At 48.5% G+C, this 230,686-nt stretch carries 200 protein-coding genes, 2 pseudogenes and 1 riboswitch (1 of these 203 cut by a window edge); of the genes and pseudogenes, 115 read left to right on the top strand and 87 right to left on the bottom strand.

What is annotated here, in order from left to right:
- Positions 1-661, top strand: the 3' portion of a protein-coding gene (gene murI, locus K0T92_RS11545; RefSeq protein ID WP_219872617.1) for a glutamate racemase. 104 nt of this gene lie to the left of the window's left edge; 661 of the gene's 765 nt are visible here — the last part of the coding sequence; its start codon lies beyond the left edge, outside the window; it ends in the stop codon at positions 659-661.
- 44 nt (positions 662-705) lie between these two features.
- Here murI and K0T92_RS11540 read toward each other — a convergent pair whose 3' ends face one another.
- Positions 706-2,043 (bottom strand): aminotransferase-like domain-containing protein, encoded by a 1,338-nt coding sequence (locus K0T92_RS11540; protein ID WP_219872616.1) that lies wholly within the window; start codon positions 2,041-2,043, stop codon positions 706-708.
- Positions 2,044-2,290: 247 nt separating this feature from the next.
- Here K0T92_RS11540 and K0T92_RS11535 point away from each other — a divergent pair, with 247 nt between their 5' ends.
- Together K0T92_RS11535 and K0T92_RS11530 are read left to right on the top strand one after the other, a co-directional pair.
- Positions 2,291-3,247: a DMT family transporter gene (locus tag K0T92_RS11535; RefSeq protein ID WP_219872615.1), complete on the top strand. Its 957-nt coding sequence runs from the start codon at positions 2,291-2,293 to the stop codon at positions 3,245-3,247.
- An 11-nt stretch (positions 3,248-3,258) separates the two neighbouring features.
- Positions 3,259-3,510 (top strand): hypothetical protein, encoded by a 252-nt coding sequence (locus tag K0T92_RS11530; protein ID WP_219872614.1) that lies wholly within the window; start codon positions 3,259-3,261, stop codon positions 3,508-3,510.
- Between the two features lie 27 nt (positions 3,511-3,537).
- Here K0T92_RS11530 and K0T92_RS11525 read toward each other — a convergent pair whose 3' ends face one another.
- Positions 3,538-3,978, bottom strand: coding sequence for a hypothetical protein (locus K0T92_RS11525; RefSeq protein WP_219872613.1), 441 nt, complete (start codon positions 3,976-3,978; stop codon positions 3,538-3,540).
- A 244-nt stretch (positions 3,979-4,222) separates the two neighbouring features.
- Between K0T92_RS11525 and K0T92_RS11520 the strand changes: the two genes are divergently transcribed.
- The 4 genes from K0T92_RS11520 to K0T92_RS11505 all read left to right on the top strand — a co-directional run bounded on the left by K0T92_RS11520 (position 4,223) and on the right by K0T92_RS11505 (position 16,295).
- Positions 4,223-4,534, top strand: a complete 312-nt coding sequence (locus K0T92_RS11520) for an MGMT family protein (protein ID WP_219872612.1) — start codon at positions 4,223-4,225, stop codon at positions 4,532-4,534.
- 211 nt (positions 4,535-4,745) lie between these two features.
- Entirely contained in the window at positions 4,746-8,258 is a 3,513-nt protein-coding gene (locus K0T92_RS11515) for a Tc toxin subunit A-related protein (RefSeq protein WP_219872611.1), read from the top strand.
- A gap of 39 nt (positions 8,259-8,297) precedes the next feature.
- On the top strand, positions 8,298-14,294 hold the full coding sequence (locus tag K0T92_RS11510) for a toxin TcdB middle/N-terminal domain-containing protein (protein WP_219872610.1): 5,997 nt from the start codon (positions 8,298-8,300) through the stop codon (positions 14,292-14,294).
- A gap of 1,191 nt (positions 14,295-15,485) precedes the next feature.
- A complete protein-coding gene (locus K0T92_RS11505) occupies positions 15,486-16,295 on the top strand; it encodes a helix-turn-helix domain-containing protein (protein ID WP_425517651.1) in 810 nt (269 codons plus the stop codon).
- Between the two features lie 202 nt (positions 16,296-16,497).
- Here the strand turns inward: K0T92_RS11505 and arsC are convergent, their stop codons facing one another.
- The 3 genes from arsC to K0T92_RS11490 are packed head-to-tail and all read right to left on the bottom strand — an operon-like array spanning position 16,498 to position 18,573.
- Positions 16,498-16,920 (bottom strand): arsenate reductase (thioredoxin), encoded by a 423-nt coding sequence (gene arsC, locus K0T92_RS11500; protein WP_219872609.1) that lies wholly within the window; start codon positions 16,918-16,920, stop codon positions 16,498-16,500.
- Between the two features lie 33 nt (positions 16,921-16,953).
- Positions 16,954-18,246 carry an arsenic transporter gene (locus K0T92_RS11495; RefSeq protein ID WP_281423141.1) on the bottom strand — a complete coding sequence of 431 codons (1,293 nt, stop codon included), beginning with the start codon at positions 18,244-18,246 and terminating at the stop codon, positions 16,954-16,956.
- A gap of 12 nt (positions 18,247-18,258) precedes the next feature.
- The gene (locus K0T92_RS11490) at positions 18,259-18,573 is read right to left on the bottom strand and encodes an ArsR/SmtB family transcription factor (protein ID WP_219872608.1); all 315 of its coding nucleotides are present in this window, start codon (positions 18,571-18,573) and stop codon (positions 18,259-18,261) included.
- Positions 18,574-18,942: 369 nt separating this feature from the next.
- Here K0T92_RS11490 and K0T92_RS11485 point away from each other — a divergent pair, with 369 nt between their 5' ends.
- Together K0T92_RS11485 and K0T92_RS11480 are read left to right on the top strand one after the other, a co-directional pair.
- Positions 18,943-19,686 (top strand): class I SAM-dependent methyltransferase, encoded by a 744-nt coding sequence (locus K0T92_RS11485; RefSeq protein ID WP_219872607.1) that lies wholly within the window; start codon positions 18,943-18,945, stop codon positions 19,684-19,686.
- A gap of 314 nt (positions 19,687-20,000) precedes the next feature.
- Entirely contained in the window at positions 20,001-20,615 is a 615-nt protein-coding gene (locus tag K0T92_RS11480) for a DUF1796 family putative cysteine peptidase (protein WP_219872606.1), read from the top strand.
- Between the two features lie 491 nt (positions 20,616-21,106).
- On the opposite strand, the gene K0T92_RS11475 is transcribed toward K0T92_RS11480, so the two are convergent.
- Positions 21,107-21,976 (bottom strand): pentapeptide repeat-containing protein, encoded by an 870-nt coding sequence (locus K0T92_RS11475; protein WP_219872664.1) that lies wholly within the window; start codon positions 21,974-21,976, stop codon positions 21,107-21,109.
- A 35-nt stretch (positions 21,977-22,011) separates the two neighbouring features.
- Positions 22,012-22,332, bottom strand: a complete 321-nt coding sequence (locus tag K0T92_RS11470) for a hypothetical protein (RefSeq protein ID WP_219872605.1) — start codon at positions 22,330-22,332, stop codon at positions 22,012-22,014.
- A 154-nt stretch (positions 22,333-22,486) separates the two neighbouring features.
- Between K0T92_RS11470 and thrS the strand changes: the two genes are divergently transcribed.
- The 3 genes from thrS to K0T92_RS11455 all read left to right on the top strand — a co-directional run bounded on the left by thrS (position 22,487) and on the right by K0T92_RS11455 (position 26,533).
- On the top strand, positions 22,487-24,400 hold the full coding sequence (gene thrS, locus K0T92_RS11465) for a threonine--tRNA ligase (protein ID WP_219872604.1): 1,914 nt from the start codon (positions 22,487-22,489) through the stop codon (positions 24,398-24,400).
- Between the two features lie 228 nt (positions 24,401-24,628).
- A complete protein-coding gene (locus tag K0T92_RS11460) occupies positions 24,629-25,006 on the top strand; it encodes a hypothetical protein (protein WP_219872603.1) in 378 nt (125 codons plus the stop codon).
- Between the two features lie 678 nt (positions 25,007-25,684).
- Entirely contained in the window at positions 25,685-26,533 is an 849-nt protein-coding gene (locus tag K0T92_RS11455) for a DUF5071 domain-containing protein (RefSeq protein WP_219872602.1), read from the top strand.
- 35 nt (positions 26,534-26,568) lie between these two features.
- Here the strand turns inward: K0T92_RS11455 and K0T92_RS11450 are convergent, their stop codons facing one another.
- Genes K0T92_RS11450 through K0T92_RS11440 form a run of 3 tightly spaced genes read right to left on the bottom strand, consistent with a single transcriptional unit; the run spans position 26,569 to position 30,268 of the window.
- Positions 26,569-27,711, bottom strand: coding sequence for a Ger(x)C family spore germination protein (locus K0T92_RS11450; RefSeq protein ID WP_219872601.1), 1,143 nt, complete (start codon positions 27,709-27,711; stop codon positions 26,569-26,571).
- Positions 27,708-29,180 carry a spore germination protein gene (locus tag K0T92_RS11445; RefSeq protein WP_219872600.1) on the bottom strand — a complete coding sequence of 491 codons (1,473 nt, stop codon included), beginning with the start codon at positions 29,178-29,180 and terminating at the stop codon, positions 27,708-27,710. Before K0T92_RS11445 ends, K0T92_RS11450 begins: the two co-directional genes overlap by 4 nt.
- A complete protein-coding gene (locus K0T92_RS11440; protein ID WP_219872599.1) occupies positions 29,177-30,268 on the bottom strand; it encodes an endospore germination permease in 1,092 nt (363 codons plus the stop codon). The genes K0T92_RS11445 and K0T92_RS11440 overlap by 4 nt, the downstream gene beginning before the upstream one ends.
- Positions 30,269-30,334: 66 nt before the next feature.
- Between K0T92_RS11440 and K0T92_RS11435 the strand changes: the two genes are divergently transcribed.
- Positions 30,335-30,580: a hypothetical protein gene (locus tag K0T92_RS11435; RefSeq protein ID WP_219872598.1), complete on the top strand. Its 246-nt coding sequence runs from the start codon at positions 30,335-30,337 to the stop codon at positions 30,578-30,580.
- A 300-nt stretch (positions 30,581-30,880) separates the two neighbouring features.
- Here K0T92_RS11435 and K0T92_RS11430 read toward each other — a convergent pair whose 3' ends face one another.
- A complete protein-coding gene (locus tag K0T92_RS11430) occupies positions 30,881-31,645 on the bottom strand; it encodes a CBM21 domain-containing protein (protein WP_219872597.1) in 765 nt (254 codons plus the stop codon).
- A gap of 316 nt (positions 31,646-31,961) precedes the next feature.
- Between K0T92_RS11430 and K0T92_RS11425 the strand changes: the two genes are divergently transcribed.
- The 28 genes from K0T92_RS11425 to K0T92_RS11290 all read left to right on the top strand — a co-directional run bounded on the left by K0T92_RS11425 (position 31,962) and on the right by K0T92_RS11290 (position 60,308).
- The gene (locus tag K0T92_RS11425) at positions 31,962-32,153 is read left to right on the top strand and encodes a hypothetical protein (RefSeq protein WP_219872596.1); all 192 of its coding nucleotides are present in this window, start codon (positions 31,962-31,964) and stop codon (positions 32,151-32,153) included.
- 240 nt (positions 32,154-32,393) lie between these two features.
- On the top strand, positions 32,394-33,275 hold the full coding sequence (locus K0T92_RS11420) for a LysR family transcriptional regulator (protein ID WP_219872595.1): 882 nt from the start codon (positions 32,394-32,396) through the stop codon (positions 33,273-33,275).
- 160 nt (positions 33,276-33,435) lie between these two features.
- Complete coding sequence (locus K0T92_RS11415) at positions 33,436-34,236, top strand: transporter substrate-binding domain-containing protein (protein WP_219872594.1); 801 nt, start codon at positions 33,436-33,438, stop codon at positions 34,234-34,236.
- A 53-nt stretch (positions 34,237-34,289) separates the two neighbouring features.
- Positions 34,290-35,075 carry an amino acid ABC transporter permease gene (locus K0T92_RS11410; RefSeq protein ID WP_219872593.1) on the top strand — a complete coding sequence of 262 codons (786 nt, stop codon included), beginning with the start codon at positions 34,290-34,292 and terminating at the stop codon, positions 35,073-35,075.
- The gene (locus K0T92_RS11405) at positions 35,072-35,782 is read left to right on the top strand and encodes an amino acid ABC transporter permease (protein WP_219872592.1); all 711 of its coding nucleotides are present in this window, start codon (positions 35,072-35,074) and stop codon (positions 35,780-35,782) included. Before K0T92_RS11410 ends, K0T92_RS11405 begins: the two co-directional genes overlap by 4 nt.
- Positions 35,779-36,531, top strand: a complete 753-nt coding sequence (locus K0T92_RS11400; protein WP_219872591.1) for an amino acid ABC transporter ATP-binding protein — start codon at positions 35,779-35,781, stop codon at positions 36,529-36,531. The genes K0T92_RS11405 and K0T92_RS11400 overlap by 4 nt, the downstream gene beginning before the upstream one ends.
- Before the next feature lie 19 nt (positions 36,532-36,550).
- Positions 36,551-37,558, top strand: a complete 1,008-nt coding sequence (locus K0T92_RS11395; RefSeq protein ID WP_219872590.1) for an LLM class flavin-dependent oxidoreductase — start codon at positions 36,551-36,553, stop codon at positions 37,556-37,558.
- A gap of 22 nt (positions 37,559-37,580) precedes the next feature.
- A complete protein-coding gene (locus K0T92_RS11390; RefSeq protein WP_281423140.1) occupies positions 37,581-38,747 on the top strand; it encodes an amidohydrolase in 1,167 nt (388 codons plus the stop codon).
- Between the two features lie 16 nt (positions 38,748-38,763).
- Positions 38,764-39,258: a DinB family protein gene (locus tag K0T92_RS11385; RefSeq protein WP_219872589.1), complete on the top strand. Its 495-nt coding sequence runs from the start codon at positions 38,764-38,766 to the stop codon at positions 39,256-39,258.
- A 31-nt stretch (positions 39,259-39,289) separates the two neighbouring features.
- Positions 39,290-39,835, top strand: a complete 546-nt coding sequence (locus K0T92_RS11380; protein WP_219872588.1) for a GNAT family N-acetyltransferase — start codon at positions 39,290-39,292, stop codon at positions 39,833-39,835.
- A complete protein-coding gene (locus K0T92_RS11375) occupies positions 39,814-41,142 on the top strand; it encodes an LLM class flavin-dependent oxidoreductase (protein ID WP_219872587.1) in 1,329 nt (442 codons plus the stop codon). Before K0T92_RS11380 ends, K0T92_RS11375 begins: the two co-directional genes overlap by 22 nt.
- Positions 41,143-41,535: 393 nt before the next feature.
- Positions 41,536-42,582 (top strand): ABC transporter ATP-binding protein, encoded by a 1,047-nt coding sequence (locus tag K0T92_RS11370; protein WP_219872586.1) that lies wholly within the window; start codon positions 41,536-41,538, stop codon positions 42,580-42,582.
- Positions 42,579-43,580, top strand: a complete 1,002-nt coding sequence (locus K0T92_RS11365) for an ABC transporter ATP-binding protein (protein WP_219872585.1) — start codon at positions 42,579-42,581, stop codon at positions 43,578-43,580. Before K0T92_RS11370 ends, K0T92_RS11365 begins: the two co-directional genes overlap by 4 nt.
- 32 nt (positions 43,581-43,612) lie before the next feature.
- Positions 43,613-44,563 carry an ABC transporter permease gene (locus tag K0T92_RS11360; protein ID WP_219872584.1) on the top strand — a complete coding sequence of 317 codons (951 nt, stop codon included), beginning with the start codon at positions 43,613-43,615 and terminating at the stop codon, positions 44,561-44,563.
- Between the two features lie 15 nt (positions 44,564-44,578).
- Complete coding sequence (gene opp4C / locus K0T92_RS11355) at positions 44,579-45,499, top strand: oligopeptide ABC transporter permease (protein WP_219872583.1); 921 nt, start codon at positions 44,579-44,581, stop codon at positions 45,497-45,499.
- A gap of 231 nt (positions 45,500-45,730) precedes the next feature.
- Positions 45,731-47,407, top strand: a complete 1,677-nt coding sequence (locus tag K0T92_RS11350; protein WP_246628083.1) for an ABC transporter substrate-binding protein — start codon at positions 45,731-45,733, stop codon at positions 47,405-47,407.
- 71 nt (positions 47,408-47,478) lie between these two features.
- Positions 47,479-47,652 carry a lysine biosynthesis protein LysW gene (locus K0T92_RS11345; RefSeq protein WP_219872582.1) on the top strand — a complete coding sequence of 58 codons (174 nt, stop codon included), beginning with the start codon at positions 47,479-47,481 and terminating at the stop codon, positions 47,650-47,652.
- Positions 47,653-47,661: 9 nt separating this feature from the next.
- The gene (locus K0T92_RS11340; RefSeq protein WP_219872581.1) at positions 47,662-48,558 is read left to right on the top strand and encodes a RimK family alpha-L-glutamate ligase; all 897 of its coding nucleotides are present in this window, start codon (positions 47,662-47,664) and stop codon (positions 48,556-48,558) included.
- A 21-nt stretch (positions 48,559-48,579) separates the two neighbouring features.
- On the top strand, positions 48,580-49,239 hold the full coding sequence (locus K0T92_RS11335) for a degT/DnrJ/EryC1/StrS aminotransferase (RefSeq protein ID WP_219872580.1): 660 nt from the start codon (positions 48,580-48,582) through the stop codon (positions 49,237-49,239).
- The gene (locus K0T92_RS11330) at positions 49,236-50,561 is read left to right on the top strand and encodes a DegT/DnrJ/EryC1/StrS aminotransferase family protein (protein ID WP_246628082.1); all 1,326 of its coding nucleotides are present in this window, start codon (positions 49,236-49,238) and stop codon (positions 50,559-50,561) included. Before K0T92_RS11335 ends, K0T92_RS11330 begins: the two co-directional genes overlap by 4 nt.
- Complete coding sequence (gene argC / locus K0T92_RS11325; protein ID WP_219872579.1) at positions 50,558-51,607, top strand: N-acetyl-gamma-glutamyl-phosphate reductase; 1,050 nt, start codon at positions 50,558-50,560, stop codon at positions 51,605-51,607. The genes K0T92_RS11330 and argC overlap by 4 nt, the downstream gene beginning before the upstream one ends.
- Positions 51,607-53,457 (top strand): M20/M25/M40 family metallo-hydrolase, encoded by a 1,851-nt coding sequence (locus K0T92_RS11320; protein WP_219872578.1) that lies wholly within the window; start codon positions 51,607-51,609, stop codon positions 53,455-53,457. The genes argC and K0T92_RS11320 overlap by 1 nt, the downstream gene beginning before the upstream one ends.
- The gene (locus K0T92_RS11315) at positions 53,458-54,258 is read left to right on the top strand and encodes a thiamine pyrophosphate-dependent enzyme (protein ID WP_219872577.1); all 801 of its coding nucleotides are present in this window, start codon (positions 53,458-53,460) and stop codon (positions 54,256-54,258) included. It begins immediately after the preceding gene.
- Positions 54,255-55,214 carry a transketolase family protein gene (locus K0T92_RS11310; protein ID WP_219872576.1) on the top strand — a complete coding sequence of 320 codons (960 nt, stop codon included), beginning with the start codon at positions 54,255-54,257 and terminating at the stop codon, positions 55,212-55,214. Before K0T92_RS11315 ends, K0T92_RS11310 begins: the two co-directional genes overlap by 4 nt.
- Positions 55,186-56,421, top strand: a complete 1,236-nt coding sequence (locus tag K0T92_RS11305; protein ID WP_219872575.1) for an MFS transporter — start codon at positions 55,186-55,188, stop codon at positions 56,419-56,421. Before K0T92_RS11310 ends, K0T92_RS11305 begins: the two co-directional genes overlap by 29 nt.
- A 166-nt stretch (positions 56,422-56,587) precedes the next feature.
- Entirely contained in the window at positions 56,588-57,844 is a 1,257-nt protein-coding gene (locus tag K0T92_RS11300; protein WP_219872574.1) for an ATP-grasp domain-containing protein, read from the top strand.
- 51 nt (positions 57,845-57,895) lie between these two features.
- Complete coding sequence (locus tag K0T92_RS11295; RefSeq protein ID WP_219872573.1) at positions 57,896-58,435, top strand: flavodoxin family protein; 540 nt, start codon at positions 57,896-57,898, stop codon at positions 58,433-58,435.
- Between the two features lie 574 nt (positions 58,436-59,009).
- Complete coding sequence (locus tag K0T92_RS11290; RefSeq protein WP_219872572.1) at positions 59,010-60,308, top strand: hypothetical protein; 1,299 nt, start codon at positions 59,010-59,012, stop codon at positions 60,306-60,308.
- Positions 60,309-60,437: 129 nt separating this feature from the next.
- Here the strand turns inward: K0T92_RS11290 and K0T92_RS11285 are convergent, their stop codons facing one another.
- Positions 60,438-61,271 (bottom strand): DUF2935 domain-containing protein, encoded by an 834-nt coding sequence (locus K0T92_RS11285; RefSeq protein ID WP_246628081.1) that lies wholly within the window; start codon positions 61,269-61,271, stop codon positions 60,438-60,440.
- A gap of 131 nt (positions 61,272-61,402) precedes the next feature.
- On the opposite strand from K0T92_RS11285, the gene K0T92_RS11280 reads away from it, so the two are divergent.
- The 27 genes from K0T92_RS11280 to K0T92_RS11150 all read left to right on the top strand — a co-directional run bounded on the left by K0T92_RS11280 (position 61,403) and on the right by K0T92_RS11150 (position 97,196).
- On the top strand, positions 61,403-62,842 hold the full coding sequence (locus K0T92_RS11280; protein WP_219872571.1) for a stalk domain-containing protein: 1,440 nt from the start codon (positions 61,403-61,405) through the stop codon (positions 62,840-62,842).
- Positions 62,843-62,898: 56 nt separating this feature from the next.
- Positions 62,899-64,338, top strand: a complete 1,440-nt coding sequence (locus tag K0T92_RS11275) for an SWIM zinc finger family protein (RefSeq protein WP_219872570.1) — start codon at positions 62,899-62,901, stop codon at positions 64,336-64,338.
- A gap of 12 nt (positions 64,339-64,350) precedes the next feature.
- The gene (locus tag K0T92_RS11270; RefSeq protein ID WP_219872569.1) at positions 64,351-66,168 is read left to right on the top strand and encodes a HEAT repeat domain-containing protein; all 1,818 of its coding nucleotides are present in this window, start codon (positions 64,351-64,353) and stop codon (positions 66,166-66,168) included.
- Positions 66,144-67,235, top strand: coding sequence for an ATP-binding protein (locus K0T92_RS11265; protein ID WP_219872659.1), 1,092 nt, complete (start codon positions 66,144-66,146; stop codon positions 67,233-67,235). Before K0T92_RS11270 ends, K0T92_RS11265 begins: the two co-directional genes overlap by 25 nt.
- The gene (locus K0T92_RS11260; protein ID WP_246628080.1) at positions 67,193-69,601 is read left to right on the top strand and encodes a DUF5682 family protein; all 2,409 of its coding nucleotides are present in this window, start codon (positions 67,193-67,195) and stop codon (positions 69,599-69,601) included. Before K0T92_RS11265 ends, K0T92_RS11260 begins: the two co-directional genes overlap by 43 nt.
- 3 nt (positions 69,602-69,604) lie before the next feature.
- Positions 69,605-70,846: a VWA domain-containing protein gene (locus tag K0T92_RS11255; protein ID WP_219872568.1), complete on the top strand. Its 1,242-nt coding sequence runs from the start codon at positions 69,605-69,607 to the stop codon at positions 70,844-70,846.
- Between the two features lie 112 nt (positions 70,847-70,958).
- Complete coding sequence (locus tag K0T92_RS11250) at positions 70,959-72,038, top strand: NAD(P)H-dependent flavin oxidoreductase (protein ID WP_219872567.1); 1,080 nt, start codon at positions 70,959-70,961, stop codon at positions 72,036-72,038.
- A gap of 430 nt (positions 72,039-72,468) precedes the next feature.
- Complete coding sequence (locus K0T92_RS11245) at positions 72,469-73,497, top strand: ROK family transcriptional regulator (protein WP_219872566.1); 1,029 nt, start codon at positions 72,469-72,471, stop codon at positions 73,495-73,497.
- Between the two features lie 30 nt (positions 73,498-73,527).
- Complete coding sequence (locus tag K0T92_RS11240; RefSeq protein ID WP_219872565.1) at positions 73,528-74,736, top strand: MFS transporter; 1,209 nt, start codon at positions 73,528-73,530, stop codon at positions 74,734-74,736.
- A 154-nt stretch (positions 74,737-74,890) separates the two neighbouring features.
- Positions 74,891-75,541, top strand: coding sequence for a formylglycine-generating enzyme family protein (locus tag K0T92_RS11235; protein WP_219872564.1), 651 nt, complete (start codon positions 74,891-74,893; stop codon positions 75,539-75,541).
- A gap of 709 nt (positions 75,542-76,250) precedes the next feature.
- A riboswitch (cyclic di-AMP (ydaO/yuaA leader) is annotated at positions 76,251-76,401 on the top strand.
- Between the two features lie 125 nt (positions 76,402-76,526).
- A complete protein-coding gene (locus K0T92_RS11230) occupies positions 76,527-78,353 on the top strand; it encodes an APC family permease (protein ID WP_219872563.1) in 1,827 nt (608 codons plus the stop codon).
- Positions 78,354-79,170: 817 nt separating this feature from the next.
- Complete coding sequence (locus K0T92_RS11225) at positions 79,171-79,956, top strand: SDR family oxidoreductase (RefSeq protein WP_219872562.1); 786 nt, start codon at positions 79,171-79,173, stop codon at positions 79,954-79,956.
- A 584-nt stretch (positions 79,957-80,540) separates the two neighbouring features.
- A complete protein-coding gene (locus K0T92_RS11220) occupies positions 80,541-81,551 on the top strand; it encodes an ROK family protein (protein WP_219872561.1) in 1,011 nt (336 codons plus the stop codon).
- A gap of 11 nt (positions 81,552-81,562) precedes the next feature.
- Positions 81,563-81,955 (top strand): response regulator, encoded by a 393-nt coding sequence (locus K0T92_RS11215; protein WP_219872560.1) that lies wholly within the window; start codon positions 81,563-81,565, stop codon positions 81,953-81,955.
- A gap of 51 nt (positions 81,956-82,006) precedes the next feature.
- Positions 82,007-83,404 carry an MATE family efflux transporter gene (locus K0T92_RS11210; RefSeq protein WP_219872559.1) on the top strand — a complete coding sequence of 466 codons (1,398 nt, stop codon included), beginning with the start codon at positions 82,007-82,009 and terminating at the stop codon, positions 83,402-83,404.
- 348 nt (positions 83,405-83,752) lie between these two features.
- Positions 83,753-85,231, top strand: a complete 1,479-nt coding sequence (locus K0T92_RS11205; protein ID WP_219872558.1) for an Lsa family ABC-F type ribosomal protection protein — start codon at positions 83,753-83,755, stop codon at positions 85,229-85,231.
- Between the two features lie 458 nt (positions 85,232-85,689).
- Complete coding sequence (locus tag K0T92_RS11200; RefSeq protein WP_219872557.1) at positions 85,690-87,186, top strand: malate:quinone oxidoreductase; 1,497 nt, start codon at positions 85,690-85,692, stop codon at positions 87,184-87,186.
- 489 nt (positions 87,187-87,675) lie between these two features.
- Positions 87,676-88,371 (top strand): CTP synthase C-terminal region-related (seleno)protein, encoded by a 696-nt coding sequence (locus tag K0T92_RS11195; RefSeq protein ID WP_219872556.1) that lies wholly within the window; start codon positions 87,676-87,678, stop codon positions 88,369-88,371.
- A 102-nt stretch (positions 88,372-88,473) separates the two neighbouring features.
- Positions 88,474-89,346 carry a copper amine oxidase N-terminal domain-containing protein gene (locus K0T92_RS11190; protein WP_343223694.1) on the top strand — a complete coding sequence of 291 codons (873 nt, stop codon included), beginning with the start codon at positions 88,474-88,476 and terminating at the stop codon, positions 89,344-89,346.
- 107 nt (positions 89,347-89,453) lie between these two features.
- Positions 89,454-89,855, top strand: a complete 402-nt coding sequence (locus K0T92_RS11185) for an Rrf2 family transcriptional regulator (RefSeq protein WP_219872554.1) — start codon at positions 89,454-89,456, stop codon at positions 89,853-89,855.
- Positions 89,856-89,933: 78 nt separating this feature from the next.
- The gene (locus K0T92_RS11180) at positions 89,934-90,845 is read left to right on the top strand and encodes a class I SAM-dependent methyltransferase (RefSeq protein WP_219872553.1); all 912 of its coding nucleotides are present in this window, start codon (positions 89,934-89,936) and stop codon (positions 90,843-90,845) included.
- Between the two features lie 740 nt (positions 90,846-91,585).
- Positions 91,586-92,680 carry a LacI family DNA-binding transcriptional regulator gene (locus K0T92_RS11175; protein WP_219872552.1) on the top strand — a complete coding sequence of 365 codons (1,095 nt, stop codon included), beginning with the start codon at positions 91,586-91,588 and terminating at the stop codon, positions 92,678-92,680.
- 132 nt (positions 92,681-92,812) lie between these two features.
- Positions 92,813-95,014 (top strand): alpha-galactosidase, encoded by a 2,202-nt coding sequence (locus K0T92_RS11170; protein ID WP_219872551.1) that lies wholly within the window; start codon positions 92,813-92,815, stop codon positions 95,012-95,014.
- A 39-nt stretch (positions 95,015-95,053) separates the two neighbouring features.
- Complete coding sequence (locus K0T92_RS11165; protein ID WP_219872550.1) at positions 95,054-95,308, top strand: SemiSWEET transporter; 255 nt, start codon at positions 95,054-95,056, stop codon at positions 95,306-95,308.
- Positions 95,309-95,977: 669 nt separating this feature from the next.
- Positions 95,978-96,457, top strand: a complete 480-nt coding sequence (locus tag K0T92_RS11160; RefSeq protein ID WP_219872549.1) for a DUF2975 domain-containing protein — start codon at positions 95,978-95,980, stop codon at positions 96,455-96,457.
- A gap of 33 nt (positions 96,458-96,490) precedes the next feature.
- Entirely contained in the window at positions 96,491-96,973 is a 483-nt protein-coding gene (locus K0T92_RS11155) for a DUF2975 domain-containing protein (RefSeq protein ID WP_219872548.1), read from the top strand.
- A gap of 10 nt (positions 96,974-96,983) precedes the next feature.
- On the top strand, positions 96,984-97,196 hold the full coding sequence (locus tag K0T92_RS11150) for a helix-turn-helix domain-containing protein (protein ID WP_219872547.1): 213 nt from the start codon (positions 96,984-96,986) through the stop codon (positions 97,194-97,196).
- A gap of 86 nt (positions 97,197-97,282) precedes the next feature.
- Here the strand turns inward: K0T92_RS11150 and K0T92_RS11145 are convergent, their stop codons facing one another.
- On the bottom strand, positions 97,283-97,966 hold the full coding sequence (locus K0T92_RS11145; RefSeq protein ID WP_246628079.1) for a DUF1259 domain-containing protein: 684 nt from the start codon (positions 97,964-97,966) through the stop codon (positions 97,283-97,285).
- A 572-nt stretch (positions 97,967-98,538) separates the two neighbouring features.
- Positions 98,539-99,108, bottom strand: coding sequence for a YdeI/OmpD-associated family protein (locus K0T92_RS11140; protein WP_219872546.1), 570 nt, complete (start codon positions 99,106-99,108; stop codon positions 98,539-98,541).
- A 305-nt stretch (positions 99,109-99,413) separates the two neighbouring features.
- Here K0T92_RS11140 and K0T92_RS11135 point away from each other — a divergent pair, with 305 nt between their 5' ends.
- The 6 genes from K0T92_RS11135 (at position 99,414) to K0T92_RS11110 (ending at position 107,387) form a co-directional block, all read left to right on the top strand.
- Entirely contained in the window at positions 99,414-99,740 is a 327-nt protein-coding gene (locus K0T92_RS11135) for an ArsR/SmtB family transcription factor (RefSeq protein WP_219872545.1), read from the top strand.
- 249 nt (positions 99,741-99,989) lie between these two features.
- The gene (locus K0T92_RS11130) at positions 99,990-102,245 is read left to right on the top strand and encodes an ATP-binding cassette domain-containing protein (RefSeq protein ID WP_219872544.1); all 2,256 of its coding nucleotides are present in this window, start codon (positions 99,990-99,992) and stop codon (positions 102,243-102,245) included.
- Positions 102,246-103,323: 1,078 nt separating this feature from the next.
- Positions 103,324-105,054: a biosynthetic-type acetolactate synthase large subunit gene (gene ilvB / locus K0T92_RS11125; RefSeq protein WP_219872543.1), complete on the top strand. Its 1,731-nt coding sequence runs from the start codon at positions 103,324-103,326 to the stop codon at positions 105,052-105,054.
- Positions 105,054-105,542, top strand: a complete 489-nt coding sequence (ilvN, locus tag K0T92_RS11120; protein ID WP_246628077.1) for an acetolactate synthase small subunit — start codon at positions 105,054-105,056, stop codon at positions 105,540-105,542. The genes ilvB and ilvN overlap by 1 nt, the downstream gene beginning before the upstream one ends.
- Before the next feature lie 138 nt (positions 105,543-105,680).
- The gene (locus K0T92_RS11115) at positions 105,681-106,478 is read left to right on the top strand and encodes a TrmB family transcriptional regulator (RefSeq protein WP_219872541.1); all 798 of its coding nucleotides are present in this window, start codon (positions 105,681-105,683) and stop codon (positions 106,476-106,478) included.
- A gap of 27 nt (positions 106,479-106,505) precedes the next feature.
- The gene (locus K0T92_RS11110) at positions 106,506-107,387 is read left to right on the top strand and encodes an aldo/keto reductase (RefSeq protein ID WP_219872540.1); all 882 of its coding nucleotides are present in this window, start codon (positions 106,506-106,508) and stop codon (positions 107,385-107,387) included.
- Positions 107,388-107,422: 35 nt separating this feature from the next.
- Here the strand turns inward: K0T92_RS11110 and K0T92_RS11105 are convergent, their stop codons facing one another.
- Positions 107,423-108,334, bottom strand: a complete 912-nt coding sequence (locus K0T92_RS11105) for a DsbA family protein (RefSeq protein ID WP_219872539.1) — start codon at positions 108,332-108,334, stop codon at positions 107,423-107,425.
- A gap of 127 nt (positions 108,335-108,461) precedes the next feature.
- Between K0T92_RS11105 and K0T92_RS11100 the strand changes: the two genes are divergently transcribed.
- Complete coding sequence (locus tag K0T92_RS11100; RefSeq protein ID WP_425517650.1) at positions 108,462-108,806, top strand: winged helix-turn-helix transcriptional regulator; 345 nt, start codon at positions 108,462-108,464, stop codon at positions 108,804-108,806.
- Between the two features lie 74 nt (positions 108,807-108,880).
- Here K0T92_RS11100 and K0T92_RS11095 read toward each other — a convergent pair whose 3' ends face one another.
- A complete protein-coding gene (locus K0T92_RS11095) occupies positions 108,881-109,777 on the bottom strand; it encodes a LysR family transcriptional regulator (RefSeq protein ID WP_219872655.1) in 897 nt (298 codons plus the stop codon).
- Positions 109,778-109,961: 184 nt separating this feature from the next.
- Between K0T92_RS11095 and K0T92_RS11090 the strand changes: the two genes are divergently transcribed.
- The 5 genes from K0T92_RS11090 to K0T92_RS11070 all read left to right on the top strand — a co-directional run bounded on the left by K0T92_RS11090 (position 109,962) and on the right by K0T92_RS11070 (position 114,291).
- Entirely contained in the window at positions 109,962-110,861 is a 900-nt protein-coding gene (locus K0T92_RS11090) for a DMT family transporter (protein WP_219872538.1), read from the top strand.
- 626 nt (positions 110,862-111,487) lie between these two features.
- A complete protein-coding gene (locus K0T92_RS11085) occupies positions 111,488-112,396 on the top strand; it encodes an RCC1 domain-containing protein (RefSeq protein WP_219872654.1) in 909 nt (302 codons plus the stop codon).
- 225 nt (positions 112,397-112,621) lie between these two features.
- A complete protein-coding gene (locus K0T92_RS11080; protein WP_219872537.1) occupies positions 112,622-112,822 on the top strand; it encodes a cation transporter in 201 nt (66 codons plus the stop codon).
- Positions 112,823-112,905: 83 nt separating this feature from the next.
- On the top strand, positions 112,906-113,526 hold the full coding sequence (locus tag K0T92_RS11075; protein ID WP_219872536.1) for an NAD(P)/FAD-dependent oxidoreductase: 621 nt from the start codon (positions 112,906-112,908) through the stop codon (positions 113,524-113,526).
- A gap of 57 nt (positions 113,527-113,583) precedes the next feature.
- Positions 113,584-114,291: an MBL fold metallo-hydrolase gene (locus tag K0T92_RS11070; RefSeq protein WP_219872535.1), complete on the top strand. Its 708-nt coding sequence runs from the start codon at positions 113,584-113,586 to the stop codon at positions 114,289-114,291.
- A 364-nt stretch (positions 114,292-114,655) separates the two neighbouring features.
- Here K0T92_RS11070 and K0T92_RS11065 read toward each other — a convergent pair whose 3' ends face one another.
- From K0T92_RS11065 to K0T92_RS11055, 3 genes are all read right to left on the bottom strand, one after another.
- Positions 114,656-115,630, bottom strand: a complete 975-nt coding sequence (locus K0T92_RS11065; protein WP_219872534.1) for an arsenic resistance protein — start codon at positions 115,628-115,630, stop codon at positions 114,656-114,658.
- 28 nt (positions 115,631-115,658) lie between these two features.
- Complete coding sequence (locus K0T92_RS11060) at positions 115,659-116,054, bottom strand: MerR family transcriptional regulator (RefSeq protein WP_219872533.1); 396 nt, start codon at positions 116,052-116,054, stop codon at positions 115,659-115,661.
- Positions 116,055-116,921: 867 nt separating this feature from the next.
- On the bottom strand, positions 116,922-117,275 hold the full coding sequence (locus tag K0T92_RS11055; RefSeq protein WP_219872532.1) for a VOC family protein: 354 nt from the start codon (positions 117,273-117,275) through the stop codon (positions 116,922-116,924).
- 326 nt (positions 117,276-117,601) lie between these two features.
- Between K0T92_RS11055 and K0T92_RS11050 the strand changes: the two genes are divergently transcribed.
- From K0T92_RS11050 to K0T92_RS11035, 4 genes are all read left to right on the top strand, one after another.
- Positions 117,602-118,282 (top strand): response regulator transcription factor, encoded by a 681-nt coding sequence (locus tag K0T92_RS11050; RefSeq protein WP_219872531.1) that lies wholly within the window; start codon positions 117,602-117,604, stop codon positions 118,280-118,282.
- Positions 118,275-119,576: a sensor histidine kinase gene (locus K0T92_RS11045; protein WP_219872653.1), complete on the top strand. Its 1,302-nt coding sequence runs from the start codon at positions 118,275-118,277 to the stop codon at positions 119,574-119,576. The genes K0T92_RS11050 and K0T92_RS11045 overlap by 8 nt, the downstream gene beginning before the upstream one ends.
- 136 nt (positions 119,577-119,712) lie before the next feature.
- On the top strand, positions 119,713-120,192 hold the full coding sequence (locus K0T92_RS11040) for a hypothetical protein (RefSeq protein ID WP_219872530.1): 480 nt from the start codon (positions 119,713-119,715) through the stop codon (positions 120,190-120,192).
- A 1-nt stretch (position 120,193) separates the two neighbouring features.
- On the top strand, positions 120,194-120,853 hold the full coding sequence (locus K0T92_RS11035) for a PspA/IM30 family protein (protein ID WP_219872529.1): 660 nt from the start codon (positions 120,194-120,196) through the stop codon (positions 120,851-120,853).
- A gap of 74 nt (positions 120,854-120,927) precedes the next feature.
- On the opposite strand, the gene K0T92_RS11030 is transcribed toward K0T92_RS11035, so the two are convergent.
- On the bottom strand, positions 120,928-121,395 hold the full coding sequence (locus K0T92_RS11030; protein ID WP_219872528.1) for a DUF2975 domain-containing protein: 468 nt from the start codon (positions 121,393-121,395) through the stop codon (positions 120,928-120,930).
- Between the two features lie 200 nt (positions 121,396-121,595).
- On the opposite strand from K0T92_RS11030, the gene K0T92_RS11025 reads away from it, so the two are divergent.
- Positions 121,596-122,027 carry a hypothetical protein gene (locus K0T92_RS11025; protein ID WP_219872527.1) on the top strand — a complete coding sequence of 144 codons (432 nt, stop codon included), beginning with the start codon at positions 121,596-121,598 and terminating at the stop codon, positions 122,025-122,027.
- Positions 122,028-122,121: 94 nt separating this feature from the next.
- Here K0T92_RS11025 and K0T92_RS11020 read toward each other — a convergent pair whose 3' ends face one another.
- Entirely contained in the window at positions 122,122-122,781 is a 660-nt protein-coding gene (locus tag K0T92_RS11020) for an MBL fold metallo-hydrolase (protein ID WP_219872526.1), read from the bottom strand.
- A gap of 160 nt (positions 122,782-122,941) precedes the next feature.
- Here K0T92_RS11020 and K0T92_RS11015 point away from each other — a divergent pair, with 160 nt between their 5' ends.
- Positions 122,942-123,364 carry an Lrp/AsnC family transcriptional regulator gene (locus K0T92_RS11015; protein WP_219872652.1) on the top strand — a complete coding sequence of 141 codons (423 nt, stop codon included), beginning with the start codon at positions 122,942-122,944 and terminating at the stop codon, positions 123,362-123,364.
- 172 nt (positions 123,365-123,536) lie between these two features.
- Positions 123,537-123,869, top strand: a complete 333-nt coding sequence (locus K0T92_RS11010) for a DeoR family transcriptional regulator (RefSeq protein ID WP_219872525.1) — start codon at positions 123,537-123,539, stop codon at positions 123,867-123,869.
- 195 nt (positions 123,870-124,064) lie between these two features.
- Here K0T92_RS11010 and K0T92_RS11005 read toward each other — a convergent pair whose 3' ends face one another.
- Positions 124,065-125,150 carry a glycosyltransferase family 4 protein gene (locus K0T92_RS11005; protein ID WP_219872524.1) on the bottom strand — a complete coding sequence of 362 codons (1,086 nt, stop codon included), beginning with the start codon at positions 125,148-125,150 and terminating at the stop codon, positions 124,065-124,067.
- A gap of 161 nt (positions 125,151-125,311) precedes the next feature.
- Between K0T92_RS11005 and K0T92_RS11000 the strand changes: the two genes are divergently transcribed.
- Positions 125,312-126,442, top strand: a complete 1,131-nt coding sequence (locus K0T92_RS11000; protein WP_219872523.1) for a glycosyltransferase family 4 protein — start codon at positions 125,312-125,314, stop codon at positions 126,440-126,442.
- Positions 126,376-127,437, top strand: coding sequence for a phosphotransferase (locus K0T92_RS10995; RefSeq protein ID WP_343223692.1), 1,062 nt, complete (start codon positions 126,376-126,378; stop codon positions 127,435-127,437). Before K0T92_RS11000 ends, K0T92_RS10995 begins: the two co-directional genes overlap by 67 nt.
- Positions 127,438-127,619: 182 nt before the next feature.
- Here the strand turns inward: K0T92_RS10995 and K0T92_RS10990 are convergent, their stop codons facing one another.
- Both K0T92_RS10990 and K0T92_RS10985 read right to left on the bottom strand, forming a co-directional pair.
- Positions 127,620-128,996, bottom strand: a complete 1,377-nt coding sequence (locus K0T92_RS10990; protein WP_219872521.1) for an NAD(P)-binding domain-containing protein — start codon at positions 128,994-128,996, stop codon at positions 127,620-127,622.
- A gap of 61 nt (positions 128,997-129,057) precedes the next feature.
- Complete coding sequence (locus tag K0T92_RS10985) at positions 129,058-129,507, bottom strand: MarR family winged helix-turn-helix transcriptional regulator (protein ID WP_219872520.1); 450 nt, start codon at positions 129,505-129,507, stop codon at positions 129,058-129,060.
- 131 nt (positions 129,508-129,638) lie between these two features.
- On the opposite strand from K0T92_RS10985, the gene K0T92_RS10980 reads away from it, so the two are divergent.
- The 7 genes from K0T92_RS10980 (at position 129,639) to K0T92_RS25645 (ending at position 137,284) form a co-directional block, all read left to right on the top strand.
- On the top strand, positions 129,639-129,803 hold the full coding sequence (locus K0T92_RS10980) for a hypothetical protein (protein ID WP_219872519.1): 165 nt from the start codon (positions 129,639-129,641) through the stop codon (positions 129,801-129,803).
- 356 nt (positions 129,804-130,159) lie between these two features.
- A complete protein-coding gene (locus tag K0T92_RS10975; protein WP_219872518.1) occupies positions 130,160-131,701 on the top strand; it encodes a PIN-like domain-containing protein in 1,542 nt (513 codons plus the stop codon).
- A gap of 169 nt (positions 131,702-131,870) precedes the next feature.
- Positions 131,871-132,947, top strand: a complete 1,077-nt coding sequence (locus tag K0T92_RS10970; protein WP_219872517.1) for a dsDNA nuclease domain-containing protein — start codon at positions 131,871-131,873, stop codon at positions 132,945-132,947.
- Complete coding sequence (locus K0T92_RS10965) at positions 132,928-134,607, top strand: coiled-coil domain-containing protein (protein WP_219872516.1); 1,680 nt, start codon at positions 132,928-132,930, stop codon at positions 134,605-134,607. The genes K0T92_RS10970 and K0T92_RS10965 overlap by 20 nt, the downstream gene beginning before the upstream one ends.
- A gap of 84 nt (positions 134,608-134,691) precedes the next feature.
- Complete coding sequence (locus tag K0T92_RS10960; protein ID WP_219872515.1) at positions 134,692-135,057, top strand: hypothetical protein; 366 nt, start codon at positions 134,692-134,694, stop codon at positions 135,055-135,057.
- Between the two features lie 655 nt (positions 135,058-135,712).
- Positions 135,713-136,891 (top strand): oxalate decarboxylase family bicupin, encoded by a 1,179-nt coding sequence (locus tag K0T92_RS10955; protein WP_219872514.1) that lies wholly within the window; start codon positions 135,713-135,715, stop codon positions 136,889-136,891.
- A 252-nt stretch (positions 136,892-137,143) separates the two neighbouring features.
- The gene (locus K0T92_RS25645) at positions 137,144-137,284 is read left to right on the top strand and encodes a hypothetical protein (protein ID WP_219872513.1); all 141 of its coding nucleotides are present in this window, start codon (positions 137,144-137,146) and stop codon (positions 137,282-137,284) included.
- On the opposite strand, the gene K0T92_RS10945 is transcribed toward K0T92_RS25645, so the two are convergent.
- The 8 genes from K0T92_RS10945 to K0T92_RS25640 form a co-directional block, all read right to left on the bottom strand.
- Positions 137,251-137,583, bottom strand: a complete 333-nt coding sequence (locus K0T92_RS10945; RefSeq protein WP_219872512.1) for a hypothetical protein — start codon at positions 137,581-137,583, stop codon at positions 137,251-137,253. The two genes, K0T92_RS25645 and K0T92_RS10945, sit on opposite strands and share 34 nt — an antisense overlap.
- 6 nt (positions 137,584-137,589) lie before the next feature.
- Positions 137,590-138,018 carry a hypothetical protein gene (locus K0T92_RS10940; RefSeq protein ID WP_219872511.1) on the bottom strand — a complete coding sequence of 143 codons (429 nt, stop codon included), beginning with the start codon at positions 138,016-138,018 and terminating at the stop codon, positions 137,590-137,592.
- Positions 138,019-138,031: 13 nt separating this feature from the next.
- Complete coding sequence (locus K0T92_RS10935; protein ID WP_219872510.1) at positions 138,032-138,397, bottom strand: DUF2089 domain-containing protein; 366 nt, start codon at positions 138,395-138,397, stop codon at positions 138,032-138,034.
- A gap of 394 nt (positions 138,398-138,791) precedes the next feature.
- Entirely contained in the window at positions 138,792-141,104 is a 2,313-nt protein-coding gene (locus K0T92_RS10930; RefSeq protein ID WP_219872509.1) for a universal stress protein, read from the bottom strand.
- A gap of 62 nt (positions 141,105-141,166) precedes the next feature.
- Positions 141,167-141,784 (bottom strand): potassium-transporting ATPase subunit KdpC, encoded by a 618-nt coding sequence (kdpC, locus tag K0T92_RS10925; RefSeq protein WP_219872508.1) that lies wholly within the window; start codon positions 141,782-141,784, stop codon positions 141,167-141,169.
- A gap of 46 nt (positions 141,785-141,830) precedes the next feature.
- Complete coding sequence (gene kdpB / locus K0T92_RS10920) at positions 141,831-143,864, bottom strand: potassium-transporting ATPase subunit KdpB (protein ID WP_219872507.1); 2,034 nt, start codon at positions 143,862-143,864, stop codon at positions 141,831-141,833.
- A gap of 23 nt (positions 143,865-143,887) precedes the next feature.
- The gene (kdpA, locus tag K0T92_RS10915) at positions 143,888-145,567 is read right to left on the bottom strand and encodes a potassium-transporting ATPase subunit KdpA (protein WP_219872506.1); all 1,680 of its coding nucleotides are present in this window, start codon (positions 145,565-145,567) and stop codon (positions 143,888-143,890) included.
- Between the two features lie 40 nt (positions 145,568-145,607).
- Positions 145,608-145,685 carry a potassium-transporting ATPase subunit F gene (locus K0T92_RS25640; protein ID WP_219872651.1) on the bottom strand — a complete coding sequence of 26 codons (78 nt, stop codon included), beginning with the start codon at positions 145,683-145,685 and terminating at the stop codon, positions 145,608-145,610.
- A 481-nt stretch (positions 145,686-146,166) separates the two neighbouring features.
- Between K0T92_RS25640 and K0T92_RS10905 the strand changes: the two genes are divergently transcribed.
- The gene (locus K0T92_RS10905; protein ID WP_219872505.1) at positions 146,167-147,726 is read left to right on the top strand and encodes an ATP-binding protein; all 1,560 of its coding nucleotides are present in this window, start codon (positions 146,167-146,169) and stop codon (positions 147,724-147,726) included.
- Entirely contained in the window at positions 147,723-148,427 is a 705-nt protein-coding gene (locus K0T92_RS10900) for a response regulator (RefSeq protein WP_219872504.1), read from the top strand. Before K0T92_RS10905 ends, K0T92_RS10900 begins: the two co-directional genes overlap by 4 nt.
- Before the next feature lie 85 nt (positions 148,428-148,512).
- Here the strand turns inward: K0T92_RS10900 and K0T92_RS10895 are convergent, their stop codons facing one another.
- From K0T92_RS10895 to K0T92_RS10865, 7 genes are all read right to left on the bottom strand, one after another.
- Positions 148,513-149,847 (bottom strand): MFS transporter, encoded by a 1,335-nt coding sequence (locus K0T92_RS10895; protein WP_219872503.1) that lies wholly within the window; start codon positions 149,845-149,847, stop codon positions 148,513-148,515.
- Positions 149,848-149,960: 113 nt separating this feature from the next.
- Positions 149,961-151,766: a sensor histidine kinase gene (locus K0T92_RS25495; protein WP_219872502.1), complete on the bottom strand. Its 1,806-nt coding sequence runs from the start codon at positions 151,764-151,766 to the stop codon at positions 149,961-149,963.
- 244 nt (positions 151,767-152,010) lie between these two features.
- A complete protein-coding gene (gene cls / locus K0T92_RS10885; RefSeq protein WP_219872650.1) occupies positions 152,011-153,456 on the bottom strand; it encodes a cardiolipin synthase in 1,446 nt (481 codons plus the stop codon).
- 158 nt (positions 153,457-153,614) lie between these two features.
- Entirely contained in the window at positions 153,615-155,054 is a 1,440-nt protein-coding gene (gene hemG, locus K0T92_RS10880) for a protoporphyrinogen oxidase (protein ID WP_219872501.1), read from the bottom strand.
- A 22-nt stretch (positions 155,055-155,076) separates the two neighbouring features.
- Complete coding sequence (locus tag K0T92_RS10875) at positions 155,077-156,306, bottom strand: hypothetical protein (RefSeq protein ID WP_219872500.1); 1,230 nt, start codon at positions 156,304-156,306, stop codon at positions 155,077-155,079.
- A 62-nt stretch (positions 156,307-156,368) separates the two neighbouring features.
- Positions 156,369-158,630, bottom strand: a complete 2,262-nt coding sequence (locus K0T92_RS10870) for a nitric-oxide reductase large subunit (protein WP_219872499.1) — start codon at positions 158,628-158,630, stop codon at positions 156,369-156,371.
- A gap of 24 nt (positions 158,631-158,654) precedes the next feature.
- Complete coding sequence (locus K0T92_RS10865; RefSeq protein ID WP_219872498.1) at positions 158,655-159,758, bottom strand: TIGR04053 family radical SAM/SPASM domain-containing protein; 1,104 nt, start codon at positions 159,756-159,758, stop codon at positions 158,655-158,657.
- A 294-nt stretch (positions 159,759-160,052) separates the two neighbouring features.
- On the opposite strand from K0T92_RS10865, the gene K0T92_RS10860 reads away from it, so the two are divergent.
- Positions 160,053-161,039 (top strand): multicopper oxidase domain-containing protein, encoded by a 987-nt coding sequence (locus K0T92_RS10860; protein ID WP_219872497.1) that lies wholly within the window; start codon positions 160,053-160,055, stop codon positions 161,037-161,039.
- A 586-nt stretch (positions 161,040-161,625) separates the two neighbouring features.
- On the opposite strand, the gene K0T92_RS10855 is transcribed toward K0T92_RS10860, so the two are convergent.
- From K0T92_RS10855 to K0T92_RS10820, 8 genes are read right to left on the bottom strand one after another with little or no spacing between them, the layout of a single operon-like run.
- Positions 161,626-161,919, bottom strand: a complete 294-nt coding sequence (locus tag K0T92_RS10855; protein WP_219872496.1) for a hypothetical protein — start codon at positions 161,917-161,919, stop codon at positions 161,626-161,628.
- A 9-nt stretch (positions 161,920-161,928) separates the two neighbouring features.
- Positions 161,929-162,255: a hypothetical protein gene (locus K0T92_RS10850; protein WP_219872495.1), complete on the bottom strand. Its 327-nt coding sequence runs from the start codon at positions 162,253-162,255 to the stop codon at positions 161,929-161,931.
- Complete coding sequence (locus tag K0T92_RS10845; protein WP_219872494.1) at positions 162,248-163,780, bottom strand: MFS transporter; 1,533 nt, start codon at positions 163,778-163,780, stop codon at positions 162,248-162,250. The genes K0T92_RS10850 and K0T92_RS10845 overlap by 8 nt, the downstream gene beginning before the upstream one ends.
- Positions 163,777-163,965 (bottom strand): hypothetical protein, encoded by a 189-nt coding sequence (locus K0T92_RS10840; RefSeq protein WP_219872493.1) that lies wholly within the window; start codon positions 163,963-163,965, stop codon positions 163,777-163,779. Before K0T92_RS10840 ends, K0T92_RS10845 begins: the two co-directional genes overlap by 4 nt.
- The gene (locus K0T92_RS10835; protein WP_343223691.1) at positions 163,955-164,515 is read right to left on the bottom strand and encodes a Rieske 2Fe-2S domain-containing protein; all 561 of its coding nucleotides are present in this window, start codon (positions 164,513-164,515) and stop codon (positions 163,955-163,957) included. Before K0T92_RS10835 ends, K0T92_RS10840 begins: the two co-directional genes overlap by 11 nt.
- A 38-nt stretch (positions 164,516-164,553) precedes the next feature.
- On the bottom strand, positions 164,554-165,117 hold the full coding sequence (locus K0T92_RS10830) for a 4Fe-4S dicluster domain-containing protein (RefSeq protein WP_219872492.1): 564 nt from the start codon (positions 165,115-165,117) through the stop codon (positions 164,554-164,556).
- Positions 165,114-167,291 (bottom strand): molybdopterin oxidoreductase family protein, encoded by a 2,178-nt coding sequence (locus K0T92_RS10825; protein ID WP_219872491.1) that lies wholly within the window; start codon positions 167,289-167,291, stop codon positions 165,114-165,116. Before K0T92_RS10825 ends, K0T92_RS10830 begins: the two co-directional genes overlap by 4 nt.
- Positions 167,278-168,318, bottom strand: coding sequence for a cation-translocating P-type ATPase (locus K0T92_RS10820; protein ID WP_219872490.1), 1,041 nt, complete (start codon positions 168,316-168,318; stop codon positions 167,278-167,280). The genes K0T92_RS10825 and K0T92_RS10820 overlap by 14 nt, the downstream gene beginning before the upstream one ends.
- Before the next feature lie 295 nt (positions 168,319-168,613).
- Between K0T92_RS10820 and K0T92_RS10815 the strand changes: the two genes are divergently transcribed.
- Positions 168,614-169,048, top strand: a complete 435-nt coding sequence (locus K0T92_RS10815; protein WP_219872489.1) for a GAF domain-containing protein — start codon at positions 168,614-168,616, stop codon at positions 169,046-169,048.
- 449 nt (positions 169,049-169,497) lie between these two features.
- On the opposite strand, the gene K0T92_RS10810 is transcribed toward K0T92_RS10815, so the two are convergent.
- Positions 169,498-170,889, bottom strand: a complete 1,392-nt coding sequence (locus tag K0T92_RS10810) for a radical SAM/SPASM domain-containing protein (RefSeq protein WP_219872488.1) — start codon at positions 170,887-170,889, stop codon at positions 169,498-169,500.
- 236 nt (positions 170,890-171,125) lie between these two features.
- Here K0T92_RS10810 and K0T92_RS10805 point away from each other — a divergent pair, with 236 nt between their 5' ends.
- The 3 genes from K0T92_RS10805 to K0T92_RS10795 all read left to right on the top strand — a co-directional run bounded on the left by K0T92_RS10805 (position 171,126) and on the right by K0T92_RS10795 (position 174,661).
- Positions 171,126-171,803 (top strand): radical SAM protein, encoded by a 678-nt coding sequence (locus tag K0T92_RS10805; protein WP_219872487.1) that lies wholly within the window; start codon positions 171,126-171,128, stop codon positions 171,801-171,803.
- Positions 171,804-171,818: 15 nt separating this feature from the next.
- On the top strand, positions 171,819-173,771 hold the full coding sequence (nrdD, locus tag K0T92_RS10800) for an anaerobic ribonucleoside-triphosphate reductase (RefSeq protein ID WP_219872486.1): 1,953 nt from the start codon (positions 171,819-171,821) through the stop codon (positions 173,769-173,771).
- Between the two features lie 194 nt (positions 173,772-173,965).
- The gene (locus tag K0T92_RS10795) at positions 173,966-174,661 is read left to right on the top strand and encodes a Crp/Fnr family transcriptional regulator (RefSeq protein ID WP_219872485.1); all 696 of its coding nucleotides are present in this window, start codon (positions 173,966-173,968) and stop codon (positions 174,659-174,661) included.
- 65 nt (positions 174,662-174,726) lie between these two features.
- Here K0T92_RS10795 and ric read toward each other — a convergent pair whose 3' ends face one another.
- Together ric and moaA are read right to left on the bottom strand one after the other, a co-directional pair.
- Complete coding sequence (gene ric / locus K0T92_RS10790) at positions 174,727-175,440, bottom strand: iron-sulfur cluster repair di-iron protein (RefSeq protein ID WP_219872484.1); 714 nt, start codon at positions 175,438-175,440, stop codon at positions 174,727-174,729.
- A 152-nt stretch (positions 175,441-175,592) separates the two neighbouring features.
- On the bottom strand, positions 175,593-176,603 hold the full coding sequence (gene moaA, locus K0T92_RS10785) for a GTP 3',8-cyclase MoaA (protein WP_219872483.1): 1,011 nt from the start codon (positions 176,601-176,603) through the stop codon (positions 175,593-175,595).
- Positions 176,604-176,936: 333 nt separating this feature from the next.
- On the opposite strand from moaA, the gene K0T92_RS10780 reads away from it, so the two are divergent.
- The 5 genes from K0T92_RS10780 to K0T92_RS10760 are packed head-to-tail and all read left to right on the top strand — an operon-like array spanning position 176,937 to position 179,688.
- Positions 176,937-177,170, top strand: a complete 234-nt coding sequence (locus tag K0T92_RS10780) for a DUF2249 domain-containing protein (RefSeq protein WP_219872482.1) — start codon at positions 176,937-176,939, stop codon at positions 177,168-177,170.
- A 16-nt stretch (positions 177,171-177,186) separates the two neighbouring features.
- A complete protein-coding gene (locus K0T92_RS10775) occupies positions 177,187-177,510 on the top strand; it encodes a hypothetical protein (RefSeq protein WP_219872481.1) in 324 nt (107 codons plus the stop codon).
- Between the two features lie 18 nt (positions 177,511-177,528).
- Positions 177,529-178,107: a DUF2249 domain-containing protein gene (locus K0T92_RS10770; protein ID WP_219872480.1), complete on the top strand. Its 579-nt coding sequence runs from the start codon at positions 177,529-177,531 to the stop codon at positions 178,105-178,107.
- 13 nt (positions 178,108-178,120) lie between these two features.
- Entirely contained in the window at positions 178,121-179,353 is a 1,233-nt protein-coding gene (locus tag K0T92_RS10765) for a cbb3-type cytochrome c oxidase subunit I (protein ID WP_219872479.1), read from the top strand.
- Positions 179,354-179,388: 35 nt separating this feature from the next.
- Positions 179,389-179,688, top strand: coding sequence for a metal-sulfur cluster assembly factor (locus K0T92_RS10760; RefSeq protein ID WP_219872478.1), 300 nt, complete (start codon positions 179,389-179,391; stop codon positions 179,686-179,688).
- Positions 179,689-179,763: 75 nt separating this feature from the next.
- Here K0T92_RS10760 and K0T92_RS10755 read toward each other — a convergent pair whose 3' ends face one another.
- The 28 genes and pseudogenes from K0T92_RS10755 to K0T92_RS10620 form a co-directional block, all read right to left on the bottom strand.
- Positions 179,764-180,249, bottom strand: a complete 486-nt coding sequence (locus K0T92_RS10755) for an HPP family protein (protein ID WP_219872477.1) — start codon at positions 180,247-180,249, stop codon at positions 179,764-179,766.
- A 176-nt stretch (positions 180,250-180,425) separates the two neighbouring features.
- Positions 180,426-180,791: a dihydroorotate dehydrogenase (quinone) gene (locus tag K0T92_RS10750; RefSeq protein ID WP_219872476.1), complete on the bottom strand. Its 366-nt coding sequence runs from the start codon at positions 180,789-180,791 to the stop codon at positions 180,426-180,428.
- A gap of 14 nt (positions 180,792-180,805) precedes the next feature.
- Positions 180,806-182,824, bottom strand: coding sequence for a hypothetical protein (locus K0T92_RS10745; protein WP_219872475.1), 2,019 nt, complete (start codon positions 182,822-182,824; stop codon positions 180,806-180,808).
- A 65-nt stretch (positions 182,825-182,889) separates the two neighbouring features.
- Entirely contained in the window at positions 182,890-186,102 is a 3,213-nt protein-coding gene (locus tag K0T92_RS10740) for a DUF5704 domain-containing protein (protein WP_219872474.1), read from the bottom strand.
- A 412-nt stretch (positions 186,103-186,514) separates the two neighbouring features.
- Positions 186,515-187,642 (bottom strand): copper amine oxidase N-terminal domain-containing protein, encoded by a 1,128-nt coding sequence (locus K0T92_RS10735; RefSeq protein WP_219872473.1) that lies wholly within the window; start codon positions 187,640-187,642, stop codon positions 186,515-186,517.
- 914 nt (positions 187,643-188,556) lie between these two features.
- Entirely contained in the window at positions 188,557-188,868 is a 312-nt protein-coding gene (locus tag K0T92_RS10730) for a hypothetical protein (RefSeq protein WP_219872472.1), read from the bottom strand.
- A gap of 190 nt (positions 188,869-189,058) precedes the next feature.
- On the bottom strand, positions 189,059-189,451 hold the full coding sequence (locus K0T92_RS10725) for a YxiG family protein (protein ID WP_219872471.1): 393 nt from the start codon (positions 189,449-189,451) through the stop codon (positions 189,059-189,061).
- A gap of 417 nt (positions 189,452-189,868) precedes the next feature.
- Positions 189,869-190,267: pseudogene (locus K0T92_RS10720) on the bottom strand (transposase); the annotation flags it as partial.
- Positions 190,230-190,853 (bottom strand): hypothetical protein, encoded by a 624-nt coding sequence (locus K0T92_RS10715; protein WP_219872470.1) that lies wholly within the window; start codon positions 190,851-190,853, stop codon positions 190,230-190,232. The pseudogene K0T92_RS10720 and the gene K0T92_RS10715, both read right to left, overlap by 38 nt.
- A 541-nt stretch (positions 190,854-191,394) precedes the next feature.
- Positions 191,395-191,841: a hypothetical protein gene (locus tag K0T92_RS10710; RefSeq protein ID WP_219872469.1), complete on the bottom strand. Its 447-nt coding sequence runs from the start codon at positions 191,839-191,841 to the stop codon at positions 191,395-191,397.
- Positions 191,801-194,083, bottom strand: a complete 2,283-nt coding sequence (locus K0T92_RS24995; protein WP_246628075.1) for a hypothetical protein — start codon at positions 194,081-194,083, stop codon at positions 191,801-191,803. Before K0T92_RS24995 ends, K0T92_RS10710 begins: the two co-directional genes overlap by 41 nt.
- Before the next feature lie 149 nt (positions 194,084-194,232).
- The gene (locus K0T92_RS10700; RefSeq protein WP_219872468.1) at positions 194,233-194,529 is read right to left on the bottom strand and encodes a WXG100 family type VII secretion target; all 297 of its coding nucleotides are present in this window, start codon (positions 194,527-194,529) and stop codon (positions 194,233-194,235) included.
- Positions 194,530-194,691: 162 nt separating this feature from the next.
- A complete protein-coding gene (locus K0T92_RS10695; protein WP_219872467.1) occupies positions 194,692-195,669 on the bottom strand; it encodes a hypothetical protein in 978 nt (325 codons plus the stop codon).
- The gene (locus K0T92_RS10690) at positions 195,656-196,201 is read right to left on the bottom strand and encodes a hypothetical protein (protein ID WP_219872466.1); all 546 of its coding nucleotides are present in this window, start codon (positions 196,199-196,201) and stop codon (positions 195,656-195,658) included. The genes K0T92_RS10695 and K0T92_RS10690 overlap by 14 nt, the downstream gene beginning before the upstream one ends.
- Positions 196,202-196,212: 11 nt before the next feature.
- Positions 196,213-196,584, bottom strand: a complete 372-nt coding sequence (locus K0T92_RS10685; protein WP_219872465.1) for a hypothetical protein — start codon at positions 196,582-196,584, stop codon at positions 196,213-196,215.
- A 69-nt stretch (positions 196,585-196,653) separates the two neighbouring features.
- Positions 196,654-197,163, bottom strand: coding sequence for a hypothetical protein (locus K0T92_RS10680; RefSeq protein ID WP_219872464.1), 510 nt, complete (start codon positions 197,161-197,163; stop codon positions 196,654-196,656).
- A gap of 61 nt (positions 197,164-197,224) precedes the next feature.
- Positions 197,225-197,725 (bottom strand): hypothetical protein, encoded by a 501-nt coding sequence (locus K0T92_RS10675; protein WP_219872463.1) that lies wholly within the window; start codon positions 197,723-197,725, stop codon positions 197,225-197,227.
- A gap of 15 nt (positions 197,726-197,740) precedes the next feature.
- Positions 197,741-199,822, bottom strand: coding sequence for a hypothetical protein (locus K0T92_RS10670; RefSeq protein ID WP_219872462.1), 2,082 nt, complete (start codon positions 199,820-199,822; stop codon positions 197,741-197,743).
- Positions 199,819-201,675 (bottom strand): ATPase, T2SS/T4P/T4SS family, encoded by a 1,857-nt coding sequence (locus tag K0T92_RS10665; RefSeq protein ID WP_246628092.1) that lies wholly within the window; start codon positions 201,673-201,675, stop codon positions 199,819-199,821. The genes K0T92_RS10670 and K0T92_RS10665 overlap by 4 nt, the downstream gene beginning before the upstream one ends.
- The gene (locus tag K0T92_RS10660) at positions 201,662-202,492 is read right to left on the bottom strand and encodes a hypothetical protein (RefSeq protein WP_219872460.1); all 831 of its coding nucleotides are present in this window, start codon (positions 202,490-202,492) and stop codon (positions 201,662-201,664) included. The genes K0T92_RS10665 and K0T92_RS10660 overlap by 14 nt, the downstream gene beginning before the upstream one ends.
- A gap of 6 nt (positions 202,493-202,498) precedes the next feature.
- Positions 202,499-203,068: a hypothetical protein gene (locus tag K0T92_RS10655; RefSeq protein WP_219872459.1), complete on the bottom strand. Its 570-nt coding sequence runs from the start codon at positions 203,066-203,068 to the stop codon at positions 202,499-202,501.
- Positions 203,069-203,073: 5 nt separating this feature from the next.
- Positions 203,074-204,084: an SAF domain-containing protein gene (locus K0T92_RS10650; RefSeq protein ID WP_219872458.1), complete on the bottom strand. Its 1,011-nt coding sequence runs from the start codon at positions 204,082-204,084 to the stop codon at positions 203,074-203,076.
- Positions 204,085-204,231: 147 nt separating this feature from the next.
- Positions 204,232-204,585 carry a WXG100 family type VII secretion target gene (locus tag K0T92_RS10645; protein ID WP_219872457.1) on the bottom strand — a complete coding sequence of 118 codons (354 nt, stop codon included), beginning with the start codon at positions 204,583-204,585 and terminating at the stop codon, positions 204,232-204,234.
- A gap of 107 nt (positions 204,586-204,692) precedes the next feature.
- On the bottom strand, positions 204,693-206,027 hold the full coding sequence (locus K0T92_RS10640; RefSeq protein WP_219872456.1) for a hypothetical protein: 1,335 nt from the start codon (positions 206,025-206,027) through the stop codon (positions 204,693-204,695).
- A 99-nt stretch (positions 206,028-206,126) separates the two neighbouring features.
- A complete protein-coding gene (locus K0T92_RS10635; RefSeq protein ID WP_219872455.1) occupies positions 206,127-206,384 on the bottom strand; it encodes a hypothetical protein in 258 nt (85 codons plus the stop codon).
- A gap of 18 nt (positions 206,385-206,402) precedes the next feature.
- Positions 206,403-207,113 (bottom strand): hypothetical protein, encoded by a 711-nt coding sequence (locus tag K0T92_RS10630; protein ID WP_219872454.1) that lies wholly within the window; start codon positions 207,111-207,113, stop codon positions 206,403-206,405.
- 14 nt (positions 207,114-207,127) lie between these two features.
- Positions 207,128-211,126, bottom strand: coding sequence for a type VII secretion protein EssC (gene essC / locus K0T92_RS10625; RefSeq protein WP_219872453.1), 3,999 nt, complete (start codon positions 211,124-211,126; stop codon positions 207,128-207,130).
- 403 nt (positions 211,127-211,529) lie between these two features.
- Positions 211,530-212,237, bottom strand: coding sequence for a FadR/GntR family transcriptional regulator (locus K0T92_RS10620; protein WP_219872452.1), 708 nt, complete (start codon positions 212,235-212,237; stop codon positions 211,530-211,532).
- Between the two features lie 127 nt (positions 212,238-212,364).
- Between K0T92_RS10620 and K0T92_RS10615 the strand changes: the two genes are divergently transcribed.
- Entirely contained in the window at positions 212,365-213,591 is a 1,227-nt protein-coding gene (locus tag K0T92_RS10615) for an MFS transporter (protein WP_219872451.1), read from the top strand.
- 35 nt (positions 213,592-213,626) lie between these two features.
- Here K0T92_RS10615 and K0T92_RS10610 read toward each other — a convergent pair whose 3' ends face one another.
- The 5 genes from K0T92_RS10610 to K0T92_RS10590 form a co-directional block, all read right to left on the bottom strand.
- Positions 213,627-213,998: a hypothetical protein gene (locus K0T92_RS10610; protein WP_219872450.1), complete on the bottom strand. Its 372-nt coding sequence runs from the start codon at positions 213,996-213,998 to the stop codon at positions 213,627-213,629.
- A gap of 162 nt (positions 213,999-214,160) precedes the next feature.
- Positions 214,161-215,636, bottom strand: a complete 1,476-nt coding sequence (locus K0T92_RS10605) for a glycogen synthase (RefSeq protein WP_219872449.1) — start codon at positions 215,634-215,636, stop codon at positions 214,161-214,163.
- Between the two features lie 44 nt (positions 215,637-215,680).
- Positions 215,681-216,820: a sugar ABC transporter substrate-binding protein gene (locus tag K0T92_RS10600; protein WP_219872448.1), complete on the bottom strand. Its 1,140-nt coding sequence runs from the start codon at positions 216,818-216,820 to the stop codon at positions 215,681-215,683.
- 272 nt (positions 216,821-217,092) lie between these two features.
- Positions 217,093-217,707 carry a YqaA family protein gene (locus K0T92_RS10595; RefSeq protein WP_219872447.1) on the bottom strand — a complete coding sequence of 205 codons (615 nt, stop codon included), beginning with the start codon at positions 217,705-217,707 and terminating at the stop codon, positions 217,093-217,095.
- Positions 217,708-217,958: 251 nt separating this feature from the next.
- On the bottom strand, positions 217,959-218,882 hold the full coding sequence (locus K0T92_RS10590) for a LacI family DNA-binding transcriptional regulator (RefSeq protein ID WP_219872446.1): 924 nt from the start codon (positions 218,880-218,882) through the stop codon (positions 217,959-217,961).
- Positions 218,883-219,178: 296 nt separating this feature from the next.
- Between K0T92_RS10590 and K0T92_RS10585 the strand changes: the two genes are divergently transcribed.
- Together K0T92_RS10585 and xerS are read left to right on the top strand one after the other, a co-directional pair.
- On the top strand, positions 219,179-220,414 hold the full coding sequence (locus K0T92_RS10585) for a serpin family protein (RefSeq protein WP_219872445.1): 1,236 nt from the start codon (positions 219,179-219,181) through the stop codon (positions 220,412-220,414).
- A gap of 365 nt (positions 220,415-220,779) precedes the next feature.
- Positions 220,780-221,859 (top strand): tyrosine recombinase XerS, encoded by a 1,080-nt coding sequence (gene xerS / locus K0T92_RS10580; RefSeq protein ID WP_219872444.1) that lies wholly within the window; start codon positions 220,780-220,782, stop codon positions 221,857-221,859.
- On the opposite strand, the gene K0T92_RS10575 is transcribed toward xerS, so the two are convergent.
- Both K0T92_RS10575 and K0T92_RS10570 read right to left on the bottom strand, forming a co-directional pair.
- Positions 221,856-223,031: an FAD-dependent monooxygenase gene (locus tag K0T92_RS10575; protein WP_219872443.1), complete on the bottom strand. Its 1,176-nt coding sequence runs from the start codon at positions 223,029-223,031 to the stop codon at positions 221,856-221,858. The genes xerS and K0T92_RS10575 overlap by 4 nt on opposite strands.
- Positions 223,032-223,204: 173 nt before the next feature.
- On the bottom strand, positions 223,205-223,768 hold the full coding sequence (locus tag K0T92_RS10570; RefSeq protein ID WP_219872442.1) for a TVP38/TMEM64 family protein: 564 nt from the start codon (positions 223,766-223,768) through the stop codon (positions 223,205-223,207).
- Positions 223,769-223,947: 179 nt separating this feature from the next.
- Between K0T92_RS10570 and K0T92_RS10565 the strand changes: the two genes are divergently transcribed.
- A complete protein-coding gene (locus K0T92_RS10565; protein ID WP_219872441.1) occupies positions 223,948-224,244 on the top strand; it encodes a DUF3817 domain-containing protein in 297 nt (98 codons plus the stop codon).
- Positions 224,245-224,346: 102 nt separating this feature from the next.
- On the opposite strand, the gene K0T92_RS10560 is transcribed toward K0T92_RS10565, so the two are convergent.
- Entirely contained in the window at positions 224,347-225,240 is an 894-nt protein-coding gene (locus tag K0T92_RS10560) for a LysR family transcriptional regulator (protein ID WP_219872440.1), read from the bottom strand.
- Between the two features lie 223 nt (positions 225,241-225,463).
- On the opposite strand from K0T92_RS10560, the gene thrC reads away from it, so the two are divergent.
- Positions 225,464-226,750: a threonine synthase gene (gene thrC, locus K0T92_RS10555; protein WP_219872439.1), complete on the top strand. Its 1,287-nt coding sequence runs from the start codon at positions 225,464-225,466 to the stop codon at positions 226,748-226,750.
- A 586-nt stretch (positions 226,751-227,336) separates the two neighbouring features.
- Here the strand turns inward: thrC and K0T92_RS10550 are convergent.
- A complete protein-coding gene (locus tag K0T92_RS10550; RefSeq protein ID WP_219872438.1) occupies positions 227,337-229,508 on the bottom strand; it encodes an anthranilate synthase component I in 2,172 nt (723 codons plus the stop codon).
- A 355-nt stretch (positions 229,509-229,863) separates the two neighbouring features.
- Between K0T92_RS10550 and K0T92_RS10545 the strand changes: the two genes are divergently transcribed.
- Entirely contained in the window at positions 229,864-230,379 is a 516-nt protein-coding gene (locus K0T92_RS10545; protein ID WP_219872437.1) for a DinB family protein, read from the top strand.
- 181 nt (positions 230,380-230,560) lie between these two features.
- A pseudogene (locus tag K0T92_RS25635) lies at positions 230,561-230,686 on the top strand (IS256 family transposase); the annotation flags it as partial.

The raw sequence follows: 230,686 nt of genomic DNA, 5'->3' as shown, positions 1-230,686 counted from the left end.
TAACGTTCCTTATGGAACCAAATCAAAGGATGAAGTAAAAACCTATATTATCGAGACGACAGACTTGATCATACAGGAGGGTATCGATGCGCTGGTCATTGCCTGCAATACGGCAACCAGCATCGCTGTAGCAGAATTGAGAGAACGTTATTCCATTCCGGTTATCGGCATGGAGCCTGCTGTTAAGCCTGCTGTGGAGATGAATCGGGAGACAGGGCTGAGAGTGCTCGTTTTTGCAACGCCTCTAACGCTGAAGCAGCCCAAGTATTATGCGCTCGTATCACGGGTGGATGACCTCAATATCGTAGATTCACTGCCCTTGCCGGAGCTGGTCAATTATTGTGAGTCGCTTCAGTTCGATAGAGAAATTATGAGTGATTACTTCCGCGAGAAGCTCTCTGCTTATGACCTCAGCCGGTATGGGATGGTCGTGCTGGGCTGTACCCATTATTCCTTCTACAGAGATATTCTTCGTGAGGTTCTGCCGCCGCATATCGGAATTATTGACGGGAACATGGGGACCGTGCGAAGATTGCAGGCCATGCTGTATCGGATCGGCATCGCGGACGGTGACGGCAGCGGACAGGTTAAACTGATGTGCTCAGGCAATGATCCTGCCTATCTGGATAAGATCAATACAGCGCTCAATCTCATCCGATAGCGCAAGCGCATAGGGGTTAAGGTGAATATCGCGGGACATACGGGCTAGTGCAGACGGTGAACTTCCTCGATAATGGCCTTAACCCCTTTATCAATCTGTTCCGGCTCCGCCCGTGAAATGCTGATCCGCAGAAACTTTTCCCGGTCTGGAAAATCCGGCAAATAGAAGTCCTTGCCTGCTCTGACATGGATACTCCGTTTCTCAAGCCTGCCGATCAGGCTCTCCAGGTTAACGGTTCGCGGCAGCTTGAACTGAACATAGACCCCCGAGCTGACATCCGATATTTCGATCAAGCCTGCCTGGTTATACCGTTCAACCGCCTCTTTCAAAGCATGGATTCGAGCGCTGTATTGGCTGCTTATACGCTGTTTGTGACGGTCATACATGCCGTTTTTGATATACACTTCAAGCGCAGCCTGTGATAGAAGAGAGGTATCCCCGTAGCTCTTGCAGGAGCGGAATTTTGCCGCCAGCTGCTCAGGCAGTACAGCGGCCCCCAGACGCAGACCCGGGAAGATGATCTTGGAGAAGCTCTTCAAGTAAATAACATGAGCGGTCCGGTTGCAGGCATAGATAGGGTCGAACCGCTGCTCTGCGCCCAAATCAGCCATATAGTCATCCTCCACAATATACACATCGTATTTGCTGGCCAGGCTGGCGATCGTCTTCCTCTCCTCCGCACTATATGAAGTGCCCAGCGGATTGTGAAAGCGCGGCATCGTATAGAAAAACTTAATATCGCCGCTTCTGAATTGCTCCTCCAGCTCCTGCAAATGAATTCCCTTCGCCGTGCGGGCGATGCCGCGCACGGGTATGCCTTCCGCCGCCAAATAGCTGAAATAAATATCGTAGCCCGGCTGCTCAATCAGAATCGTCGATTTGCCGTTCGGGAACGGCATCCTCGCCAATATTTCCATCGCCTGCTGAATGCCGGAGGTAATGAAGATCCCGTCAGCCTTCGCGAACACCTGGTCATTGGCCAAATGAGAGACCAGCGTCTGGCGGAGAGTATCCAGCCCCATGGAATCGCCGTAGGTGAACAGCTGATATTTGTATTTGTCTATCGCCTTGTTCAGGCAATGCTGAAAATCGCGGTACGGAAATAGATTGGCATCCGGCGAGGCCGAGGCCATATCGATCACTTCGCTGACTTTATCCGTAGTGCTATCATGCGTATGCTCGACTACGTAAAAGCCGCTTTGCGGAATGGAATAAATCACATGGCGCTTCTCCAGCTCAGCGTAAGCGCGTGCAACCGTACTGACACTGCAGCCATACAGCGCCATAGCGTCGCGGATTGATGGCAGCTTTTGTCCGGATTTGTACTGGCCCTGACTGATTTTATGCTCCATGTCGGTTAGGATCGTATCATACTTTTTCACTTGGCATCCCCCTGCTCAACTCCACGGCATTCGGCCCGCATTGGAGCATTTCCTTTTATTTCTGAGGCCTGCTTTCATCATGCCACGATTCTTATTTATTATAAAGGCAAGTCCCGATCAACTGTATCGATACAGTTGGGGCAAAATGAGATGGATTCGAACCTTTGAATGCATTATCTTTAACCTGACGGTCGGGCTGTTCGCGAACACATTCCCGATTATACAAGTAAAGAGATGAGGGGCTTTTATGAATGATAAAGGACTAAGGCTGGCCTATATACTGGCTGTGCTTAATGCGGCAATTATCGGGTTTTCGTTTCTCTTTGCCAAAATAGCGCTCCAGCACGCACAGCCGATGGATACGCTGGCCTTCCGCTTTGCCGCATCGTTTGCCGTCATATCGATTCCGGTTGCATGCGGCTGGGTCAAGCTTAATTATCGCGGCAAGCCGATATACAAGGCATTGCTGCTGGCAGCCATGTATCCGCTGGGCTTCTTCACGCTGCAAGCGTTTGGCCTTCAGCATGCCACCTCCGCAGAGGGAGGCATCCTGTATGCTTTTACACCCGTTGTAACGCTCCTGCTCGCTGCCCTATTTCTGCAAGAAAGAACCACCATCCTGCAGAAGCTGTCGATTCTGCTGTCGGTGTTTGGTGTTGTCTTCATCTTCATCATGAAGGGGAGCACCATCAATCTGTCGAGCATGACGGGAATTTCGCTGCTGTTCTTAACCTGTGTCGCGTTCGCTGGATACAGTGTGCTGGCCCGCTCGCTGTCGAAGCAGTTCAGCCCGGCAGAAATCACTTACTTGATGCTTGGGATCGGCTTTGCCGTATTTCTCATTGTCTCGCTGACCAGCCATGGCGCCAATGGAACGTTAGAGGAATTCTTCGCTCCGCTGACTAGCACTCCCTTTATTCTATCGATTCTATTCCTGGGTATTGTGTCTTCACTAATAACAGCGCTGACGGCAAACTATATCCTGTCGAGAATGGAGGCATCGAGGATGAGCGTATTCTCCAATCTATCAACCATTACCTCGATTGCCGCCGGGGCGATCTTCTTGGGGGAGGAGATTACAGTATACCATCTGCTTGGCTCTCTGTTCATCATTGCGGGAGTAATCGGAACGAATCTGTTGGGACGGAAGGGGGCGGCAGCGCCAGAAGCAGCGAAAACGGGACATGGAGCTGCCTCGGAGTAGGGATGGGACTTATGGCAATGATGAATTTTATCGGCATTGCCGCGGCATCCGCGTTATATAGCAAAATGCAAGATCGCGGCGCTGACGCCGGCTGGAATCCGCTGAACGTTCAGCAGGGGGAGTCTGTTGTTTATAGCAATATTTTTATGATTTTTGCTATAATAACAATCATTGCTGCATATCGGATCCGTCTTGTAAGAGCAAGCAGAGGGAATGGGGCGATTCAAACACGATCGATGGCTCGGCTTAAAGAGAAGGCATAATGAATGAAGCCCCTTTAAATACGGGCTTTAAGCTTGGGAAAGCAAGTAGTCACAAACTTGAATCTGCAATCCTTGATCTTTCATTGCTTTTATCAATGACAATGGCAGGTCAGCATCTGTGACAGGCCAGATGCGTGTAATGGAACATTTTACATCATCCCAATTGATTGGTTTATCACTAAACAAAAAGTCAGTAGAATAGCTCTCTTCCCTGAGTCCAGTAGGTAGTGTATTGCCAGCGAGCTTATTGGATAATGCCATAAATAATCTATTGATCCGAGATTGTTGATCAGGTGTAATGCCGTATGACAAAATAAAGTCATAATAAGGATAGTTTCCATTGGACACTTTACAGATAGATAGGCGTAATATCTTATCTTCCAAAATATTTATTTTCTGTTGCATTTCAAGAATTTGATTACTTTGTTTTCTAACTAGTTCTGTTAACTCCGCAAATCGTTCTTCCATTATCGAGGTCACCTCAAGTCTAGAGATTTAGGGTCAAGATTCTCGGGGATAAATCTATATCTTTTTCCTTGTCAATAACGGAATACCTTCTATACTATAGGTTAAGTTTTCTTAAAAGGTGTTAGGGGCGGGTAATTAATTAAATCAATGGATGATTACAAGACTATCATTGAAAGAACTGAAGTTGTTAATCTAAGCAGTCCATCTTGCCGTGTCGCCAGGCAGATTTCAGGAGGGTGAGAGCATGCAGCCTTTCACACAGAAAGTGATCGAGACGATTAAAGCCATACCCGAAGGGTATGTGATGACTTATGGGGGAATCGCCGAGTTTGCCGGAAGCCGGAGAGGGGCCAGGCAGGTTGTGCGAATCCTCCATTCCTTGAGTGCGGCCCACGGACTTCCCTGGCACAGAGTGGTCAACGTGAAGGGAGAGATCGCCATTAAGGATGATGAAGCGCGCTATATGCAGAAGCTTTATCTTATAAATGAAGGCGTCTTGTTCGATGACAATGGACAAGTTGATCTGGAGCGCTGCCGGTTCATCCCTGAAGGTTAGGGAGGAGCCGGTTTTTTTGTGCAGCGGACAGAATAAGCTGTCGAACCGGCAGATCTCTTAATAAATCATTTGAACTAGAGTAATAAGCCTTTCTAACTATACCTGCATAATTGGAAGATATGTATACTGATGGTGATTGCTGCGGCTTAACAGACATGAAGAATTATACTGGCGATCCGTATTCCACTATTGAAGAGGAGATGGTTATCGGATGACGGTTAAGTTTCAGGAAAATTATTTGACAATCCGGGAAATTTCGGAGACAGCAGCGAATTATTTGTTGGATGAGGGCAGCTTGCTCTCTGAATCGCTCTATTCCAATCGCCTGCAAGCAAGCGGCGGAGCGGAGAAGAAGCTGCAGGATATTAAAGCCCGGTTGGATGCGGCCAATGCCCTGTTTCTCAAGCGGCGTTACCGCGAGGCGATCGATACCTACAAGACAGCGCAAGCGCTAATCTACAAGCTGCTGCATCCCAGATTTCCGGGTCCGGTCGCCCGCAGGCCGGAGGCTGTTTTCCCGCTGGATCGTATGTTGTTCAATCCGCTGCTTATGGCAGGTCTTGATCTGATCGAGTCGCTGCCATTAACCGATTACTCAGACAAATTCGGCCCCGTATTCACGGAAGTTCCTGAGGTGCGCTCAAGGCTTGCAGTCTATGAAGGACTTGGCGTTCAGTCCGCAGATGAACAGCTTCAATCGGCCAAATCAGCCAGCGAGCTCGGCATCTCTTATGCGGCCAGAGGGCAATGGAACCGTTCCGAATATTATTTCAAGCTTGCGATGGAGCATGCGGCCAGAGCCGATTCGGAGGATGCCAAATCCGCTTATGGCGCGGCTGCTAATAACCTTGCGGCGGTATATATCAACAAGGATCAGACGGAAGAAGCCCATCATTTGCTCAATCAGGCGAACCGTATTTTCGTCGAGCATGATGATGTTGTCGGACAAGCTCAATATTATTTCAATATGGCTGCCGCTTATGTCAAGCAAGGCGCTCAAGGACGGGCAGCCGAACTGCTCAAGCAGGGCGAGCAGCTGGTCAAGCAAGCGCAGGGTCTTGTCCCGGAGAACGTTCCCATACGGGCCGTCCTTTCGCAGACTGTGACGGCGGATCAGCTGTCGGTCGGGGACAAGCTGTCGATCGAGCCGCGAACGCTTAGTGATATGCACACCGCGCAAGGCCTTGCCATCACCTTCCGCATGCCGGGCAAAGGCGGGGGATGGATCAAGCAGCGGGTGGAGAGCAGAGCGACTGCTGCGGAGAAGGAGTTCACGAAGACTTTAGCTACGACAATCGGCAAGGAACAGCTGCGGCTGGAATGGAAGAGCGGAGATGTTCCTCCGGCAGATCCGATCCATGCCATCTATAAATCCCGCATCGATTACGCGGATATTCGCCGCATTCGATGGCATGACGATATCATTACCGATTTCTCCATCCAACTTCCCCACCTCTATTTCTACGTTCTGCCCACTGCACTCGGCGACTGCTATCATGCGCTGGGTGATTACGAGACCGCGCAATCCTATTATTTGAATGCTGCTAATTATGAATATATCAATCTCGCTTTTGAACTGCCGTCCTTGTGGTTGAAGCTGGCTACTAACGTTCTGCACTGGGGGGACTTGCTGTACAAAAATGATGATTTTGCCAAGGCGGCAGAAATTTATCGGCTTGTTGCCAATGCACCGGGCGCCGCTTCGCCAATCAACCCGGATTCGCCTCTCTACAAGGCTGAGAAGCTGGCGGTGACGGGGGCGAAGGTGCAGGCCATGCTGGTCGAGTATGAGGCGAGCGGGAGCATCGGCGCGATGAATCCGCAGCTTGCGATTGTCGTGCTGACGATACGCAATCGGCTTGCGCAGATTGCCGCCAATCTGGATTTTCTTGGCATGGCGAATATTGTGCCGATTTGGACCTTTGATTATTTGCAGAATGTTGCAAGATATTTTGCCCAGCAGGCCATTCAGGCCGAGCGCGGCTTTATCGAGTTCTATGACCGGGGCGAGAATGAATCGCTGACCAGGCAGCAGTTGGAGCAGGCCAGCAGCATTGCAAGCGCTGAGCTGGAGCTCGCCAAGCAGCAGCGTGAGGCTGCCGAGATGGAAGTGAAGGTCTATGAGGCAGGCAGAGATTATGCTGCTGTCCGGGCCGCGAATGCCCAGCAGAACTTCAATGATTATTCGGCCATGAGCTGGGAACGTATCGGCCTGCAGACGAGCATTGCCTGGTATTCGTCACAGAATCCGTGGGAGCTGGAGAATGGCATTGATGGCGGGAGCCAGCACATTCATGAGGTGATCGCCGAGAAGACGAAGCGCTCGCAAATCATTACACGTGACTATGAGCTTGCTGCGATGCAGCGGCAGCAGGCGGAGATGGCCAAGGCCCAGGCGATGGCGCAGGCCCAATTGAACGCTTCTGCAGCCCAGCTGGATGTAGCGAAGCAGAATGAGGTTATTGCAGGCTTGCGCAAGCAGGCGGCCAAAGACAATCTGGAAGCGTTCGAGAATCAGTTCTTTTCCGAGGATGTATGGTACCAGATGGGATTGTTCATGCGGGGAATCTCCGCCAGCTACTTCAATATGGCGCTCAGATCGGCAAGGCTGATGCAGCGCGCCTATAATTTCGAGAATGATATGAACCGCCATTTCATCAAAAGCGATTACGCCTCTCAGTCGGTAAAAGGGATGCTGGCGGCGGATGCGCTCATGCTGGATATCGATTCGTTCACCTACGATGCGATCGTTCATGTGCAGCGCAAGCGTGTGCCAGTCAAACAAACGATCTCGCTGATGGACCGCTATCCGTTCCTGTTCGAAACCGCTTTCCGCCAGACGGGACGGATGGCATTCGAGACACGCGTCGAGGATTTCGACCTGGCATTCCCCGGTACATTTGCCCGCAGAATTGAAAGCGTCGAGGTGGAGATTGTCGGCGTTCTTCCAACCTCCGGTGTACGCGGCACATTGACGAACGGCGGTGTGAGCCGTTATCGGACGGCGGATATCAATGAGCTGAAGTTCCGAATCCAACCTAAGGAAACGCTGCTATTGTCGGAATATCGGCTAAGGGAGGACAGCTTCATATTCCCGTCAGATGGCCGAACGCTGAAAATATTCGAGGGAGCCGGGGTTGCCAGCTCATGGGTGCTTGATATTCCCCGTTCCTCCAATGATCTCGATTATTATTCGATATCAGATATTCGCATAACGTTCTACTACAACGCGAATTATGACGCGGCGCTTGCTGAAGACGTGAAGGCAGAGCTTGCTGCTATAGCGGCGGCGAACCTGCGGCAGCGAAGCCTTCCGCTGCGGTGGACCTATCCGGATGCATTCTTCCATTTCCAGGATACAGGCGTACTCGATTTCACCTTGGACCAAACAGACTTCCCGTTCCAGGAAGAGAGCCCGCAGCTTCGGAATCTCAGCCTGCTGCTGCTGACGGAGGAAGGGGTCGATCCCTCCGGCTGGACGATCAGATTGAGCGTCCCGTCACATCATGAAACATTGGCTGCAAGCCCGAATGCACAAGGGGAAATTGTGGTATCGGCCGGTCATCCGTGGGAACCGCTGGCAGCAGGGTCGTCGATCGGCTCCTATCGGGTGGAAATTGTGGCCGCAGACAATCCGGCACTGGTCGTGGACGGCAAGCTTAAGCTTGACCAGATCCGCAACATCGTGCTGCTGACGGAATATGAATTCACGCCGCGAGTCTAATTCCGCAGGGAGCTATTCTTCGATAAAGGAGATGAAACGATGAGCGCAACGACCGGAACGGCAGAACAGATTCTGTCGCTGCCTAAGGGCGGCGGAGCAGTAAACGGATTAGGAGAGACGTTCCAGACGGACTTTCATACCGGCACCGGCTCGTATTCGATCCCGCTGGATATTCCGAATGGACCGGGCGATATCGCCCCCAAGCTCGCCCTTCATTACCAGACGACAGGCGGGCAGGGCCCTTTCGGCTTTGGCTTTGGTTTGAGCCAGCTTGCTGTCAAACGCTCGACCGACAAACGAATCCCCACGTTCACTGAGGCAGATCCGCTCATACTTGCAGGCGGCGGAGAGCTCGCTGAGACGGGGGATGGCACCTACCGCCTGAATCCCGATACGAACGGCTGGATCATTGCTCGCGAGGGTGAAGGATTCCGCATCATGGATAATGCGGGCAAATATTATCGGCTCGGAACGACTGGCAACGGGAGACAAACGCTCCATATTGGCGGCAGCGAGGAGGTCTACAGCTGGGTGATTCAGGAAATTGAAGATTCGCTGGGCTTCAAGGTCCGCTATTCGTATTTGCATGACGGGAATGTGCTCTATCCGGAGCGGATCGATTATAGTATTTATTCGGTTCTCTTCTACTACGAGGAGCGTCCCGACCTCTGGGTCAGCAGGCGTGCCGGATTCGTGGAGTCGCATTCCTTGCGCTGTACCCATATTGAGCTGCATGTGAACGGGGAGCAGAATCCCGTTGCAAGGCGGTGGGAGCTGATGTACGCGCCAGCTGAAGAGACAGGGGGACATTCATTTCTCAAGCGGGTGAAGCTGACCGGATACAATAATGCCGGAGAATCAGCCTCTGTACCCGTCTTGACGTTGTCCTATTCATCCTTCCAGCCACGAACGCTTGAGCGGATCGGCGCGGAATCTCCTGACGCGCGGCCCGGGGCACTGCAGCAAGGAACACGCGAGCTGATCGATTGGGATGGGAACGGGCTGCCTGATCTGCTTGAGATCGGCGGCGGCACTGCGCGTGTATGGAAGAACAAGGGAGATCTGACATGGGGGAGGCCGCGCTCAATCGGACCGCTTCCTGCGGCTGTATCGCTCAGTGAGCCGGGCACGGCCTTTGCCGATATGGAAGGGAACGGGACAGCGGATCTTATTATGCTGGACCGTCCGCTTGCCGGCTATTATCCCCATAAGGCAAAGGGCGGCTTCGAGAGGCCCGTCTTCTGGCGGAGAACGCCAAATGTGCGTCTGTCTGATCCCAATGTCAGGCTGGTTGATTTGAACGGTGACGGCATTGCCGACTTGCTGGTGACAGGGGAGGATTACTTCAGTCTGTATTACCGGGAAAAGGACGGGGAGTGGGCGGAGAGGCCTGTACTTATCCCGAGATCTGAAGCGCCGCCTGTCTTTCTGAAAGATTCCCGCGTCCATCTAGCCGATATGACAGGCGATGGCCTGCAGGATCTGGTCAGGGTGGACGGTTCGGGAGTCGTCTACTGGCCATATCTAGGGTTAGGCAGATGGGATGATCCGGTCGTAGTGGCGAATCCGCCGGAGCTGGGCAGGCTCTATGATCCGCGCAGGATGTTCCTGACCGATGTGGATGGGGATGGCTGTGCCGATCTTGTCTATGTGGGGACGGATCGGGTTACGTATTGGTTGAATGTGAACGGTCATCGGCTGGCCGACCCTCAAGAAATCCGCTTTGCGCCATCGGCGCCGCCTGAACAAATCCGGCTGGCCGATATGAATGGTTCGGGAACGGCCGGTGTGCTCTGGTCCATTAATAGGCCTGGGGCCAGAGCAACAGACTATTATTATTTGGATTTTGCGGGAAGCGTGAAGCCCTATTTGTTGAACCGAATCGATAACGGCATGGGACTCGTGACGGAGATTGAATATGGGTCATCGACTTCGCAAGCGCTGCGTGACGAGTCGATCGGGGAGGCATGGCCGACATTTTTGCCTTTTCCGATACCGGTTATTCTCTCGTTGCGGACACAGGATGGGGCCAGTGACAGCCCGGGACTAACGAGGTTCCGGTATCATGACGGCCATTATGATGGCATATCCCGTGAATTCTGCGGATTCGGCAGAGTGGAGATTGAAGAGTATGGCGATGAGTCGATTCCGACAATGCTGACGCGCAATCGCTATCACTTGGGACTTCACCCTGATGAGCCCGATCGACCGCTTGCGGAGCAGGAGCGGACACGGCTCAAAGCTTTGCGGGGCAAGCTGCTTGCAACCGAAGTATTCGGCGCTGACGGAAGCGATAAAGAAAATATGGCCTACATGAGGACAAGCAGTAGCTGGGAAGTGCATGTGGTGCCTCCGCCGGATGGGTCTGTGAACGTGAAGGAACGGGTGTCGCCACGCTTGCTGGAGAGCCGCACCGCTTATTATGAGAGGGAGGCCGAGCCGTATCGGATAACGGTGAATCTGAACAAGGCCTTTGATGATGCCGGCAATGCGACCATTCAGGAGCAGCGGGTCGAGGATCCGCGCAATGGAGCCCTTAACCGGACTTTGATTACGGAAACTTCCTATGCGATTGACCCGGCTTCGCGCTTCCGCGGGAAGCCGTCCCGGACCATTCAGCGAGACGGAAGCGGGGGGATCGTCTCGGCAACAATAAGCTATTACGACGATCTTCCCGAATCGGGAATAGGCGCGGCAGGGCTGTTGACAAGACAAGAGACGCTCGTGCTGAGCGATGAGCTGACAGCCGAGGTCTATGGCGGCGAACTGCCTGATTTCGCTGCGCTTGGCTATCATCGCCGCGCAGGAGAGAACGGCTGGTGGATTAATCAGGTGAGCTACACGCGCACCGAGGACGGCGGCGTACTGCGGGGCACGACGACGAATGCGCGCGGCAACACCACCCGGCTGGAATTCGATGCCCACCGGATCCAGCCCATACGAGTAACGGATGCGCTGGGGAACATGACGGAGGCGGAGCTGGATTATCGCACGAACAAGGTGAGCAAGCTTACGGATGCAAGCGGCGTTGCCATTATGAATCGATATGATCCTCTAGGCAGGCTGCTGGCTGCCATCGAACCAGGGGCAAGCGACCAGTTCCCGACGATCCGGTATGAATATCCGGCCGCAGGCTCGGAGCAGCATCCCGCCTGTCTGCTAACCGCACAACGGCTAGAGAATGGGAAAGCGGAGACACTCGTGAGCAAAACATTCATAAGCGGCTCCGGTCAAACCATTGAGGAGCGCAGTGTTGCAGGCGGTCAGGAGATTGTCGAGACCAGCCAGCAATATTCGGCGAGAGGACTGATCAAGAAGCAGTTCCTTCCGTTCCAGAGTCCGGAGCCCGCTTACACGAACCCCGCTGCTCTCGGAATAGCGTCCCGGCAATTTCGTTATGACGCTATCGGCCGTCTTATAGAAGCGCTAGGCGCTGACGGCACGCTGCAGAAGCAGGCGTTCGAGCCCGGAATTGCCTATATGTACGATGAGGAGGATACGAATTCCGAGGCAGGGGCCCGTCATGCTTCGACGCCAACTAGACATACCTTTGATCCGGCCGGGCGCATTATGGAGGCTGCGGTGAATGATGCGGGCAACTGGCTGTCGACCTTTTATGAGTATGATATTAAAGGCAATTTGCTGTCCGTTATCGATTCGGCAGGCGCTCAATCGACTTTCCGCTACGATTGTTTAGGTCGGCGTTTATTGACGGACAACCCCGTCTCGGGGGAGTCTCTGTTCGTATTCGATGCTGGCGGCAATCAGGTGGAGAAGCGCGATGCGGCAGGCAAGAAGGTACGGTTTGAATTTGATGCGCTGGATCGGCTGTTCCGCACCACATTGCCGGGGTCAGGCGCCCAGACGGCCCAATTTACCTACGATGATGCTGGAGCCGCGACTCCTCCTGAAGGGGATGGCAACAGTAAAGGGAAAATTGTGAAAATTACGCATCAAGGCGGCTCGGAGGTGCTTGCTTATGATGAGCTGGGGCGCGTAAAGCACAGGGAGCTGTCTCCTGATGGACTAGGGGGCCAAAAGTTCGCGTTCGATTATACGTACCGGGCAACAGGACAGATTGAATCGATCACGTATCCGAAGCCGGCTGCCGCCGCCGGAAGACTGGTTGTACGCTACAGCTATGATCAAAGGGGCAGACTGAGCGCTATTCCCGGCTTTGTGAAGAAAATCAGCTATAATACAGCAGGGCTGAGGGATCGCATCGAATACGCAAGCGGTGTTGCGACTGCGTATGTCTATGACGCGCTAAGCTTGAGGCTGACAGGGCTGCATACGGTAGACGGCACTGGCGCTGTCCTGCAGCAGTTCGACTACCGTCATGATCGTGTCGGCAATCTGCTGGGGGTCGATTCGCCTGATCCGAAGCTTGCTGCCAGCTATGAATATGACAATTTGTACCGTTTGGTGGAAGCAAGTACAATATCGGGCCAACTGTGGTCGTATAACTATGACAACGGGGGCAATCTGACCCATAAATCCGATGTTGGCGCCTATGTCTACGATGCCGAGGGACGATTGGCCACGGCAGGCCCGCATGCATTCTCCTATACGGCAACCGGGCAGACGCGGACTGGACCTTGGGGTGAGGCCAGCTATGATGCAATTGGCCGGATGACTGCTGTGACAAGAGGGAATGAGGAGATGGCCTGTACCTACAATCACGCGGGCAGTCGCGTGCGGATGCAAATAACAGGCGGAGCAGAGGAGCTGGATCAGTGGACGCTTGATGATCTGCTGACGATCCAGAATGGCACAGCAATCGGCTATATTATGGATGGAGCTGTGCGGGTCGCACAGCTAGCCTTGGCCGCTGGCACGGCAAGCTTCCTGCATGGCGACCATTTGGGCAGCACGACGCTTGTTACGGCGATGGATGGCACAGTGCTGCAGCGGGTGTACTATGATCCGTTTGGCGCGGTTCTGGATAATACGGTTGAAGCAGGCGCAGAGGGAACATCGCATCTGTATACGGGCGCTCTGTATGATCATTGGTCAGAGCTGCTGTACTGCCAGGCACGTTATTATGACCCGCAGATCGGCCGGTTTCTGATGCCGGATACGATGGTGCCGGAGCTGTACCATCCCATGGCGTGGAATCGATACAGCTATGTGCAGAATAATCCGCTGCGTTATATCGACCCCACAGGCCACTTCTGGGAAGAGATCGGGCAGTGGTTCGAGGACAATTGGAAACAGATTGTCGCAGCAGTCGCCGTTGTGGCGGTTATTGTGCTGGCGGTGGTGCTTAGCGTCGTAACCTTCGGTGTTGCAGGCATTATTGCTGTCGGCATCGGCATGGCAATAGGCGGCGTGGTTGGCGGAATATCAGCCTCTGCTGCCGGAGGCGATGTGCTGCTTGGCGTGCTTTGCGGCATGGCGGTCGGCGGAGCAGCAGCGCTCGGCGGCATGGGCATCGGTGCCGGAATGGCCGCGGCGTTCGGTGCCAAAACGTTGGCAGCTACGCTGCTCACCGGCGCATTGGCCGGAGCGGTCAATGGTGCTGCAATGGGGTTCACGGCCGGTTTTGCCGGGGGCCAAGGCTCAATCGGCGATATCTGGGAGAAAATGCTCGAAGGCGCCTTGGTTGGAGCGATTACAGGGGCAATAATGGGCTTCGGAAGCTATTTGTTCGGCGGCGGCACTCTCGGTACGGGGAAGCTATCCATACCTAAGCCAAGCACTGCTGCTCTCGGGAAAGCAGCGGTAGGCTTTGCCGCAGGATCGCTTGCAGAGCTGGGCAGGGAAGCGGCCGCAGGCAAGGGTCTTGATCCATTGAAAATCCTTGGCGCAGGAGCAGGCGGCGCAGGACTTGGCGCTTTCGTCAGCTTCGGCGGCAGCAGCGGGCTGCCCGTGCTGGACTTTCTGAAGCCCGCATTGACCGGAGCCGTGAGCAGCCTGTTCGCCCAAGGCGTCAGCGCGGTATTCGTGCTCGATTACGCCGATGATCTGTGGAAGTTCATTCTTCAGAATGACCTCGCTAAAGTAAGCAAGAGCGGGAAGTTTAATTATCCTTAATAGGTCGACTCGAGTGAGGGGCAGGGGACTGTCCAGAAAGTCCTTTTTGGAATCTTAAACTCCACTGTAAGAAGCTGTACGATGTGGAATGTCGAATGTGGAATGTGGGATGTGGGATGTGGAATGTCTGCGATCATGGGACTGTTGATGTACTTCCACGCCAGAGGACGATCCGCCATTCAAACACCAAGCCAAGCGAGATGCGAATTACGAGATACAAGATACGAGATGCGAAATATGAGATACGAGATGCGAGATGCGAAATATGAGATGCGAGCCAGGCGAAACATGCGAAACATGCGAAACATGCGAAACATGCGAAACGGCATGTATTTGCTCGCTTCTGGCCCCGTAAAGGTGAAATGCCTGCCAGCGTGCAGGTATTTCACCTTTATTTCTCCTTAACGGTCGATTTTTTCGCAAATTCATGCTTCATCGCAGGAATGTTGCCATTATTGCGTCTTGTTACCGAAATTCATGCACATTCGCAGGCTTCTTCCTCCGTCACGCTGTCTTCAAAACCGTTGGATAAGGAGCTGTCCAGAAAGTCGTTTGATGATTTCAGCGTCCCCACCAAGTCCCCCATATACAATGAGAGAGATGCCTTCAGTTCCACTTTAGTGGTTTGGAGGCATCTTTTCACTTTTACCATCATTTGGGACGGACTCATTGGATAATGGACTTATCAGACAGCCCAACTACATTATTGACAAAAAAGCATTAGCTGGTTTTACCCTTTCTTTTTGTCAGTCAGAAGGGTTAGTGCTTTATGGACAACAGTAATTACCAGATAGTAGAAAATAACACCGTACAAATAAAGGTCTATTCGGATAGCGATTCCATGGAAAGTAAAACGGTCATCTTGAAAGAGTTCATAAATTGTCACTGGTTTGTCTGCATTATAGTAGAATAAAAAATTCAGTGGGAATCCCAACACATTTGTATGGTTATCTATACGCTCGAATGTATCCAGCCATAAAGTTATCCATGGAAGCAAGAAAGCGATACTAATGATTCTACCCTTAGTCAACTTCAAAATATCATCCCCTTCCGAAAATGAATGAACGGCTTCCTAACAATATTGAAATTAATTAGCGTTCCATAATCATGAAAGATATGGTAATATAAATACGAACTGTTGTTCTGTTTAGTGTGAGAGAATGAAATTTGAAGGATCACGGCAGGAGGAAGGTGTTAGGAAAGGTGACCGCTCGCTATTCAGAGATCGATGAGGTAATTGCCTTTATTCATCAGAATATTTATGACCCGCTGCCATTATCCCGATTGGCTGACCATGTGTCCTACAGCCAATATCATTTCGCCCGTATTTTCAAGGAACGAATGGGCTTGTCGCCTCTTTATTACGTATCTGCCCTCCGCCTGCAGAAGGCGAAGGATCTGTTGCTGCAGACAAATTTGAGTGTGCGTGACATCGGATTGGAGATCGGACAGCAGAGTCTCGGCACATTCACGACCCGATTCACGGAACGGGTAGGAGTGAGCCCATCCCAATTCCGGGAATCGACCATGCAGGCGGACAACCATTTGTTATCCTTGAGCAGGCTGAGAGAATGGAATCCGGTGCAGCCGGCATTCAATCAATATGCAAGAATAGAAGGAACTATTGAGGCAGAGCTTCCTTTCGATGGCGTCATTCTGATCGGTTTGTTTGCCAAGCCGATTCCCGAAGGTTTGCCTTTATACGGGACGCTTGTGTCGTCATTGGGGGATTTTTGTATCTCGAATGTGAAGCCGGGCATCTATTATTTGATGGCGACATCGGTCGCATGGGGGATGAAGGCAATGGATTTCCTGCTGCCGCATTCAACCTTGCGTACCCGCTCGAAGGAGCCGATCATAGTCAAGCCTTATTCCAACGTCCCGCATCTGCAAGTTACCCTTCATGTTCCCCGGGCGGATGATCCCCCGATTCTTATTTCTCTTCCATTGTTGATGAATAATTATTTGAAGAGAGTGGACCGGAAGCTGCTAACGCTATAGCAATTGGCATAGAGCGTGATCACCTTCGATAAACAGTGAGATAACAGATAGAAGCTGTTCCTTTACGAACAATCCATAATGATGACCATCATCCTTCAGCTTGATATGGCTTATATCCTTATCCGGCCACGTGACTACATGTCTGATCTCTCACGTCATTTCACGTCATTTCTTTCGTCATACGTTTAATTAGCATCATTAACTAATCGCCTTTCAGCACAAATGCTTCAATGCGATGTCTGATGGCATCACGTACAGTCCGGAACTGGGCCATAATCTCTTCATCGCTTCCCGTTGCTTTGGCAGGGTCATCGAACCCCCAATGCCACTGGGTGGCGTCAGGATTAGAGATGGCAGGGCAGTGCTCATCAGCATGGCCGCATAGCGTTATGACGTATGCCGCCCGATTGAGAATCTCAGGATCAATGACATTGGAAGTATTGCCCGAGATATCGACGCCTGCTTCCGCCATAACGGCAACAGCCCGTGGATTCAAGCCGTGCGCTTCAAGCCCCGCGCTTTTTACCTCGTACCTATGCCCGCCGATGGCGGTCAGAAATCCGTCTGCAATCTGGCTGCGGCAGGAATTGCCTGTACATAAGAAATAAACCAGCTTCTTCTCCATAGCATTTCAGCTCCTAATCTATATTTCATGTGATTAACTAATTACTTTAAGCCACAGATAAAGCCCGATCAGCGTAATGAGCAATACAGGGATTGTAAGCACGATACCAGTCTTGAAATAGGCGCCCCATGTGATCTTTATCCCTTTGCGGGAAAGGACATGAAGCCAGAGCAGAGTGGCTAATGAACCGATAGGTGTTATTTTGGGCCCCAGATCAGAACCAATTACATTCGCATATATAAATGCTTCACGTGTGATGCCTGTCGGATTCATCTCCTGTATGGCAAGCGCATTAATCATGACAGTCGGCAAATTATTCATAATGGAGGACAGAATCGCCGCTATAAAGCCGGTTCCAACCGTTGCCGCGAATAGGCCTTGATCGCCAATCCATTGAAAGACTCTAGCCAACTCGCCAGTTAATCCGACGTTGCGCAGGCCATATACAACGACATACATGCCGATTGAGAAGACGACAACCGCCCAAGGAGCATTCTTGATTAGCTGTCCTGACTTAATCGCCGGACTTTGTCTGGCAGCCACGATCAAGACGGCAGCCGCAACGCTGGCTATGACAGCAACCGGAAGCTTGAGAGATTCACTGATTAAATATGCGATGAAGAGAACGATGAGAACGATCCAGGAAACACGGAATAGAAAAGGATCTTTGATCGCTTCTTTGGGTGATTTCAGCTGTTGAAGATCATATTGCTTAGGTATGCTGCCTCTGAAGAACAGGTACAGTACAAGCAAGCTGGCCCCTACAGAGAACAGATTCGGGACAAACATCCGGGCGGCATATTGAGCGAAGCTGATGTTGAAGTAATCTGCGGACACAATATTGACCAGGTTGCTGACGATGAGTGGAAGTGAAGCCGTGTCCGAGATGAAACCGCTGGCTATAACAAAGGGCAGTATCATTCGTTCGTGGAATTTCAACGCCCTGACCATTGCAAGAACGATTGGCGTCAAGATTAGAGCCGCTCCGTCATTGGCGAAGAAAGCGGCAACTGCAGCGCCTAGCAGAATTACATAGACAAACATTAGCTTGCCGCTGCCGCCGGCAATACGAGCCATATGCAGTGCTGCCCATTCAAAGAAGCCGAGTTCGTCAAGAATAAGGGAGATCAGTATGATTGCGACAAACGTAATGGTAGCGTTCCATATAATGCCGGTAACATCCCACACATCTTGAAAGCTGACCACGCCTGCCATTAGTGCGAGCAATGCTCCGCCGCTAGCTGACCAGCCGATATTCAAGCCCTTAGGCTGCCAAATGACGAATGTTAATGTGATTAAGAATATAAGAGATGCGACTGCCAGCATAATGCCTCCTGATTAATTGCAGTTCTGTGATTTCGCTGCGTTTATTTGATCCTTCATGGATGGTAGCTGAGCCAGAATCCCATGCAGGTATGGCTTGTCCTCAACATTGAGGGAATAGTAGACCCATTGGCTGCGACGTGTCTCCATTACGAGTCCGCCGGTCTTTAACCTCCTTAAATGTTGGCTAATATTGGGCTGAGTGGTCTGCAAAATCTCGACAATATCGCACACGCACATTTCTTTTTCCTTCAGAAGGGCCAGAATAGTGAGTCGGGTTTTGTCGGATAAGAGCTTGAGTGTTTCTGATAGAGCTTCTAATGGAATCACGGGGCCGTCACCTCCATTCCAGTGAAATAATTGTCGTAAGAACCGGACTCACGAGTATTATAGTCGCATTCATTATATAAGTAAATAATTATATTAGTAGATGCTAATGTAGTTTGCATTGCCCGATATGAAACGATGTGCAGCCGCTTGACGATCAAGGAATATTGTCAATCCGGTCATGATTTGAAAGCAGCTGATATGGACATCTTTTATAACGATATATCGGCCTTCTTGAACCGTGCTTAAAGGTTGATCCTGCGGTACGGAAATGCACGGCTGGCTGGCAAGAATGGTATGATAGAAATTGACTTGTAGAATGATGGGCATCCGCTAGGAAAGTTGATGCTGAGAGAAGGAGTTTATAATTCAATGAAACAGAACAAATATGATGACCCCGGATTTTTCGAGAATTACAGCAAGATGCCTCGTTCAATTAACGGGTTGAATGCTGCAGGAGAGTGGCGCGAATTGCGTGCATTGCTCCCCGATCTTAACGACCAGAGAGTGCTCGACCTTGGCTGCGGCTTTGGCTGGCACTGCCGATATGCGCGGGAGCAGTCGGCGCGGTCAGTGGTAGGTGTAGACCTCTCTGCCAATATGTTGGCGCGTGCAAGAGAAATCACGAATGATCCTGCGATCGAGTACCGTCAGCTTGCCATGGAAGACATTGATTTTCATGGGGAGGAATTTGACGTCGTCATTAGCTCACTTGCTATACATTACGTGGAGAACTTTGATTCCATCTGCAGCAAAATCCATCACTGCCTTACACTTGGCGGCACCTTCGTCTTGTCTGTCGAACATCCGGTGTTTACCGCGCGCGCAGCGCAAGACTGGTATTACGGGCCGCAAGGCGAGCGGCTGCATTGGCCAGTCGATGACTACCAGGATGAAGGCCAGCGGCAAACAAGATTTCTGGACAATGATGTTGTCAAATACCATCGAACCGTCGCCACGTATATAAATGCGCTAATTGCAGCCGGATTTACGATTACGAAGCTCTCTGAGCCGCAGCCATCACCAGAAATGCTGGCCGAGCATCCAGATATGCGGGATGAACTCCGGCGGCCTATCTTCCTCATGATCGCCGCAGTTAAGTATGAAGCAGTATGAATCAATTAGCGTTATAGCATAAGGGCTATTTCTGAATGATTTCGTCGGAAATGGCCTTTTTTTGATGGGTGAAAACAAGCAAGGTACAAATAAAAATTGGCAAGTGGTTCAAAGAAACAGGCACTGCAATTCTATCAAAATATACTGTAGCAAATGATATAAATGGAGGGAGGAGGGCATGTCGCCCCTTCACATGAACGATGCCGGCTCTTCGAGAAGTTTGGAAGGCTATAGATTCTTTTGTCAGGGGGTGAAAGGATGCGGTTGTGCTGCAGCACAATGTCCACTCATCTTTAATTAAGGGGGGGACCACCTTGAGACTAGAGCAAATCAAAGGCGAGTATAATGCTGTTTTTAGCCTTGGCAGAAAATGTCTTGCTTCTATACAGCTGCATAAACACCATTTGCGGCCGTACAGCGGAGTATTGGACTGGATGATCAGCGATGATCTGTGCACGGTCAACTTGCTTCTTTACAATCGCTTTGCCAACTTTATGGAGCTGCCGAACATGAAGCTTGAAAAGGCTGCGAACGGGCATATCTATCGGGATCATCTTTACAATATATTACTGGTTCACGATCTGCCACTAGATGCCAATGAGGTTCATAATCTGTATTACTTCGATGATTTCAAAGTGAAATTGAACCGACGCATTGAGCGGTTTTATGAAAAGGCGGCAACCTGCCGAAAGATTCTGTTTGTTCGGCTCGGCGGCTCATTCGATGAAGCCCAGCAGCTGCAAGCGATATTGTCACAATTGGTAACACATGATTTTCGTGTATTGCTGATCAATGATTCACCGGACTATAAGATTGTTGACAACAACTGGCCGCTCGAAAAGGTCTGCTCGATTCAAATGCCGCTGGAATTTGAATGCAATGAATTGTGGCATGTGGTTTTGCAGGGCATTACGCTTCAGGTGGAATAACCGTCTCCCATCTACGCTCACAGACCGATGGTGGTCGTCTCACATGTTTAGAGTGCTGTAAGCTTCTCTAAATCAGGAGACGTGTTTCGATAAACGGCGAACAAGCCTGCGTAAACGCAGGCTTTCTCTCGTTCCGGCCTGCAAAAGAGTGAAATGCCTGCGCAAGCGCAGGCATTTCGTCATCTTTGTCTCTAATTGGTTCTTTCAGCCAACTATTGCTGCGCTATCGCAGGAATTTTACCTCGCAGGGGTACTTTTAACCGAAATTCATGCACTTATGCAGGTTTTCTGCTGTACTCGCGCCTGTTCTGCTGTGCTCGGCCCTGTTCCGCTGTGCGCTCCTGTCCTGTTCTGCTGTGCTAGGCCCTGTTCCGCTGTACTCGCTCCTGTTCTGCCGCAGCCGATCGATCGATCACTGCCATGCAGCACCACTCGGCGCGCTGGTAGCTGATCGATGGGAGATGCGCGGCGCTCACGGTTCGCCGCTGACTTTAAGCTCCGGAAGCAGTCCAGTGAGCAGGATGGTGGAGGAGGGGAGGGAGCTTGGTGGAGGCATCGCCTTTCGCTGCGTTTAGCTGTGACTGAGTAAGAAAGATCGTCTCGGTAAGGTTAGCGCCTCTAAGATCCGTGTCCCGAAAATCAGCTCCGATAAGGTCAGCCGCTCTCAGGTCAGCGCCTCTGAGATCGGCGGCAATAAGATAGGCTCCTCTCAAATTCGCACATCTGAGGTCGGCACCCTTCAGCTTGGCACCAACGAGATCGGCGCTGCGGCTGAAGGATTTCTGCCGCCCCCGCGAGGGCTTGTGCTTGCGGCTGGCTTCATCTCTCACAAGCTCGCTTGTCTGCAGCAGCAGCGTATTAACCGATCCGCGGTGCGACGCTATATCCAGCTCCAATAGAGCCTCTGGACTGAGGCGAGTAAGACGCTCCGTCTCGGCTAACGCCAAACGCAGCTCGTTATGAATGGAATGTGCCGGCTGCAGCGCCAGCGCTTCGGTCAAATACCACAGCAGCTCATGAAGCTGCCTCATGACGGGGAATACCTCGAACATGAGCTTCGCGGACTGCGGGGCTTGTCTCCAGTCCCTTCCTCCGAAGGTCACATGAGAAACCTTTTGCCCCGCGCCAAAGCAGTCATAAACGGTGCAGCCTCGAAAGCCGAGCTGCCTGAGGTTGTTATGGACGCCGCAGCGGAAATCCGCTTGCAGATTGGGACATGGCTGGCCTGCGTTTTTGTCAATCGCGAAGTCTGCCGATGCTGAGAAGGGCAGCGCGGCACAGCAGAGACCGAAGCAGCTCTCGCAGTCTGATTGCAGATTATTACGGTTCATCTCGGGAGAAGGATCTAAGTATTCATCCATCTGGGTCAATGTATCATCTACCTCTTTTTATAAGTCTAGCATTCGCTATTAATCAATCCATTTATATTATTACTGATTGTTTTCTCCGTCAACTTAGCAGGAGGCGTGAGCGGGTACAGACAATATTCCCCTTGACTTGCAGTGAGGTGTTCGTGTAATGTATGGCCATAATCATCAATCAGGCAATGATCAAAGACATGATTTCCTTTACGAGCTGCCCAGAGAGAGAAGTCCAGGCTGAAAGCTTCTCCAGCTGCCGGTTGTGAAGTTACCCCTTTGTAGCCGTGGCGTTGAACCCGCAGATCCGTGATCGCGGCAGTATGCGGCACCGACTTATCCCCGTTACCGGATACCAAATAAGGTCCTCGCAGCCCGATACGTTAGCGATCAGCTATGTATTCTGCTGTGCAGGTCGAATTAGGGTGGAACCACGAGCTGAACGCACTCGTCCCTTTCCGGGATGGAGGCGTTTTTTTGCGTTCACAAATCGTGAAGAATGGAGGCTGGATCATGGAGATCAAAGTAACATTGCCAGATGGAACGGTTAGGGGGTATCAACAAGGAACGACAATCGGGCAAGTGGCGGAATCTATTGGCACAGGAATGAAGAAGAATGCAGTAGCAGGAAAAATAAACGGCAAACCCGTGGACCTTAACGAACCCATCGAGCAGGACAGCCTCGTTGAAATGATTACTCTGGACAGCATGGACGGTCTCAGTATTTATAGGCACAGTACAGCACATGTAATGGCTCAGGCCATCAAGCGCATCTATGGGGAACAGGCGGTCAAACTCGGAATTGGCCCCGTTATCGGGGAGGGGTTCTACTATGATATCGATATTGAAAAACCGCTTTCCAGTGACGATCTTGCTGCCATTGAGCAAGAGATGGAGCGTATTATACAAGAAAATTTGCCTATCGTTCGTCGAATCGTGAGCCGTACAGAAGCGATCCAGACATTCGAGGATCTTGGAGAACCTCTAAAACTGGAGCTTATTCGGGATTTGGCGGAAGATGCGGTCATAACAATCTATGAGCAAGGCGAGTTTTTTGACTTATGTCGTGGACCTCATCTGCCCTCAACAGGCCGGATTAAAGCGTTCAAGCTGCTGAGTGTTGCGGGTGCTTATTGGCGGGGCGACTCAGCTAACCGGATGCTGCAGCGCATCTATGGAACTTCCTTCCCGAAGAAAGCGCAGCTAGAAGAGCATTTGCATCATCTTGAGGAAGCCAGAAGGCGTGACCACCGTAAGCTCGGCAAAGAACTCGAATTGTTTATGTTCTCTGAAGAAGCGCCAGGAATGCCCTTCTACCTGCCTAAGGGGATGGCCATCCGTACAGAGCTCGAAAACTTCGCGCGTGAATTGCAGCGTGAGCGGAATTACGATGAAGTGCGCACACCGCTTATGATGAATAATCGACTGTGGGAGCAGTCCGGTCATTGGGATCACTACAAAGACAATATGTATTTTACCAACGTCGACGAAACGAAGTTTGCCCTTAAACCGATGAATTGTCCGGGACATATGCTTATCTTCAAAAACAGCTTGCGTTCCTATCGCGAATTGCCCATCCGCCTGGCGGAATTTGGCCAAGTACATCGTCATGAGCCTTCCGGGGCTCTTAACGGGATGATGCGTGTCCGCACTTTTTGCCAGGATGATGCCCACCTTTTCGTGCTGCCTGAGCAGATTGAAGAGGAAATCAGCGGTGTCATCGGCTGGATTGACTACATTTATCAGGTGTTCGGATTCGAGTACAGAATTGAGCTGTCTACCCGGCCGGAGGATTCGATGGGTTCTGAAGAGCTGTGGAACAAGGCGGAGCAATCGCTGCAAAATGTCCTTGATAAACGCGGCATCGAATATCGGATCAACGAGGGGGACGGGGCATTCTACGGACCAAAGATCGATTTTCACATTCTAGATGCGCTTAAACGAAGCTGGCAATGCGGGACAGTGCAGCTGGATTTTCAGATGCCCGAGAAATTCGATCTGTCTTACATTGGGGAGGACAACCAGAAGCATCGGCCGGTCGTTCTTCATCGCGCTGTATATGGTTCGATTGACCGGTTTATCGGTATTCTGACCGAGCACTATGCAGGAGCATTCCCGCTATGGCTGGCGCCGATCCAAGCAAAGCTGCTGCCTGTTTCAGAACACGATGTCGATTATGCCCTTCAAGTGAAGCAAGCGCTGGACAAGGCGGGACTACGTACTGCAATCGATGTGCGGAATGAAAAGCTGGGGTACAAAATTCGTGAAGCTCAGCTTGAGAAGGTGCCGTACATGCTCATACTTGGCAAGGATGAGAGGAATGCCAACCAGGTGTCGATAAGAAAAAGAGGCGAGGGAGACCAGGGATCCAAGAGCATTCAAGCGATCATTGAGCAGATGAATGATGAAATTGGCCGCAAGCAATAAGCAGTTATCCGGCGGTTGAGCGTGGACAACTCCGTTCGACCGTTGGATAGTGGATAGGCCCCCTCATAGAGCAGAGTTTTGATCATGGTTGCTGGATTATTTATGGAATATAACATCCAATTAATGCTATAGTAATTGGAAATAATTAATAGCTACTGCGCTTTACTAAATGAGAGGGGTTTATTTTATTATGCAAAATGAATCATTCGGAAGAAACGGGTGCTTTTTATGACATTAAGCGATAGTATCCGAATTTTAGGGTGGGCATCCATTGTTGGAGGCTTTATTATCGGGATTGTCACAGCTAATGCCTCGGATCCGATGATGGAGGCGTTAACACGTTCTTATGATTCTGCATTTCAATGGAGTGTATTTATTAGCTGGGTCGTAGCGGGGGTAACCTGCGGCGTTATTTTTCTAGCTATTGAGAAAGCGCTGGGGCTTCTGGAGGAGATCGCCCACAACACCAAACAGCAAGCACTCGCAACAACTACGGCAACGCATAGTAATGTACGGACGACATATCCGGAAACAGGATTAGCGGGCAAGAAATCCTCCCTCGAATCGTTAAGCAGCGACTATAAATTCAAATCAAATGATGGTTAGACTGTACAGCCAGACTTAAAGCAATCATTCCTCTACAGGAGCTAGCACTCCTTGCATAGGGGCATTCCCGAATGTCCTTTTTGGAAATTTTAACTTCCTTCATCAGACTGCTGACGTACTCATCACCAGAGGATGGACCCGTATTTCAAACGTCGAGACATGCGAGATGCGAGATGCGAGTTGCAAGCCAGGCAAAACATGCGAAACGGCAGCTTTTTCTCGAATCCGGCCCCATGAAGGCGAAATGCCTGCCAGCGTGCAGGTATTTCGCCTTCGTTTCCCCTTAACGGCCGATTTTTGCTCAAATACATGCCTGATCGCAGGAATTTAACTATTTTGGCGTCATGTAACCGAAATTCATGCACATTCGCAGGCTTCTTACTCCGTCACTCTGCCTTCAAAACAGTTGGAGAAGGGGAAAGGCAACGCTGGGGAATCTGCTCAGTGGGCGAGTATGAACCAAGTCTCCATATACAATAAAGAAGATGCTTCCAGCCCCTTTTTTTTAGTGGTTTTTTGGAGGCATCTTTGCACATCATTTGGTTCATTGGATATTGGACTTTACGGACAGCCCCTCTTTCCTTGCACAAAATAAAGAATATGGGGCAAAAGTACAATAGTACTGTGCAAAGAAACGAAACATCCGGAAATCCGAAATAACGTGGAAGGAGGTTCATAATGCTTATTGGAAAATGGTCAAGAAGAGGACTTGGAGAAATTCTATTTTACGATAATGAAGTGATCGTTTTCCTGCCGAATGGGTCTGGCTGGTTGTACGTTATGAAAAAAAGGGTTTCGTTATTCGAAACATTTATTTGGAAATACAATGAAAACGGTAGTCTATATATCGAAGGAAAGACTCACGAATACAATGAAGAGGAGATACGTGCATCCCGGCTTTTCTTTCAGGAGATCTTCTATGAGGTTGAAGTTGAGTCATCAGGAAGAACGATAACTTTCTCAGCTCCAATTGGCGGTGAACATGTCAAATTTGGTCGGGATGATTACGAAGTCCCTGATCTTGAGGGGGCTGCCACCGAGGAAGAAAAGATTCACGAACGGATTAAATTGTTGCATTGGGATACCCCCCGCTCTATAAGAGAAGATGCAGTCCAACAATTAATTCCCATGGATAATGCGCACCTGTCCTTGCTTCTGCAGCCGTTGGGCAAACCTTATTGGCATGATGCTGCTTTAATTTTATGTCAAATCGAACATTCACGCCTCGAACCTCTAATCCCAGGCATGATTGAATGGATGTTTGATCTGAACTGGCCAGGTGCTGCGATTATTGCGGAGTTAATATGTCGAATAGGAGAGCCTGCAATCCCTCATCTGAAGTATTATTTACTTGAGGGTGAGGATCAATTGATATCGTGGATTTTATCGGAAATAGTTGAGAATTGGCCTCCATATTACGTCGTTCAATTAAAAGACGATCTTGTGAGTCTGACGTTAAGAACTGACGTATATGAAGGAATCCAAAATAAAGCCAAGATGATTCTTGAGAAACGATGCCGAAATTAGGTCTAATCGGGCGGGGATTCGATCCCCCCACCCCGTCATTTCATCTTATATTTCCCGGAGCTGCGTATGTCCACCGACACTTCAATGTCAATCGAATCCTCATGCAGCGGAAAGGATTTGTCGCTGAATTCGCGCTTCCACACTTTGGGATGCTGCTGGTACAGTACCTCGCTCAACTGGTAGACGTCGCAGTTTTTAGCTATTCCTTTGCGGTAAGTTTCCATGATTTCATCTCGGATGACTTGTTCCGTTTCTCTGCCGATCTCTTTAATATCCTTGTCTTTACGCAGCTCGATAATTTCGGCGAGAAATTTCAACCGGATACGAAAACGGATCTCCTTCGATCGTATTAGCGGTGTAATCTTCTTTGTTTGACGTTTCAGAATTAGTGAAGCCGCAGGATGTGGGACATCGGGTACATGAACGGAAGTGCCCTTCATTTTGTCTATCATCCATCTTAATCCAACTAGATCCTGCAGGGAGAGCCGGGTAACGTAATGATCGCTATTAAATACGAAGGCTCCGCTGATTGTGAACATCGTTCGCTGCTCGGCATCTTCCTTCCAGGCGGACTGATTGAGGCTAAGTGCAGGCAATAGCGTCGAATTGCCCGGTTCGTTCGTTTTGGCAATAAATTGGAACCCCATAAGCGGCTGGATATATGCATTGCGCTGGTAATTTTGCGTTGGATTGACTAGCAGTGAATCGAGCGGCGAGAAATTAAGCAGCGATTTCTGGGCAAGAAGGGTTGGAATATCCTCGTCGGTACCATAAACCGTTACTGTATAACGGACCTCACGGTATCGGTTAAAGGCTTCATATATGTAGTCAATGCCATTCTTCATCACACTCTCGGTGACAATGACCGTTTTGACATGGCCCCAAAAAATGCGCAGCTGGGACGTATCCACCACACCTTCCAGCGCTTCTGTAATGGTTCTGCCTATTCCTTTGCCGATCCAGGAGGCCAAGGGCTTTCCGATCTCGACGCTTTCTACTTTTGCTACATTCGAGAAGTTCAGCACCTGTACATATGCGATGTAATGGCCTTTGTTGTAATCGATCCCTATTGCAGTCGCATAGGCCATGTTCTGAATGTCCGATGAGCCCCAGCAGCCCGTTAGTCCGAACAAGAGAACAAATATAACGGGAACTTTAACGACGAAGGAACTCTTCATTTGGCATCATCCTCTTGGTGATCGGAATCTATTGTGTTCAGATATTCCGGCCGCCTTCGCAATTTGGTCCATGGCAGTTGAAGCAAGGATGGGAGAGAGCTTAGCTTCATAGGGGACAAAGGGATTAAGTACGGCACCCCGAATGAACGCAAAGTTGCCATGTAGCATACTAACAGGATTATACCGACAAACAGTCCGTAAATGCCGAAAAAACTGGAACTGAGAAAGAGACCGAAGCGAATGAGACTTACAGCTACGCTTAAATTCTGGTTGACAAGTGTGGATGCGCTCACTGAGGTCAAGGCACCAACGACTACGGACGATGGCGAAATCAGCCCGGACCGGATAGCGGCGTCGCCGATAATCAGCCCCCCGACTACAGTCAAGGTTTGACCGATGGAAGTGGGCAGGCGGCTGCCAGCCTCGCGAAAAATTTCCAGCAGAATCAGCATAATAAACAGCTCCAGCTGTGCCGGAAAGGGGAGTCCCAGTCTTGCGACCGTTATTGTAGCCATCAGCCGAAAAGGCAGCTGGTCTTGGTTGAATGCGACAAGCGATACCCACAGCCCTGGCAATATGACTGTAAGCAGCAAGCAAATTAAACGAATTAGACGGGCGAACGATACATATTGGAATTGAAATTGCAGATCCTCCGGCGATTTGATTTGCAGCGCGAATGTAGCAGGTCCAATCAGCACCATAGGACTGCCGTCAATAATGATGACAAAACGGCCGTTCAGCAATGAGCTTACGGTATAGTCCGGTCTTCCGGTAAAATCGGTCAGCGGTAATAGCACATGCCTGCGATCTGAAATCAACTCTTCGATTTGTCCGATACTATAAACGCCATCAACCTTAATGTTGCCAAGACGCTGCCGGATTGTTTTCAGTAAAGCAGGAGAGAGGATATCGGATATATACATCAATCCGACTTTCGTTTTGGTACGGGTGCCCAGTGTTACGATTTCGCAGCAGAGCGTTCCGCTTCTGATCCGTTTGCGTATGAGGGCGATATTGGTCGTAATATTCTCCACAAAGCCGTCCTTGGGCCCCTTGATTGAAATCTCGATGCTGGATTCTTCAGGAGACCGCTGGGGAAGCTTGGCTATATCCATCATAAAGACCGATTCCACGGCCGGGAATATTAGCAGCAGCCTGCCTTCAAACAGATACTCGGAGATCGCCTCCTTCGACCATTCCCCCGCCCATGGCAGAAGCGGCAGACTAGATAGCAAGGAGTCGTTGCAAACCCGGAATTCTCCATCCCGCAAGTATAATTGCTCCAATGCCGGCAATATCGTCGAGCTGATGGCATCTCTGTCGCAAGTCCCTTCACTATAGACAAGAATAAGCGCAGAATTGGCGCTGCCGCCCAAATAATGCCGATGGATCTTCACATCATGTGAGTGTGCGAATTGCCGTTTCAGCTCGTGCTCCGACCAGATCGGGGATTCTTGTGGAATAGTCACGCTATCCGCTCCTTCTTCGATTTAGTGAATACAGTGATGCAAATCCACACGAAGACGCTGCCTGCAATCATGATGATACTGGTCTGATAGAAAAATTTTTGCCATTCATACAGTGCATTTCGGCCGATGGGGAAGAAGGCCAGCAATAGATAGCTCGTTCCAAGGCCAGCAATCGTCCACTTTCTTGCAGTATGTCTGCGAGCCGGGATGAGATCTGCTATTAAAAACAGGGAAAGCCCGATACGTATGGCTGCGCCTGACATCCACTGATACAAAGCGAAAAAATCGACATGTTCAAAATAGTTGCCCATATGTACGATCCGCCACTGTTCAAAGGGAGGGAGCATCTGCTTGGCTGCCTCCGTCGGTCCGAATTCGGTAATGGCGCCGATCAGCGGGCCGAGCATGATATGGATGAAAAAAAACAGCAGAATGAGCAGCTTCCATAACTTGAGTCTGCTCTTCAGATGATGCTGCAGCGGAAGCAGGTAAGCAAGCTCCATAAAGCAGCCGCAGGAATAGAGCATCCCCTGCAGTACGGGACTCCAGCCATGCTCCATGACGGGAGTGAGCAGACGAAAATCTTTGTTCGGATGATTCGTCGTCATTACAAAATATCCGAGCAGGATAACGAAAGGGAGAAGCACGCCTGAAATGATCGCGATAGCGCGGATTCCATATATAGCGGCATAGACACTGATCAGAAGCAGAAGTGCCATGAAGAGCGCCCTGGGCGCATCCGGCAAATAGTTGGCAACAGCCCACGTACCGGTCTGAAGCGTCGTGTTCGCACCTCCTATATAGATATGAGCGTATAAGGGGAGAAGGAGCAGCCACGTGAAGGCTGCTCCAATTCTGCAGGCCAGCCATGTTCTTATGCTCTGCTGGTTCGTTCTTCTCATTAAGACAACAATCGCCCAGCACCAAGGAATCATGACGATGAATGTAAACAGAGGAACAAGCCAGGAATCCCGGCCGGATGTGCCAATGATTAAGGGATTGATAATGACATGGCTGACAAGACCATTCGAAAGCATCAGGATGATGGCAATGCTCACAAATGATATTTGCTCTCCGGATTCGTTCATGACAGCCGCCCCCTAACGGAAATAGTATGGATTCAGCTATTATGCCGTAAAATGGGAATATTATGTTTGCTCAAGGACCGGGTGCCTTATCGTAAAGTCGGCTTGGACGATCTAAATTCTGCAACATCGTCGGTGGATTACCCGCACCGCCCCATCGTTCTGGGAGCTGCGCGCGGCTCCAAGCATGTCCCAGTAGCTGACTCCCATCCGGTTGGTAAAGAGCAGGAAGCCTGCATAAGTGCAGGAATTTCGGCTAAAAGAAGCCTTGAGGGCAGAATGCCTGCGAAAGTGCAGGAATATATTGCGGATTAGCAGGATATTGGGCGAACAGGTCGAAATGCCTGTAGTTTGGCAGGTATTTCATCTTCAGACAGACCGAAACGAGAAAAAACCTGCTTTTCAGCAGGAATGTTCGCTGATCATGGAACCACTTACTCTAAACGTAAAAACGGGGCGTCCAGAAGTCAGTTTCACTGACTTCCTGGACAGCCCCGTCTTTTTTATCCGCTAATAGAAACAAATCTGATTAATGACCAGCTGTATGCGTACAATCCCGTCTCTTGGCGGCAATCATGCCGAATGGAGCGAGATTGAACAGCCTGCTAATACGCCTTATGTGGCTGTATAAGTCGCGCCGTAATTGTCATCCACATAGGTGCTGCCGCTTACGGTGTACTCAATCTTGAACTTGACTGTGCTGCCGCTAGGCACGGTGAACGAGTAGTTCCAGTGTTCAGCCGAACCGAAATTGTTGGCTGCTCCGGTGTAGGAGGCAAAGCCGGTTTGTGTCGTAGCCCAGTTATTAGTGGTGTAAAGGATTTTTACCGTCTTGGTAGGAGCCAAATTTTTGACAAGAACACTGCCTCTGAAATTAGTGCTGCTTAATACCTCGCCGAAGCTGCTCAGCACATTCCGTGCACTCAGGATGGTGGAGCCTGGTCCGGAGATGAACGGCTCATTATAGTAATCGGAGCCGCCATTATTGTCATAGTAAGTGGACCCGGAAACGTTATACTCAATATAAAACTTAATGAAGCTGAGACCGTCCAGTTCTGGATGGATATTGTTCAGCCAGCTTGTCGAAACGGTGAAGTTCCATTGCTCATAAGAGCCGCTTGTCGGGCCGACATAGCTTGCATTTGTTGAATACCAGTTGGTATTATCCGTTGTATAATGGACGGTTACTGTCTTGGTAGGAGAGATATTCTCAACTTCGATATCTCCGGAGAATCCGACAGAGCCGAAAGAGCCAAGATACAGGGTGGATTTAATAAGCTTCACTTCATTTCCGGCCGCGAATGCGGAACCGGCGAAAGCCATCCCCATAATCAATGTGAGCATGACAAAACCGGTCAGCAATTTATTCATTGTCTTCATGAAATAATCCTCTCCTCTTTTCAGTTAATGGATTACCAAGCAGATCTGGACATTCGTTACTGACAGCCTCCTTTCTCCTCTTAAAGTAGGTCAGGTATATTGGAAGTATCTAGTTCACGCAAAGGAGAATGTTAAATGAGTAAACTAATTGAAATAATCGCATGTATAGTACTAGGTTTTTTCTCAGGCATATTGCTGAGCGGGAACGGAATTCATTTAAGCGAGAGTGGCCTGCATATTTTACTTGGATGTATATTTTGGGCCCTCATCCTGATTTACCTGAAACTAGGGAGAAAGTAATAGGGCCGTATTTGTGATGTTTATACGTTTCATGAAGAAAGAACAGGAGAGAGCGGAGCAGGGGGGAATGATTCTGGAGAAGCGCCAGCGTTCGCCTTTGTTCCCGGAATTCCACCATCACCAGCCTCAATTCGAGAATTCCGGGAGCAACAGCGATCGTAAGAACATTCCCCTGTGCAGCAGCCTGCTTGTTCTAGCAATCGTTTAACCTCATTAACCTTAGAGGGAATATTAATAATTTCATTGACAGAATTTCTAGAGATGGTAACATAATCTATATATCTCAGTAATAACATAGGAATTATAAGGATTAATCAAAAACCAACCCATAGGACGCGTTTGAAGAACAGACAGGATCGCGTCGACCGGACCACCGGAGACTTCTTATTGCTTCATCATCAGAGGTCTCTTTTTCTTTTGGCAAAAATCAACTACGGGGGTGTTTACAGTGAATCTAGAAAATATCGAGGCGTTCGTTTATATCATTCATTACGGGAGCTTTAATAAAGCCGCAGAAGTTTTATATTTGTCGCAGCCCTCTGTCACCGCCCGAATCCAATCCCTTGAACGGGAGCTTAATTGCAAGCTGTTTGACCGTCTTGGCAAAGGGATACAGATTACGGAGGAAGGCAAGCGCTTCTTACCTTATGCCCAGCAAATCCTTATGATCTATCAGAAAGGGAAGCTGCACATCACGCACAATAAATCGCTGCCCGAGGAGCTGCGAATCGGCTGTACGGCCTCTGTGTCCAATTACACCATCCCGGAATTGATTCCGCGATTGAAGCTTAAATTTCCGCACACCCACTACAAGCTCATAACAGGCACTACGGATGATATTATTGGCAAGGTCGTCAACAATGAGGTGGATATCGGGTTTGTGCGGAATGTGAATCATCCGAACCTGCAATCGATCAAATTCTACGAGGATCCGATCCGCCTCTATGTATATGAAGGACATCCCTTCCTTACAGCAGACAATCTGACGATCGAAGATATTGCCGCACAGCCGCTTGTTTTCTTTGAATGCGGCGCACTCGACTGGCTTAGAGTTCACCGCATATTCGGGAGCCTGGACCGGCCGCCGAACATTCAGTTTCTCTCCGACAACTCCGAAACAGCCAAGAAACTGGTGCTCCAAAAGGCGGGCATCAGCTTTCTTCCCAGCTTGAGCGTGAGGGAGGAAACCCGCAACGGCAGACTGGTGCCCATTCGGATGGCTGAGACGGAAGGGATTACGCTGCAGACCAACATTGTCTCCACTCCCGGCAAGCATCATTCGTTTCTGGAATCAATTCTGGAGATCGGGAAGATGCTTCCAGCCCAGTAGAAGCTTCGATCAATCATTTGGATAAACATATAGATTTTATCTATTATGGAATGGATTGACCCGGCGAGAAGCCGAGTGATAAAGTTAGGTCAGCCTTAATTCTTACTTATCCAGTAGGAATTATGAGTTATAAAAATATAGAAAAATGGAGGAAATCATCTTGAGAAAATTTACCGTAATCGCATTAGTACTTACCCTGGGGGTCATCGCATCGGGTTGCGGATCGAACACCACTGCGAGCACATCGGAAGGGGTCAAAAAGGTTATTGTCGGCACGGGGAACGACTTCGAGCAAGTCGCCTTCCTTGATGAGAACGGGAAGCTGACTGGCTATGACGTGGAGGTCATTAAAGAGATTGATAAGCGGCTGACCGAATATGAATTTGAGTTTCAAACGATGGACTTCTCCAATATTTTGCTCAGTCTGGAGACGAAGAAGATTGATCTGGCAGCTCATTTATTCGAGAAAAACCCGGAACGCGAGCAAAAGTTTTCGTTCAACAAAGAGCCTTATGCCTATTGGCGGAACAAAATCATCGTCGCATCAGACAACAATGATCCGGTCAAGACGCTGGACGATCTGAAAGGAAAAAAAGTGCTGATAGGCCCGACCAGCGCCCAGGCCCAGATTCTTGAAAATTATAACAAAGAGCATGCCGACGGCATTGATATCGTGTACCAGCAGAACGACGCTAATGACGAGGTTCTTCAGGTGTCATCCGGACGTGTGTATGCAACGCTCGGGGCTGACTTTCTCCTGCCGATCAAGGACCCCCAAGGCAAGCTCAAAACGGTAGGCGACCCGCTTAACGAAGGGAATATTCTGTATGTATTCCGCAAGGATGATGAGGAGTCACAGAAGCTTGCCGATGCTGTCGATACGACCATTAAAGCGCTGAAAGCGGACGGTACGCTGGCTAAGCTCAGCACGGATTGGCTCGGTCAGGACTTTTCGAAATAAACAGGAAACAGTCGGTGTGAGACGATGTCCTGCCAGAGAGGTGAGACCGGAAGATGGGTCAACATCAATTTGAAATCTCCTATGTATTTGAATACTTAGTGAAGCTGCTGCCATCCTTGAAGATTACGCTTCTTATTGTATTCAGCTCGATTCTGATCGGGGCTGCTGTCGGGCTTCTTGTGGCGCTGCCCCGGCTCTACCGCATTCCAGTTCTGCAGCGGCTTTCGGGGATCTATGTTTCCTTCTTCAGAGGAACTCCGATCCTCATCCAGCTATTTCTATTCTATTATGGCATGCCGGAAATGCTGAAGCTCATCGGGATTGATGTTTCCAGAACATCAGCCTTATATTTCGTCATCCTGACGTATTCCCTGCACAGCGGGGCTTATATTTCCGAACTGATTCGCGGAGCAGTAGCGGCGGTGGACCGGGGGCAAGTCGAAGCTGCCTATGCGATGGGGATGAGCGGTTACCAGGCATTCAGCCGCATCGTGCTGCCGCAGGCGCTGGCTATTTCGATTCCCGTATTCGCTAATCTCGTCATTGGCAATTTGAAGGATACGTCGCTTGCCTTTTCGCTCGGCATTATGGAGATGTCGGGAACAGCAAGGACGATAAGCGCATTGTCGCAGCGGTTTGTAGAAATTTATATCGCGCTTGCCATTCTCTATCTATTGATCAGCTTGGCGCTTCAGAAGCTGTTTGTCCGCCTCGAAAGGCATCTGTTCCGTCATGAACCAGCTGCGGCCGCAGCGAAGAGGGAGCCGCGGGGCAAAAGAACCTTCTTCCGCAAATTCGGATCGGTAACTGACATACCGGGCAAGGAGGCCAGATTATGAATATCGATCTGCCGTTTATCTGGGAATCGCTGGTTGAGCTGTTGACTGCGATTCCGACAACGCTGGCGATTACAGCTGTATCCATGCTGTGCGGCTTGGCGATTGGAACCGTGGTCGCGCTGATCAGAATGTATAAAGTGCCCGTCCTTCATTCTGTCGCCGCTTCCTATGTCACCTTTATTCGCGGAACGCCGATGCTGACTCATTTGCTGCTCATTTACTTCGGCCTCCCCTTAATCGTTGACGCGTTGTCTGCCCAGTTCGGGTGGCCGTTTCGTTCGGTCAACATTCCGATGATCACCTTCGCTTATATTTCGTTCTCCATTACAGCTGGAGCATACTTGTCGGAAGTCGTCCGATCCGGCTTGCAGGCGGTTGATAAGGGGCAGATTGAGGCCGCTTATTCCATTGGGATGACGACGCGGCAAGCGATAAGCCGCATCGTATTTCCCCAGGCCTTCGCAATTCTATTGCCCAGCTTGTCGAACAGCACGATCAGCATGCTGCACGGTTCTACGCTGGTGTTCACCGTTTCTGTCGTCGATATCAATGCCAAATCGCAAATTATCGCGTCATCGAATTGGAAGTTTTTCGAAGCCTATATCGCTGCTGCGGCCATCTACTGGGGGTTAACAATCCTCATCGAACGGTTGACCGCCATAGTGGAGAAACGCATCAATATTTATAACCGGGGTGGCGTGACATGATCAAGCTGACGCAAATCAAGAAATCCTATGGACGCCATCAAGTGCTGAAAGGCATTGATCTGACCGTCGAGAAGGGGGAGGTCGTGGCGATACTTGGCCCCAGCGGCTCGGGCAAAACGACTCTGCTTCGCTGCATGAACTATCTGGAGCGGCCGAGTGAAGGCGAGATTACAATTGATGGGTTCACCGTCAACTGCAAGCGCCCAAGCAAGTCGGATATTCATTCTCTGCGCAAGCAGTCCGCAATGGTGTTCCAGCAGTACAACCTCTTCCGCCACAAAACCGCATTGGAAAATGTCATGGAAGGCCTTGTCGTCGTTCAAAAGGTTCCGAAGGAGCAGGCGCGCAAACGAAGCATCGAGCTGCTGGAGAAGGTGGGCCTTGGCAGCAAGCTCGACGCTTACCCGAGCCAGCTGTCCGGCGGTCAGCAGCAGCGGGTCGGCATCGCGCGGGCGCTTGCGCTCAATCCGAAAGTTATTTTGTTCGACGAGCCGACCTCCTCGCTTGATCCGGAGCTTGTCGGGGAGGTGCTGTCCGTCATCCGCAAGATCGCCAGGGAAGGCATCACCATGATCATCGTTACGCATGAGATGAGTTTTGCCCAGGAAGTGGCGGGCCATGTGATCTTCATTGACGATGGCATGATTGTGGAGAGGGGGACGCCGAATGAGCTCTTTAATTCTCCCAAGGAGGAGCGGACGAAGCAATTTCTGAAGCGGTACACCCCCGACGGCGTTTATTCCATCTAATCGTTAGGAGCGTATAGTCATGGCATTGAAATTCGGAATATTGGATCAAAGCATCGTATTCCCCGGACAGACTGCCGCAGAAGCGCTGCACAATACGGTCAAGCTTGCCCAGCTCGCGGAATCGCTCGGCTATGAGCGATTCTGGGTGTCGGAGCATCACGATTCCCTTCAATATGCAGGCTCATCGCCGGAGGTTCTGATTGCGTATTTGCTCGCGCAAACCGAGCGGATCCGCATCGGCTCAGGCGGCGTCATGCTGCAGCATTACAGTCCTTATAAAGTAGCGGAGAACTTCAATGTGCTGGCTTCCTTGGCTCCCGGACGGGTCGATCTGGGCATCGGCCGTGCGCCTGGCGGATTGCCGCGTTCCACCAGAGCGCTGCAGCCGTCGGCGGATACCGGGAAGCTTGAGGAGAAGCTCGCTGAGGTGGAGGCGCTTCTGCTCGGACCCGCGGATGATGCGCATCGACTAGCCGGGTTGAAGGCGAGCCCGCTGCCCCGGCAGCCGGCAGACATTTATTTGCTTGGCACAAGTGTATCCAGTGCGGAGCTGGCTGCTGAGAGAGGTCTTCCGTATGTGTTTGCCTTATTCATTAATAATGATCCGGCAGCGGCACTTCAAGCTTTCGAGACGTATCGAAGAAAGTTCAACGGGGATCGGGGGACGGAGCCTAAGTCCATTCTTGCTCTATCCGTCATCGCTGCGGATACGGAGGAGGAGGCGGTGGAGCTGGCTGGCGATCTCAAGAGCGTCAGAGTTACACTGGCCAGCGGCAAAACCGTGAATGTCGGATCGGTGGAGCAGGCGGAGGAATTCGCCAGACAGGCTGGGGAGTCCTATACCTCTGAGGTGCGCAGCGCCGACATTACGAAGGGTACGAAGGAAACCGCCCGTGAGCGGATACTGGAATATAAGGAGCGTTACGGAGTAGACGAGTTTATCTTCACGACGGTTATTAGCGATTTCGACAAGAGGGTGCATTCCTTTACTCTGATTAAGGAAGCATTCGCGGAGCTTGCCGTATAAGAAGGAAAGGAGGAATGATGCGATGGCTTCCTTGCAGGCAGAAGCATTCGAGCGGCAGTTGGTCGCCATCCGGCGGCAGCTGCACGAGAATCCCGAGCTGTCCCATGAGGAATATGAAACATCGGCTTCGATTCGGGGCTGGCTTGCGGATGCTGGCATTCGGATCGTGGATTATAATCTTCGCACTGGTGTGATCGCAGAGGTAGGCGGAGCCCATGGCGGGCCGATTATTGCCATTCGCGCGGATATCGACGCCCTGCCGATCCAGGAGGAAACAGGCTTGCCATACGCCTCCCGCGTTCCGGGCAGGATGCATGCCTGCGGCCACGATTTCCATACGGCAGCTATTCTCGGCGCAGCTTTGCTGTTGAAGGAAAGGGAGCAGGAGCTGCCGGGAACGGTCAGATTTCTGTTCCAGCCTGCTGAGGAAAAGGCGCAGGGCGCTGTGCAGGTCATTGCCAGCGGGGCGCTGGAGGGTGTGCGGGCTGTATTCGGCATGCACAATAAACCGGATCTGCCGGTTGGGACAATCGGCATTAAAGCAGGGCCAATTATGGCGGCGGCAGATGGATTCGCCGTCGAGGTAGAAGGACGCGGCAGCCATGCCGCCGTTCCGGAGGCCGGGCTTGATCCCATCGTTATTGCTGCCCACATGGTTACGGCTTTGCAGTCCATCGTAAGCCGCAATGTAGGCGCACTCGAAAGCGCCGTCGTCAGCGTAACCCGATTAAATAGCGGAACGGCCTGGAATGTCATTCCCGATAAAGCTGTGTTTGACGGCACGTTGCGCACGTTCGACGAAGGCGTCCGGGTCAAGGTAAGGGACAGATTCGATAGAATCATCGCCGGAGTGGCGGAAGCCTTTGAATCCAGGGCAGCGGTAAGGTGGATTGCAGGACCGCATGCAGTTATTAATGATGCAGCATGGGCGCAGCAAGCCCGTCATACAGCGGAATCGATCGGGCTCACCGTCGTAGAGCCGGTCCCTTCACCTGCTGGCGAGGATTTTGCCTTTTATCTCAAGGAAGCGCCCGGATTGTTCGTTTTCCTTGGCACTGGAGGGCCAAAAGAGTGGCATCATCCTGCTTTTGATGTGGATGAGCGGGCATTGCCCCTTGGCGCTTCGTTCTTCGCCGCACTTGCCCAGGATGCTTTGGAACGCTTGACAGAGGAGTCCAACCGAAAATAAAGGTGGAGGTTAAGAGATGAGTCAATCGCCTGTCGATATTGCGTTATATCTGCAAACGCATGGACAGCTGTCTCAAGCAGTCGAAGGACTGCCGGAGGAGACACTGAAATGGAAGGCTGCGCCGAATCAATGGAGTGTGACGGAAGTGCTAGCCCATCTGGCCGATCATAACATAGTCGTTTCATTCCGTATTCGAGAGATTTTATCCCGCTCCGAGGCACGTCTTCCCGCCTTCAGCCAAGACCCTTGGGTGGATGGCCAGAGGGCGAATGAAGGGAATGCTGCCGATATTCTGAATGCGTTTGGAGCACTGCTGCACTACAACAGCCTGCTCTTCCAGCGCTTGACGCCGGAGGATTGGGAGAAGACCGGTGTCAACTGGAAGGGTGATACGGTCTCACTTGCTGCTATTATTCATGCTTTTATCGCTCATGTCCAAGTCCATCTGGCGCAAATCGCAAGAATCAAGCAGGGAGAAAGCGGACTGCATCATTCGAGCTGCACACTTTGAAAGAACCTTTCACGGGAAGCAGGTGCCCATTATGCCGGGTAAAGCAATCGTCGTCCGCGATGCGGCCGATCATGATCGTGAAGCGATTGAAGCCGTACTTCTTGAGGCGTACAGCCAATATGAGCTGCTGCTGCCTGCAGAACGATGGGAGCAGTACAAGATCGATATTGTCAAAGCCACAACCAGTGCCGCTGTGAAAGCACGGCTCGTTGCCGAGCTGGACGGGGCAATTGTCGGCAGCGTATTTCTGTATGCTTCATCCGAGGCGGCTTACGGGCTGCCGGAGTTGAGCATCAACACCCCCATTATGCGCCTGCTTGCCGTAGCCAAGGGAGCCAGAGGCCGCGGGGTTGCAACGGAGCTTATCCGTGCAAGCGTCAGCAGGTCGCGGCATTGGGGAGCGGATACGCTGCATCTCCATACAACCGACCTGATGGAGTCCGCAATAAGGCTATATGAGCGCCTTGGCTTCGAACGGGCGACCGACAAGGATTTGATCAAGGGCGATTCGGTGGTAAAGAGCTATCGGCTTCATTTGAAGGAGGAGGAATACAGATGGGCAATCGGAAACAGGTGAAGTTCGGCGCTTTGATTCACGGAGTAGGCGGAACAGCAACGGCATGGCGGCATCCGGAGGTTCCTGTTGATGCGAGCGTTAACTTTTCCTTCTATAGAGAGCAGGCTTTGACGGCGGAAGCGGGGAAATTCGATCTCGTCTTTATCGCTGATGGGTTGTACATTAACGAGAAGTCGATTCCGCATTTTCTGAACCGGTTCGAGCCGATTACAATTCTGTCCGCGCTTGCCGCTGCAACCTCAAGAATCGGTCTTGTCGGCACATTGTCCAGCTCTTATAGCGAGCCGTTCACCGTAGCCAGACAATTCGGCTCCATAGATCAGATCAGCGGTGGGCGAGCAGGCTGGAACGTTGTAACCTCGCCCCTCGAAGGCTCAGCCAAAAATTACAGCAAAAGCGGGCACCCGTCTCACGACGAGCGCTATAAGATCGCGGAAGAGCATTTGGAGGTTGTTCGCGGTCTGTGGGACTCCTGGGAGGACGATGCCTTCATCCGCGATAAAGAAACGGGTGTCTTCTTCGACCGGGAGAAGCTTCACCGCTTGAACCACAAGGGCCAATACTTCTCGGTGGAAGGCCCGCTCAATATTGCGCGTTCCAAGCAGGGACATCCGGTCATCTTTCAGGCCGGATCATCCGAGAGCGGGCGGACTCTCGCAGCCAAAAGCGCGGATGCGGTCTTCTCGGGAGACGATAATATTGAAGAGGCCAAGCTATTCTATAAGGATGTCAAAGACCGCGCCGCAGCCGCTGGCCGCTCCCGCGATGATATCGTCATCCTTCCGGGCATCAGCCCGATAATCGGCCGCACTCAGGAAGAAGCCGACTCGAAATATGAGGAGCTCGCGAGCCTGATCAGCATTGACATAGCGCTGCAATATCTCGGCCGCTTCTTCGACCACCACGACTTCTCCCAATATCCCCTTGATGAGCCGTTTCCCGACCTGGGCGAGATCGGAAGCAACAGCTTCCGCGGCAACACCGATAAAATCAAGAGAAAAGCGAAGGAGCATAACCTTACGCTGCGCCAGGTTGCACTGCAATCCGCCGCGCCGCGCAGCCAGTTCGTCGGCAGTCCGGAGAGAATCGCCGACCTTATCCAGCGGTGGCATGAGGAGGGCGCAGCTGACGGTTTCATTATTCATGCGCCGATCCCGAGCGCGCTGAAGGATTTTGTCGAGCTGGTCGTGCCGATTCTGCAGGAGCGCGGCATATACCGGAGAGAGTACGAAGCGGACACGCTTCGCGGCAATTTGGGGCTGCCGATTCCGGCAAACCGCCATGCAGCGGTTAAACTGAATAGTTGATCAGCTCTTATGGCCGCTGAGCATATATCTGACGAATCGGACGATATATGCTCAGCGGCTTTTTCTATAGAGAAGGAACAATAGAGCGAAGCAGGGGGAATGATTCTGGAGAAGCGTCAGCGTTCGCCTTTGTTCCCGGAATTCCACCATAACCATCCTCAATTCAAGAATTCCGGGAATAACAGCGATCGTAAGAACATTCCCCTGCGCAGCGGACCCATTGTTCACTAGCGGAGAAATATTCTATTTGATAATAGATTTATTCTATTATTCAAACGGTACAGGTTCAGGTATGCTGAATGTAGAGTTAAAGTTTATTAAACACATAGGAATTATATGATATAGGTTCGAAAGTCGAGGTTGGACATTCCTTGTGAAAGCAGGTGAGCGAGAATGGCACAGCTATTGGAGGTGGATCGTTTACAGGTTGCCTTCCGAACGGATCAGGGAGCACTCATTTCTGTTGATGAAGTCAGCTTCACTCTCGGGTCGGGTGAGACAATCGCCATTGTCGGCGAATCGGGCTGCGGCAAGAGTGTGACCTCTCTATCCATTATGGGGCTGCTCGGAAAGAATGGTTCTGTTACGCAAGGCGAGATCCGGTTCAACGGCTCCACATTAACAGGCGGCTCCGGCAATCTGCTTCGCAGGCTGCGCGGCAGTGAGATCGCGATGATATTCCAGGAACCGATGACGTCTCTGAATCCGGTTATCCCGATCGGTGAGCAGATTGAAGAGAGCATTCGACTTCACTTGAAACGATCCCGCAAGGAAGCGAAGGCTATGGCGGTTGCGATGTTAAGGAAGGTTGGCATTCCAAGGGCAGAAGCCATTATGAAGGAATATCCGCATGAGCTGTCGGGCGGCATGCGTCAACGGGTGATGATTGCGATGGCGCTGGCATGCAATCCGAAGCTGCTCATCGCGGATGAGCCGACAACAGCACTCGACGTCACCATCCAAGCGCAGATCCTTGAGCTAATGAAGCAATTGCAGCTGGAGAACGGTACTGCGATTCTATTTGTCACACATGACTTGGGCGTGGTCGCTGATATGGCGGATCAAGTCATCGTCATGTATGCGGGGCAAGTGGTTGAAGCGGCGGATGTATTCACACTATTCCGTGCTCCGCAGCATCCCTACACGCAAGGACTGATGAAGTCGGTTCCGCGTCTCGATCAAGACAGCAGGGAGCGGCTGCGCGCTATCCCGGGAGCGGTTCCTGCGCTGCAGGAGATGCCTTCAGGCTGCCGGTTTCATCCCCGCTGTCTGCATGCTGTAGAGCGCTGTATTCAGGAGCAGCCGGAGCTTATCTCTGCCGGGGAGGGACATTCCGTGCGCTGCTGGTTGACGGCAGTGCCCGGCAATGGGAGCAGCATCGGCAGGACGGGCAGCGTTGAACGAACGCTCGTGGAAGCTGCATCCGGGGTTTCGATATGACACCGCAGGCAGCTGAAGATCAAGGGCACAGTCGGCAGCAGCTTCTGCAAGTTGAACGATTGAAGACATATTACCCTGTCCGCAGCGGCGTATTCGGGAATGCGAGAAAGCACATTAGAGCTGTGGATGATGTCACTCTGACGCTGCATGAAGGGGAAACTCTAGGTCTGGTTGGCGAATCGGGCTGCGGCAAATCGACGATGGGCCGCACCATTATGCGGCTTGAACATCCAAGCGCGGGGCGCATCCTATTTGAGAATGAAGATATTACGCAATACTCGCAGCGTCAGTTAAAGCCGCTGCGAACCCGAATGCAAATGATTTTCCAGGATCCTTATGCTTCGTTGAATCCGAGAATCCGGATTTTCGATGCGCTGGCGGAGCCGTTAATCGTTCACAAGCTCGCAGAGCGCAGTGAAGTACAGCGGGAAGTTAATGCTTTGCTTCATCTGGTCGGATTGCCGCACTCGGCGGGAGCGAGATATCCGCATGAATTCTCGGGCGGGCAGCGTCAGCGCATCGGCATCGCCAGAGCCATCCTGTTCCGGCCGAAGCTGATCGTCTGCGATGAGCCCGTATCTGCGCTCGACGTTTCAATTCAAGCGCAAATTCTCAATCTGCTGCAGGATCTGCAGGCTGAGCTGAAGCTCACGTATCTATTTATCTCTCACGGCATTGGCGCAGTGAAACAGATCAGTACAAGAATCGCTGTCATGTACTTGGGGCGAATTGTGGAGCTGGCCCGGACCGAGCAGCTGTTCCGCCAGCCTAAGCATCCGTATACGGAGCTCCTGTTGAACGCCTATCCGCCGCCTGATCCGACACTTCGATCACGCAAAAAAATGATGCTGCACGGCGATGTGCCGAGCTCTGCGGATCCGCCGAGGGGCTGCCGGTTTCACCCCCGTTGTCCCTATGTGCAGGAGCGATGCCGTCAGGAGGAGCCTCTGCTGACAGAAGGCGAGCATGCTGCGGCATGCCACTATCCACTAGCGTAACGCGGGGACGGAATAAGGAGGGAGCGCACATAATGGGCAACTACATTGCTCGCAGGCTGCTGATTGCTGTTCCTGTATTTTTCGGAATTACGCTGCTGAGCTTCCTGCTCATGAACATGGCTCCGGGCAATCCCGTAGACATGCTGATCAACCCGAATATTCCCCAAGAAATGCTGGAGCTGAAGCGGGAGCAGCTAGGTCTGAATGATCCGCTCTATATGCAGTATGTGAGATGGCTCGGGGGATTGCTCAGAGGCGAGCTTGGTTATTCCTTCAGCAGCTTCGCCCCTGTCTCACAGCTGATCGGCGAGCGGATCGGACCCACGCTGCTGCTGGCAGTCTCGTCCCTGCTTATAGGGATATTAATCGCCATTCCTATTGGAGTCATTAGCGCGGTCTATCAGAATTCCAGATTGGATTATGTGATGACGGGGCTTTCATTTCTCGGTACGTCGGTGCCGCCGTTCTTTTTGGGGCTTGGACTGATCTACTTGATGGGGATTGAACTGAAATGGCTGCCTACAGGGGGGATAACAACGCTTGGGGGAACGGGAGGTATAGGCGACATCATCAGCCATATGATTCTTCCAGTTGCCGTTATGGGCGTGACGATTGCGGGGAAAAAGGTGCGATATATTCGGGCCAGCATGGTGGATGTGCTTCATCAGGATTATTTGCGCACGGCCCGGGCGAAGGGGCTGAGTGAATTCAGGGTGACGGCCAAGCATGCGCTGCGCAATGCGCTCATTCCGATCATTGCCGTTATAGGTGCGGAAATCCCGCTGCTGCTCGGCGGCAGCATCATTATCGAGCAAGTCTTCCAGTGGCCGGGCATCGGTCAATTAACGATGGAGGCGATTCTGTCCAGGGACTATCCAACGTTAATGGGGTTAAATATCGCAGCCGCCTGCATCGTGCTTACGACAAATTTAATAACGGACATTATGTATGCGGCGGTTGATCCGCGTATTTCATACCGCTGACAGGAGGACGGAAGGATGTCTGCTACAGGAATGCCATGGAGGGGTGATGCCGCCGCCTCAGAGACGGGACAAGAGCATGAGCAGCCGCTCCCTGGAATCGAGCATTATGCGAGGCAAGTAAGGCGCAAGTTCTTCAAGCACAAGCTCGCGGCATGGGGACTCATTACGACCTTGCTGCTGATCGGTATCGGCCTGCTGGCACCATGGCTGGCACCGAATTCGCCCAATGAGATCACGGATGTGTTCGCAGCTTCTCCGTCGCTGGCGCATTGGCTGGGTACTGATGGGGTCGGGCGGGACGTATTAAGCCGCTTGATCTATGGAACAAGAGTATCGCTGATCATCGGATTTGCTACGGTGGCGCTGTATGTTGCATTCGGCACGATCATCGGCCTGCTGGCCGGATACTATGGCAGATGGTTCGATATGGTGCTGATGCGCATCACCGATATCTTCTTGAGCTTTCCGTATATGATTATCGTCCTGGTCATGGTCAGCATACTGGGTGCTAACATCTCGACCATCATAATCGTCCTTGCCCTGTTCAAATGGCCCGCCATTGCGATGCTTGTCCGGGGAAGTGTGCTGTCGATCAAGGAGATGGATTATGTCCGGGCAGGTGTGGCACTGGGGTACAGCACCCCGCGAGTTATGTTCCGGCATATTCTGCCCAATGCCTTGAGCCCCATCATTGTGAACGCTACGTTTGGTGTTGCCAGCACGATTCTTAGCGAAGCGGGCCTCAGCTTTCTGGGCATGGGGGTCACCTCACCGCAAGCAAGCCTTGGCAATATGCTGCATGACGCGCAGTCATTAACCGTCTTGACGGAACAGCAATGGTTGTGGCTGCCAGCCGGATTTATCATTCTTCTTACGGTTCTGGCATTTAATTTTGTCGGCGATGGGCTTAGGGATGCGCTGGATGCGCGGAGCTAGCTGAAATGAACAAGCTGGCTGCTGCGCAGGGATGGCTGAAGAGAACAAGCCGCCGCTGCGCATGGGAATGTTCTTACGATCGCTGTTGTTCCCGGAATTGTTGAATTTATGCTTAATGGTGAAATTCCAGGAACAAAGGCGAACGCTACGCTTCTCCAGAATCATTCCCCCGCTTCGCTCCACTGTTCGTTCACTAAACTTATTTAAATAGAAAAAAGGGAGAGAAGAGCAATGAAACCATACCTGCGATTTTATGCGTTTGTACTGTTAATGATTTTCACTTTGTTCTTGTCCGCTTGCACGGAATCGAATGAGCCGATTGTGGATGCAACGGGCAAGGATACTGGGCAAGCAAAAGAAACGATAGCTGTGAATGAACCAACAGACAACGTCGCCCAAGCGAAAAAAACGTTAACGATCGGGATCGTTAATGCCCCGGTTACTTTGAATCAGATCAATACGCAGGATAATTCGGCTTCACTGGCCCCCATTCAATTGCTCAATGATGCTCTGCTCGATGTGACGGATTCGGCGCAATTCGTACCTAAGCTGGCGGAATCCATCGAGACGACGGACAAACAGACGTACCGCATCAAGCTCAAATCAAATGCCAAGTGGAATGATGGAACGCCCTTCACAACGGCAGATGTGGCGTTCACTTTAAAGCTCGCCCTGCACCCCAAGGTGGATACGTCTTTCAAGCTCCAATTCATAGAGGGATTGAATGATTTCGGAAAGCTGGACGAAGGGGTTGCGGATATTTCGGGACTCAAGATTATCGATCAGGCCACCTTCGAGATTAAGACCAAGACGCCGATTGATCCGTTAGTGTTCAATGAGCGGTTCGGCGTGAAGGTCAATTTCCTGCCAGAGCATATTTTGAAGGACGTTAATCCGGAGCAGCTGTCCACCCACGAATATTTTCAGAAACCGACGGTGACGATTGGTCCATACAAATTCGCAAGCTATGAGAAAGGCCAGTATGTAGAGGTGGCGAAGAACGACAATTATTATCTCGACGTCCCCAAGATCGACAATATCTTTATCAAGGTGCTTCCTGCCGCGAATCTGGTGGCACAGCTGCAGACGGGTGAGATTGGGATGAACTCTCTGCCGGTCGGTCTTGTCCCGATTACGGATTACGATAAGGTGAAGGGCTTTGCGAATGTGAATGTTACTTCGGCGCCAGCATCTGAACCTGCCGAGCTGTTCTTCAATATTGAGAAGCTGCCCGACAAGCGGGTTCGCCAGGCGATCGCACACGCGTTGAATCGTCCGCTGATCGTCGAACAGTTGCTGAAGGGGCAAGCCGAAATTATTGACGGCGGCGTTCCAAGCTCGCATCCTTACTTTAATAAAGACATCAAGCCGTATGATTATGATCCCGAAAAAGCAAAGCAGCTTCTGCAAGAAGCTGGCTGGGACCCGGGCCGCAAGCTTGTTTTTCTGATCCCGGTTGGGAACAAGGTGCGTGAGCAGGCAGCCGATATTCTGGTGCAAAACCTGGAATCCGTAGGGATTGAAATCCATGTTCAGAAATTCGATTTCCCTACATTAATAGATAAGGTCGAGAAAGGCGAGCATGACATTACGATTTTTACAAGGGATTACTACATCGAGCCCAGCCTCTATTTCACTACCTACAAGAGCGATGAACCGGACAGTGTCATTCGATACAACAATCCAGTGGTCGATGAGCTGATCCAAAGAGGAGAGCAGGAAATCGATGAGGCCAAGCGCCACGAGATCTACAACCAATTGCAGGAGGTGCTGCATGATGAGGTGCCGACGCTGGCAGTCTATTCAGAGAAACGGCTGCAGGTGGTAGCGAACAATGTGCTCGTAGGCAAGCCGCTGAATCTGGGAACGTTCAACAATGTGAATCAATGGGATTTGGCAGCAAAGTAAGGGCAGGTTATAAGGGATTTATTCCGTTATAATATATCGTTTCATCCAATTAATCAGGAGGTGCAGGAACAATGGCAGAGTTAAATTGTCTCGTATGCAAGTCGGAAATCGAAGTGGAAGAGCGCGCAACTACAGGTGAAATCGTGGAATGTGATTCTTGCGGTCAAGAACACGAAGTTCAAGTTGAATCCCATCTTGTCACGATTGCTCTGGCTCCGGAAATAGAAGAAACTTGGGGAGAGTAGGGACTGATTATGGATCAGAATAACGCTATATTATTGTGTGTGACCAAGCTGCGGGAGGAAGAGCAGCGGATTGTCGACCATCTGGCCGATCTGGGGATCGAAGTGCAAGTGAATCTGGATTCCATGGAATTGCCTCTGGGGATCTCTGATGATCAGCCCTATGGTGTTGCCCTCATCCGTTGCCTTTCTCAGAAAAACGCGCTCAGTCGAACCCAACTGCTCCAGCTGGCCGGCGTGGACACGTTGAATTCGGCGAAGGCCATTACGATTTGTACGAATAAGATCCATCAAGCGATTGTGTTTGAAAAGCACGGGGTTCCCCAGCCCCGGTTCAAAGTAGCCTTCACACCCGGCAAGCTGTTCCAGGCGATGGAGGAATTCGGGGAATTATGCGTGATTAAGCCGGCAACATCATCATGGGGAAGGGGAATTGCCAGAATTACGGGAAAGGAATGTCTGGAGGGCTGGATAGCAGCACGGGAATCTGTAGATCCGGGACATCAGTCGTTTCCTGTGCTGGTGCAGGAATATGTGGAGAAGGGGGATTATGACATTCGCGTCGTCATTGTCGGACGCACTCCGATTGTCGCTTTTCGCCGGGTTTCGGCAGAGAATTGGAAGACGAATACGCATTTGGGCGCAGAGATCGAGCCGCTGCCTATTAATGAAGAGATTGCATCCATTTGCGGGCGGCTGGTAGATGTGCTCGGTGAAGGCATCTATGGAGCGGACTTGTTTTTTGATTACAAGCAGCTGCGTTATGTCGTGTGTGAGGTGAATCAGAACCCTGAATTTGCTAAATCGTGGAAGGTTCATGGCGTCGATGTCGCCTATCATATTGCGGAATATGTGAAAGAGGTGCTCGTTCGAAAAAACAGGGTTAACGTGACGGTTAATTCCAAGTAAACAGGGAGGTGCAATATAAGAATGAGTGAAACGTTAACGAAGCCGGAAGCCGTTATTGGCAAGGAGCATTATTTCTCCTTATCGTTCGTATTGTCCCGCGTTCTGAATTCAGGGGTCATTATGAGCATTGAGAAGAATGATCATGAATTAAAGGGACTGGAGAAAAGTATAGCCAAGCTTACAAAAACAAAATACGTTTCCTTATTCAATAGCTACACAGGTGCGATTCACGGCGCATTGTGGGGACAGGATATTCGCTATGGAGACTCCACACGGCTGGATCAACCCAGTGATCAGGAGAGGAAGTTTCTTCATTGGCTGGGCATTGCGCTCGCATCTGATTCGCATCTGAAACAGGCCTATACGTCTATAGAGGTGAACGCTGACAACCTGGAACGGTTGAATCAACTCGTTCTCGGGGCCAGCGGCCGCGCTCCTGTGCTCATTCTGGACTTTACGGGATTAGGCTTCGGGCCTGTTGCCGCCATTGCCTCCAATGACGAGAAGATATGGAAAAAGGCGGAGAGGCTGAAGATTTTCGGCGCCTTCGACCTCCAGACGATGTGGACCCAGGAAGAGAGCGAGCCGGAGCTGCAGCCTGCGGCTCAGTTCAACTACAGGCTGAGCCCGCTTGTGGCTGCATGTGTGAAAATATCGCTGCTGAGGAGGAAGCCGTCATGATAAAGACCGATTTTATCCGCAAGCCGCTCCCGCTGCCTTCAGAGAGCTGGACACGGGATCCGTTAGCCTTTCATGGCGGACCGTCTGTTATTGCCGAGGATGTCAGGAAGACTAATTTCCCGATCATTACGAAAGAAGACATCATTCAGATGCTCGTCTCGATTCAGCAGGATGGCGATACGGTGGTGGATGAGTTCACGGAAGCGTACCGCAAGTATGTAGGAGCCAACTATGCGATTGCGACGGCTAGCGGAACCGCGAGCCTGCATCTCGCGCTAGCAGGCGCTGGCGTACAGCCGGGGGATGAGGTTATTGTGCCTGCTTTTACGTTCATTGCAACCGCCCAGGCGGTTGTCGCTGCCAAAGCGATCCCGATCTTCGTCGATATCGACCCGGTTACGTATTGTCTGGATCCTGTCCAGGCGGAACGTGCGATCACGAGCAAGACGAAGGCGATTATGCCTGTCCATGTGCATGGACTGCCAGCTGATCTGCCTGCATTGAGACAGCTTGCGGACAAACATTCGCTCCGTCTCGTGGAGGATGCCTCGCATGCGCATTCGGCTTCCATTCACGGCCAGCTGGCAGGCTCGATCGGCGATAGCGCGGGCCAAAGCTTGATGGCAGACAAAAATTTCATGGTCGGCGGAGAAGGCGGCATCGCTTTTTTCAAGGAGAAGGAGGATTATGAGCGTGCGCTTCGGTTTCTTGATTCATCGGGAATTGATTACCGCATGTCATGGATTGCTGCCGCCTTCGGCCTCAGCCAGCTCGACCGTCTGCCGTATTATGATGCGATTCGGGCGCGGAATGCCGAGTACTTGACCAACGCGCTGGCAGAGACGAAGCTGTTCAGCGGGCCTTTCGTGCCCGAGGGCTACCGTCACAGCTACAATATGTACCGTATCAAGCTGTCGCCGGAGCGGCTTGGGCTTGAGGATCTGGAGGATTACCGGGTGAAGGATGCTGTACAGCAGCTGATCAATCTTGAAGGGGTATACGCCAGAGAGTGGCAGAATGTGCCGATTCCGGGCCATCTCCCCTTCAAGAACCGCAGGGGCTTCGGGAACGGCTATCCGTTTACGCTGTCGGACCGGAAAGACTTTGGTTACGATCTCAATCAGTTCCCTGTGACACTGAACATGCTGCGGGGCAGCCTGACGATCTGCAGAGAGCTGAGAACGCCGATTGAGTATGAGCGGATTCAAGCCTATGCTCTGGCATTCAAGAAAATCGATGCGAACCCGCATATTATTCGTGAGCTGGCAGAGCAGGGCAGCAGCGCCAGAATTCCTTATGAAAGAGATGCCAGATTAGGATGAGCATAACGGATCAACGAAGACGGGTAGCCATTCTGGGCGGCAGCGGGTTCACTGGCGCAGAATTATACCGATTGTTGGGCAGACACCCCCATTTTGAGGTCGATTTTGTATCATCCGAATCGAAGGCGGGCTTTCCCGTTGATAAGTTCTATATCGGGTCGGTTCACAAGAAGAAGCCCAGTTCGCTGAAGTTCAATAAAACGGCCGAATTGGATGGGCATTACGATGCCATCTTCTCATGCTTGCCCACGGGCACACTGCCCAAGATTATCAGGCAGGTGTCGGAGCATGCCGACTATATCTTCAATGTTAGCGGGGATTACCGCATATCCGATCCCGAGCTGTTGAAGCAGCATTATCCAGAGACATTGCTGAATGCCTTCGATGGTGGCTGGCATTACTATGTGCCGGAATTCAGCAGAATCGATCCTTCGGTGAAGGTGGTCAATCTGCCCGGATGCATGGCGGTAGCGACATTGTATACGCTCTATCCGCTCGTCGCGCATGATTTAATTGAAGACCGTGTAGTGACAGACGCCAAGACGGGCTCCAGCGGCGGCGGCAAATCGACGACCGAGCATCATGCGGAGCGCTCCCATAACTTTCGAGCCTACAAGGTTCATGGACATCGGCACAAGCCGGAGGTGGAGCATGCGCTGGCGCTTCATTTGGACCGTTCGGTGAGCCTGCAATTCTCGGTCTATAGTCTGGATTTGCCAAGGGGGATTATGGCCACTTCCTATTCGCTGCTGAAGGAGCATGTGACAGCGGTAGATGTGAAGAAAGCATTCTACAGCAGCTATGCATCCAAGCCCTTTCTTCACTATTTCAACTCAGGGAATGGCTCGCCGATGATCAAAACGGTCGTGGGAACGAACTACGCCGAGATTGGCGCCTATGTGGAAGGGCGGAATTGCGTATCGCTTGCAACAATCGATAATTTGATTAAAGGGGCTGCGGGCCAAGCGATTCAGGCTGCCAACCTTTATTTCGGCTATCCCGAGGATGCGGGGCTGCAATTTGCAGGTGAAGGAGCGTGGCCTTGATGAGCAGCAGCAGAAGCCTATATGTCATCAAGCTCGGCAGCAGCACCATTGTGAATCATCCCCGGATTTTCGCGGAAATAAGTGCGATCGTCAAAAGAGGGGGCAGCGTGCTGCTCGTAGCGGGCGGGGCGGAAGCGATCCGGCAGAAGTATGAATCGATTGCGCGCGAGATGCCCTTTCTCACTTTGCCGTCAGGCGATGAGGTGCGATACTGCTCGCCCGAGGAGATTCCTTATATCCGTGCAGCGTACCATGAGAACATTCTGGCGCCAGTCGTCAGCCATTTGAAGGATTACGGGCTATCCGTCTACGCCAAGCTCGGCGGGGATCACGGACTTGTGAAGGGACAGAAGGCGAAGCCGATCAAGGCAGTCAGAGACGGGAAGACGGTCATCGTCCGGGACTCCTTGTTCGGCGGCTTTACGGGCAGCCATGCCGAATTTCTGAAGTCTGCGCTGGCCGCTTTCGATGTCGTATGTCTGACACCCCCGATCTGGGATCCAGAGCTGGAGTCGTATATTAACATTGATGCGGATGTGCTGGCTGCGCACTTGGCCGTCGAGCTGGAGGCGCATCATTTGCGCTTCGTTACCGGTACGGCTGGTCTGCTGCACGATATTCGCGATCCGCATTCCACGATAGGGGATGTGTACACAGGTGATGAGCTTGGCTCCGTTCAAGGACGGATGAAGCAGAAGGTGCGGGCCGCACGGCTAGCGATTGAACAAGGCGTCTGCGACGTGAATATATCCGGGCCTCATACGCTTGAGGAGGGAGGAAAGACGTGGTTCTGGCATGCGGAGCGGGAGCTTGGGGCATTCGAGCTGCTGAATAAGGCGGCGCGAATTCCTTCTGTCTCGGGGGATGAGCATGAGCTGGCGCATTTTTTATTGGATGCGGTGAAATATCCGTCAGTTGCAGGGAAGGTCGATGATGCCGGCAACATCGTATTCCGCAAGGGAAACGGCCCCCATACGCTGCTGCTGCTGGGCCATATTGACACAGTGCCGCATGTATGGCCTGTCCGCACCGATCCAGATGGTCTCACGGGCAGAGGTGTCGTGGATGCGAAGGGATGCTTCATCAATTTCGTTCACATGCTGGAGGAGGTTGATGTGCCGGAGCATGGCTCTCTTCTCGTTATCGGCGCTGTCGAAGAAGAAATATCGTCATCCAAGGGGGCGTATTTCGTCCGGGACAACTACAAGGCGGATGCGGTCATCATCGGCGAGCCCAGCGGCGAGGAAAGCTTGACACTTGGCTACTACGGATTGTTCAAGCTGCACATTACGGTTCATCGGGCACAGGAGCATACCGCAGCCAAGGACAGCATAAGCGTCATTGACGAGCTGTACCGCATTGTGGAAGACATTCGTCAGCGGGTCCGGGATGTTGATCCTCAATCGTTGTCCTCGCTCATCGATATTGGGCATCGCAATGAGAAGGGATACCTGACGGTGAGAGGAACGCTTAATTTCAGAATATCTCCGGAGGCTGGCAATCATTACAGGGATAAGCTCGACCTTGCATTCGGAGAGGGAGTAACAATTGAGGTTGTACGCGAGACACCGGGATTCGCCAATCCGCGCTCGGACAGCCTGGTCAAAGCATTTGTCCGCAGCTTCACGAAGCACGGGAAGGCGATCCGCTATATTAAGAAACGCGGGACGAGCGATATGAATACGCTGGCGACTGCATGGAGCAGCGTCCCCATGGTGGCCTATGGCCCCGGGGATTCCAGCCTGGATCATACGAATGAAGAATACCTCCATCATCGGGAGGTTGTGTCGTCGCGAGCCATTCTAAAGGAAGCCGTGGACGAATGGTTCCGGCTGCGAACGGAGGAGTAGATGGAGCAGACCGTAGCTGTCCAAGGTATACACATTCCCTTGCTTGTCGAAAAGGCAAGAGAAGCGCGAAAATTAATTATCGATATGGCGGCCACACCTACCGGATGCCATATTGGCGGAAGCCTCTCGGTCATTGATCTGTTGATTGGCGCATATGCGAAGCATCATCAAGATCCCGATACAGCCATCGTACTGAGCAAAGGGCATGCGGCAGCGGCATTATATGCGGCTCTGCATGTATACGGGATCATACCCGATAATCCTGCAGAAAGCTATGGAGCGGAGGGCTCCCTGTTCACGGGACATCCCAACCATAAGCTGCCCGGCATTCCCTTCGCGACGGGGAGTCTCGGGCATGGCATTCCTTATGCGGCAGGGTGGGCGCTGGCGCAGAAGCTGAAGGGTTCGAACGGATTAGGCATTGTAATCGGCGGGGATGGAGAGCTGCAGGAAGGGCTGTGCTGGGAGACCGCCCAGATCGCCCAGGCCCGGATGCTCAACAATTTTGTCTATATCGTCGATTGCAACGGGGGACAGAATGACGGCTATGTCCATGACATATCCCCGATCCGCAACCTGCGCCAGCGTTTTGAAGCCTTCGGATTCGTGGTCAGAGAAATTGACGGTCATGCGATGGAGGATATCCTTGCCGCGATCGAGCCCGATCCTGGGGGGCCGGTCGCCATTCTGGCGAATACCGTCAAAGGCAAGGGCGTAAGCGCGATCGAGGGCAATCCGGAAGCGCATTATGTGAAGATACCGGAGAAGCTGGCCCTTAGATGGAAGGTGAGTCTATCATGACGAAGTCAGGGAGAGATGCTTACAGGGATGAGCTTGCGAAGCTCGCGTCCCGCAATGAGCACATTATATGCATGGAAGCCGATCTGGGCGGCAAAAACCATCCTTTCGGGCAGGAGCACCCCCAGCGGTTTTTTAATATCGGCATTGCGGAATTGGCAGGCATTGATATAGCAGCGGGTCTTGCCGAAGCGGGCTATGTTCCGTTCTTCTCGACCTTCGCTTCCTTTGCCGCCCTGCGAGCTGCCGAGAGCATCAAGCTGACGATGGGATACATGGGCAAAAATGTGAAGGTCGTCGCGGCTTACGGCGGCGTGTCCGGCGGCTGGTTCGGCACAACACATCATACATTGGAGGATATAGCTGTCATCCAGTCCTTCCAGAACATCCGCATCGCCTGTCCCCATGGCGAATGGGAGACACGAAGAGTGGTACAGGAGGCTGCGGCTTCGGACGAACCCTATTACATCCGGCTGTCCAGGAATGATGCGTTCGACAGCTTGCCCCGGGATGAGGAGGGGAGCTGCCGCGATATCCTTGTGGAAGGCGGGGCGCCAGGCGGCGGCCGAGCGCCGTTGTGCCTCATCTCTGTGGGCGAGCAAGCGACCGAGCTGTGCAAGCGGATCGTACAGGAGGAGGACTCCCTTGTTCACGCCCATCTCTGTTATATCGATATTCAAAGCCTGCAGTCTTATACCGGGCAGCTGACCGCCTTGTCGGACCGGTTCCTTGTCGTGGAGGAGCATCGCGCAACCGGAAGTACAGCGTCCTATCTGGCGCTATTATTGCCGAGGCATGAGATCTATTCGCATCATTGCGGCGAGCATTGGCCGATCTATGGAGGGACGCACACCGAGGTGCTGACCTATTTGGGCTTTGGCTACGAATCGTTGCAGAAGCAAATTCAAGAGATACGGGGAGGTACGGCGGATGATCTTCAGCGTGCTAAAACCGTATAACTTCCGCCATTATTTCGTCGCGGATATCGTTTCCGGGTTCGGGGTAGGGATGAGCACCATTGGCGCGAATTGGTACTTGATGGATCAGACAGGTTCTCTGACAGCCGTCGGGTTCATGCTGTCATTGAATGTTATTGCGGGGTTTCTTATCTCCGCCTTTGCCGGCCCCCTGATTGATAAGTGGAATCGAAAGACAATCATTCTGTGGGCCAATGGCATACGGGCCATTGCGCTTGCTCTGATCGCGGGCGCTTTTCTATGGACGGGATTCCGAATCGAGTATCTGTATGCCTTCGCTATTATTAACGGCATGGGCTGGACGGTGTATATGTCGGCCTCGCGAAGCTTGGTCCAGGAGCTTCTGCCGGAGAGGGATCTCATTCATGGAAATTCCTTGATTGAGATCAGCCTGCAGGTAGGCATGTTCGTAGCGGGAGCGCTTGCGGGCCTTTTATTCAAATATACCGGCTTCGAGCTGATTCTCTTGCTTAACGCGCTTGCCTTTATCGTAAGCAGCTTCTTCCTCAGCCGGATTCGCCATACGCCGATTGCGGTTGACAATGAGGGCGAGCCTTTCTTCGAAACGTTCAAGAATGGAATCCGCTACCTGGCGGAACGCCCTTATATTTTCCTGCTGGGTGTCGTTTCGATTATTCCCCTTGTGTCTACGATGGTGTACAACGTTGTACTCCCCGGGTATGTAAGCACTGCTGTGAACGGAGATTCTGTCGTATTCGGATTGTCGGATATGTTCTACGGCATCGGGGCGCTGTTGTCCGGATTTATTGCGGCCCCCTTGGCGAAGAAGCTCACGCAGAACGGAACGATTGTGTTGTTCTACCTGATCTCGGTATTGACCCTGGCGGCTGTTGCGTTCAACACGCTGATCCTCATCCTGTATGTCGGCAGCGCGCTGATTGGTCTGACCAATTCGTCGCTGCGCATTCTGATTACAACAAGGCTGATGGAGTCGGTCTCCAAAGCTTATATGGGGCGCTCGACCTCGGTCTGGATGGCCATATCATTGCTCCTGCAGACCGTCTCGGCCACAGGGCTCGGCGTCGTGATCGACCGCTATTCGCCAGGGCTGGGCTTCGTCTGCATGAGCGGCTTGATGCTCATCGGACTTGTCGTGTACTACGTGCTGAACAGCAGGGAGCCGCGGCAGAAAGTGCTGGAAGCATCTGGGGTTGCTCACAAACATTGAGCTGGTAATTGCGAAGAAGGTTTGCTCCGCAAACCCGAGCTAATGCTTACGAAGAAGGTTTGCTCCGCAAACCCGAGCTAATGCTTACGAAGAAGGTTTGCTCCGCAAACCCGAGCTAATGCTTACGAAGAAGGTTTGCTCCGCAAACCCTTAGGAGGAAAATATAATGACAACGGTCAAAACGGTTGCTTTTGTCGAACCGAGCTTCTATGGCGTGAGCTTCGCCAGAGCTGCTTTTGAGCAAGGACATAGAGTCGTTTCCATTGTGTCTTCCACGGACAATCCGCAGAAATATGGCTATGAAGGCATCTATCATGATCTGATTGTAGCTGATATAAGGGATGCGGACTCGCTCTATGAAGCGATTGTTGGGTCTCCCTATGCGAATGGGCTGGATGCACTCATTCCGGCTACGGATTATGCCTCGCATGTGACGGCGAAGGTTGCCGAAAGGCTGGGACTTCGAGGTGTGCCCTATGAGGCGGCGCTGAAATCCAGAAATAAGGACTTGGCCCGGCAAGCCTATGCGGAACATGAGGTTCCAAGCGCAAGGTTCAGGAAAGTGAGAACCTATGAAGAGGCGGCGGCGGCAGCGGAGGAGATCGGGTATCCCGTTGTGCTCAAGCCGACGAATTGCGCGAGCAGCCAAAATGTATATTTTATTAATAATGCGGCAGAGCTGCAGGAAGCGATGGAAATCATCGTTGCGTTCAAAGTGACTTATATGGATTTTAAAGTCCGTGAAGAATATTTGATCGAGGAATATTTGGATGGGCCGGAATTTAGCGTGGAGCTGTTCTTGAGCGAGGGGGAGCCCATTTTTGGGACTGTGACCGAGAAAATTACATCGCCGCTTCCATATTTTGTAGAAATTCTGCATACACTGCCGACGCCTTCGCATACGGAGCATACGGACGAAATTATTCGAACAGCTGTTGCGGCGCTGAAGGCGATCGGAATTGCCAATGGTCCCAGCCATGTGGAAGTGAAGCTCACCCGTACTGGACCGCGCATTATTGAAGTGAACGGCAGACCGGGCGGGGACAACATCTCTTCTGATTTATTGGTGCAGGCGTTCGGGGTGGATGTTTTTGAAGCTACAGTTAATTATTATCTGGATAGGCCGATTGCGATTGACAAAAAGCATCACCGGGCCGCCTCGATTGCATATGTAACCGCAGACCGGGACGGCGTATTCGAAAGAATTGAAGGTCTTGAAGCGTTGAGCAGGCTCCAGCATGTGGTCCGTTACCACGTTGCCGCTGCTCCTGGCGATTCCGTCACAATTCCGAGAAGCTCGGATGATCGGCTAGGTTATATCATTACAATCGGAGATAGCCCGCAGGAAGCGAAGGAGCGGGCACTCGCGTTAGTTGACAGCTTGAAAGTAGTCTATCGGCAGCAGGAAGCGGAGATCGCGTAAGCACAGAGCAGGTTGGAAGAGGCTCAACATGATGAAATGAGGATGATGCATATGGGGATCGCCGTAATCTATGGAAGCTCGCGCAGGAATGGCAATTCAGAGCAATTGGCTGATTTGCTGGTTGAATCGTTCGAAGCCGACAAAATCCATTTGTCCGACTATTCGATTGAACCGATAAGGGACTACCGCCATGGGGACAAGGGCCCTTACCCTGAAGATGACTATTACCATGTCATTGAACGGGTGCTGGCACAAGATGTTCTGGTGTTCACAACACCGATCTACTGGTATGGCGCATCCGGGCTGACGAAAACGTTCATTGATCGCTGGTCCCAGTCATTGCGTGAGGATCGAGACAATTTCCTGGCCAAATTCGCTGCCAAACAAGCCTGGGTTATTGGCATTGGCGATGACGAGCCCCGGGTGAAGGGAATTCCGCTCGTGCAGCAGTTCCGGTATATCTTTGAGTTTACGGGGACGAAGCTTGCTGGTCATATTCTTGGCCACGGCAATAAGCCGGGAGATATTCTGCAGGATGCGGACGCGCTGGCGAAGGTCGAGGAAATACGGACGATGTGGCGTTCAGCCTAATCAGGCCCGGAGTTGGAGAAGAGGGTGTCCAGATCGTCCTTTTTGAAAATATCAGCTCCCACTTTAAGAAGCTGTACGCTGTGGAATGCCTGCGATCATTAGGCTGTCGAGTGACGTCCTCCTCGTCAGAGAATGATCCGTCATTCAAACGCCGAGACATGCGAGATGCAAGATATGAGCGAGGTGAAACATGCGAAACAGCATTTATTTACTCGTTGAGGGCCCCATGAAGTTGAAATGCCTGCCAGAGGGCAGGTATTTCAACTTCATTTCTCCTTTACGGCCGATTTTGCCTCAAATTCATGCATGATCGCAGGAATGTTACCATTATGGCGGCTTGTAACCGAAATTCATGCACATTCGCAGGCTTCTTACTCCGCCACTCTGCCTTCAAAACACAAGGGAGTGGCCAAAAAGGCATACGCAATGAAAAAGATGCTTCCATTTCCACTTTTTAGTGGTTTGGAGGCATCCTTTCACTTCATTTGGGACTGGCTCATTGGAGTCATGGTATAATTTACTGTATCTATTGGAATGATCCCAATACCTTCGCATTCAAACAAAGGAGACGATCATGCTGGACAAACTAGGGGCCTTCCCAAACCTATCTGCAAACGGTTCATATGCCTTCATTAGCCAAATTATGAATTTCAACAACATGTCCAAACGTCAATTCGATGATGTTGTGCAGCAAATGGAGAATCGGGATTTCGATATTGCAACAATGAATAGCGCCAGCACAATTGTACATGAAGCTTCGCATTATTTTGACAACCTGGCGACTTTGACAGGCCAAGTGATGCTGACAAAGGTATACAATGCGTTGAATGAGCTTGAGAATCGTGCGGAGCCGAATGAAATGATAGCGTTATTTAATATGCTAGCGTCATGGAGTCATAAACACTATACCGCATCAATCGTACAAGGAATCCATGATCCGGAGCCGAAAAATTGGTCCTACGATTTGAATGTCGGATTCGGCGCGGATCTATTCGGAGAATTAAATGGTGAAATGTTTTTGTTTGCCATATTCAAGTATTATGGAGAATTTATCGGAAATGTTCCTTTTTCAATCGAAGCGCTATGGGAAACCAACGCAATGTGGGCAGAAATAACCTACCATATCTATGCAGCTTATGCGCTTGATAATGAGGTAACAACAATAATTGAAAGCAATCGGCTTGATAAATTGTATAGGGATTATATCTACAACTCTGAGACGCTCGTCTATTCGATTGCGGCTCATTTTACCTCTTCCTTTTTTGATTATGGCGATATTTACCGTTCATTCAAATTAAGCAAGGCATTATCGAGCATCAGTCTAAATCTGCCTTATCGTTTCTACTCTCAGCTCAAAAGACCTCAAGGCTCGCTATTCCGGGGATATGCCAATCAATTGCTGGACGCTTCCAGAGATCTGAATCCATGTGCAGTGTTCCTCGCCTTATTGGAGAATGTCGTGGAATCCGGAGCTAATCTATTTCACAACGAGGAAAACTATTCATTAGATATCGATCAGATTCTCGCGATCAACGGTCTCCCGGATAAGGAGAGCTTAAAGAATGAAGTTTTATCGGACATGCATCAGTTAAACATTGATTCGGCCAATGGCCTTTTTGCTGAAGTATATGCCGTGCAGAAAAATAATGGCATTCATCTATTGGATGTATATGGTATTGAAGGCGGCCTTAACGTTCACCCTGCTTGCTTTATCGATATCGCCAACAAATCACAAAGTGTAGTGTTTCAACGTATTCGTGATGATGAGATTGAGGCTGGTTCAGAAGAGGAGTCAGAGGCTTTCACGAGATATCATGATTATGGAAACCGGGAGAGACTTATGCGCCAGATAATAGCAGGCAGCAGGCCGTAACAGACATCACTGGAGCGCACTCTTGAACCATTATGAAGAGAGCCGCTGATAGTAGTGCTGCTGTAAGCAGAGGCTCTCTTTTGTCACAGTCTTCAAATCAGCGATAAACAGATCGCAGCCGCTGTTTGTTCACGATTCCCTTGGTTGAGAGTGGCTTGCTGCCTGCTGGGGGCTGCCGCCTGTCAAGTTGTTCTCGAACATATCGATAATAACGAGAAAATGCTCTGCCTCACGAAATACATGGTCAGCCAGCAATGGATGAATAATGCTCTTGATCCGGCATGCTGCAATGAGGTCGCGGGCGGTCTTTTTAAAGTCGCGGAGTGATTGGACAGATACTCTGTTCTGGTCGAGAAACTGATCAAGGAGGGGGAGGGTCTGCGATTGCGGACGCATGGATTCCAAATCTTTGGCCTGGAACAATAATTGGTCAAACTCTTGCCCGAAATTATTGGCCTGCTCGACTAGCTGCCTTTCGGAAGGATCGAGCAAATGGCTAATAAACTTGGCGTGATCAGCCATAATTCTGAGGAAAAAGACGTTCTCATCAATGATCGCGTCCGGCAGCGGCTCCATTCTGCCTGCATTTAACTCCGCCAGCCGATTTCTGAAGTAATTCGCTTCTCTGCTTACATGATCAACCAGCAGGGGGAAGTTGTTGGCCCCCGGGAGTTTGCAGGTAAGGATCAGGCCAAGCACTTTTCGCTTGAAAGCCCATATATGGGCTGCGGCGGAATGGACTTCCTCATTGAATCTTCGGATTACGCCCGGATCGGTTCCAGCCGTGAATGCGTTGGCTCTGTTTTCAATATTCTCGAACAGGGAATAGAATTGATTAGCCTCATTAATTAATTGCGTATCTTCACAGCGAAATCCTAATCTTAGAAATAATGAATGCTCCTTCATAATGCGCGACCAGAATCGCACTTCTTCCAATGAACGTACAACAAATCCATCCGGCAATAGAATACCTCCTCTAAACATCATCTCCTGTCAATAAAGTATGAGCATCTTGCTTGGTCATATGTCTTCTTGTTTAAGTCTATCTGCTTCCATATAATAGAATTGTTCACTATAGAAAGGGGTCTATTATTGTGAGTAGAAAAGGGCTGACTGCATTTTTAGTTTTTATGTCATTCATGTTCGTATTTAATAGCGGTTTGTCTCTAGCGCACAGCGGACGTACAGACGGCAACGGGGGACATAACTGTTCGGAGAAATCAAGAGCTAAGGGGCTCTGTACCGGCTACCACTATCATAATGGTGGAAGTGGCGGAAACTCCGGCAGCTCAGGTTCAAGCAGCTCAAGCGGATCAGGGGGTAAACATTCTGGCAGTACGAATTCCACTAAGGCAGCGGTGAAAGAAAAAGTTATTCTCAACCAATCTCCACCTACGCCATACTGCACTTTTGTGAAAGATCAATATGTAAAAACGACTACCACACAAATCATTTATCAAAGAGATTGGAAATGCATACCTCAAACGAAGGTAAAGATAAAAGCCAATGATGAGGTTCTTCAACTAGAAGGTCTAATCATTGATGGGACAACTTATTTCACGGCCAAACAAGTGGTTGCGGCATTGGATGCGGATATCGAGGTTGTTAATGGAACGTATACCTTTGAACGGGAGGATAAGAGGATTGTCATCTCGCCGAATAGTAAGACAGCGGTAGTTAATCATACAGCTGTTGCACTCACCAAATCGCCTAAAATTTATAATGCAATGTTATTTGTTCCGGCATCTTTCTTTAAAGAAGCGTTTCAAGCAAACGTGGTGTGGGACGCATCGCTCAAAGAGTATACGATCCAAAGTGCGATAAAAGGCATCATCACCGATATTCTGGCTCACAATCGAGTAGCGATTAAGTTTGGCAACAACGTAATATCGTATTATTTATTCGGTATTGAAACGAGTACTGTCAAGCATCGATTGAATGAACTTGCGGAACTTTATTTGGAACAAACACTGCTCAACCAAATGGTAACGATCGAATTTGATCAGGCTCGTATAATGAATAGCAGCAATTGGGCCTATGTTAAGTTTAATGGTGAACTAATGAATAGAACTCTTATTCATAGAGGTTATTCTAAGTTCGAAGATTCTGCGGCAGATCGTGTAATAAAGTACAGAACTGAATTAAAATCAGCTGAAAATGAAGCACAAGCCAGGCAGTCAGGTGTATGGTCTAAGCTGGGTGTTTATGCGGTTGAGGGTGAAGGGGTTAATTCGTCCATTGTAGCTGGCGCTATTCGTGAAGAACGGATCGAGAGCGATACACCCGCAATCTTGTTGCAGTTACATAATGAAAAGGACTACTTGCGACTATTAACATTATCTGAGGATGGAATAAAGCACGTGGTTGAACGGCATATTACCCGCAATTCCAGCATAGATTGGGATCCGTCTTTCGTATATACGATTATTTTTAAGTATAACGATATTCTTATCACAGAATCGGTATATACGCCGGGCTTAAATACAATCATTACCACTGTTCAAGAGCATGTAACGATTGACGATACGCTTTGAAATACCGACTCCATGTGGAAATAAGTACTATTCCTTATATTATTGCGAGGTATAAGATGGCATCGATAACAGAAGCTTACGTCGACAGTTTGGCGCCTAATGCGGGTGCAATGAAGAATGGCCGGGATTTGGTCAAGAAGAACAGTTTTCCCTTGCTGTGCATGACAGGAGACGAAACGCTCCTGTTCGGGGAATGCAAGGGAAGCGGCAAGGAACCTTACAGATGCTCTGTTGATTTCATACAGCAAGGCAATCCGGTGTTCCGCTGTTCCTGCCCCAGCAGGCAGTTTCCTTGCAAGCATACGCTTGGTTTGCTTTACGCGCATGTACTGGGCAAGCCCTTCGAGAAGTCGGATATCCCGCCGGAGATCGCGGACAAACGCGAGAAGGCAGTAAAGCGTGAGGAGAAGAAAAATGCGTCGGCTGCGGGAGATGGCGAAAGCCCGAAGCGCAAAGTAAATAAGTCTGCGCTAATCAAGAAAATTAACGCCCAGCTCGAAGGTCTGGGTATTCTGGAGAAGCTTGTGCTTCAACTGGTTCAGAGCGGACTTGGCGGCTTGGATAAGAAGACGATCCAGGTGATGGAGGATCAGGTGAAGCAACTTGGCAACCACTATATTCCTGGAGCTCAGGCAGAGCTGCGGGAGCTGGTTCTCATTATGAGCACGGAAGGCGACAGGGAATCAGTGTATTCCCGAGGAATAGAGCAGCTTATCAGGCTGCATGCTCTGATCAGGAAGGGCAAGAGCTACCTGGAGCAGCGGGCAGCCCAGCCGGAATTGCCGATGGAGACCGAATCGATGCTGGAGGAGCAGCTTGGACATGCCTGGCAGCTTGCTGAGCTTAGGGAGTATGGAAGAGCAAGACCGGAGACAGAGCTGCTGCAGCTGTCCTTCATCTCATACACGGATAAAGCCCGCGGCGAATTTGTCGATGCCGGGTGGTGGGTTGATCTGCGTGAGGGGACGATCCACACCACACGCAATTTGCGTCCGTTCCGTGCAGCCAAGTCTATCAAGGAAGAGGATACGGTTCATGCCGTGATCCAGACCGGGGAGCTGTTCGTCTATCCCGGCGCGCCGAATGCAAGGGTGAGATGGGAGAAGGGGGAATTTCGTGATGTCTGCGAAAAGGATTACAGGGCGGTCAAAGCGTTGGCGGCCCCTTCGTTCGCGGATGTCATTAAACGGGTGAAGAATGGGATCAAGAATCCATTAGCAGACAAGAATCCCGTCATGCTAATTGCGTTTCAAGCCGTCGAGAGGATTGGCGACACGTATATCCTCAGGGATACGCAGGGTAAACAGCTGCCTGTAACGGCGAATATTTGGGCAGCATCGCTGCATTCTGGCAGTATCCTCCCGTTGCTGCATGGTGATGACCTGAAGGATCAAGCTGCATTGGTAATGTTCCGCCATGACATCGAAAGCGGCCGTTTGGCAGTTCAACTGATGAGCATCATCACAGACCGCCGGATTATTCGGCTGCTATACTAGAGGAGAGACGACATGAGTGTAGATCTATTGTTGGACCTGCAGCAGGAGGTTCGCCGGTTGTTCATCGCCGGGAGCGCCATGGCGCAAGGGGACATGCGGCTGGCGAAGCTGGTCCCCCAATTGAAGAAGCTTGGCGAATCCGCGCCTGTGATCAACCGTCTCGCCGAAGCGGCTGAAGGGCTGATGTCTGCCGCCCGTGAGAAGAGTTCGGAGAAGCTGCTGGAGCTTGCAACGCTGCTGAGCGCTGTGCTCCATACATTAGGGAAAACTGAAACGGTCGGAGAAACGCAGACTATTGAAGGATCGGCCGTTACATTGACCACGGATGTTTCATACCGCAAGCTGCAGCCGCTGTTAGAGGCGCTTACGACCAAAGGTCAAGGGAGACTGGAACAGCTGTGGCTAGCCTGGGAGGACAGAAGCTTTCTTGATTTGCGCGCGCTGCCTGCTCTGTGCAGGGGACTTGACGACAGTTACGGGGATGTTCCAGATTATATCCAGGAGAAGCTCATTCCCGGATTCGGCCGCGATGTGATCCCGGTTCTGCAGAATCAGCTCAATCTTAACGGCGGCAAAGGCGATTCGCGAAGATTGCAGCTGCTTCATAGACTGCTGGGTGAATCTATGATTGAACTTCTCTTGGAAGCCGCAGTCTCCGGTTCGATAGAGTTGAGGGCTGCGGCAATTAAGCTGCTGGGCGGATATGGAGAGCAGGAGCCGTTCTTGCTGGAGCAAACCAGCGAGAAACGCCAGGAAGTCCGCCTGGCCGCCTATTATGCATTGGCACGTATCGGCTCAGATGGAGCAGTTGAACGGTTATATGAAGCTATCCGCTCCAAAGACCGGGAGCTGGCAGTCGCACCCGTCCGGCAATGCGTATCGACCGTATTGCACGAGCGGATCATCGTGCAGGCAGAAGAAGATCTGGAACGCTGGTTGTCCAGTGAAGGGGAAGACCGGATTCGCGCGGCTCAGCAGCTGCATATTGACCTGCGCTGCCTGGAGGGGGCAGATAAGCGGCTGACAGGTGTTGTATATCCATTACTGCGTAAGCTGCTGTTATCGAAAGCATTCATCGTAACCGAGACCGAAACGATCCAGGAAGCAGCAGCCGAGCTGCTGCTGGAATTGGACACGCCCGAAGGGAACCGATTGGCGATTGAGCTTCAGCATATGCATAACAGCAGGTTCATTGGCTACAGTTTCCGTGCGGCATATAAGCAGTTGAAGCCATCGGAGGTGTTCGATCGCTTCGCGGGAGATCTGACAGGCGGATCCCATGCGGCAAAAGAGCTGCTAAGAACGTTGGAGAGTATCGTCTCCGGGCAATTGCAGCTTCTTACTGGAGATGTCGATAAGGTTGTGCTTGAGGAAGCTTGGGATCCGCGATGGGGGCATGTTTTCGCCGATAAGGATTTGACGGAGCTTGTCTGCAGCTTTACGCATCGGAATGAACCCCGCATTGCAGACTATTTGATTTCGAAGGCGAAATACGGCAATAGCAGCTGGAATGATGAGACGATGAAGCAGCGCGTTCTGCTTGTATTGTTTCGGATACGCCATAAGGAAGCGCCGCAGCTGCTCTTGGACTGGCTTGAAAAGAAAGCTCAGCGTGGCTTTCATTATATAGATTGGAATACAAGATGCCTGATCTCTAGCATGCCGAAATCATATGTACAGCGGCTTCGTACGTTTGCGGAACGGCAGCTACACGTTACCGTAAGAGGCCAAATACTAGAATTTGTCGAGACGATTGAAGCCGCACCGGAAGAAACGAATGAGGAGAGTGGGACTGGAATATGGGAATGGATCAAAAACAAAATGTCTTAAGACTGTCAGCCGAGAAGCTGTATGCGCATGAGCTGGAGGCACTTCGGGAAGCCGACAAGGGGATTAAGCCTGCAGGCTGGCAGCTATCGCCGAAATCGGTGCTGACGTTCATTACAGGCGGAACAGCGGGAGGAACCGCTATTACGCCCAAATATATCGGCAACAAGCGGCTCGTCGAGATGGCGATTGCCACACTGCTGACCGATCGTGCGCTGCTGTTGATCGGAGAGCCGGGGACGGCCAAATCCTGGCTGTCCGAGAATCTGACTGCGGCCATTCACGGAGATTCATCCAAGGTGGTGCAAGGTACGGCGGGCACGAGCGAGGAGCATGTGCGCTATTCATGGAACTATGCGCTGCTGCTGGCGCAGGGACCTTCGGATCAGGCGCTCATTCGCAGTCCGATCCTTCGTGCAATGGAAGGCGGCGGCATCGCCCGCTTCGAAGAGATATCCCGCTGCGCGTCGGAGGTGCAGGATGCGCTCATCTCCATCCTTTCGGAGAAGACGATCTCCATTCCGGAGCTAGGCCGAGAAGTATCCGCCGCACGCGGGTTCTCCATCATCGCGACGGCGAACACGCGCGACCGCGGCGTAAACGAGATGTCCGCCGCCTTGAAACGGCGGTTCAATATCATCGTTCTGCCGGCGCCATCCAGTATTGATACCGAGATCGACATCGTGCGCCGACGTGTCGGCGAAATCTCCGCGAGCTATGAGCTGCGCGCATCGCTGCCTGACGACGAGGCGATCCGCAAAGTCGTCACCATCTTCCGCGAGCTGCGCAGCGGCTTGACGTTGGATGGCAAGGAGAAAGTGAAGCCGCCGAGCGGCGTCATCTCCACCGCAGAAGCGATCTCACTGCTTACGGGCAGCATGGCCTTGGCAGGGAGTTTCGGCAACGGAGCGTTGAACGATGAAGATATTGCAGCAGGCCTGCAAGGAGCCATCGTAAAGGACGATGAGAAGGACGGGCTCGTCTGGAAGGAGTATTTGGAGAATGTCATGAAGAAACGGGGGGCATCATGGCGGAGTCTTTACAGCGCATGCACGGACATGAATGGGTGAGCGGCACACGGGAGCCGCATTATTTTGGCATCCGCCATCTGTCGCCCGCCGGCTCCTATCATCTCCTCGCCCTGCTTCAGGAGGTGAAGCCGACAGCCCTGCTGATTGAAGGTCCCAGCGATGCTGGCGCCCTGGCAGCCCAGCTCACCTCGCGCGGAGTTGTGCCACCGGTCGCCATGCTGGCATATACGGAACAGCTGCCCGTCCGCACGCTGCTGTATCCGTTCGCCGATTACTCACCGGAGTATCAAGCGCTGCAATGGGCTCATCGCAACGGCTGCGAGGCTCAATTCATTGATTTGCCGACGGTTGTCTCCCTGGCTCTGAGTGAGCGAAGACACGCCCCGACCGTTGCGGCAGTCCATGCCGAGCCTGAGAAAGGCGATGATGAGGAAGAAGAAGCGGAGAACGCTTTGCTAGTATCGCCCAAGCCTGGATTGGGCACTATTCAGCGGGATTTGTATGCCCGCATTGCCGAGATCTCGGGTGAGCCGGATTACGAGGCGTATTGGGAGCGGTACTATGAGCATAATTTGGAGCCTGGCACCTATCAGCGTGCAATTGGGCATTATTCGACCGAAATGAGAGCATTGACAGAGAAGGAGGAGCTTGTGCTGGCTCCGCAGGAATCCGCTTATAACGAGATACGTGAATCGTATATGCGGCGCAAAATCCATGATGCCATTGCTGCCGGTCATCTTCCCGAGAAAATCGTTGTCTTGAGCGGCGCACATCACACTTCAGCGCTAGGTTTGCAACTGCCGGCGATGACGGACGAAGAACTGGACAAGCTTCCCCGAGTTCCGGCCAAGATGACCTTGATGCCATATTCCTATTATAAGTTGTCCTCGCATTCAGGCTACGGAGCCGGCAATGAGGCGCCAGCGTATTTCGAGCTGCTCTGGCAGTGCATGCGGCAGGGGGAGCTGAACAAGCTGCCTGCCCTGTACTTGTCTTCGGTCGCATCACAATTGCGCGGGCAGGGGACATGGCGGTCGACGGCCTCCGTCATTGAGGGAGTTCGTCTGGCAGAAGCGCTGGCATCGCTGCATGAAGGCGTGCAGCCGACCTGGAGAGATCTTAGGGATGCGGCGACGGTATTGTTCGGCCATGGCGATTTTGCAATCGTTGCGGAAGCGCTGGCAAGAATAGACATCGGCACCGCGATCGGCAGCCTGCCTGAAGGCGTCAGCCAAACTCCGGTGCAGGATGACCTGAACCGTGAGCTGAAACGGCTGAAGCTGGAGAAATATAAAACGCTGGTCGCAGCCGATTTGGAGCTGGATCTGCGGGAGAACCGGAGAGTGAAGTCGGAGGAAGCGGCCTTCATCGATTTGAACCGTTCCGTCTTTCTGCACCGCCTGTCTGTACTCGGGATTCGTTTTGCTCACAAGCGGCGCATTCATCAAGCGGATGCTACGTGGGCGGAGCACTGGGTGCTTCAATGGTCGCCGGAAGCCGAGATCGAGACTGTGGAATCGACGTTGAAGGGAGAGACGATCGAGCTTGCCGCTGCCTACGTCATTCACGAGGAGCTGCTGGCCTGTTCTGATATAGCGGCAGCAGCCAAACTGATCCGCCAATCCTGCGAGTGCGGACTGCCCCAGATCATGGGCCAAGCTACGAGCACGCTGCAGCGGCTTGCCGTCGATGCCGGGAATTTCGGGCAGATCGCAATGACGGTTCATGAACTGTCGGTGCTTCTGCAATACGGCTCTATCCGGCGGATCGATACGCATGCGCTCGTTCCGCTCTTGCAGCAGCTTTTCCTGCGAGGAGCCCTGATGCTGCTGGAAGCAGCCGGCTGCAATGATGATGCGGCCGCGGAGTTGGTCAACGCGATCCATGCGATGCATTCCGCTGCACAGGAGCATTATCAAGAGGTGGACGGTCAACTCTGGATGAAGAAGCTGAAAGAGCTTGCGGCACGTGATGACCGGAACGCCAAGCTCTCGGGCTACGCTTTCTCCATCGTGCTGGAGCGTAATGAAGCAGGTGAGGAGGAGTGTGCGCTAGAGGTGTCGAGGAGGCTGTCGCCGGGCATCCCGGCGGATCTGGGCGCAGGCTGGTTTGAAGGATTATCGATGCGCAACCGATATGCGCTGCTGTCGCGCGATTATTTGTGGCGGCAGCTGGATGCTTATATTCAATCCTTGGAAGCGGAGCCGTTCAAGCGGTCGCTGGTGTTTCTCCGCAGAGCGTTCGGGACATTCGAGCCAAGGGAAAAAGCCGCTATTGCCGAGATGATGGGTGATATTTGGGGAGCCGGCGCCGAAGAGGCTGGCGTGGTGCTGCAGCGCCCGCTTAACGAGGATGAGAAGGAGCAGCTTGATGAACTTAACGATTATGATTTTGGAGATCTATAACCTATGACGACACTTGATCAGGAACAAGTAAAACGATGGCGGCTAATTCTTGGCGCAGCGGCAGAAGAGAAGCTGCATGGAGCCGGAGGCGGCGGGGCGAATGAGCCGCTGCTTCATGGTGAGGATATGCTGATGGACGGAGCTCTTGCCGCGATTTATGACGGTACTGCAGGAGTTTCCGGTGCGGAGCATGGCAATGAAGCAGCCGCTTCGCGTCCGCGAACTGCCGGTCTCGGCAGCTCCTCACCCAAGCTTGCCAAATGGCTGGGAGATGTGCGGGCATTCTTTCCGCCTGACATCGTGTCTGTTATACAAGCGGATGCGGTGCAGAGGAAAGGTCTGACTCAGCTGTTATTCGAGCCGGAGCTGTTATCACAGGTGAAGCCCGACATCGGGATGGTTGCCACGCTCATGTCATTGGGAGGTCAAATTCCGGAGCGGACAAAGGAGACTGCGCGGAAGCTGGTCCGTGAAGTCGTGGATGAAATCGTGAAGCGGCTGGCGCAAGATCTGACCAGAGCGGTCACGGGAGCCCTCAACAGGCGGCAGCATTCACCGCTGCCCTCGATGACAGGTCTCGACTGGACGACCACGATCCGCAAAAATTTGAAGCATTACGATACGGAGCGTAAACTGCTTATACCGGAGAAAGTATATTTTTTCGACCGTGCCCGCAAAAGCAAGGAATGGACAGTTATACTTGATATTGATCAGAGCGGCTCCATGGCAAGTTCCGTTATTTATGCTTCCATCGTGGGCTCCATCTTTGCGAGCATGCCCGCTCTCGATACGCGAGTGGTGGCATTTGATACAGAGGTGGTTGATCTGAGCGAGCAGTGCGCGAATGATCCGGTCGATATGCTTTTCGGCGTGCAGCTTGGCGGCGGTACAGATATCAACAAATCCATTACGTACTGTGAATCCTTCATCTCAGAGCCTAAGAAGACGATATTTCTGCTCGTCTCCGATCTCTATGAAGGCGGCAACCGGACTGAGATGATCCGCAGACTGAAGGATATGCACGAAGCAGGCGTCAAAACAATCTGTCTGCTCGCGCTTTCAGACGACGGGGTGCCTTCCTACGACGTAGAGGTGGCGAAGAAGCTGGCTCAGTTCGGCATTCCATGCTTCGGCTGTTCACCGGACAAACTGCCTGAATTGATCGAAGGCGCCTTGAAAGGGATGAATCTGCAGATGCTTGCCGAACGCACTGGAAGTACTGCCGGGCAATCAAAAGGACAGTAGAGTGTACGAGCCGTTTGCTCAACATCTTCAATTGGATGAAATTCTGTCAAGAATCCGAAGAAGCAGTGTGATATCGTTCACTTGATCGGCGTGGGAGGGAGTAGGATACACGATGAGCATCCAACTGACAACTGAGGTTTGCCGGATATTTAATATCCGTTATCCGATCTTTTTAGCAGGAATGGCTGGTGTGCCGGGCACTGTAAATTTGGCGGCGGCAGTATCGAATGCAGGCGGACTTGGCATGCTGGGAGCCGCGTATATGACGCCGGACGCCATACGGGGAGCGATACGGGATATACGACAGCTGTCCCAGGCTTCGTTCGGGGTTAATCTCTTCTCCATTCGGGATGCTGCTCACGACCATGCTGGAATCAAGGAGGTTCAACAGGAGCTGAACAAGATGCGGGATGGGCTTGGGATCGCTCCTGTCTTTGAGGATAGCGTTCATACCCCGGATTATTTTGAAGAACAGTTCAATGTCTTATTGGAAGAAAAAGTCCCTGTCATTAGCACAGCGTTCGGCGTACTTCCTGAATCGTATATGGAAAAAGCGAAGTCAGCCGGCATTCGAATTGTGACGATGGCTACGACAGTTAGTGAGGCTGTCCTGGCCGAACAGGCTGGCTGCGATGCTATTGTTGCACAAGGCAGTGAAGCAGGCGGGCATCGGGGAACGTTTGATATTTCAGCTCATCCCATGGGCGCTAACATTGGTACGATGGCACTGGTGCCACAAATTGCAGATCATGTACAAATTCCGGTCATTGCGGCAGGGGGCATTATGGATGGCAGAGGATTAGCCGCTGCACTTGCTCTTGGCGCACAAGGCGTGCAGATGGGGACCCGTTTTTTGACTGCGGCAGAATCCGGTGCGCACCCTTCTTATAAGGAGGCACTACTGAGAAGTACGGAAGAGAGCACAACCATCACGAAGGCATTCTCAGGCCGTCCGGCCCGAGGTATCGTGAACACGTTTATCCGGCGGTGGGATGCGAGCGGTATAGAGCCGATTCCATTTCCCGGACAAAATACGATGACGCGTGATATTAGAAATGCGGCTTCAGAGCAAAGCAATGCTGAATATATGTCCCTATGGTCAGGGCAAGGTACAAGAATGCTCACGGACAGCCAGAAAGCGGAGGATATCGTATCTGAAATCATCCAACAGGCCAACTCGATCCTGTCTTGAAATGGTGCAGGCTTGTAAAACATGCAGGAGGTGCGCGGTGACTCCAAGGGGAAGATTCTGGCCAAGCGTTAAGGTAGGATTGGTCGTTTAGAGGCGTGGATGCTATTGCTGCGAACAAGTAAGCCGAAGCTGCGGATGTGCATCTTTTTTCTCATGACTGACCTGCATAGAGCGATATGCCTGCCAAAGCGCAGGTATTTCAGCGCAATTCGCCGATATCGCCCGAATCCAACACATATTCCTGCATGTTCGCAGGCATTCAACTCATTAAAGCTACTTTCCTCGAAATCCCTGCGTTTTCGCAGGTATCCTTCGTTTACTTCGGAGAGTTGAGGGCATCTCGGCGCTTTTCATTCGTTGGAATTTCTGCTATCATCATTGTAACTTATTAAATGTATTTAATAAGTTACAACATGAGGCGGTGAACCGTTTGAATGATTTGCCTGCAACTCCCAAAGATATGAAGATGGTTATTCTAAGCGGCATACGTACAGCCTTGCTGTCACTCGGTAGTGCAACCAAAGCGGAACTGAGCACAAAGCTAGGAATCAGCTTTCCGACGATCAGCAAGTTCTTTGCCCAAATGGAGAGGGAGGGAGAGCTGGTTGTAGCTGGCATTGATAACTCCAGCGGCGGAAGAAGAGCCACAAGATATGCATACAATCCGGAATTCATGCTCGGTGTGGCTATATTTTTGGAGAAAACAGAAACGAATTATGCAATTTTTAATTGCTTGGGCGAAGTGAAAGAAAAAGGTACCGCCCCCAGCGTCCTGATGGATGATATTCAAGGTCTGTCGAAGCATATTGAAGCGATCATCCTCCGCTATCCGAAGATCAGTGCGCTGGCCATTGGGGTGCCCGGCTCAGTCAATAATGGCCGGATCATCCATATCCCGGACTACGAGCAGTTTCATGATTTTGATTTGAAAGGATTTTTTGAAGAACGTTTGTCTATTCCTGTCGTCGTAGAGAATGATATGAATGCTGCCGTTCTGGGCTACTACAACAATAAGAGCAATAATGACAATCCATCCCTGATCTACTTGTATTTCGGTCAGAATGGTCCGGGTGCCGGCATATTAATCAATGGAGATGTAGTACGTGGGAGTACGTTCTTCTCCGGCGAAGTTTCATTCGTGCCTCAGTATGACAATCGGAATTTTCAACAGGCTTTGCAGCATGACAATGGAACTGATCCGTTAATTCTTCACGAGGAGCGAGCGGATGCTATTAGCCGGCTGGTCGCTTCATGTACAGCTATTATTAATCCGCATACGATTATTTTTTGCCATGAGGAAGTGGATGCTGCCATCCTTCATCAGATCGCATCAAGAAGCGCTGTCTACATTCCGGCTGAGCATCTTCCTGCACTCACAATGAGCGATTGGAAGCAGGATTACTTAAATGGCTTGCAGAAGCTCGGCCTTAACCTCATGATCACTGCAATGACCCGATAAAAATAAATCAGACATCAGGAGAACAACAACATGGCAACTTACTTTCTATTGATTATCTATTTGGCTTTCATCAGCCTGGGGCTGCCCGATTCCTTACTGGGAGCGGTATGGCCTGTCATGCAATCGGACTATCATGCGCCGCTTGAGACGGCAGGTCTGCTTTATATGATCATTGCGGCGGGCACAATTGTGTCCAGTCTGGCAAGCGGAGCCGTGTTGAAACGGTTTGGCACGGGCAAAGTCACACTTGTCAGCTGTATCATGACTGCAGGTGCGCTGCTCGGCTTCTCTTTTGCACCATCACTTGCATGGCTGATTATTTGTGCGATCCCGCTTGGACTGGGCGGAGGCTCTGTTGACGCCGGATTAAACAATTACGTTGCCGCGCATTACAAGGCGCATCACATGAGCTGGCTTCACTGTTTCTGGGGAGTTGGCGCTACTCTTGGGCCTATCATTATGGGGCAATTCATGATGGGGCATTCTTCCTGGAGAGATGGATACCTGACTGTTTCAGCCATTCAGTTTGCCCTGGTTGTCATCCTTTTCTTGACTTTGCCTTTGTGGGATCGCGTCGCGAGAAACCGCGGCGGTGCGTCGGGTGAAGAGCATGGGGATGAGGGCAGCTGGGTGGAAGATGAAAGGGACAAAGTCGTCAAACCGCTAGCGATAAAAGGCGTTAAGCTCGCCCTCGCTTCCTTCTTGTTCTATTGCGGGATCGAAGCAACCCTGGGCCTGTGGGGAAGCAGCTTTCTGGTAAATGTAAAAGGGTTGGACGCAGCCGCGGCCTCGCAATGGGTGGCCATCTATTACGCAGGCATCACCATCGGCCGATTTGTCAGCGGATTCATTACGTTCAAGATAAGCAACCGTCTTCTCATTCGGGTGGGCCAAATAACGGCATTGGCCGGTGCGCTGCTTCTGATTCTGCCACTGCCGTCCGGTTTCTCCCTTGCAGGCTTTATGATCGTGGGTCTAGGTCTGGCACCGATCTATCCGTGCATGCTGCATGAAACACCAGTCCGCTTCGGGAAAAAGCATTCCCAGACCATTATGGGCTATCAAATGGCGGTCGCCTATACCGGAAGTACGCTTATGCCTCCGCTTCTCGGGTTTCTTGCTTCCTTATCGACAATCGGGATTTTCCCTTTGTATATCGTTGTGTCAGCAGCGGCTATGCTCTTGTTATCCGAGAGGTTAAATGTCTTTTTGAAGAAGAAGAATGTATTGAAAGGGTAAATATCTGCTCAAAGACGCAAAATGCTTGTTTCCATATTTTCGTGGACTTTCATATAGACTGAGGGTATAGTGAAGAAAATTCGAAGCATGAATCATGCTTTTAGTAAACTTAGATTAGGGGGAACATGCAATAGGGAGCCAGGTTAATTATCCAATGATACAAATTCCAGGCGGAGAGCTAGAATTAAGAGATGACCGGACTAAGAGGAAGTGGAAGGCCGCAATAAGGCCGTTTCTGCTTGCCCCGTATCCTGTAACTACGGAGCTGTATGCGGCGGCTGTTAGTCAAACGCAGGATGCTTCAGACAGCGGGCGAGAGCCGATTGTGAATATTTCTTGGGAGGATGCGATTTCCTTTTGCAACCTGCTTTCTCGGGATGCCGGATTGAAAGAATGTTATTCGATCAGTGAGGATGGGGAGCACACGATCTGTGATTGGGATGCAGACGGCTATCGGCTCCCTACTGAGGCGGAGTGGCAATTTGCATGTAAGGCAGGAACTGCAGGATATAGATATGGAGAGCTCGACGCCATTGCCTGGTACAAGGAAAACTCGGGCGGAAGTGTTCATGAAGTAGGCCAAAAGGAGCCGAATGCATGGGGGCTGTATGACATGCTGGGGAATGTCTGGGAATGGTGCTGGGATTTATATGATGAGGAAGTATACGGCTCTTACCGGATTTTTCGCGGTGGAAGCTGGGCCGAAGTGGCCAGAGGCTGCGGTGCGACATGCCGGAGACGCAGCCACCCGACCTTTCGTATTGAGGATCTCGGATTCCGGCTTGCCCGGTCAGGCTGCCTTTGAAAGTCTGGCGGACGGACTTCAATCAGAGATGGCTTCAAGCCCGGCAGTTATAGAAGGAAGCCTGCGTAAGTGCAGGCTTTCCGGTTAAAAAATCCGTGAATGCTAGAATGCCTGCGATTACGCAGGAATAGGAAGCGGAATTGGCCGATTGAGAGGAAATACGACGAAATTACTGCACTCTGGCAGGCATTCGCTCTTCAGTTGGCCAGAATGAGGATAAACCTGCATTTTCGCAGGAATGTTCATAGATCGAGCACAGAGAGCTTATGAGGTGATGTGTGCACAGGCAATTGAAGCCGTTTTTTGATATTGCGCAGAAATACGATGTTGAATTATTAAAATCGGTTTCTTCTGAAATACCTGGTGAGATGATATACGAAGATGATTTCCAGGTCGGAGTAATAAATTGTAAACACCCAAACGAATAAGTACCTCTCTATGAAAATAGGTTGTCGGTTGCGCTAACGGATTGAATGCGCAGCCGATAACCTTTTTTTTGGTTTGTTAGTGGGCCAGGGCAAGGGATTATCTGATCGATTCTTGGACTGAATAGTATGAGAATAAGCGATAATACGGGATAATTCATTTATCAGGTATCAACTTCGGCAATAACAATAAATGTAACCGCATACATACGTAAAAACTCCTGTAATCAAAGTTTTTTGAGCGTAAATGCAATTTTACAGTCTGTTTTGAACGCGTTATGATCATCACACAACCGCTGAATTTCTTTAGAAAACGGGGGAACCAATGACACTTTGAACAAAGTGTCCGGGGTGAATCAGTGCAAGAGCACTGTAGGGCAACTCTAGTGGCCCGAATCCGGCAGCTAACCTCGTAAGCGTCATTAGAGAGGTGAGACGACTTCGGTGATGAGAGCCGCAAGAGGAGACCTTGCGGTTGTTTGCTGTGCTAAAATTCAGCAGAGTGGAGACATTAAATTTGAATGAAAAGAAACTAATTCACACTATCGGCGGTGATCACAATGTTAACTAGTCTCAAACGGATCCTGATTGGGCGGCCGTTGAAATCAACTGAGCTAGGGGAACAGAAGCTTAACAAAACAAAAGCGCTGGCGATACTGTCATCAGATGCCTTGTCATCCGTCGCGTATGGACCGGAGCAAATTTTGCTCGTATTGATTACAATCAGCGCGGCAGCCCTATGGTATTCTGTTCCAATTGCGCTTGGCGTACTCATTTTATTGCTGGCTTTGATTTTATCTTATCGGCAAATTATTTTTGCATATCCCCATGGCGGTGGGGCTTACGTTGTCTCTAAGGAGAATCTTGGCAAGTATCCCGGCTTGATCGCGGGAGGATCTCTGCTAGTAGACTATATTTTGACTGTAGCAGTAAGTGTCTCGGCAGGAACGGATGCCATTACGTCGGCTTTTCCAAGCCTGCATGATCACACGGTGGCGATTGCCGTCATTTTTGTAATCCTGATCACGATCTTGAATCTTCGCGGAGTGACCGAATCAGCCTCAATCCTCGCCTATCCGGTATATTTGTTTATTATCGCGCTGTTCATACTTATTGGGGCAGGGCTTTACAACATCTGGTCCGGCGGCGTTGCACCCGAGCTGCACGCTCCAATCGGGACACCGATAGCAGGAATCAGCCTTTTTCTATTGCTGAAAGCCTTCGCCTCAGGAAGTTCCGCCTTAACAGGCGTTGAGGCGATATCTAACGCAATTCCGAATTTCAAATCACCATCGCCAAATAATGCAGCAAAAACGTTAATGGCAATGGGCATACTGTTAGCGCTGCTTTTTTCCGGTATTGTATGCCTGGCGTACTACTATGGAATATCGCCTGCCAAAGAGGTCACCGTCGTTTCTCAAATTGCCGAACAAACCTTTGGGCGTCATTTTATGTACTTCTTTATACAAGGAACAACTGCGTTAATCTTGATTCTAGCCGCGAATACAGGATATTCCGCATTCCCGCTGTTAGCGGTGAACCTTGCCAAGGATAAATTTATTCCTAGAATGTTTGCAGCGCGAGGGGATCGACTCGGCTATTCGAATGGCATCATTATGCTGGCGGCCTTCTCCATCTTGCTAATTATTCTGTTTCAGGGGCAGACCGAGCAGCTTATTCCGCTTTATGCGGTAGGCGTCTTTATTCCATTCACACTATCCCAGTCCGGAATGATGTTAAAATGGCTGAGACAAAAGCCAAAGGGATGGGTAACCAGGTTCATCATTAATACCATTGGTGCTGTCATCAGCTTTACGGTCTCTATCATGTTCTTTTTAACAAAATTTAATCAGGTATGGCCGGTTTTAATTTTCTTGCCGCTGATCATCTTATTGTTCCGACAAATAAACAAACACTACGAGGCGGTTGGCGAACAGCTGCGTTTATCGACTTGCGAACCGATTGTCCCGATTAAAGGGAATGTTATCATCCTTCCTGTAGCAGGTATTACGCATGTCGTGGAGCATTCGATCAATTATGCCAAATCGCTCTCTGCTGATCAGATCATCGCCGTCCATATTCCATTCGAGCGCGAGGATGAGGCTGTATTCGAGGAGAAATGGAAGAACTGGATGCCGGATATCAGGCTGGTCACCCTGCACTCTCCTTACAGGAGTATTATCCAGCCGTTCATGAAGTTCGTCGATACGATAGAGCGGAAGGCCAAGGAGTCAAACTATCAAGTGTCGGTCATTATTCCCCAATTCATTCCGAAAAAAGGCTGGCACAATATTCTGCACAATCAAACGAGCTTCTATATTCGTGCTCGATTGCTCTATCGCAAAGATGTCGTGGTTACAACTGTTCCTTATCATCTGAAGAAATAACATTAGCATGGATTGAAGTAAGTCATGCTTGCAGCCTAAATAACGCAATTCCGTTACAGGACGATTATGGTCAGATTCCACCATAATCGTCCTGTTTTTTGTTGCGTAACGGCATTTATTTACGAAATTAAACAAACCTTAGGGTATTTCCAATAAATATACATTAATGGTAATTGTGCAAGGATTAACTAATGAGCAAAACATGTATTGCTTATTTAGTAATCACTATGCTGCTATGAATTCAAGGGGGAAAGTACAATGAGCGATAGAAGAACGGAATAAGTGAACCTAAGAAATTTAAGGATTTAACAAACAAAGAAATGCAAGATTTTTTGGAATGGGATCGGAAACAGCAGCAAGAAAAGTGGGAAAACGAGAAGTTTTTTAAATAGAAAGCACATGAACTGACCCAACTGGAGAGGTGATTTTATTGACATAGTCAAATGATAAAGTATATATTTGTGGTGGAAATTACTTTGATGGGAAAGGGTGATAACAATGAAAAGCATGTACTTTGCTCCAAATAATGTACTCATGTATGCGCACAACATTCATTGTCCCCGCTCATCCGATAATTAAGAACTTCGCTTTATTTACTAGCGCGGTTCAGGATATAGGGCCATGGTGAATTATGCCATGGTCTTTTTTGTTTGGTGTATTAATACGGGCGGGCATCAAGCAGCTTATTTACCTTCAAACTGCTTGGTGCCCTCCCGCACTGGGAAAAAAGGAAACTACTATCAGTGCTTTGGCGCTCGGTCACATCATTTGGCCTGCAGAGTTTGATATTTGTTGACGTTTGGAGGAGATTCGTTATATGAGGCTGAACAATCAAGGGAAGCTGGCGGGAAGAACGGCTATCGTCACTGGCGCTAGCCGGAGCATCGGACTAGGGGCAGCTATCTGCAAGGCATTGGCCCAAGAGGGCGCGGATATCTTTTTTACCTATTGGCTGGAGTACGACGAGCAGATGCCATGGGGCGTGGACACCTTGGAGCAAGAGCATCTGAGGGAAGAGATACTCGCCATGGGTGTCAAGTGCGAGCATCTAAGGACGGATCTTAGCGATACGAGTCAGATCCCCCTCTTGTTGAATGAAGTGGAGCATCGTATTGGACTTCCTTCTATACTTGTAAACAACGCATGCTATTCGATGAATGACGATTTCAGCACGATAACTGCGGAATCATTGGATGCCCATTATGCGATCAATGTGAGGGCAGTTGCGTTGCTCAGCGTGGAGTTCGCTAGAAGGTTCAATGGGAAATCCGGCGGAAGAGTGATCAGCATGACTTCCGGTCAATTCCAAGGGCCGATGGCCGGAGAATTATCTTACGCAACTACGAAAGGAGCGATAGATGCCTTTACGAAGACTTTTGCGGCTGAAGTGGGACACAAAGGGATAACTGTCAACGCCGTCAATCCCGGGCCAACGGATACAGGATGGATGACAGGAGAGCTTCGCCAAGACCTAGCAAGCCGCTCTCCAATGGGGAGGGTTGGCCTGCCTCAGGACGCTGCGCGGCTAGTCGCATTCTTGGCTTCTGATGAAGCGGAATGGATTACGGGACAGAGCATCCACTCAACAGGCGGGTTCGCATAAAGCTCAAAGGGCTACTATTGTTCACTGGCTCTGAACGTTTCGTTCCCATCGTTCTGTTGTAGCTTGAAATGGAAGGTTATGTGAGTGGAGAAACGAGCTTGGGGCTTTCCAGAAAGTCCTTTTTGGAAACCTCTGCTTCCACTTTAAGAAGCATGCGAAACTGCAGTTTTTTTTGCATTTCTGACCCTATGAAGGTGAGATTCCTGCCAGAGAGCAGGTATTTCACCTTCGTTTCCCCTTGACGGCCGATTATTTCTCACATTCATGCCTGATCGCAGGGATTTTACAAAAAAGGCTTCTTGCAACCGAAATTCATGCTCATTCGCAGGCTTCCTCGTCAATCTGCCTTCAAAACACTTGGGGGAAGGGCTGTTCCCCTAAATAGATGCTTCCAATCCCACTTTTTTCTTTTTTAGTGGTTTTGGAGGCCTCTTTTCGGAGAGTCCCTTTATTTGTGAGCCCGTCGATAAGAACCGGATTTTTTTATTTGCCCATATTGACATCAAACAATATTTAATCTATAAATAAAGTAACTTTATTAAGTCTGATTATTAAGTGCCGTTGCTGAAATGAAAGGAGTTTACATGGAGAAAGCCAACGCAAATTTAATGAAAGAAATAAATTTGAATAATCTCCGTCGTGTGATGAGCCAGGTTGGCGTAGCAACAAAGCCCCAGCTTGCTGCAATGACGGGACTTAGCGTGGTAACGATCAACTCGCTTGTGAAAGAACTGCTTGATTGTGGCGAATTATTGGAGGATAAAACGGTTCCTTCGAACGGTGGCAGGCCTGCTGTAACCTACCGTTTCAATTATGATTTCAGTCTGGCTCTAGTCTTGCATGTGAATGAAAAACTAGGCTTGGATGTCGTTTTTGCATCTGTAGTTAATTTGCAAGAGGAAGTTCTGATGAGGGAAGAACATGCCATACAAGTCTTTGATCTTAATCGTTTCTTTGGAATGATCGATCGCATTCTAGCCCTATATCCTTCCGTCAAGGCGATAGGGATAGGGATTCCTGGACAGACCATAAACGGCAAAATTGCAGTTACCAGTCATGAAGAGCTGCAAGGCGTCAGCTTGGTTGAAGAAGTGCAGAACAAATTCGGGCTGCCCGTTATTCTGGAGAATGATGTGAATGCGGCCATAAGCGGCTATTGCAATAAAGAACAGCTGGGCGATAACCAGATCGTATTGGGTGTTTATTTTCCAGAGAAATATCAACCGGGAATGGGCATTTTTCTAGATGGGAGAATTGTTAAAGGAAAGAATGGCATGGCTGGCGAAATCAAGTTTCTTCCTATCGAGATCGACTGGAAACAGCGATTTGCCACAGCGGAATTTGTAGCTATCATATGCAAGTTTATTCATACGCTCAATGCTGTTCTTGCCCCGGATCAAATTGTTGTTTATCGAGAAAATCTAGAAGAGAGCACCTTGCTTCGTGCCTGGGATACGTATGCTTCAAAGTATAAGTTTCCGTCCTTGCCTGAAATTAATGTATCGGATTCATTTTATAAGGATTTTGAAGAAGGGATGAAATGGTTGACCTTGCAGGAACTAAAACCATCGAAATCCAATGGAATCAAGCGGTGAGGTGAGCTTAAATGATTAAAGTGCTAATTGTGGATGATGAAAGCCGGGCGAGAGATATCATTAGAGCGGTCGTCGATTGGAAGAATCTTGGCATGGAAATCGTCGGGGAAGCAGAGGACGGGCAGGATGCGCTTCGCAAAACAGAGCAGCTGCAGCCGAATATCATCATTACCGATATACGGATGGCAGGTATAGACGGGCTTCAATTGCTGCGGTTGCTTCATGAACGTTATCCGCAAATACGGAAGATTGTCGTCAGCGCTTATGATGACTTTTACTATGCCGTACAAGCTCTTCGTTACAATACAATGGCTTATTTACTAAAGCCTGTCAATCAGACGGAGCTGCATGCTGTCCTGCAAAACTGCAAAAGCAGCCTGGGTGTCAAGACATTTACTTTATAATCTAATCTAAAATTCGAACAAGAGGTTACTCACATAAAAGAAGGTGCATGAATGGCAGCAGGAACTGGTGCAGCGGATCTAAAGCCGCACGAAGAAAAACAATGGAATTTATTTCAACTAACATGGCCTATATTTCTTGAATTATTCCTGTTTATGTTAATGGGAACCGTGGATACGTTTATGATCAGTATCGTATCTGATGATGCGGTTTCGGGCGTGGGCGCAGCCAATCAAATCATTAGTATAGCAATCCTGATATTGGAAGTTATCGGATACGGATCGGCCATTGTGGTTGCCCAGTATCTTGGGTCCAAGAGAATCAACGAGGCATCCCAGGTGACAGGGAACGCGATTACACTGAACCTGATCGTAGGAATTGTGATAAGCATTGTGTTCTTGATCTTCGGTGAAATGATGCTTCAATGGATGAATTTGCGGGGCAATGTTCTGGAATATGCCAAATCCTACATGGCCATTGTGGGCGGAGCTATCTTCCTTCAGGCGTTGATTAACGCATTAGCCGCCACGATCCGGACGCACGGGTATACGAAGCAAACGATGATTGTATCCCTGTTTATGAATGTCATACACGTAATTGCCAACTATTTATTGATTTTTGGACATTTTGGCTTGCCGGCTATGGGCGTCGAAGGGGTAGCCATTTCCACAGTGTTCAGCCGCTTTATCGCTCTCCTGATCTTCTTTTCACTTCTATACAAAGTAATGGATGCTCGGATAAAGTTACGCTATTATTACACATTATCTAAAACATATGTGCGCAAAATATTGCGGATCGGCATTCCATCAGCAATGGAATCCTTGGTCTATCAGAGCTGCCAGCTTGTCTTTACCTTCTATGTAACTTACTTGGGTGCAGAAGCTTTAGCTACTCGCCAGTATGCATATCAGATCTCCCACTTCATATTTATGTTCAGCGCGGCGATGGGCATGGGGACCGCCATCATCGTTGGCCATCTCGTGGGAGCACGACTTAAAGACACTGCGTACAGCCGCGTTCTTTCAAGTGTAAAAAGAGCGTTGATTGCCACGGTCATCATTAATTTGATTGTCATTGTATTCCGAGTTCCTATACTCGGCATCTTTACGGACAATCAGAATATTATTCGAATGGGGGCAGAGGTGCTGCTGCTCAGTCTCCTTCTGGAGACAGGGAGAACCTGTAATCTGGTCTTCGTCAATTCGCTGCGTGCAGCAGGCGATGCCAAATTCACCGTCTATGCCGGGCTATTATCAATGGTGTGCATGAGCCTGCCGCTTGGCTACTTCCTGACCTTCAAGCTGGAGCTGGGCTTATCAGGCATATGGCTGGCAATTGCTGCAGATGAATGGCTGCGTGCTGTCGTTATGTATTTCCGCTGGAAAAGCCGTGCGTGGGAAAATTATGCGCTCGTTGATCATCATCCTGCCGGAAAAGGGAATGAAGGTTAAAATTAACGCTCGAACCGCACAAATAGAACACGCCACCAGCCTATCGTCGGGGTCATGAACGAATTGAAATCCATGAATGGGTATGATAAGATAGGTTTTATTTGATGATTGGAGTTGAAGGGAATAATGTAATATTTCTTGCAGACGATATAAATGAATAAAACAATGAAAAGCGATATTTCGCGCGTGTTTTATTTTTTATATGCAAGAAAGTTACGTATTCTTTTTAACTCAAACAATATATCCTTGTCGAGGCCCCTTGGCGGGTTTCGATTAACTGTATTTATTTGAGCTACGGGAAAGTAACTTTCTTGTAGCTTTTATTTTTTTATACAGGAGGATTATTTTATGTCATTAATAAAAGTGATGAACCTGACGTTTGCCTATGATGGCAGCTACGATCATATATTTGACGACGTTAATTTTCAGCTTGATACCGATTGGAAATTAGGATTTACGGGGAGAAACGGCAGAGGTAAAACTACATTTCTGAACTTGCTGCTTGGTAAGTATGAATACAGCGGTAATATTTCAGCCAATGTCAGCTTTGAATATTTTCCATTCCATGTCAAGAACAAGGGAGATAATACGCTTGATATAATCAGCGACATTGTTCCAGATTATCTTCACTGGCAATTGGTACGTGAGCTTTCTTTGCTCAAGCTGTCTGAGGATGTTCTATACCGGCCCTTTGATACATTGTCGAATGGAGAGCAGACGAAGGTGCTGCTGGCGGCATTGTTTCTCAAGGAGAACAGCTTTCTATTAATCGATGAACCAACCAATCATCTGGACATGGAAGCAAGAAAACTGGTCAGTAAGTATCTCAACTCCAAAAGCGGATTTATTCTGGTCTCTCACGACAGATCATTTCTGGATAACTGTGTTGATCATATCCTCTCCATCAACAAGACCAATGTGGAAATTCAAAAAGGCAATTTCTCCGACTGGTGGGAAAATAAACAGAGACAAGATCATTATGAACTTGCAGAGAATGACAAGCTAAGAAAAGATATTAAACGATTGTCGGATGCTGCCAAGCGAACGAGCAACTGGTCACATGAAGTGGAGAAAACGAAAAACGGTACGAGAAATTCCGGTTCCAAGGTAGATAAAGGGTATGTAGGCCACAAAGCCGCTAAAATGATGAAGCGCTCTAAATCAATGGAGCAAAGACAGCAATCCGCTATTGACGAGAAATCGCTGCTCCTTAGAAATATTGAAAGCTCTGAGAGCTTAAAGATTGCTCAATTGCCTTACCATAAAAACCTGCTTGCCGAGCTTGAGCATGTGTCGATTTATTACGGTGAGAAGCAGGTATGCGGGGATATCAGCTTGAAGATTGAACAGGGTCAACGAATTGCGCTTCAGGGCAAGAATGGCTCTGGAAAATCAAGTATCATTAAACTGATTTGCGGTGAGCCTATCCACTATACCGGCACATTCAGAAAGGGAAGCCAGCTTAAAATTTCCTATGTCTCACAGGACACCTCGCATTTACAGGGCACTTTGACGAGCTACGCGGCAAGCAACGGGATTGATGAAAGCCTTTTTAAATCTATTCTAAGAAAGCTTGATTTCTCTCGCGTGCAATTTGAGAAGGATATTTCTGCTTTTAGCGGTGGCCAGAAGAAGAAGGTACTGATTGCCAAAAGTCTTTGCGAGAAGGTTCATTTGCAAATTTGGGATGAACCGCTTAATTTTATTGATATTATCTCACGCATGCAAATTGAAGAGCTGCTGCTTGAATATTCACCAACCATTCTTTTTGTCGAGCATGACAGTGAATTTTGCAAAAACATCGCTACAAAAATTATTGAGCTTTAATTTATGAAGGGATTTATTGGGCAGCCTCTTGCGGGCTGCTTTTTTTTGATCGCAAAGGGCAGCATTCTGTATTCTGTATGCATTCGATCCGGTTTAATTTACATTAGTTAATTATATAAGTTAGTGATATCATTTAATGAGGGGAACCTAACACTAGCTTTAAAGAACCGGACGTAAGCGAATTCGCTGGGGCAATTGAAGATTTGACGAGGCTGACCCGACTTGAGCGCAGGTTTTATTGAGCTGCAGAGCTTGGGAGATATGCTTCTCATTTTTTACCTGCCTATTATCAAGGCAATAGTAGATATTTTAATCTATAATAATTGTAATACACGATGATATTGTTATAATTGAGATAGAGTAAAGATTTGTGACGAGGCCGCGTCATAGCTTGGGGAGATGCCTGAGCAGAAGCGCCTGTATTTTTTTGCAAATTTCAAGGTATAAGGATGGTAGACATGAGCAACGGAGAAACGAAAACAGACGTCATCTTAATAGGTGCCGGAATCATGAGTGCGACTTTAGGGACGCTTCTGAAGGAGTTAGTGCCGGAGTGGCAAATTACAGTGTTTGAGAAGCTCGACAATGCTGGAGAGGAAAGCTCCAATGAGTGGAACAATGCAGGAACAGGGCATGCAGCACTGTGCGAGCTTAACTACACTGTCGAGAAACCGGACGGATCTATAGATATTAGCAAGGCTATCCAAATTAATGAACAGTTCCAGCTTTCCATGCAGTTTTGGTCTTATCTTGTGAACAGCAAGCGAATAAGCAATCCGCAGGACTTCATTATGCCATTGCCTCATATGAGTATGGTGCAAGGGGAACAAGATGTATCCTTTTTGAAGAAAAGATTCGAAGCGATGTCGAATAATCCGCTGTTTCAAGGGATGGAATTTTCCGACGACCCGGCTAAACTGATGGAATGGATTCCGCTTATTATACAAGATCGTCTATCGAATGATCCTATAGCAGCAACAAAGATCGACAATGGAACGGATGTCAACTTTGGTGCTTTAACCCGCATTTTGTTCGATCACTTGAAAAGCAAGAACGTCGATATCAAGTACAAGCATAGCGTGGATAAGCTCAAACGCACGAGCGACGGTGCCTGGGAATTGAAAGTGCGGAACGGTAGCGGCAATATCGAGCGCCACACCGCCAAATTCGTCTTTATCGGAGGCGGGGGAGGAAGTCTGCATTTACTGCAAAAATCCGGTATTCCGGAAGGAAGACATATCGGCGGATTCCCGGTTAGCGGGATTTTTATGGTGTGCAATAATCCGGATGTTGTGGCGCAGCATCATGCAAAAGTGTACGGTAAAGCCAAGGTCGGAGCTCCTCCAATGTCTGTTCCGCATCTGGACACAAGATTTATCGAGAATAAAAAATCGCTGCTGTTCGGACCGTTTGCCGGCTTCTCGCCAAAGTTCCTGAAGACCGGTTCTATGTTTGATTTGGTGACCTCGGTTAAGCCGAATAATCTCGTCACTATGCTGTCGGCTGGGGCCAAGAACATGTCCTTGACCAAATACCTGATCGAGCAAGTGATGCTGTCGAAAGAGAAGCGCATGGAAGAGCTGCGAGAGTTTATCCCGAATGCCAAGAGCGAGGATTGGGACTTGGTCGTAGCGGGCCAACGTGTGCAGGTTATTAAGGATACTCCCGCTGGCAAGGGCACACTGCAATTTGGTACGGAAGTTATTAGTGCCGCTGATGGCTCAATTGCAGCATTGTTAGGCGCTTCTCCAGGGGCTTCTACGGCTGTCCACGTCATGCTTGAAGTCGTTAAAAAATGCTTCCCGCAGCATGTGAAAGAGTGGGAACCAAAAATTAAAGAAATGATTCCTTCATACGGCGTGTCACTTATGCAAAATCCGGAGCTTCTGCAAGAAGTTCATGCTGCAACAGGAGAGGCACTTGGCCTCAGAGAAAAGGGACTTGTCTATAGTTAATTGTAATCAGAGAAGGGGATAAGCGAGCTGCGAGCCAGGCGAAACATGCGAAACGGCAGCTTTTTTCTCAATTCTGGCATGATGAAGGTGAAATGCCTGCCAGCGTGCAGGTATTTCACCTTAGTATCTCCATAACGGCCGATTTATTCTTAAATTCATGCTTCATCGCAGGAATTTTACGATTATGGCGTCTTGGAGCCGAAATTCATGCACATTCGCAGGCTTCTTACTCCGTCATACTGCCTTCAAAAACAGTTGGAGAAGGGGTTGTCCGAGTTGTCCAGTAAGTTGTTGGATGATTTCAGAGTCCCCATATAGAATAAGGGATGCTTCCAGCTCCACTTTTTAGTGGTTTGGAGGCATTTTTTACATCATTTGCGATTGACTCATTGGATATTAGTCTTTTCGGGCAGCCCCTCTTTATTTTGTTGTAGCTCCTGAAGAAGTGGAGTACATAACCAAACAGACCATTTGAAGGGAGAGATGAATTTGAGAATTGGCATTATTGGCGATTTTAATCCGGTGTATCTTTCACAGCAGGCGACAAATGAAGCATTAATCCATTCCATTGCTGGAATGGGAGTGCAAATGGAATTTGACTGGATTCCAACGGCGTCTATTGCTGAGCAGCTGGATACGATCACAACAACATATCACGGTTTCTGGATCGCGCCGGGTATTCCTGAATCTGTAGAAGGAGTACTGCAAATCATAAGCTATGCCCGCGAGCATGATGTTCCATTGATAGGAACTTGCGGTGGATTCCAGCACATGATAGTCGAGTATGCCAAAAACAAATTAAAGCTTGCGGATGCAGATCATGAAGAGCTGAATCCCGATGCTTCTCAGCTTGTTATAAGCAAACTGACTTGTTCGCTGGTCGGTCAAAAGGGGGAAGTGTTTATTAAAAGCCCTTCGCTCGTTGCGGATATTTACCGACAACCGATTACAATCGAGCAATTTAGATGCAGCTACGGGTTAAACCCGGAATTTGAAGCGCAAATTGATGAAGCAGGGTTGAAAATTGCAGGAACTGATGCTGAAGGAAGGCCGCGAATAGTTGAATTGCCGGATCATCCATTTTTTGTCGGGACGTTGTTTGTTCCCCAGTTGAGCTCAACGCCAGACCACCCGCATTGTCTGGTGGATGCATTCATTAAACATGTGATCCATGCGGCCGACTAAAGAACTAAAGTTGTATGACCGCCGTAACTTTTCACCAGTAACCTGCGTTATAATAATGTAAAAAATACATAATATAGCGTATCGTTAGGAGAAGTGGTGGCAGTGAACAAATGGATTAAATCAGTAGTTGGCTCTGCGGTAATCGGGAGCTTCCTCTTGGCGGGTACATCCGCATACGCAGCTTCTGCTTCTGTCTTCGTTAATGGGCAAGCTCAATATGACACGATCACGGTAGAAGGACGGACATTGGTGAAATTGCGGTCATTGACCGATCCAAAATGGCTTGTTTTCGCATATGATTCCAAGACGCGCATCGTAATGGTACATACCAAAGACAACAGCAAGACCGTACAGCTGCGAGAAGGGGAGAAGACGGCCACAGTTAACGGTGAAAAAGTGGAAATAGATGCTGCCGTCGTAAACAAGAACGGCTTGACTTACGTACCGCTTCGGTTTATAAGCGAGTCGCTTGGCGCTAGTGTTCATTATAATGCCCAAGAGAAACGTGTCATCGTTCGTACACCTGCACGCCAGGCTCAATACGAGACATTGATGCGCGGGGATCTCACTGAGGCACGCGGAATTGCCCTTGGACTGATGAGATTGAAGGGGAAAGCACCTGCTACAGTACCAGGTGAAGGGTATCATTATAATTACTATACATTTCCGGAAGGGGAAGCGTTGCGGTTCACCATGAATTACGCTGGCTACAGCGAAGCTTATTATGAGGTGAATGAGGATGGCCTCGCAATACTCAAATGGCAGCTGGATAACGTAGCGGAACGTGAATGGGGAACGAAACCGAACTTTACGAGCTATGTCTATTTTTTGGACGAGTTTATGGGCGGCGTGTTTACTTATGGTATAGTAGACAAGCAAGGCAAAGATACGCAGTTAGGGAGATTCCATCAGGATAGTACCCACAATCTAGTTTTGCCCATCAAAGGCGAGAAACGGACGGATGCCAGGCCGTAGGAAGCATTGTGCAAGTATTTGCCAAACAATCAAATCGTCTTGACCTGGCACTCAATAGAAGTTATTATAGATACATAAAGTCTTTAATGAAGGTGATGACATCCACAATGAAGTTCTCTAAAGCGACGAACTATGCCCTTCACACCATGCTTTTTCTTGCCGCAGCAGCTCCAGATAAACATATCGGTGTTCAGCCGCTCGCTGAGCGGCAAGAGGTTTCGCCTACGTATCTATCCAAAATACTGACCAAGCTGGTAAAGGCGGGAATGATCGAATCTGCTTCTGGAGCCAATGGCGGATACCGGTTAAAGCGGAATTGGGAGGACATATCATTCCTGGATATCATTCATGCGATTGAAGGCACGGCCTCTCTGTTCGATTGCGACTTCAATCACGGAACGGAATGTTTGATTCAAAAGGTAATGGTAGAGGCCGAGGAGGAAATGGAGACCTACTTGAAAAATAAAAAGATGGCTGATCTGGCCAAGACCGTCAAGCTTTCGCTGTAAAGCGAGTTTTTTTGAACTAATTACAGATATTATGAGTCTATTAAGTCGTTTATATTTCATTTAAGGGAGATGCGTACGATGACGAATGAGCTTTTTCATGCAGCGGTTTGGGAAAAGACCTGGAGAGAAGATGGGCATACAGCGGTGGAGAAGATGAAGAGAGCTGGAATCGATCCAGCCCGCTCGTTTGATCAGAAGGCCAAAGCGTTCAACAAGGAAGTCTTTAGTGAAGAAGGCAGACGAAGAGCGAAGCGCATTATAAATTGGCTGGATGATCAGGGAGTCGCCTTTAACGGGAAATCGATTCTGGATATTGGTGCGGCGTCGGGCGGCTTTACGGTACCCTTCGCCGATAGAGGAGCCGCTGTTACAGCCGTAGAATCCTCTCTTCCTCTGGTCGAGCTTATGAAAGAAAATGTCTCGGGCCTCACAAGCGGAACGGTCGAGATCGTATCCAAGCCGTTTGAGGACATCGATATCGAGGCAATGGGATGGGAACAGGCCTTTGACCTCGTTTTTGTCTCCATGTGCCCGGTGCTGCGCGATTGGGAAAGTGTGGAGAAGGTGCTGGGCTGCGCGCGGGAATTTTGCTATATGAGCATGTCGGTTGGCCCAAGCGAGCACAGTCTGTTCGATGAGGTGTGGCCGCTCATTACCGACCGTCCCCGGAAATCCGGGCATTGGGAGATGGGATATCTGCAACACTTGCTGCTGCTCAAGGGTTATGCCTATCAGTCGCTGATCACTCGTGAAATGAAAACGACGGTAGTATCCAGAGCAGCGGCGTTCGATGAGGTGGCCAGCAGGCTGAAGCTATTCGGTTTGCCTGCGGATGAGCGAATTCGCAGCATTGTCTCTGAGCATTTGGAGAGGAATTATCCTGAGGACCAAGTGACGATCCAGCAGGGGGGACGATTCGGCAAGGTACTGGTTCGATTGCAAAGCCAGAATATGTACAGCAGAGACGATCAGGCAGGCAAGGCGGAATAACCGCCGGAAGGCGCGCTCGGTACGGAAAAAAGACAAGCGAGATGCGAGCTAGGCGAAACCTGCGAAACGGCATTTATTTGCGCGGATCCGGCCCCATGAAGGTGAAATGCCTGCCAGAGTGCAGGAATTTCACCTTCGTTTCTCCTTATCGGCCGATTTTTTCTCACATTCATGCTTCATCGCAGGAATGTTGCCATTATGGCGTCTTATAGCCGAAATTCATGCACATTCGCAGGTTTTTTACTCCGTCACTCTGCCTTCAAATCGGTTGAGAAGGGGGCTGAGAGTGGGTTGATGATCTCAGAGTCCCCGCTAAGTCCTCTAAATACAATTAATAAGATGCTTCTATCTCCACTTTTTGTGGTTTTGGAGGCATTTTTTCGCATCAGCGGGGACTGATTCATTGGATGTTGGACTTTTCGGACAGCTCCTTTATTGCGTTCTTCTAGCAGCGGGACTGTTCGAATTGCGAGGCGGTCGGTCGGCTAAAGCCAAAGCAAGGTCGAGTCTTCGCTATGGAGACGAAAGCGTTCAAGTTCTAAAATGTTTAGTAAACGAAACTGATGTCCGAATAGATAGTGAAAAATCGAGTGTTTTCGAGACTTTTCGCTCTGTATTTATGCATGTTTAGTAACTATTTCATTCAACATTGAACTAAAACCGCTATTATGGTATTATTTTATCATGATATTTAGTAAACAAATATACCTGGCTTGATACTAGTAAAAGAGGGAAATGCTATGGCAACAATCAGAGATATTGCCCGAGAGGCGAAGGTTTCGGCAGCTACTGTTTCTAGAGTGCTGAACGCGGACGAAACCTTGTCGGTCACGGAAGATACGAAGAACCGAATTTTGCAGACGGCTGAACGGTTGAACTACGCTCATTCCAGTAGAAAGAGAAAGGCCGCTTCCGCTAAAGCTCAGCTAGAAGAGCCCGGAGCGACAGGAAATACGGCAATACCAGGAGTGTCGGGAGCTCAGGATGGGAAGCAATCGCTGCGAATCGGCCTGCTTGTCTGGTGTCCCCCAGAGATCGAGTTTGAAGATCCTTATTTTCTTGCGATTCGGCAGGGAATTGAACGGCGGCTTGCAGAGCTTGGAATTGGGCTGTGGAAAGTTTTTCGATTGAACAGCCTGCATCTGGAGAGTCCGCAAGACGAGCTGGACGGGCTTATTGTGGTAGGGAAGGTATTGCCGGAAATTGCGCTCCGTCTTATTGGACGGAACGAACGCATCGTATTTATTAACTTCTCGCCTGACGAGGACAATTTCGATGCGGTCATAACGGATTTCAAGAAGGCCACGGAGCGCGCGCTCGATCATTTGACGGGCAAAGGGTTCCGGAGGATCGGCTACATTGGCGGTGAAGAATGCACCCATGGACTGAACGGGGAATGCTTCCCTTTCGAAGAGGAGCGGCATAGAGCATTTCGCCTCTACATGACCGAACGGGGATTATATGACACGAGAGACGTTCATCTGGGTACTTGGTCGCTGTCAGACGGCTACAGACTGATGAAACAAGCCATTGACCAAGGCGAACTTCCGGAGGCATTCTTCATCGGAAGCGATTCTGCCGCAATCGGCGCGCTCAAGGCGCTTCAGGAAGCGGGGATTTCGGTTCCGGAACGTGTTGCTATTGTCGGCTTCAACGATATCGAGTTGTCATCCTTCATTAACTTGCCGCTGACGACGGTAAGAATATGCACGGAGCAGATGGGGAGATCGTCCGTTAATTTATTGATGGAGCGGCTGGAAGGCCGCGAGATTACGGTTAAGCTGTCGGTAGCCTCCAGTCTTGTCGTTCGCCAAAGCTGCGGATCGCAAAAATAATGAACATGATTTCAAGGAAAGGCGTACAGACAGATTCGATGTTTTTCCTATAGAGGCTGGTTTATTTCCGGTCTTTCTTTGGCGCCGTTAAAGGCTGATTCGTTACTTATGCAATCCAGGAGGGTACACAACATGACGATACACTATGATGAACAACGCCGCGTCTTCCATCTTTCGACGGTTAAGACAAGCTATATTTTTCAAGTCATTCAGGACGGCTATTTGGCCCATCGCTATTGGGGAAAGCGCATCGCCCGCTTCGGCGATTCCAATCCAATCGTGTCGATTGACCGGCCCTTGTCTCCGAATCCTTATCCGCATCACAAGGAGAGCGGATTTTCGCTTGATACGCTTCAGCAGGAATTTCCGGGCTTTGGGACAAGCGATTTTCGGATGCCAGCCTATCAGCTGGAGGAGGAGAGCGGCTCCTCCACTGCAGACCTGCGCTACAGCAGCTACCGTATATATGAGGGGAAACCTCCTTTGGCAGGGCTCCCAGCCACGTATGCCGAGTATGAGACGGAGGCGCAGACTTTGGAGCTCGAACTGCGGGACCGGGTCAATGGCCTTGTTGTTTATCTGCTTTACACGGTGTTTCCGCAATATAATGCGATTGTTCGCTCTGCCCGTTTTGTCAATATGGGCGCGCAGAAGCTGAAGCTGCTTCGCGCATTCAGCATGAACGTCGATTTCGAGAGCGCGGACTATGAGTTGCTGCATCTGTCCGGAGGCTGGGCCAACGAGCGCAACATCATCCGCCGACCGCTGTATAAAGGCATGCAGTCGGTCGAGAGCAAGCGTGGAGCCAGCAGTCCGCAGCATAATCCGTTTCTGGCGCTTCTAAGCCGCGATGCCGGGGAGCAGACCGGAGAAGTGTACGGGATGAATCTGGTATACAGCGGGAATTTCTACGCAGGCATCGAGGTTGACCAGTATGATACGGCCCGTGTCCTTCTCGGAATCAACCCTTTTGATTTCAACTGGCTGCTCGAGCCCGGAGAGAGTTTCCAGACGCCGGAGGCGGTTATGGTCTACTCGGATGAGGGGCTTGGCGGCATGTCCAGAACCTATCATCGGCTGTACCGAAGCCGCTTGTGCCGCGGGAAGTTCAGAGATAAGGAGCGGCCGATTCTGATCAATAACTGGGAAGCGACTTATTTCGATTTTAATGCTGATAAAATCGTCGCGATCGCGGCAAAAGCGCAGCAGCTTGGCATTGAGTTGTTCGTGCTCGACGACGGATGGTTTGGCAAGCGCAATGATGATACCAGCTCGCTTGGCGACTGGGTGGTGGACGCCACGAAGCTTCCCGGTGGTCTGGATAAGCTTGCTCGAGACGTTAACGCTATGGGCATGGCATTCGGCTTATGGTTCGAGCCGGAGATGGTCAACGAGGACAGCGAGCTGTACCGCCAGCATCCAGACTGGATCATTCATGCCGCGGGCCGGTCAAGCTCGACTGGAAGATGCCAGTACGTGCTCGATTATTCGCGCAAGGACGTCTGCGACGCGATCATTGCGATGTTGTCCGAAGTGCTGTCCAGCGCTCCGATCTCCTACGTGAAATGGGATATGAACCGTCATATGACGGAGATCGGTTCGGCCGCGCTGCCGCCCGAACGGCAGCGGGAGACCGCGCACCGTTATATATTGGGGCTGTATCGCGTGATGGAGGAACTGACCACCGCATTCCCTGATGTGCTGTTTGAAAGCTGTGCGAGCGGGGGCGGCCGCTTTGATCCCGGTATGCTTTACTACATGCCGCAGACGTGGGCAAGCGACAATTCCGACGCACTCAGCCGACTCAAGATTCAATACGGGACAAGTCTCGTCTATCCGGTCAGCAGCATAGGCGCGCATGTGTCGGCTGTGCCCAACCATCAGGTAGGACGCATGACTCCGCTTGAGACGCGCGGGAATGCTGCGATATCCGGGGTGTTCGGCTACGAGCTCGACCCAACGGCCTTCACGGCGGATGAAGAGCGAATGGTTAGGGAACAAGTGGCGCTGTATAAGGAAATCCGGCGCGTCATCCAGTTTGGAGAATTCTATCGGCTGCTTGACCCGTTCGCGGGTAATGAGGCGGCATGGATGTTCATTTCAGAGGACGGCTCCGAGGCGATCGTCTTTTACTTCAAAATATTGGCCCAGCCGAACCCTGGCATCCGCTCGATACGGCTTGCGGGGCTCGAACCGGAGGCGGTTTACCGGATGGATGGAGAGGAAGGCGAGTTCGGCGGAGATGAACTGATGCATGTCGGCATCCGTGTGCCTGCTGCGCTCATTACGGGGGACTTCCGGAGTCATATGTGGCGGCTGCGCAGGGTTATGTAATACTGATTTGAAGTGGTCTAGTGATGGAGGCATTGCAAGATGGAATTAACGACAATAATCGGGCTGAGTGCTGCCGTATTAACGACAGCCGCATTTTTGCCGCAAACAATCAAGACGATCAGAGAAAAAGATACGAGAGGGATCTCCGCATTAATGTACAGTATGTTTACTGTCGGTACCCTGCTATGGCTGGTTTACGGAATCGCGACAAGGGACTGGCCGGTGCTGATTGCCAATGCCGTTACCTTCTCCTTTTCGGCAACGATCCTTGCGTTGAAGCTAAAGTATCGTTAGCGGTAGCAAGCTCGGTCAGCATGTAATAAGGGTTTAAAAAGAACCTTCAGCCCCACTTTTATAGTGGTTTTGAAGGTTCTTTTGTGTATTTTATAGGTTTGACTCACGTGAAAGCCAGGCAATATGGCGGTGCTCAGTGATGGAAGCCAGCGAGGGCGGTATGTGCTGGGTTTCTAATTCGAAGAGTGAGATGCAAGCTAGGCGAAACATGCGAAACGGCATGTATTTGCTCGATGCTCGCCCCATGAGTGTGCAATGCCTGCCAGCGTGCAGGTATTTCACCTTTATTTGCCCTTATCGGCCGATTCTTTCCCAAATTCATGCTTCATCGCAGGAATGTTACGATTATAGCGTCCTGTAGCCGAAATTCATGCACATTCGCAGGCTTCTTACTCCGTCATCACCACACTTGGAGAAGGTGAAAGGCAGCGTTAGGGAACCCCCGGGAACGGAGGCAGCAGGGGAGGCGACAAGGGTTCATTCCGACATTACAAGCAGCGGACAAGGCAGAACTGGAACTCGATCGAACCCGGTTGGGCATGATTGAGGGATCAGACATACCCCTCTTCTTCATAACGATAATAATTAAATAAAATTAGATAAAAATTTATTGCAAAACGATAAATTAACTGTTAGAATCACCTTATAAAAATGGTGAGAGGTGTTTTTATGAAACGAGGATCAACATTATTCTTGAAGGGAGTTGTTGTCCTTATTGGAATGGCGGCACTTGCTGTCTGTATATTTATGCTGCCGGATATTGCGAGAAGAGATGCAGAAGCGCATCCAGAGACTTCTTACTTGCAATATCCCTTTTTAGCAGGCGCGTATGTATTGTCCCTTCCACTTTTTATTTCCTTGTACCAGGCATTTAAGCTTTTGAGCTATATAGACCAGAACAAGGCTTTCTCGGACTTGTCGGTCAGAGCTTTGAGGCATATCAAGTACAGCGGGATCCTGCTCAGCAGCGTCATTGCAGCAGGAATGCTATTCATTATTATATTTATTGACGATGATGTAGCAGGGATTATCGGATTGGGGATCATGTGCACGTTTGCTTCCGCCGTAATTGCCATCTTTGCGGCACTGCTGCAAAGGCTTCTGAGGGATGCGATAGCTATAAAATCAGAGAACGATTTAACGGTCTGAGGCGGTTCTGAAAAATTCAAGTGAGGTGCAGTTATGGAACGAGGAACAACACTCTTTTTAAAGGCAGCAGTAATCGTTATTGGAATCCCGGTGCTTGCTCTGTGCATATTTCTGGTACCGGAGATAGCGAGATTTATAACTGAATTGTACCCAGAGCATACGTATTTGCAATATCTCGTTTACATCGATTTGTATGCAGCGGCGATTCCATTTTACTTTGCCCTGTATCAAGCTTTTAAACTTTTGGGCTATATCGACAACAACAAGGCTTTCTCGGAGCTATCTGTACAGGTATTGAAGAATATCAAATACTGCGCAATCACAATTAGTGGTTTGTACGTGTTAGGCATGCCGCTCTTCTATCTCATAGCGGAGAAAGACGATGCTCCAGGCATTATCTTAATCGGAATGGTCATGGTTTTCGCCTCCCTGGTGATTGCCGTTTTTGCCGCTGTTCTCCAAAGGCTTCTAAAAGAGGCTATTGATATAAAATCAGAAAATGATTTGACGGTCTGAGGTGAATGACATGGCGATTATAATTAATGTTGACGTGATGCTGGCGAAAAGGAAGATGAGCGTAACCGAGCTTTCGGAGAGAGTTGGCATAACGATGGCCAATCTTTCCATATTGAAGAATGGCAAGGCTAAAGCGATTCGTTTATCTACTTTGGAGGCGATTTGCAAGGCGTTAGAATGCCAGCCTGGAGATATTCTGGAATATAAGATGGACGAAGATTGATTCGGATGCAGCCTTGGCAGCATGTCCTGGTAAGCAAAAAGGGCGCCTCAGGCCATGCAATCATGGCTTTCGAGGCGCTCTTCTCTTTATATTGATCTGCTCCGTTTCGTTCTTTTCGTGGAAGTGCGCTGCGATGGTTTGCCGGTCTTTGTTGCTGTCGATTTTACAGTCGATTTTGCTTTAATGGAGCTGTTGGTTTTGCCCTTTGTGGATGGTTTTCTGGTTTTGCAGGAAGCATTGGGAGACATGGTGTATCCATAGGTTTGATCCGACAAGGGTGGTGTGTATCCGCTGGTACCTTGTAATCCTCGTGATCCGTTTGAGCCGGTTGAACCGCTGGTGCGGTTGGGAGATACGGTCCTGGTAGTAAGCACTCTGAACGCTGCCGCGACCTTCTGGGCAAAGGCAAGAGGCGGTTCGACGGATTTAAAGTGGATATACATCAACCGCGGGTTATCGAATAGCCAGCGGTTGTGCAATGCGGTCACTTCAATACCGCGCGTCCGAAGCTGCGAGATAAACGGATTAACTTCCTCCTGCAGGAGAACTGTTTCACCCAAATTGAGCGCATTTCCCTGGTTGTCAAGATCTTCGAAAGAAAACAGAGCGGCAATCGCAAGCACCGAATTGGTTCGCCTGCCTTGAATTAATGGGCGAAGGTTGCTGCGAATCCGGGTTACCGTACATACGCCGTTTACAACATCTGCAGTACCACCCAATGTGTTAGCAAACGTTCGGCAAAGTGAATTGGGCATTGTCCAGTTTGACAAATCTATCAGCTCCTGTAGCAAAGTGATCTTCTATACTATTCTCACAGCAGCGAATTGATAGGGTACTAGTCTATAAGAGTAAAAAAGAACTTCACGCCGCCGGGAGGCCGCGCACGGTAACCGCGCGCGCCTCCCGGCGCGCGGTGCCATCGCGGCACGCGGTGCTCGGTCACACGTCGGCGGTCAAACCAGAGACAAGCGAGCTGCGAGCTCGGTGAAACATGCGAAACGGCAGCTTTTTTCTCGTTTCCGACCCCATGAAGGTGAAATGCCTGCCAGAGGGCAGGTATTTCACCTTCATTTCTCCTTTACGGCCGATTTTGCCTCAAATTCATGCCTGATCGCAGGAATGTTACCATTATGGCGTCTTGTAACCGAAATTCATGCACATTCGCAGGCTTCTTCTTATGTGGTCGACCGACCGCCGTCATGCAGCAAAACACCGCGCTGGGAGCTGCGCTCGCGCGAACTCCGTCACTCTGCCTTCAAACCACTTGGAGAAGGGGGTGTCCACATGTCCCCAACTACAATGAAAGGGATGCTTCGAGTTCACTTGGCTAACCTGGCACATCTTAATAATCGAGAAGGCGTCCGTTATCATGCCATTGACCGTATATTTTATTGTCCCTTGTATTTGTTATAAATTTGTCTAATCTGCTATGGAATAAATCCGGCTGATGTTTATTGCTTTGGATCGTGTCGATCCGAATTCTTTTATAGAGATCCGGGAAGGCCAAGAAATGCTCATAGGTTTGATTCTCCTCTTGCAGCCTTTGCATGATCAGCCTATCTATTATAAAAGAAGAGGGGGCCATATCGGGAAGTACCTTTCTACCTTCATCACTCATTAACCCCAGCTTCTCCAGGCGGCGGACACGTTCCTTATTCAGTTCAGTCCAGGAGCTTTTTTTGCTTCTAGGTGATAGTCTTTGCGCCGTCTGTGTTTCGGATATTCTCTTTTTGATCCCGTCAATCCATCCAAAACATAGAGATTCTTCGACTGCGTCCAAATACAGCAGCGTATCTGGGCGCGGCGTCATACTGACAACAACCCAACAGAATTGTTCAGTCTTACAATTCTCCTGCAGCCAAATCCTCAAATCTTCTCTCGATCTTACGGTCAGCAGATTGTCAATTTCCATAGATCCAATATCTCCTTTTACAGACATTATCATCGGTATTATCCTGCGGTTCGTACCGTCTTCTGTTGTTATTATAAAAAAATAAGTATGACAACAGTATGTCATACTTAATAAAAAGGGGGCATTTCGAATGCCGCTCAATACAGGGTAGTGGTGAAAGAACCATTCTAATGCTGAGTAGTCCTTCATTGTGTTAGAATCAATCTAGAATATTCAGCAAAAATGCCGTTGACTTGACACCAAAAGGTGTCCTACAATTAAACATGAAATCATTTACACCAAATAATATCGTTGGAGAGAGTGTTGTGAGAGATAACAACCAGCTGCGGGATGTGTTTGACGCGATTGCAGATCCAACTAGGCGCCAATTGATTCGTCTGTTAGCAGGGGCTGAGGAGATACCGCTCCATGAATTAACGACCCAGTTTCCAATGGGCCGCACAGCGGTATCCAAACATCTGACCGTCCTTAAAGAGGCTGGATTGGCACTTGACCGTAAAGTTGGCAGAGAAACGAGATATAGGCTGGACGCCTCACCACTCAGAGAAGTTCAAGATTGGCTGGCGTTCTACAATAAGTTCTGGAGTGCAAATTTATTGCGCTTGAACCAGCTATTAGAGGAAGAAGAATGAGTGCGGGGTGACGCTGAGCGGGCCGAATGGATTCGGTGCCAGCCGGATATCTTTCGTTTCCCGGCGATAAATGCTGCTTGACCCGAATCAACATAAACCGGCTGCATGCCGTTTGCTGCAGCCGGTTTATGTTGATCTGACTACTTCTTGTTGCTTCGGATCAAGCCGAGAACTGCCCGGCTTGATCTGCGCGGGAATGGTACAATGTGAACAGAAGCACAAATAAACACTATTGGAGGGATATGAAGTATGAGTGAATTCAATCAGGAATATATCGCAATCTCAGGTGCGAGGGAAAACAATCTCAAGAACGTATCCTTGCGCATTCCCAAGCGCAAGATCACGATCTTTACCGGCGTATCTGGATCCGGCAAGTCATCGATCGTCTTCGATACCATCGCTGCAGAATCCACACGCCTTCTGAATGAGAACTTCAGCATGTTCGTGCGCAATTTCCTGCCCCGCTATCCGCAGCCGGAAGCGGATGCAATCGAGAATCTGAGCATGGCTGTTATTGTAGATCAGAAGCGATTGGGCGGCGGTTCCCATTCCACGATGGGCACGATTACCGATATCTCTCCCATTCTCCGTCTGCTCTTCTCCCGAGTGGGCCAGCCCAATATTGGACAAGCGCATATGTTCTCGTTTAACGATCCGCAGGGCATGTGTCCCGAATGCAATGGAATCGGCCGCAAGCTTGGCGTAGACATGAGCAAGGCGGTGGACATGTCCAAGTCGTTGAATGAAGGGGCAATCATGCTGCCGGATTATGGGGTAAGCGGCTGGGAATGGTCGATGGTCGTGCAGTCAGGCTCCTTCGATCTCGACAAAAAGCTCAGCGATTATTCGGATGAGGAGCTGGAGCAGCTGCTGTACGGCAAGGCGAGAAAAGTGAAGATGGACTTCGCCGGCAAGGCAATGAATATTACAGTGGAAGGCATCATTGAGAAGTTCACCAACAAATATATTAAGCAGGATGTGAAGATGAAGTCCGAGCGTACCCAAAAATCGGTTGCGCCATACATATCTGAGGGGCCTTGTTCCAGCTGTCGCGGTGCAAGGCTCAGTCAGGCTGCGCTAAGCTGCAGGATCAATGGACTCAACATTGCAGAGATGTCCTCGCTAGAGGTTGGCCAGCTCATCCGCGTCATTCATGAGATTGACGATGCGATCGCCGCGCCAATTGCCAAGTCGCTGACAGAGCGGCTGCAGCATCTGGTGGATGTCGGCCTTGATTACTTGACGCTGGACCGTGAGACGGACACATTGTCCGGGGGAGAGTCACAGCGGGTCAAGATGGTGAAGCACCTTAGCGGCAGCCTGGTGGATGTCACTTACATTTTCGATGAGCCAAGCGTTGGCCTGCATCCCCGTGATGTACACCGGTTAAATGAATTGCTTCAGAAGCTGCGCGACAAGGGCAATACCGTCATTGTCGTTGAGCATGATCCCGATGTGATCAAGGTGGCGGATCATATTGTTGACGTTGGGCCCCATGCCGGCAGTCGCGGCGGTACCATCACCTATGAAGGAAGCTTCCAGGGACTGCTGGAGGCAGGTACACTGACAGGCAACCATATGAAGCGGCCGCTTCAACTGAAGCAGAATTGCAGGCAGCCGTCCGGCAAGCTGTCTATCAAGGATGCCACACTGCACAACGTGCGAAATGTAAGTGTAGATATTCCAACCGGAGTGCTGACAGTCGTTACGGGGGTCGCGGGCTCGGGCAAAAGTACGCTGATCAACGACGTCTTCCTCAGCCAGCATTCGGATTCGATCGTCATCGATCAATCGGCGGTAGGCGTGTCAACACGCTCGAACCCAGCGACCTACACAGGCATTATGGATGATGTGCGCAAAGCATTCGCTACCGCGAATAAGGTGAACCAAGGCCTGTTCAGCTTCAACTCCAAGGGGGCTTGCGAGAACTGCCAAGGGCTTGGTGTTGTATATACAGATCTTGCATTCCTCGACAGCGTGAAGCTGCCATGCGAAGTATGTGATGGCAAACGGTTCAAGGAAGAGGTGCTTGCTTACAAGCTCAATGGCAAGTCTATTGCAGAAGTGCTGCAGATGACGGTGGAGCAGGCATTGGATTTTTTCCAGATCAAAGAGGTTGTGCGCAAGCTGCAGGCGATGAGTGATGTGGGGCTGAACTATATTACACTCGGCCAGCCGCTCAGCACACTCTCGGGCGGGGAATGCCAGCGCATCAAGCTGGCAAGCGAGCTGCATAAGAAGGGCAGTATCTATGTCATGGACGAGCCGACGACCGGACTGCATATGTCAGATATCGGCCACCTGCTCGGGATCATGAACCGACTGGTGGATGCTGGCAATACGGTGATCGTCATCGAGCACAACCTCGATGTGATCAGCCAGGCGGATTGGATTATCGATATGGGGCCGGATGGAGGCAGCAGGGGCGGACAAGTGGTATTCGAGGGAACGCCTTCGCAGATCATTCATGAGGAGCAGTCGATCACAGGGAAATACTTGATGTAAGTTGCGATAACAGGCAAGTTAAATTTATAAATTATTACACTTGAAAAAATGCAGGCTGTATGCTAGCATGAAATCCAACATAATTAGCGATGAAGAGAAAAAATTACGAAGGCTCTTATGTCCAGAGAGCAAGGGGGATGCTGAAACCTTTGCCGTAATCCTTTGTAACCTGTCGTCTCGGAGCTTTTGACTGAAAATCGAGCCCACGATTAGGATCGGTGAGTAGACTCAAACGGAATGGCACACGTTATCGTGCTGCGGGCAAGGATAACCCTTGCCTCATGAGGCCGGAATCGCAAGGTTCCTGGCAAATCAGGGTGGTACCACGAAAATTTCCCCTTTCGTCCCTAGCACGGCAGCTGCTTTCTGTCGTCTGAGGATGAAGGGGGGTTTTTATGTTTCATAACATGTTTCATAACAATAAAGCGATGAAGAGAAAAAATTACGAAGGCTCTTATGTCCAGAGAGCAGAGGGAACGCTGAAACCTTTGCCGTAATCCTTTGTAAGCTGTCGTCTCGGAGCTTTTGACTGAAAATCGAGCCCACGATTAGGATCGGTGAGTAGACTCAAACGGAATGGCACACGTTATCGTGCTGCAGGCAAGGATAACCCTTGCCTCATGAGGCCGGAATCGCAAGGTTCCTGGCAAATCAGGGTGGTACCGCGAAATTTCCTCTTTCGTCCCTAGCACGGCAGCTGCTTTCTGTCGTCTGAGGATGAAGGGGTTTTTATGTTTTATAACAATAATGCGATGAAGAGAAAAAATTACGAAGGCTCTTATGTCCAGAGAGCAAGGGGAATGCTGAAACCTTTGCCGTAATCCTTTGTAAGCTGTCGTCTCGGAGCTTTTGACTGAAAATCGAGCCCGCTATCAGGATCGGTGAGTAGACTCAAACGGAATGGCACACGTTATCGTGCTGCGGGCAAGGATAACCCTTGCCTCATGAGGCCGGAATCGCAAGGTTCCTGGCAAATCAGGGTGGTACCGCGAAATTTCCCCTTTCGTCCCTAGCACGGCAGCTGCTTTCTGTCGTCTGAGGATGAAAGGGGATTTTATATTTAAGGGAGGAACTTAGAATGGAACATTTATCAAAGTCCACTAGCCAGCCGCTGGAACATTCACAGGAAATGATTACAGGATCGGAGGTTCTGTTACGATGCTTGCTAAAGGAAGGCACAGAATGTGTATTTGGGTACCCGGGAGGAAATGTACTCTACATCTATGACGCAATGGTTGGGAATCCAGACTTCAAGCACATCTTGACTCGACACGAGCAAGGGGCGATCCACGCGGCGGACGGTTACGCCAGATCGACAGGAAAAGTCGGCGTATGTATCGCCACCTCTGGTCCAGGAGCAACAAACTTAGTGACAGGAATTGCTACTGCCTACATGGATTCTGTACCGCTTGTAGTCATTACGGGCAACGTCCCGACGACCGTCATGGGAACGGATGCATTTCAGGAAGCAGACATTATTTGCATGACGATGCCAATCACCAAACACAGCTATTTGGTCCGTGACGTGAATGAACTGCCACGTATCATTCATGACGCATTCCACCTCGCGAACACGGGCAGGAAAGGTCCGGTATTGATCGATATCCCTAAAGATGTTTCCAATCAGACAATGCTATTTCAGCCTTCGGAAAATATAAGTATACGCGGTTACCATGCCGCTCCTAGTCCCAATCAAGCGGCGATAGATGACCTGCTTCAAGCTATTGCAGAATCAGAAAAACCGGTCATTATTGCTGGAGGCGGGGTCGTATATTCCAATGCATCAAACGAGCTGCTGGAATTCGTACATAGAACCAACGTTCCAGTAACCATGACTTTGCTCGGCTTGGGCGGTTTCCCCAGTGGCCATCAGCTATCGCTAGGCATGTTAGGCATGCATGGTACGTATACCGCGAATATGGCAGTTCAGCAGGCTGATTTGATTATTTCGATTGGTTCCCGGTTTGACGACCGAATCACGATGAATACTGCTGGTTTCGCTCCACATGCCAAAAGGATTGCGCACATAGACATCGACCCTGCTGAAATTGGCAAGAACATAGGAACGGATATTGCATGTGTCGGCGATATTAAAGCTGTACTCGAATACGCAAATACGAAGGCTAAACGCTCTCGATCAGACAACTGGATTCAGGCATTAAAAGAAAATAAAGCGAAATATCCATTACATTACATGGATTCCGATACAGTGCTTAAACCACAATTTGTTGTCGAGATGCTCAGTAAGACAACGGATGGGGAAGCGATTATTACGACAGATGTCGGCCAACACCAAATGTGGGTTGCTCAATTCTACAAATTCAAACATCCGCGCTCATTTATTAGTTCAGGAGGTCTTGGAACAATGGGTTTCGGATTTCCGTCCGCTATTGGCGCACAGGCAGGGAATCCCGGACGTTTAGTTGTTTCTGTTAATGGTGATGGCGGGATGCAGATGTGTGCCCAGGAAATGGCTGTTTGTGCCATTCATAATATTCCTGTCAAAATTGTCGTCATTAATAATCAAGTGCTGGGCATGGTCAAACAATGGCAAGAAATCATTTACGACAATCGTTTTAGCCATATTGACCTTAAAGGAAGTCCCGACTTCGTAAAATTGGCTGAAGCATATGGCATAACGGGATTAAGAGCAAGCACGACAGCAGAGGCAGCACGAATTTGGCAGAAAGCCTTGGAGACGCCTGGACCTGTACTTGTTGAGTTTGTTGTACCGAAAGAAGAGAACGTTTATCCAATGGTGCTTAGTGGAACGAATTTAGATCAGATGATACTGGGGGAGTTCGAGTGATGAATAGATATACGATTTCTGTACTGGTTAATGATGAGCCTGGGGTACTGCAACGAGTATCTGGTTTATTTGGGCGCCGCGGCTTCAATATTGACAGCATTACGGTTGGAGGAAGTGAGCAGATTGGATTGTCGAGGATGATTATTGTCACTTCAGGCGACGATCGAATTATTGAACAGGTTGAAAAACAGCTGAACAAACTGATCGATGTTATTGAGGTAACGCATTTAAGTTTACATTCGATAGTGGAGAGAGAACTGGCGTTTATCAAAGTAAAGGCGGAGCCATCCAAGCGCCCGGAAATTCTTGGGGTTGTTCATACCTTCCGTGCATCAATCATTGATATTGGGCCAAATAGCCTAATTATTCAAGTAGTCGGGGAACTTAACAAAATGGAAGCGTTGATCGAACTTTTGAAGCCCTACGGAATCTTGGAATTGTGCAAAACAGGCACAACTGCGATGATACGGGGGGACAAGCATCCATAGTTTCGAAGGACAGCCCGTGCAATCCTGGAATCCACGGGCTTTTTTATTTAGCGGATCAAAATGATTCCTTTCCAGTTCTTGACGATATCTCGTTGTCTGTTGTATTGTTTATACAACAAAATTAAAGAAGGGATGACTATGGAGGATATCATTCAAAATTTGCAGCGCTTTAACTTCACCAAGATTGAAGCGCAAATTTATTTGATACTACTAAACAACGGTACGTTGAACGGTTCGCAAATCGCCAAATTTCTCAATCTCCCTCGTACTTCGGTGTACTCCTCTCTGGATTCCATGTACCATAAAGGATTTGTGTACTCGCTGCAGGGGAACCCCGTCACATATATGGCCAAAGAATCGAAAGCTCTTCTGCACAATTTGAAAGCTTCTTACGAGAACGGTATTCGTGATCTGGAGCACTCGTTGATCGATTACAAGCCTTTTTCCCCCAAAGACCAATATTGGAATATGAAAGGGCACGAGAATATCATCGAGCATATCAACAAACTGCTCCAAGGGGCGAAATCAGAAATTTACATTTCAACGAATTCTGATCTTTCCGAGTTGTATGATTCATTCATGGCGTTAATTAGTAATGGGGTTCGGATCATCGTCTTTTCCTTTCAGGACATCCCCCGGAGGTTTCAAGTTGAAGGGGTTGAGTACTATTCCCATCAAGAGCGCTCCCCGCATGAGGAAGAATCCCGGTTTATGCTGGTCGTTGATCAGCAATCGGCCTTGGTAATGAACCGCAACCATCTGGGTGAGGCACTTGGGACATTCACAGAGAACTCCTTCATGGTCTCCATGATCTCGGAGCATATTCATCACGATATCTATTTATTAAAACTGAAGCAAAAACACAATATCGATCCTGTCACAGAAGATATAAAAATCGGCAGCCGATTCGAGCAGAGCTCCAGCCGCTGCAAATAATCCACCTACAGGAAGAGGGAACAGATTATGATCAGAAGAATGTTCGGCAACACAGGATTGGAAGTATCCGTACTGGGGTTCGGAGCCATGCATATCAGTGCGGATAAATTGTCGGACAAAGAAGCGGAAACATTGCTTCATACGGTTATTGACAGCGGGATCAACCTGATTGATACGGCAAGGGGCTATAGATCATCAGAAGAGCGGATCGGCAAATTCCTGTCTGGCCGCAGAAATGAAATCGTCATATCCACCAAGATCGGATACGACATACCGGGATATGAGGATTGGACCTATGATTGCATCGTTGCCGGTGTTGATGCAGCCTTGAAGAGACTTCAAACCGATTATATCGACATCGTGCATTTTCATTCCTGTCCGCTTGCCACACTTGAACAGGGCGATATTACCCGCGCACTGGAAGAAGCGGTTAGAGCCGGTAAAGTCCGTTCCGCTGCCTACTCGGGAGATAATGAGGCGCTGGGTTATGCCATTGCTTCAGACCGCTTCAACAGCGTTCAATGCTCGGTCAATCTTTGTGACCAAACCGTGATTGACCATGATCTTCCTGCCCTTGTGCAGAAAGAGATGGGTGTCATCGCCAAAAGACCGATCGCCAACGCTCCGTGGAGGTTTGACGAACGGCCTGTCGGGGACTATTCAGAGGTGTACTGGACCCGCTGGAAACAGATGGATATCGATCCGAATGGAATCGACTGGCAAGAGCTGGCATTAAGGTTCACTGCTTTCCTGCCAGGGGTACACAGCTGTATTGTCGGCACTTCGAGCTTGGATCATTTGCTGAAAAATATTGAACTCGTCAATAAAGGCGCCTTGCCTCAAGAGATGGTTGATACGATAAGGCATGCTTATCAGACAAACGACAGTGGATGGGTCAGCCAATGCTAGTAATATGACTGGTCGCGCAGGTGCGCCGCGCCCGTCTACGTTCTCTCAAGATAGGCTTCGCCTAAAATATGCTGAATTCGATAATAGTTATCTGGGAGTGATTCCTGAATAAATGAATGTACGGACTCTTTACTTAAATCATACATGATCTCGATTTCTTTCGAAAAAAGATGAAGATGCCCTTTTTTCAACCAATCGTGGAGTGTTGGAGTGCGAATTGGTGCTGGAGCTTCATTTCGCACTTTACTTAATGCTCCTACATAGGTTTCCAAGGATTGTGCTCCAACTACTTTTATACCTTGGTTTGCTTCATTAACGAATGTAACCGTGGGGAAACCTGTCACTCCAAAATTGCGAGTTAGATCGAAATCCATCTCCAACAACTTCTGCGCATGTTCAGTACCGGCTTGTTCAACGATATCGTTCCCATCATATCCAATACGATTCACGATATCTTCTAAAACCTGTTCATCGCCTACATTTTTGTTAAATGCAAATACAGCTTCTCTTGCTTGCCGTAGAAATGAGCTGCTATATGCTTCATTTTGGGATTGAATGACTTTGAATACTCTAGATACGGGATAAGAGGATTGAATCGGATTATCAAGCCACAACGTACCATCGATCGGCATACGCGAATGATCCCCAACTTCCCGCCAATGAGCCGCTACATCAGCAGGTTTTCGAATACCATTAGCTCTATCTGCGAAGCCGCTCCAGCTCGGTAATAATCCTCCCATAACGATAGAGAGCTTAAAATAGTGACCGTATTGTTCAATAAATCGATTCAAAACCGGCTCAAGAGCCCAGCAATGCGAACAGATCGGATCGGTAAAATAGTAGAGTGTTACTTTGTTATCATTCTGGTTGAAATCGATGATATCCATTGCATGATCTGTGCTGCTGCCACAAATGCCTGTTTCAAGGCTGCAATTCATATTATCCATATCGTAAACTCCTCTCTTGTAGGGGATGGTTAGCCTTGTAGACAATTATAATCATCAGTTTTATAATAACAAGTACTATTATTAAACTGACTAAGTATCAAAAAGAATACTAATGAGGAGAATCAGAGTGGATAACAAAGAATATATCAAAGATATGTGTCCGGCAACTTTCGCATTCGATGTGATCGGAAAGAAATGGAATTTGCCGATTTTATCCGTTTTAACCAACAACAAGTCTGTGCGCTACAATGAGTTGAAACGATTACTGCCTGGTATAACAGGAACGATGTTAACGAATTGTCTCAAGGAACTGACTGAGCATGGAATTGTACACAGAGAGCAGTATTTCGAAATCCCTCCGAGAGTTGAATATTCGTTAACAAAATCGGGGGAAGAGCTAGCGCCAATTATCGAGTCGATTGTAGTTTGGGGGAGAAATAATATAGAAATGCTGCAAGATAAGATGAAATAAAGAAGAAGCCTCGATAGTTGATATTTCGGGGCTTCTTCTTTTGTTCGTATAGCTGGAGGGGAGTGCGCATCGTTTCAAGCTTCATCCTGAATAACATTATTCTCCGGAATGTTCCTGTAGTGGAGGTAATCTATAAATCGCTTGACCGCAAGCGATGCGGAATTCTTATCTTTCATGGCAAGGCCGATCCTGCGGTAGGCAGGTACTTCGAGTTCTTTTACCACAATCCGGTAGGGGATGCGCTTCAAAATAAGCTCAGGCAAAATGCTGATCCCCAGGCCGCTCTCCACCATCGACATGATGGCATAATCATCCCACGTCGTAAACTGTACCTTTGGTGTAATATGACATCGCTCGAATATTTCCGATATTTCAGCCTTGGCGCCTTTTTCCAGAAGCATGAATGGGTCTTTGCCTAATGCCTCGACAGGAAAACGGTCACTATCGGCCAATGAATGGTTTTCCGGCAAAATCACAAGCAGCTTGTCCTGCTCCAAAAAGATCGTTTCCAGTTTGGGATGTGTCGGAAGCCTGAGAAAGCCGCAATCCACGCGCCCTTCCAATATCCAGCTTTCGATCTCCGTATAGTCACCAAGCAAAAGCTCATAGTCAACGTTCGGAAATACTTTTTGAAATGCTTTAATAATATTGGGAAGCCAGTGGGTAGCTACACTTGAAAATGTCCCAATTCGAATGAACCCTGATTGGAGGCCGTGTAATTCGTCAATTTGTGTATGCAATTTCTCATATTCATGACATACATTTTGTGCGAAGGGAAGCAGTTTAAGACCTTCAGAGGTCAGGCTTACGCCGGAGCGTCCGCGCTCCAGGAGCGAAACCTTCCATTCTGTTTCCAAATCGTTAATCATGCGGCTGATGCCCGACTGAGAGTAGTTTAATGCTTCAGCAGCCTTTGTAAAGCTCCCGTACTCTACTGTTTTGACTAATGCCAAGTATTTCTGGATATTCATATCCATCCTAATCACGCCCCTTACATCTGGTTTTATCATTCATTTCATGATAAACATTCGTTTTATTAATGTTAAAAGGAATGATACACTATACAGCAATCGAACTCAAATGGGATGTATGCAAGGGGCAGGCGATCTCATTGGCTCACCATCATAGTAGTAGAATAGAAAGCGGGAATTACAAATGAAGGAAAAAATTTATTTTATTATGTCGATGATCATCTTCGGTGCAGTTGGCGTGTTCGCCAAATATATCCGCTTGTCTTCCGGAGAAATTGCATTGCTCTTGAGCTTGATCGGCGGTCTGCTGCTGCTGGCGGTCTTCATGTGGAGGAAGCAGAGAGTGTCGTGGCGGAAGGTGAAGGGGAATGCCGCGGTTCTCTTCATTGCAAGCGCAGCGTTAAGCGGCAACTGGATCTTTCTGTTCCAAGCTTACAAGGAAACAACGATTGCTAATGCGGCGTTGAGCTATTATTTTGCACCTGTTATTGTTATTATGCTCTCACCCTTCGTTCTGAAGGAAAGGCTGTCGCTCAAAAAGGCAGCATGTGTCGGTATTGCTTTGCTCGGCCTGTTCTTCATTTTGCAAAACGGCAGGTTGGAAGCAACCGGGCATCATCTGCTAGGCATCGCCTACGGACTCATCGCGGTAGGTTTCTATGCGGTTTTGACACTGGTCAACAAGTTTATTCGGGACCTCGACGGGCTGGCCAATACGCTTCTGCAGCTTGGTTTATCGGTGGCGATGCTGCTTCCATTCGTGCTTTTCACGAGTGGTTTCAACATCTTTACAATCACGGGAGACGCGATAGTATGGATACTCGTGCTAGGTATCCTTCATGGCGGGGTTGGATTTTATCTGTTCTTTGCCGGAATGAAAGGACTGCAAGGCCAAAGTATTGCTGTATTGAGTTACATCGATCCCCTAACCTCATTATTGATCTCAGCTCTGCTTATAGGAGAGAGGATGACTTTACAGCAACTGATCGGCGCTGCCTTGCTGCTGGGCTCCACATGGTTAGGTGAAGCTGGTGGGGAGAGGAAGGGGCTTGAGGGGGAAAATAGAGAAATGATGAAGAATTAACAACTCGATTTCGACCTGAAAGGCCCGAACTTGCAGAGACCGTCCTGGGGCGGTTGCGAGCGATGATGCCCATGCTTGGCGTACGGCAAGAAGGGGCTGTTCCGAAAGTCCCTTTTGGAAATTTCGGTTCCCACTAGGTGAAACCTGCGAAACGGCATTTACTTTCTCTTTCCTGTTCCCATGAAGGTGAATACCTGCCAGAGTGCAGGTATTTCACCTTAGTTCCCCCTTATCGGCCGATTTCTCCTAAAATTCATGCATAATTGCAGACATTTTACCAATAAGGCGTCTTGCAACCGAAATTCATGCACATTCGCAAGAATTTTCCTCTGTCACTCTACCTTCAAACCACACTTGGAGAAGGTAAGGCTACACTGGAAACCTCCCAGGAACGATAAATAATCACTTATGGGACAGCCTCAATTAGATGAAATGATTCCGTTTCCTCTCCCAGATTCATTAAAGGAGTGAGCCTAACTTTGGATTGCAAATTATTTGTACAAGATGGATAATTGTGGTGACAGAGTTGAGAGGAGCGATCTCTTATGACCTTGGATCGCTCAGAAGCCCGCTCGAAGTGAAGCCGTTTTATATTGAGATGGGTCTTGTTTTCAAGGAGGCACAGCATGGATTACATTTCTCTCATTGAAGCGGGGTTAAAGGTGAAGCAGTGGCCTAAAGATACTATAGCGGCAGGTCGTCGTCATACCGTTGCTCTTAAATCGGACGGTACAGTGGTTGCTGTGGGTGATAATAAATATGGCCAATGTGATGTAAGCAGCTGGCGTGATATTGCCGCGGTGGCGGCTGGTAATGTTCATATGGCGACGAACACGGGTAATGCTCATACAATCGGACTTCGATCTGACGGTACGGTGGCGGCTGCAGGTTGGAATATGCATGGCCAATGCGATGTAAATGACTGGCACGATATTGCAGCGGTTGCGGCGGGTTGGCGGCGTACCATCGGGCTTAAATCGGATGGCACGGTCGTTGCTGCAGGTCGAAATGATGAAGGCCAGTGCAAGGTAAGCGACTGGCGTGACATAGTGGCGGTTGCGGCGGGTGACTGGCATACCGCCGGGCTTAAATCGGACGGCACGGTGTCGATTGTGGGGAACAACAGGTATAACCAGTGCCATGTAGACGACTGGCGTGATATCGTCTCGGTTGCGGCAGGTTACCTTCATACCGTCGGGCTTAAATCGGATGGCACGGTGGCAGCTGTGGGCTCGAATAAACATGGCCAATGCGATGTTAGGGACTGGCGCGGTATTGTGGCAATAGCGGCGGGGAGTAACCATACGATCGGCCTTAAATGGGACGGTACGGTAGCAGCTGCAGGTTGGAATATGCATGACCAATGCAAGGTAAGCGACTGGCGTGATATAGTGGCGGTTGCCGCAGGTTGCGCTCATACGCTAGGCCTTAAATCGGACGGCACGATCGTTGCTGTGGGTGATAATGAATTTGGCCAATGTGATGTAAGCAGTTGGCACGGAATCCAAACCAGTACATGGGGCTGTAAAGAATAAGCTGGATGCAGCTCTCCTTCAGCTTGATGATTTTAAAAATCGAGCCGAATTAGCTGCTTATCGAAACAAACAGCGCAAAACGCTGTTTGTTTTTTTATAAGTCGATAATACTATACCGGGGTATTCTAAAAATGCTTTGACAAACATACCCCCATGGGGTATTATCGATTTATAATCACCAGACAATACTTACAAATACAAATTCGATAAGAGGAGTGTTCGAGCATGAATACAATTACGTTAAACGTTCAAGGAATGAGCTGCATGCATTGTGTGAATTCAATTGAAGGTGCCCTGAAAGAAATCGGTGCAAAGGGAAAAGTTGATTTATCACGAGATACGGTTGAAATCGCTTATGATGCAACCAAACTCTCTGTTGAAAAGCTGAAAGAGACCATCGAAGAGCAGGGCTACGACATCGTATAAACATAAGATTATTGAAACGAAGAGGTGACGGATATGGAGGCAGCAGAGCAGCAAGGATCGAAGCAAATGAAGGAGCGTCGGCCATGAGAGAAATGACGAAAATTGCAGTCGCCCCTTCGATCCAAGTCGGTGGAAGCATATTTGCGTCAGAGCAGCTGGTTACAATCGGAGCTGCAGCAGGACCGGATGCCAAGATCGAAATGACCCCGTTCAAACAGCTTTATGTAGAAGTGCCGCTCGAACGGCGCGACATCATCCAGGAAGAGCTCGAGCGATCCGGTCTTGAAGTATATCCGGCAGGCTTTGCAACGAAAAGTTTGATTGCCTGCAACTTTTGCAAAGGGGAAGAGGAGGCTGGTCTGCGATCTGCGAAAGCTTTGAATCCAGCGATTGCTGGTATTCAAACGCCTGCACCCCTAAAAATTGGTTACGCGGGTTGTGCACTCGGAACGAGCGAACCGTTACTTAAGGATATCGGCGTCGTAAAAATGCGAGATACATTCGACATTTACGTTGGAGGAGAACCCAAAGGACTTAAAGCGTCTTTCGCCAAGCTTCTGGTGACCGCCTTACCGGAAGACCGGCTTGTATCGGCAGTTATGGCAATCATCGATTACTATAAGGCCAATGCCAAAGGCAAAGAGAAATTCAGCAGGTTTGTCGAGCGCGTTTCTTTGGAGCAGCTGCAGGAAATTGTCAGTTAAGAGGTGAACAGAATCGGCTGAAGCAAGCGATTGCCGAAGCGAGATTAGGGGATACTTATGCGAATCTTAAAGGAACCGTTTTTATATCAACTTACATTTTTCAAAAATGGGTTATCCGTGAACTGTTATATTGTTGAGGAGGAAGAGGAACTGGTCCTTATTGATACTGCCGTTCCTGAAGCCTTTAGTGATATTATGGAAGCTGCCTCAACGATCAATAAACCCGTCACTAAAATCGTATTAACCCATGCGCACCATGATCATACAGGAGGACTAGATCTCATTAAGCAAGCACTTCCAGGCGCCATGGTTTATATTCCAGACCGAGAGGTACGTTTGTTAGCAGGAGATTTGACCCTAAATCCCGATGAACCCGACAGTCCGATTCGCGGCGTCATACCTAAAAACATCAAAACGAAGGCTGACGTGCTGATCAAGGATAATGATCGCATTGGTTCCTTGCTTGCTTTGTCAACACCTGGACATACGCCAGGATCAATGTCATTTGTAGATACTCGCAATCAAGCATTGATCGCGGGCGACGCATTTCAAACCGAGGGATGCACGGCAGTGGCCGGGCAGCTATGCCCTTCATTTCCATACCCGGCACGGGGCACTTGGGATAATAAAATCGCAATAGCGAGTGCCCGCAAATTATATGCCTTATTGCCGTCCATATTGGCAACAGGCCACGGCCCAATGATTAAGTCCCCCGAAATGGTTATGAAACAAGCCATTGAAGAAGCCGAACTAAACGAACAATAGCATCCACCCCCTTCTCCAACTGTTTTGACGGCAACGTGACGGAGTAAGAAGCCTGCGAATGTGCATGAATTTCGGTTACAAGGCGCCTTAATGGTAATATTCCTGCGATGAAGCATGAATGTGAGAAAAAATCGGTCGTTAAGCAGAAATGAAGGTAAAATGCCTGCGCTCTGGCAGGTATTTCACCTTCATGGGGTCAGAAGCGAGCAAATACATGCCGTTTCGCATGTTTCGCCTAGCTCACAGCTCGCTTGTCTCTTTTTCCGTACTGCGCGCGGCCTCCCGGCGGCGTTTGACAACCTCCACTTCATTGTAACCTCACATAAGTAGTTTGACCGCCGACGTGTGACCGAGCACCGCGTGCTCAGATAGAATCTGTTCCTTTCAATAAAACTTTTGGGACGAGACGAATATAAAAGAGTTCACCAATTAGTTCGACGATCGTTTGCGTTACGATTACTGCTGCTACTACCCCGTTCAGCGGTTCAGGCAGCGCCAGCGCAAAGGGGAGAACGGCAAGGGAGTTTCGTGTTCCGGCACTAAAGATAAGAGCTCGACCTGCGCCTAACTCTAGACGGAATATTCGGGAAACTATACGTGCAACAATCGGTACAATGATCATATACGCTACATAAATCGGAATGACATGGCTGATGATTTCAAATGAAGTATGGAGTCTGGAAATTTGCGATGCAACGACAATAAAAAGTGTTAGCGCCATAAAAGGCACTGGGAGCCAGGAAGTAGCATCGAGGAAACGAATGCCGACGGCTTGACGTTTCGCCCACAACTGAGTCCCTAGAGCGAGTAACAACGGTATAACAATTAGCTCCAGAAATGAGCGGAGAAATGGTTCGACACTCACAATTTCTGCAGCTTGCTTGCCCATAAAGATCCAAAGATACAATGGCAATAATAGCATTTGGGTCACAAAGAGCAAGGGGGTTGAAAGTAAGATCAGTTTTTCGTCACCACGGCCAAGATGAGTAAAGACAATGACGTAGTCAATGCAAGGCGTAAGCAAAACTAGAAATACGCCCAGCAGCAAGGCTGGATCAGCTGGCAGAAACCGCGTTAACCCCCAAACAATAATGGGGATAGCGATGTAATTCATAATCAGAAGCGCATAAATAAACTTTCGTTTTGTCAGTGATTCTCTCAGGCGAAAAAACGGTATTTGTGCAAACATTCCATACATAAGAATGGCAAGAACTAACGAAATCATGCGATCCAGATTTGCGCTGGCATCAGGCCATAACAAACCTGTACCTGCGGCAGCGGGGAGGACTATTGCATAGAGCCATACTTGATTCTTGTCTAATTGTTCTCTTAAACTCAAATTTTCTCTCCTCAATTCCCTCGACAAATTAACACGTTCCGTTGGATTCTATCTTATCCAAACATTCAGACCAAGTGAGGCATTTGCAGCTTAATCCACGATCTAGTATTTGTATCATTGCATTAAGCTGCTGCTTGCGTTCTTCAAGATCTGAGCGTTTTCGTTTCGCCAGTTGCTCCCAACGATCGGATATAGAATGGTCTGCTTCAAAGCCTTCTAACAAAATCACAATCTCCGGAATGGTGCACCCTGTTTGCTGCGCAATTTTTATAAAGTGAATACGTTCAAGAAGCCGTTCATCATAGCGTCGCTGACCGTTCTTGCGCTCTTGAATGGGAATAAGTCCAACGGACTCATAATAGCGCAATGTGGATGCGTTTAATCCAGCTTTAGCCGCGAGCTGTCCAATGCTAAGGCCATTCATAACAACAACCCCCTTGACTTAAAGTTAACTTTAAGTTTTATGATCAAAGTATAACTAGAAAGGAAAGGTGATGCAAATGAAGAAAGGGGAATGGTTCGCAGGCATTGGAGTAGCAGGTGCTTGTGCTCTATGTTGCTTGTTGCCGCTGATAGGAGGTATTGGGGTAGTAGGGGTCTCATCAATCTTTTTTAATCCGATTATTGTTGGTGCGATGTCATTTATGTTTGCTATAGCAGGGGTCGTTGTTTATCAAAAACGCAAGGCAAGCGGATCGTCATGCATGAAGACAGGATGCAATTGCAACTCCTGCTCCAAAGATCAGAATCACTAAACAAAAAGAGACTGTCCAGAAAGGGGACGATCTGTCATTCAAACGCCGAGACAAACGAGATGCGAGATGTGAGCGAGGTAAAACATGCGAAACGGCAGGTTTATTCTCGTTTCTGACCTGATAAAGGCGAAATGCCTGCCAGAGTGCAGGCTTTTCGCCTTCGTTTCCCTTTAACGGTCGATTTCCCCCAAAATTCATGCCTGATCGCAGGAATGTTACCATTATGGCGTCTTGTATCCGAAATTCATGCACATTCGCAGGCTTCTTCTTAAGTGGTCGACCAACCGCTGTCATACAGCGAAACACTGCGCGCTGGGAGCTGCGCGCGGGCGAACTCCGTCACTCTGCCATCAAAACAGTTGGACAAGGGGGTGATTAGGAGGCATCTTCTCACATCATTTTGGGACTGACTTATTGGATATTGGACTATGGAATTCCTGAAATGCAGTATATAGTGTTTATCCCAATTGAATCTTGCTTGTATATTATCTCGGACTTTATTCTCACAATCGGGATGGTTTTCCTTGCTGTTGCTGTTACTTCGTATTCTCGATCAGTCCGTAGTGAACACCAAGCGGATCGGCGATGTAAGCAAGCGCAAAGTCGCCAAAATCCATTTTCCCCTGTACGACCGTGGCTCCATGTTCGACCGCCTTCGCGATCGAGGCGTCGATGGAATCCACTTGAATTTGCAGACGCACTCCCAACGGGAAATGGGACGGACCCTGCGCGATACCCCCGTCGATGCCCGGCTCAGTAGAGGATCCCGTCTTCGCGGGGTAATAGCCCCAGTTGGGCTGACCCAACTCCCATCCGAATACGTCTTCGTAAAACTTCGATTGTTTCTCAGCATCCTGACTGCTGATTTCAAAAGCAATGACACGGTTCATCGCAATATCCTCCTATGAAAATTTATGATGTGTAACCCTGAGAAAGCTAAATTCTCGCCCCTCGCGATCGAAGAAACTGAATGCCCGACATTCCTTTACGGACAACCCCTATACGAAACCTCTCTCATTATTACGTGACCAAATTATACCACAAAATAATATTAATGGTACAATATAGTAATAGAATTGCACGCGCTCTTTTTACTGCTTTCGGTGTGTCCCCTATTCGCCAATCTAGCGGATGGGGATGATTTTTTTACCGTACTTTTACTGTTTGTCTGGTATACTAACTTATTATTTCGAATAGAGCGGCGGTGAGCGTAAAGGTGAATATTTTGCTGGCGGAAGATGATAAGAAGCTCGGCAAGCTTATCAGATACATGCTGGAGAAGAAGGGTGGCTATCACGTCGATTGGGTGGACAACGGCGAAGATGCGCTCGATTATGCCTATGGATCGGCTTATGATGTGCTCATCCTGGACTGGATGATGCCGCTCATGGATGGAGTCGATGTCTGTAAGCGGCTGCGGGGCGACAATTATGGACAAGCCATCGTTCTTTTGACGGCTAAAGATTCGCTGCAGGATAAAATCTTCGGCCTCGATGCAGGAGCCGACGACTATCTGACGAAGCCTTTCGAGATGGATGAGCTGCTCGCTCGCCTTCGTGTGCTGGCACGGCGGAATTTTGCCCCGAGACAGTCCGATATCGTGACGTTCGGGCATTACACGCTCAATCGCACTTCACACCAGCTATCGCGAGACGGCGCGGAGATTCAGCTTAGCCCGAGGGAGTATCAGCTTCTCGATTTCTTCCTGCAGAACATCGGCAATGTGCTGACGAGAGAGACGATTCTCAATCGCATCTGGGGGCTCGGCAGTGATGTTTCCTACAAAAATGTCGATGTTACCGTGAAGATGCTCCGAGACAAGCTGGACGATTCCGGAGGGGAAACGGCCATTCACAGCATCAGGGGGGTAGGCTATCGATTTGAAATGGATGCTTAAAAAAGGGAAGAAGCGCGACTTATTCCAATACACACAGAGGAAGCTCACGGTTACCTATACGTGGCTCATCATTATGTTTCTGGCGTTATTCTCGATCATCGTAGCGCTCTTCTTCATTTTCATGGCGTATCGGGAGCAGAGCAACTTGCTCCGCACGACCATGTATGCAACCGAGGACGGCCGTGTTGTCGTTCCGGACTTGGAGAACAGCCGCAGCGATAATTTGCATTTCTTCTATGTGCTGGATAATCGCGGTCAAGTGCTTGCTCGCAGCGATGCAATCCCGCAGCTTGGCGACCGCAATATGGCGGAGATTGAACAATGGCAGCCAGACCGGGATACGTTCCGTTTGCGCTGGCAGCCCGAACAGAAGCAGCGCTATGGGGATATTACGGTCAGGATGGACGAACGGCTGCTCTTCGTAGGCGCGCATCCGATTATGACGACGAGCGGGCCAGCGACGATCTATGCAGCGAAGGATGTCACCTTTTACTGGGACATACTTCGCAATCTGCTTATCGTGTTCATCATTATTTTTATTATTTTCATTATTGCAGCCGTAAAACTTAGCTCCTCGATGTCCAAAAAAGCGATGATTCCGATTCAGCGAACGTTCAGGCAACAGCAGCAGTTTCTGGCGGATGCTTCTCATGAGCTGAGGACGCCGCTCAGCATTATGAACACTTCCCTCGAAGTGATTGAGCTGGAGAATGGGGATACCATTACGCCCTATTCGAAGGAAGTCGTTTCGGATATGAAGGAAGAGATTGGCCGGATGAGCCGCATGGTGCAGCATCTGTTGATGCTTGCAAGATCCGACGCTGGCTCAGTCGAGTTCGAGATGGGCGCGTTCGACATTGTGCCGAAGCTCCGCCAGTGGGTGCTTGCCTTCGAAGGTGTTGCCCAGAAGAAGGCGATCACGCTGCGGACGATGCTGCCGGATACGCTGATTGTGAAGGGCGATCCGGAGCGGCTGAAGCAGCTGGTTTATATTCTGCTGGATAATGCGATCAAGTACACGCCTGAGGAAGGCAAGGTCGACGTTGGTCTGGATCCTAACCCGAAGCAGTGGCGCGTCATTGTCCGGGACAGCGGCATCGGCATTGCCGAAGCGGATCAGCCGCGTATCTTTGACCGATTTTACCGGGTCGAGAAACACCGCTCTCGTGAAGAAGGAAGCGCGGGGCTTGGACTCGCGATTGCGAAACAGATCGTTATCGCCCATGGGGGCTCGGTTGTTCTTGAGAGTTCGCCCGGGAAAGGAAGTACATTTTCGGTAGAGTTTCCTGTATAGCACATGAAGAAGGATATCAGCCCTTTCTCTTTGGAAGATGAAGAGGAAGGGATTTATTTTGCCCTTTACCGTACTTTTACTATTGCCCGGTATAGTTGGTACTGTAAGAACACGGTTATGAAAGGATGGTTAAAGCGTGAGACGCATTAGACCTTGGTTGAAAAAAGCGCTGCTAGTATCCGTCATCATCGCAGCTGTCGGAGCCTGCATAAGTTTGGCGGCTGGTGAGCATGGGCGTGATGCAACAAAAGTGGTGAGGGTTAGTCAGGAGTTTCATGGCAGACCTGAAGGTGACATTAAGATAAGAGATGGCAGAGGCGCGGTTATACCGGTACCACGCGGTGCAGATGCAACTGTGCTAATACCGCCGCCGCAAGCGCAGTTGCTCCGAGAGGGCGGCATACACATCGAGCGGGATCATGAGAACGGCGTTGGTACTGGCGTAGCGGTGGGCGGAACGATTCTAATCGCCGTACTTTTATTGTTCTGGATGAGCAAGCGAGGCAAACGGTCGAGAGCAGCGGATGAGGCGAATGTGCTTGCAAGCATTCCGACGGCATCGGACTTCCTGGACCAATGGGAAATTCAGCATAACCAAACGAAGGAGTCGAAGTAAGATGGGGATCTTCAAACGTGTTAAAAGTGTGTTTCTAGCCGAAACGAATGGGCTCATTGATAAATGCGAGAAGCCGCTCAATATGGTGAATCAATATATGCGGGAATTCAGTGTTGAGCTGGAGAAAGGGCAGCGGGCGCTGGCGCAGCAGCTGTTTATTGAGAAGCGGCAGGCGGCGCTGATCGCGAATGCCGAGACGGTAGCTGAGAAGCGTGACCGCCAAGCGAGGCTTGCGGTGGCCCAGGGCGAGGATCAGATCGCGAAGCTGGCGCTGCAGGAGAAGCTGCTGCAGGAGAAGAAGCTGGCAGTCTACCGCGAGCAGTATGCAGCGATCCAGGAACAAACGAAGGTGCTCGAGGAGCGTATCGCCCAGCTGCAGGTTCAATCGGAGGAGTACAATCACCGCCGGCTGCTGCTCGAATCCCGGGTTAATGTGGCAAGCTCCCTGAAGGAGCTGAACCAGAGTGTTGTATCGTTTCAGACGGACGGCATTGTCAGAGGATTCGCCCGTGCGGAGGAGAGAGTGCTAATGATCGAGGCGGAGCTGGAGGCAATGAATTATTTCCACGTGCCGGCTAAGCGGTCCGCGCCGCAGTATCTCGATCCGACGCTAACGGCGGAGATCGAAGCATCATTGGCACAATTGAAGCAGCAGCAATAACAACACTGGAATGAAATTTGGTTTCGTTATTGCTGTACAGGCTGTCGAGAAATTCTCGACAGCCATTTTTGCATCTATTGCCCATACTTTTTTAATGGCTTTTGAAGTGCGTCCACAATGGCTGCGATGATACTTGTTGCCAGAATAGCCATCAGACATAATGATGTAGGACCCGCTGCATCATCACTATGTGTAACTGTAGCAAGCACCCTAAGACTTACTATTGCTATCAAAATGAGAATAATGACTGTAAAAGCGCATCTCTTTATAACCTGCAAGGATTTAAGAGATAATTCAGAGAAAGCATTGTTCTTCTCGATACAGGTCAATAGTTTAAATGCCTGATACAACGCAACAGAAAACGCAATACAGAATCCGTATGCACATATTAAGAAGGGGATTAGGAAGTAAGCCGTTTCTGGATGTATCCTTGCATCTCTAACGGCTATCCCAGGCAAACAGATACATAAAGCAAGCACTGCAATTCCAGCCAGAACAATAATTACCTTCAAGAAAGTGGTTGAACCTCGTTTAACATGCATTGAAATCACCTCACACTTATATAATGACAAAATGATTTTATCACACGACTTATCGTTTTACAATAAATGAATATTGTTATTAGCTATATTATTATTGTTAGGGCATATCGGCGAAAAATGCAAAAATAACTATACGACATATATATCTATATGAGATAGTAGTTAAGTTGACAAATCATAGAAATGAAGCGAGGTCGCAGATGATGACACGGTTTTTATCGAAACGAAGAGCGATAGTAATCGGTGCTGTGCTTACGGTTATATTGGGAACTTCCTACATTTTTCTTCGGGATAAAGAAGATGGCCCGAATTACGAGAGTCCGGGCAGTATTGTGGAAAGCTATGCCAAAGCAAGATTGTATGTTGAAACAGAGCTTGTGATCGCATGTATAGTACCCGAGAAGCGTTCTGAGCCTATGTTAAAGCCGTTTTATGGAGGAGTGTACAAGGACTCTCAATATAGTATTGAGATTCTCAACGTGGAGCTTGATGGGAATAAAGGGAATGTAACCTATCACGCAACTTTGGAACTGGGGGAGCCCTATAATGAAGCAGAAGAATTAAACGAGACGGTTCCCGTTGCCAAGGTTGATGGTAAATGGTACATCGATAGAGAAGAGGATTGGTTGTAACTAACTTGGATTTCACAAATTTGAGGTAACGAGACCTACGAATATTCTCATCTTGTCCACCGTTCATCATTTCGGGGCGAAAAAAGCGATGGCTTTAAAAGGTGTAGGATTCACCGTCATCCGGTATTAAAACATTAGAGGAGCTTCCTTTTTCAGCAAGGAAGCTTCTTAGTTCGTCTCTGGATAATGTCCAGTGATTGACGGCTTCCATATGGACTGAAATGATTTGTGAGTTTGGAGCTGCTTGACACACGTGATAAATATCCTCTTTACCCATTACTAAAGAGCCGCCTTGTAGAAATTGGTTATCTCCACCATTTACGACAATGATCTCTGGTTTATGGGCTTCGATTACTTCTTGAACAGCTTTATACCAAACTGTATCTCCAGCTATATATAACGTTTTCTCATCTTCATGCTTAAAAACAACACCACAAACATCACCGGCAAGCTTTAATATTTCCCCTCGACCGTGTTCTCCTTTTGTCTTGATTAGTTGGATATCCTTTGGCAGCATCTCTTTGGCTGTGTCGTCAAAATGATCTATATGCAGATGGGTTGCAATAACAGCATCAACATTTATAATGTTGTCAAGGGAAGTGGGTAAGCTAACCAACGGATTAAATTGATCCTGTCTTACCGAGTTCGGAAAAGGCGGGTAGGTACCTTTGTCCGCCAGAAACGGGTCAATCAAAAATTTCTTACCCGCATATTCAACAACCAAGGTTGCATTTCTAATTTGTGTAATTTTCATATTCTCTGCTCCTTCTGTTTTGTTATGCTCTATTGTAGCGAAGGGGCAGTTTGATTTACATCGTATAAATCAAGTCATTTGGCGGTTTGACTTGAGTTTTGAAACTAATCTAAACGAAACCACATTCCAACTCTAAGTTTGTATTTTCTATAGGGGGATTATTATGGATCAAACCGACATGCTTATCTTGGCTGAGCTATCTAGAAATAGTCGTATAACAATGAAGCAGTTAGGGGAGAAAGTGCATTTGACCGGACAAGCAGCCGCAAGTCGTGTTGCGAAGTTGGAGGATACTGGCGTTATAGAGGAATACTCGATTAAAGTGAATCAAGTACAATTAGGTTATTATATTCATGCCTTTATTACGATCTATACGAATACCCCTCATACCCACAATCATCAGCCTTTGCTAACCTTTATCCAGGAGCAAGAGCAATACGTATTAAATAACTACAAAATAAGTGGGGATGGCTGTTACATGCTTGAGTGCAGATTTCCATCCAATGAACACGCAGATAAATTTCTTGAAGGATTGAACAAGCATGCAAACTACAAATTGTCGATTGTGATTAAGAAATCATAGTCAGAAGGGCAAGTATGAGTCCGAAAAAGGCACGATGATACGCTTCGGATCGCTTACCGAATGGCGCAGTGGATCAGCAGGGTTCTCAGGGGATATAAATATCGTCATACTTTAAATTTTAATCCATATACATCTCTTTGTAAGGCATCACAACCATGAAGGGATGTAATATATGTCGGCAAAAATACTTATTTCGAGCGTCACTTCTTCACCAACCCCTCAAGCTGGCCAGTCAAGCCGTTCCAGCGGGAACTTTTCAACGGACACTCTTCCTGCCAACACAATCAATTTTCAATGGGAAATAACGTCTTTTGGAAGTGATGATCCCAATTCGATTAGTTTCATTGTAGCGCGAGATGTAAGCGGCGGCAGCGATCCAACTATTTTTGCTGGCGTCGTTAACGGTAAGTATACAGATGTTTACGAAAGCAGATCTCTTTATATTGCAAATCCGAATGGCGCAACAGCCAATTTTGTAGTTAGCGTGTACGCGATAACAAGGTAAGAGAGTATGTTATAAAGCAAAACAAACAATCCCCGCCCAGCCACACGGCCAAGCGGGGATTGTTGTTGTAATGGGCAGCTCTGGCACGGATACGGCGGACATCGTGCTGATGGCGGACAATTTGGAGAAGCTGCCTCAGCACGGCTCGGTTGGAGGGAAAACGTAACGTTTGCCGCTCCAACTTGCGACTTTTGCCTACACGTAACACAGAATATTGTTAATGCCTGAGTTGAACTGTTTTTTTTGATACAAGCGGACGATCTTCTTGGTCATGCTACGGCTTGAAAACTGACGGATCATAAGATTCCGGACTTGAAGCGTTTGTTTTTTGCCGCTTTTTTTCGATTGCAAAATTTTGTTCAGGTCGTTTATGAGCTGCCTGTCTGTCCATTTCACTCGTCTGTCTTGATGATCCCCGAAATTTCTTCTCCAGGCATAGTTGAAATTTTTCACGGTCACCCGTCCAACAAACCCGCTGCATCCGACCGCGAGGACTGGTTTTCCGCAAGCTATTGCTTCCAATGCGACACGACCGGTTCCGACCACAACATCACATGATCGATAAAAATCACTCATATTCGAAATAAGCCCGGCTACAATGTATCGGCCAGAATCTTTAACATATTTTTTGGATAACCTTCCTGCAATCATCACGCGGGTATTCGGTCTTCCAGCCTTAAACGATCGTAAAATCCGGGAGATCCGCTGGCCGAGTGGCAATTTCTCTGATGCAAATCGGCCGACATACCCGATGACGTTAGCACCCGAAGGGAATTTATATTTTTTACGAAGAGATTTCGTCCCTTGCGGCCGAAAGTTTTCAATGGCAATCCCATTGGGAATGAGGTGTAACTTCGCCGACTTTGCGCCGCAGCGCAAGGCATAGTTATATATGGGCGGCGAAACCGTAATGATCGCTTTAGCTATCGTACTCGATTTTCTGATAGCAGCAGGTTTGAAATATTTCCCATGGATAGTTACGATGACCTGCCTTGGGAGAGGACGCAAGGTTGCCAGAAGAGATACGCTGAATTGATCATTGGCATGAACGACTTGGTATAATTTCAACATCTTTTTCAACAATTTTTGAGAATTCATGTATGAAGACGCAATGTGAATTCGCATCCCTTTATTGCGAAAAAATGCTAGCCACGTTCCGCCTGACGTATAAATCCCTACCCGATATCCTTGTTTCTTTAAGGTTTGCGCCAATGTTAATACGTAAGTTTCCGTGCCCCCTCCTGACCGCAAATTTTTAACCATGATTAGAACACTTTTCAAGTCTGGCGACCTCCCGTAAACTCGTAATACAACTTCGACTTAATACATTATGATCGTCGATCTTTTTGTGACCATGACGTTTACATTTCCTTCAAATTTTATCGTACCTTTCGTTGCGCAGATTCATAAATATATTCGGAAGCGATAAAAGGAGGATACTCATGGCAAGCAACAGCAGCCTTAAAGTATGGGTCATGACGAACGAATTTCAACCGAATATTGTCGGAGGATTAGGAATTGTCGCAACCCATCTGAGCAGAATGCTGAGCAGGGCTGGGGTGAAGGTCAAGGTCTTATGTACCGGCAGATCCGGGAAACTTGTTGTATCGAAACCAGGTGGCAATATGCATATCGTAAGGATGCCTAAAAATAAACAATATTTTAGTCATTCCGCACGTGCTTTCAAAGCCAATGCCGTTTTACGGGCGGCGGAAGCCGCAGGTTCGGGCAAACCGGATCTGATCCATGTTCACAGCACAGAATTTGCCGATGCAGCAGCTGCGGCCAAGAACAAATTTCGCATCCCCATTGTATATACTTGCCATTCAAACGCTTCAGAAGGGATTCATTCAATACCCGGAAAAAATCAAGCCAAATTAATTCGCGGAGCCAGGAAGATTGTCGTTCCAAGCAGATGGCAAGCGGGGGCGGTCAGGCGGTCATATGGCGGCGACCAAGGCCGTTTTGCCGTCATTCCGCACGGAGTGAATTCCGTTTCAAGACGCACGGGCGGTAACCCTAAGCATTTGCTCTTCGTTGGCAGACTTATTCCGTCAAAAGGCATAAAACCTTTAATCAAAGCCATCGCTTTATTATCCAATTCCCACAAAAATGTTCGTTTAACCGTTGTAGGCAGCGGTAAGAAAAGCTATATGAACCATTTGCGCGCCTTTGCCAAGCAGCTTGGCGTATCACGGCGCATCCGCTGGTTGGGCAGCCGCCCGCACAATGCGATTCAACGCATGTACGCATCCCATGGCGCCGTCATAGTGCCGAGCGAAAAAGAATCGTTTTGTCTTGTGGCGCTGGAGGCGATGGCGAACGGGGTGCCGCTAGTATCGACCTTGTCAGGCGGGCTAAAGGAATTTGTAAATAACCGGAATGCGCAAATTATTCATTCCATAAATGGACCATCCATCGCCCGGGCCATTGCCGCTATGTGGGTAAACAAGATAAGCACAAAGAGGAGGCGGCTTAACGCAAAAGCTACCGCTGCCCGCTATAGATGGCCAAAAATCGCACAGCGCTACAAGTCGTTGTTTTGGGGCTTGAAGAAAGCGAGGACGCCATGAGTCAAGAATTGGTTTCCCATATCGCAAGACAGTTTGGGATTAAGATAGTGGGGCATAAACAAATCCGTAAAGGGATATTCCGGATTATTGCCCAAAATGGGCGAACCTACAGCCTGAAACGAATGCCAAGGCCGCTTGCGCGACTGAAGTGGATCGATCGTATGCTTCTGCGTTGCAATAATAAGGGGCTTCGGCTTGTCTGGCGTAATCCGCAAACGTCGATAGGGAGCAAACTTTACGCCACATCTCCTAAAAATGAGCTTTACGTGTTGACTCCCTGGATTGCCGGGAGAATGCCTTCTCCCCGTTCTTTAGGCGACATGCGGGCATGCGGTATCGCATTGGGCCGGCTTCATACGGCCGGACGCGACGGACTTAGGGGATATTTCGCCTATAGCCAGATTCGTACATGGCCCCAAACGCTTCAAGCACGGCAGCGGTATTTGCAAAACAAAATAGCCAAAGCGAACAGGAACGGCTTCGGCAGTACGGTGATTAACCGTTTCATCCAGCGCCATGGCAAGGAATTTTTACGGTATGCAGCCGAGTCGAGAGCGCTGCTCCGGAGCAGCGGATATTTCTCGTACCGCAATCATCCGCGGACACACGGTGTGTTGTGTCACGGCGATGGTGGGCCGAGTAATTTTATCATGAACGCCAAAGGAACCCGCCTCATTGACTTCGAAACGCTGCATGTGGATTTGCGCGCCTATGATTTGTACAGGGTCATTTACAATTCATGCAAAGACTATCAGTGGGATTTCAGGATCGCCAGGGCGATTCTAAACGGTTACCGTCAAGTCGCAAAACTGAGTAGAACCGATTATAAGCTAATCCGTATATGGTTGCGGTTCCCGCTTAGTACTTACCTGGTGCTGTCTCCCTTTAAAAGACTCCCCTTAACGAAGCAAAGGCTGCAATGGGCGCTGTCATCTGAAAGGAGGATCGGTACGTTTCTGCGAAATCTCGACAACTATGCCGCGCGGCATAGCTAATAAGGGATGAACCCCCTGCATAATTACAACAAGGAGTATTGATAATCTTTCTTTTAGGTGCAAGACATGGGAGAACTGAACAAAAGGAGGCAAGTAAATCATGAGAATAATGATTACTTGCCTCTTTTTATTATATTGTGGATTTCAAAAATCTTTCTTGCGTCAGAGATGTTCAATGAGATTCATATAGACGCATGATTTGAACTGCAGCAGCCACTATTAATACTTGTTGCAGAAATTGGCCGAATATGCATCTTGTTCAGGGCAGACGTGCAGCAACTGTTGCTGGTATCACTTATTTCTGTTGGCCTGGACACTGAGCAAACGCCAGTCTCCGGTAGATGAAGCTGCACTTCACGAGCTGCTAAAAAATCACCTGCTAAGGCAGCAACAACACTGCGGACTTGTTCATAGCCCGTAGCCAGCAGGAACGTCGGAGCTCGACCGTAACTTTTTGATCCCACGATATAAAAGTCCTTTTCCGGCTGACGCAGTTCCGCTTCACCATGAGGGCGTACAGTCCCGCAGCTGTGAATATTGGGATCAATCAAGTCAGCAAGTTGTGGGACGGATTCCACAGCTGTATCCGCTTCGTATCGCAATTCTGAAAGGAACGAGAAATCAGGTCTTGCCCCCGTTGCCACAATAACCTCATCGATATTATCAATAGAGTATGGCTGATCTAATTTGGTACCATGTAGAGACAGGATGTCTGATTCTTTCTTAAGTTGATCAATAAGAAATGGGGTGTGAACCAGTACATTGCCTTGTTGTACATATTGGTTAGCGCGGGTACCAAGTGCTCCTCGTGCCGGTAACCCGTCATTTTCTCCGCCTCCAAAAGCGTCCGAAACTTTTTGCTTTCTAAGCACCCAATGGATTGTTGTTTCTGGAATCTCCAATTTCAACTCATTTAACAAAGTGAGTGATTGAATTGCCGAGTGACCACTGCCTACAACAACAATGTTTTTCCCCGCATACCGTTCTTTAGCTGAACCCAAAATATCTGGAATACCATAATGAATGTGATTTTTATTATGGGACTCGCCTTCAGCAGGATGCCCGCTTGTACTCATCGGGTTGGGAGTGAGCCATGTTCCAGTTGCATCAATGACAGCTGAAGCCTCTTTGCGCAATAACATACCGTTCTGCTCATATTCAATAATAAAGGCTGCAAGATCCCGGCCGGCTGATTTCATTTTATCAAAACCTTTTCGATACACTGCTTTAACCAATGATTGAAGATGAATAAAGGGTTGTAATTGTTTTAGCTGGGATAGCGGTAGAAGATACTCATTAACTAATTCTAGTCCCGTGGGTATGTGATCTTTTGCTGGAGCTTGCCACCCAGACTCCAAAAGGAGCTCCTTAGCAGCTGTATCTATGTTAAATTCCCAAGGGGAGAACATCCTTACATGTTTCCAACTAAATACAGAGGATGCGATATGAGTGCCTCTTTCGAATAAAACAAAAGGCATGTTTCTCTTTACAAGTTGTGCAGCAGCAGCCAATGCTACTGGTCCGCCACCGATAATTGCTGTTGGTAATTGGGTTTTCATTCTTATTTCCTCCTTAAATTTATTTGCATTATGCAAGTATATAGTAAAATGTAAGCCTCCATTATTTTGGAGGCACACAACATGTTGCTGATCTTTTCATAGCATCATTAAACAATTGAATAGAGCGAAGTACCGTTTCACGTTCAAATTCACTCATTGTTGACAGGACGCCATTGAGTTGAGTATTAACGGTAAGGTTAATTGCATTTTCAACGGTTAATCCCTCAGGTGTTAGTGATAATATAGTGATCCGTTGATCAGAAGGATGGGGGGATTTCTTAATAAATCCCTTATCAGTCAAGGTTTTTACTTGTCTGCTGAAAGTGGTGATGTCCATACCAAGAGCGACTGCAATGTCCTGCATGGAGGGATTATGTTGACGATTAATTTCATAGAGAATATGACTTTGTACAAGTGATACCTCTTGGCCGCAACAGGAATCACAGCATTGTTCACTTAATAACCCAAAATTTCGGGACATGATTTGAAACATATTCCTCACATTTTCCATTTGCATAACCTCCTGGAGAAAGTTATAGCATTTATATTTGCAAATTGCAAGTTTTGTGTAAAATCGATTTTAAAATCCCCAAAGCAGGAGGGGCTTGGGATTGTTAGGGGCTGGACCGGGGCAAAGCGGTCGTGAAGCACAAGGCGCGGTTACAGGAGAAGATCCATACGCTCTTTGCCACCATTGAAGAGGCTCAAAAAGACGAAGATGCCGAGCAGGGAGACTTTGTAGGCAGTAGGTTTTTTTATTTTGATTTTAGATTGAGGATAAGGATAAGGGAGTGGATACTAAAATGATGTCTTCAATTGATTGTTTTGTATGCCGCAAACATAATGGTGAACTTAAAGTAAATGGTGTCTGTTCCCGATTGAGAGGTGTTCTTGTATCCTTTCTGAATAGCTTACATTGTCAGCAAACCGTGGATAGTACTACATTAGTACATTGGGCTGTAAAGAATGAGCTAGATGCAACATTTCCTTCAAATTGATAATTCTAAAATCAAAGCTGCCAATGGCGGCTTTTTCAAACTTATTTTTTATAGGAGTGGTTCGAATAAACTCGTGTACTTGGCCGCAGGGGTCAATGTGTTGTATGAGGCATACTGAGATGGTATAATTTAACTACATTTAATATAGGAAGTGAGAACTAACTCATGAGAGACAGTTTCGATAATTATAAAAAATTTATTGAAAGCGATCCGATTTTTGTATTTGATACGAACGTCTATTTGCAACCATATCGACTTACGCCTGACGCAAGGGATCAAATACTTAAAGCGTTTAAAGATAAGACTGATTTTACTTTTGTTCCTTATCAAGTTTACGAAGAGTTTTTACGTCATTGCGATAAAGAAAGAGATAGTGGGTTTGGTAAGTACATAAAAATCAGAAAAGAAATAAACAGTTTGGTCGAGAACACAAAAAACACAACCGATGGCATTTTCGTCAAAGCTCTCGAGTTTAAGTATCCTTTGGTAGGAAAGCTAAAAAATGATCTGGCGGATATTATTGCCAACATGAAGGCCGTATATGAGCAATACGAAAAAGATATTCAGCCTGAAATTGACAAAGACAAAGAGTCTCTTAGGAAAGATGAGACGAAGGGATATATCGAACAACTTGCTAGTGAGGGTAAAGTGGGGGCTATTTTCACTCAAGCTGAACTTCTAAACATATATGCTGAGGGAAAACTTCGTTACGAGCATCTTTTACCCCCTGGATTTGAAGATTCTGTAAAAGATAGGGATGATCCGACTAGACGGAAAAAGTTTGGAGATTTGATATTATGGAAGCAAGTATTGTTACACGCTAAAATTACAGGTCGAGATGTAATATTTGTTACACGGGATGTAAAGGGTGATTGGTGGGAGTTAGAGGGGAAAGATGAAGTACCTGTTGAATCAAGACGGGAGTTAATTAAAGAATTTAAAGAAATTACTGAAAGAGACTTTATGATGGTCACTTTTAATAATTTCATTGCTTATAATTCTCGAATTAATAAAGTCGATAACACTTTAGCATTTATTGAAATGAATGCTATTGATTACGCAGACGAAGTGTTTCAGAATTGTGAATGGCAAGAGGTATTGGATTCGAAAATGGATTTGACAGCACACTTTATCCATAGTGGGGATTTGCAGGAATACATAGACGATCCACTGTCTGATGTTGATGTAGATTCATATGAGGGACAGTATAGGGTTTTAGAGATAGAATCTGTTGAGATGGTAGAGAATGAGGTTTTCATTCAAGGCGTCTTTGAGAAAAATGTCGAAATATCGATTAGTGCGAACTCATATGGAAGAGAAAGTGTCCACTATGGTTCAGGTGTTTGTACGATTCAAGGGTCATTCTCCATTTCTTTCTTGGTCGTATCTACAGAAGACGGTGGGGAAGAAGACCTTGATGAAAATGAAGAAATTGTATATGACGATTCAAGCGTCAAAATAAACGTTGGTGGTTTTAACGTTATTGATTGTGATGTAGAGCGTGATGACGATGATGACGATACTGATGGTCACGGAGATTTTTACGAGGGATGTATCCATTGTAGTAAGAGCGCAGTTTATCAGACGAATAGTGGTGAGGGTGTTTGTGACAACCATTTGTCACTTTATGACATATGTTCCGGTTGTGGTTGTTTATTCCCGCTACATACGTTAAGTGGTGCTAAATGCAGTGAGTGCGATGACTGATCTGTTATATGCAAAAAAACAGAAAGCGCGGGTCATTCCTCTCGCGCTTCTTTCTTTTATCAGCAGAATCGTATTTAACCGCTTCGCATCGCGTGTTAGAATAAGGAAGCATGATGTGTAATTGTTGCCAATTTCCTATATATTCATGACAAAGATTGGAGGGAATGGTTTGTCGATAGCGGATTATATGAATTTACCATATGACCTTTCAGGGTCTTTATCTAAAAATAGATTCAGAAATGAATTACTCTGGGGATTAAAGAGAATATTCGAAATCTATAAAAGTGGCAAGGATTTTACTGCTGTTTTTGACTATAAATGTGATGTCGAACTACACATTGAAGATAATCAATTCGAGTTCTATCAATTAAAAACTCAAAATGATAATGGAACATATACAGTTAATAATTTGATTAAAGCGAACAAATCCGGCGACTCTGTACTTGGAAAACTATATTTATTGAAATATGGTAAAACGGGTACTGAGAATGATGACGTGTTGGTTGCTTTAGTGTCTAATGCTCCGTTTAATGATAATGCCAAGGTTCATACTGATATTGAAAAATTAGATTTCTTATCCATTGATAATCTAGCCTTTACGAAGATAAAAGACACTGTCACTCAAGAATTGAAAAAGGCAAATACAATTAATCTCAAAAATACTTTCTTTATTAGAACAAGCATGGATCTCATCAATCCAGAGAAAACTTTGATAGGTGAACTGTCAATTTTTTTTGAGGAGATTTTTAATTCAGAAGCTAAGAAAATTAATTCGCTTTACAGACTTCTATACTCTGAGATATCTACAAGGGCTTCTTACGAATTACGAATTATCGACTATGATGAATTGTTAAAGAGAAAAGGAATTTCTAGGAGTGAACTGACGCAATTATTGCGAAAATATATAGATCATACTGATACAGCGATTAGTAAGGCAAAGGAATTTATTAGTCTTAATTATAGCGATAACTTTAAAATGAAAGTTGATCTAAACTCAGCTCTAAATCAAATACTTATTCTGTTACCTGAGAGTAAGGTAATGCAAAGAATCGAGAAATCCATCGTAGATTTTATTAATCAAAATATCGAGCATTTTCCGAATAATGAGCGCGAAATTGTTGACCTCATATCAGCTAACATAGAGGACGAGATTCCAATAGAGATGAAGTCTTCCGAAGTAAAGATGTTAATTATAGTTACCCTTAAAAAATTCGAGGAGGGTATGTATGAAAAGCCTAACTATTAACTATTTAATAATTTACGAGTATCATAATAGACTCGCTAAGAGGGTAGATTTTCAAAATGGAATAAATGTGATTACCTCTGATAAAGTAAACGGAAACGATGTAGGTAAATCGATACTAATGAAGAGTATTTATCATACTCTTGGCGCTGACAGCCATTTTGACAGTATGTGGACTTCTGGAAATAAAACATTCCTTATGAATATTAGTGTTGAAGAAGACACCTATATTATTTATAGAAGTGGAAACCTATTCAAAATATACTCAGAGGACTTCCAGAATTTATTTAATACGATTAATAGATCGGAACTTTCAACCTATCTGAGTAGAATCTTTGACTTCTGCGTGAAGCTTCCGAATAGGAATGAAAACCTTGAAATTACTCCTCCTGTTTATAGTTATCTTTTGAATTTTGTAGATCAGGATCATATGAGTGGCACAAAGTTTTCTTCATTTAAAGGATTGGGGCAATATTCAGATTATAAAGAAAATGTGATTTACAATCATTTTGGTATTTTTACCGAGGAATATTTCGACTTATTGAAGTTACTTGAAGACCTAAAAAAGGAAACTAAATCAATTACAGATGAAAAAATGATTATTGAAAGTATGCTATTAAAAGTAAAAAGCTATTTAGAAGGAATGGACGCTCCAAGAGACCTATCGCTATTAAATGTTGAAATTGAAAAAAAGAAAGATGAATACTCTGATATTGTTTATAAATTGAAGAAGTTGAAAAACAATTTGATCAACATCAGAAACAGTAAGGTAGATTTAGAAATGCAAATCAATGAATTAAAAGCTAAAGACTCTTCTCATAGAAAAAATATCAAAATTACAGCAAGTAATGTCTGTCCTGTTTGCTCAAACGAAGTTAATGAACTTGAATTCAAGATTAAAAATAGTAGTAGGCTAGAGGATTTTTACATCATGAAAGATGAGTTGGAGCATCTACTTATTGAAGTAGATCGACAACTCCGCGTAAAAGAAGATGAATATAAAAATTTATTAGAGCTATTACATACATATGAAAGTAGCTTAAAACTAAACGAGTTAAAAATATCAAATTCAATAAAACATATGGGATACCTTGAAACACAAGAAAACCTAATTAGAGAATTAGGTCAAGTCAGCACAAAATTACTGGCAAATGAAAGTGAAATTGAGAAAAATAATAAGCTATTGAAGCAATACAATCTGAAAAAAAAGGATGCAAACACTTTATATGAACAATACATGCTCGATATAAAAGTAAAATTTGGATTAGAAGAAATCGGAGAAGATAAAATCAAAAATATTACAAATAACTATGAAGCTAGAGGAAGTAATCGAGCGATTGCAACCATTGTCTGGTTCTTTAACTTATTAAAAATAAAAGCTGAACTTAATCCTGATGCAATTAAATTTCCACTTGTTCTCGATAGTCCCAATAACGTTGAGTCAGATGATACAAAAGAAAATGCGTTGTTTGAATTCATTTTTAGTAATAAGTCAAAAGGGACACAATTGATATTATCGACACTCGGCTTTTCAAAATTGGATTTTCCAGACATCCAAATTGATAATATTATAGAACTAAAAAATGAAAAATATCATTTACTTAATAATAATGACTACGAAGCAAATGAACACATCTTAAAATTAATATTTAAAAACGAATAGAAACTGTCTACGCGGACTTGCTAGGTTTGTTATGCAAGTCCGTTTCTGTTTCTCTACTATTTTATCTTTATGGGAGTGCTTAAGATGTCGATTTATAAAACACTGTCAGATCCAATTTGGTCTTCTGTAGGCGTTGTTTTAAGTGGAATTGGGGTCTTTGTCGGCGCATGGTTCGGTGGACATAAGCAATTAGTAGAACTAACAGATGTTTATACAATTTCATTGTTAGGAGAAATGGAGTATAACAAGTCAGTAATTAATAGTATGTTATATCTATTAAAAAAGAATCCTCCGATTGAGAACGCGCTTGATGCATTAGACATTGGAGCAAAGTCATTGAAAAGTGAAGTCTGGAATCAAATGCTTACTAATCAGACGGCATTTCTACTAAAAAAGAACAGGTGCCAAAAATACAAGCAAACAGTAAAAATATTAGAAAACTTTCTGTAAATATACAAATGGACGTAGCGATAACGCTTCCCGTATGTACATATGTATAAAATACGGGTTTTGTGTAAAAGTCAAACAGAACTTTGGTAACATTCGTGATACCAAAGTTCTGTCGTACTAATCATTCATTTTTGTGCGTTTTACTCGTACCGCGGTTGTAATGTCCCTTCGAGTCGTGTCACTTTAACGATCCGACAAATCCAAGAGCAGATTTTATCTCTTACGCAAGCCCAACTTCAATTCCAAGCCCAAGTACAGTTGCAACTGCAAGCGCAGTCCCAGGCCCAGCTCCAATTCCAATTGCAAGTACAAGAGCAACTTCAGCAACAGGCGCAATCCCAGTTGCAGGCCCAGCAACAATTTGAAGCCCAAGCCGATCACGGATTCAACACTCTCAAACCCTCAAATAACGATCGATATGAAAAGTAAGTGCTTGATATAAGCACCTTCCAACCTTTTACCATAAACATACAATATAAACTATATTGCCCTACTGCCTAATTGTTATTCGGGGTCACCCGCACCGCCCCATTACGCCTGCCGCAAGGCTGCGGAGTAATATCAAGCGTTACCGGAAACATAAGCTAAACTGCATAGCGCAGCTCCCTCCAACTTTTGGCCTTTCATCAAAAGATACATGAAGGAGGTTCCTATTATGGCTCAGGATCACAACATGAAACCGCCAACGTCCTTTATACCGCAACCGTACAGGGTCACCGACGGCTTTGGAGGGCCAGATTACGGTCCGCGCGATGTGATGCGCGACAGGGAAAACATCAATATGCTCATACCGCCCGCAACGGATAACGGCCTGCTGCCGAACTTGAAAATGTCGTTTTCAGATACTCATATGCAGTTAAACAAAGGGGGCTGGTCACGCGAAATCACGGTGCGTGACTTACCGGTCGCCACGACGCTGGCCGGCGTCAACATGAGCCTTCGACCCGGTGGCGTGCGCGAGCTGCACTGGCATCAGCAGGCAGAATGGGCGTTCATGATTTGGGGCTCCGCTCGTGTCACATCGGTGGATTGGCAGGGGCGCAATTTCATCGCCGACATTGAACGGGGCGACTTGTGGTATTTTCCCGCAGGGCTGCCGCATTCGATTCAAGCCCTGGAAGGCGGTTGTGAGTTTCTGCTTGTTTTCGACGATGGGACTTTCTCGGACTTGAACACCTTGTCGATCTCCGATTGGTTCGCTCATACTCCTAAGGACGTTCTCGCCGCGAACTTCGGCATTCCGGAGAGTGCTGTCGCCGGCATCCCGAACGGGCAAGTGTACATTTATCAAGATCAAGTACCCGGCTCAATCGAGAGCCAGGAAGTTCAGTCGCCGTACGGCACTATTCCGCTCTCGTTTAAGCATTCACTACTTTCACAGCAACCTATCGTCACGCCTGGGGGTACCGTCCGTATCGCCGATTCCAGCAATTTTCCGATCGCTAAGACGATTGCAGCGGCGCTCGTCGAAATTAAGCCCGGTGCGATGCGCGAGCTCCACTGGCATCCAAATAACGACGAGTGGCAGTATTACTTATCCGGTCAGGCCCGCATGACGGTGTTCGGAGGAAACGGCATCGCACGGACATTCGATTATCGCGCCGGCGATGTCGGTTACGTTCCGTTTGCGATGGGCCATTATGTCCAGAACACGGGCAATGACACAGTCTGGTTCCTCGAAATGTTCAAAGCGCCTCGGTTCGAGGATGTCTCTCTCAACCAATGGATGGCACTCACGCCGCATCAGCTCGTGCAGTCCAACCTCAACGCGTCGCCGGAACTCATGAACTCGCTACGCAAGGTCAAGTGGCCAGTCGTGAAATATCCGCAATAGGGTCGTTCCATAAAGAAAAAAGCAAACGGTTATCCATTTGCTTTTTCCTCATCATTGTGTCCCATTCCACTTTCAATGGCCATTCCATTGTATGGATGGGGTTGTTTTTCTTGTTCATTTATTAACTTTTGTCTTAGTTAGTGATTTAGATGGAAGTTTACTAGATCATACGAAAAATATTAATAACCGTGACCAAGAAGCCATCATTATGGCTCGTTGTAAGGGTATGAAATCGCATTTGCATCAGGAAGAATGTACGCTGAACTAAATTTGGTTATGCGAAAATTTGATGATTATTTTCATGCGGTTAGCCAAAATGGTGCCACTGTTCACACGAAGAATCGCAAACTTTTGGCGACCTACAATTTAATTAACACTTCCGTACCGTCTTGAGTCTGGACATCGACCAGAACCGTACCTTTGCAATACTGCAACTCCTTGACGAGTTGCCTGAGCGCTTGTTTTGTGCCGCAGTTATCGAGAATCAACAGCACCGGTTCAATCCCGAACCGGCTGCTGTCCGACTCGAAATCACGAACCCGGTTCGTATGTCCGCCGTGCTTGTTCAGCCAATCCTTAATCTTGCGCTGGACGAAATGAGAGGTCAGGATACCGCTCCCCATGCGCAATACGACATAAGGGATCGGAATCGTAACAGCATGCCCCTTGCTCTTAACCTTCACAACTATCATGATCCATCACTCGATCACTACGGTGACGGTCTCTCCACTGGAGCGGATGTCAATGATTTGCCCGTCAAGCTCGTTCTCGATTGCATTGATCAGCAGGTCGATATCGATATCCTTCACATATTTCGCAGCCTGCGGAATATTGGAAGCGATGCTGTGCCCCGCTCCAAGAACAGCCTTCAGCAGTTTAATCGGCAAATTGATGTTGATAGTATCGTTTTCTTGGGTTGCTACCCGGATTTTCAACGTTTTGTCTAAATAACTTCCAGATGCCGATGACAGTTTCTTCGAATAGTCGGGCTTCCCCAGTACCTGAACGGTTGGCGATGTCTGAGAGGATTGCTTCACTTTCAGCGCGTCTATCAGCTCCGAAGCCTCGCCTGAATCAATTTTGCCTTCCTGCATCATGGACAGCACTTTGCTGATTTCTTCCTTCATGGATTCTTCCTCCTTATTCATCCTTCAACATTTTGACCGCTTCGTCCGCGGTGATTTCACCATTCTGAAGCATGGAAATGACCTTCTTCTCATCGACCTCCGGCTTCTTCCGCGTATCGTATCCGAGGGCCGCAATGATATCATTAAGCTTGCCGCGCACCGTCGGGTAAGATATGCCGAGCTCTTTCTCCACTTCCTTTATGTTGCCCCTGTTCACAAGAAAGGTGATCACAAAATGGAGCTGTTCTGGCGAGAGAAGAGCAAGCTTTGATAATTCGAACGTGTTCTCGATCGTCGTCCTGCAATGTCCGCATTCCAGTTTGACGGCGTGAAGCGTATGGTCGCATACAGGACACTGTGTAATGATGGGATATTTCATACTCCGCCCCTTTCTTTGTTTAAATCATAAATCAATATATTCAATTTGTAAACAGATTTAATTAATGATATTCACTTCATAATCAATATTATTGATTTTTAAGTTGATCCCCTTGATTTTTCGATTCTAATGAACAACGCAAATCTATGGTTTACAGGTAGCGTGACAGTAAGATTCCTGCGAATATGCATGAATTTCGGTTACACGACGCCTAAATGGTTAAATTTCCTGCGATCATGCATGAATGTGAGAGGAAATCGGCCGATAAGGGGAAACGAAGGTGAAATACCTGCACGCTGGCAGGCATTTCACCTTCATGGGGCCAGAAACGAGCAAATACATGCCGTTTCGCAGGTTTCGCTTAGTGGGAACGGTAGCAGGTTTCTCTTGCGATTCAATAATGAGCCACAACCAATACATCCGTGTCACGTGCCAAACGCAGCAGACTAGAAACTACGGAGCCATATCTTAAACGATGCCACCATGAACGCTTCGATTGGCCCATAATGATTTGGGAAGCCCGGTAATCCTTCGCTTTGGAACGGAGTGCTTCAGCGACCTCACGCGGCTTTGTTCCCGTAACCACTTCGAACTTGCCGCCTAGTATATTCGTTAATGTTTCCAATGCATCCATCCTCTTTTTGTCTTCCGCGTTCCAATTTGTCTGACGGCTGCAGCACACGCAGGCAACCGACCACGGCGCTTTCAACCGATAAGCGATGCGGAATCCTCTGCGAATAAGACGCTCCGCGTTTGGTCCGATGTTCACGCAGACAAAGATCATCTCTTGCCTCCGCCAAGGGCCTCGAAGCGAAGATCGACGCTCCCAAGAATCCAAGCGTTCGTCCACATCGTCTGCAATTTCTCGCAATGCGAGCTCGCGAAGGGCTATAAGGTTTCCCGTCTTGAAAAAGTTGCCTAAAGCTTGCTCTACTTTATCCATCGCATAGACTTTTCCGTCTCTCATCCGCTGCCGCAGCGCCTGTGACGTCATATCGATAAGCTCCACTTCGTCAGCCAATCGCAAGATCGCATCCGGAACCGTTTCGCGGACTCGAACACCTGCAATTTGTTCAACCGCATCATTAAGACTTTCCAAATGCTGAACATTAACGGTCGAGATCACCGAAATGCCTGCATCGAGAATTTTCAGTACATCCTCGTATCTCTTTTTGTAATGGCTGCCAGGCATATTCGTATGGGCCAGCTCGTCGATCAGAACCACCTCCGGATTTCGCTGGATGATGGCCTCGGTGTCCATCTCCTCCAGTTCCGTTCCCCGATAAGCTAATGTCAGCCGCTCGATGATCGACAATTGTCCGACTTGATCCGCTGTTTCCTGGCGTCCATGCGTTTCTAGAAGTCCCACGACGACGTCGATCCCCTTCCTTAGCAAATAATTGCCTTCCCGCAGCATGGTATATGTCTTGCCTACGCCAGGGGCAGCTCCAATATACACCTTAAATTTTCCTCTGCGTATTTGGCCAATCTTCTGCTCCACTTCAGGCGATGTAAGCCTGCGATATAAGCCGCTGGCAGCAGGCGTGGCGATTCTAGCGGGCAGGATGCGTTCTCCTTCATATTCAGCCCGATCGGCGACAAGAAAGATATCTATGTTTTTTGTTTTCTTCAAAATATCATTAACAATAGATCCTTGCCGAAATTCCTGCCATCGCGACTGCTTGGAATGTCCCATTACGATACGCGTGACGTTATGTTCCAGCGCGTACCGGACTAACTTTCCTGGCAGTGCCCGGCGCGATATGAAAGGTAGCTCCTGAAACGCTCCCCCCACCTTATCGACCATCTGCACGATGGAGCGTTTGAATGCATCCGCTTCCTTCGTCAGCGGCTTCTTCCGATTGACGAAGGCAACGACGAACAGATCCCCGCCTAATCGCTTCGCAATCTGTTGCCCGCGGCGGATATAGATGGAGCCATTCCAGTGGTATTGGGCCGATACAAGAATACGCTCGGTCGCCCCAGAAGGACCTGCGAGCCCCTCTTCCTCCCGATGTTTGTCTAATGAATCGTTGACGCCTTCTGCCACTATGCGCAGTGCCAATTCGCGCAAAATGCCTATATTGCCCCGTTCAAACACGAACTGTCCCGGATTTCCCCGCAAATGGCCATCGGCATACCGCTGAAGAATGGTCTCCGGTGTAACGTCGATAAGCCGAACTTCATCCGCCATCTCCAGCACATTCGCCGGGACTGTATCTTTCGTATCAATGCCCGCATAGATTTTGGCCAACTCGGTTGCGCCTTCTAGCTCATGGACATTGACGGTCGTGATAACACTAATACCGTGGCTGATAAGACATTGAATGTCATCCCATCTAGATGGGAATCGTGCATCCTCCCGGTTGCGATGCGCCAATTCATCGACTAGAATAACCTCGGGGTTGCGTTCAATTAGCGCATCTATATCTAAATCCTTCATCTTCAAGCCATTATCAAACCAGTGAATGCTCGGAACCCGTTCCAAATCTCCAATCTGCTCGACCGTCTCCGGTCTCTGCCTGGTGGACACCGCGCATATGACGACATCAATCCCCTGCTTTTGCAATGACTGCCCTTCACGAAGCATATGATAGGTCTTTCCTGAACCGCTAACCGCCCCGATAAGGATATTGAGCCTGCCGCGATGCAGGCTGGATATGGAGCATAATACTTCCACCGCTGTCTTCCGGCGAAAATGGATCAAAATCACCTCCCCTCACTTGATGTCATGCGCACTCGCAATCATTGATCGGACAAGGCTTTTTCTTACTTTTCCAATTTCTCTTTTAATACCAGATTCAACTTCAAGACGTTAACCCGTTTCTCGCCGAATACTCCCAAGTCGCGGCTCTCTGTAAATTCGCTGACGAGCGATTCCAACTCTACTGCTGAAATCCCCGTAAGCTTACTGATTCTCGCTATCTGAACCAACGCCGATTGTGGCGTGATATGAGGGTCTAATCCCGAACCCGAGTTCGTGATTAAAGCAATCGGCAGCTCCTGAATGGGCACATCCGGATTATCCTGCTGCCATTGCGCGATAGAGGCTTGCACGCGAGAGATCAGCGCGGAATTGGAAGGCGCGTAGTTGTTGGAGCCGGATGCCTCCCCCTTGTAATCAATGCTCGATACTCGCCCGTGGAAATAGCTGGGATCGCCACTGAAGGACTGCCCGATTAATTCGGAGCCAATCACGTTCCCTTCCTTATCTTTTAACAAACTCCCGTTGGCCTGATCGGGGAACAGAGTCTGCGCCAGGCCCGTACTGACGAGCGGATAGATGATCCCGCATAGAACAGTAAACAACACTCCGGCGCGTAAAGCGATCCATAATATTGCTCCCCTGGGCCTCGTTTCTTGTCCTTCATGAACCATTGTACTCATGGCTTCTTCCTTCTTTCCGATTGGTATGGGAAGCGCGATTCCTTCGTCAGATCCACACGTGAACGATTAAATCGATGATTTTAATGCCAATGAACGGAGCAATAACCCCTCCAAGGCCAAAGACTAGCAAATTGCGGCTCAGCAGGCGCGAGGCATGCATCGGCCGATAAGCAACGCCTTTCATGGCCAGCGGAATAAGCAGCGGAATAATAATGGCATTAAAGACAAGTGCCGAGAGTACCGCCGACAACGGGGATCCGAGGTTCATAATGTTCAGAGCTTCCATCTCGGGAATCGCGAGCATGAACATCGCCGGAATAATTGCGAAATACTTGGCAATGTCGTTGGCGATACTGAAGGTGGTCAATGCGCCGCGCGTCATGAGCAGCTGTTTTCCGATCGCTACAACCTCGATAATCTTGGAAGGATCGGAATCCAGATCGACCATATTGGCAGCTTCCTTGGCGGCCATCGTGCCGCTGTTCATCGCCAGGCCTACGTCCGCCTGAGCTAATGCCGGCGCATCGTTCGTCCCGTCTCCGGTCATAGCGACTAATTTGCCTTCCGCTTGCTCCCGCCGAATGACGGCAATTTTATCCTCCGGTTTGCTTTCCGCAATAAAATCATCAACGCCTGCTTCTCTGGCAATGGTCGCTGCGGTCAGCGGATTGTCGCCGGTACACATGATGGTTTTGATGCCCATCTCGCGAAGCTGGCCAAAACGCTCGCGCATGCCAGGCTTTACCGTATCCTTTAAATAGATAACGCCGAACACCCGGTTGCCCACCGCCACCGCAAGCGGCGTCCCGCCTTCAGAAGCTATTCGGTCTGCTTGTCCTTCCAAATCCTGCGGAATCGCTCCGCCTTGCGCGATAACCCATTTCCGGACGGAGTCTACCGCACCTTTGCGCACTTGGCGTCCATCTTTTAGATCAATGCCGCTCATCCGTGTTTCCGCTTTGAATTCGACAAAACTGCCGCCATCGCCAAGCGTCGCATCATATGCTTTGCTGTTATGCTTCATCCACTCGATGACGGAACGGCCCTCCGGCGTCTCATCTTGAATAGAGGAGATCGCAGCCCATACGGCCGTTTCATCCAGGCTGGCTCCCCCAATCGGAACAATGTCGCTAGCCATCCGGTTCCCGTAAGTGATGGTTCCCGTTTTGTCCAAAATCATCGTGTTAATATCGCCGGCTGCCTCGACCGCCTTGCCTGACATGGCCAGCACATTGAACTGCGTAACTCTGTCCATGCCGGCAATGCCGATAGCGGACAGCAGCCCCCCGATCGTGGTCGGGATCAAACAGACGAGCAGCGTGATGAGTACGGGTATTTCCAGGTCCACGCCGACATATGTCGCGATCGGCCGCAGTGTCACGACGACGATTAGGAATATGATCGTCAGGCTTATTAACAGCGTGTTAAGCGCGATTTCGTTCGGCGTTTTTTGCCGCTCGGCGCCTTCAACAAGTGCGATCATGCGGTCAATAAACGTTTCGCCGGGATCGCTAGCAATTTTCACTTTAATCCGGTCGCTGATCACGCGGGTGCCACCCGTCACGGAGCTGAAATCGCCTCCCGCCTCTTTTATTACCGGGGCCGACTCTCCTGTAATAGCGGATTCGTCAACGGAAGCCAGCCCCTCGATCACTTCGCCGTCGCCGGGAATCATCTCGCCTTGCGAGACGACGACGATATCTCCTTTGCGCAGCTCGTTCGAAGGAACGGTTCTTATTCCGCTGCCGACTATTTTATTTGCCATACTTTCCCCTTTGGTTCGCTTCAGAGTATCGGCTTGCGCTTTGCCTCGGCCTTCCGCCAGCGCTTCGGCAAAGTTGGCGAATAATACGGTAAATAGCAGAATGAGGAATACCGTCAGGTTAAAGCCCAAACTGTCCTCTGCGTTAAAGTAACCTGGGAATAATGTCATCAGCAGCACAACGAACGCGCTGATCTCAACGACGAACATCACTGGATTTTTTACCATCGCTGCCGGGCTCAGCTTCACAACACTCGCTTTCAGAGCTTGAGCGACAAGCGGACCGGAGAATAAGCTTTTATTTCGTTTTTCATTCATGGCAGCAATCCCTCTCTTCTTAATTAGCGGATCGTCAAATGTTCTGCAATCGGACCCAGCACAATGACCGGCAAGAACGTCAGCGCTCCGATTAGTATGACGGTTCCGATGAGCAAGAACACAAACAATGCGTTGTCCGTACGGAACGTCCCGATGGTTTCTGGAACCCATTGCTTGCGCGTCAGCGAACCGGCTACGGCCAGCATGGCAATGATGGAAATATAGCGCCCGACAAACATGACTAGCCCGGTCGTTATATTCCAGAACGGCGTGTTGTCGGCAAGTCCCTCAAAGCCTGATCCATTATTGGCGGCTGAGGATGCATATTCGTACAGCGCTTGCGTGATCCCGTGGAAGCCGGAATTCGAGAGGGAACCCATGCCAAGCTCGGTTACGAAAGCAGCCGCGGTCGGGACTAATATAATAAATGGATGAGCCAGTATCGCAATCGCAATCAGCTTCATCTCGTGCGGCTCGATCTTGCGGCCAAGAAACTCCGGCGTTCTGCCCACCATTAGACCGCAAATGAAAACGGCGAGAATGGCATACATGAGCATATTGATCAACCCTACGCCCTTGCCGCCAAATACGACATTCAGCATCATCTCTGCCAGCGGTACCAGGCCTCCGAGAGGCGTCAACGTATCGTGCATATTATTGACCGATCCGGTCGTAGCCGCTGTCGTCACGGTTGTAAACAAAGCGGATTGGGCGATGCCGAATCGAACCTCTTTTCCTTCCATACTGCCTTGCGAAGCATCGATCCCTACATCGTTTAATAGCGGATTGCCGCTCTTCTCTGCCGTATAGGCAACTGTCAGGAACACGAGGAACAAGGCCATCATAGTCGCAAAAATAACCCAGCCCTGCTTGCGGTTGTTCGCAAATCTTCCGTACATGAATGGCAGCGATGCTGGCAGCGCCCACATCGACAGAATCTGGATGACGTTTGTCAGCGGATTAGGATTTTCGAAGGGATGAGCTGAATTGACACCGAAGAATCCCCCTCCATTCGTCCCCAAATGCTTAATAGACTCCAATGAAGCGACAGGTCCGATCGCGATTTGCTGTGTTGCGCCTTGCAAAGTGGTTAAGGACAAGGTTGGATCAAGAGTTTGCGGCACCTGAAGCGCTACGAGCACCAGCGCAACAATCGTCGCAAGAGGCAGAAACACCCGGGTATGGGCCTTAACAAAGTCTTCAAAAAAATTGCCTATCGTCTTCCCCTTACTGGTGACACCACGAACGAAAGCTGCCGCAACCGAGAAGCCGCTTGCCGCAGATGTGAACATCATCATAGTGATGACGGCCATTTGAGCGAAATAGGTCAATCCCGTCTCTCCGCTGTAATGCTGCAAGTTGGTATTCGTCATGAAGCTAATGATCGTATTGAATGCCAGCGTTGGCTCCATACTGCCGATATCGTTCGGATTCAGCGGCAAACCGCTTTGCATCCGCAGCAGGATGTAGCCGATCGCCACAAGCATCAAGTTCGTAACAACAAAGCTGAGCGCATACCGTTTCCAACTCATGCCACCTCGTTGTTTCAACCCGATTAATGCGTAAATCGGCCTCTCCAGCCATCCGAACACGTGGTCCGTCCGATTGGGTTCGTTCGAGAAAACATGATACAGAACATTTCCAAGCGGCTTGGCGATCAGCACCAAGACACCGATTACGATCACGATTTGCAAGATGTCCATTTCCGTTCCTCCTTGGCAATAAGCGGCTGCAAATAATCAGTCAGAACTTTTCCGGATGCAGCAAGGCATAAATCAAGTAGACAAACACTGCGCCTGTAAAGATTAAAATAATCGTCATTTTCCTACGCCTCCCCGTCTTCTACCGTTTTCCCGCACCAGATGAGAAATCCGGCTGCCAGTGAAAAGGATGCCGCAAGCGCCAGTACCATCCAAACCTCCATCATCTCGACATTCCTCCAACGATTATTTTCCGGACGTCTTGCTCTCATACAATCGCCGGTTCCCCCCGATTTCGCACCGTTTCGAATGGGGTTGGAATCGAATTACAGCTCGATTCGCTGAATGTATCTTACTTCTGGAGGACATCACTGTAAAATGAATGCTCCTGAAAATTTGATCAAAAATGAAGCTTTAAAACCGATTTCAAATGTTAATGTGATCAAACCTTGACTTTCCTTAATGACACTTCATATTTCACGATATTGCGCAGTATTTATATGATTTTTACGCCGGGCACCATTTTCTTTTATATCTTTTTTACGCCTGATTCGTTTACATTAAAGAAGAAACTTCAAACCAATTAACGAGGTGCGGATAACATGCGAAAGTTGAGGCTCATAGGTCTGAAGTGGGCTCCGTATTGGGGGATCACGCTGCTCATCGCCGCTATGACGGCATCGATGTATGCGATCGGACTTGCCCTGGACCTGGTGAACATAGCGCTTCTCTTTCTATTGCCCGTTTTGTTAAGCGCCGTCTTGTGGGGCATGCGATCCGCTATTTACACAGCTGTTCTCGGGGCGCTGTCGTTTGACTTTTTCTTTGTTTCTCCCGTTCTGAGTTTTATTGTCTCTGACTTGCGCTATCTGATTTCTTTCGGTGTCTACTTGGCAGTAGCCATATTAACCGCCCACCTGGCTGAACGGCTGAAGCGGCAGCTGCTTTATTCCAAGCAAAGAGAAGCACACACGGCCGCGCTTTATGAGCTGAGCAAACAGATGAGCGACATGAATGACATCCACTCCTTGCTCGAGAATGTATCCAATCATGTCGCGCAAATCATCGGTACCGAAATCGCGATCTACTTGCCGGATAACAAACACCGGCTGGTGTTATCCCATCATTCAGGAATGCATAACGAGTGGGGGCAAGGCGAAGCGGAGAAGGTGATGGCAAAGCTGGCATTCGATTATGGAGAAGCGATTGGCAATGGCAGCGGCACCATAAGGGAAGCGCCTGGCTGCTACTTGCCTCTGCGGACCGAGAGTCATGTACACGGCGTGTTGGCCATACAGGTGGAAAAGTTAGAAAACGGAGTAACAAGCGAGCAACAACAAATGCTGGAAGCCATCTGCGGCCTGGCAGCCAGTGCCATCGATCGCGTTAAACTAGCGGATGAAGCAAGAATGGCCCAATTGACGATCGAATCGGAGCGTCTTCGCACAGCGATTTTAGATTCCGTCTCGCATGAGCTGCGTACCCCGCTGGCCGCTATTATCGGCTCTGCAACCGGGCTTATCGAAGGCGGCCATCTCTTCTCGCCGGAGGATCGGCAAGAATTGCTCATGACCGTTCGCGATGGTGCGCTCCGTATGAATCGCCTTGTGATGAATCTGCTGAGTATGGCGAAGCTGGAAAGCGGAATGCCGCGTTTGCGTCATAATTGGTGCGATGCAGTTGATCTGATAGGAGTAGCTTTGGCACAAGTGAGGGATTTTCAACAGCATAGAAGGATTCAGGTGAAGCTGCCTGAGGAGGTTCCAATGTTATTGGGCGATGAGATTCTGCTTGAGCAGGTATTGGTTAATGTGCTGAGCAATGCGATCAAATACAGTCCCGATCATAGTGAAATCAACATCAATGTCTCTGTTGAAGGTCTCTGCCTTGCTATCGCTATTGCAGATCAAGGAATCGGGCTTGACGACGATGAGTACGAGCGCATTTTCGATAAATTTTACCGTTCGCCTGCCACCAGACATGTAACGGGTACTGGCCTGGGACTGGCCATATGCAAAGGTATTATGGAGCTTCATAGCGGCACTATTGCGGGACGGCGCAATGAGCCTCGGGGAACCGTCATAACCATTACACTTCCAATTCCGGCGACGAACGAGCTGGCAACCGTACATGAATCAAGCCATGGAGGATCACGAGTATGAATGAAGCCAACAAACCAATTTTGATTGTCGATGACGAGCCCCAAATTCGCAAGCTCCTGACAGTGACCCTGCAGGCCCATCAATATGCCACTGAAGAAGCAGCTACGGGAGAAGAGGGATTGCAGCTGGCCTCCTCGGTTTGTCCAGATTTAATCATTCTCGATCTAGGACTGCCGGACATGACCGGCATGGAAGTATTGAACCGAATTCGAAGCTGGTCTGACGTGCCTATCATCGTACTGACAGCCAAGGATAGAGAAGAAGACAAAATTGCGGCACTCGACAACGGTGCCGACGATTATGTAACGAAACCGTTCGCCATGGGAGAACTTGTTGCCCGAATCCGGGTTGCCCTTCGGCATGCCCAACAGTCTGTCACAGATCCCATCCTTCGGATCGGCGAGTTGGTTTTAGATTTGGAACAGCGAATCGTCGAGATGAAAGGCGAGCGAATGAAGCTTACGCCAACGGAGTATGACCTGCTTAGAATTCTAGCGATCAACGCTGGGAAAGTCGTGACTCAGCGTCAATTGCTCAAGCAGGTATGGGGCGACAATCACAATCCATCAGATAACCACTACATTCGGGTGTACATCGGGCACCTTCGTAAAAAGTTAGAGGAGGACACGACGCAGCCCAAATGGATTATAACGGAGCCCGGTATAGGCTACCGTCTTCTTGATTCGCATCGTTTCTCATAAATTTGCAAATGCCAAATCCCCATTTAATGGGGTTAAATGTCGCTTCCACAAATCTCGCCCCTTCTCGTGAGTTCTCAAGAATCTCTTAGCCTTTTGCAGCTGCAGGTTTGGCTTTGATGAAGCTAGCTATAAGAATTAAGCTCACCAAAGACATCACGCCACTGATCATGAAAACTTTCTCGAACCCATCATTAAACATCACCAAGCATAGTCCCGCAGTAGTCGGCCCTAACGTTGACCCAAGAGAACGGAACAGGCTAAGGTAACCAATAGCTGAACCTGTTTCTTTGTTATCCACTGCTTGCAGGATTAAAATGTTTAGCGGAGCACCGATAATGATACCGATACCAAATCCCATCAATATAATTACAGGATAGAATATAGTAAGACTATCTACTCCAAAGCTCAGTACAACCGCTGCAGCTAATGTAATAAGGAATCCGGTTATGAGAACTTTATTCGCTCCAAGTTTATCTACCATCATGCCCCCAATCAGCGAAGCAACCATAGATGCAATTGCTAATGGAGCAACACTCATTCCAGCTGCTCCTTTGTCAAGGTTCAGCACGTTTTCTGCAAAGTAAGGCATCAGATTCGTCGCAGTCGCCATTACAAAACCGGATATCATCGAAGCTATAAGTAATGTTAGTTTATTTGATTTCGTGAAATATGTAACCCTCATAATGGGATCTTCATGATTTTTTTCTACTAGAATTAAGAGCGGTACAAGTAAAATTCCGATTAGAATAATCCAGAAGCTCTTAAGGGTAATGCCAAGCATGAGGGATAGGATAATTGCCGTTAGTAGAATGATTCCCAATGAATCTATTGCCTTACGTATCAACTGTTGTTCTTGCTTTATCGTGGCTGCAAGAATAAGGATAGCGACAGAGATTGGAATGTTAATCAGGAATACGACCTGCCATACAAAATGAGATACAATCAAGCCGCCCGCTAACGGTCCTAGTATAGTACCTACGCCGAATACAACGCCGATCAAGCCTAACATACGTCCCCGCTTTTCAGGGGAATAAGAAACAGCGATTTGTGCTGCACTGATTGGAAATATCCCCCCAGTCCCTATCGCTTGCACCCCTCTCCCTATCAGAAATACGGTGAAGTTTGGCGCGAGTGCTGCAATAAGCGAACCTGCTGCGAACATAGTGATGCCGAACATGAATGTCTGTTTCCGACCGAAACGGTCAGAGAGTTTACCCAAAATCGGAATGCTTACTGCGAATAATAATGTATAAACGGTGAAACTCCACACACCCCAAGATGTCTCTAAACTGTAATCATCAATGATGGAACTAAGCGCCGGCCCGACGATTCCATGATCCAATGCCCCCATAAAAATGCCTAACAGTAAGGTGAAAATGGTTGCCGTTTTTGATAGTCCTTTGTTTTTTGGTATTGGCATTAATTATCTCTCCTTGATGTTTCTTCTTGTTGAGATAAATATACTATATCACACCTATTATATGTCAATGAATAAAGTATAATATTTTTGGTGGTAGAAACCCAATATATGGGTCAAGCTGAGTATATCGCTTTTGCATACTGGTTGATTGGAATTTCGATAACAAAAGTTACCCCGTCTGAATTATCAATACGGATGCTGCCTTTATATTTTCGTACGATATCCAATGTAATGGCTAGACCAAGGCCAGAGTGTTCCTGCGCATTCTTCGAACTAATACCAGCTTCAAAGATCTTTTCGATTATTGCATCATGGATTGTTCCTTTATTATATACACTTAATTTAAGTATGCCGGATTCTATTTCTCCAATAAGCTTCACAATCCGTTCTTCCTTAGGCAATTTCATTACCTCATCGAATGCGTTGTCAACCAGGTTGCCAATCGCCCGAACACAATCAACTGAACGTACACCTTCGGGAAACTCCTTCAATGTTGTAAATGAAAAAGTGAATTGAATATCTTTCACTTCTGCAGATACGGATTTACTCTGAACCAGCGCAGCTATTGCAGGCTGGCCAATGCTGATGATGTCATTGATTTTCAATACATCTTCAACAAGTTCTCCTGTGTATTCCTTTAATTCCTTTATTTTATCAAGCTCAACAAGAGCGCTAATCGTACTGATATGATTCAAGAAGTCATGCCGCTGGCCTCTAATACTTGTAAATAAACTGTTCATCTCATCAATATAAGCGGATTGTGTTTCCGTAACAGCCTGATCCTTCGTTTTGCTAATGAATTTGTTCAACATAACCAACAAAATAATGCAAATAACTGTAATTACAATGACTACAAGCAAGAGCTCCCAAAGAATCTGATTGAGCTGGCTTTGGATGGCTTGATAGTCGATCGTTATCGCCATAACGTAGTAATTGAGGGTTTTATCAAGCTCCTTTTCTGAATTCTCCGTAATTACCCCCAACTCATCAATTTTATTGGTGAATACTGGTATGAACGCTTTGAGCACTGTTTTACCATTCAGCTCGGCTTTGTAACTAACGAGTTCTTTTGTATCGATGGCTTTTTGAATATATTCAGAGTCCAGCTTCTCATTCTTGTATTCGTAAGACCCGAAGAAAATAGGAATATAATACCTTAACGTGTATTTCTGACCTGTTCCGTTCTCCACTTCGATCTGCTCTTTACCAAAAGTTGCAGGATTAATACCAGAAACCTCTATAACACTTCTGTTAGAGGAGGTAACATCATGAATAATAGAGTTGATGCCAATCAATTTATCATAGTCCTTAAACACCTTGTCAGAAACAAATGGATTGATCAAATAGTTCGTTGTACCGTCATAGTAATAACCATATTTATAAAACTCTTCCGCGTTGGTATCGGATATAGAAAAAGGCCCCGTCCAGTAATTAGGGAGACTTTGCCCCCAGTTCAAAGCGGTTACATTTTTCCGATCATACAGTTCGAGAAAGGCTTTGTTCCACAGCCCCCATCTCTTCGTGTCCAGATTGATTTCTTCGCGATGCGAAGACTTCGTGAGATGAAATGAAGCGTCCTTTGTTTTTGTCAGCAGTGTAATGGCCTTTATATTCAATTTCTCTGAAAGCGCATCCAATTGTTCGTTTGTTACATGATTAATGTCCGGGTCAATTTGTGATTGTATCGCTATCGAATCAGATCGCAGCTTCTCTCCTACAAGGGCTTCCACAAATCTCGCCCCTTCTCGTGAGTTCTCAAGAATCTTGTTCAGCACGATGGATTCATTGTTAATGTCATTAAGAGTTTTTTCTTCCAGCGTGTTTTTACTAATAAAGTAATAGATCATATTATTCCCGATCAGCAGCGCAATGAGCGAGCTGACTAGGATCAAAGAAGTGCGTCTATAGCGATTAATCACAACAATCCCCCCAAATTATCTTTCATCATACGACCGCATATTTTACTTTACGCTGGTAATCCCCCCTCCTTCTCACATCGTTTATTGCATACCGTCTGTTCAATTGCTCGCACCCTTCTATTATAGGTCTATCAGGAAACACATACAACAAATGTTATTTATGGTTAAAAAGAACAGGCTATCCCCGCTGTAGAATTACCATCTGCAGCAAGGACAGCCTGTTTGTTATACGGGTTATAGATCTTCACAGTATCGGCGAAAGCAATCTCGAAATCGATTCCTTAATTCGTATCCATCTGGACCGGTGCACGTATTGCTCCAAGGTGAGCAGCCGGCTGTCGTTGATATCATGCTCGAAAATCCGCGCCATATTGCTTGAGAACTCCTTGTCGTATAGAAACGCGTTCACCTCGAAGTTCAGCTTGAAGCTTCTAACATCAATATTAGCTGTCCCTACCGATGCAATTTCCTCATCTACGACAATCGTTTTCGCATGGATAAAGCCTTTGTTATAGATATAAACCCTGGCTCCGGTCTTCAGCATTTCGCCGACATGCGACATAGTCGCCCAGTATACGAACGGGTGATCCGGCTTGTTCGGTATCATCAGGTTCACTTCCACACCGGACATGCATGCTATGCGCAGCGCATCCAGCAGACTTGCATCCGGAATAAAATACGGGGTCTGGATAGATACAGTCTTCTTGGCCGACAAAATCATTTTGATGTAGCCGATCTTAATGTTCTCCGTCTCCGAATCCGGACCGCTGGTTACGATCTGGACGCCTACCTTGCCTGCTGGCACAGGCTGGGGAAAGAAGTCCGAGTTATACCGGATATCGTTGCCTGATGCTTGGTTCCAATCCAATATGAACCGTGTCTGCAGCGCAAATACAGCCGTCCCGACAATTCTCAAATGCGTATCGCGCCAATAGCCGAATTTCTTGTTTAACCCCAAATATTCATCTCCGACATTAAATCCGCCGGTATACCCTATCTTCCCGTCAATAATGACCATCTTGCGGTGATTTCTATAATTCAGCCTCAAGTTAATCAGCCGGAACCGGGATGGGAAGAACGCTTCAACCTCGCCTCCGGCGGCGCGGAACGCTTTGAAAAAGCCGCGAGTCAGTGTTCGTGAACCCATCTCATCATAGAGGATTTTCACTTGAACCCCATTCATCGCTCTCTCGGTCAAAGCAGCCAGCAATTGCTTGCCTATTGCATCTCGCTTCAAAATATAATATTGAACATGAATATGCTCCTGCGCTTCCCGAATATCCTTCAGGAGGCGGTCGAACTTCTCTCTGCCCTTAATGATCAGATCAACCTCATTATCCTCTGAATAAACTGCGTGATCATTGTTCGCGTGCAAATGGATAAGATCAAGATTCTTGTCTCCTGCTTCATTGACAGCATGGAATTTCCCCGCATACAGTAGGCTGTTCTGCGTCTCCGACAATCTGCTGATTGCGCTCTTTCTGAATATCTCCCACTTGAAGAGCTTGGACCTGGTTAAATTTTGCGCAAACAGCAAGTACACGACAAAACCAAAAAGAGGGATAAAGAACAGGACGAGAAGCCACGCCCATGTCGTGCCAATATCTCTTCTCTCCAGGAATACGACAGCAGAAGCAAAAACAAGGTTCAGAATAATGACGAAACTGGTCAATAACTGGTAGATTTCCATGGATGACGAGTCCTCAACTTTCTTCAACAATCGGGAATTGCCTCCAATATGTTATCATACCTGCTTGCCGATCCACAACAAAAATGCCCAAGCTCCGCTGGATTGCCGGGCACTTGGGCGCTGCTGGCTGGATCAATAATACCGCCGCAGCCGTTCACTCAGATTGTCGGCATGAGGCTCATATAAGCGGCCATCTCTACAGCGGCTCTCTTGCCCTGCTGAACGCAGTCGGGCAATCCGACTCCATCATATCCGGCTCCACAGATCAACACCCCGGGCCGCTTGCTCTTCAATTGCGTCCTCGCCTCCTGCAATCGTTCCAGATGGCCGACACCGTACTGCGGCATTGACCTCACACAGCGGGTAATTTCATAGAAGCAGGGCTCTGATGTAATTCCCATCAGATCGCGCAGATCTCTGCGGACAGCAGCGATAAGCTCTGTATCGCTTAATTGCAGCCAGTCCTGCGAGCCCGAACGACCGATATAGGTTCGCAGCAGGATGCCATCGGCTGGCGCTGCATGAGGCCATTTGGAAGAAGACCATGTACAGGCGGTCATCATCCGCGCTTCCCGGCGCGGCACAACGAATCCGGAGCCGTTCAGCGGGAACGGAACCTCCTCTCTCCTGTATGCCAGCGCAATATTGGCCACAGAGATATAAGGGATCTGCTCCAGCCATGAGGATGCCGGAAGTTCCGGGAGAAGCTTGGCGGCAGCGAAGCTCGGCAGCGCCATAATGATTCCGTCCCCTTGCAGCCGCTGTCCTTGATTCATGATCAGCTCATATCTGCCATCCCATCCTTCCATTCTCTCCACACCGTGTCCTTCAATAATGCGAACGGAGGCAAGTGCCTCCCGGAGGCGATTCACCAAGGTCATGAGCCCGCCCTTATAAGAGAGAAACATGCTGTGCCGGGCGATCTCGGGCAGTCCGCCCGATTGCGGCGGCGGAAGCTTGCTGCCAGCCAGCATCCCCAATATGAGACTGCGATGCTTCTCTTCCATCTGCTTGAATTGCGGGAAGGTGGCTTGCAGGCTCAGATTTTGCGTTTCTCCCGCATATATGCCGGCCAGCAGCGGCTCGGTAATATTGGCCAGCACCTCTTTCCCCAGCCTCCGCTTAATAAAGCTGCCTAGCGCTTCATCCCCCATCCCCTTCCCGGCAGGCAGCAGCAGGTCCATTGCCGCCCGCAGCTTGCCAAGCGGTGACAGGAGCCCTGTCTTGAGGAATGGCGTCACCTTTGTCGGAATGCCGAGGACAAGACCGAGCGGCATCGGCTGGAGCTTTCCTTTGTGCAGAATATAATTCGTTCTGGCCTGCGGATTCGTTGCCGCCAGCTCATCCTCCAGTCCAAGCTCCCTGGACAAGTCAATCATCGGCAGCTTTCTCGCAAGGAAGGAATCTGGCCCCTTTTCAATCATATAGCCGCTGCGATGCAGCGTATTGATTCTTCCGCCAAGCTCGCGTTCCTTCTCGATCAGTGTAATATCTACAGGGATTTGCAGCTCCTCGCACCGCTTCATCGTATAATAAGCCGCGCTAAGGCCGGTTATGCCTCCTCCGATTACGACGATTCTTCTCGTTGGTTTGTCCATTTGCAACAGCGCCATCCTTTCCTCATGCATCGACTCTCCGCCGAATTGTGATCATAACGAGCAATATGCCGCCCGCCATTGCACCGCTTGCGATCAGCAGCAGCTCATTCTCATAACTTACTCTTCCGCCATTCGTCCATCCAAGCAACCCGTTCAGGAACAAGACCAGCTCATTAACGATAAACCCTGTGACAAAGCACATATAGCCTAGCCGCTCCCCCTTGCCCTGCCCCCGCAGCCAGCCTTGCTGAAGGAAGAACGCCAAGCATAGAAAGCTGACAAATCCGAGCAGCGTAAGATGCAAATAACCAATGACAACATCACGTGACGTATAGATCAGCTCCGACAATCCCGGTACAACGGTACCTATTTCCATCGTTGCTTTTAATAACAGGGCAAGGCAAGCAAGGACTGTGAATATGCCTCCCCACCCTTGGAACAGCGCCGGGAATGGCGATCTTGCCCGCCATATAATAACGAGCAGGATAGCAACAGCTGCCCCTTGCAATATTGCACCGGCTGCAGCGGCGGCATGCCATAGTGGATGGAGATCCAGCCACAGGATGGATAACAGAAAAGAAGGCGCCATGGAAGCCGCATAGAGCGCAAATTGCCAGCGGGCGAGCTTGACGGAGTAGTCTATCCGCTGCTGCTCCAGCAGCCGCAACAGAATAGCGATGAGGCCTAACGTAAACCAGCCATTGTATTGAAAATGCAAATAGAAATAGATGGCTGCATCGTACAATGCGCTCCCTTTGAGATCATTGGCGCTCAGGACAGCCAGCATCCACGGCCCCAGTGAGGAGACAGCCATGCATGCCAGACTGCCTTTCATATACAGTACAGAGACGCCGCCGCTCTTGTCAGGCTTGCTCTGCTTCATCCGTCTCCAGACGAGAATGCCGAACCAGTACGACAGCAAAATATGAATGGTCGAGAAGGCAATGGAGAAGAAGGCATAGCCTTGAAGCGTGAAAGAGACGAACATGCCAGCTATCGCCAGCTGGGTGGCCCAGAACAACAGCTTTAACTGCGGCTTGCTGCGCTCCGTATCATTAAGGAACAGCCGAGTGACCAGCAGAAACAGTGCCATATACCCCCACCCTAATAACGCCGTATGGGAATGGGCATGCAGCAGATGTCCATAATCAAGCTGCGGCAGCGGGACAAAAGCCAGCATGCGCATTAGAACGCCGGTTGCCGCAGTTAGTAGCAAATAGAATAAGGTCAGCCTGATCCAGATCGTTCGCATGACATGCCTCCTTCATCAATGAACCGTTCACTCCCGCAGCCTGCTTCCATGGCGAGCAGCTATTATTTCTCCAGAGACTGGTACGACTTGCCTGTCTTCAGCCCGATTATAAACCATGCCAGCCCCACAATCCCCAGGGCGAATACCGTGTCACCGACAACGCGGAACCATACCAGATTCTGCATGACGTTCTCATGGAGAAACTCAGCTGACCGCGCATACCACATCCCATGCTCCATGCTGGCGATCGTTTGCAGAATACCGACCGGGAGCAGGCTCGTTACCCCCATGAGCAGCAGGCCGATGTTCATAGACCAGAAGGAGAAGCGCAGCAGCTTGGTTTTCCATGGCCTTGGACCGGACAAGCCGCGCAGGCAGAACAGCATTAGCCCGATTCCGAGCATTCCGTATACGCCGAACAGAGCTGTATGCGCATGAAGCGGCGTTGTATTGAGACCCTGCATATAGTACAGCGCAATAGGCGGATTGATCAGAAATCCGAAGACGCCTGCTCCGAGCAAATTCCAGAACGACACGGCGACGAAGAAATAGATCGGCCACTTATAGCGATCGACCCACGGCCGCGCTTTCTTGTGCCTCAAATTCTCATAGGCCTCGAATCCGATCAGCAGCAGCGGAACAACCTCCAACGCACTGAACACAGCGCCGAAAGCGAGCACCCCTTCAGGCGTTCCGGCAAAATACAGATGGTGAAACGTCCCGATAATACCTCCGAACAAGAAGATAATCGTTGAGAACAGAACCGATGACGTTGCCGTAGCTGCCCGAATCAAGCCCATTCTTGAGAACAGGAATGCAATGACGACAGCTGCGAACACCTCGAAGAATCCTTCCACCCACAGATGCACCACCCACCAGCGCCAATAAGTCGATATGGAGAGATGCGTATTCTGTCCCCACATCAAGCCCGGCATATAGAACACCGGAATGGCTACCGATGCGATCAGGAACAGGGAGAGCAGATGCCTGCTTTCGCTTTTCTTTTTCAGTGCGGGCCAGATTGCTCTCGCCATCAAGAAGAACCAGAGGAACAGTCCGATGGTCAGGAAGATTTGCCACGCCCTCCCGAGATCCACATATTCGAACCCTTGATGGCCAAAATAAAAATTATGGGACAGACTGCCAATATACCCTTTGACAGCCGCCCATTCGCCGACCATGGAACCAACGACGATAATCAGCAGACAGGTGAACAGGAAATTCACGCCGAACCGTTGATACTTTGGCTCATGGCCTGATATAGCAGGCCCGATGTATAACCCGGTTGCAAGCCATGCTGTCGCGATCCAGAAAATAGCCAGCTGCTGATGCCATGTCCGTGTAACGGAATATGGAAACCACTCCGCCAGCGGAATGCCATAGAAGCTATTGCCTTCGACCGCGTAATGCGCAGTCAGAGCGCCCAAGCCCACCTGCACAACGATCAGAGCGGTCACGATCCAGAAAAACTTGAGCGTCGCCCGCATCGAAGGGGTAGCCTTGATCGCTAGCAGCGGATCTTGCTGAGGAGCGCCATGCTCTTCGTCCACTCCTTCCTTCCCCCGTTGAACAGCGAAGTGCCACGCAAGAGCTCCTACCCCGGCTATGAGCAGAATAACACTGACCAGCGACCATATAATCGATGAGCTTGTAGGCTCGTTGTCAATAAGCGGTTCTCCAGGCCAGTTGTTCGTATAAGTGATCGACGCCCCCTCTCGATTCGTTGAGGTAGACCATGAGGCCCAGAAGAAGAAGGCTGCCAGCTTCTCTCGATCCTCCTTGCTTGCAATCGTATTGGAAGGCAGAGCAATCTCCTCGCGATACGCCGCCATGGCAGGATCATCGCCGAATACGCCATCGTAATAGGCGCTGAGGGCATGGATAGCCTCCGCTCTAGTCGCAGAGATTACAATTTCCTTTGTCTGCTTGTTGTAGGTGTTGCTCCGTATTTCCTGCTTGAGCAGTGCCTTCAATTCGGCCTGCTTCTCTATCGGCAGGCTCTCATAATTCGCGCTGTACTTCCCGTTCGACCACGCGTCCAGTATCCAGACAAGCTCACGATGCAGCCAGTCGGCTGTCCAGTCAGGCGCCACATAGGAGCCGTGCCCCCATATGCTTCCGACCTCCTGTCCTCCCATGCGCTGCCAAATATTTTGCCCGTCCTCAATATCGTGGCGTGTATAAACAACCTCTCCGGCATCTGTCACAATACGCTCCGGTATCGGAGGCTTCTCTTGATAAATCTCTCCGCCGTAGTACAGCAGAACGGCAAAGGAACCGATAAAAACGACTGCCAGCATGAGCCATAGCTTTCTGTAAGGCATCCTTAATCCACCTCCTGTAATCGATTATTTGACCTGCAGCACCGGGTGTCCCGGTTCATACGAACAATAGGGATCGCTCTCCAGATAATCCCCTGTCAGCGCATATGCCCGAGCCCGCGAGCCCCCGCAGAGCGCTTTGAATTCACAATCGCCGCATTTGCCCTTTAACAAAGAACGGTCGCGCAGCTCCTTCATCACAGCAGAATGGCGATAAATATCCGGAAGCGGCTGCTCTCTGACATTGCCGCAGCGAACGGGAAGAAAGCCGCTCGGATACACATCGCCAGTGTGGCTGATGAACACGAACCCGTCGCCATCATTGACTCCCTTATGCGCCCGACCGAGGAGGTCGGTACGTTTGATCCCGATGCCCGTATCCCCTTGCTCGCCCAAACGCTGCTGCTCCTGTACAAACACTCTGCGATAATGGGGCGCCTCTGTTGCTTTGACCCCGTAGGGCATCCGCTGCTGCACCTGGCATAACCACTTCATCACTTCCTCATGCTGCCGCGGAGAAATCATATCCTTCTCCATCCCTCTGCCAGTAGGGACAAGAAAGAAGACACTCCACAGCACGGCCCCCATCTCCTTCACCTTCTCCGAGATCTTCTCCAGATCATGCAGATTATAGTTCGACACGGTCGTATTAACCTGGATCGGAATGCCCAGCTCCTGCAAATATTGAATGCCTTTCATGGTGAGCGCATACGACCCCTTCGTCCCGCGAAAATGATCATGAATATCCGCGCTGGATCCATCGAGGCTGAACGCCCAGCGGGATAAACCGACATCCTTGGCCTGCTGAATCGCTTTGCGCGTTACCTTGGGTGTCGCGCTTGGCGTCATCGATACGGACAGCTTCTTCTCATCGATGGCATAACGGGCCAACTCGAACAGATCCGGCCGCATCAACGGATCGCCGCCCGTAAATACGAAGAGCGGGTTCTCCATCGTCGCGATATCGTCGATCAGCCTCTTCCCCTCCTCGAACGAGAGCTGCCGCGGATCTGGCTTGAATTGCGCCTCCGCGCGGCAGTGCAAGCATTGCAAAGCGCAAGCCCTGGTCACCTCCCAGATAACTATGAATGGATTTACTCCATAATCCCTTTCCTTGATCGCAGGCTGCATGTATTCCCTCCTGACTCAAGCATCCGCTTCATCGCTGCGGACGCTGCTGTTCTCTCAACCATCCTAAAGAAGAACAGCACAGCGTACTGTGAGGCTGATCACACATCCAATGAAACTTTAGTGAAAAAAAGCGAAGAAAAAAATCCAAACTTTGTGCCCTCTATCACACTTGTAAGCCCCCCAGTGAGGTACATTGAAGGGGAACGATTTACACTAGGAAGCACGCAAGCGGTATCCATTGGTTAGCACGGTTAAGCTTGTGAAATTTATCACATTATAGAAGGGTGATTATTTATGATTAGGCTAAAGCGTATCCATTGTCTCCTTGCACTGGCTGCCTCCATCCTGCTTCTGGCATCCTGCGAAGGCAATGCCAACGAACAGGCTCAGGCGGAGAAGGCGAGCTCCGAGCAGCGAATCAGCCAGCCTCCGGTACAACCTGTCATCACCAGAGATGGCCGGAATGTACATATCGCAATGACAGCTCAGGTCACAGATGTGGAAATATCGAAGGGCGTATTCTATAATGCCTGGACCTTCAACGGCACAGTGCCTGGTCCTGTTCTCCATGTAAAGGAAGGAGATACGATCCATTTTACATTGCACAATATGGACCCCGATGTTCCGCATTCCATGGACTTCCATGCTGTTCATGCCGCACCGAGCAAGAAGTTTATCGACATCATGCCGGGCGAGCAGGGCAGCTTCAGCTACTCCGCAGACACGCCTGGCGTATTCATGTATCATTGCGGGACAAAGCCTGTACTCGCTCATATTGCCAATGGCATGTACGGGATGATTATCGTAGAACCGAAGGACGGCTATCCGTCTGACAACGAGATCGACCGCGAGTATACGATCGTGCAGAGTGAATGGTACAAGGAGCAGGACTTCGAGGATTTTCTGAATGGGGAGCCGGAGTATGTCGTATTCAACGGAACGGATTACTCGCTGAGCCAGCCCCCCCTGCTTGCCAAGGTTGGCGATACCGTGCGGATCTACATCAATAATGCTGGCCCGAATGAAGTCTCTTCCTTCCATATCGTAGGTACAATAATGGATCGTGTATATCTTGACGGGAATCCCCGCAATATTCTGTACGGGATGCAGACGATACTGCTGCCAGCCAGCGGTGGCGCAATCGTGGAATTTACAGTAACCGAAGCAGGCGATTATCCGATTGTCACGCATCAGTTCGATCATGCGACCAAAGGAGCCGTCGGCATCCTTCGCGTAACAGCGGATGGAATGGACAATGGAGATCCGGTCAGCGGGCATTGAGGTCTAGCGAGGTGTTATCCCCAGGGGACGTCACGTTCTCCCGACTGCCGCCATCAAGCAAGATGCGAGCTAGAGGAACATGCGAAACTGTCGTTTTTCTCTCGTGTGAAAGATGCCTCCAAACCACTAAGAAGTGGAACTGGAAGCATCTTTTTCTTTGGATATGCCTATCTGGACAACCCCTTCTCCCAAGTGTGGTTTGAAGGCAGCGTGACGGAGAAAGGAGCCTGCGAATGTGCATGAATTTCGGTTAAAAGACGCCATAATAGTAAAATTCCTGCGATCAGGCATGAATGTGAGCAAAAATCGGCCGCTAAAGAGAAACGAAGGTGAAATGCCTGCACGCTGGCAGGAATTTCACCTTCATGGGGCCAGAAACGAGCAAATAAATGCCGTTTCGCATGTTTTACCTCGCTCACATCTTGCATCACGCAAGTCCCGGCGTTTGAATGACGGATCAGCCTCTAGCAAGGAGTACGTGGGCAGTTTGGTGATCGCAGCCATTCCGCATCGTACCGTTTCTTAAAGTGGAAGTTGAGGAAATTCCGTATTACTACTGGCTTGATCATCGACTGCCACCCATCCATCAGAGTAGAAACCGTACGGTATAGATCAGCTTGGCAGCAGTATCTTCAGAGGTAAAGACCGTCCCCTGCTCCGCTTCCTGGAGGCGCGTCCTGTCATCGTCATAGACGGGAATAGCCAGAAACTGCTTCTCGTTAAAATAAAACTGCAGATGCGTGCCCTCATGGGCCAACATGACATGATGCAGGGGACGGCTCGCTGGCGGGGCCAGCGGGTCGCTTCCTGCGTAATCCTCAATAATGAGCTCCATCCTTTTGCCATAGTAGCTTGCCAACCGATGTTCCCAGTTCTCCATCACTCAACCTCATTTCTTGAGACAGCATGTGCCAGCATCTTCCTTGGGGATCACCTGAACCCGATAGCCGCTCAGCCAATTCAGACTCGCCTGCTCCATCCCATTCTCCATATAAGCAATGACTTCCCGCTCCGAACTCCATACGGACAGTCCGCTGACCTGAGCAACCGCGATATCGAGCCCTTCCTCCCTCTTCCGATCCACATAACAAGGAACAGCGGATGCAGCAGAGGTTGAGAACAGCAGATTCAGCTCTGACTCCATCTGCGGAAAAGGGGATCCATGCTCCGTCTGCGGCCGAATAAAGCACAAATCGACAATAAATTCATTAAGCATAGGCTTCCTCCCCGCCATGGGGATGGTGAAAATGCTGCTGGGTTGTAATATCACTGAACATGCCGGAGTAGTAGACCACATCGCCGGAGTCGCTCTTAACCGCGCTGATTGTCAGCCATTCCAAATAAATTTCGCCGTTCTTCTTCCGGTTCCAAATCGCTCCCTGCCAGAAGCCCTGGCTCTGCAAGCTCTCCCACATCGCATTATAGAAGGCTTTGTCCTGCTTGCCCGACTTCAGAATGCTTGGCGTCTTGCCAATCGCTTCAGCGGAAGTATAGCCCGTCAGCCGTGTGAAGGACGCATTCACGGAATGGATAATGCCGTTCCTGTCCGTGATCATAATCCCCTCTACCGTGTTCTCTACAATATTGGCAGCCAGCACCAACCTTTCCTGATAGAACATCCAGATGACGATGATCAGGCTCGCCAGCGCAATCTGTGACAGGGCCATGAAGCCAATCGCATAATGACCCGTCATGCTGAACAGCATCGTCAGGATCAGCGGCGGGAAGAAGCCGCCGAGGCCGCCCATAGCCGAAATGATGCCATTGGCGATGCCAGCTTGTTTACTGAAGTACATGGGAACAAGCTTGAAGATCGTGCCATTCCCTGTGCCGGCGCACAAGGCAACGGTCAGGCAGCCTACGGTGTACAATTGCAGACTTGGCGCGAACGATAGCAGAATAGCGGATACCGTCAAGCCGCCGAATACGAGCATTAATATTTTGAAGGGATTGAACTTGTCGCCAAGCCAGCCTCCGATAGGCCGCATCGCAGTAGCAAGCACGATGAAGCCCGCTGTGCGCATGCCGGCATCGACCTTCTCCAGATGAAAGTGGCTGACGAGAAAATTAGGCAAATAGACGGTGAATGCAACGAATGAACCGAACGTCAGAAAGTAGAACAGACAAATAAACCACAGCTTCTCCGAACGGGATACCGCTCTGATCTGCTCCAGCAGCGGTGTGCGGACGGATACTTCCTCACGGTCCCCGAGCAAGAAATTGAGTGCAGCAAGAGTGATCAATATGATGCTATAAAGCAGAACGGTATTCGACCATCCCCAAGCACTGGCAACGACCGGGGCGCCGAATGCCGAAATGGCCGTTCCCAGATTGCCAATACCATAAATGCCGTTCACGAAGCCGTGACGCTCCTTAGGGTAATACTTGGGCAATGAAGTAACACCAACCGAGAATACAGCGCCTCCGATCCCGAGAAAAGCGCCGCCAATAATCAGATCCGCGAACGAATCCGCCTGGCTGATCCAATAAACAGGCGCCAGCAGCAGCACAAAGCTGAGCATGAACAGCTTGCGGGCACCGTACCGATTGGTCCAGTATCCGACAGGTATCCGCGCGATGGACCCGATCAGAATCGGGATGGCCGTAACCCACGCAAGCTGGGAGGATGAGAGCGTAATATCATCTTTAATAAAGGGCATTAGCGAGGACAGTATAACCCAAACCATGAAACCAAGCACCAGACTGACGGTTTGCAGCGGCAGCTGAATTTTTCTAATCATTTGACATCACGCTCCCGCTTATAGATCCAGAAAGCCACAGGAAACAACAACAGGTTCAGCCCGCAGAACAGGATGACCGTCTCGTATTTCTCGTAATAATAGGCATTCACCGTTTGCTGTGTACAGACGATATTCAGGAACAGCACCAGACTGAGCAGCACGACGCCCCGATAGCTACGCTTCATAACGTTTCACTCCCGTTGCGATTATGGCGCCCTGCTCCCGTTCGAGAACAATTTCGGGCAGCGGCCTTCTGGGCGGGCCAGCGGTAGGAGCGCCTGTCTTCGGATCGAATACCCCGTGATGGCATGGGCATACCATCTCGCCCTGCTCCTTGCTCCAGAATACCGGACATTTCAAGTGGGTGCAGGCATTCTGGTAGGCCTTGAACTCATTCTCGCCAAGCCGGATGAGCAGCGCCGAGTCATGCTTGCCTGGATAAGCGAACTCTATCGCTTCTCCGACCTTTATTTCACTGATATCTGTAATTTTCGCCGCTGTATATTTCTTGTTGCCGAAGCCCGCAAGCTCCTTGGCCGCTATTGCTCCCCATGGCAGCGTGGAGACGGCAAACACCCCTGCAGCACCGGCCATCAGCTTCATAAAGCTGCGACGGTCGAGGCTTCTCTCGTTGTCCTTGTGTATATTGTGCGTGTAATTGTCTTCATCAAAAGGAATCTTGCCGTTCTTATTGTTGGCCTTGCTGTCCCCATTCACATTGTGTCCCTGTCCCACCGGGAATCACCCCTGTCTATATTAGTTCGATGATTCTGCTAGAATAGCTTTTGCTTGCCCTGCAGAATGCCTGGCAAACTGATTTTGACATTGGTCTCGCCTTCCAGCGGATCGAACGGCTCGCGGCTGGACATCCATTTGCCCAGGCGGTGCTGCTCCTTCTTCATGCTGAGTTCTTCTTCCGTCACCCATTGCAGCGTGTTGGTCGGACAAACAGACGCGCACATCGGCGGAATGCCATCCTTGGTCCGGTCATAGCAGAGGTCGCATTTGTACATCAGATTCTGTGCTTCATCGAACTTGGGTATGCCATACGGGCATGCAATCGTACAATTCTGGCAGCCGATGCACTTCTCCACCAGCGCCGACAGCACAGCGCCCTCCGCTGTAATCTGGATCGCCTGGGCCGGACAGCTCCGCGCGCAGGCGGGATTGACGCAGTGCAGACACATGAGCGGAATCGTCTGGCGGTCGACGAGCGGATTCACATCATAGACATAGTTGCGGTTGCGCTCGTCATGGCCGCCGCATTGCGTGCAAGCTGCAAGGCAGCTGCGGCAGCCGATGCAATTGTCCATCTCGATATACAGATATTGTTTCATTGGGGCCTCCCGCTTGGTTTCTCAGCCACTTTGTCTATTTGGGCAGCACAGACCTTGAATTCCGGCATGCGGGATATCGGATCAAGCGCTGCGATCGTAAGCAGATTGATGGACAAATCATGTCCGAAATGATAGGGCACGAACACCGTATCTTCACGTATAGCCTCGATAATCTTCACCTTGTAGAAGGCTTCGCCGCGACGGGTGTGCAGTCTCACTACCTCTTCATGCTCTATGCCATATTTCTGTGCGGTTGCCGGGTGAACCTCCACGTAGGGCTCAGGGCACATGTCTCTCAGAAACGGAATTCTGCGGGTCTGGTTGCCGGATAAGTAATGGTAAACGACACGCCCCGTCGTCAGCCTGAGCGGGTACTCGGCGCATGGCTCCTCCGCCGGAGGGCGGTAAGGAAGTGCGCACAGCATCGCCTTGCCATCCGCATGATAAAATTTCTTGTCAAGGAACATATACGGCGTTCCTGGATCCTCCTCGCTTTTGCACGGCCAGAAAACCCCGTCCTGCTTGTCGATCTTATCCCAGGTTGCGCCGTAATAATCCGCATAACCGCCCTTGCTGGCGAGCCGGAACTCATCAGCGACCTTGCAGGCCGTCGTCAAATGGCTGAAATATTGGCCGCGTCCCAGCCGCTCCGCAAGCTCAACATGAATCTGCCAGTCCGGCTTCGATTCGCCCAGCGGCTCCTGTGCCTTGTTGATCTTGATGATCCGCCCTTCCAGATTAGTGACCGTCCCTTCATCCTCCGACCATGAGGTTGTCGGCAGCACCACATCCGCGAATTCACAGGATTCCGACAAGTACAGATCGGAGCAGACCATGAAGTCGAGCTCCTTCAGCGCAGCCCGAACCGCATGCTGATTCGGAGCGGATACCGCCGGATTGGAGCAGAGCAGATACAAGCCGCGTATCGTCTTATTCATCATCAGCTCGAACATTTCATAGGCCGAGACACCCGGCTGCGGCATCTCCTCCGGCTTGATTCCCCACACCTTGCACACTTCCTCTACATGCTTGGGGTTCGTAATCTTGCGGTAACCGGGCAGCAGGTCGGACTTCTGTCCATGCTCGCGGCCTCCCTGCCCGTTCCCTTGTCCGGTGAAGGTCGCTACGCCTGATTTGGGACGTCCGATTTTGCCCGTTACAAGACACATATTCGTATAGCCCGACACATTGTCGGTTCCTTTGTGCTGCTGCTCGATACCGCGGGCGAACAGAACAACCGCTTCGGGAGCCTTGCCGTAGATCTCAGCCGCGCGAACCAGCTTCTCTACAGCAACGCCCGTAATTTCACTCGTATACTCCGGTGTAAATACTTTCACAACTTCAGCCAGCTCATCGAACCCGTTTGTATGCGCCCTGACGAACTCCTCATCCGCATAACCATTCTGTATGAGCAGATTGACCATGCAATTCGCCAGCGCAAGGTCAGTGCCGGGACGAAGATCGAGATGAATATCCGCTCTTCTGGCGAGCGGTGTCTCGCGCGGATCGGCAACGATCAGATAGCCCCCGCGATTCTGCACCTCCCAGACACGAAACATCGAGGTAGGATGACATTCCGCCGTGTTACTGCCTGCGATAAACAGGCAATCCGTCTGATGCAGATCGGTCCATGGCAAGGTGGAGCCGCGATCGACGCCGAAGGTGCGCAGGAATCCCGCAGCTGCACTCGACATGCAGAATCGGCCGTTATAATCGATATATCGCGTCTGAAGTGCGACACGAGCGAATTTGCCGGTCAGATAGCATTTCTCATTCGTCATCGATACGCCGCTGAATACAGAAAGCGAATCCTTCCCATACTGCCCTTGCAGCTCCTGAAATTTGCGAACGATCAGATCATAGGCTTCCTCCCAGCTGGCTTCGCGGAATCCGTCCTTCGTACCCTTGAGCAGCGGATTATCGCGAATGAGCGGGCGAAGCAGCCGGTCGTCATGGTTCGTTTGCTGATAGGCCGTAACCCCTTTCGGACACATCTTGCCCAGCGTAACTGGCCAATCGTAGCGCGGCTCTACGCCGATAATTTTGTTGGTTGACGTATCGACGCGAAGATTCATACCGCACTGCATGCCGCAGTAGGAGCAGTGTGTCGGCACGAGAGATTCGTTTGGATGGCGCTTGTTCGCAACCGTTTTGTAGAATTTATCCTTTAGCATTCTGATTAGCCTCCTTGACCTTCACCTCATGCGTAGGCACGCCTGCGAACCTCGACATCCGGTATTTGCGCCGGCATGGAAGACAAAGCTCGGCAAGATGAAAGCCTTCCTTCATCTGGAACTCGATATCGTTCTGTTTCAGCAGGGCAATAACGTCCTGCGACTGCTCTGCTGAGACGAAGCCTGTTCCGCACACCTTGCATGCTTTCATCGACTGTTCGCTGTAGTGCTCCCGATAGTTCCGCGCCAGCACGCTCATCGGACGGAATGGAATATGCGCCAGCTTGCCGAACGGCAAGTAGATCAGCGTAATAATGACAGACCACTGGTGAATGACGGTCATTACGGGATGGCCGAAGCCATGCAGAAAAATGTTGCTGAAGGTCAGCAGCAGCCCTGTTATGCTGATGAACAGCAGCAGATAGAGCGGCAGGAAGTCATAGACGAAGGATTGCTCCGCACGGGCCTGCATATCTTTGAGCCGCCGGTAAAGCGCCATGCAGACGCCCCCGATAACCATGAAGGCTGTAATATTCAGCGCATTGAAGAACAGAAAGGCGATGAAGCCGTCTGCCCGAATTTTCATCAGATCAATGCCGAAGCCAACGACCGTATAGTAGCCATTGTCATCCATCGTAAAGTACATCCAACCGAATACGAGAGGAAACGTCACGAAAGCTGACAGTATGCAGCCCCACCCGAGCAGCACATGCTGCGTCCAGCGATACCAGCCCCGATGCCAGATGAACCGGTACGTAACCAGATGCTCCGTTGTCGTCCGGGGAGTTGTCTTGCGAAACAGCAGCTTTATTCCTTTGGTCAGGATCAGCTTGGCGGGCGGACGCTCTGCCCAGGCGATAAACCGGTAGAAAAAACCGGCAATGAATACGAATGTGCCGACCATGTACCCGTACAGCGCCATATCGATATGGGTGAAGAAGCGGGAACCGATGAACATAAGGATGAAAAGTCCACTGACAGTAAGGAACATCATCTTGGCGAATTTTGATGCGAAGGCTCGATCCATATTCTTTTTACTCCCTCTCTCTAATTTCTTCTGTCCCCAATTGAAACATATGTCACCCGAGCGTGGCAGTGATTTCGATCACACTTCTGCCTGTTTTGGCCATCCGCCAATCGGATAGAATGGAGAAATTGCCTGCAAAAACCAATCCCCATGCCGCTTTGTGCGGTTGTGCGCGATTGGTGACAATTATGTGGCGTTGCACAGCCCGATCTGTGAGAAAGATCACATGCAAGCGGCTTCAAATCCTCTAAATTAGAAATCAGAAGCTATAAATTTGGAGGGAGGTGAGCCTCAAATGCCGTTATTGCATTCCATCATTTCGCAGCGCTTGGAGAGCTTGTGCCGCACAACCTCCAGCGATTTCTCCGCATTGGCAATTGTGGAGCCAGATGGCAGACACGTACGCTGGCGATATGCCTATGGCAACCGTACGGACCGTTACAAGCAGATGATGCTCAAGCCTGGATTAGGACCGGCGGGAGTGGCGCTTCGTACCGGCAGGCCGGCTGCTTGGGAAGACCGCATCACCTCTTCCGCAGACAAAAGCCCTGTTATCCCGATGATGATAGCAGAGCAGCTCCGCTGTGCTTTCGCATATCCGATTACGAACAGGAACATGATCTGTGCAGTTCTGCTCATCGCTCGCCGCTTGCCTCTACCTTATACCGGCAGTGAATCCACACACATCGAAGACACACTCCCGGATCTATTGCCGTTACTGCAGGAGTGAGCGAATGGACTGCAATTCCTATGAAAAAGGGGGTGTCCAGAAAGTGGTTGGATGATTTCAGATCCCACAAACGCCGAGACAAGCGAAATGCGAGCAGGCGAAACATGCGAAAAGGCATGTATTTACTCGTTTCTGACCCCATAAAGGTGAAATGCCTGCCAGCGTGCAGGCATTTCACCTTCGTTTCTCTTTAGCGGCCGATTTTCGCTCACATTCATGCCTGATCGCAGGAATTTTACCATTAGAGCGTCTTTGTAACCGAAATTCATGCACATTCTCAGGCTTCCTCACTCCGCCACGCTACCTTCAAAACACTTGGAGAAGGGGTGTCCCTTGTTACCGCTTGCCACTACTTCAAACTGCCGGGCATAGCTTTCAATATCTTCCCCGTATTCGCCTGAACGACCGCCAATGCGGCAGGCTTTACAGCTGGTACGATGATCTTCATCTCATTCACCTCTCATTCCCTTTCTCCATAACAAATCCAGAACCTGACCCAGCCTCCGCTTCTCGTGCGGGCAAGGGCGTCTTCCTGTTCTCATCCGATATAGCGGACAATGATTGCCTTGACAGGACGGACGATAGAAGCAGGTGCGGCATACCGCATCCTGTTCCTCGCCGGAGTCTGTCCACAGCGCTAGCTTGTCAGTATCAAGCTCAATACTTCCATCATCATGCAATCTCCCTACCTGATTCATCTCATCATCCAGCGCAAGCGTGCATTTGTAGAGACGTCCGTCTGATCCGACTACAAGGGATTGAGGCATTGCAGCATAACAGACTGAACCCGACGGCTTCAGTGAATCTGATATCGACTCGCTAAGTACAAGTCCGCGCTCCAGCCCATAACGAGTCAATTCCCATAAATGCGCATCCGCCGCTGTTCTTCCGCATACCGGAATTCGTTCATTGTGAGGTCCGCCCCAGCGGCCGACAGGACGAACGAGCAGCTGGAATCTGGGATCACCACCGAATGCTTCTGCGAGCAAGTCCAGCAGCTTCGGTATCTCACCCACATTCTCCTTATCGAAATTAACGCGAATATCGATCGTAAAAGAACGATCAATCTCCCTCAACTCCAGCAGGTTGCCGATAATTCTCTCAAAGGTCCCGCCACTATGCTCCCGAAGCCCTCGTCTTCTGTCATGGACAGCTCCTACGCCGTCCAATGTAACCATATAACGGTGCACATTCAGATCCAGCAGCTGTATCAACCGTTCCTTCGTCAGCTCATATCCATTCGTGGACATATCCGCTGAATAACGGATATTTGCAGATGCGCAGCTCATCTTGAACGCCTGTGACAGTTCTGTTAGTACATCTGCGGCGTGCAACGGCTCCCCGCCGAACCAGCTGACCGCAAGATGCTCGATTCCACCGGCTGCTCTATGCACATAAGCTTTCAGACCTTCAATTGTTCCCCTCCCCATCTCCCCCCTCAAAAAAGATTGATAGCAATACGTACATCGCAGGTTGCAATCTTCCGTTGGCAGAATAACCAAATGCGTAAAATTCGCTGCTTTCCGTCTCTGATGCAGCTGCTGTGCCATGTGAAGCTCGTCTGCATGCTTGCTCACAAGAAAACCAGACTCGTACATTTGAGATGCCAATTCCATTACCGCCGCGGCTTCCGCTGCCCCTCCTGAAAGGTGGCGCGTATCATCCTCCAATTCCGAAGCATCAGCGGGAATAGCTCCACGCCGCAGCAAATATCTCGCCGTCGCCTCCTCCACACCCTCGACAGCGGCAATCGCGCCTGAATACGAGTTATAGAGCAGTCTCATTTCCTTGCTCGCCTTCCTATCAAAGTTGAAGCGTGAACGAACCCATTCCTCACCCATGCAATTGCCTCATCTCCTGACCTCGCTATTAAATAATGCCGCAGTATCATAGCACAGCTGCCAGCAGAATCCCTATGATCTGCATCACAGTCCGCCAGGCGCATTGTGCAGGTTATATAAAAAAACCTGTCAACTGTGATGCTCATCACTTCACGTTGCCTATATCTTGTATTAACATTCGAGTTGCCAACTAAATATAGTGGTTATTGTGAGCTTAATCGGGAAAGGAGAAAGGTATGCTCATTTTTTACCCGCGCATGATACGAACGTTCGAGGATTTGCCCGGGCATATTTCACTGCTCATCCATTCCTGGAATGGATGCAATATGCGCTGCTTTGGCTGCCACAACCATGAGGAGCTGATTGCGCTGAAGCCTGTCGGCTTCCTGACCGCAGATGCTGTGCTGGAACGTCTTCGCGGCTGCGGCACCTTGTTCGATGCTGTGCTGCTGAGCGGCGGTGAATTTCTCATTAATGAGATGGCGGGCATGGAACAATTTCTTCATGAGCTGCGGTCTGTCTTTCGGGGAAAAATTATCGTCTTCACTAATGGCGCCTATCCGCAGAAACTGCGTCGCTTGCTGCATGCTCGTTTGATTGACGGTGTACATATGGATATGAAGCTGCCGTTTCATTGTCTTGATCCAGAGGCGGATCGCGAGGTAATCGAAGCCATTATCGGGGTTGCTCCTTCCAGGCGTCTATGCCGGGATATCGTCGATTGTCTGGATGTTGTCATCCGTCATAACAGCCCCTTCAGCCAAGTAAGAACGGTGCGATATCCGCAGCTTAGCGAGCAATATTTCGAAGAAATCAAATGTTATGTGCAACAGTTGAATCACAAATACAACAGCAGTGTTCCCTATTTCGTGAACCCCTACTGCCAGCCGGAGCAAGTGCTGTCCCATTATTAAATTGGAGGAATGATTATGTTTCGTCATACGATGGATATTATCGAAACCTTTACCTCGCAATCCGAAACGAAGCAAGCCGATTATTTGAAGAGAGAGAACAGCAACTATGTATACTCGCTGCCCCTGCTGCGGCATAATCTGATGAATCATTCGGAAGAGGAATACTTGCTGGAGCATATTCTGCCCGCCCGCCTCACTGAATTGTACCGTGATGGCGTCATCTATATTCATGACAAACAGCTGAGCCCCTATTGCCTGAGCGTCGCTTGCAAGGATATTGCCGCCTCTGGAATTCCTACGCTAGCGAAAAATATGATGTCCTCCAAGCCGACCCGCAAACTGGAGACACTGCTTCGGCATTTCAGCAATATTGTCGTCCTCATGTCCCAGCAAGTATCCGGCGCTGTCATGCTGTCTCAGATGACGACGATCTCCGCCTCCTATCTCTATTACGAAGAACTCATCCGGGAACGCCATTACACGGAGGAAGAGCTGGAGCAATTATTCCAAAGCTTGATCTGGGAGATGAATATGCCGCTGCGCGGCGGCTCCCAATCCGCCTTCACGAATATTACGCTGGAGTTCGGCAAGCCCTCCGATGAGATCAAGGACGACTTTGTCATCATCGGGGGAGAAGCGCTGGATATCCGTTATGCAGACATTCCAACCCATTATTTTGACCGGATCAACAAAGCTGTCATCGAAGTGATGAAGCAAGGCACTGGCACCGGACTGCCGTTCACCTTCCCGCTGCTTACCGTCCCCATTGATGATGCATTCGATTATAGCAATCAACTGTTCCTCTATCTGCTTGAGAGCATGTATCGGTGGGGCGGCGTATATTTCGAGAATTTCCGTTCTGAGCCATTCACGGATGAACATTATCGCAGTCTTAATCCTTACTTGAAGCCCCGTGATCCTGAGGTCAGCCGCAGTCTGTGCTGCAGACTGCAGATCGATCTGACCGTCCTCTCCAGGGTGGGAAGCGGAATATTCGGCAGCTCGACAGGCTCTACCGGGGCCGTGCAAGTATTGAATCTCAATCTGAATCGTCTGCTCCTGGAATATGGCCATGATGAGCGCCTGCTCTTCTCCATGATGAAGCAATATTTGAACATTATGCAGGAAGGGCATATGGCGAAGCGGAATTGGATCGAACGGAATAAGGAGCTGTATCCGACCTTTTTTGCCTTCAACCGGGATTTATCCAGCTACTTTAATGTTTTCGCTGTTACCGGAATGCATGAGGGCTTGATTAATATCGGCTATGAGGGCGGGATGAACAACAAGGCGGGAACAAGCTTGGCGCACCGCATCATGCAATTCATGACCGAAACCATTAACGAATATATCGTTAGAGACGGGGTTGCCTGCGGGATTGAGTATGCGCCTGGGGAGAACGCTGCTATTAAGCTGGCGCGTCATGATGTGCAATGGGCGAAGCGGAATCACCGGACGATTTTCGTTCAGGGAACCGGGGAGAATGTTTATTTGACCTCTGGCTGCATGCTGCCCTTCAGTGAAGATGATTTCCTGCGGCAAATTGAGAACAGCGCCGAATTCCAAGCCTATGCGACCTCTGGAAGCATCCTGCACCACTTTCTCGAAAGCAAGCTTGCGCCGGAGAGGCTCGCCGATTATTTGAGAAGTATTTTCGACAAGCCTATTCAATATATTACGTTGACGCCGACACTGACGAGCTGTTTGGCATGTGGGCAGCAGATTGTCGCCGAGGACGGGAAGAACATCGCGAATTGCCCGGTGTGCAGCAGCGATGATATCGCAACCTTCAGTCGAGTTATTGGCTATGTGAAGATGATCGCACGCAAGAAGCTGCAGGTGGACAAGGATGGCTGCTATAACGGGGAGTACAATTTCTGGAGCAAGGCTCGTCGATTCGACTGGAATGCAAGAAAACGGCTGGAGCATCTCCCCCATGCTGACAACAGTATCGCCATCGAATCTTGAATGCGTTGTCGAGTTTGATAGGACGAATGCGTTGCAGGATTCGAATCTTGATGCGATGCCGGGCCCGATGGGACGAATGCGTTGTTAAGTTCGAATGTTGAATACGTTTTTGTGACAACTGTGGAGGCGTGCTTATTCCGGAGCGAGTATTGAGATATAATGGGTTTACTACTGATGTAGAGAGGAGGAAAACTATGAATAAGGAACGAACAGCTGTCTTTCTTCAACGTGTACCCCTGTTCCACGATTTGAATGGGGAAGAAATTGCGCGTGTTGAGGAGATTACAATATCCCGCACTATAGGTAAGAAATCCACCATCTTCACAGAAGGAAGCGAGAAGGAAGCCGTCTTCTTCATACAGGACGGGTTGGTCAAAACCTTCAAAACCGACGAGAACGGCCACGAGCAAATCGTCTCGTTCCTGAAGTCAGGAGACATGTTCCCCCACACGGGCTTCTTCAACCAGAATCCGTATCCGGCTACTGCGGAAGCGATTGTCGAAACGTTGCTGCTGGCCATTCCGGTGCGGAAGTTCGAGCATTTGATGCTGAATACGCCAGCGATAGCGATCAAGTTGATGCGTGTGATGGGGGATAAAATCCGTGAGCTTCAAGATAATTTGCAGGTGCTCTCCGGACAGGATGTCAAGCATAGAGCCCTCTCCTTCCTGTTGAAGCTTGCCGATCAGCATGGCGAAATGGTCGACAACAAAATGATGATCAACCTGCCGATGACCAATCAGGAGATTGCCAATTCGGTAGGAACGACGCGGGAGACGATCAACCGCCTTCTGAATCAGCTCGGCAAAGAAGGAATATTGGAGGTTGAACGCAACCGCATCGTTATCATTAATCTCGATGCGTTAAAGCAGCAGCGCGGATTCAAATAAGGCCAGCAAAAAGCATCCGAAGCCACTTTATCAAGGCGGGCACGGATGCTTCTTTTGCTGGATTATTAGCTTAGCGCTTCAATACGGGGGAACAGAATGTTGTTCTCCAGATGGATATGCTGGAACATGTCGGCTTCCAGCGCGATCAGCTTCTGAAAGGTCAGCTGATACGTTCGGCACGCCTCAGCGGGCAGCGCATAATCGCCCGTCATTTCTCTCATCTCCCGCAGCGCATCCCCAACACCGCTATGATCTGATTCCAGCTCATACAAGCCCTTCATAATCTGCTCCCTGCTGGCTGTTTCCGGATGTGCGGCGAATTGCTCCAGCTGCGGGAACAGCTCCCTCTCCTCGGCAATCAAATGCTGCTCCAGTTCAAGCTTCATTTGGTGAAAGCGCTCATGCAGGTCACTCAGCACCTGGCCTTGCACCGGGCCATGCACACGCCATATTTTCGTTACAAACTCGCTAAGCAGCGGCAGCTCCTCCTTCAAGTAAGCATGATGGACATGGACGATGTGGTGAATGAGATCTGCAACAGGCACCTCCCGCCAATCCTTATCGGCATATGCGCCTTGATTGATCATGGCTTCATAGCTTTCATTCAACCTTTGAATAAGAGCTGCCTCATCCAGCCCCTTCTCCCTGATAACCTCTGCCAAGGGACGGTCGCCTCCGCAGCAGAAGTCGATCCGGGCTTCCTTGAACAGATTGCTTGCACCCGGAAACTCAGCAACAATATCTCCAATTTTTTCTTGGCCGTTATAACGTTTCTCCATCTCTGAACCATCCTCTCTATATGGAACTGATCTCAGTATAGACCGCTTGTTGGCCGTCCATTGTGATGGAGATCACCATTGCGGGATGGAATTAATGCGCTGGAATTAATGCGCTGCTGAACAGGATGCTCAGTCCAGCTTGCGGCAGCTCATTATCCTCCGATCTGTGACATGCGCCGGGCTGTTGGAGCTTGAGACCGCTGTCCTCCTGCAAGTGCCCTGGCCATCTCATGTGTCTCCGGCTTTGAGCCTAGCGCTCTCTGGAAGATCGCCGCAAGCGCAGACGGATTCCCGAGATGCCCCCGCATATTATATTCATCAGACCAGTACAAGCAAGGCTTGATACTGCCGTCTGCGGTGAGCCGAAGCCTGTTGCAGCTGCCGCAGAAGTGATCGCTGACAGGATGGATAAGGCCGAATGTTCCGGCTGCTCCAGCGATCCGGTAGCTCTGCGCAGGACCATTGCCGTACACCTCTTTGGCGGGCTCGCAGTCCAACCCCAACCGTCTGCATGTCTCCAGCACATAATCAAGCGGCATATATCCTGCTCTCCAGCTATTGTCCTCATGGCCGATCGGCATGTACTCGATAAACCGGATTTGAATCGGCTCCTCAATTGTCATGCGCAGGAAGTCTTCCACCTCGTCGTCATTGATCCCCTTCATCAGCACTACATTCAGCTTGATCGGACTGAAGCCGGCCAGTTGGCTGGCACGCAAGCCAGCCAGTACCTTGCTGACATCGCCGCCTCGCGTTATCATCGCGAATCTGTCCGCCCGAAGTGAATCAAGACTGATATTGACTCTTGTCAGCCCTGCTGCTCTTAGTCTGTCAGCGAATGGCGCCAGGAAGATGCCGTTGGTCGTCAAGGCAATGTCCTCAATGCCGGGTATTGCCGCCAGCATGGCGATTAGCGTGTCCAGGCCTTTTCTAACGAGCGGCTCACCGCCTGTTATTCGAAGCTTCCGAATGCCCAGTGCAGCAGCAGTCTCGACGATTTCTGCGATCTCTTCATAGGAGAGAATGCGATGATCCGGCTCGAATGTCATCCCCTCCGCAGGCATGCAGTACACGCAGCGAAGGTTGCAGCGATCCGTTACCGCAATACGCAAATAATCATGCACTCTTCCATATGAATCAACAAGCTGGCCTGCCACTGGCATCCGCCCCTTCCTTATTCCCGCACGCATAAATTCGTTTTCAATCAGACTGCTACATAAGTTGAACGAAAGGAAATTCCAGGCTGCTGCGCAGGGGAATGTTCTTACGATCGCTGTTGTTCTTTCTCTAGTTCATCTTATATAGATAGATTTTATAATTCCTTAACGGGATATTACTGTGATTCTGATCACACACTCCTCGCGCAACCCCCTTTTCTCCCTGCTTGCAAGGCTGATAAAAAACAATTCCACCTGTGATAGAGGTCACAAAGCCTCATTGCTCCCTGCTCTATAATCAAAGCGAAAAGACAATTCAATAATCAGGAGGAATGAATTATGCGTTCATACACCGCTACTGTTAATGCCACAGAATATCCCCCTCATCTGAAGCATAAGGTCATATTCGAAACGTTCGGCAAGCTGCAACCATCACAAGCCATGCTCCTCATTAACGATCATGATCCGGTGCCGCTTCGCTTCCAGTTCGATGCGATGTATCCGGGGAAATTTACATGGGAGTATATGGAGCAGGGTCCAATTGCATTTCAGGTCAGAATCGGAAAATTATAGGCAGGAGTTGTTTCCAATGGCAGTCGTCGATATTGTTGATGAACGTACAATCAAGATCAAAGTTACGATGGATGACGCCTTATCGATGGTACGCGAGTCTTCCCGCCAGTTGGATGAATATGCAGCGGAGATCGTCACCATCTATGAGAAGATGCCGGAATTTCAATATATTTATTTCTGCTTCTACGCCTATGACAGCGCCAGGCTGTTCGAGCAAATGCTTGGAATCGATCCCAAGCTGTACACCTCCTTCTCGCTTGATGCTCCGGATGCTTTCTTCTTCACGCTCTATGGCGGCATGGCAGGTCTTTACGAGGAAGCCAAGCGGCGAATTTCATAGGAAGGGAGAATATTCAGTATGGAACGACAGCATGCGAAAGTTGTAGAACTGGATGTCAGACCCCACCTGCGCAAAAAGCTGGAGCCGTTCCAGCTTATTATGGATACGGTCAAGCAACTGGACGCCGATGATATTTTCGTGCTGCATGCAACCTTCAAGCCCTCACCGCTGCTTGGAATGCTGAAGCTGCGGGGATTGGCCGGCCAATCCGTGCAGCATGACAAGGAGCATTGGATTACGACCTTTGTAAGCAAGAAGAACAAGCGCTGGCTTCAAGAAGCAGAGAGCGTAGGCACTGGTACCGTTGCTGAGCAAGGGGAATCCGCCGGAATTGTAGATGCCGCCGCCGGCCCGGACACTGACGGCAAGTCCAACCCTCGGCTCATACAATTGGATAATCGGGGTCTGGAGCCGCCGCAGCCGATGATACGGACGCTTGCCGCATTGAAGCGGGTCCATCCAGAGGGGGAGGTGATCATTCATAACGACCGGGTGCCGGTGTTTCTCATTGAAGAATTGAACAGCCTCGGCTATGCCTATTCGGTTGAGGATCAGCCGGATGGATCGGCCAAGGTGAGCATACGACAAAAAACATAAGGAGGCGAGCGCCATGTCCCGTCTCCCCTTCTTCTTTATCATCACGGGGATGATTGGTTTCGTGCTCTTCCATGCGGCCTCCCTGCTGTCGCTCTTCGGCTGGCTGGGCGAAGGCGTGCGAGGTCCATCGGGCTGGTTCCATATCCATCTATTCGTTCTCGGCTGGGCGACTATGCTCGCTATGGGCGCCGTCTATCAGCTCATCAATGTCATCCTGCAGACAGAGCTGTACAGTGAACGGCTCGGATATGTTCATTACGTCTGCTTCACAATTGGTCTTGCGGGGCTTCTCTATGGCTTTCTGCAAGGAGAGGTGTACTTTATCGCCGCATCCGCCACTATAGCGATGATCGGAATATTGCTGTTTGCCTGGAATATGACGGTTACCCTCATTCGCGCTTCATTATGGAATGCGATTACGATCAGCGCGGCCTGCGCGGTGCTGTATCTGGTGCTTACTGCTGCAAGCGGCTTAATGATGGGAATCAACTTCGCTACAGGCCAGTGGATCGCCTATCATGAGCAAATCTTTCATGCCCATATCTGGCTCGGCACAGTTGGCTGGTTCGGGCTGCTTATTACAGGCTTCAGCTACAAAATGCTTCCGATGTTTTATTTGGCGCATCATTATCCGGTTCGGCTGCAGATCGTTTCGCTGCTGCTGTGGAATGCTGCTGTCCTCTTCGGCGCCGTATCGTTCATAACCGGAGGAGCGATAGGGATGCAATGGTTCACCCTGCTGCTGCTCACACTGGCGGTCACCGTATACAACCTTCATCTGCTTCAGATTATCAAGCACCGCAACAAACGCAATCCCGGTTGCGGAATCAAATGGTCCGTATATGCGAATCAGACCTTTGCGCTATTCGCCATTATCGCACTGCTCTATACATTGGCAGCGCAAAAGCAGCTCTTTCATGCTGAATTCGTCCTGGTTGCCGGATGGATCTATCTGGGGGGCTGGGTATCCTTCACCATCCTCGGCTATTCGTCCAAGATCGTACCGTTCCTGTGGTGGACGCATAAATACGGCAAGCTCGTCGGCAAGCCCGGAACGCCGATGATGTCTGCCCTGCTGAATGAGCAGCAAGTGAATCGCGGATTGGCGGCAATCGCGATCACCACCCTGCTGCTATTGGCGGCCCTGCTGCTGCAAGCACCAACCGTCATAACCGTTGCCGGGGCGGCATACTCACTATGCTCTCTTGTTTACATCTCGCGTATTGGCCTTGTGTTCAGACAGTAATCTAATCTTAGAACAGCTGATGGGAGGTTTACACAATGGATCATAACGAACAAATACTGAATGTGCTGCGCCAGGTCTATGATCCCGAGCTTGGCGTTAATATTGTCGATCTCGGACTTGTCTATGAGGTACGGGAAGATCCGGACACCATCTATGTCCGAATGACGCTGACAACGCCGGGATGTCCGTTACATGATACGATTATAGGCGGTGTTCGCACGATATTGCTGGATCAAACAGATAAGAATGATGTAAAGGTGGAGGTAGTATGGGAACCGAAATGGACACCAGAGCGGATGTCGGAGGCTGCGAGGGAATATTTGACCTTTTTCTGATTGTATGGAGCAAACAGGCGCCGATTGGGTATCGGCGCCTGTTTGCTTGTACATAGCTGTATGAACGATCTCAGCCTATCCTTCCTGCTGGGATTCAACGGTTTTGCCGCGGAACAGTCCTATGCTCAAGCTGCCCTTCTTCAAGCTTTCGAATCTTGTAATGAGCCATAGAGGCAGGAGAAGGCCGAGCAAGGAAACGATGACCGCAACAGGCATGGTCCACATCGAAACCGGATGGGCAAAGTATGGTATGAGTGACACCGCAAGAATAGGAGCCGCGTTCCATTTGAAATAATGAATGAGCGATATCGTCACAATCGCGGTAGCAAAAAAGGACAACGCGCCGCTATCGAACATATAGAACAAATTGCCGATCGTAACAGCGATAACCGCACCGATAATAATTCGTTTAATATCATTAAATTTATCCATCCGTTGCAGAAACAAGAAGCTGAATGCTCCCAGCGTAGGATAAAACACCATCTCAAGCGATGCAAAATGGCTGGAGGCCCAATACGCCACCATCAAGTAGCTGCATATAATGACAGATCGCAAATGCATTTTGTGATTTACCTATCCTTTTCATCTATTATTATCATTATTACTTATCAAATAGTAGGACTCGACTATTGTACTACAATCGTTTCGTCCTTCACAAATAAGAACAATTGATATGAAGAATAGGTTTTATTTATGTCACTTTATATTACATTCAGCCGCGTTCATTCATTTTTGCTCTATTCATCTGCAATCATGACGACCTCATTACATTTCTGAGCATGTAAAAGCAAAACACATAATTCGTTCAATAAATCCTTGGTTGTGTCATCGAAGTTACTAGTATCTATTTTTTCGAACTGTTTCAATACTACTTCTTTATCTGGAATCTCCCACGGCTTTTCCCACCATGGTTCTTCTACATGATAAAAATAAGCTAGACCTGTCCATCCATCTGGTTCAGGATCAATCGAACTCATTATTTTGTCAAAAAAACCGTCCCAAATTCTCAATATAAATCTATTCCCATCAGCAAGATAACGAATAAATTGGATCTCACCTTCGCCTTCGTAACCTTCATAGTACTTATCATTTATTACATTCATAACGAATTCTCCTTCTATGGCGCTGGCCAATGTCCATTCTCCAACATTTTATTTTGTGCTGCAGTTGCTGTTCCATTTTGTCTTGCTGTTATAGCAGCTTGCCATTCATGTCGTGGTGTCCACTGATTCCCACCAGTATAAATATGATAAGTTCGTGATTGACCAGTAGTGTTTCCAGGTGTAGTTCTTTCAATTACCCATGTATTACCTTGATTTATTGGAGCCCCCGGTGTGCGAGTATGCCAACGCAATTCATATTTATAATAACCATCCGACCATTTAAATTGTATCTGTTGATAGCCCGTCTTTGTTTGAACTTTAATCGCAGCTGTTGAAGGAATGCTAATAGGTGATGATTGAGCCAGATTGGATCGTATTCGTGTTTCCCCATCCAGTGCCTTCCATTCTTTTTTTGTAGCAGTTCTTTCACCAGGTTGTGGTTTATACCCCTTCGTTTCAAGTCCCTTTAACTGTAGCTGAGTCGTCTTATTCTGAATTGTAAATTTCGATTCTATCTGTGCAGCATTAATATTCCCAACCGGAACTTTAACACTCGAACGACCACTCCCCATGCGTCCACCTATTGGAGACATTCCCCTCAGGCCCGGAACAATGCTTATCGGACCGCTGGCCATCGCCATATCGAAATTTTCCGACCTCTGCATGGCTTCGCTATACTCGCTGATATCGAATTGCTGCATCATATCGATTACTTTCATATCTTCCTGGATCAGATATTGTCCCCGCTGTATTCCCGTTCCATAAATTTGAGTTATAAACCCTTCCTCAAACTTATGGTTATGCACTTGCCGGATATAACGATACCGATCGGCAAGCTGATCCAAATCCACTTCCTCTAAGACAGCGCCATCTTTCCCTATGTCCTCGGCCGCAACATTACTATCCCATTCCCTTTTCGTAAGATAAAGGGCGTAGAGGATATCAGTCGCTTCTTCTCGGCTCAGATTATACAGGCTGTTCAAATGATTCATTGCAGCATTGATATCCGGATTATTCACCAGAATCTGGCGGGCAGTCGAGCCTCCTGTATCCGGTATAGGAATCTTTTCTCCTCTGCTATTATAGGTGTAGTTGGGGATCTTGTTGCCCCTGCTGTCGTAGCTGAACTCTGGCGGGAGAATCTGGTTCGTTGCCTGCAGGTATTGCTTCAGCCGCTTTATACCGTACGCTTCCTTGTCCCCCTCTTGCATGGCGAGCGTAAGCAGATACAAATATTGCGGATCTTCGGACATCGCGATCCGGTCATTCTCCGAACCGTAGAGAACACCCGTCACCGGATCATACGGGCAAGCCTCGATCTCCGAGCCGGGGAAGTACCGCCGCAGATCCTCCGCCGCACCGTACAGCTCCTCGCTAATTCCCGCATCCCGCAGCCGCTGCCGACTTTTCTCCGCCTGTTCGTGGGCTTCCTTCATCAATGCCGTATTGCCGAATTTCTTGTACACCTCATAGGCCGTCTGCATCCTCGCGATCAGCTCCCGGTCCGCGAGAATCGCCTCCAGCTTCCCCTCCGCCATGATCCGGTATGGATGGGGCAGATTCGGTTGTCTAAGCTCCGCCCGCAGCTTCTGTATGACCGGGTCCGAGTTGATCCGGTCTCGCGGGAGCATGTCGATAACCTTCGTGACCAGATGATGGATCTTCTTCCCGAACGAGGCGGTGAACGTGGTATGGGCCGTGATTGATCGCTGGAGGGACTGGCCCAGCAAGGGATTGATGCTGCCGATCGTACGCAGCAGCTTCTCTGTCCCTTGCCCGATTATCTGCTGTACCCGTGTCGTCTCTTGTAGCGCCTGGCTCACTACATCGACCAGCCCCTCGGCATCGTCCGTTAATTGGTTGATCCGCCGCTGTGCCTGCTGCACCATGCTCGATACGGGCAGGTCGCCGCTCCAGCCGCTCACTTGCCCGTTGATCTGCTGACGCAGCCGGTTCGTATCTTCACTGATCCCCTTGATTTTCCGCTGCAGCCGTTTAACTTCATCCTCCTTGAATACCGCCTTCTTCTGCATCCTTTACTTCCGTCCCCCTTCTGGCAGGAGGAGCACGGATATTCCGCACTCCCCGATAGTCCTCATTATCTTCCTTGTCCCTGAAAGTCGTTGCGGACGGAGAAGTCGGATTCGAACAGGATGATGTCGCCTGCCTTGAAGTTGAAAGTCTGCCCCCGATAATTCTGATCCGCTGCGATTTGTCCTTCTATCGCCCACATGTTCGCGATCGGCGCTTTGTAGCCGAGAACCTCTGTCTGCTGATCGTTATTCTTTACGGTATAGATGGCGAAGTGAACGATAATATACCCCTTCGTCAAAAACTCCTTCTCATGCCCGTCCAGCTTCCCGCCATATTTGTTCGCCAGGGTCACGATGTTGGTTCCCTTCGGCAGGATATAGGGGGCGATGGGCAGGTTGTATTCGCCATACCAGTGCTGCACGCTCCTCAGGGCCGCCGTCGCATCTACCCCCGCTGGAATGACCGTCGGTCCGATCAGGGTCCGCGACTTGTAGGGCAGCACCTCCAGATCATAGCCGACACCAATCTTCGTTTGCCGCTTGCCATATTGGGTGTAGAAGGCTGACCAGCCGATTGCCGACCGTTCACTGGCGCTTAGGATATGCTGATACTCATACGCCGCTGCCTGCTGCAGCTCGGTTTCACTTAAATTACGAAAGGGATCCGCAAGCCGATAATATCGGGTGAACGTCTTTTTATCTGCAGCAGATCCGACCGCGATCATCTTGTTCCCCGCACCGCTTGCATCATAGTACAGGTCGACTTGGGAGGCCGTGCCCCCGCTGCGCGGCACGAACCAGAAGGTGGGGTCGATGCGAATCCCTTCCCCCTTGTCCCACAGGTTCCCCATCGTCTTGAAGTCGAACAGGAACGGATAGCCGTTATGCGGCACGGTGGCCCGCTGGGTCGGATGCGAGCCCGGACGGATCGGAAGGAGCCAGGTATGCTGGCCCTCCAACGCCGTCGGCTCGCCGTTCTCGTCCCGTCCGCCGGAGTAGTAAGCCACCGGCTTATGCGCCTTGGCCCCTTTGTCCGTCCGGAACACCTCTTCAAACCGAAGGTCGCCAATATCCCATACCCGGAAATTGAACAACCGGCCTACGACCCCGACATCAAAGGTTTGCACCGCGCAATAGTTGGCCAGCTGGCTGTTCCGGTTCGGCTCGCAGGGCTCGGAGCCGATGCTGTTGATCGCCCACTCCTCGGTGCGGATCTGATAGTTCCCTTCATCGACCCAGGTCGGCATTTTGAACGTCATGGAAGGCGTGCCAACGGGAATCGTGATCCAGGTACCCCCGTGGTAGTAGGTATTGCTGCCTGCATGGAACACGCCGAAGGGAAACCGGATACGCTTCTGCTTCGTGTACGCCTTGTAATCCCGGTTGCCATAGCCCGGCAGATTCACATGCTGCCCGCTCTCCGGCATATGGATCGTGAACGGGCGATCCAGAATGAGCACCGTCCGGGTCATGTCCGGCTGCATCCGCTGGTCGAACGGACGATTATCATCCGGCAAGGTGGAATAGTTGACGACGGGGGTATGTACCGTCACCTCATTAATGCCTGTGATGGGGTAATTGACATCCCCGCTGCCGCCGACTTCCTCCGGGAGCAGCTCGTAGTAGATTGTCCCTTCGCTTGGTGTATCCGCCCGATTGGGCAGTGGTGGCGGAATTTGCAGGCGATCCCGGTACAGCGTGGTCGCTCCTGTGGAGCGGTAGTCGCCGATAGCCGTTGGGGCCGGGATGATTCCGGGCGCAGGCGCGTTCTTCTCCACCACCGTATCGTCCATGACAAGGGTACTCTGACCCTCGAAGCTGAAGGTGAGAGCATCGTTCTGAACCTTCGGCTCCTTCGTCTGTGATTCCGCGATTGCCTTCAGCTCCGCCGTATGATCCGGCAGGGGCGGTCTCATGTTGCCGCCATCCACAATCGGGGGAACGAAGGTGATCGTCCCCGTATCCTGGGGCTCTACATGATCGGTGACCTCGGTGCTGTTGCTCATGTCGACAGCTGGCGGCGTATAGCCGCTCGGCTGCAGTGTCACGGCTCCTCCCGGCAGCGCATAATTGGTCATCGTGGCCTGCTGCAGGCCATACACCTCGAGATTGTTAATCTGCCAGTAGGAGTAGTCCCGTGGTATCAACGTGAATTCGTAGGTTTTATTTTCCGTATCCGTCATTTCTATAGGCAGCTGCGGGATCATCGTTCCCCCAGGGCCCGGGACTGGAGGAACGGGAATTTTCCACTTCAGGACATAGGTCAGGTCTACCTTGCAGGTATAGGTGACTTCCCCTTTCATTTGACCGAAGGTATGCTGGTAGAGATACTTTAATCCCCAGGTATTCGCATATAGGTATTCCGATGACGGGATTCCCATAGGGGTCTCAAAGTGCCGACCATTCGTGGGGTCATCCCCCAAGATGGCGCCTCGTGCATTCGGGTTCATGAAGGCCGATACCGGAGCCGCCGCTTCACTGGGGGGCTGGATCGTCCACACACAGTCCCCGCTGCCCTGCGGACTTGAGCAGGCCGGGTTGGACGGGTCTGTTTCGCATAGGCTGTTTTTATAGATGCCGACAATCGTCGCTCCGCCTTCGGGCGTGTTCAGGTTCCGTGTGATTAGCCCCGCCGAGCCCTCGTTCTGGATGAATTTTTTAGTAGTTGGCGCGGAGTTGTACAGAAAATAGGATTGTGTGATCGTATAAGTAACACCATCCTTGCTCAGCGTCGTCGGGAACGAGTACGATACCGCAGCCCCTGTTTCTTTCTCCCCCAAATCTACGGGATCTTGCAATGGTGTGCCATCCGTTGCGTAGAATTTGGCCGTTACCGGATTAGCCGCCTTATACTGGGCGACCATATTCATGCCTCCGACAGGCACTTTGAAGTTACGCTGGCGATTGTCTGCCGCTGCTGGCTGTTCGCTGATAATATTCGCGGGATTTAAAACCGTAGCAAGCCATGATTTTTGGATCGTATAGGTCTTACCTGCATGCACTACGGTTGCCGGGAAAGATTTGGTCACGGCAGTACCCGCTTTATAGGTTCCAACTAGTGAAGGAAAGCTGGCCGGATTTGGAATGACGGTTCCTGTGTCCGTTTTTAAGATCATATTGACGGGATAATCTTTCCCCTGAAAAGTAACGGCTACATCGAAATACTGTCTTAGATCTTCAGGATGCGCCCACGTCTCAGCTTCCACAATCCCCTTCATCGTATGATACGGACCTGACACTTGAGTGGGATCGGTACGATCTCCAGTTACAACGCGCATAACTGCACTAATGTATATGGTCGCACCATCTTCCAGTAAGCTCTCTGCACCTGCCGCTGTTATGGCTTCTATAACTCTTTCTGGTGACCAATAAAAGTTTGTTGTATATTCACCTGGAACAGGGAAATTAAGTAAGTTATCTTTATCCCCATCCATCAGTGTAAATAAAAAGCCCGCCGACGGTGACTTAGGATTGCACTGCCCGGTATGATTTGAGGTCGTACAGGTCTTATTTTTATGAAAATGCCATCCAATGGTGTCATAGCGGATAGAACTGGTTGCAAGTGCCCCGTTCGTTGTATAAGTAAAAGATCCACTATCAAATTCAGTTGAGCGATTACTATGGGCGACTAGAGTATAACTTGAAGATAGTATGGAAAGTATGAAAATTGTAATAAAAAACTTTTTCATGTTATTCACTTACTTTTCTATACATATTATGGCTGTAGAATAAAGTAACCCCACTTATCGCAACATGATCGCCAAGATCCCCTCCATACACATTACTACCAATCCATAAGTCTACATAGCCTTCATACCATATTCCTTTTTTAAATTTAGAAGGCATATAATGCTCATCGTGAATAATTTGTTTGTCTTCATTGTAACTCTTAATTTTAAAAATAATTTTTGATCTAATATACCAGCCGCCTGTTCCTGCATTATATAGCATTGAAGGCTCCGGCTTGATTGAGCCTTCAATCTGTATCTGGTTCTTCTTCACCCAGTGAGCATACTTATTGTTCTGTTGCATCTTATAGTCAGCAAAAGACTGATTCATGTATGAAAAAAATTTAGTGCCCCACGTCTTCACATCGATGGTTTTGTAATCCACATTTAAAATCATTTCGTATCCTTCAGTTATCCGCTTCATTATTTTAGTCAAATCATCAGTCGTGAAAACTTTCGCATCATAGAGTTGTTTGGAAACCTTTTTTCTTCTTTCGATTGTCCCAGGATACCCCATCTCATACATCTCGTTCGGAATATCAGCTAATATGTAGGGATAGTCTTTATAGTTCTTAGGGAGATTCGTCGTCCGGATTTTACGACCAAAGGGATCCACCTCTCCGATTTCTTTACCTGGCGTATGAATATAGACCGTATTACGATCCGCATTCCACTCTACTTCAGCAGCCAATTGCTCCCCCACCAGACGTAAAGGAACAAGAACCGCACCTTCCTTGCGAATGACTTTAGCATCCAGCTTTACATCTACTCCGTCAATTTTGGCTGATGCTGAGCCAACCGTCAGAATGATGCTTTTTCCGTTTTTGTTAATGCTGACCTTCTTTGTGGTGCCGTCCCACGATACGTTGGCACCCAGCTTCTCCGATACAAAGCGGATCGGAACCATCGTTGCGCCGTTCTCAATGACCGCACTTCCCAAAGGAGCCTGCAAACCATCAAGGACGACACTAATAGAGCTCCCCGCAGCTGTAGCGCTTCCTGTTAACATACTGGTGGCAAGTGCAATACTTACCATCAGCGCTGCTGCTTTCTTGGTTCTTTGTTTTCCCAGTTGGATTTCTTCTTTCATTATCATTTCTCCCCTTCCAAATTAACTTCCATTATTGTATATTTATCGGAAATAACCTAGGGATTATTTAATTATTACAGAAATTATTTCGATAGAATGAATGAGCATGCAAAGAAAGGCTTATTCCTACTCATATTTCAAGTTGGAATAAGCCTTTGAAAGTTTATGAAGCGTTAGGAATGCTGGTTGCTGTTCCCTAGACTGTTTTTACCACTATATTTTTTGCCGTTCGTTTCGTCTCGTCCGAAAGCTCTTTTAAAAAATACGCAATTACTTGAACGGTCATCTTAACAAATGGAGTTAGTATGCTCGTACATAAATGACATTGAACAGGTAAGAGTACTGTCTAGCCTAATCGTCTCCAAAACTGCATAGCCGCTATGCGGCGGTGTAATCAAAACGAAGAGGGCAAGGATTAAAGTGACAAGCGCGAATGATTTTTTTGATTGAAAACCGCCAAGCCGTTAACGAGAACATGGACAAGGGAAGTCAAGAGAGCCAGTTCACGTCACTTCATAAGGGATTTACCAAAGTACCGCACAATCCATCGTTGTCACAGCTTGAGCCATTTTGAGAACCTGATACTGGAATAGTAATGGTCGGGTTATTTATCTCAATAGATGTTTGCCTTTCATTCTCCCTATCGGAGTGGCGTATTCTACATTTGCATAGCATTTTGAAAATCCTGTGATAAAATGAATATAACAAAAAACAGGTCAATCATGGTGGTATCTAACCATAATCAACCTGTTTGATGTAACGGAAGAATAATTAAAACGTTTGATGTGCATACAACCGAAATGGAGAAATCTTTATACGGGTATTACATGAGATATATGTGTTATTAGTTTAATGTGGGTTCATTCGGCACTGGGTATCCCCGTCAACCAAGGTTTTTAGTATAATTCTCTCGCTTAAAAAGGAGTGAATATCAGCCTGCTATTTTCTATGTATTTACATCTTTCAGCTAAAGAAATGATTTCTTCAATATGCCTAATTTCCTTGGTATCAAGTAGCATTTCCTTCAGCCTCACAAGTTCAAGTATTAACATATCCATGTCTTTACTTGAGTAGACATCATAACTGCAGGTTGATAACTCTCCTAACATCTCAAACTTATCTTCGTCTTGTTGCAAATATTTAACATTACCCTCTTCGAACACTTTTTCCAATTGCTCACCGTCTACAGATTCTAATATAATTTTGAACATATCTTTAATCTCCAAACCCCAAGCCACTTGAGAAAGTATATACAAGGTTACCTTTTTTATCAGTAATGACTGTTATCGTATTTGTTGGTGCACCACCTCTATTGATAGGTAAATTCCCTTCGGTGTATGGTGCGCGGCGAGTGGGCATGATTTTGGGTTGAAAAGAAACCTTGAAAGACATATAGCCAATCAAGGCTACTATCACTCAACTATCAAGCAATTGAAATCTCTCATTATTAATAGAAAGGTACTTAGCTTCAACCAAGAGAACAGAATTCCCGATTTCCAAACATATATTAGGGGCTTGAGAGTACTGGTTTAGAAAACTATCCCCCATAATGTGTATCTTCGTATCATTAATAGTATCGAAGGACACTAAATCAAGATACTCCCATTCATACAATTTCTTCCTGTCATCGCCCATTCCATTAACCCATGAGAATGAACAAACTTCGTTCAGTTTAACATCAAATGCCGTTGTTTCATTATCAAAAACTCTCTTTATTTCTAATGAAATTGAATGATCTTCAAAATTGAACTTATAAGATGTAATTTCACAACTCCATAACAGCGATGTTAGTTCTTCTAAGTTTGCCATATTACACACTCCTATTTACCAGTTAATTTGTTAATGATATTTACAATATCATTGTAGGTACTTCCTGTTATCGGGATATGAGTAGGCACAATATCGTTACTAAAATTCCCATTGATATCGACCGCTGGTTTACCTTGAACAGAAAGCCTCCAGTAATTGTCGTTCATTTTGCTTGTGTTCATAACTCTCAACGTGATCTCTGAAGGTTTATTATTGTAAGTAATCGGTATATTTACCGTCCATCCATCACCTTTTGCAGGCTTAATAATTCCTCCTAAATCCTGAGCTATTTTATCAGCAAGAGCTTTATTTGATTCTGGTGTAGGAATGAACTTAGCATTACCCGTCCCCTAAGTAGTAATCTTAAACTTTGGAATAAAGAAAGTGGCAACTGGATTTCCAATTACCACCATTATATCAGCTTGCCTGACGCTCTGTTAGACTTACCACCCGATACTCTGTTTTGTTCTTCATCATGCTGTAGATGATGTTTACAAGCCTTCTCATGACGCATATCAGGGCTTGCTTCTTGGTCTTGCCCTCGGCTAACTTCCGCCCGTAAAACTCGTAGAAGACGGGATTCCGTTGCTTCTTGTTATCACCTTTAGCCACTTGGATTTGTTGAACGGCTAGGTTATGGAAGATGGCGTTTAGTACCCGATTGCCTTGTCCACTGGCTTGGTCTTTGCCCTTGCCGCCCGAACTAAAGCGGATAGGGGCGATTCCTGCAAAACGGGCTAACTTGTCGGCATTGGAGAAGCGACGAATATCTCCGATTTCAGCCACCAGTTCCGTCGCTGTGACGGTGCTGATTCCACTGCGGCGGATACTGAACGAGTGTAGCAAGCGGTATCTTCTCCTTCGGGGCATATACAATTTCCATTCTCGTTCGCTCCCCTCTGATTTTCTGCCGCCCTGTCTCCAACAACTGACGTTTCTTGTCATACACCCGACAATAACCATCCTCCTGACGCTGATGCTTGCCGTTGTAATAGCGAGTGCCTTTGAACAGGCGTAGCTTACGACCCTTCGTAGACATCGTGAACAGATCACTTATGCGAACAGGAATGTCAAAAGCTACATCACAACGTACAAACAAGACTTGATCGGCGTATTCTCGGATTTGTTCGAGCCAATGACGGAAGTAAACAAGCGACTTCGGATAGACTTCTATCCTGAGCGTGTTCTTACGAGTTTTCGGAGCAAAGACCAACTTATAGGAGATATGTAGAAAGTGTTCTCCTGTGTTGATTCTGATACGGTATTGAAATCCTCTTTCCCCCACCGTCATTCTAACCCCGTAATAGTGACAGATTCGTTTATGGAACTCATTGAAGAAGTCCCAGTACACGTCTGTAAAGTCAATGACAATACGGTCTATGGATACCGTTACCCCTTTCATGTGCCACCCCCTCCCGAATTTTTCATGAATTTCGGGCTTAATTAGAGGGCAGGTGGCTAGCCTTATACGTTCCCTGCCTGTTCTATGTCAACTGGTCGTCACCAGATTGTTCGCTCACGATAATCATCGCGGCATGTATTTCATTTGTTGCGGACAATTTGCAGATAAGTCCTGACAATATTAATTGTCGTGCTATCTACCCTAGAAGATGCAATATACTACCTTCTCATCTTCCCTATCGTAGTGGCGTATTTTACAGTTGCGATTGATTTCAAAAAACTGTGAGAAAGCGAAGATAACAAAAAACAGGTCAATCATGGTAGTATCTGACAATAATTGACCTGTTTGATGTATCGAAATAGCGTTAATTAGGTTATAAAATTAAAGCATTTGATGTGCGTACAATCAAAATGACGAAATCTTTATACGGGTATTACTTGGGTTAAGTCTGCTGTTGATTGAATGATGGGTTCATTCGGCAATGGGTATCCCCATAAAAAAGAAACCTTGAAAGGCATTAAGCCAATCAAGGTTCATACATTTAGTTATTCAAAAAATCGACGGTTAATCGGTCTACCCCTATTTGTACATATTGTTCATGCAGATAACCATAATCCATCAGGAACTCACTATCAATTTCAAAAGTTATACTACCTACTTCTAAAGTCCCTTCATCAATATCTAGTTTTCCTTGTAAGGTGTAAGCGAAACTTTTGTTCTGCTGATGAATATTGTACTCTTCCAAGTTCACTTGCTTGATAATAAATTCATCAAGTATGGTTACATCGAGTTCAATCTGATAGACCTCTCCAACAATGAGTTCAAACGGGCATTCATTTGCGAAGGCAATAATTTGAATTCCGTTAATTTCAAGCGTAACCTCTTCTTCAATTATGGGGCTCATGTTAATAACTTTTGCCGTGTACTGAATGGGAATCCCTCCTCTTTTACTCAAACGGGTTAATACTTTTATCATGCTTGTTGCCATTTAACAATTTCCATAAATCTTCTCCACGTTTTACATGATAGGTTGTTATATCTCCATTAGTATTTGTACCAACAAATTCAAATTTAGCTTCGCCTTTCTGAGTGTTACCCATAAATTTAACATAACCAGTCCTTGTTTCAACCGTCCCATTCTTTAACTTATACTCGTATTGAACTTTAGTGCCACCGTTCATTACATCATTTGCCCCTTGAAGGTACTCATCAGCATTTTTATACGAACCTTTAAATTCTCCACCATGCTTCTCATAGTGCCCCTCAAGAAGTTCTCTGTTAGCAAAGTTTGATGAAGGTTTACCCGTCCCCTCATTTTCATCATCTTGATCATCAAAACCATTATAACCATCACCCTGACCATTTGCTGGGGGCTTACCACCGGATCCTCCACCTCCTGAACCGCCGCCGCCCACTGGCGGTATTTCCTGAGCGGAATCGATCGGATTCGGAGGTATCGTTTCGTTAATAGTGATCTCCAACTGTTCGATCACATTATCGTCGACCGTCTCACCTTCTTTGAGTAGTCGATCAATTTCCTTCAATACCTTCGGTGTCAATCGTGAAATATCTTTGCTTGCAACAACTATAGTAGCCTTCCATTTACTCGGATCAATACTACCTTCCCCTGCCGCTTTGAGCAGCTTTGCTATACTGGCTTCATTTAATACGCTCTTTCTAATGATTCCCTCTACTTTGCCTATTGCTATACCTGTCGATCCTGAAGGAATTTCTATGTTTTTAATAGTGCCTCTGCTGCTATTTATTTTACCACTTGGCCCCACACTTATGCGACCAGTTACGCGGCCTCCTATTCCCATTTGACCTGGAGCACCAACCTGAGGAGTAGACGACGCATCATCCAGGTCACCGAGCAGCGACAGTGCCTCGTCGAAATCCTTGTCAAGGTGATTCATATACCACGTCGTATTATACTGTTGATCGTAGAGGAATTCTCCCGGTTCATAATACGTCTCAACGGAACCATTCTCATAACTAGGTGCGAATGCTTGCCTTACTTTGAGGTACCGTTCACCAAGTGTATACCACGCCTCCTCCCCCATCGCTGTTGCTGCTGATTTGATCGTGCTATCCAATTTGATTAATTCTTTCTTCCGACGGTATAGGGCATAGATAACTTCCTTGGCTTCTTCCTGAGTGAAGTTATTCTCGCTGGCAAGCTTGTTCATTAACCAATTAATATCCGGATTATTCACAAGAATCTGGTGGGCAGTCGAGCCTCCTAAATCCGGTATAGGAATCTTTTCCCCTCTGCTGTTATAGGTGTAGTTGGGGATCTTGTTGCCCCTGCTATCATAGCTAAACTCCGGCGGGAGAATCTGGTTCGTAGCCTGCAGGTATTGCTTCAGCCGCTCTTTACCGTACTTCCCCATATCGTCCTCTTGCATCGCGAGCGTAAGCAGGTACAAATATTGCGGATCCTCGGACATCGCGATCCGATCATTCTCCGAACCGTAAAGAACACCCGTCACCGGATCATACGGGCAAGCCTCGATCTCCGAGCCGGGGAAGTACCGCCGCAGATCCTCCGCCGCACCGTACAGCTCCTCGCTAATTCCCGCATCCCGTAGCCGCTGTCGACTTTTCTCCGCCTGTTCGTGGGCTTCCTTCATCAATGCCGTATTGCCGAATTTCTTGTACACCTCATAGGCCGTCTGCATCCTCGCGATCAGCTCCCGATCCGCGAGAATCGCCTTCAGCTTCCCCTCCGCCATGATCCGGTATGGATGGGGCAGATTCGGTTGTCTAAGCTCCGCCCGCAGCTTCTGTATGACCGGGTCCGAGTTGATCCGGTCTCGCGGGAACATGTCGATAACCTTCGTGACCAGATGATGGATCTTCTTCCCGAACGAATCGGCGAACGTGGTATGGGCCGTGACGGATCGTTGCAGGAGCTGGCCCAGCAGGGGATTTATGCTGCCGATCGTACGCAGCAGCTTCTCTGTCCCTTGCCCGATTATCTGCTGTACCCGTGTCGTCTCTTGTAGCGCCTTGCTCACTACATCGGCCAGCCCCTCGGCATCGTCCGTTAATTTGTTGATCCGCCGCTGTGCCTGCTGCACCATGCTCGATACGGGCAGGTCGCCGCTCCAACCGCTCATTTGACCATTGATCTGCTGACGCAGCCGGTTCGTATCTTCACTGATCCCCTTGATTTTCCGCTGCAGCCGTTTAATTTCATCCTCCTTGAATACCGCCTTCTTCTGCATCCTTTATCCTCCTTTCATCCTATTTGAAGGCCAGGTAACATTAACTTCTGATCCCCTCTTCCAATCTTGATTATTTACTTCTTTCTGTGCACCATTATTTAAATTAAAACAGCTGTGCATGTAATGCACAGCTGTAGCTGCAAACATCTTTAGAACTTTTGAGCATTGCTAATATTTGTAGATAGCTTTTCATACTCTATTGCAACATTATTCATATGCAACGATAAATTTCCAAGTGCTTCACCAAACTGTGCGAAATTTTTCCTCATAGACGCAGATGTTATTTTATCAATAAATTCTGTAGCAGCCTTATCCTTCCAAACATTATCAACTTCTTTTATTGTTGCCATAACTTGATTAAGCAATGTTTCGAATTGATCTTTTTGCGTGGTAATCTTAGATGCCTTTTTTTTCAAGCCATCGTAATCGAGTGCTAAGTGTGCCATTAATGTCAACTCCTTTTAAATTTTTGATGAATACAATTTCTATTATATAGTAATATCGCCTATTTATCTACATTAATTATGTTTATATTAAATATTTAATTCATAACCAAACCCTTATTCATTCTTCTAGTGAATATTAGCCTTAATGGTTATTATAATTGATCAACTACACTCTTCAATAAAATATCCTTTTCTAACCGCTTCTACGGAATCATAGAATCTCTCAATTTCGGTTACTCCACTCGAAGGAACGCAGGCTTTGCCATAGGCTACATGTCTGCCGCTAGTCGACACTGTTCCCACCAAAGTCTTCCTCGTAACTACCGCCCCTCCTCCATATGAATAGGCGTCCAAACGTTCTCCGCCAGGCAAAGGATATCCTTGTATGAATGCCATGAAGCCGATATCTTTGACAGACTGCTGTTCCGCCCCTCTTGGCAATGAGAATTGTATGGAGAGACCCATTCGTTTAATCAATTCCATATGCCTGTTAATCGCAGCAGCAAGATCCTCTTCAATAAGCGAAGTGATAGTACTCTGCCGTACTTCGCGATAGGCATCAATCGTCATTAACGGGGCGAGGTTCGTCTGCGCACTAACCGAATCATAATCCCCCTGATAGAATTCATTCGAGTCTTTATCGTACACGGTGACTTTGTCATCAAGAGTAAAGTAAAGGACATTTCCATTATTAAGAAGATACCAATAAGGCCGCTGCGGCCAAAAAACTGTTTTGAGTACGGAATGACCCTCATAACTAGCCGAATCATCCAAAGTAATCATTACATAGCCGGTATAACGGAACATGACCATTGCTGGCATATGTATCTTCAAATTTTCAATTGCAACCGGATTGTTCTCAATCCCATATTTCAAGGCCAGATTGTTGTAAAATACATTAAGAACATCCTCATCCAACTCCAACTGCTTCTCTTGCTGGTAGCGTACAGCTGATGAAATATGCTGTGCTTCCAATCGCGATAGATACTCACCCGCATCATCAACTGCCGATTGGAAATCATCCCCATACTGCTTATACATCTTCTGATTAAACTCGCTCATAGATTTCTTGGAATCATTCACAAGCACTAGAGGTATAATCATGACCAGAAAAACCAACAGCACGCTAAGGGGCTTCACTCCGTACCATCCCCCCATACTTTACATAAATTGACGTCTTGGCGCTGTTGAATAGAAAAGAACGCATACGTGATGCTAGCGTCGTTTCTCTTGTTGAGATTCGAACATTGATTAGATCCCCAACATGCATATTCCAGCGTCTGGATGGATCATCCTCCTCGGCGAAAGCGTCCGGATATAGAACATTTAATATGTCTTTCGAAAAATAACCGTCATAACGAACATTAAAGCTGTCCTGAAATGTAGCAATGTCATCAGGATTCGTGTAGTTAGGCTGAATATTTTTCTTGTAATACTCAAGTTGAACATCGAACACCGCCCGGGATGCATCAAGGGAACGAAGCAATAGATTATAGTCACTTACTTCAATATATCCTTTGGAACGGGCCGTATCCACAAACTCCACCACAGCCGAATTGACCGCGTCCCTCATGTTATCCTCAACATTCTCGGCCTGTCGGTAAGCAGGATATATAACAAAAACAATAATTAGCAGAACGATTACTACAGCGCCTTTTAACGCATCGGCCATAATTCTCCTCCTTACTCATGCGTGGCATAGATGTCTGTTATGGCCCCATTTGTCCGGTTAACGGATATTTTATATTTCAAACCTACTACACCACGAAGATTAATCGAACTAATGTCCGTAGATGAATCAATCCCAATATAATCTATGCTTAGTCTATATTCTCCTGCCAGCGCATGTGGAATCATCCCGATTAGCTGTTCACCTGTCATTTCATTTAAATCCGCTGTCCCCTCATACTTTGATGAGGAAATATGCTTTTGTTCGGACGCTTGTACATAATCATTCTGAAGATTCTCATTCTTGAGGAAGGAGTAGCCTCCCCATGCGAATAGCATCCATGCAAATAGCGTAAGCAAAAACTTGCCCGCACTGTTCATATCCATTCCCCTCTATCATTTCTTGAAGGAAATAACCGCCTCGACGGCACGAAGCGGTCAATCACTCTTGATGAATCAATTAGGTTTTTGAATAAATTCGATAAGGCAAACTTCACCGTTTTTGTCCTTATAAATTTTGGATGCAAATGTTGCTGTAGGATTCACATAGTTCGCGCTCTGGGTTTGATCCTGCATCGTTGATACTGGAATTTTACCTCCCAGACATGCGGTATAATTTGTCACATCAACGGGATCATCCGGATCTGTCGGTGCTACATAGCATTTATTGTAATTATTGGATGCGAAGAATCCGGTTGCCGACTCATTGTTCTTAATGCGAACCGAGAAATTAGGACGGCCGGCATAACGAGACGCCACATTAAGAACATCCTGACCCGATACATCCTTGTTATCATAGCCGCTGAACTCTGCTTGTGTGATTAATTGTGATTGTGACAGCGTCTGCTCTTGCGCCCGGGTAAAGTATCCATTGATGACAAGGTAAATACTAACACCAGCTGCAATAATTAGGATCGTTACAATAACGCCAATCACCCATTTTAAGCCTACCGAAATATTCTCCATAATAAACATCCTCCCATTAATGGTTAAGTACAGGATTGCTAACTGCTAACGGATCGTGCCCTCACTGTTCTCTAAAATAAATCGCTGCAATTCGATCATTGTCATCTCTAATAATCGTAGATTGAAATCGTGCCTGCGGCGGGACATAATAGGTGCCTGAGTAATAAGTGACATCATCTTCATCTATGTAACAACTGCTGGTGCCTGTATCTTCAAATCGGCCGCTTGAATAATTGAATGCTCTGCAACTGCTTGAAGTTCCGCTCGGGTTCATCCCGAACTCCGTTGCTGTTCCGCCATTATAAGTTCTCACGTACAGAAAGAAATTTTCATGATTCCAGTACCGTCTATACGCAGTCAATATTTGAGAACCGCTCACTAGCTGATTATCGAATGCCGAGAATTCCTGCTCCTTCAGTTCTGCTGCTTGCGCAGCAGCCTGACTCGTGGCTAAATCTACAATCGGCTGAGTCTGATACCATAAGAACAAGCCGGATGTAATGATAGCTAGCGTTATAAGGATAGATATAGTCATCTTCAAAAAACCGGATATATTCTCCATGTCACATCCCCCCCTTTACATCGTGCTTGTCACCACAGTCAGATCCCCCAATTGCTGGAACGCCATATAGCCGAAGGGAAGTAATAAGTGCAGCGCAAATGTCGCTTGGATAGGCAAGAAACCGAACATTTTTCCAAGTGTGCTTTTTCTGCTTATCATTCGCTCATAGTGCTCCTTCCGCTGATCCATAGCAAACGCTCTCTCAGCGTCCATATCGTCGAATGCTTTCTTCACCGGAATTAAGTCGGCTGCAACCTGGAGGCGATCCGCCAGCCTTTCCAATGGAACGAATCGGGCATCTTCCTTCAGACGCTCAATGGCATCCCATGCTCCCGCCTCGTAATCCAGCATGCAGCGCAGAAGCTGTCTTTCGAAAATGTAGCTGTACCGATGGAGCCACTCAATCATTTCAAAAACACTTATTGTAGGAAAGTGGGACAGCATCATAGATAATGTATTGAAGCCATCCACTTCATTTTGCATCTCCCATCTTCTTACCTGCTTGCGAATAATCAAATATGCATCCGGTATGAAATAACAGCCCATAGCAATAAAAAAGGCTATTAATAACTCAAACCACTTGTAGTACTCCTCATGATAATTATTGACCCGTTCCAGGATTTGCTCCGCGTATTTCTCTTTGTCAAGACTCGCTGGTATAAAATTCTTATTAATGAACTTTTCCTGGATATATGCTGCAGCTTGATCAGGAGGAATATCCTTAGCGACCAATTCGCCAACCAACGAATTCTCAAAAGCATACCTTTCCTCGCTTAGCTCCCTTTGAGCATTAGACTGATTGCCACCCGTTGTAATTTCCATATTCGGGCTCATAATATTGCGTTTAATGTTCTCGTGAATAGCGACCTGAAACACAATCGCGACAATGAAGGCCATTACAGAGAAAATCAGCTTTTGCAAATATAGAGCAGAGATCGAAAGGCTGGAGTTTGCATCCTTCAGCTTCTCCATTCCTTTGAAATAAGCGGGTTCATGCTCCGCTGGCGTGATCCGGTCTACGAGGAGATTCAACCATTTCCTCTTCAAGAGACGATTCAGCCATTTCCCCTCGTCCTTTATGGCCTGGGTATCTTCATCCACACCTTTTATAATCCGCAATGCAATGAACGAAATGGTATAAATCATATACAGGAGTACAAGAGAGTACATGCCCCAAGCAGAATTGTAATAATTCGAAACGATCGGGAACTGGCTCTCCGCCCAGCTGCGGATCGGATCAAGCATAAAAATCGGCGAAATCGCTACAAACACAATTCCAGCCAATAGCCTGTCAATTCGTTCACGCCGGCTGATATCCAAATGGATTTCTTCTCTAATATTGCCAAGCATCGATAGATAGATCGATTTCTCGCCTTTATGAATATCGGCATCCCCATACTCGCCTATTTTGTAGCTGACACCTGCCAGTTGTTTCATGTAACGGTTGGGAGCAACCTCATAATATTTTTGCAGCTCTTCCTGTGGATCAACTGCACTCAGAATGCTGGCAATTTGACGTGCGTGGACGGCTACAAGAGGCTTCGTTTGCTCTGCTGCATTCTCCAAACTAACCGTTACCATATTAGATTGGTGGTATTGGTGCCGAATATCGAGAATTAATGACGATTGATCATAGAGCATTTGTTTAATAAGGCGGCCAATAAAGAGATCACTTAACACACCGCTTAAGTAAATTGAGATGATCATAATGGTCAACCGATTAAACCAAGAAGATGTCCATAGAAAAGAAATCAGCGTTAAGACCAGCACGCAGCTTACTATAACAATCGTAAGGGCAGCCGCCCTGCTCCTCACCATTCTTTCATTTCCCGCATGGATTAACGTAAGACGTGAACGCATACGATGCAGCAATTTGTTAAGCAGTGGTATTTCGTCAATATACGGGTACGCTTTTAAAGCAATATCCAGCCATTTGCGCTCTTTGGGCATCGATATAATAAGTGATTTTAACCGTCGCTGCTCCTGGTATTGGCTGCCTTTTAATTGTTTCTGTACGATAAAATATAAGATCAGAGCAATGGCCAACAAAACAAGCAAGGAGAGAATCAATCCTGCTAGAAAGGTTTGCGCGTTCATGCAGACTCCCCCCAATACTGCAGAAGAAATGCTTTAAATTGATCAGCAGCATCATCATCCATGTTCTTGGTCATTTCTATAACCTTTTGACTTGTGATGGTATCTTTTACTACATATCTTCCATCTTCCCATACAATCACATCCCGATAAGCGTAAGACTGCCGATCTGTAACCCGACCAAAATATTCCGTCATCGTATCCATGAATGCATCCAGCTTCTCTGTCATCCTGCTGTAATCTTTATAATGTGTCGGATATTCATAGTTCAATTCAAGTGGAATCACTTCCGTTATTCGTTCGATGTAACGCTTGCCAGAACGCAATACCAAATGAACATTAAAACCTAGAGCTTCAACAACTTGACTTTCGGCAATCTTCTCATTGGTGAAAGCGCCCGAGGCAATCAAGCTGTTTCTCAAAGCATTAATTAATTTATCCAGCGTCTTTCCATGATGAGTAAATAACGTATATTCGGACGCCACCTGAGCTGCTTGTATGACATAGCTAACAACGGAATGAGTGGCTGCTTCTCCGACTATATTAACAGAGCCGTCTGTTTTCTTCTGAACATCGAGTCCATCCTGCCCGCTCACAGTCGGAGTTTCCCTGAACGAAAGAATATTTTTCCCCGGATACATCTTTCTTGCCCAAATTTCAAAGGATGTCTCCTGTATACGAATATTTTTCGCATCAATATACTTGATCAACGCTTTAAGCAACGTAGTCTTGCCTGATCCTTGACGCCCCGTGATAGCTGTAACCTGGTGACCTAGAACGAGATAGACAAGCATGCGGATCGCCAAGTCAGCACCGTCGCCTTTCACCTGTTCATCCAATTCTACAAGGGAATCATTGAATTTACGGACGAAGAACGCCCAGCTCTCCGCCATCTTCGGTCTCACGACTACGACACGGCTTCCATCAGCCATATCATTAATGATATACCCCCGCGATTCATTTAATTGTCCAGGGTTGCCGAAGCCATATATATTTTGGCATACACGTTTTAGTTCTTGTTCCGACCCAAAGCCTAGAAAGGCTAGCTGAATGGATTTGCCGCGATAAAATATCCAGACAGCATCATATGATCTCGGAATGAATCGTTTCTGACTCAAATAATCGGCCACATCGATGTTTTGAACAACATCTGGCGGCATTCCGCTCGTTCCACCGTTAACCCCGTCTATATTCTGGTCCCGCAGTTCGTCAATAACCCCTAATCCTTTATAAATTTGGTATACCCGTTGAATAATAATATCGATTTTGTCCTGAAAGGTTAGTCTCGGCCTCTCCTCTCGATAGATTTCCCGAATTTGCTCTTCCGTTATTTGATAGCCCTTCGTGCCATCAGACAGTCTAGAAAGCTCATCCAGATTGTATTTGTCAATTATCTTGTTAAACGCTTCTTGATTATGTTCTTTCTGAAAGACATGAAGAAGAATCTCGAATTGATCCTGCGAAGACATTCGTTCTGGATGATCGAACATAATCACCGCATTCACATTCGTTTCATTCAAACCATAAGTGCCAAGAAGTAAATCTTTCATAAACAGCTTCACAAACTTTTTAGCGAAAATATCTCCATGCATACAGCTGCGCAATGCTTTTTGAAGCTCTCTGCGACGAGCCTTTCTACGATTAAATTCCTCTACGCTCGGACTCCCCTCGTATAAGGAGGATGCTATAATCTCCTCGAATGCCCGGCGCATGAAAGCGACAATTTCTTTGATTTCGAATTTGATTTGGTTGTTATTACTGGATACTTCCTTCTTTTTAAGTACGACCCACACGTATAAGAAGATCATGATAGCAATTAAAATGACGATCGTGAGAATCAAGTTAATCACGGACATCATCCTCCGCCACGAAATACATATCCAGTGCGTCTAGAATGCAATCCCCCATATTTCTTACCGATTGTGTGAAGTAAACCTCATCATTGAATTCAAGAAATTTTTTCTCGACCATTCTGGCTCTAAGCAAGTAATCGATAATATGCTGGTCATTTTGCGCATCCATATAGCGAACATTATGTGGAACATATCCAATTCTTTTCTTGGGAATTCCATACAACTTGGCCATTCTGCTTCGTGTCAGCTTAGAATTGCGCTCATACGATCCGATGCAATAAACGATCGGCTTCTCATCCAATACAGAAAGCCACTCTTCCTTCGCAAAAAATGGATCCAGAACGGATTTGTTCTGATTGACGTTCACAACAATAAGATCAGCATGCTTCATCACTAATGATGACAGCTCGTTCCTTGTCCCAGACGAGACATCGATAAACAATAATTCGTAGAAACGTTTATAAGAATCAAAAATGTGCGGCAATACCTTTCTAAACCCGGCAATTTCCTGATTCATCGGTCCGGAAATAATATCTAAACGATCCTTTATAATAGATTCCGCGTTATCTCGAATCCCTTCTGGCGTCAGCATTCCACATTGCACGAGTCTCTCAATTGCATCCATCCCGATAGCTCCTAGTGTTGGAGAATTGACATGTCTTAATTTTGTATAGGCTTTCTCCAATGTCGAACGCTCAAAATGTGTATGCGTCATTAATATTCGAACATGATGATCCAGCGCGATCGTCGTCGCAATTGCGACCATGTTCGATGTTGTCCGGACCTGACCGTGAACCGGCCCCCAAAAAGCAACAAGCACCTTAATTTACCCCCGTTTCCGTGCATATCTCCATAGCTTCTTAATGTGTTCCTGCTGAATTCCGCAGACCTCAACCAAAAATATATTGAGTGCTTCAGAAAAATCCTTCGCCACCTTTAATTGAACTCTCCCGTCATGGATCCAATCTATCTTTCTTTCTGAACTGACGTCATAGCTCAATAATGTCTTTACCATTGGAAAATTCGTTTCAATATATTTCATTCTAAGCTTACATTCCTCTTCAATGACGATCATTGCAGACGGCAGATACTTCTCCGACAACAATCGTTCAATGTTTGCTATCGCGGCCCGCTCATAGGAGGTCACAAAAACAACTCGGGCATCATCCACCCCTGAAGGGTAGCCATTATGCCAGTCATAAATAGTAATATCCGTATTGTCAGTGGAACTGGTCTCCAATATGGCCACTCCTGAAACTTCACCGCCCATATAGCGATAATGCCTGCTGTCATCGGTAATAATTGAAACCTTATTCTCATGGTATGATTTCAATAAGACGGCAGCAGCAAGCACGAAATCATGTTTTTCGCAGTCTCCCGCCATAACGATATTCATTTCCCTTACTGTCCTCCTAGCAGATCCGAATCTGAATCGATTGGCATATCATACTGCTTTGAATCTGGAACCGGCATTTCCACATTGTACTCAACTTGGGGTTCAAACTCATTGCCGTCAGGCTGAAGCACTTCAGGGTTGGTGTTATACTGATTGGTTGGTTGATCAACAATTTGATTTACAGATTGATTGCCTTCTGGCTGTGTTACAGTCGTTGCACCTGACGGCAGTTTACGCTTAGAAACTCCGCTCCCCACAGGCGCATCTGCACCTACCCGTATTTTCCGGTCTGGATCTAACGACTCCATCCGCTTGTCCAATTCCAGTCGAATTTTTTCAGCGAGCGCCCACTTAGCTTGATCAACAATAAGTGGATTTGACTTCATTACCCTTAATACATCAACATTGGGAGAATACGTTGGTATCGGCCTTGGCTGCATCTCTGGTTCGACGTACTGCTTCATATAAAGCTCAGCATTGTTAATGTAGGCATCTACCAAAGCAGATTGCAGCATCTGTGCTTCCTCTTCGCTATCATTAAAAAATGCATATTGATTGTCTATTTCAATATCTTTTAATGTCTTCTTGGCAATCACAATATAATCCTCGCCATTAGGAAAAACGATACGGATATCTACGACATCGCTCTTCTTCCCCCGGAGAGGGAGTTTGATATATTCTGTCTCCTCTATCCTTTCCGATGGATCAAGCTTCTCTTCCTCTCGTATCATTTCCATCGTTATTGCAGTGCCCGGTTCAGCATTGATCTTAAGATATTTGCCCACCAATTCCTTCTTGTTGCGGATTACGTTCTCTGGGGAAGCAAACTCAGGCAGCATCTCCTCCCTGACATCTGAAGCCGTTATTACTTCTCCTGCAGCTTTCGGAGCAGCCAAAATATATGCCGTTCTAGATTGATCCTGATACCGCTTCAGTACCTCATTCTTCTCCGCAAGCTGTTCCTCATAAGCCGCCCTTTCATCAATAAGCTTGGCGTTATAGTAACGATAGCTCATGAACCAGACACCCGAAGTTATTACAGCTACAAGCAATCCAGATACCGCTGAATATTTCATAATCTTCTTGCTTCTGCGTACAGCCACTTCATTACCTCCATACACTGAAAATAAAAAGCCCTGCTGCTTCGTGTACAGGGCTTATGTTTACCGTTTAACAGATTTCATGTTATTCTGCTGTTGCAACGCCCGTTGTCTGTCCGCTTCCCGCTGTTGTTCTAACGCTCTCTGCCTCGCCGCTTCTTCTTCTGCTTCTTTACGCTTCAAGAAGTCTGCATGATTGTTTAAGCTTGTTTGAATAGAAATCAGATCCCTCTGTAGCTGATCCATTTCTTTAATCCATTTAAGACAATTGCCTTCAAACTGTTCTCCGCCTATGCCCCTCCAATACTCCGACATCCCCGTTATTGCCTGCGTCATCTGAGTGCTGCAATTTTGCGCATTCTGTATAAGAGCACTGCAGTTGCGACCAAGACCATATACATAGGCCGAAGTAACCATATCATTAACCCCCTAGCAACTTATTATCTTAATATTCTAAATTTTCCTTTTATTAATTATATAACCTATTTCCAATACCTTTTCAAGATAAAATCATATTTAATTCTTTAATTACCGCTTTCTGGAACAATTGATAAACCTATTGCAATGAGTATCAAGGTAATAAATAGAACTGAACCTACTACTATCCATAAAATAACAGGCTTCCTGAATATTTTCTTGTTCACAGCAAGTAATCCCATGACCCATTCAACCGCAGCCTTATCTGGGTATAGCGGATCATTGTGAACAGGAATTAATGAAGCTTGAACCTCTTGAAAGTCCTTTTTTAGCTTGTTTAGAACCTCCTGATGTCCATTCTCTAGCAGCAGAAGACATCTTTTTCGTTCGTAATGATTGAGAGTGCTCAGCTTTTCTTTTAACAATTCATATTTCCACATTGCACCATTGCCAACGAGGATAGGTACTTGGGCGTTCCACCACAGTTCCAGCCCGCTCATCCCTTTACGCTCTTGATGGATATCCAACCAAAGAATAATATGGCTGAATTCGCTGGTCATTAATTCTGAGATATCCCACGAGCAGCCTCTACGGAAAAATGTAACCCCTTCATACTCAAACATCTTGGCTGCCGGGTCATCCTTCTCTCCATCTAACGCTACTTGCTCCAATGAACTGATTTCAGGCCGATCATCGCCGCACACCAGTGGTCGCCAGCCTAAATCAACAAGTCCGCCTGCAATTAAGAAAGCCGCAGCTCCAACATCCTCTTCGCCTCCGACGCCACTTATACCAATAATAAGCGGCAAATGATTCCCGGTTGCTGCTCTTCTTGGAGACGAGGAATTTGATGAAGTTTCTGGAATCGGCAATGACGGCTCATTGTTGTCATTGTCCCGCAGCCTTTCCGGAGCCGGTGAAGCTGAACTTCTTGAACCAGAGGTCTGCGTCCGGCCAGGTTGCCGTTGATTACTAGCAGGTGCCGGTCGTGTCAAAGATTCTACTGGCGCAGGCGGGACAATCGGCGGTTCTTCCTCATTATTGCCGGGTTCAGGAGCGTTGGCATTACGCCTGAACAGAAAATTCCTCTTCTTTTTCCCTAGTATATGATAGTAGTCTCTGGTCGTTTTCTTTTCTTTTATCCAATTCATCAATTCTTCATTTCGAAATTCTAGCGTGAAATGGAGGTCATGTATGCCCAAATTAACCATGGATCTTATAAATTCAATGTCATTTTGCAAGGATGGATCCAACTGCACGATTAACCTCGACCGCTTGAGATATTGGCGTATTTGGGTCATTCTTGCAAGAATCACATTCGGATTGACCGGGATGCTAAGTCCTGCCCCGCCTTCCATGATAACGATTGCTGAAGAATCTACTTCCTTTGAGCTGAATCCTTCTATGAATTCATTTAATGTATGATGCGTACCTGATATCATATAGCCTTCAATCTCCAACGAGCGAGAGAGCAGCATGATAAGTTCAGGAGAGCAAACGAGATGTACTTTACTAATAACATTTCCCCCTAAATAAACGAATCACAAAGTATTAATGGTCACACGTATATACGCTCCATCACCATAAATTACATCAGATAGCTCAATATCATCCTCCAAGACATTCCATTCTTCACCCGTCAAACTAACTTCAAACTTGCTGTTATCCGATTGCGGCATCCAATTTGCCAATCTGAGCATTTCTTTGCATTTGCGAACGGACAAAGAAACAGGAATCTCTAAGTCTATGCGTCTTTCGTTCTCCTCCTGGACGATTACGGTAACGATCACTTCATCCATCCTATACACCTTCCACTTCTAGCCTACTGTTTCTTTGATCCAGGCAGCCAGCTCATCCATTGCTGTTTCAAAAGTTATTGTTGAGACCAAACAACTCTCATTGAGTGAATGATTGTCTAACTTCCAGGTCTGGTCTTTCGTCAGCAATAAAGAATATTCTTTAGTAATCGCAATTTCCTCGTTCAACCAATCAATTCGTGAGATGGATGAATGAATCGCACCACCTTGCAGCATTTCTTCTGTCCACTCATGGAGTTCCTTCCCTTTTAATTCCATACTCGTACCTAAGCTGCTTTCAATTAACGGAAACCGATCTATGACTTGAAAAAGCAATTCGTGGAGGCCGTACATCTGTTGAACGATGAACATATCCTGTTCAGAGTCATAAGTCATTTCAAAGTGAGTTGTTCCTTGAGAAAAATAATAAGCTCGTTGTATTGCCTCATCTCGAATTTGATTGTATTGACAAAAGTAAGCTTCACACTGCGAGGCAAGTGTTATAAACTGACGCAGAACGGGATTCATTCTAGCAATTCCATCAAAATCGACTTCGAGATATCCTCTTTTCTCCAAACTTCTCTGTTGAGCATCCATCATGGAACGAAGCTTCAGATCGGAGTTTGCTTCAAGGTCGATCTCAACACCAGGGACTCTGACTCCTCCCACCAGTGAAGCAAGGTAGAACAATTCTAATCCTGTCAACTGATAATTTTCTCGATTGAACTTCAATATTTCACCTTCTGCTACAGTTTAGTAACAAGCTTGATTTTAATTTGTTTATTATTTGACAGTAACAACCCTTCACCGTCTTGAAACTTCCTATTCAGAGCATCGTGGTTCATATTCACAAAACTGTCAGATAGAATATCATGCTGATTCGGTTTACCGCCTACAATGATTGCATTTTTATTGTCAATAAGTACGGGTACCAAGGTAGTCATAAGCAGCAGCATGCTTAATGCTTCCACATCAGCTCCAACAAGAAGGAGTACGCCTAGATCACCCCCGAACCTCGCGATCCTCTCCAAATGCTGCAAAGATTCGTTCTCCATTTCATCAATAGCCGATTTCAAGTGAGGAATAATAATTGTTATTAATGGAAAGCGATTCAGAATAAACTCCTTTTCATTAAATGCATCTGGATCAGGGGCAGCCGCCTGCGCATCCCGTGACTCATTCTTACGAATTTGCAGCTCATCTACAATCGATGACGTGAATGCAATGAAATCATCCTTATTAGTCATATATTGCAACCTATTATTCATCTTTCTGACAGGCGATAAGGAGTTGTCTATACACTCAAAAATTCCTATTCTATGCTCAGTTTTACCACAATTTAAGATGTAAGAATGAATTATACTTTCAAAAATAACGTCGTAATTTACAGAAGGCAGATACGAAAGCAGTAAGCAATGCGCATCCTTTGCACTAAGGTATACTGGCATCCCACTCTCCCAATCAATTGCAATCGGGAAGCTGCAGCTCATATTCTCCTCATTGGATCGGTATGGCTCTATCCGGTTAAGAAATTCATCCATAGTGAAATCTACCGGCAATGCTTCAATCTTTTTTACCCCCTTTTCTTTCCATCCTTCCTTCATTTGTTTACATAAATTTCGTATTCCTTCAGCAATTTGATCATCAGTATTTGCCGATACAGGAAGGGCGGCATGGTATTCCAGCGGCACTTGTTCTTTGACTAATCCGCGTCCTGGTACACTAGCCGGCTCCAATCCCTCTGTGCGTCCTATAATGCTGGAGTAATCAGTCTTGTCAGCCAGTTGCAATACAAGCGTTTGTTTAACATTTTGACTAATCCGGTAAGGGAAAGAATTGACTGCATTACCTGTGGAAACAAAGTAAATACCGTAGCTCCCCCCTTCTCTCACTATTTTCACGACATCCATTGACCGATCGTCATACATTTCTGAAAAGCCGGTATAGTTGTCTAATAAAAGCACAATTGCAGGAATCATTTCTCCTGTCGCTGAACGATAAGAAACCAGATTGCTTATGCCTAGCTGAGAAAATTTGCGTTTCCGATCTTCGAGTTCTTTCAGAAGCCATTCAAACAGGTTATTCAGCTTCGTTTCTTCCTCAGGGTAGATGACCTCCCCTAAATGAGGGAGATCATGGAATACCCCAAGTGTTCGAGTTCCAAAATCTAATATATAAAAATTTACATAATCAGGCTTGTAACTCATCGCAAAGGAAGCAATGATCGTTTTCAAGAATGTTGTCTTGCCGCTGCCTGGCATTCCATATAGGAGCAGATGTCCATTCTTTGCAAAATCAATGGTAAGCTGGTATTGGGATTGCTGCGACGGATTGTCGATCATTCCTACAGGTGCTGCGAGAAATTCTGAAGGGTTGTTCCATTGTTGTCCATTCCAGCCTGATCCTTCAGACAACAGATCACTTAAACTGATGAACTCCGGCAGTGGAGGCAGCCATAGTTGGAAAGCTTCATGAATATTGTTATCCTCGGCAACGGTAATGATATGATTGACAACAGATTGCAATTGTGTCACTTTTTCAATGTTGTTTCTACTCTGTTCTTGTGCAATCATAGGCCTCCGCTCCCCATTAAGACCAACGATTCGAGCATTTAGGCTGCTTTCCTCTGTTACTACAGAGGTATGATAAGGCGCTCCGCTCCAAGAAGATTGAAATAATGTAAACACTTCATCGTTGCCAACCTGCAAATAACCGCGTCCCTTCTCTTTAATGCCTGCCGCTTCAGGCCGTTTCAACATTTCCTGGCTATCAGACGGCGTTTGTACTTTCAAGCACAGTTTGAATCTTGAGTTACTCCAAATCTGATCATCAACCACACCTGAGGGCTTCTGAGTGGCCAGAATCAAATGGATACCCAAGCTTCTTCCGACCCGCGCTGCACTCACCATTTCCTTCATGAATTCAGGCTGATCTGACTTTAATTCAGCGAATTCATCCACAACAATAATCAAATGCGGCAGCGGCAGTTCTACAGTTTTGTTCCGGTAACGAATGATGTAATCATCAATATTCGTTACATTCGCATCACTGAACAACCGTTGTCTGCGCATGAGCTCACTTTTGATCGATGCTAATGCTCGATTGATCTGATTCCCGCCCAAATTTGTAATCGTCCCTACTAAGTGTGGGAGTCCAAGAAATGCGTTAGCCATTCCGCCCCCCTTGTAGTCGATCAGAACAAAGGCGACCTCATGCGGATGATAATTCACGGCCAGTGCAAGCAACAGCGATTGTAGCAATTCACTTTTCCCAGATCCGGTTGTGCCTGCGACTAGACCGTGCGGTCCATAAAACTTCTCATGCATATCAAAGTAAAAGGTCTTGCTGTCCCCAGCCTGTCCTAATGGAATAATCAAGGAGCGGTTAGCCTCATTCTCTTGCCAGCGTGTCAATACATGCAGATCTTCAACCTGCTTAATTCCAAAGCTGTCCAAGAAAGTAACTAATTTAGGAATCAGATTGTTATCATGAGTTTCCTTTATTTTCACAGGCGATAAGCAGCGGCTATATGCTTCCGAGGCATCCCGGTCCATATGATCAGTAATGAAATAGTGATTTAGTTCGTTCATCTTATTAATCGTATCTTTACGAACTACACCTTGTTTATCACTTACTTCAATAATTACTTGGCAGTTCTGCGGCAAAGAGAAGTCAATTCTTTCCGAAATAAAAATACTGGTAATACCCATCATTTGATTGTTGGACAATAGATACTTCATAATTTCGGAATTCTCCCATAAATCAGGAGCAAATATGAGGAATATGTAATGAGGCAACTGCAACTTCCTATTCATATACCCGCTATTGCTATTCTGCTTGCTTCTGGCCTTAATTTCTGGTAGAAGTTCATCGGCAAGTCTCGCTGCCTCATAAGAATTAGAAGCGATATAGCGTACTTTGCGATCTTTATCCCACATGTGTGGCAGCCATCTCATCCAGTCCCAATGCTTTAATTCATCTTGATTCAAAAGACATACAATCTTGATATCATCATAACCATGATGTGTTGTAAGATGTGTTGTCGTTGCGTTTAGAAATTGTCGCAGCTCATCTCTTTTTCCAACAAACCCTAAAGTACTAATATCGTAAAGCGGAACGCTAACCGGAATGTCTCTCACATAATACATTTCCTCACATATCTTGCTTGCGATTTTCTCCAATGGATTCTCATCATCAATAGCTTTGGATCTAGCCTCATAATTCGGTTGGAGAGCAATTGGCAGAATGCCCACTCCCATTCTTATATGAAGAAAATCCTGCTCAAGAGCTGTCCTCTCCCATAATTGCTTTCTTCGCTCCCGAACGATTTCAATACAATCATTGATGCTTGGATGAATTTGGCGAACGGCCTCCCGATATTGATTGGAAGCCGCCTGGAGTTCATTACGGACATTGTACAAGTAATCCAAATATTTTTTCTCTAGTTTTTTATTCTGTTCCAGATGTTTCTTGACACTGGATTTATAGTTCATTATTGAGACCATTACCGTAACCATGGTCATGCCCATAATGGAGAACAAGATCATATACGACCTGAAAAGAATCGCAGAGAAAATAGAAATGACCATCATTGCAATTGGCGGCAGCAAAATGATCAACCATGATATAGTCGGCTTCTCAGAAGGTCGGGCCGGATCTTCTAAAGGCAATACTCCTTCTGGGTATAGCGGCCTAATACGAGGTGTTCTTTGCACTAGATTAACATTTGAATTTTGTTTATTCATTTATCTACCCCGATTTATGACATTGTATGTAATAATTTGGTTTTTATTTCGTAATAATAAATTTGTTTTTTAAATGAAATAAAGTTGGTTTGATAATATAAATCTAAATTCCTTGAAATCAAATAGATACAATCAATTATTAATTTAGTTTAATAGAGGAAATCTAGGTGCTAACTTTCTTCTATTGTAAATATATTATCTGAATATCTGGAATATCAATTTATAACATATTTTATCGGTTTATCCTACTGAAAAGTGTAGAGATTTCGAGTTCGAATCCGGCATTTTTTGTAATCCATGCTTCATAATTCCGTCGTTGGTCTACTATTTCTATCCCTTCATACAAAAAGAGAGGGTCAAATGGCCCTCTCTTAACAAACTCGATTCCCGATTCTATGCTCCTTCAGACCTTCTTCTCCTCATGCTGGGGCCATAGCTCATCCACACTGCTTTTCAATCCGTCAATGAGCAATTGTACCGCTTTGCCTGCCTCCTCCGGATTCTGTGCTACAATCGCTTCGATCAGATCCTGGTGATGGTCGCGGGGCAGATGGTTGGCAAAGCTCTTCGTCAGAAAAGCAGTATTGGATTCCTGCAGCGCCCCGGTTATATGCGCATACAGATCAAACAGCATCCGATTGCCTGATGATTTCACAATAGCTTGATGCAATTGAACGTCAGAAGCTACGAACTGTTCAATATCATGCGTCTCGGCATAGTAATTGCATCTCTCCTGATAATACCTGAACCGCTCTATATCCGCCTCCGTCCGCCGCTCAGCGGACAATCTCGCAGCCTCCAGTTCAAGCGCATGGCGCACCTCCAGCGTATCGAGCAGGCTCGACCTCTGCACACGGCGTTGAATGGCAACACCCAGCGTACTGCTGGAGCATACATAGGTGCCATCTCCTTGCTTTGTATATAACACGCCTGCGTGGCATAACGCTTTTATTCCTTCACGCAATGTATTGCGGCTAACGTTAAGGTCTGCTACAAGCTCCGGTTCAGCAGGTATTTTTTTGCCCACAGGCCATTTGCCGGATTCAATTAAGGCTTCAATTTGCAGGATGACTTGATCTACAAGCGTTAAGCGTGTAGTCTTTTTTAACATGGTGAAGTAAACCTCCAAACATAGGATGATTGGATCTTTAGTTGACGATTACATCATATCTAATTTATAGTGAAAAGTAAAATCAAGATCAGCGGCAGCGATCACAGTAAAGGAAGTGCAGACAATTATGAGTACAAAAACAGCAGTTGGCCAAACAGCCTCAACAATCGTACCAGCTACCGTGTTCCCTATTCTTTTTGCAATTAGTATCGTCCATCTGTTGAATGATACGATGCAATCAACCGTATCTGCGCTCTTCCCTATTCTGAAGGCTGAATTAAGTCTCAGCTACAGCCAGATAGGCATAATCGCGCTGGCAATGAATTTAACTGCATCGGTGCTCCAGCCCCTTGTTGGACGCTATGCAGACATAAGGCCGACGCCATTGATTCTGCCGATCGGCGTCTGCTTTACGCTCGCTGGTGTTGTCTCGCTTGCCCTCGCGCCGAACTATGCCTTAATATTGCTTGCTGTCATTGCAATAGGCGTAGGCTCAGCGATCTTCCACCCCGAATCATCCCGTGTCGCATATCTGGCTGCAGGCTCCAGGCGCGGGCTTGCGCAATCGATCTTCCAGGTCGGCGGCAATATCGGAAGCTCGCTTGGACCGATCATGACAGCCGTCATATTCGTTCATCTCGGGCAATTCGGCGTTATCTGGTTTGCCTTCGCCGCAGTTGCGGCAATTGTCATTCAAGTCTATGTAGCGCGGTGGTATAGTGATCAGCGTCTGCTGCCAAGGCATACGGCCAAGCCGCGGGTCTCAGATGGCAGCAAAGCCAGCAGGCTTACACAGCGGCAAGTGGTGTGGGCGGTAATCATTCTCGTCTTTTTAGTGATATCGAAGAATGTCTACACAGCCAGCATAACTAGCTACTATACCTTTTATTTAATTCACGATTACGGTGTTACCGTCAGTCATGCCCAGTGGTTTCTGTTCGCATTTCTTGCAGCGGCAGCAGCGGGCACATTCTTGGGCGGGCCTATGACAGACCGCTTCGGTCGCCGCAATATTATTTGGTTCTCCATTCTGGGGACAGCACCCTTCTCGTTGCTGCTGCCTTATGCGAATTTGTTCTGGACGGGTGTGCTTGCTGTACTGGCGGGCTTCATATTGTCGTCTGCATTCTCCATCATCGTGGTCTACGCCCAGGAATTAATGCCGGGCAAGATCGGACTTGTCTCCGGTCTGTTCTTCGGCCTTGCCTTCGGCGTTGGCGGCCTTGGTTCAGCCCTGCTCGGCTGGATTGCAGACGCAACCGACATTGCATTCATCATGAAGGTCTGCGCCTTCCTTCCTCTGCTCGGCATTCTTGCAGTGCTGCTGCCTAAAGACGAGCTGTTAAGGGAATAGCAGCAACGGAAGCTATCAGAGAATTGCTGTACTGGCTAACAGTTGCCCGCAAAGAGATAGCGGATCAGGCCAGTCTCCGAATGAACAAAAGCAAGCATCCGACACCATTTTTGAAGTTTAAAGTGGGGTCGGATGCTTTGCTTTTGTTCATAAATAACCTCACCTCCCGGCATCAGGGAGCAGAAAGCCTGCGTAAGTGAAGGAATTCCGATCAGAAAAAGCCGAAGTTGCACAAATACCTGCGATGATGCAGGCTTTTGGAGCGAAATCTGCCAATAAGGGCAATAATGAAGGAAATGCCTGCACTTTGGCAGGCATTTCTTCTTCAGCAGGCCAAAACGGGAGAAAACCTGCACTTTAGCAGGAACGTTCGTCGAATTCAACGCTAACAGCGGATCGCCGCACATATTCCATACAGCTCATAGATTCCGCTATTCCGCTCATTAAACTCTTTCCGCTTATTCAATATATCCGCGCCTTCACGAAGGCTCCCGGACAATCCCTCTGCATGTCAGCCACCCTAATCCGACAGGATTAGTGCTCCATACCACTAGGAAACATAACTAATATTATGTTAACAATAAATTTTGCTGCATGTACATATTCGCTGTATTCTCATACAGCTTCATATATTCTTTGGTCGAATTCTCCCAGCCTACCGGCAGCTTCATAACTCGTGTCACAAGCTTATGCCACTGCTCTTTCTTATGATAGACCTCCATCGACTTGCGTATGGCATCCAGCATCACCCATTGGCTAGCATATTTGAAAGTAAACCCGGTTCCCTCCCCGGTCCGCTCATCATAATGCTGCACCGTATCGCGCAAGCCGCCAGTCTCCCGAATGATTGGCACCGTGCCATAGCGCATGCCGATCAGTTGGCTGATTCCGCATGCTTCCGTGTAGGATGGCATCAAGAAGATGTCGGCGCCTGCATAGGTTTTGTAAGCAATGTCATCATTGTAGGCGGAATAGTACATTTTGTCCGGAAAAGCTTTCATGATATTCGTGAACAAATAATCATAATAAGGAATGCCGTCCCCGATGACAACGAATTGCATGTCTTCCTTTAGCATCTCATGGAATGACTTCTCGATCAGATACAGGCCCTTCGTAATCTCCAGCCTGGAGATGATTGCAACGATCGGCACATCCGCTCTGACCGGCAGGTTGAAGGTCTCCTGCAGCCTTCTCTTATTCTCCGCTTTACCTTGCAAGTTATCTGCATCATAGTTTGCGAACAGTCTCGGATCTGCAGCCGGATTGTTCTCATCCATGTCGATCCCGTTCAGAATGCCATGCAGATTCCTTCTTCGTTTGAACAGCGTTTCTGTGAGCGGCTCTATGTTCATCGGCGAAATTTTGCTGATTTCGGCTGCGTAGCTCGGACTAACCGTGCTGACCACATCTGCGAGCATGATGCCTACTTTCATACAATTCACCTGATCATAATAATCGAGACCATGCTCTACAAAATAATCCCATTCCAGATTCAGCAAGTCCTTCGTATTCTTCTTGTTGAAAACCCCCTGATAGAGCAGGGCATGAATGGTGAAGATCGATTTCATATCCTTATAGAAATCCAGCTCTCTATACTGCGTCTTCAAGAAAAAAGGAACAAATCCGGTCAGCCAATCATTGCAATGAAGAATATTCGGCTTGAATCCCAGGAATGGAATGCAATCCATTACAGCCTTGCAGAAGAAGACGAATCTCTCCATCTCATCATCATAATCATAGATTCGGTCACGATCGAAATAATAAGGATTATTAATGAAATAAATCATATTATCGTTGTAAGCGATCGATTCAACACCGCACTGAAACTTCTTGCCTGCAAACTCAATATCGAAGGTCGCGACCACCTGGAGCTGATGTCCATACTTCTCTTCGATACCTTTGAACTTAGGCATCATAACCCGTACATCATAGCCCTGTGAACGAAGCGACTTAGGCAAAAAGGATGAAACATCCGCCAGTCCGCCCGTCTTGGCAAAAGGAAACACCTCAGTAGAAATGAACAATATCGCCGGTTTGATCGTCATGTGTTTTCAATCCTTCCCCGTAATTGACCCCCTTGTCTGTATAACTATCTAACTTCTATATGGTTGGCTTCCTCTTTCTTTACAATCGCATTGAACGCATCCTCTGAAGAATTCTGCTGAAGCACGTCAAGTCCGGCACCAATCGACGCCCAGATGGCAATCATATTGGGGTGGATCGGCATCGTGCGGCTGAATTCCAGCAGCGAAAGAATGGATTGCTTGTTTGGCGAGCCCTTCTCCAGCAGATTGCGTTGTACGGCACTATTCGTCGGTATGCGCTGTACTTGCTCCGCCCACTTCATCTGGCATTCCTCGCTCAGCATAAAGCGTGTAAACGATAATATTAACTCTCGTGTCTCGGAATCCAGTGATTCATTGGGATAGATAAGCCCAATCGAAGAATTCAGCGGCAGGGACGGTTTCCCTCCGATATCCGGCAGCTTGGCTACGCCCAGCTTCTGGCCCATCCTTCTGTCCAAATAGTTGAAAATCCATTCTCCACAAATAATAGCGCCGATCTCTCCGTCAATAAATTGCTCCAGCAGTGCAGTAGAGCCGTCAAGATTAGCCAGTATTCCTTGGTCAATCTTGTTTCTCACGAATTGCAATGCCGATCTCATGCTCTCATTCGTCAGATCCGCCTTGCCATCCTTAATCGGCCAACCGCCGAATGCTGTGAAGAACGGCATAAACCAATAGGATTGACTCATATCTCCGCCAATCGGCTTAATTCCTCTTTGTTTCAGCTCATCCGATAATTGCTCAACTTCCTCCCACGATACAGGCGGCTGCGGCAAAATATCCTTATTATAATAAAGAACGAGATGATTGCCTGTCAGAATAGGAACACCATACGATGTACCCTCCATTGTCATGGATGAGCGCACGTTCTCGCCCAGTTCAGCTGAGAACAATTCAACAGGGGCTTCCGATAGTCGTGCTTTCTCTTTGAATACGACCATATCCGCCGGGACAAATGCCATATGCGGCCCGACACCTGTCCGCTCGATTGCGACTAACCGTTCGCCAAGCTCCTGAATGCCCATAACCTCGGAGATAACATTAACGCCGTTGCGTTCTCCATATAAGCGGCAAATCTCTTCCAGTACTTCGATCGATGTGTCACCAGGCCCGTCAAATTCATGCCAAATAACCAGTTCTTTATTTTTTTCTGTTTCTCCCATCTCTCTCTAGCCTCCTATGCAATTTTTACAGCAGCTGTTACCGACTCTCCAATCGATAAAGTTTCTTGTCTGCTCCTTCCAGTAATTGAAGCACTCCCTCCTCTCTTGCAGCTCTCTACACGCACAAACGTTTGCACGTATATGGCAAAAATATAACATGGCGAAGATATCCATGTAAAGAAATGGCCTCTTTTGCGGAAATTTGGCCAAAAAAAGAAGCTGTCGAATGGATCTATTATCCATAGACGGCTTCCTCTATCATTTCATGTCGATTATTCAGATGGTGTGCTATCCAGCGTGACATTCTGGCCGGACTCGGCTTCCTGCTTTTTCTTCCCGTATTTCCGCTTAATTAGTAACCCAATGATCAAGACAGGCACACCGATCAGGAAAATATAAGTGGAGACCTCATGCACCATGCCCTTTGCCGCCCGGCCGTAGTAATAGAATAATAATCCGATGGCATAAAACTTGATCGCCCTGCCAATAGCGGCATATACAATCAGCTTCCAAAGCGGGAAAGCAAGCGAGCCTGATAGAATCGTAAACACTTTGAACGGAATAGGTGTGAATGAACCGATAAGAATAGCTGCCTCGCCGTTCTTCTTAAACAAATTCGTAGCGGAATCGATCCATTCTTTCTTGAGAAAGCGGTAGAGGATGGATTTGCCTAGTACTTTACCGATATAGTAGCCAACCGGCGTGCCTAGCAGACAACCGATAAAACCAGCGGTAGCAAGCCAAATTGCGGAGGAAGGATTCACAACGCTCAATGATACTTGAGTAAAAAATGCAGGAACCGGAAATATAATTGCGTCTGCAATAGAATGAATGAACAGTCCCCATACTCCAAAATTCTCTAGAAAGTCTATGATCTTCTGAAACATTGCGCCTACTCCTTCTGGTCAATCTAAAGTCCGTCTCTATATATTGTAGGACATTTTGGCTAAAACTCCAAATAGACTATCGTCGGTAATATTATCTAGACCTAAGTCGGGAATCCATCCTATCATCAAATCAGTTATATTATACCATGAAATAATGAATAAACTGCTATTTATTCGGTATAAATACGAGAAAAGCAAGATGGATCACTGTCGTTGAAAAAAAGATCCTGTCCTCGTATGCGCAATCGGTCCTAGTTGTCCTGGCATGGTTCAATCCAGATCGTCTTCTCGGAATCATCGAATCGATAGCCCGTAAGATGCTTGTTCATAATATCAAAGGCACACTCCGCCTTTCCCTCGAACGTGATCTTCCGGGCGCCGATCGGAACAACATGCGGGCAGTCCGCCGTACACACCACTGCAACCCGCCGAGGATCCATATAACTGGCCGCCATCGCGGCGATAAATTCATTAATGATTATGCCTCTGCCTTCAGGATGCCGGCTCAAAAAACGAGCCACTCCTTCTTCATTCTTCGCCACATGAATATGCTGCTCATCCAACCCGCTGGAGCTGCGAATAATTTGCATGATCTCTTCATTGTTATAATTGTCTGTAATGAGAAATGAGATCTCTCCATCCATCATTCCAGCAGCCCTGCTAATAGCTCTGGGGAGATCCGGCACGATTTTGTGGAAGAGATTATCATCGATCAGACTATCAACAATCACAGCTGGAACACCAACAGTGAAATGCCGGGATATTTGATAAAAGGCTTTGGTCTGCACACCTGCGATGTATACCCCATCCAAATTTCTTTCTAAAATAATATGCAGACGAGGGTCATTCTGATCTATCGTCGAAACGAGAATATGATAGCCCTGCTCCGACCACAGCTTCTCAAGCTTGCTCAGGAATGAGGCATAGCTGAACGGTCTCCATGCGCCTGCTCCGCTTTCTGCCGAGATAAGCAGCCCGATCAATCCCGTCTTGCTCTTGACTAACGATCTGGCCGCCAGATTAGGCACATAATTCATTCTGCTGGCCGTCTCCAGCACAAGCCTCCGCGTTTCCTCGGGGATCGTCTGGTTCTTCACATTATTCAGCACATAGCTGACAGTAGCAACCGACATATTAATCTCTTTTGCGATATCTTTCATCGTAATTTTCTTCATACTGTCTCTTCTCCGGTTCTGTGAAGGATATCTACTAGGCTCCATTGAGCGCGCGTTAGTCAACTATCGGCAGGGTAGAAATCAGTAATACTTGATTCTAACATATTTATATCCAGAGTGAAAATTTATAAGTTTACATATTTAAAGTTATGTCACCTTGATTCACGGTTGTTTTGCTGTTGCAACAAAAGAATAAAGTGCTGCGTCAAAAGTATGTCCGTTAATAAAGACTTGTAACCCTGCCCAGATAGGCGGCCAGCAAGCCGAGATTCAATTACATAATAGGGGGAACATTCGTGTTTTATTATGCCTGTCGCAACACCTTTCTTCTGCTTGCCTCAATACTGCTTCTGCTTTCGGCTTCCGCTTGCGGTGAAGAGAAGCAAGCAATTGACCCTGCACGCGCGCAGCAGCACGCCAGTCCAATCGAAGCCTATAACAGTTTTGGCATGGACATGTACCTGGAGGCGGCGGCTGATGCGAGCCATAATGTTGTTCTATCGCCGCTGAGTATGGCCATGGCCTTATCGATGACGATGAATGGCGCCAAAGGCGGCACCTTGGACGAAATGCAGACGATTATGCAGGTTGGGGATATTGCCTCTGAGATAAGAAACAGCGGCAATAAGGAGCTGATGTCGAAGCTTGAGGACAGCAGTGCCGATATCGAGCTATCGATTGCGAACTCCCTCTGGATCAGAGCGGGAAGCAACGTCTATAAAGATTTCAAAGCCAGCAATGAGCAGCATTATAACGCTCTCGTTTCCGAGCTTGATTTTGATACCCCCTCTTCAGTTAATGCCATTAATAATTGGGTCAAGGAGGCTACCGGGGAGAAGATCAGCCATATTATTGAGGATCCGATCGATCAGAATACCCTTATGTTTCTCATCAATGCCCTCTACTTCAAGGGGGACTGGCGCCATAAATTTCTGAGGATGGATACGACCGACCAGCCATTCCGCCTGCTGGATGGATCAAGTATAACGGTACCCATGATGGAGCAGACTAAAGAGTTCCCCTACCTGAAAGCCGAAGCCTTCCAGGCGATCAGGCTGGCTTATGTTAATGAGAATTGGAATATGATCTTGGTGCTGCCCAATGATGGGATCGAATTATCAGAGGTGCAGGAGAAATGGTTGAAAGATTTGTCGAGCTGGAGAGAAGGGTTCCAGACAAGCACTGTCAAGCTCGGCCTGCCCCGTTTCAAGGTTGAATTTCAGCTCAAGATGAAGGATACTCTCCAAGCGATGGGAATGGAGACTGCCTTCGACCGGGAGGATGCGGATTTCTCCGGAATAGCTCCAATACCGCCCAATATTTATCTCGATAATGTCATGCACAAGGCCTTCATCGAAGTGTCCGAGACAGGGACGACAGCGGCAGCAGTCTCATCATCTGAGTTTAAAGAACTGTCTGGCATATCCAGCTCGATTGCTATGACGTTCGACAGGCCGTTCTTCTTCGCTATCGAAGAGAAGACGACCGGAATGATTGCCTTTATGGGCTCGATTATGAATCCTCTTCAATAATATATTGCGAACACTAGTTCCATATCGCTATTTACTTCGCTAAGGGTACTGTTCTACAATAGAAAGTGTGCTGCATGATCCATAAAATCACCAATCAATCATCAATCAATGAGTTTACATAATATTGATTATGTCACCTTTTACCTCTATAAGGCTTCATAGAGAAAGAACAACAGAGCGAAGCAGGGAAATGATTCTGAAGAAGCGCCAGCGCTCGCCTTTGTTTCCGGAATTCCACCATAGACTTATATTCAAGAAATCCGGGAACAACAGCGATCGAAAGAACATTTCCCAGCATTGCGGCCCTTTGTTCTTTCCTAGATGTCCAACTTATAACCAATTTCCATCTGCGGGGTGAATCTCCATTGAATATCATCAAGGTCAAAGACCGTCAAGAGCTCGATCTCAAAACACCGACAATGCCATGGTATGTGGAGAAGTTCATTCAGTTCAAGCTGCCTGACTTGTCACCCTCCTCCCTGCTCGAATATGTCCGTGATTATGAAACCTTTCTCTCCTGGCTGCTGGCTGAGGGGCTGTCGCAAGGTCCGTCTATTAAGGATGTCAAGCTGGAGGAGCTTGAGAAGCTCCATATGGATAGCATCGATACGTTCAGAATGTTCCTGGCTACGCGCCAAGTTCATACGAACAGCCGAACAACGATCTCACGCAAGCTCTCCTCTCTTCGCTCGTTGTTTCATTACTTGAGCCAGATTGCCGAGGATGAGGATTTCTATCCGCTGCTGAAGCGCAATGTTATGGCGAAGGTATCCATCAAACGAACGCACAAGCCCAAGGATACGGCAGCCAAGCTGGAGGGCAAGCTGCTGCAGGAGCAGGAGATTGACGAATTTATCCGCTTTATCCAGGAGGATTATGGCACCGAGGTAGCCAAGAACAAGCAAGCATTATACGCATACATGCAGAACCGGATTCGCGATACCTGTATTATTAGCCTGATCTTGAACTCCGGGCTGCGTGTGTCAGAGCTGGTCAATATGAATATCGACGATCTCGATCTGAAGAAGAGGCTTCTGTATGTGTACCGCAAAGGCAAGAATGACGATACGTTCAAGACACCGGTATATTTTCGCCAGGAAGCCACTCATGATCTTCAGCAATACCTGTCGCTGCGCGATAATCACTACAAAGCGCCGAAGAAGGAAAAAGCCCTCTTCCTCGCCATTGCCAATGGGAAGAAAGAAGGCTCCCGTATGACCAAGCGTGCCATTCAAGAGATGGTGATCAAGTACGCCAAACGGTTCGGCAAGCCTTTTCTGTCTGTACATAAGCTGCGGCATTCATTTGCGACTGACTATTACTTGCGCAACGATCTGTACAAGACACAGGAGCAACTCGGCCACGCCTCTCCCGAGACGACCCAGATTTACGCTCATTTGACAGATAGAACGATGGCCGAGGCGATCGATCGCCCTAAGGATTAGACTTTCAGCACCCCGTCCAATTGTGCGGCCAGCAGGGAGCTTGGCATGCAGCGCAGCAGCAGGTTGCGGGCACTGGCGGCAGCGGCATTCTCCAACTGGACCATTCTCCCCATCCGTCTGGATTGGCGGACTATTCGGCTAGTGCGTGGGATTCGCAGTTCCTCATAACGGCGGATGGCGCCAGCTGTATCGTCTCGAGCCTCTCGAAGACAGTCCGCCAGAATGGCCGCATCCTCAATCGCCTGAGCTCCCCCCTGCCCCAGATTGGGAAGCATCGGATGTGCCGCATCGCCCAACAACACCGCTCGGCCATCGCTCCATGATCGAAGAGGCTTGCGGTCATAGATGTCATGCGCAAGAATAGCCGATGGCTCCGTCGCTGCTATAACCGCTTCGATCGGATTGTACCAGCCGTCAAAATGTCGCAATGCCGCTTCTTTCCGATTCGTCGTTCGCAAAGCCTCCCCTTCAATGGAATTGATTGCCGCGAACCAGAAGACCTTCCCCTGTCCCAATTGCGAGAACCCAAATCTTTTGCCGTGTCCCCATGCTTCGAATCCCCCGCCAAGCTCCATAGAGTACCGGTCATCGCAATAGTCAGCAATGCCTCTAAGGGCAGTAAAACCGCTGTACCGCAATGGCTCAGGACCGAACATTCTCTCTCTTGCCCTCGAATGCACGCCATCAGCAGCAATCAGAATACTGGCCTGCTCCCTCGATCCATCCTCATAGATGGCGGTAACAGCAGTCCCATCCTGCTCATAATCAATCAGCTTCTTATTGAAGTGGACGGTTGCAGCCGCATCTGTCGCATGCACTAGCCTTTCGTAGAGAATATGCAGAAGCTCGGAACGATGAATCAGGCAACTCATATATCCATATCGCTTCTCTTGAACATCAGTGGGGAGTTCAACAATAAGCTTCCCGTCCCAGGTTCTAATCTCGGCTTTCCCAACCTTGGCGCCGTGACGGTACACTTCATCCACAACACCAAGATGCTTCAAGACCCTTAATGCATTGGCAGCCAGCACGATTCCTGCTCCCATCTCGGCTAAACCTTCCCTTTTTTCCGTCACTGCAACCTGCCAGCCGCACTGCTGCATGGCGATTGCAGCGCTTAAGCCGCCAATGCCCGCGCCTATAATTACGGCTCTCCTCTTCCCCGTTTTCATTCTCCCGGCATCTCCTCTCTTGCAGGCATGTATCTAGAGGGTGTTTCAATTAGTTTACATAAATATAGTTATGTTTACTTTATGGCGAGTCTAAATTAATTAATCCTATTAATATAACAGGGCATTAAATTTTCTGAATCTCACCCCATCCACCGACAGTAAAGGGAGCCTCACTATAGCTTCTTCCCTCTCAGCAATACGATGATAGCTGCGATCAGTATGAATGTGATCAGCAGTCTTGTGCCATTTTCCTGAATATACAGCAGGTCATGTCCGATTAATGTTTCAAGCGCAATGGAGGGCAGCTTGCCAATCGCTGACGCTGCCAGGTAAGTAACGAACGGCACCGCACAGGCAGCGCTAACAAATGTAACGACACCCGAAGGGATAATCGGGGCCAGCCGGCCAAGAAGGATAATACTGAATTGACGCTTGGTTCCCGCACGATTCATTCGATCCGTCCATTGCCATCGCGTGGCTCCTCTCCTCTGCCGGATGCTCATAAGCCCTTTGCGGTACAACCAGAAGGATACAGCCGCGCCTGCAACTTCACCCAGCCATGAGAGCAGAAATCCCGGGACAACACCAAATACCATAATGTTCGCTGTTGTCAGGAAGATCGAGGGGATAAGTCCAGCCACACTGATCAGCACACTAAGCAGCAAACTGATAAGAATTGCCCAGATCCCCCACTCCCTGAGCCAGCTTGCAGCCTCTTCAGCCTGAAATAAGCTCATTGCGACACTTGTCCTTTCCACCCGCCATTTTTAACGCCTCATTCACTGGCTTTACGTTCAATTTCACCAAATTGTCAAATAAGTCACAGAACCGCCATAGCAAAGACACAACCATAGACAGATAATAATGATAGACGATTATAGTATACTATCACTCGTATCGGAGGCTGCTATTTCTTATGTTCAAAACTACAGTAGGACGGTTGCGTTTCATCGGCAACATTGAAGGAATCTCATATATTTTGCTGTTATGTGTGGCCATGCCGCTCAAGTACTGGGCAGATATGCCGATATACGTAGCCATCGTCGGCGCGCTGCATGGGCTATTATTTACGCTTTTCATCCTGGCGCTGCTCCACGCATGGATTGACCGCCGCTGGTCATTTCTTCGCGTTCTGATCGCTTTCTTGTCGTCACTCGTTCCGCTGGGTACTTTCTTCCTGGATGCCAATCTTCGTAAAGAAGAGTCTCGCTAATATTTAATACCATTAAACGAACAGCACTATCCTTCCAGAGAGCAGAAGCAAGCTTCGCATACGCGCGAATCGGGCTGCTGCTCTTTTGGTTATGGATAGCAGCTAATGGGACTTGCCCCGCATCAGAACCCTCTCTGCAAAAGCCTTGGCTGCTGGCGGGAGCGGATCATGATCGCGTGTTACCAATACAACAGGATTCGGCAGCGTGGTGTCCGGTACGATAACTCTGGCTACTTCCCCGCGGTTTACCGCCATCTCAGCCTCCAATGAAGAGACATAAGCCGCACCCAAGCCGGCCGCTACCGAAGCGACGGTTTCGTGAATCCCATTCACGACCACTGCCGCAGCCGGGGGCTGCACGCTGTTAACCTTGCATAAGGCCAACAGCCTCGCATGAACGGCACTTCCAGCTTCACGCAGCACAAAGCGCTCCTGCATCATAGCAGCCAAAGTGACCGTCAGTCCTGCATAGGGATGACTCGCCGCCACGATAAACCATAACTCGTCCTGGAATGCCAATTGGCGCGCAAGACCGGGAACCAGCTCGCCGCCGCCGCCGATAAACGCCAGATCTGCCTTGTAATAGAGAAGCCTCTGGATCACCTCATGTGCATTATGCGTCATCATATTGACTTCGATTGCAGGGTATTCAAGCCGAAACGCAGCAAGCCAATCGGGAAGCAGAAAATGAGCTGGAAGCGAGGTCGCAGCGATCCGCAGCACTCCTTTGCGGCCTGTGCGGTAATGCTCCAGATCAGACATAATATCCTGCTGGAGCGCGAACAGTCTCGCCGCATGCTCCGCTACCCGCTCTCCCGCCTCGGTCAGCAGAATGCCTCTTCCCTTAGGGGCGAGCAGCGGGAATCCCAGCTCTGCGCTTAGCTTGCGAACATGCATCGTAACAGCCGGCTGGCTGATACGAAGCTCATCTGCGGCCCTGGTTACACTGCCGTTCCGTGCGACATGGTGAAACACGATAAGCGCGTATAAGTTCATTGTCCTAACCTCCCTGCCTCTGCAAGCCAAAGCTATATATTCCTTGAACGGGAACAATCAGCGACTAGTCTTTACTACTATATCATAACTAAATATTATCGTTATCTAATTTATTTGTATTATACTTATCGTTCTCTGGCGTTTATCGTTAAGTAAGCAGCCCATTCTTGTTGAATCCAAGGCAGCATTTTCACAATAAATTAGCCAAGAGAAGAGGTACGTTATGAACGCAGTGTGTATACAATGTCAATCACTATTCGCGATAGAGTCCATGCGGTACTTGTGCGATTGCGGCGGACTGCTGGAAATTACTCATAATTATGATGGATTGGATGCCGAATACTTGAAGCCTCTGTTCGCGAGCCGTTTATCGGAGCGAAATTCCATCTACGCAAGCGGCGTATGGCGATACAAGGAGCTTATTGCGCCGGAAATTCCAGATCACGCCATTGTAAGCAAGAACGAAGGCAACACAGGTTTGTATGAGACGATTCAGACAACGCAGTACGCAGGAATCAGAAGATTGTGGCTCAAGGCGCAGAGCGAGAATCCAAGCGGCTCCTTCAAGGATAATGGCATGACAGCTGCGGTTTCGCATGCCCGTTATTTGGGCTGCAGCCGCCTTGCTTGTACTTCCACCGGCAATACGTCCTCTTCTCTGTCCATGTATGCTGCGATAGCAGGATTGGATGCTGTCGTCCTCGTCCCCAATAGCGATATATCACCGAATAAAGTGCTGCAGACACTCGCTTATGGCGCTGACGTCTGTTCATTCAGCGGGACCTATGATGATGGGATCCGTTTCCTTGAGGAACATGCGAATCGTTTAGGGCTGTATGTATGCAACTCCATCAATCCAATGCGGATAGAGGGGCAGAAAAGCATCATTTTCGAGATTGCCCAGGATTTGGGCTGGGTGCTGCCGGACTGGATTATCGTGCCGGGCGGCGCACTTAGCAACGCCTCTGCACTGGGCAAAGGATTGCAGGATCTCTACACATTGGGCTTTATTGAGAAGCTTCCTCAAGTCGCCGTCGTTCAAGCCGAGGGTGCCCAGTCATTCCACCGAATGATCGAAGCGGCTTCAGGCAACAAGTGCCCGGCAGCAGGCGCTGCCTCTATGCCCTTCGTGCCAGAGCCCAATCCGCAGACACGCGCATCTGCCTTGAATATTGGCAGTCCTCCCAGCTGGCCCAAAGCTTGGCGGATGCTGTCGCAGACCAATGGCGTATCCGTGACGGTGTCTGATGCCGAGATTCTGGAGGCCAAAGCGGTCATTGACCGCTCCGGCATCGGCTGTGAGCCCGCGTCAGCAGCAGCACTCGCCGGATTGCGCAAGCTCGTAAGCCAAGGCGTTATCCATCGGGAGCAGACAGCCGCAGGCATTCTAACAGGACATCTGCTCAAGGATACGGAGGCCATCAAGGAATATCATCAGGACGGACGGTGGGGCGATCTTCTGCGCAATGAAGTCCGAACGATTCATCTGCAAACTGCTGGATCGATCTAAAGAAGAAATGGGGCTGTCCAGAAAGTCCTTTTTGGAATAAGGACAAGCGAGCAGCGAGCTAGGCGAAACCTGCGAAACGGCATTTAATTTCTTATTTCTGGCCCCACGAAGGGGAAATGCCTGCCAGCGTGCAGGTATTTCCCCTTCGTTTCCCCTTAACGGTCGATTTTCCCTCAAATTCATGCCTGATCGCAGGAATTTCACCATTATGGCCTCTTGTAACCGAAATTCATGCACATTCGCAGGCTTCTGCCCCCATCACTCGCCTTCCCATAGCTTCGCTTGTAATGCGAGGTCATTGCCTCTACCAGCTCAAACATGGTCATTGGACGGTAGTGGGAGAACAGTTTCATCGACGGGACCTGCGTCCCTAAAGATGCTTCGTTTTCCCGGCTACCACCATCGTATAACACTTACAAAAATAGGCCAACCAGAATTCTCTGGCTGACCTAATAATACGAAAAAGATGCTTCCAGCCTACTTTTAAAGTAGTTTTGGAAGCATCTTTTCGCATCATTCGGGACTGGCGCATTGGATATTGGGCTTATTGGACAGCCCCTGTTTTTCAAACCAACTCATCGTGCCATTATTTAATCAAATGCGTGATCATATTCTCAATGATGGCAATACCGGCTTCTCCGCGCAAAGTAGCAATCGATTCCGGATGGAACTGGACCGCAGCGATCGGCAGCGATACATGCTCGACTGCCATTACGATACCGTCCTCTGACATTGCGGTAACGGACAAGCAATCAGGGACGATCTGCGCATAGAGCGAATGATAGCGGCCGACATGAAATTCCGAAGGCATTCCATCCCACATCCTGCTGCTGCCGGTTGTGTGAACAAGCGAGATCTTCCCGTGCTGGGGATAATCAAGCAGATTCAACGCTCCTCCGAAATATTCGACAATCCCTTGCAGACCTAGACACACACCGAACAGCGGTATGTTCTTCTCCACGCATAGGGCAATGGTTTCATTCAAAGCGAACTGCGATGGCCGCCCCGGCCCCGGTGACAGCACAACCATATCGAAGCCGGATGATGCTTGCAGCACATCACGTGCATGGGGTGCGCGCATAGTCGTCACTTCTGCACCGGTTTGTTTCATATAATTCGCAAGTGTATGAACGAACGAGTCCTCATGATCGACCAGCAGAATCCGCTTGCCTTGTCCGGCTCCTGACCGTTGTTGAGATGCGGGCCTGCCCAGTCCAGCCCTCTCCGTGCCCCGCACGGCTCCGACCAGCACGGCTGCCTTCGTTAACGTTTCTTGCTCCTCATCCTCAGGTACAGAGTCATACAGGCAGGTGGCGCCTACACGAATTTCCGCAACCCCATTCCTTATATGAATCGTTCGAAGCGTCAGCCCTGTATTCAAATTGCCGTCGAAGGAAAGATAGCCAACCGAGCCGCCATACCAGTTCCTCTGGCTGCTCTCATGCTCCTCAATCCATTGAATCGCGGCACGCTTGGGAGCGCCCGTAATCGTAACTGCCCACATATGGGTCATAAAGGCATCCAGCGCATCATACTCAGGACGCAGCCGGCCTTCCACATGGTCCACCGTATGAATGAGGTGGGAGTACATTTCGATCTGTCTTCTGCCGATGACTTGAACTGTGCCGGGCTCGCAGATCCGTGATTTGTCATTGCGATCCACATCTGTACACATCGTCAGCTCGGACTCATCCTTCGCTGAATTAAGCAGTTCACGGATTTGAAACGCGTCCTCGATCGCATTGCTGCCTCTCTTGATCGTACCGGAGATCGGACTTGTCTCAACACGGCTCCCCTCCACTCTGACATACATCTCAGGCGATGAGCCGACGAGAAACTCCCCGCCCAGATTGATAATGAAGCCATAAGGGCTTGGGTTGATTTTCTCAAGTCTTGAGAAGATGGCGGAGGGCATACTGGAGCATTGCTCGTACAGCGTATGCGTAGGCACGGCCTCGAACATATCTCCGGCCTTGAACGACTTTCTCGCCTCCTCGACGAGTTCGGCATATTTCCCCGGTGTATACCCATCCTCAGGAATCTTGCCGTTCAGCATTGGCTCCTGAGAGGTGCCTGTCCTTTCCATTCCTTCCGTACTACTGCCCTCGAAGCTGAATTCATAGGACAGTTGAAACGCTGCATCCTTGGAATGATCGACGACAATAATCTCATCGGGGAGATAGAGAATGACGTCCGATTGATTCTCTGCTCTGTGATGCTTCAGTTCCATCGGCTCGAACTGGAAGACCAAATCATATCCGAACGCCCCATACAAGCCGAGAAAGGAATCATTCGGTGAGCGGAAAAGCTCTCTAATCGAACGAATAATTGTGAATATCGACGATTGCGTCGTTCTTTCTTCCTCATTCAGCACGCTCACGCTTGCCTTAATATTACCGGAGAGCTCATTGGGTGATTCACTGAAATTCTCTACATCTGTACTAGACTTCAATATGCGGCGGATAGGCTCCAGTAACACTGTGCCTCTGGCGTTCTCGGCAATGATGGAGAAGCTGGTTCTGTTCGCCTTTAATTGCAGGGCAGGATTGATGAAGCCGATATCCCATCTGGAATACCGTCCCGGAAATTCATACCCGCTTGAGAACAGCGCTCCCTTCCTGTAATCAAGCTTGCTTAACACAATCTCCTTGGCATCCTTGACAGGAATGGGCTCTGAATGGCGGGTAATGGCAATGTTCCCTTGTGTGGTATAGACTTCTTGCTGGGCGGCGGCACTAATAGCGGATAAAATACTCATGATTGTTCCTCCTCTAATAATTAGAGGAGAACAGGAGAGTGGACATAGTGAGGGTATTAGTTTGTGGTTGAATTCAATAAACGACACACTCAGCTCTGCTCTGCTCATCTCAACTAACCTGTTCTCATCTCAGCTTCTTGCTTCATAACGATTACTTTACTAATTTACATGATTCAACATTTCGGTGTCAATCCTCTCCTGGAGCGGCGAATTGCTCCAGTCCTCCTCTCTCCCAAGTGGCTGCAGCATCCGTATCCTTGTACGATTGACTGCGGCATGCTACCATTACTTGTAAGAAATCCATTCTGCCGTCCCACTCCCTATTGTTCATATGAAGAAAGGAGCAAGATAGAGTATGAATAAACGTCCGAACGAGACAGATTACCCCAGGGCAGTCTCACCCTACATTACGAATGTCCCTGAGGGTGACCTTATCCAGCTGCTGCAAGATCAGCTTGAGCAGACATTCCAGCTGCTAGGGACGATTACTGGCGAACAGGAGCAGTTCCGGTATGCGCCGGAGAAGTGGAGCTTGCGCGAGGTAGTCGGCCATGTGATCGACTTCGAACGAATCATCAGCTACCGTGCGCTCCGTTTCTCCCGCGGCGACATCAAGCAGTTGTCCGGCTTCGACGAGAACGATTATGTGCGTGAATCTCATTATGGCGAAACCCCGCTGGCAGATTTACTGGATGAGTTAAGAGCCGTCAGATCGGCCTCCATTCATCTTGCAGCGCGTTTCTCTGAAGGAGATTGGAGCAAGAAGGGCAGCGTTGAAGGGAATGGAATCTCCGTTCTTGCACTGGCATGCAGCCTGTATGGCCACTGGCAGCATCATATGGACGTTATAACAACGCGTTATCTGGTATAACTAATCCCCGCCAGAGGACGATCCGTCATCCAAACGCCGCCGGGAGGCGCGCGGTACGGAAAAAAGAGACAAGCGAACGATGACGTACAATAGTTTGTGTACCAATATTTGGCCCCTTAACAGGGAACAAAAAAGTAGAGTATCCTCGGGGTTACCACGCACCAAGAAGGGACTCTACTCCATGACTATAATAGCAGAAAACCAGCTCACAAACCTATTTGAAAATCTTGTCACTCAGTTTGTAAAAGAAAACCTGGAATCCATTATGAAGGCGGAGATCAAACACTTCATGGAGGATGAAACGAAC

The sequence above is a fragment of the Paenibacillus oenotherae genome (assembly GCF_019443105.1).
GTDB lineage: Bacteria > Bacillota > Bacilli > Paenibacillales > Paenibacillaceae > Paenibacillus_Z > Paenibacillus_Z oenotherae.
This window is presented reverse-complemented; position numbering and strand designations above follow the sequence as displayed.

Excerpts from the sequence above, each read along its gene's own strand:
- K0T92_RS11535 (WP_219872615.1), top strand. The coding sequence starts at position 2,291 with ATGAATGATAAAGGACTAAGGCTGGCCTATATACTGGCTGTGCTTAAT.
- K0T92_RS11530 (WP_219872614.1), top strand. The coding sequence starts at position 3,259 with ATGGCAATGATGAATTTTATCGGCATTGCCGCGGCATCCGCGTTATAT.
- K0T92_RS11525 (WP_219872613.1), bottom strand. The coding sequence starts at position 3,978 with ATGGAAGAACGATTTGCGGAGTTAACAGAACTAGTTAGAAAACAAAGT.
- K0T92_RS11520 (WP_219872612.1), top strand. The coding sequence starts at position 4,223 with ATGCAGCCTTTCACACAGAAAGTGATCGAGACGATTAAAGCCATACCC.
- K0T92_RS11515 (WP_219872611.1), top strand. The coding sequence starts at position 4,746 with ATGACGGTTAAGTTTCAGGAAAATTATTTGACAATCCGGGAAATTTCG.
- K0T92_RS11510 (WP_219872610.1), top strand. The coding sequence starts at position 8,298 with ATGAGCGCAACGACCGGAACGGCAGAACAGATTCTGTCGCTGCCTAAG.
- arsC (WP_219872609.1), bottom strand. The coding sequence starts at position 16,920 with ATGGAGAAGAAGCTGGTTTATTTCTTATGTACAGGCAATTCCTGCCGC.
- K0T92_RS11495 (WP_281423141.1), bottom strand. The coding sequence starts at position 18,246 with ATGCTGGCAGTCGCATCTCTTATATTCTTAATCACATTAACATTCGTC.
- K0T92_RS11485 (WP_219872607.1), top strand. The coding sequence starts at position 18,943 with ATGAAACAGAACAAATATGATGACCCCGGATTTTTCGAGAATTACAGC.
- K0T92_RS11475 (WP_219872664.1), bottom strand. The coding sequence starts at position 21,976 with ATGGATGAATACTTAGATCCTTCTCCCGAGATGAACCGTAATAATCTG.
- thrS (WP_219872604.1), top strand. The coding sequence starts at position 22,487 with ATGGAGATCAAAGTAACATTGCCAGATGGAACGGTTAGGGGGTATCAA.
- K0T92_RS11460 (WP_219872603.1), top strand. The coding sequence starts at position 24,629 with ATGACATTAAGCGATAGTATCCGAATTTTAGGGTGGGCATCCATTGTT.
- K0T92_RS11455 (WP_219872602.1), top strand. The coding sequence starts at position 25,685 with ATGCTTATTGGAAAATGGTCAAGAAGAGGACTTGGAGAAATTCTATTT.
- K0T92_RS11450 (WP_219872601.1), bottom strand. The coding sequence starts at position 27,711 with ATGAAGAGTTCCTTCGTCGTTAAAGTTCCCGTTATATTTGTTCTCTTG.
- K0T92_RS11440 (WP_219872599.1), bottom strand. The coding sequence starts at position 30,268 with ATGAACGAATCCGGAGAGCAAATATCATTTGTGAGCATTGCCATCATC.
- K0T92_RS11430 (WP_219872597.1), bottom strand. The coding sequence starts at position 31,645 with ATGAAGACAATGAATAAATTGCTGACCGGTTTTGTCATGCTCACATTG.
- K0T92_RS11425 (WP_219872596.1), top strand. The coding sequence starts at position 31,962 with ATGTTTATACGTTTCATGAAGAAAGAACAGGAGAGAGCGGAGCAGGGG.
- K0T92_RS11410 (WP_219872593.1), top strand. The coding sequence starts at position 34,290 with ATGGGTCAACATCAATTTGAAATCTCCTATGTATTTGAATACTTAGTG.
- K0T92_RS11405 (WP_219872592.1), top strand. The coding sequence starts at position 35,072 with ATGAATATCGATCTGCCGTTTATCTGGGAATCGCTGGTTGAGCTGTTG.
- K0T92_RS11400 (WP_219872591.1), top strand. The coding sequence starts at position 35,779 with ATGATCAAGCTGACGCAAATCAAGAAATCCTATGGACGCCATCAAGTG.
- K0T92_RS11395 (WP_219872590.1), top strand. The coding sequence starts at position 36,551 with ATGGCATTGAAATTCGGAATATTGGATCAAAGCATCGTATTCCCCGGA.
- K0T92_RS11390 (WP_281423140.1), top strand. The coding sequence starts at position 37,581 with ATGGCTTCCTTGCAGGCAGAAGCATTCGAGCGGCAGTTGGTCGCCATC.
- K0T92_RS11385 (WP_219872589.1), top strand. The coding sequence starts at position 38,764 with ATGAGTCAATCGCCTGTCGATATTGCGTTATATCTGCAAACGCATGGA.
- K0T92_RS11380 (WP_219872588.1), top strand. The coding sequence starts at position 39,290 with ATGCCGGGTAAAGCAATCGTCGTCCGCGATGCGGCCGATCATGATCGT.
- K0T92_RS11375 (WP_219872587.1), top strand. The coding sequence starts at position 39,814 with ATGGGCAATCGGAAACAGGTGAAGTTCGGCGCTTTGATTCACGGAGTA.
- K0T92_RS11370 (WP_219872586.1), top strand. The coding sequence starts at position 41,536 with ATGGCACAGCTATTGGAGGTGGATCGTTTACAGGTTGCCTTCCGAACG.
- K0T92_RS11365 (WP_219872585.1), top strand. The coding sequence starts at position 42,579 with ATGACACCGCAGGCAGCTGAAGATCAAGGGCACAGTCGGCAGCAGCTT.
- K0T92_RS11360 (WP_219872584.1), top strand. The coding sequence starts at position 43,613 with ATGGGCAACTACATTGCTCGCAGGCTGCTGATTGCTGTTCCTGTATTT.
- opp4C (WP_219872583.1), top strand. The coding sequence starts at position 44,579 with ATGTCTGCTACAGGAATGCCATGGAGGGGTGATGCCGCCGCCTCAGAG.
- K0T92_RS11350 (WP_246628083.1), top strand. The coding sequence starts at position 45,731 with ATGAAACCATACCTGCGATTTTATGCGTTTGTACTGTTAATGATTTTC.
- K0T92_RS11345 (WP_219872582.1), top strand. The coding sequence starts at position 47,479 with ATGGCAGAGTTAAATTGTCTCGTATGCAAGTCGGAAATCGAAGTGGAA.
- K0T92_RS11340 (WP_219872581.1), top strand. The coding sequence starts at position 47,662 with ATGGATCAGAATAACGCTATATTATTGTGTGTGACCAAGCTGCGGGAG.
- K0T92_RS11335 (WP_219872580.1), top strand. The coding sequence starts at position 48,580 with ATGAGTGAAACGTTAACGAAGCCGGAAGCCGTTATTGGCAAGGAGCAT.
- K0T92_RS11330 (WP_246628082.1), top strand. The coding sequence starts at position 49,236 with ATGATAAAGACCGATTTTATCCGCAAGCCGCTCCCGCTGCCTTCAGAG.
- argC (WP_219872579.1), top strand. The coding sequence starts at position 50,558 with ATGAGCATAACGGATCAACGAAGACGGGTAGCCATTCTGGGCGGCAGC.
- K0T92_RS11320 (WP_219872578.1), top strand. The coding sequence starts at position 51,607 with ATGAGCAGCAGCAGAAGCCTATATGTCATCAAGCTCGGCAGCAGCACC.
- K0T92_RS11315 (WP_219872577.1), top strand. The coding sequence starts at position 53,458 with ATGGAGCAGACCGTAGCTGTCCAAGGTATACACATTCCCTTGCTTGTC.
- K0T92_RS11310 (WP_219872576.1), top strand. The coding sequence starts at position 54,255 with ATGACGAAGTCAGGGAGAGATGCTTACAGGGATGAGCTTGCGAAGCTC.
- K0T92_RS11305 (WP_219872575.1), top strand. The coding sequence starts at position 55,186 with ATGATCTTCAGCGTGCTAAAACCGTATAACTTCCGCCATTATTTCGTC.
- K0T92_RS11300 (WP_219872574.1), top strand. The coding sequence starts at position 56,588 with ATGACAACGGTCAAAACGGTTGCTTTTGTCGAACCGAGCTTCTATGGC.
- K0T92_RS11295 (WP_219872573.1), top strand. The coding sequence starts at position 57,896 with ATGGGGATCGCCGTAATCTATGGAAGCTCGCGCAGGAATGGCAATTCA.
- K0T92_RS11290 (WP_219872572.1), top strand. The coding sequence starts at position 59,010 with ATGCTGGACAAACTAGGGGCCTTCCCAAACCTATCTGCAAACGGTTCA.
- K0T92_RS11275 (WP_219872570.1), top strand. The coding sequence starts at position 62,899 with ATGGCATCGATAACAGAAGCTTACGTCGACAGTTTGGCGCCTAATGCG.
- K0T92_RS11270 (WP_219872569.1), top strand. The coding sequence starts at position 64,351 with ATGAGTGTAGATCTATTGTTGGACCTGCAGCAGGAGGTTCGCCGGTTG.
- K0T92_RS11265 (WP_219872659.1), top strand. The coding sequence starts at position 66,144 with ATGGATCAAAAACAAAATGTCTTAAGACTGTCAGCCGAGAAGCTGTAT.
- K0T92_RS11260 (WP_246628080.1), top strand. The coding sequence starts at position 67,193 with ATGGCGGAGTCTTTACAGCGCATGCACGGACATGAATGGGTGAGCGGC.
- K0T92_RS11255 (WP_219872568.1), top strand. The coding sequence starts at position 69,605 with ATGACGACACTTGATCAGGAACAAGTAAAACGATGGCGGCTAATTCTT.
- K0T92_RS11250 (WP_219872567.1), top strand. The coding sequence starts at position 70,959 with ATGAGCATCCAACTGACAACTGAGGTTTGCCGGATATTTAATATCCGT.
- K0T92_RS11240 (WP_219872565.1), top strand. The coding sequence starts at position 73,528 with ATGGCAACTTACTTTCTATTGATTATCTATTTGGCTTTCATCAGCCTG.
- K0T92_RS11235 (WP_219872564.1), top strand. The coding sequence starts at position 74,891 with ATGATACAAATTCCAGGCGGAGAGCTAGAATTAAGAGATGACCGGACT.
- K0T92_RS11230 (WP_219872563.1), top strand. The coding sequence starts at position 76,527 with ATGTTAACTAGTCTCAAACGGATCCTGATTGGGCGGCCGTTGAAATCA.
- K0T92_RS11225 (WP_219872562.1), top strand. The coding sequence starts at position 79,171 with ATGAGGCTGAACAATCAAGGGAAGCTGGCGGGAAGAACGGCTATCGTC.
- K0T92_RS11220 (WP_219872561.1), top strand. The coding sequence starts at position 80,541 with ATGGAGAAAGCCAACGCAAATTTAATGAAAGAAATAAATTTGAATAAT.
- K0T92_RS11215 (WP_219872560.1), top strand. The coding sequence starts at position 81,563 with ATGATTAAAGTGCTAATTGTGGATGATGAAAGCCGGGCGAGAGATATC.
- K0T92_RS11210 (WP_219872559.1), top strand. The coding sequence starts at position 82,007 with ATGGCAGCAGGAACTGGTGCAGCGGATCTAAAGCCGCACGAAGAAAAA.
- K0T92_RS11205 (WP_219872558.1), top strand. The coding sequence starts at position 83,753 with ATGTCATTAATAAAAGTGATGAACCTGACGTTTGCCTATGATGGCAGC.
- K0T92_RS11200 (WP_219872557.1), top strand. The coding sequence starts at position 85,690 with ATGAGCAACGGAGAAACGAAAACAGACGTCATCTTAATAGGTGCCGGA.
- K0T92_RS11185 (WP_219872554.1), top strand. The coding sequence starts at position 89,454 with ATGAAGTTCTCTAAAGCGACGAACTATGCCCTTCACACCATGCTTTTT.
- K0T92_RS11180 (WP_219872553.1), top strand. The coding sequence starts at position 89,934 with ATGACGAATGAGCTTTTTCATGCAGCGGTTTGGGAAAAGACCTGGAGA.
- K0T92_RS11175 (WP_219872552.1), top strand. The coding sequence starts at position 91,586 with ATGGCAACAATCAGAGATATTGCCCGAGAGGCGAAGGTTTCGGCAGCT.
- K0T92_RS11170 (WP_219872551.1), top strand. The coding sequence starts at position 92,813 with ATGACGATACACTATGATGAACAACGCCGCGTCTTCCATCTTTCGACG.
- K0T92_RS11165 (WP_219872550.1), top strand. The coding sequence starts at position 95,054 with ATGGAATTAACGACAATAATCGGGCTGAGTGCTGCCGTATTAACGACA.
- K0T92_RS11160 (WP_219872549.1), top strand. The coding sequence starts at position 95,978 with ATGAAACGAGGATCAACATTATTCTTGAAGGGAGTTGTTGTCCTTATT.
- K0T92_RS11155 (WP_219872548.1), top strand. The coding sequence starts at position 96,491 with ATGGAACGAGGAACAACACTCTTTTTAAAGGCAGCAGTAATCGTTATT.
- K0T92_RS11150 (WP_219872547.1), top strand. The coding sequence starts at position 96,984 with ATGGCGATTATAATTAATGTTGACGTGATGCTGGCGAAAAGGAAGATG.
- K0T92_RS11140 (WP_219872546.1), bottom strand. The coding sequence starts at position 99,108 with ATGGAAATTGACAATCTGCTGACCGTAAGATCGAGAGAAGATTTGAGG.
- K0T92_RS11130 (WP_219872544.1), top strand. The coding sequence starts at position 99,990 with ATGAGTGAATTCAATCAGGAATATATCGCAATCTCAGGTGCGAGGGAA.
- ilvB (WP_219872543.1), top strand. The coding sequence starts at position 103,324 with ATGGAACATTTATCAAAGTCCACTAGCCAGCCGCTGGAACATTCACAG.
- ilvN (WP_246628077.1), top strand. The coding sequence starts at position 105,054 with ATGAATAGATATACGATTTCTGTACTGGTTAATGATGAGCCTGGGGTA.
- K0T92_RS11115 (WP_219872541.1), top strand. The coding sequence starts at position 105,681 with ATGGAGGATATCATTCAAAATTTGCAGCGCTTTAACTTCACCAAGATT.
- K0T92_RS11110 (WP_219872540.1), top strand. The coding sequence starts at position 106,506 with ATGATCAGAAGAATGTTCGGCAACACAGGATTGGAAGTATCCGTACTG.
- K0T92_RS11105 (WP_219872539.1), bottom strand. The coding sequence starts at position 108,334 with ATGGATAATATGAATTGCAGCCTTGAAACAGGCATTTGTGGCAGCAGC.
- K0T92_RS11095 (WP_219872655.1), bottom strand. The coding sequence starts at position 109,777 with ATGAATATCCAGAAATACTTGGCATTAGTCAAAACAGTAGAGTACGGG.
- K0T92_RS11090 (WP_219872538.1), top strand. The coding sequence starts at position 109,962 with ATGAAGGAAAAAATTTATTTTATTATGTCGATGATCATCTTCGGTGCA.
- K0T92_RS11085 (WP_219872654.1), top strand. The coding sequence starts at position 111,488 with ATGGATTACATTTCTCTCATTGAAGCGGGGTTAAAGGTGAAGCAGTGG.
- K0T92_RS11080 (WP_219872537.1), top strand. The coding sequence starts at position 112,622 with ATGAATACAATTACGTTAAACGTTCAAGGAATGAGCTGCATGCATTGT.
- K0T92_RS11075 (WP_219872536.1), top strand. The coding sequence starts at position 112,906 with ATGAGAGAAATGACGAAAATTGCAGTCGCCCCTTCGATCCAAGTCGGT.
- K0T92_RS11070 (WP_219872535.1), top strand. The coding sequence starts at position 113,584 with ATGCGAATCTTAAAGGAACCGTTTTTATATCAACTTACATTTTTCAAA.
- K0T92_RS11060 (WP_219872533.1), bottom strand. The coding sequence starts at position 116,054 with ATGAATGGCCTTAGCATTGGACAGCTCGCGGCTAAAGCTGGATTAAAC.
- K0T92_RS11055 (WP_219872532.1), bottom strand. The coding sequence starts at position 117,275 with ATGAACCGTGTCATTGCTTTTGAAATCAGCAGTCAGGATGCTGAGAAA.
- K0T92_RS11045 (WP_219872653.1), top strand. The coding sequence starts at position 118,275 with ATGCTTAAAAAAGGGAAGAAGCGCGACTTATTCCAATACACACAGAGG.
- K0T92_RS11035 (WP_219872529.1), top strand. The coding sequence starts at position 120,194 with ATGGGGATCTTCAAACGTGTTAAAAGTGTGTTTCTAGCCGAAACGAAT.
- K0T92_RS11030 (WP_219872528.1), bottom strand. The coding sequence starts at position 121,395 with ATGCATGTTAAACGAGGTTCAACCACTTTCTTGAAGGTAATTATTGTT.
- K0T92_RS11025 (WP_219872527.1), top strand. The coding sequence starts at position 121,596 with ATGATGACACGGTTTTTATCGAAACGAAGAGCGATAGTAATCGGTGCT.
- K0T92_RS11020 (WP_219872526.1), bottom strand. The coding sequence starts at position 122,781 with ATGAAAATTACACAAATTAGAAATGCAACCTTGGTTGTTGAATATGCG.
- K0T92_RS11010 (WP_219872525.1), top strand. The coding sequence starts at position 123,537 with ATGTCGGCAAAAATACTTATTTCGAGCGTCACTTCTTCACCAACCCCT.
- K0T92_RS11000 (WP_219872523.1), top strand. The coding sequence starts at position 125,312 with ATGGCAAGCAACAGCAGCCTTAAAGTATGGGTCATGACGAACGAATTT.
- K0T92_RS10995 (WP_343223692.1), top strand. The coding sequence starts at position 126,376 with ATGGCCAAAAATCGCACAGCGCTACAAGTCGTTGTTTTGGGGCTTGAA.
- K0T92_RS10990 (WP_219872521.1), bottom strand. The coding sequence starts at position 128,996 with ATGAAAACCCAATTACCAACAGCAATTATCGGTGGCGGACCAGTAGCA.
- K0T92_RS10985 (WP_219872520.1), bottom strand. The coding sequence starts at position 129,507 with ATGGAAAATGTGAGGAATATGTTTCAAATCATGTCCCGAAATTTTGGG.
- K0T92_RS10975 (WP_219872518.1), top strand. The coding sequence starts at position 130,160 with ATGAGAGACAGTTTCGATAATTATAAAAAATTTATTGAAAGCGATCCG.
- K0T92_RS10965 (WP_219872516.1), top strand. The coding sequence starts at position 132,928 with ATGAAAAGCCTAACTATTAACTATTTAATAATTTACGAGTATCATAAT.
- K0T92_RS10960 (WP_219872515.1), top strand. The coding sequence starts at position 134,692 with ATGTCGATTTATAAAACACTGTCAGATCCAATTTGGTCTTCTGTAGGC.
- K0T92_RS10955 (WP_219872514.1), top strand. The coding sequence starts at position 135,713 with ATGGCTCAGGATCACAACATGAAACCGCCAACGTCCTTTATACCGCAA.
- K0T92_RS25645 (WP_219872513.1), top strand. The coding sequence starts at position 137,144 with ATGTACGCTGAACTAAATTTGGTTATGCGAAAATTTGATGATTATTTT.
- K0T92_RS10945 (WP_219872512.1), bottom strand. The coding sequence starts at position 137,583 with ATGATAGTTGTGAAGGTTAAGAGCAAGGGGCATGCTGTTACGATTCCG.
- K0T92_RS10940 (WP_219872511.1), bottom strand. The coding sequence starts at position 138,018 with ATGAAGGAAGAAATCAGCAAAGTGCTGTCCATGATGCAGGAAGGCAAA.
- K0T92_RS10935 (WP_219872510.1), bottom strand. The coding sequence starts at position 138,397 with ATGAAATATCCCATCATTACACAGTGTCCTGTATGCGACCATACGCTT.
- kdpC (WP_219872508.1), bottom strand. The coding sequence starts at position 141,784 with ATGAGTACAATGGTTCATGAAGGACAAGAAACGAGGCCCAGGGGAGCA.
- kdpB (WP_219872507.1), bottom strand. The coding sequence starts at position 143,864 with ATGAATGAAAAACGAAATAAAAGCTTATTCTCCGGTCCGCTTGTCGCT.
- kdpA (WP_219872506.1), bottom strand. The coding sequence starts at position 145,567 with ATGGACATCTTGCAAATCGTGATCGTAATCGGTGTCTTGGTGCTGATC.
- K0T92_RS25640 (WP_219872651.1), bottom strand. The coding sequence starts at position 145,685 with ATGACGATTATTTTAATCTTTACAGGCGCAGTGTTTGTCTACTTGATT.
- K0T92_RS10905 (WP_219872505.1), top strand. The coding sequence starts at position 146,167 with ATGCGAAAGTTGAGGCTCATAGGTCTGAAGTGGGCTCCGTATTGGGGG.
- K0T92_RS10900 (WP_219872504.1), top strand. The coding sequence starts at position 147,723 with ATGAATGAAGCCAACAAACCAATTTTGATTGTCGATGACGAGCCCCAA.
- K0T92_RS10895 (WP_219872503.1), bottom strand. The coding sequence starts at position 149,847 with ATGCCAATACCAAAAAACAAAGGACTATCAAAAACGGCAACCATTTTC.
- cls (WP_219872650.1), bottom strand. The coding sequence starts at position 153,456 with ATGGAAATCTACCAGTTATTGACCAGTTTCGTCATTATTCTGAACCTT.
- hemG (WP_219872501.1), bottom strand. The coding sequence starts at position 155,054 with ATGGACAAACCAACGAGAAGAATCGTCGTAATCGGAGGAGGCATAACC.
- K0T92_RS10875 (WP_219872500.1), bottom strand. The coding sequence starts at position 156,306 with ATGCGAACGATCTGGATCAGGCTGACCTTATTCTATTTGCTACTAACT.
- K0T92_RS10870 (WP_219872499.1), bottom strand. The coding sequence starts at position 158,630 with ATGCCTTACAGAAAGCTATGGCTCATGCTGGCAGTCGTTTTTATCGGT.
- K0T92_RS10865 (WP_219872498.1), bottom strand. The coding sequence starts at position 159,758 with ATGCAGCCTGCGATCAAGGAAAGGGATTATGGAGTAAATCCATTCATA.
- K0T92_RS10860 (WP_219872497.1), top strand. The coding sequence starts at position 160,053 with ATGATTAGGCTAAAGCGTATCCATTGTCTCCTTGCACTGGCTGCCTCC.
- K0T92_RS10855 (WP_219872496.1), bottom strand. The coding sequence starts at position 161,919 with ATGGAGAACTGGGAACATCGGTTGGCAAGCTACTATGGCAAAAGGATG.
- K0T92_RS10850 (WP_219872495.1), bottom strand. The coding sequence starts at position 162,255 with ATGCTTAATGAATTTATTGTCGATTTGTGCTTTATTCGGCCGCAGACG.
- K0T92_RS10845 (WP_219872494.1), bottom strand. The coding sequence starts at position 163,780 with ATGATTAGAAAAATTCAGCTGCCGCTGCAAACCGTCAGTCTGGTGCTT.
- K0T92_RS10840 (WP_219872493.1), bottom strand. The coding sequence starts at position 163,965 with ATGAAGCGTAGCTATCGGGGCGTCGTGCTGCTCAGTCTGGTGCTGTTC.
- K0T92_RS10830 (WP_219872492.1), bottom strand. The coding sequence starts at position 165,117 with ATGAAACAATATCTGTATATCGAGATGGACAATTGCATCGGCTGCCGC.
- K0T92_RS10825 (WP_219872491.1), bottom strand. The coding sequence starts at position 167,291 with ATGCTAAAGGATAAATTCTACAAAACGGTTGCGAACAAGCGCCATCCA.
- K0T92_RS10820 (WP_219872490.1), bottom strand. The coding sequence starts at position 168,318 with ATGGATCGAGCCTTCGCATCAAAATTCGCCAAGATGATGTTCCTTACT.
- K0T92_RS10815 (WP_219872489.1), top strand. The coding sequence starts at position 168,614 with ATGCCGTTATTGCATTCCATCATTTCGCAGCGCTTGGAGAGCTTGTGC.
- K0T92_RS10810 (WP_219872488.1), bottom strand. The coding sequence starts at position 170,889 with ATGGGTGAGGAATGGGTTCGTTCACGCTTCAACTTTGATAGGAAGGCG.
- K0T92_RS10805 (WP_219872487.1), top strand. The coding sequence starts at position 171,126 with ATGCTCATTTTTTACCCGCGCATGATACGAACGTTCGAGGATTTGCCC.
- nrdD (WP_219872486.1), top strand. The coding sequence starts at position 171,819 with ATGTTTCGTCATACGATGGATATTATCGAAACCTTTACCTCGCAATCC.
- K0T92_RS10795 (WP_219872485.1), top strand. The coding sequence starts at position 173,966 with ATGAATAAGGAACGAACAGCTGTCTTTCTTCAACGTGTACCCCTGTTC.
- ric (WP_219872484.1), bottom strand. The coding sequence starts at position 175,440 with ATGGAGAAACGTTATAACGGCCAAGAAAAAATTGGAGATATTGTTGCT.
- moaA (WP_219872483.1), bottom strand. The coding sequence starts at position 176,603 with ATGCCAGTGGCAGGCCAGCTTGTTGATTCATATGGAAGAGTGCATGAT.
- K0T92_RS10780 (WP_219872482.1), top strand. The coding sequence starts at position 176,937 with ATGCGTTCATACACCGCTACTGTTAATGCCACAGAATATCCCCCTCAT.
- K0T92_RS10775 (WP_219872481.1), top strand. The coding sequence starts at position 177,187 with ATGGCAGTCGTCGATATTGTTGATGAACGTACAATCAAGATCAAAGTT.
- K0T92_RS10770 (WP_219872480.1), top strand. The coding sequence starts at position 177,529 with ATGGAACGACAGCATGCGAAAGTTGTAGAACTGGATGTCAGACCCCAC.
- K0T92_RS10765 (WP_219872479.1), top strand. The coding sequence starts at position 178,121 with ATGTCCCGTCTCCCCTTCTTCTTTATCATCACGGGGATGATTGGTTTC.
- K0T92_RS10760 (WP_219872478.1), top strand. The coding sequence starts at position 179,389 with ATGGATCATAACGAACAAATACTGAATGTGCTGCGCCAGGTCTATGAT.
- K0T92_RS10755 (WP_219872477.1), bottom strand. The coding sequence starts at position 180,249 with ATGCATTTGCGATCTGTCATTATATGCAGCTACTTGATGGTGGCGTAT.
- K0T92_RS10750 (WP_219872476.1), bottom strand. The coding sequence starts at position 180,791 with ATGAATGTAATAAATGATAAGTACTATGAAGGTTACGAAGGCGAAGGT.
- K0T92_RS10745 (WP_219872475.1), bottom strand. The coding sequence starts at position 182,824 with ATGCAGAAGAAGGCGGTATTCAAGGAGGATGAAGTTAAACGGCTGCAG.
- K0T92_RS10740 (WP_219872474.1), bottom strand. The coding sequence starts at position 186,102 with ATGCGCGTTGTAACTGGAGATCGTACCGATCCCACTCAAGTGTCAGGT.
- K0T92_RS10735 (WP_219872473.1), bottom strand. The coding sequence starts at position 187,642 with ATGAAAGAAGAAATCCAACTGGGAAAACAAAGAACCAAGAAAGCAGCA.
- K0T92_RS10725 (WP_219872471.1), bottom strand. The coding sequence starts at position 189,451 with ATGGCAAACTTAGAAGAACTAACATCGCTGTTATGGAGTTGTGAAATT.
- K0T92_RS10715 (WP_219872470.1), bottom strand. The coding sequence starts at position 190,853 with ATGAAAGGGGTAACGGTATCCATAGACCGTATTGTCATTGACTTTACA.
- K0T92_RS10710 (WP_219872469.1), bottom strand. The coding sequence starts at position 191,841 with ATGGCAACAAGCATGATAAAAGTATTAACCCGTTTGAGTAAAAGAGGA.
- K0T92_RS24995 (WP_246628075.1), bottom strand. The coding sequence starts at position 194,083 with ATGCAGAAGAAGGCGGTATTCAAGGAGGATGAAATTAAACGGCTGCAG.
- K0T92_RS10700 (WP_219872468.1), bottom strand. The coding sequence starts at position 194,529 with ATGGCACACTTAGCACTCGATTACGATGGCTTGAAAAAAAAGGCATCT.
- K0T92_RS10690 (WP_219872466.1), bottom strand. The coding sequence starts at position 196,201 with ATGGCCGATGCGTTAAAAGGCGCTGTAGTAATCGTTCTGCTAATTATT.
- K0T92_RS10685 (WP_219872465.1), bottom strand. The coding sequence starts at position 196,584 with ATGGATATGAACAGTGCGGGCAAGTTTTTGCTTACGCTATTTGCATGG.
- K0T92_RS10680 (WP_219872464.1), bottom strand. The coding sequence starts at position 197,163 with ATGGAGAATATTTCGGTAGGCTTAAAATGGGTGATTGGCGTTATTGTA.
- K0T92_RS10675 (WP_219872463.1), bottom strand. The coding sequence starts at position 197,725 with ATGGAGAATATATCCGGTTTTTTGAAGATGACTATATCTATCCTTATA.
- K0T92_RS10670 (WP_219872462.1), bottom strand. The coding sequence starts at position 199,822 with ATGAACGCGCAAACCTTTCTAGCAGGATTGATTCTCTCCTTGCTTGTT.
- K0T92_RS10665 (WP_246628092.1), bottom strand. The coding sequence starts at position 201,675 with ATGTCCGTGATTAACTTGATTCTCACGATCGTCATTTTAATTGCTATC.
- K0T92_RS10655 (WP_219872459.1), bottom strand. The coding sequence starts at position 203,068 with ATGAATATCGTTATGGCGGGAGACTGCGAAAAACATGATTTCGTGCTT.
- K0T92_RS10650 (WP_219872458.1), bottom strand. The coding sequence starts at position 204,084 with ATGAGCTATCGTTACTATAACGCCAAGCTTATTGATGAAAGGGCGGCT.
- K0T92_RS10645 (WP_219872457.1), bottom strand. The coding sequence starts at position 204,585 with ATGGTTACTTCGGCCTATGTATATGGTCTTGGTCGCAACTGCAGTGCT.
- K0T92_RS10640 (WP_219872456.1), bottom strand. The coding sequence starts at position 206,027 with ATGATATCAGGTACGCATCATACATTAAATGAATTCATAGAAGGATTC.
- K0T92_RS10635 (WP_219872455.1), bottom strand. The coding sequence starts at position 206,384 with ATGGATGAAGTGATCGTTACCGTAATCGTCCAGGAGGAGAACGAAAGA.
- essC (WP_219872453.1), bottom strand. The coding sequence starts at position 211,126 with ATGAATAAACAAAATTCAAATGTTAATCTAGTGCAAAGAACACCTCGT.
- K0T92_RS10620 (WP_219872452.1), bottom strand. The coding sequence starts at position 212,237 with ATGTTAAAAAAGACTACACGCTTAACGCTTGTAGATCAAGTCATCCTG.
- K0T92_RS10615 (WP_219872451.1), top strand. The coding sequence starts at position 212,365 with ATGAGTACAAAAACAGCAGTTGGCCAAACAGCCTCAACAATCGTACCA.
- K0T92_RS10610 (WP_219872450.1), bottom strand. The coding sequence starts at position 213,998 with ATGTGCGGCGATCCGCTGTTAGCGTTGAATTCGACGAACGTTCCTGCT.
- K0T92_RS10605 (WP_219872449.1), bottom strand. The coding sequence starts at position 215,636 with ATGACGATCAAACCGGCGATATTGTTCATTTCTACTGAGGTGTTTCCT.
- K0T92_RS10600 (WP_219872448.1), bottom strand. The coding sequence starts at position 216,820 with ATGGGAGAAACAGAAAAAAATAAAGAACTGGTTATTTGGCATGAATTT.
- K0T92_RS10595 (WP_219872447.1), bottom strand. The coding sequence starts at position 217,707 with ATGTTTCAGAAGATCATAGACTTTCTAGAGAATTTTGGAGTATGGGGA.
- K0T92_RS10590 (WP_219872446.1), bottom strand. The coding sequence starts at position 218,882 with ATGAAGAAAATTACGATGAAAGATATCGCAAAAGAGATTAATATGTCG.
- K0T92_RS10575 (WP_219872443.1), bottom strand. The coding sequence starts at position 223,031 with ATGAAAACGGGGAAGAGGAGAGCCGTAATTATAGGCGCGGGCATTGGC.
- K0T92_RS10570 (WP_219872442.1), bottom strand. The coding sequence starts at position 223,768 with ATGAGCTTATTTCAGGCTGAAGAGGCTGCAAGCTGGCTCAGGGAGTGG.
- K0T92_RS10565 (WP_219872441.1), top strand. The coding sequence starts at position 223,948 with ATGTTCAAAACTACAGTAGGACGGTTGCGTTTCATCGGCAACATTGAA.
- K0T92_RS10560 (WP_219872440.1), bottom strand. The coding sequence starts at position 225,240 with ATGAACTTATACGCGCTTATCGTGTTTCACCATGTCGCACGGAACGGC.
- thrC (WP_219872439.1), top strand. The coding sequence starts at position 225,464 with ATGAACGCAGTGTGTATACAATGTCAATCACTATTCGCGATAGAGTCC.
- K0T92_RS10550 (WP_219872438.1), bottom strand. The coding sequence starts at position 229,508 with ATGAGTATTTTATCCGCTATTAGTGCCGCCGCCCAGCAAGAAGTCTAT.
- K0T92_RS10545 (WP_219872437.1), top strand. The coding sequence starts at position 229,864 with ATGAATAAACGTCCGAACGAGACAGATTACCCCAGGGCAGTCTCACCC.